The following is a 225,384-nucleotide window of genomic DNA, read 5'->3' as shown; positions in this document are numbered from 1 at the left end:
CACCTACCGTTTTCGGTGTCACAACCTCGGCAATTTCTCTGCAGGTTGGACCGGTCGAAACGTTGTCGTGGTCAACTTCCAGATCGCGGATATCCTGCGCAATCAGGCGCGATCTTTTCTCGTACCAGAAAGGTGGTGTCGAAACGTCATCGTCGGCCAGCGCCGCTAAGACCGCATCATCCAATGGCGCATAAAACCCATGCAAGCGTTTAATTAACGCCTGATATTCAGACCGTTGTAGCGTACCGTCGAGCAGCGCCGCGAAACTGAATTGCGCGTGCAGTTTGTTGTGCAAGACGTCCGTTTCGTTCCGCAATACCGCCCGCAAGGACTGGCCGTCCATTTTTGACAGAGCTTTCAAATGTTTTCCTCCGATCTGCGCAATTGGCAAGTCTACGGACCAAGGCGATGAACGAGACCTCCACAAGCTCGGCAGGATCATTTCGAAACGACCGTGCGCTCATAACTTAGGTCTATCGTGAAAAAAATCTGGTGCAAAATCAATGAGACACTGGGTGAGCGATTTGAAAATCTGGTAGTTCTGCGGTATTGCTTTTTTACACTGGAAAAGGTGAGACGGCGTTGTGAGTAGTCAAGACACGGGTTTGTTGACCCAATTTTCCGAACTTGATGCTGGGACACTGAAGTCTTTGCTGACACACGCGGCGGATGTCCTTCTTTTCGTTAGTGAGGATGGCCTGATCAACGATATCATCGGAGATTCAAAGTTGCTCGACAGCCTTGGGGCCTCCAGTTGGGGAGGACAATACATCAGTGATGCTCTACCCGGCGACGCTTGTGCCCAGTTCCGGGAGTTCCTGTCAGACGCTGCAAATGACCAACTCCGGCGGGAATGTGTGGTTCAGCACGAGACGGGCGACGACCGTACGAAAACGATCGCCTACTCGATCGCGCCTATGGAAGAGGCGCACCCGGGTATCGTATTGGGTAGGGACATCAGCGCGTTTTCGGAATTGCAAAACCGTGTCGTCGAATTGCATCGGATGATGGGAGAAAAGCTCGATGCTCAGAAACGGATCGAGGCTGAATACAGAACCCTGTTCAGCATTGGGTCAGAGCCGTTTTTGATTGTGAACGTGGCCTCCGGGCAGATTATTGACGCCAATCCGGCGGTTGCCAAAACTCTGGGGGAAGAACTGGAATCGCTATCGAACCGGCCAGTTGTTTCCCTGTTTCGAAAATCGGATCACAAAGAGCTGAAAGTGCTCCTTGATGCCGTCGCGCGTACGCAGGCTCCGGCATCGATGCAAGCGCGCTTTTCAAACGGGCAGCCGCTTATTGTGGACGTTTCGCCGAGTTTCGGCGGTACCGAAACGGCCGTTGTGCGGTTGCGCCCGGCAGGGTCTGAGGGTGGGCAGATGGTGACCGAAGACGTTCTCGTCGAATGGGTTCGAGCGGCAGTTGAAGCCATTGTCGTCACTGACGATGCGGGTAAAGTCATTTGGCACAACACGGCGTTTGAGGAACTGGTCCATCTCGCCCCGTCGACTTCCGAGTGGGGTTTAGGTGAGTTCTTTGATCCTGCGGACTTGGATTTCGCTTCCGTCCTGAAAATTCTAAGGGATAACCCCCGCATTCGCTCCCTACCTGCCAGCGTTAGACGGCCCAACGGTCAAACCCTTGAAGTCGAGCTTTCCGGGACTGTAATCCCTGACTCTGATCCTCGCAGGATCGGGTTCGTTTTTCGGAACCTTTCAACCCGGTTGACCAACGATAGCGCAAATTTCGTCGCTGACGCGTCGATTGAGGCGATGCTCAGTCGGATCGGAAAGGCTCCGCTACGCGAATTGGTTCAGGAAGAAACGTCGGGTCTGGAGAAAAACCTGATACTTGCTGCGCTGAAACTGACTGGCAATAACCGAGCCGCGACGGCCAAGGTGTTGGGCCTCAGCAGGCAAGGTCTCTACAGCAAGTTGGACCGTTACGGTCTTGGGTCCGATTGACGGGAGTCTTCAATCGCTGAGCGGACAAGCGAAACGAACAGCTCTGGCGCTTCTTCATGCGCAAGATGCCCAAGATTGGGCAGTTCGGTCAGCGTCGAGTTTGGAAGCGATTTTTGCACCTCAGCAGTACGGTCCGGCGGCACTGCCTGATCATTCAGGCCAACGACGATTTCCATCGGGGTCTGCGATTGGGAAAGGGTTGTTTTGAAGCCCCTCAACGACCATTGCGCCATCATGAACAAAGCCCCCTGAACATGTTTGCGGTCCTTCAACAGCCTTGCATACAGCGACAGTTGCTCGGCAGGGATCGTTGACCCGGTTGAAGCGATCAACCGTTTTGCACGAGACATGGCGTCAGGACCAAGTGTGAAGAGCCACGGTGTCAGCGGGTTCACGGCCAAAGACTTGGCTATGAGCGGGAAGAGCACTCCCGCTAAACCGTCAAAGTCAGTGAAGGCCGGGTTTATCGCCAAAACGGATTGAGGCCGAGTGTCCAGCGTCAGGTGATGTTCACAGAGTTGCAGAGCGATTGCGGCCCCGGCGGAATGGGCAATAACCTTCTGCGGCTGCCACCCTTCCTGTTTGCAAAGAGCGGCGACATCTTCGGTCATCTGGGTCAATCCGCTGCGGTTCGAGGCACCCAGAGTCGTGAAACCATGTCCGGGCAGATCGATTGCAACGACATGATGATCCCGCGAAAGCTCTGTCATCATTGCGTTCCAGCTATGAGTTGAAGCGCCCGCACCATGCAGGAAAAGCAACGTTGGTCCTTTGCCATGTTCTTGTACATGCCAGCGATGTGGTGCGCAGACTACGCGTCGAGACCATGCATTGTGCGGCCAGGTTGGTAAGTCGCGCTGCCAGTCCATCGCTCAGGTGTGAACTGCGGTTTCAATCGCCTGCGTCAGCCCCGCAGTGGTCGCGCGGGGCAGGGCGACATGGTCGGCGCCCATTCGATGTGCGAGACTTTGAAGCGCCTTCTGGGGGCGGATGGCGGTATCCAGAACAACGCTGCGGATTTTAGAGGCGCGCAGCCAATCGGCGGTGTGTTCTGCATCTTCGGTGGCCTTTTGTCGGTTTCTCTGGCCATCCAGCGCCACGTTCGCACGGCCATCTGTTAGCAGGATCACGGTTGGGGTCATGCCCCGCTTATGAGCGCTACCCGCCATTATCCCTGCGCATTGCAGCCCGTCGGCCAATGGCGTCGCGCCACCTCCTGGCAGGGCGGCCAGTCGTCTCTTTGCCAAGACCAAAGACCGATTCGGGGGCAGAAGGACATCAGCCGAGTCATTGCGGAACCCGATCAGGGCCACTTGATCTCGATGGGAATAGGCGCGGGCCAGCAGGTGTTCGACCGCGCCCTTGGCTTCGTTCAAGCGGGCACGTGCGGCTGATCCTGAGGCATCGACAAGGAAGATCAGCAACCGTTCGGTCTGGGTCTCAAACCGTTTCAGGCAGATATCGCTGGGTAGCACGCTGACATGGCCCTCGGCGGCGCGCCGCAGTTTCTGCCAGGGCGCGGCCATGCGCAGCGTGGCGATCAGATCAACCCGGCTGCGTCCGTCCGGCCTGCGGCGACGCGACGCGATGGGCCGTCCGCGTTGTTTAGCAATGCGCGCGTCTCCGGCGCCAGTTCCTGTGGCTCCGGCGCGGCGGGAGCATGCGTGTGGCAGAAGCCCTTCGGGTAAGGCTATCCGCACGGCTTCAACCAGCACGTCCTGATCGGGGTTACTATTTGATGGCGAGGAGGGCGCTGGCTGTTCGGGGGTGAGCGCTTCGGCCTCGGGTTCTGGGGCAGGCAGGCAGGTCGCACGATGCGCCAGAACCAACGTGGCTGCGATTTCGAGGTCTTCGGTTTCCACAAGCATTCGCCCACTCAGCGCTGCATTACATCGAGCGGCTTTCAATGCAAAAGATGGCGCGCGCAGGCTGGGGATGCCCAGCCGTGCAGAAAGATGCACAAGGGTGGAAATATCCGTTGCCTTTGTCTGAACGGCTGGTAGTAGAGCACGCGCGTAATTCAAATCTTCGGTGTCTATGGCAGGCGGATCGCACGCGCGCAAATCAGTCAGATCAATGCGCAAGGCAAGGCGGTCGGCCAAGGCTGGGGCCAGTGTTTCCTCAGGCTCGGCGCCTTCATCGAAGGCAATCAGGCAGGAATGACCTTCATCCAACCTGCGCGCCAGTTTGGCGGCCAGTTGATAATGACAGCGTTCCGCCATGCACAGGTGATAAGCCGCTGGTCGGTGCAAAAGACCTTGGCGATAGATTTGCTGTCCTTTTGCAAGGGTTGCCACGAAATCCATCGAGGCAAATAGCTCGGCATCCGTCAGAGAAGGATGCAGCCGCTGGTGTGGTAAGCCCAGATCAGGCAGTGTCGCCACACAAACATCGCGGGCGGGTCCAGCGCGGGCACGCAACCCAATGCCGCCCAATCCAACCGGGTCGACGGCGAACAGGCGCAGGCTGCGCCACACATGCGCCCATGGATCGGGCGAGGGTGTCATCCCAAGACCTCATCCAATGCTCGGCGGACGCGGGCAACAGATCCGGCCTCGTCCATCGGGTCGCGGCGCAGGCGGTGGGCCAGCGCGATCGGCGCAATACGACGGATGTGCCGACGCGTGACCGAGGCCGCGCCTTCGTAAGCCGCCAATGCACGGCAGGCGCGAACAAGGGTCAGTTCTCCACGCAACCCGTCCGAGCCGAGCGCAATGCACAGTTCCGCGCAGTCGCGTAGTTCGCGCTTGCGGATTTTGATGTCTGGCAGGGTTTCACGCGCAGTTAGTATGGCTTTGCGTACACGGGTGTCCTCGCGGTGCCATTTCTTCAGGAACTTGTCGGGTTGCAACTCAAACGCATCCCTGCGTTGTACCACTTCGACCCTTTGATCGATATCATCAGGTGACCGTACTTCGACCGACAGGCCAAACCGGTCCAGCAATTGCGGACGCAGTTCGCCTTCTTCGGGGTTGCCAGACCCGACCAACACGAACCGAGCCGGATGACGGATCGAAAGCCCCTCGCGCTCGACCACATTTTCTCCGGTTTGGGCCACATCCAAGAGTAGATCGACGAGGTGATCTTCCAGCAGGTTGACCTCATCAATGTAAAGGTATCCCCGGTTCGCTTGTGCCAGCAGCCCAGGTTGAAAGGCCTTCTCGCCATTCACCAAGGCGCGCTCGATGTCCAAAGCGCCGGTCACCCGATCTTCGGTCGCGCCCAAAGGCAAATCGACGACAGGGGTGGGGTAGTCGAGAACCTGCGCATCTTCAGCCACCTCGGCCCAATCCGGGCAAGCGGACTGTGTTGCGGATTGCACCGGGCAGCCCTCAACCGCCGAGATCGGTGGCAGCAAAGCGGCCAACGCGCGGACGGCGGTGGATTTGCCGGTGCCCCTGTCGCCAAAGACAAGGACCCCACCAAGTTTCGGATCAATCGCTGTCAGGATCATGGCGAGCTTCATCTGATCCTGACCTACAATTGCGGAGAATGGAAACGCGTGCGTCATGTGTTGTCCTGACCCTCCTTCAAAACCACCGGGTGCTTCCCTTCCCAGTGGCCGGCTTCGTTTATGACGTCGAACCTTGCGTAAAGCTCTTCGCGGAACCAATTGCCTTCACGCACCGCTTTCACGGCCTCGGAATGCGGGCCGGGGTGACGGGCGAAGGCGGCCATCGATCCGGTATCTGGCCAGATCGAGAACGTAATTTGATTAAGGAACGGTACCTCTCCCAACCCGACCTTCATCAGCACATCCGAGTTCGAGCCGATCATCTGACTGATATCCGGTACCCTGCGCCAGAACCGCATCAGGATCTTCGGCTTCAGCGTCGCGCGGGTGAGTGCTGCCGTAAGCGACCCAGTGGGCGTCGGACTGTCGATATGGAACGGGTTCTGCCCCGACCAAGCGCCGCGGGATGAGATCGGGCGTAGGAACACAGTCCAATGTTCGCAAGCATGGTTTCGATACCATCTGAACGGGCTGGCGGATTTCAGGAGGCTCTGCGCCGTTTTTTCATCTGACCAGACACATAAGACAGCCCAAACGGCGGTATTGGGGCGCGGCGTAAACCCTTCGCCGGTGCCAGAGCCGCAGAGTTTCCAGAATTCCAGCCCGTTGAGTCGCGACAACGGCCAGCGTGCCAAGCCCATCATAGCAAAGGCACCGAGACGGCTGAAAACGCCGTCGAAACGAAACAGGCTCAGGGTTGCGACTTGAATGATCGAACCTCCATAGTGTCAATTTAGATTGACATATTAACGTCAAAACCGGAAGACTTTTGATGGAGTGTGTCAATTTAAGTGAACAGATTGGGCCGCTAACGTATGACTCGCCTTGACGCGCAACTGACCCAAGACGCGATCCCTGTTGGGGATGACCGGTCTCATGCCGTGGTGATCGGTGCGGGACTGGGTGGTTTGGCCGCTGCGATGCGGCTGGGGGCGAAAGGCTACCGTGTCAGCGTTCTGGACCGGCTGGATATGCCCGGTGGACGCGGTTCGGCTATCTGGCGCGAGGGACATCGGTTTGATCTGGGTCCTACGATTGTAACTGTGCCCGAGGTGTTTCGCGACCTTTGGGCCGATTGCGAGCGCGACTTTGACGAGGACGTGAAGCTGGTCTCGCTGGACCCGTTCTACGAAATCCGCTGGCCGGATGGCTCGAAGTTTGCAGCGCGGCAGGGCGCTGATGAAATGGAGACCGAAGTCGCACGCCTGTCGCCCGGCGACGTGAAGGGCTTGCGCAAGTTCCTGAAGGACAGCGAAGCGCGCTATCTATTTGGCTTCGAAGATCTCGGACGTCGTCCGATGAACCGTCTTTGGGACCTGATCAAGGTCCTGCCGACCTTCGCCCGGATGCGCGCGGATCGCTCGGTCTATGCCCACGCAGCGCGACGGTTCAAGGACCCGCGCCTGAGGATGGCGTTCAGCTTTCATCCTTTGTTCATTGGCGGAGACCCAACGCAGGTGACCTCGATGTATATTCTGGTCAGCCATCTGGAAAAGGCGTTTGGCGTGCATTACGCCATTGGCGGTGTCGCGGCTATTGCCGAAGCCATGCGCAATGTCGTTCGCGATCAGGGCGGGCTTGTGCGTCAGAATGCCGAGGTGGATGAGATTCTGATCTCTGGTGGCGCGGCGCAAGGTGTGAAGCTAACCTCTGGAGAGGTGATCAACGCAGACATCGTCGTCTCCAACGCCGACCCGGGCCATACCTACACCAAGCTTCTGCGTAAAACCGGGCGCAAACGCTGGACCGATGCCCGGCTAAAGCGCACCCGTTGGTCCATGGGTCTGTTCGTTTGGTATTTTGGAACCAAACGCACCCGCAATCTATGGCCCGATGTTGGGCACCACACGATCCTGAACGGGCCGCGCTATCGCGGGCTGATCAACGATATCTTCAAAAAGGGGCGTCTGGCCGAGGACATGAGCCTCTATGTCCATCGCCCGTCGCTGACCGATCCGACCGCAGCGCCTGAGGGGGATGACACCTTTTATGCCCTCAGCCCCGTGCCGCATCTGGGGCATGACAGTTCCGTTGATTGGGTCACGCATGCCGAGACCTACCGCCAGCGCGTGCAAGCGGTGCTGGAGGATCAGCTTTTGCCCGGATTGGGCCAGCACCTGACAGCGTCCGAGGTATTCACGCCGGACACGTTCCGCGACCGCTACTTGTCACCTTTGGGCTGCGGGTTTTCAATTGAGCCCCGCATCCTTCAAAGCGCATGGTTCCGGCCGCACAACATCAGCGAAGAAGCAAAAGGGCTGTATCTGGTTGGTGCAGGTACACATCCAGGCGCGGGCTTGCCGGGCGTGGTCAGCAGTGCCGAAGTGTTGGCGAAACTCGTCCCTGATCCGGTGGGTGTGCGATGATCGAGCCCCAGGATATGCAATTCTGCCGGGATGCGATCCGGCACGGGTCCTTGTCTTTCCATGCGGCCTCCAAGCTGCTGCCACAGTCAGTGCGCGATCCGGCGCTGGCGCTCTATGCGTTCTGTAGGCTGGCGGATGACGAGGTTGATCTGAAAACCGAAAAGGCCGCCGCCGTTCTGATGCTGAAAGAACGATTGGAGCTGGTCTATGCCGGACGTCCGCGTAATGCGGCACCAGACCGGGCGTTCGCAGCGCTGGTGCAGGGGTATGAGATGCCCCGCGCTTTGCCCGAAGCCTTGCTGGAAGGTCTTGCTTGGGACGCGATGGAGCGGCGTTACGATGATATCTCAGATCTGATCGCGTATTCTGCAAGGGTCGCGAGTGCCGTGGGTGTGATGATGTCTGTGCTTATGGGCGAGCGCAACGCCGACGCCCTGGCGCGGGCCTGTGATCTCGGTGTCGCCATGCAATTAACCAACATCGCCCGTGATGTTGGCGAGGATGCGCGTGAAAACCGTCTTTACCTGCCGTTGAAATGGCTTAAGCAGGAAGGCGTCGACGCGAATGCTTTCATGGCAGATCCACGCGCCGAGCCGGGCATACGCATCTGTGTCTCTCGGTTATTGAAACACGCGCAAGACCTGTATGTGCGGTCAGAGACGGGAATTGCTGAACTGCCATTGCAATGTCGCCCGGGAATTTATGCCGCGCGTTTTGTTTATGCCGGTATCGGCGGGCAAATTCGCAAGTCCGGTTTTGACAGCGTGTCGCAGCGTGCGCGGACGGGGCAGGGGCAAAAACTCGGCTGGCTGATGTGGTCCCTGTGCCGTACTGCGTTGAGCGCGGTTGCGCCTCGGTCACCTCGCCTATACGCTCGGCCCTTGCCTGAAACCGCATTTCTGGTGGACGCTGCGGCGCATAACCGGCCCGCTCAAACGGATTGGAGCGATACGTTGTACACAGCCTTTGCGCAGTTGCAGACGTCGGAAAACGCCCGGCGACGGCACACTATGGCCTCAGTACGGACGCATGCAAGATAATGTTTATTCTGTATTTTCTGATCTTCTTTGCAGCTTGTGCTGCAGCCGGTGCGACTGGCGGTATGTTTCCGCCGGGCCAGTGGTATCGTGACCTGCGAAAGCCATCGTGGACACCGCCGAACTGGTTATTCCCGGTGGCCTGGACGACACTTTACGTTTGTATGAGCTGGGCAGGGGCCCGTGCTGCGGTGGCTGGTGATGCAAGCCTCGCGCTGGCACTTTGGGGGTTGCAGATCGCGATCAACACGCTTTGGACGCCGGTCTTCTTTGGCTTGCGGCGTTTGCGGGCTGGAATGGTGGTGCTGTCTGCGCTTTGGGTTGCGGTGGCGGCGACCATGCTTGCGCTTTGGTCCGTCGATACTTGGGCGGGTGTACTCTTCGTTCCCTATCTGGCTTGGGTCAGTGTCGCGGCGGCGCTGAATTGGTCGGTGTTGCAACTGAACCCTGAAACTGCCAATAACCCTCCGCCGATCGAGACCTAAAAGCTCCAGCTTGCCCGGCGTGGGACGCGCAAGGCTAACATGGGTTTCAACAACGGAGACCGAAATCTGCGCAGGTCCAGCGCTTCATACACGCCGGTTGTTTCCACTCCGCCCAGTTGAGTTCGGACCATAGCACGCGAGTAGAATGGTGCATCCAGCATGTTCATCACCTGTCGGGGGCGATACTCTTTGTCTGCCCGCGTCTCACGCCGGACGGCCCAAAGGCTGCGGTTCAACCGTGCCTTGGGGGGCAGGGGGGCAGGTTTGGATCTGCCACTTGAATCGAAGGACACGGCCTGACTCAAGGTTGAGCCGTCCAGCCGTTGTGCATCATAAAAACAGGTACTGCCGTTGGCGGTCGGGAAGCGGCCCCACGTCCAATATGAGAAATCCTCTTCCAGCGCGCGGGTGCCGAAATTCGCGTCGAAATACCCATGCCCAGTCCACTGCCATCCTGTCGCAGTCAAGTCGACGTCAATCCGGGCGGTCGGGGCGAACGGTCGCCAGACATGGATGTTGTCTGCGGTCAGCGGCAGTTCCACATCGGTCAGGGCTGTCGGTTCCAGAACCACTTGTCCCCGAACAGGCGAGATCATTGGTGGAGCCCCCATCTCATTGATGTCGATGATCAGCTTGTCGCCGTCCCACCGCATCGACGAGGGGCCAACGGTCATACTATCGCGCGTCAGTCGTAGGGCCGAACGCCCCCTGTCCGTCATTGTGAACCGTCCGCCGGGTCCATACGTGGCCACGTTGATGCAGACATGGTTTTCCGGGTCTTTGCGACCCGACCATCGATACCAAGGCGAAAAAACCGAACCGATAAAGGCTATTATCGATATTGCCCGGCTCTGATCGTCGCTGATCCCGTCGACATACCACCAGGCGTAGCCATTGGACGGTACATTGAGGGCGAAGTTTGGTCTTGCATGATCGTCTCGACCGCGTGCCGGGCGGAGAGCGCAGCCATCGGCAGACCGGCCCCCGGATGTGCGCCGCCGCCCACCAGATACAGGCCCTTGATCGATGTCCGCGCCCGCGGGCGCTTTAGCGCTGCCGTCAGCCCATGCGGGCTCTGCCCGTAGAGTGATCCGCTGCTCTCGGGGAACAGAGCCTCGAACTCCGCAGGCCTCGTCAGGGTTTCTGGCCCCGGAAGGGGATCGAAGGTCAGGCCGAACCGGCGTAGTACGTCGAAAGTACGTGTCTGACATGTCTGGAACTCCATTTCGGGTTCGGGACCTGGACCTATAGGCGGGGCGTTCAGAATGATCTCGAACCGCTCGCGCGCACCGGCGGGCTTTTGCGTGCCCAGTCCTCGGTCTTGCGCGCAAACATAAATCGACTGCTGGCGGGGAAAGAGACCGGCTTGCAATTCTTCAAACTCCGGACTGCTCGGATCGGTGAAGAAAACGTTGTGATGCTCCAGATCCAGACCACGCGGGACTGCATTGAAACTCCACACCACCGCTGACAGGCTGCGCGGAGTGTTCAGTGTCTGCTGAGCGACACCAGTCACATCCGGCCCCAGCGCCCCTTTAGCCAGCGCTCGGGGATCCCCGTTAAAGATCACGAGATCTGTCTCGATTGTAGCCCCCCCGTTGTATTCGACACCTTTAACGTGGCCGTCTTCGCAAGACACCGAAGTCACCTCGGTGTCATACTGAAAACGTGCACCGTGCCTCTTGCACAACGCCTCCAGCGCCTTAGGCAGGGATTGCATACCGCCCTGAACCGACCAAACGCCTGCGGCTTCGGCTTGCCAAATGAGGCTGAGTAAAGCCGGAGACTGGTGCGGCAAGCCGCCAACGTAAGTTGCATATCGGTTGAACAATTGCGCCAGACGCGGGTCGCTGAACCTGTGCGCCAGCTTCCCGCGAAGGCTTCGCATTGGCGCCATTGCCCTAAGCAAAGCGGGGTGCCGAATAAACGTCGCCGCCAGTTCCACTGACGAGGGGTGCGGTGTCTCCATCATCGTCGGGTTCAGGGTGGCAAAGAGGGCCATAGTTTCAGCGTGGAACCGCATGAAATCCGCCTCTGCCCCAGGTCCGGCAAATTCTTTGATCGCTTTGCGGTTTGCATCCAGTCGGTCGTGCAGATCAAGCTTAGTTCCATCGGGCCAGAAATGCCGAGCGATAATGGGCAGCTTGTGGAGCTCAATGTGATCGTCCAGCCGCTCATCCAAATTGGCGAAGACGTCGTCGAATATATGCCTGAGGGTCAAAACAGTTGGGCCCGCATCAACAGCACCACTTTCAGAGGGGAGAGTCCTGACCTTTCCGCCCGGATCGGCCTGTCGTTCGAGAACAGTCACACTGAACCCGGACGCGCACATCCGCGCGGCGCTGCACAGGCCGCCAATGCCCGCGCCGATGACCACCGCGTGGCGCATATGCGTTTGTTTCGCGCTCATAAGGAATTGTTGACTCCGAACGGATAACTGTCCAGTGTAATTTACACTATTGTGTCAATTTAAACTTTCACACTGGGTTGTCAGAGCAAAGGGATGCGCATGGAACTGAAGACAAGGATCGATAGTGCCATACAGCAGAACATTGCTCGCGCAAGGGTTGCCCCAGCACCGGATCAGCTTGCAAGGGCCTTGGACTATGCTTGCTTTCCTGGCGGCGCGCGGGTGCGTCCGACGATCTTGATGTCCGTCGCGCTGGCCTGTGGTGACGATAGACCCGCCGTAGCAGATGCTGCCGCGGCTGCGCTCGAGATTATCCATTGTGCAAGTCTTGTTCACGATGATTTGCCCTGTTTCGACAACGCGGACATCCGGCGCGGCAAGCCATCTGTTCACCGTGCGTTTTCAGAACCTTTGGCGGTTTTGACCGGTGACAGCTTGATCATCTTGGCCTTTGACATTCTGACACGCGCCGCCACGCATGAACCGCAACGCGCACTGGGGCTGCTGTCCTTGTTAGCGCAGCAGACGGGTATGCCGAATGGCATCTGCGCTGGGCAAGGGTGGGAGAGCGAACAGAGCATTGATCTGAGCGCCTATCACCGATCCAAGACCGGTGCGTTGTTTGTTGCAGCGACTCAAATGGGAGCCGTTGCCGCCGGGCACGATGCTGAACCTTGGTATGAATTGGGTGCACGGATTGGCGAAGCCTATCAGGTCGCAGATGATCTTCGGGATGCGCTTTACGATGAAAAGACACTTGGCAAGCCTGCCGGGCAGGATGATCTTCACGGTCGTCCAAGTGCGGTCGAGCAGTTTGGCATCAAGGGCGCAATACAGCGGTTGAATGATATCTTAAGCGGCGCAATCGCCTCGATTCCGTCCTGTCCGGGAGAAGCCATCTTGGCCCAACTGGTGCGCAAACAGGCAGAAGCGTTGACACCAGTTACGCCGGCAGTTGCGAAGGCCTGACAATGGAACGGTCGCCTCTTGTTGCGCGCCCTTTTTCGATCAGCACTAAGCTTGAACGTCTTTTGGGACGGAGTGATGTGCAATCCTTTGCGATGCGCCTTCCGATTGCACGCCGGTATGCCAAGCGGGACGGGGCCGAGATATTCGAGGTTATTCAAGGCTTTGTTTCAAGCCAGGTGCTTATGGCACTGGTTGAGTTTGAGCTTTTCGACCGCTTGGCGGATGGCCCGAAATCGGTACGGCAACTGGCCCATGAAATCGGGGTGAATGCGGAACGTCTGCAGGTCTTTTTGCAGGCTGGCGCGGCTTTGGGTTTTCTACGCCAGCGAAAGGGTCAGTTTGGCCTTGCACGCAAGGGCGCGGCATTGCGTGGTGTTCCCGGCCTTGCCGATATGATCCTTCATCACCGCGCTTTGTATCGCGACCTTGAAGATCCAAGCGCATTCCTGCGCGACAGCACGAGCACCGAGCTTGCCGAGTTTTGGCCCTATGTTCACGACGCATCCAAAGTTGGCCGGGAAGAGGCAGACCGCTATTCCCATTTGATGGCGCGCAGCCAGCGGTTGGTGGCCGAGGATACCCTGCGCAAAGTTCGACTTCACGGTGTAGACCATCTTATGGACATCGGAGGTGGCAGCGGTGCCTTTCTCGCCGAAGTCGCGCGGCGCTATTCGCAGATGCAGTTTACACTGTTTGATCTGCCGGAAACACGCACAGCCGCAAATGCTTATCTTGCGTCCGTCGCGCTGACGGATCGCATCAACTGCATTGCAGGCAGCTTTAGATCGGACCCATTACCAACCGGAGCGGATGCAATCAGCCTGATCCGAGTGCTTTATGACCACGACGATGCGACGGTTCGTGATCTTTTGAATAAGGTGTTCGAGGCACTGCCGCCCGGTGGACGTCTGGTCATTTCTGAACCGATGTCCGGTGGAGAAAGGCCGGACCGGATCACAGATGTCTATTTTGCAATATACACTCTTGCGATGGGCACCGGGAAAACCCGTTCGGCAGCACATATAACTGAATTGCTGGCTGAGGCAGGGTTTGTGGATGTCAGTCATCCAAAGCCGCTTCGAAGTTACATCACAGGGGTTATCACAGCTGTGAAGCCGCAGTAGCGGGAAATCTCTCAAAGTGTCAGTTTTAATTGACAGATACATACGTAAAGTTAAACTGACATAATAGCTCGCCAGGGACTCACCCATCGGGTGTCCCAAGTCGGCGAGGGGAGGGAAGACCGTGAGATCTTCAGCCGTAGTACTGCATGGACCCGGGCATCTGTCTGTTGAGTCTGTGACATTATCCCCGCCATCCGCATCGGATCTGGTGGTTGAAATCCGTCATTCCGGGGTCTCGACTGGAACAGAAAAACTGTTTTGGTCCGGGGAGATGCCGCCCTTTCCCGGCATGGGTTACCCACTGGTTCCCGGCTATGAGGCCGTGGGCGAAGTGGTCGAGGCCGGGTCCGATACGCGGTACGGTGTGGGCGATGCGGTGTTTGTACCCGGAGCCACCTGTTACGAGGATGCGCATGGGTTGTTCGGAGGTTCCTCGCGCCTGATCGTGACGGATGCGGATCGTGTCACGCCACTCGACTCGGGCTGTCAACGTGAGATGACACTGCTGGCGCTGGCCGCCACAGCGCGTCATTCGATGGCCGGTTTGGGCCATCAGGTCCCTGAACTGATCGTCGGCCACGGTGTGGTTGGCCGCCTGCTCGCGCGCCTCACCATCGCTGCCGGAGCACCAGCGCCGCTGGTGTGGGAGACCAACCCCGCCCGACGCGATGGGGCCGAAGGCTATCAGGTTATCGCCCCCGAGGAAGACCCGCGCCGCGACTATGGCTGTATCTACGATGCCTCGGGCGACAGCGCGATCCTGAACTCTCTGGTCTCGCGCCTGAGACGCACGGGCGAGATCGTGCTGGCCGGGTTCTACACCCAACCGCTCAGCTTTGCTTTCCCGCCCGCCTTCATGAAAGAAGCCCGGATGCGCATCGCGGCGGAATGGACGCCCGAGGATATGCGCGCCACCCGCTCGCTGGTCGAAAGCGGGGCTTTGTCGCTGGACAATCTGATCAGCCATATCGCGCCCGCGTCGGATGCCGCAACGGCCTATGCCACAGCCTTTGAAGATCCCGACTGCCTGAAACTTGTTCTTGATTGGGAGATCACATGAAAGACGACGCCCCCAACCTGAAAGAGTTCGACGCCCGGCTCAAGGCCGAGGCCCATGAGGATTTGGCCGACGTGTTGCCGACCGAGGCGGTCAAGAAAACCCAGATCATTGCGATCTATGGCAAAGGCGGGATCGGCAAAAGCTTCACGCTGGCCAATCTCAGCCACATGATGGCCGAGCAAGGCAAACGCGTGCTGCTGATCGGCTGCGACCCAAAATCCGACACCACCTCGCTGCTATTTGGCGGCAAGGCATGCCCGACGATCATCGAGACCTCGACTCAAAAGAAACTGGCGGGTGAAGAGGTGAAGATCGGCGATGTTTGCTTCAAGCGTGGCGGTGTTTACGCGATGGAGCTGGGCGGCCCCGAGGTCGGGCGCGGCTGCGGTGGTCGCGGTATTATCCATGGGTTCGAACTGCTCGAGAAGCTGGGCTTCCACGATTGGGATTTTGACTTCGTTCTGCTGGATTTCCTGGGCGACGTGGTTTGCGGCGGCTTTGGCTTGCCGATTGCGCGAGACATGGCACAGAAGGTCATTCTGGTTGGCTCGAACGACCTGCAATCGCTGTATGTGGCGAACAATGTCTGCTCGGCGGTGGAGTACTTCCGCAAGCTCGGCGGTAACGTTGGCGTCGCCGGCCTGGTCGTGAACAAGGATGACGGAACGGGCGAGGCGCAAGCTTTTGCCGAGGCGGTAAATATCCCGGTTCTCGCGTCGATCCCACAGGATGATGATCTGCGTAAGAAATCAGCGAACTATCAGATTGTTGGCACGGAATCCGGCCAGTGGGGCCCTCTTTTCGCCGCCCTCGGTGTGAACGTGGCCGACGCGCCGCCGGTCCGGCCTGCGCCTTTGGATCAGGACGGTCTGCTGGCGCTGTTCGACGGTAAGGAAACCGGGGCGGGCATCGAGTTGGTTCCAGCCACCGACGAAGACATGCGCGGAAAGAACGCAGCGCCTAAGAAGTCTCTGGAAGTGATCTACGACGACGCATGAACAAAGAAGTCACATATGACGCGTCCGCCGAGGCGCAGGTGATCAAGGGCGAACCTCGCGTGGAAACCGTCGGTGAGCCGCCTGCCTTGGGCTGTCATTCTGGGTCCGAGATGGAAGACGCCGCGCGCATCGCAGGCCAGTCCGAGTTGCTGGACCAATATGCGCGCGATTACCCGCAGGGCCCCCATGACAAGCCGCAAAGCATGTGTCCCGCTTTTGGCTCGCTGCGTGTCGGGTTGCGGATGAAACGGGTGGCTACAGTGCTGAGCGGCTCGGCCTGCTGTGTCTATGGTCTGACCTTTGTCAGCCATTTCTACGGCGCCCGGCGGTCGGTGGGCTATGTGCCGTTCAACTCGGAAACGCTGGTCACTGGCAAGCTGTTCGAAGACATCCGCGCGGCTGTTTACGATCTCGCGGACCCTGAGAAGTACGATGCAGTTGTTGTCACCAACCTCTGCGTGCCAACCGCCAGCGGCGTGCCGCTGCGGCTTTTGCCAAATGAAATCAATGGGGTGCGGATCGTCGGGATTGATGTGCCGGGGTTCGGCATTCCAACCCATGCCGAGGCCAAGGATGTTTTGGCCGGTGCCATGCTGGCCTATGCCCGCTCTGAGGCCGAGGCAGGGCCGGTCTCCGCCCCGGACGGTGCGCGGCAGGACCGGCCTACTGTCAGTTTGTTGGGCGAGATGTTCCCCGCCGATCCGGTGATGGTTGGACAGATGTTGGCGCCGCTGGGTCTGGCAGCTGGGCCAGTTGTTCCCTGCCGCGAATGGCGCGAGCTCTACGCTGCGCTGGATTGCGGTGCTGTGGCCGCGATCCATCCGTTCTACACCTCGGCCATTCGGGAATTTGAGGCCGCAGGCCGTCCTGTATTGGGAAGTGGACCAGTCGGGGTGGAGGGCACGGCTGCTTGGTTGTCGTCCATCGGTGACGCGTTCGGTCTTCCTGCGGAGACGGTAGGCACGGCGCAGAATGCGTTCCTTCCCGCAATCAAGGGCGCATTGGCCGCTGCCCCGATTTCTGGAACAGTGACTGTCTCTGGCTATGAGGGCAGCGAATTGCTGGTGGCGCGTTTGCTGATCGAAAGCGGCGCGAGCGTGCCATATATCGGTACCGCCTGCGCCAAAAGCCAATGGTCCGCGCAAGACGCTGACTGGCTGGAAGCGCATGGTGCTAAGGTGCAGTTCCGCGCCTCGTTGGAGCAGGATTGCGCGGCGATGGAAGGGGTCAAACCCGATCTGGCCATCGGCACAACTCCGGTGGTGCAAAAGGCCAAGCAATTGGGCATCCCGGCGCTTTATTTCACCAACCTGATATCTGCCCGTCCACTGATGGGACCTGCGGGCGCTGGATCATTGGCGCAGGTGATCAACGCGGCGATCGCCAATAAGGACAGGATGGACCGCATGCGCGACTTCTTCGAAGAGGTCGGCACTGAGGATACCGCCGGGATCTGGGAAGGCGATCCGAATCTGCGCCCCGATTTCCGCGCCATCAATCAGAAAAAACTGGAACGGCAGGCCAAGGCCGCCAAAGCGCAGGAGATGATCTGATGCTCATCCAAGATCATGACCGCGCCGGGGGCTATTGGGGGGCTGTTTACGCTTTCTGCGCCGTGAAGGGCCTGCAAGTGGTAATCGATGGGCCGGTTGGCTGTGAAAACCTGCCTGTTACGTCTGTCCTGCACTACACCGACGCTCTGCCGCCGCATGAATTGCCCATCGTTGTGACTGGTTTGGGCGAAGAGGAACTGGGCCGCGACGGGACCGAAGAGGCGATGAAACGCGCTTGGGGAACGCTTGATCCGGCACTGCCTGCGGTGGTTGTAACCGGGTCGATTGCCGAGATGATCGGCGGAGGCGTGACGCCTCAGGGCACTAACATCCAACGCTTCCTGCCGCGCACCATTGATGAGGATCAGTGGGAAGCCGCTGACCGTGCGATGACGTGGATTTTCACAGAATTCGCAATGACCAAGGGCCGTATGCCGCCCGAGAAGAAACGGGACGAGGGCGCAAAGCCGCGCGTCAACATTCTTGGGCCCATGTACGGCACGTTTAATATGCCCAGCGATCTGGCCGAGATCCGGCGTTTGGTCGAAGGCATCGGGGCCGATGTCAATATGGTCATGCCTTTGGGCGCGCATCTGGCCGAGATGCGCAATCTGGTGAATGCCGACGTAAATATCGTCATGTACCGCGAATTCGGTCGGGGCCTGGCCGAGCTGTTGGGCAAACCCTATCTGCAAGCCCCGATCGGCGTCGACTCGACCACCAAATTCCTGCGCAAATTGGGTGAGCTTACGGGATTGGATCCTGAACCGTTCATAACGCGCGAAAAGCATTCCACCATCAAACCGGTCTGGGATCTGTGGCGTTCGGTCACGCAGGATTTCTTTGCCACGGCTTCGTTCGGAGTTGTCGCCAATGAAACTTACGCGCGCGGCCTGAGGCTGTTCTTGGAAGAGGATCTGGGCCTGCCTTGCGGTTTCTCGGTCGCGCGCTGCGCCGGGACCAAGACCGACAATGATCAGGTGCGGACGCTGGTGGCGCAGAAGAAGCCTCTGGTCGTGTTCGGCAGCATCAACGAAAAGATCTACCTCGCGGAACAAAAGGGCGGGTTCGGGCCATCCCCGGCCTTTATTCCAGCCAGTTTTCCGGGTGCCGCGATCCGTCGGGCAACCGGCACGCCCTTCATGGGTTACGCGGGCGCGACCTATGTGCTGCAAGAAGTCTGCAACGGGCTGTTCGACGCCCTGTTCCACATCCTGCCGCTTGGCACCGAGATGGACGCAGGCCCGGCCACGCCTGCCACGCAACGCACCGAATTGCCGTGGGACGAGGATGCCAGCGCAGCGCTGGAACGCATTCTGGAAACTCACCCCGTTCTCACCCGCATTTCCGCCGCGAAATCCCTGCGCGACGCCGCAGAGAAGGCGGCCCTATCCAACGGGGACGCGCGCGTCTTTGCCAGCACCGTTCAGGCGTTGGACCCCGCGCGTTCCAAAACTGATCCAACCGAAGGAGGAGACCTGTGCCAGCAGCAACCCTGAATTCACACAGTGACACGGACAAAAAGCGGACACAGCGCCCGCCCGAGTTCATTTTCTACTTCGCGATCCTGTTCCTGATTTCGATCCCCTTCGCGATGATCGAATGGATCAGGCTGTCCCTGCGCCGCCGCACGCTGAACCTGCGTGGACCTTTGGCGCGGGCCTGGTCCGAGGCCGACAGGATCACGCCAATCATCTTTTCCAGATGACGGCGACCCGAGATCCGGCCCGCACCACGCGGGACGGGGCCCAGCCGCTGGGTAAGCGGCGTCAGCATAATGATCCGGAGGTTCTTTATGGCTGATAATGACGACCTGTCCTTCACAGGTCTTACCGACGAGCAAGCTCAGGAGCTGCATTCGGTCTACATGAGCGGCCTATGGCTGTTCGCGATCGTTGCGCTGGTTGCACATATCGCAACCTACATCTGGGCTCCGTGGTTCTGAGGAGGGATCGACAATGGCAAAATTTTACAAGATTTGGCTGATCTTCGATCCGCGTCGCGTCTTTGTAGCGCAAGGCGTATTCCTCTTCCTGCTCGCCGTCATGATCCACCTCGTTGTGCTTAGCAGCGGTCTCAACTGGTTTGAGAACGCGGCATCAACCGCCGGGTTCTAAACCCGTTCGGCGGCATCGCGTGATGGACTAAGAGACTGCCGCGGGCGGCATGACTCGCCCGCGGCGCAGACCGGGACACTGGCACCCGGCACGGACCGAAAACGTCGGAGCAAGACTATGGCGATGCTGAGCTTTGAAAAGAAGTACCGAGTCCGGGGAGGGACGCTGATCGGTGGCGACCTGTTCGATTTCTGGTTCGGTCCTTTCTATGTTGGCTTCTTTGGCGTCACGACGGTGTTCTTCGCCGCGCTTGGCACGATCCTGATCTTTTGGGGTGCGGCGATGCAAGGCACGTTCAACCCCTGGCTTATCAACATTGCCCCGCCAGACCTCAGCTATGGTCTGGGGATGGCCCCGTTAATGGAAGGCGGGCTGTGGCAGATCATAACTTTCTGTGCAGTGGGCGCCTTTGTCAGTTGGGCGCTGCGCGAGGTTGAAATCTGCCGTAAGCTGGGGATGGGGTATCATGTGCCCTTCGCCTTCAGTTTTGCCATTCTGGCTTATGTCACGCTGGTTGTGTTCCGCCCGCTGCTGATGGGCGCGTGGGGGCATGGGTTTCCATATGGCATCTTCAGCCACCTCGATTGGGTGTCAAATACCGGCTACGCCTATCTTCATTTCCACTACAACCCGGCTCATATGCTGGCCGTGACTCTGTTCTTCACCACCACTTTTGCCCTTGCCCTACACGGTGCGCTGATCCTTTCCGCGGCCAACCCGGAAAAAGGGGAAGAGATGAAAACGCCCGATCATGAAGACACATTCTTCCGCGATTTTATCGGGTACTCGATCGGGACGCTGGGCATTCACCGTCTCGGATTTTTGTTGGCCATCAACGCAGTCTTCTTCTCTGCCGTGTGCATCATCATCTCGGGGCCCGTATGGACGAAGGGCTGGCCCGAATGGTGGAACTGGTGGCTTGAACTGCCGATCTGGCCCTCGCAGGCGGGGATGTGATCCATGATTGAGTATCAGAACATTTTTTCCCAAGTGCAGGTCCAGGGCGAGCCTGAATGGGGCATGGATGACAACCGTCGGATGGGCCGTGAGCGTATCGGCAAGCCGTTCTTCTCGAAACTCGTGGGCTGGCTTGGCAACGCGCAACTTGGGCCAATTTACCTGGGCACCTTCGGTGTTGTCAGCATTGCGACGGGCATCCTATGGCTCAATATCATCGGTCTGAATATGCTGGCGCAGGTCAACTGGTCTATTTCAGAGTTTCTGCGCCAAGGCTTCTGGTTGGCGCTTGAGCCGCCCAGCCCGGAGTATGGTCTTACAATCCCGCCGTTGAGTGACGGCGGCTGGTATATCATCGCCAGTTTTTTCTTGCTGGTCTCGGTCTTGTCCTGGTGGTTGCGCACCTACGCGCTGGCGGCGGAACACAAGATGGGCAAGCATGTGGCCTGGGCCTTTGCCTCAGCCATCTGGCTGTTCTTAGTGCTGGGTCTTTTCCGTCCAATCCTGATGGGGTCGTGGTCCGAAGCGGTGCCTTATGGCATCTTTCCTCACCTGGATTGGACAACTGCGTTCTCGATCCGCTACGGCAACCTGTATTATAATCCGTTCCACTGTCTCTCGATTGTATTCCTCTATGGCTCCGTCCTGCTTTTTGCCATGCATGGAGCAACAATTCTGGCAGTCACGCGATTTGGCGGCGACCGCGAGTTGGAGCAGATCGTGGATCGCGGTACCGCCTCGGAACGTGCGGCGCTGTTTTGGCGCTGGACGATGGGATTCAATGCCACGATGGAGGGTATCCACCGCTGGGCCTGGTGGTTTGCGGTGCTTACCCCGATCACCGGTGGAATTGGCATCCTGCTGACCGGCACGGTGGTCGACAACTGGTTCATCTGGGCACAGGAACACAACTTCGCCCCCGCCTATGACGGGTCGTTTGGGTACGAAGCCTTTGGCACCTACGAAGGCTTCATAGGGCAGGAGAACTGAGATGCTTCCCAAGTGGTTCGATAAGTGGAACAGAGAAAACCCGACGGATGTCTTTGGTCCTGCTATTTTGATTGGCGCATTGGGCGGCGCTATCTTCATCGCTGCGATGCTGGTGGCTTTTGGCCAGCCCTTTGCCACCAAAAGCATCCAGACCGGCCCGCGCGGAACCGGCATGTCGGTGACAGAATTCATCAAGGATGCCGAACGTCCCGATCCAACAATCGAAGAATACCTGACCGAAGAACCCTATCCCCCGCAGCCTGGCGACGTTCTGGCCCGGGATATCTACGAAAACGTGCAGGTGCTTGGTGATCTGACTGAGGACAACTTTAATCGCCTGATGACGGCGATGACCTTCTGGGTCTCGCCCGAGCAAGGCTGCGCTTACTGCCATGGCGATGGGGATCTGGAAACCTATGGCGAGGATAATCTCTACACCAAACTGGTTTCCCGGCGCATGATCGAGATGACCCAGAACATCAATGAAAACTGGGATGGGCATGTGAACGCCAACAAAGAGGTCGGCGTGAACTGTTATACCTGTCACCGAGGTCAGAACGTACCCAGCGACATCTGGTTCCGCATCACTCCAGTCGTCGATGCGATGACGGGATGGGGTGCGGTACAGAACCGTGCGACGGTGCAAAGCCAGTCAACATCGCTGCCATCAGATGCACTGGAAACCTACCTTCTGGACTACGGAATCATCGGTGTTCATGATTTGGAATCCCGCGTTGCCGGTTCGCCCGCAGACGAAGGCTTCCGGTCCATTCAGGACACCGAACGCACCTATTCACTGATGAACTACATCGACAACTCCTTGGGAGTGAATTGCGTGTTCTGCCACAACAGCCGCGCCTTCTACGACACGGCCGAGGTCACCCCGCAATGGGCCACCGCCAGCCTTGGCATCGCAATGGTGCAGGAGTTGAACAACGATTACCTGGTGCCGCTGGGCGAGCTTTACCCGGAAGAGCGACTGGGGCCGATCCATCAGGACGCGCCCAAAGCGGCGTGCCGGACCTGCCACAAGGGCTATCAGCAGCCCTTACAAGGCATGAACATGATCGCGGATTGGCCGGAACTGACGACGTCAGAGGTGCCAGAGTACGAATAGGGCCAGCCGTCTCCCCATGACCGGCTGACGCCCTTACGCAGCACGGACCTGGTGGCTTCCCCGGTCCGCGCATGGGGCACAAAATGCCTCGCAACTGTTCTGTGGCGACAGAACATCTGGCTGGTGATCTGCACGGACGTGCGTTCGGTACCGTGCAGATCGCCGGTCGACTGACCGGAGTAAGGCTATGACACACCCAGATACACCGCTGTTGGACCGCGTTGCCGGGCCAGCTGATCTGCGGATGCTCAGCGATGAAGAGCTTGCACTGATCGCCGATGAATTGCGGGATGAAGTGATCGACATTGTTTCGGAAACCGGCGGGCATCTGGGGTCTTCGCTGGGCGTGGTTGAACTGACTGTTGCATTGCATGCTGTGTTTAATACGCCAATGGACAAGCTGATCTGGGATGTGGGCCACCAGTGTTATCCGCATAAGGTTTTGACCGGGCGGCGCGACAGGATGCGGACCTTGCGCCAAAAGGATGGGCTAAGCGGTTTTACCAAACGCTCAGAGTCCGTGTTTGATCCATTCGGAGCAGCGCATAGTTCTACTTCGATCAGCGCAGCGTTAGGGTTCACGATTGGTCGCGATATGGGCATGCCAACAGGGGATGCGATTGCGGTGATTGGAGATGGCTCGATCAGTGCCGGTATGGCTTATGAAGCGCTGAACAACGCGGGTTGTGAAGGGCGGCGGTTATTCGTGATCCTGAATGACAACGAGATGAGCATCGCTCCGCCAGTCGGTGCAATGTCGACCTATCTGTCGCGGCTCTATGCCTCGGAGCCGCTGGCTCGGATGCAATCCCTGTCCGAAGGGTTCGAGGCCGCCATGCCTCCACCGGTGCGTGCCGGAATGCGCCGGGCGCGACAGCTGGTGTCGGGGCTGCCGGGCGCAGGTACGCTGTTCGAGGAATTGGGTTTCGACTATATCGGTCCCATCGATGGGCATGACATGGACCAGCTCTTGCCCGTGTTGCGCGCCGCGAGGACGCGCGCGACCGGGCCGGTCCTTATCCACTGTGTGACCGTCAAAGGCAAAGGCTATGCCCCAGCCGAGAATAGCGCAGATAAGTATCATGGCGTGTCCAAGTTCGATGTCTCAACAGGGGCAATGAACAAAGCTAAGGCCAACGCGCCCAGTTATACCTCGGTGTTTGGCGACACCCTGACAGACGAGGCCAGCCGAGATCCGTCTATCGTTGCGGTGACCGCTGCAATGCCTGCCGGGACCGGGGTCAAAACGATGGCTGAACGGTTCCCTGGCCGTGTATTCGATGTCGGCATCGCCGAACAACACGCCGTCACTTTTGCGGCCGGGATGGCGGCCAGTGGTCTAAAGCCCGTCTGCGCCATTTATTCGACCTTCCTACAGCGCGGGTATGACCAAGTAGTACATGACGTTGCTTTACAGGGGTTGCCGGTCCGCTTTGCGATTGACCGCGCGGGCCTTGTCGGGGCTGACGGTGCGACCCATGCAGGGGCTTTCGATTTGACCTATCTGTGTAGCCTACCTGGATTCGTGGTCATGGCCCCGTCGGATGAGGCTGAGCTGCGCCACATGATTGCAACTTCGCTGTCCCATGATGATGGGCCGTCGGCTGTTCGCTTCCCGCGTGGGGCAGGGGTGGGCGTAGAGCTTCCCGAACGCGGAGAGATCCTTCCCATTGGCAAAGGGCGGATCGTTCGCGAAGGCGAGGACGTGGCCATCCTCTCACTGGGCGCACATCTTGCCGAGTGTATGGCGGCGGCAGATATGCTGGCTGATGAAGGGCACCAACCAACGATTGCAGATGCAAGATTCGCCAAGCCAATCGACACCGAGCTATTGGCTGAACTGGCGGCCCGCCACAGTGCTATCGTCACGGTGGAACAGGGCGCGCAGGGCGGGTTCAGCGCTCATGTCCTGTCACATCTGGCGAATTCGGGCGCTTTGGATCGGGGCCTGAAGATGCGTACGGCCACGCTGCCCGATAGGTTTATCGAGCAGGCCGCGCCGAGTGAGATGTATGAAGATGCGGGAATGACCGCGCGGGATATCGCAGATGTTGTCCGCGGGCTTTACGCTCGCGAGACAAAGGTCATCTCTTTCCCTGCTGCCCGTTAGGTCTGAGGGCCGACCGAGTTCAGATAGGCCCAGATGTTGGCGGCCTCATCTTCTTTGCGCAGTTTAAAAGTCATTTTTCCACGCGCGCTGGTGTCGTCGAGGTATTCCTTCAGGAATTTGGACGGATCAGCCACATAAGCGGTAAAGTCTGCCTCTTCCCAGACCAGACCGGCTTCTCCTGCCGCGACCATCGAGTCCGAGTAGTTGAAGCCTTCATACGTTCCGGCAGTCCGACCCACGACACCATACAGGTTGGGCCCGGTCTTGCCGCCTTTTACAATTTCTTCGCCAGCGTCATCGACAATGACATGGCAGGCTTTGCATTTATTGAAATTTTTTGCGCCTTTCTCAGCGTCCCCCTCGGCAAAAACGGGGCCCGCGAAAACAGCCAGTGCTGCGCCGGCAGACAGGATTCTTTTCATCTGTATTTCCTCCTCCGAAGTTCTTTTAAGTTAGAGCATCAGTCTCAAAGTCAATTTTGCACACAATGAGATCAGGCAACCGCGTGCGCCAAAGCACACTGCTTCCAAAGTACCATCAACGCCTCGACCAGGCGGTCGATATCGTCATCGCTGTGCAAGGGCGACGGTGTAAACCGCAACCGCTCAGTTCCTTTCGGGACGGTCGGATAGTTGATCGGTTGCACGTAGATGCCGTAGTCGCGCATCAGGATATCGGACAGCATCCGGCATTTGACCGGGTCCTTGATCATCACCGGGATAATGTGGCTGGGGTTGTCCATATGCGGGATGCCATAGGCGTTGAGCTTGTCGCGCAGACGCTTCACTTGGCGCCGCTGGGCCAAACGTTCAGCACTACTGGTTTTCAGATGCCGAATGCTGGTTGTCGCCGCCGCCGCAACCGCCGGCGGCAGGGCGGTCGTGAAGATAAACCCGCTTGAGAAGCTGCGCAGGAAATCACACAGCGCCTCGGACCCGGTGACATAGCCGCCGACACAGCCGTAGGCCTTGCCCAACGTGCCTTCGATCAGGGTGATGCGATCTGCCAGCCCTTCGCGTTCGCTGATGCCGCCGCCGCGCGGACCGTATAGGCCGACGGCGTGGACCTCGTCCAAATAGGTCAGTGCGCCGTGCTTCTCGGACACCTCGACGATTTCTTTCATCGGGCAGATATCGCCATCCATCGAATAAACGGATTCAAAGGCCACGATCTTGGTGCTGTTGACAGGGAGTGCCGCCAGCTTGCGATCGAGGTCTTCGGGATCGTTGTGCTTCCAGATGACTTTCTTGGCCCGCGAATGGCGGATACCTTCGATCATCGAGGCGTGGTTCAGTTCATCACTCAGGATCACCGCATCCGGCAGGCGGCTGCCCAGGGTCGACAGCGACGCCCAGTTTGACACATAGCCCGAGGTGAAAACCAGAGCAGCCTCTTTGCCATGCAGGTCGGCCAGTTCCGCCTCAAGCCGAACGTGATGGTGGTTGGTGCCCGAGATATTGCGCGTACCGCCAGCACCGACGCCGCAGCTGTCGATGACGTCTTTCATCACCTCGCGTACTTTCGGGTTCTGACCCATGCCAAGATAATCGTTGGAACACCAGACAGTGACCTTGTCAGGGCTGTCTTCTACGTGGGATTTCGCGGTCGGGAACGCGCCGCAGAGCCGTTCAAGCTCGGCAAAGATCCGGTAATTGCCTTCCTTTTTCAGCTGATCCAGCTGCGCGTTGAACATCTTGTCAAATTCCATGACGTCCCTCCCTTTCGGTATTCATGGTGAGCGGTTTCGGGTCCGGCAGCATCCAGCGCCACAGCTTGGCGTCGGGCAGCGGCAGAACCAGCAACCAGTGTTCCAGTAAGGCCAGCGCAGTGAGGCTGGCCAACAAGATTTGCGTTGTCTTGATCGGGTCAGTCGCGGCATGTCCGGCGCGCGCCATGAACAGGGCGACGGCGACGGACAGCAGCGATACGGAAATGGGAAAAAACCAGTTCATCCGGGCGATGCGGAAGTGGCTGGGCAAGTGCGCCAGGTGGTCGGGCAGAAACTCGGTATTGAACTTCGGCACGCCGAAAAACAGGTTCAGCTTGGCCGAGATGCGGGCGGAGAAAAGGATGCCGAAGCACCAAGCGCCGACAGTGTTGGGCTGGTTCCAACTGATCAGCGCCAGCACGATAGTTATCAGGACCAATAGCATCTCGTGATAAGCAATGGTGCCCCAGGCGCGGATAAAACGCTCCCATAATGGCGCGTCGGTGGGGCATGGATAGGCGTTTGGGCCGGTGATCATACCGCATAGGAAGGCCAACTCGATCCAGCCCCAAATCGCCAGAGCGCTTGTGAAACCCAGATAGATCGAGCCGGTACTGCCATCGCCCAGCGACAGCCAGAACCCGGCCAGCCCTGCGATGAGTACGGGCAAGGAGCACAGCGCAGTGCGGTTGCGTCCGCCCGCGCTACGGCGGACAACCCACAGGATCGCCCCGGTGGAGAACCACCAGAGGAAAAGCGCAATAGGCGCGGCGATCCAGGGGGCGAGGGTCATCAGTAGCAGGGCTCCAATCTTGTTTGAGCCGGAACTTGATGCTTTTTCGCAGGGATGAAATACAGCGCGGCAAAGGCGCGACCAGCGCGGAGCGAACCCCAAAGCTGAGCGACCTTACCCGCGATGCCACCGCGTTCCTTCGCCTTGGCAATGTCTGCGTTGGCCTGATACAGCGCACGGCAGTTCTTGAGCCAGCGTGGATCGTCGATATCCAGCGTGATCGGGAAGATCTGCTTGCTGAGCTCGCTGGTCTTCTCGAACACCGCGTGGGCATACCAATCCGGATCGACGCCCAATGCCTCATGGAAGGCGGGCCGCTGATGGTCGCGCACGAACATGGTCGCGTAGACGGCGGTCAGGAAGAACTTGATCCACAGCACATTGACGCCCGAGGTCAGCTTTGGGTCGGTCTTCATCAGCAAAGCAAACGCCTCGCCATGGCTGAACTCGTCATTGCACCACTCTTCGAACCACTTGAAGATCGGGTGGAACCGATGTTCGGGGTTGGCCTGAAGATGCCGGAAGATAGTTATGTAGCGGGCGTAGCCGATCTTTTCCGACAGGTAAGTGGCGTAGTAGATGAATTTGGGCCGGAAGTAGGTGTATTTCTTCTTCTGGGTCAGGAAGCCCAGATTCACCCGTAGCCCGGCCTCGCGCAGCGCATCGTTGATGAAACCCGCATGGCGCGCCTCATCCCGAGCCATCAGTTGGAACAGCTGGGTGATGTCCTTGTTGTTCCCACGCCGCTTCATCTCTTTGTACAGCACACAACCCGAGAATTCGGCGGTACAGGACGAGATCAGGAAGTCGATGAACTCTTTCTTCAACTGCGGCTCCATTCCGCCCCAGTCGATCTGGTCCCAATCCTCGTTCTTCTTGAAATGCCCCTTGTTGGGGTCCGAGAGCATCTGGGCGATCAGCCCGTCCCAGTCCTCGCGCACCGAGGAGACATCAATGGCATCCAGCTCATCAAAGTCAGTAGTATAAAAGCGTGGAGTCAGCAGGGTGTTCTGCATCGCCGTCTCGGTCGCCATTTCGTCGTTATAGATCGCGTCCTGTTCGGCTGCGATGGCCAGGCCCTCTTCGACCGTGGTGGCGTCGGCGGTGTGTTTGGATTGCATGTTCATAGCGTGACCTCCTCAGAGAAGGAGAATTCGCACAGCTCCATCACTTCGAAATCGCCCGTAAGGCGGGTCCAGAGACGTTCGAGCAGGCTGGCGCGTATGATCGTCGCTTCGCGCTGTTCGATGACGATCTCACCGAACGGGGCCATGATTTCTGGGCCTTTCACCTGCACTTCGTCGCCGGGATAGATCACGGCACCGTTGTCGAACCTTACATGGGCGTGCAGGCTCTCGAATTTGTGGCTCACCTCGACTGTGCAGGGCGCGCGTTCAAAGTCTTTTGTCAAAAGTCCCATGTTGGCTTCCTTTCAAGGTTGGTCCAGAAGTCTGGCGAAACGACTGGCATTATCAGCGCCAAATCCCATGAGGTCGGCGCTCCATCCCGTTGCGGGATCGGTAATATCGAGACGGCCGTTGGCGCGGCGCGTTACGATGACGGGGGTGTGTGCAGGCAGATCGGCCTGCGCGCGATTGCGGTCGATGACCCGGGCAACACCGGCGACAAAGCCGCCCTGGGTGGCGTCCAGCCGGGCAATGACTGCACCTTCGGGCGACAGCACGCTGACGGCACCGCTGACGCCATCGCTGATCAGGATCATCGCACGCTCATGCGTAATTTCGGCCGCCGGAGGCGTCGCCGAAAGTGGCACATCGGCGATGCGGGCATAGGTGACGATGGCCAGAACAGCACAAACCAACAGCCCCATGGCCCGAAGCAGCGCGCGCGGGATCAACTCGCGGTCTTGGCTATGGGATTGGGTATCGGTCATGCCGTTCTCCTATTCCGCCGCGATTGGGTTCATGGTGCGCTCGACGCGCGGGATGCTGACCTGCGCCTCGGCGGCATCTGCGAAGATGCGCGCGACGTTTTCCGCATCTGGGATGCAGCGCAGGGCAGGCTGGGTGTTGAAACGCCACGGCCGCACATGGGGCCAGCAGAGCAGATAGCTGAACCGCGTCGGACCTTGCAGTGTCAGGGCAATTGTCCCGGTGCCATCCTTGCGCAAATCCAGATCGGCGCTGGCGATTTTCGAGTATGGCAGGTTCAGCGTGATGGTCAGCGCGGCCCCGATCCGCATGGCGACGCGACGGTTGGTCAGCGTGTACATCGTGCACCGGGCCTGAATGACCGAAAACAGGACGAGAAGCGCGCAGGTTACGGCCCCAAGGATCACGAAGGGCAGCGACGCGGCAAAGGCCAGATCCAATGGCATCAGGTCCACCACCGACACAAAGCGCCAGAGCGTCAGGACCGCAAAATAGCCCGCAATCCACAAGACACTGACAGAGGATTTCGCAAGCGCCCACCAGTGCGGGCGACCCTGCCAAAGGATCACCTCACCCTCGGGCGGGCGTTCCGGCAGGCCCGGCACCGGTTCGACTGCGAAATCGTCATGTGACATGCGGGTGGCTCCTGTCCTTAGATCTGCGGCTCTTGTCGGGCTTCGCTGGCGTAAAGCGTGCCGCCGGCGTAGTAGGCGCTGATTTTCTCTTCCTCGAGCAGGGTGACCTGATCGGGGTTCGCGATCTGCGGCACGTCCTTGACATGCTCGGCAAAGATCGAGCGGACCTTGACCCGGTTTGACCAGATGCGCGCCATGGTCAAAGGCACCAGCCGGGTGCCGCCGCCATGTTCCGCGTCCAGTTCGTATTCGAGATAGCGGACCAGTTGCTCAGGTACGTCGACCCACATATCGGTGACGGTGCCGACGGCCTGATTGTCGCCGGTCACAACGGGTTTGCCGCGCGGGTCTCGGCCTGCGGCGTGCGAGAATGCCTCAAGTTTGCGCATTGGCTGCAGTTTGAGGTGTCCATGGCCGTCCAGTTCCGGAATATCGCGTCGCGGAGCCCAGGCGGCGGGCCCCACACCGTCGACCATCGGGTTGCCGGTGGGCTCGAACGGATACCCTCCAGCGGCGTTTGTGCGTTCCAGTGCCAGATCATCGCGATCACCGCGTTGGCCGCTGGGAACAGTCAACTCTCCGCGTCCGTGGGGCAGTTTGAAGGTCTTGTCATCCGGGACCGGGAACAGACCCTGATTGGGCGCTTCCTCACCGTCGTCATCGACCAGAGGAAAACCCTCGCGCATGTTTTCCCGTTGGATGTAGAAGATCAGAAGGGCGAAAAAGACCCAGAAAAGCCAGATCGACAGGCTGGCGAGGTCGAATTCTCCGAAAAAGGTCTGGGTCATGCCGTGATCCTTTCATTCAGTGTTTTGCGCATCATGCCGGGAACTCCGGCAGACCGGTTGGGCCAGTCGCCCGACGTTTGCGCGTCGCCAGCGGCCCAAGCACGATGAGTGTGATGAAAAGCAAAGCGATTTCAGTGTGGTAGACGACGGAATAACCCGTCGCGTTCGAATTCAGTGCGGTGCCGAGGTTGCCCTGCAGCGCTTGTATGTTGACGATGTCACGCAGTGCGCCGCCAAGGGCGATAGCAAGCCCCGAGGCGGTTGCTTGCGCAGCACCCCATGCCCCCAAGGCCAAGCCACGCCCGGCAAAGCCCTGTTCTGGCAGGGACATGGTTGAGATCAGAGTGCAAACGGCGAAGATACCCCCGCCAAAGCCGATCAGCCCGGCGCCGGTGAAGAACAACAGCGGGGCCTGCATCGGGGCCGAGAAGATCACGGCGCTGAACGCGGCGATCCCGACCAGGATGCCACCGCAGGAGAGGCGGATCGGATCGCGACCCAGCCCGAGGAGGCGCGCGGACAGCCCATACCCTGCGAGTGCTCCAGTGGCCCACATGGCCGTCAGAACGGTCGTGGACGAGACCGAAAGGCCAAGAATTTCACCGCCATAAGGCTCAAGCAGCACGTCCTGCATGTTGAAAGCCATGGTGCCCAGGAAGACGACCGCCAGCAGGCGCCCAACTTGACCTCCGCTTAGCAGATCGGACCAGGCATCGCTGAACCGGGGGCGAGGCGCTGCACGTTCTTCGGCGCTCATGGGGCGGACTTTTTCCTGCCGCCAGAGGGCGATCAGGTTCAGTACCATGCCAACCACTGCCGCGCCCTGAACCACGCGGATCAGGCGCAGGTCTGAGAAATCGCGCAGCAGCCAGCCAACGATCAGGGCCGAAGCCCCCATGCCAATCAGGAACATCACGTAAAGCAGGGCGACGACCTTGGGCCGCGTCTCGGGTGTGGCCCGGTCACAGGCCAATGCCAGCCCGGCGGTTTGGGTCATGTGGATGCCCAAACCCGCCATCAGGAAAGAAATCGCCGCCAGCGCCTCACCGGCGTAGGGGACATGCAGCGTGGAATGGCCGCCCAACACCAGCAGTGCGAACGGCATCACAGCCAGCCCGCCCATCTGCCAGATCGAGCCGAACCACAGGTACGGGATGCGTTTCCATCCTATCGCGCTGCGATGGGTGTCACTGCGGAAGCCCAGAAGAGCGCGGAAGGGTGCAATCAGGACCGGCAGGGCGATCATGATCGCAACGACCGTAGCGGCCACGCCCAACTCGACAATCATCACACGGTTCAGCGTGCCCAGCAACATGACCGAGGCCATCCCGACCGACACTTGGAATAGCGACAGCCGCAGCAACTGGCCCATCGGCAGGTCCGCACTGGCGGCATCTGCGAAGGGCAGGAACTCGACCGGTATCCGGGTGAAGGGCGAGGGGCGCTGGCTCATAAAGCAACCTCCAGCGCGTGAGAGATGTAAAAGCCGCAATTAACGCGACCCAGATCGCGGACCGTTCCGGCATCATCGAGCCTACGGGTCAGCACCTTGGTGTTGTGGGGCACCATAGTTGGCGAGCGGTCATTTTTTGGAAAAACCTTGCCTGCGTACCACATGGCGGCCAGCAGAGGCGTGCGCGGAGCCACGGTAAACCGGACGTTTGCGCCGTGACCTGCGAAGCGATCCACCGCGTCACGGATATGGTCGGCGTCATAGTAGATCAGGCTGTCCATGGCGAAGACTTGATCAAACGGGCCATTGGGCTCATGCAGCATGTCGCCCGCGTGGAAATCGACTTGGTCCTGCAGCGCCGCGGGCAAGCGCGCTCGGGCGATGTCGATCAGGGCAGGGGAAATGTCGATGGCCACCACCTCGGCCCCACGTGCAGCAAGGATTTCGGTCAATTGGCCAGTGCCACAGCCTGCATCCAGAACACGACGTCCGGTCAGATCTGCGGGCAACCCCTCCAACAGGCGGTTGCGCATCTGATCGCGGCCTTCGCGCACAGTCTGGCGGATCTTTGAAACAGGCGCATCGCTGGTCAGCCGCTCCCACGTGCGGGTGGCGGTACGGTCGAAATAGGTTTCGACCCGAGCGCGTGTGGCTTCATAGGTCATCAGTCAAACCCCAACAGCTCAAAGATTTCCCGGTCTGGCAGAGGTTCAGGCGCCAATGCCTCAGTCCCGTTCCAAAGCGTCTCAGCCAGCCGGACATATTCAGCACGGCAGCGGACGATGTCCTCGTCATCATCCATCTCGAACAGGGTTTTCTTCTTCAGGCGCGAACGGCGGATGGCGTCGACATCGGGCATATGCGCGATGCGCTTGAAGCCGACCTGATCGCAGAAGCGGTCCACCTCATCCGTGTCGCGGCTGCGATTGGCGACGCACCCGGCCAGACGGACTTTGTAATTGGCGGATTTCGCCTGAACAGCAGCGATGATCCGGTTCATCGCATAGATCGAGTCAAAGTCGTTCGCAGTGACAATCACCGCCCGGTCGGCATGTTGAAGCGGCGCAGCGAACCCGCCGCAGACCACGTCGCCCAACACGTCAAAGATCACCACATCGGTGTCGTCCAGCATGTGATGCTGCTTCAGCAGCTTCACGGTCTGCCCAACCACGTACCCGCCGCACCCTGTGCCTGCCGGAGGACCACCGGCCTCGACACATTGCACGCCGCCCCAGCCTTCGAATACGAAATCCTCTGGGCGCAGCTCTTCGGGGTGGAAATCGACCTCTTTCAGAATGTCGATCACGGTCGGCACCAGGGACCCGGTCAGGGTAAAGGTGCTGTCATGTTTCGGGTCGCAACCGATCTGCAGCACCCTTTTGCCCAAAGTCGAGAACGCGGCTGCCAGGTTCGAACTTGTGGTGGATTTCCCGATCCCGCCCTTGCCGTAGACCGAGAAAACCTTGGCCCCTTCTATCCGCGCAGTCGGGTCCTGATGCACTTGAACCGAGCCTTCACCATCAAGGCCAGTCAGGTTTGGAGGGTTTTTGTCCAATGGGCTCATGATGTGTTCCTCATTCCGCGGCAATCCCTTCCATCCGGTCTTCCAGCGCGTCTGCCGCGCGTTGCAGCGCGTCGAGGGTTTCCGCATCGGGTTGCCAATAGGCGCGATCGCTGGCCTCGAGCAGGCGGTTGGCCATGCGGCTGGAGGCGACCGGGTTCAGATCGGCCAGCCGGTTGCGCATGTCTTCATCCAGCACGAAAGTTTCCGAGATGCGCTGATACACCCAAGGTTCCACCTGACCGGTGGTGGCCGACCAGCCCAGTGTGTTGGTCACATGCGCCTCGATCTGGCGAACGCCCTCGGCGCCGTGCTTCAATAATCCTTCGTAGAATTTCGGGTTCAGCGAGCGGGACCGTGTCTCCAGCGCCACTTGATCGGCCAAGGTGCGCACTTTGCCATCGCCCCGTGTCTGATCGCTGATATAGACCGCTACATCCGAACCCCGTGCCCGGCGCACGGCGCGGGAAATACCGCCCAGAGTATCGAAATAGTGGTCAACGGTGGTGACGCCTAACTCGACGGATTCGAGGTTCTGATACGCAACCTCGACGTCTTTCATCGTTTGTTGCAGCAGATCGGTGTTCTTTTGCGCTTTGCCCTTGGTGTCATAGGCGAAACCCTTGCGGGCCTCGTAGGCGTCGGCCAATTCGTCCTCGTCCACGAAGGCCAGACTGTCGACCAGTTGATTGACGTTCGAGCCATAGGCCCCTTCGGCATTCGAGAAGACGCGGAGGGCGGCCTCTTCCAAGCACACATTCATGCGCTCGGCATAGGCAAGTGAATGCGCGCGGATGAAGTTCTGGTCCAGCGGCTCATCGGCTTGTGCGGCCTTCAGCGCGGCCTCGGCCAGCAGGCGGGTTTGCAGGGGCAGCAGGTCGCGGAAAATACCCGAAAGGGTCATCACCACGTCGATCCGGGGACGGCCCAGTTCCGATAGAGGGATCAGGTCCGCCCCGGACAGACGGCCAAAGCTGTCAAACCGGGGTTTTGCGCCCATCAGGGCCAGTGCCTGCCCGATGGGGCCGCCATCGGATTTGATGTTGTCGCTGCCCCACAGCACCAGGGCCACGCTGCGCGGCAGGGTATCATGGGTTTTCAGCAGCAGTTCCGCCTGTTTCGCACCGTCTTGGCAGGCATAGGCTGTGGGCATCCGGAACGGATCGAAGGCATGGATGTTACGACCTGTGGGTAGAATATCGGGGTTGCGCAGCAGATCGCCGCCGGGAACAGGTGGTGTAAATCGACCTTGCAGCGCTCGCAGCAGGGCGGGGAGTTCGGTCTCTCGGGACAGCGCCGCGTCCATTTCGGCGCGACCTGTCGTGTCCAGATCGAGCAGGTCCAGATAGTCTGAGCGCTCGTGCTCAGCCATCGGTTGGCCGACCACATGCAGACCTTCCGGGATCAACGCGCCTTCGGTATCCAGCAGGGTATGCCACAGGGCCGCTGGGTCTTGTCCGTCCAGATCCACGGCCTCGGCCTGATCCGCAATCAGCGTTTCAAGATCCGCGCGGTCGGGTGCATTCGGGGGCAGGGCGCGCCAGCGGCTGAGGCTGTCTTTCAGTTCAGCCAATCCTTTGTACAGCCCCGCGCAGGAAAGCGGCGGAGTCAGGTGGCTGACGGTCACCGCGCCAGACCGGCGCTTGGCCAGAGTGGCCTCGGACGGGTTGTTTGCGGCGTAGAGGTAGATGTTCGGCAGGTCTCCGATGAGGCGATCTGGCCAGTCCGCGCCGCTGAGACCAGTTTGTTTACCCGGCATGAATTCCAACGCGCCGTGCATACCGAAGTGCAGTACGGCATCCGCACCGAAGCTGTTGCGGAGCCATAGGTAGAACTGAGCAAAGGCGTGGGTCGGGGCAAAGCCGTGTTCGAACAGCAGGCGCATTGGGTCGCCCTCGTATCCGAAGCCCGGTTGCAGACCGACGAAGATATTGCCGAACTGACGCCCCAGAACAAAAACGTCGCGCCCATCCGTCTGAACCCGACCGGGGGCGGGTCCCCAACTTGCCTCAATCTCATCCAGCCATGGCGTATCGCGCACGATGTCATCGGCGCTGATCTTGGCAGCGACGTTGGCCTCTTGCCCGTAAATCTCGGCGCTGCCGCCCAACACAGCTTCGCGCAGGTCTTCGACCGTTTCGGGCGGCTCGAGATCATAGCCATCGGCCTTCAACGCCCGCATCGTGTTCAGCAGAGACGCGAAGACATCCAGATGTGCGGCGGTTCCAGCGGCCCCGGCATTGGGTGGGAAGCCGAAGAGAACAATTGCCAGCTTGCGCTCGGCCGCGCGGGATTTGCGCAGCGCAGCTAACCGAGCCATACGGGCGGCCAAAACCTCAATCCGCTCGGGGCAGGGGGCCATGGCTTTGCTGGTGATGGTTTTGCAGTTCAGAGAACAGCCAGTGCAGCCATTTGGCCCGTGGCGACCGGCGAAAACGGTGGGAACGGTTGCGCCATCCAACTCGGGCAGGGCGATCAGCATAGTGGTTTCAATCGGCCCAAGCCCTTGCGGAGACGCGGCCCATTGATCCAGAGTTTGGAACTCAAGCGGGTGTGCCGATACGTAAGGAATATCAAGGTTTTCCAAAACCTTGATCGCGTTTTCATTATCATTGTAAGCCGGACCGCCCACAAGCGAGAAACCGGTCAGCGACAACAGAGCGTCAATCTTGCGAGCACCATCCTTTTGAAAGAACTGGTCGACGGCAGGCCGCGCATCCAACCCGCCTGCGAAGGCCGGGATCACCCGCAAGCCCTTGGCTTCAAGGGAACGGATAACCGCATCATAATGCGCGGTGTCAGAGCTGAGCACATAGGACCGCATCATCAGAACACCCACGGTCGCACGCGGTTTGCGAGGAGCAGGCAGGTCCTCCACATCAGTGGTGATACGCTGGGGCAAGTCCGGGTGATACAGACCCGCATCGGGATACTCGCGCGGGTCCGGAGCCTCCGCGTTCTGCCATTCCGGCCTGTCAGCGTAGCGGCTGATTAGGAAACGAACCATCGCCTCCATATTGTCGTCAGAACTGCCAAGCCAGTACTGCATGGTGATGAACCAAGCGCGCAAGTCCTGAGCCTTGCCGGGGATGAATTTCAGGATCTGCGGCAGGCGGCGCAGGATTTTCATCTTGCGCTGGCCGGTATCGGAGGATGGCTTGGACGAGCCCCGCAGCCTACGCAGCAGTTTCAGAGCGCCTGAGGTTGGCGCGGCCATATCCAGCGCGCCCATGCGGGTCAGCTTGACGATCTGCGCATCGGCAATGATGCCGATCATCGCGTCGCAACTGTCGCGCCGGGCCTGAAGCGCGGGCAGGATTGCGTTGATATGTTCTTCAAGGAACAGAAGATTGGCGATGACGAGATCGGCCTTGGCGACACCCTGTCGCGCGGCTTCAAGCGCAGTCGGGTCTTCGCCCCATTCCGCAGCGGCAAACACTTCAAGTTCCAAGCCGGGAAAATCGGATTGTAGTCGCGCCAGAACCCGATCACACGGACCGGCGGCGTGGCTGTCCAGCGTCACGATCGCGATGCGATAGGGCCGATATGTCTGGCTGTCATCGCGCATAGTGGGCCTTGGCCTCGTAAAGTGTTTCGACGGAGATTTCGGATTCGCCCCGCGCCTCGGCAAACGCTTCCGTATTGCGCCGCGCCTTGCCGCGCACGAAGAAGGGGACTTTGCGCAGCTCACGCTCGGCGTCATCCAGCCAGATGATATGGGCGCCGGTGGAATCCGCTATTTCTGCAACCTGCTTGGCTCCATGGGCATGATGCGAGGGGCCGGCGGCGTCGTTGAATTCGGGGTCTTCGCGGAACATGTGCAGCAGGTGTTCCTCCAGCCCCATGACCAGCGGATGTACCCAAGTGTCAAAGATCACGTTAGCGCCTTCGATACCCATTTGCGGCGAATAGCGGGCGGGGAAGTCCTGTACATGAACCGGAGCTGAGATGACGGCACAGGGAATGCCCAGACGCTTGCCGATGTGGCGTTCCATCTGCGTGCCGAGTATCAGTTCAGGCGCGAGGTCCGAAATCCGTGCCTCGACCTCAAGGTAGTCATCAGTGATCAGCGCTTCGACACCGATCTCCTTGGCCAGCGCGCGGATCGAGCGGGCCATTTCGCGGTTGAAACAACCGATGCCGACGACTTCGAACCCCATTTCCTCGCGCGCGATGCGAGTGGCGGCAGCGACATGGGTGCCATCGCCAAACAGGAAGACGCGCTTGCCAGTCAAATAGGTGCTGTCGACACTGGCCGAGTACCACGGCAGGCGCAGCCGGTCGGTATCCAGGCTCAGTGCGCATCCGGCGAGCGCGGCCACTTCATTGACGAACTCCTTTGTCGCACCGACGCCGATGGGAATAATGCGTGTATAGGGTTGGCCGAGGTTCCGTTCCATCCAGCGACAGGCGCTTTCACCGGTTTCGGGATACATCAGCACGTTGAAATGTGCGGCCCCCAAGCGCGTAATGTCGGACGGTGTCGCGCCAAAAGGGGCAGTAACATTAACTTCGACGCCCATATCATTCAGTAGGGCTGTGATTTCGGTGATATCATCGCGATGTCGGAAACCCAGCGCGGTGGCACCGATCAGGTTGCATGACACGCGTTTCGTGCGTTCGGTCGGTTTGGCGAGGCAACGCACGATTTGTAGAAAGGTCTCATCCGCACCGAAGTTCTCTTTCCGCTGATAGCTGGGCAGTTCCAGCGGGATCACCGGAACGGGCAGTCCCAAGGCTTCGCCCAACCCGCCGGGATCGTCCTGGATCAACTCGGCGGTGCAGGAGGCGCCAACGATCATAGCCTGTGGCTGGAATCTGTCATACGCAGCCTGACAGGCGTCACGGAACAACTTGGCAGTGTCAGACCCCAAATCACGCGCCTGGAACGTCGTATAGGTCACCGGCGGGCGGTGATTGCGACGTTCGATCATGGTGAACAACAGATCGGCGTAGGTGTCGCCTTGCGGAGCGTGCAGAACATAATGCAGCCCGGTCATCGCCGTTGCGACGCGCATGGCCCCCACATGGGGCGGGCCTTCATATGTCCACACCGAAAGCTTCATTCTGCCGCCACCCCCAAAAGGCTGCGCCGACGCAGTGGGCGGGCAAACAGACCAGCCAGATCACCGGCTTGTTCGTAGAAATGGATGGGCGAGAAGACCAACTCGATGGCCCATTTGGTCGCCAGCCCTTCGGCTTCGAGCGGGTTGGCAAGTCCTAAGCCGCAAACCGTCAGATCGGGCTGCGCAGCGCGCACCCGGTCGAGTTGTTTTTCGACATCTTGGCCTTCGGACAGGGTTGGACCGTTTTGGATTTCAGCAAGGTCTTGGCCGACCAGATCGCGGTGCAGATAGGGTGTTCCGACCTCAACCAGTTCCATGCCGCATTCACGAGACAGGAAACGCGCCAGCGGAACCTCTAACTGACTGTCAGGCATCAGGAAAACGCGCTTCCCTCTGAGCGGTTCCGAGGCTTGCGCAATCGCCTTTTGTGCCCGCAGGCGCGCGGACTGCGTGACCGCGTCCACATGATCTGCCGAAATACCGAAGCGGGCAGCAACGGCATGCAGCCATGCAGTTGTACCCTGCTCACCCAAAGGGAACGGCGCGCGGATTGGTTGTGCGCCCCGGCGCACCAGAATGTCGTGGGTCTCACCCAGGAAGGGCTGCACAAAGGCCACCTGAGTATTCGGTCCAATCCCGAACTCTTGGTCGCTGGAGCGATTGGGGAGCAGCCGGACGTTCGACACACCGATCTTCGACAGCAGGTCCAGCATCTGATCCTGAACAACGTCCGGCAGACCCCCGGCGACGACCAGCTGCGCTGCGTCGCTGTTGGGCATCGCCGCAACCATCGCGGCCAGGCAACTGTCTTCGCCCTGCGTAAAAGTGGTCTCGATCCCCGAGCCGGTGAAGTTCAGCACCCGGATCTTTGGCGCATAGCGCGCGTTCAGCCGTTCAGCCGCTTTGGCAAGATCCAGCTTAATCACCTCGGACGGGCAAGAGCCAACAAGGAACAATCGGCGAATGTCAGCCCGTCTTGACAGTAAACGGTCAACTTCGCGGTCGATCTCTTGCTGCGCGTCGGCCATGCCGGCCAGATCAGTCTCTTCAAGAATCGCTGTGCCAAAGCGCGGCTCGGCGAAGATCATGACGCCGGCGGCGCTTTGCAGCAGATGCGCGCAGGTGCGCGAGCCGACCACCAGAAAGAAGGAATCCGGCATCATCCGGTGCAGCCAGATAATTGATGTCAGACCGCAGAAAACCTCGTGCTGGCCACGCTCACGCAGCAGCGGCGTCTGGGTGCAGCCCGTGGATATGGGAGCAGCGGTATTCATGCGCGGGCCTGCATCTGCAACCGCGCGCGGCGGAGCTTCCAAAGGAACTGCCCAGCGTTGATCACATACGCCAGATACGCGGCCAAGGTCAGCAGCATCAGTTGTGTCGGTGTTAGCCAACCTGTTGAAAGGGCAACCAAATACGCCGTGTGCAGGGCGATGACCAGAAAGCTGAAAACGTCTTCCCAGAAGAAGGCAGGGGCCAGCAGGTACTGCCCGAACACGACCTTTTCCCAGATCGCACCGGTGACCATAATTAGGTACAGAACGAGCGTTTTCAGGACAATCGAAACGGTGGCGATCGTGTATCCCTCACCGGTTGCAAGGTAGCGCAGCACCAACCCAAGCGAGACAAGAAACACCGCAAATTGCAGCGGTGCCAGGATGCCCTGAACGGTCGTCCAATATGTGCTGTCCCGGCGCGCCAGTTGGTCCGGTGTGTAAAGCTGGTGCGTTCCAGGCGTACTCATGGCTGGTCGCGCCATGGTGGCCTCCCTCCTGAACTTCTACACCAGCGTAGAGGGCTGGATTGGAAAGTGTCAATTAAAACTTACACTCTGGAAAAGTTGAAGAGAATCCACGACTTTCTGGATTTGCAACTTGGATGCTGAATTATATTATTGAAATTAAATGATAATATAAAGTTCCGTGTTCATTCCGGATGGAGATATCCACAATATGTCTACTAAGTTTGACAAATCCGTCCACTTGAACCAGACTGATCCGAGGTCAGTTAACCACCCCAATAACGATTCCAGTCGCAGCCCTTTAGCAAGGATTGGATACTCCGATGCCACCTGTCGATCCATTTCAAGGCAATCGACCACTGGATCAAAACCAGCTTGAAGCGTTTGCGAAGCAGGTCTTGAGTTCCCTTGACTCGCAGTCACAGAACCCGTCGTTGCTGGATCTCAATGAGGTGACAGATTGGCTGTTTGCCGAGGTGATGTACGACGGAGACTTTTCTCAAGAAACGGCAATTGATTTCTTGAGGGAAACTGGTGTGTCATCGTCCGAGATTATTGACGTATGCATCCCTGAAGCCGCTCGTCGCGCTGGTCAGATGTGGGTGGATGATGAAGCGAGTTTCGCGACGGTAACATTTGCGTCTTCGCGTCTCTATGCACTGTGCAAGGCCTTGTCAGATAACTGGGACATGCGCCCGCGTCGTACTGGGCAGCCCACGATCCTTGTCGCTATAGCACCTGGTGAGCAGCACATGATCGGATCAGTCGTGATGACGTCGCAGTTGCGCCGCATGGGATGTTCCGTTCAGTTGATCGCCGGAGCCAAACAAAAGGAAGTGGTATCATGCATTCGGCGGGGGCGGTTTGATGCTGCGCTGATCTCCTGTGCTGGAACCCAGGCTCTTGACAATGCGGTACGTTTGATCACACGTATTCGGTCAGAAATAAACCGGCCGCCAAGGCTGGTTATTGGCGGGGCAATAGAGAAGCAGGTGAAGTTGACATCAACAGGAACAGGCGCGGATATTACCACATCCAACTTCGAAGTTGCGCTTGCCGGACTGGCGAACGCCAAGGATCGTGCGGGTCCTCTCGCGGCTCAATGACATGACGTCGGGCAAGCCGAACCCTTGGCAGATCGCCGCACTGCCAATGATCGAACCAGAGTTCTTAGCAGGCGTTCTTTCTGAAGCGTCAGATATAGCATTGATCATAGATGCAGAGGGCGTGGTCATGGCCGCGTTGGTCAGCGAAAACGGTGCCCCTTACGGCGATCTGGATCATTGGGTTGGCAACAATCTGACAGACTATTTGACCGAGGAGTGCCTTCCCAAGCTGGACCGCATACTCAAGCAGACTGCCGAGAGCGCCAGTATTCAGCAGGTCGAATTGAACCATCGGGACAAAATGGCTTGGCAATATCCGGTTCGATATTCGATACATCCGGTCGGACACAGCGAGCCTGCCATCCTGATGCTTGGGCGTGATTTGCGACAAGTCGCTGAAACTCAACAGCAATTGGTTCAGGCCCAACTGGCGTTGGAGCAAGGCTATGAGGAGCGGCGTGAGTTTGACGCGCGCTACCGCATGCTGATGTCGGTCACGCGTGACGCTTTTGCGTTGGTGTCGGTCACAGATGGGCGTATTCGCGATTTGAACGATGCGGCCGCGCATCTGTTAGGGGCTGCTAAAGACCAGCTTCAGGGCCAGCCCTTTGCAAATGAATTCAAGGATCGCGGACGTTCCGAATTTGTTCAGAACATTTTGGCTCTGGCGCTTTCAGAGGTCGACGCTGAGGTGACCATTCAGGCCAAGCGTACGCGCAGTGACATAACGATAACGCCGATTAGTTTCCGGGCCGGCGGGGAGCGTTTGCTGATCTGTCGTCTGGAATCTGGCACAACGGAAGAACACGCCAGCGATCAGCTGTCGGACAATCTGGCTCGGCTGTTCCGGACGGGGACTGAGGCGATTGTTTTCACGGATAGCAAGGGTGTCATTCAGTCGGCAAATGAAGCATTTCTCAGGCTCGTCGATTTTGCCCATCACGTAGACGTGCGGGGAACCAGCCTGGCTGAATACATGTCGCGCGGTCAGATTGACCTGAATGTACTGCTTGATAATGCAATGAAATCAGGTCGCATGTCCGTATATGCGACCAAGTTTTGCAACGACGTGGGCGTTTGGACAGCTGCCGAGGTCTCGGTTTCCTATTTGAACAGCCGCTCTAATCCATCCGTCGCATTTGTGATCCGGGACGCAACGCGGTCCGAGGCGATGCGGGCGCCGGTCAACAATCGTCAGAATCTGGCGGGTGGGGACGTGGTTGATCTGGTGGGTTCGGCGCATCTCAAGGAAATCGTGTCCCAGACCACGGATGTGATCGAGCGCATGTGCATTGAGACGGCGATTGAGCTAACGGGCAATAACCGGGCTGCCGCTGCCGAAATGTTGGGCCTGTCGCGCCAAAGTCTATACGTCAAGTTGCACAAGCTGGGAATTCAGGAAAAACAAGACGGCGAATAGCGCGCGTTTTTCTTGCATCGACTCAAGTTGTCAATCAAGATTGACACATGAGCGCAAATCCTGATTTACACTCATCCTCCTGGCCGCAGCCACTGGCGGCGTTGGAGTTGATCAAGCCCATCACCTGGTTTCCACCGATGTGGGCGTTTTTGTGCGGGGTGGTGTCCTCGGGCGGCGCATTGTCTGGACAGATCGGATTGATCCTGTTGGGCCTCGTCCTTGCCGGCCCGATTGTCTGCGGAATGAGTCAGGCCGCGAATGACTGGTGCGACCGTCATGTCGACAAGATCAACGAGCCCCACCGCCCTATTCCGTCGGGTCGTATCCCCGGTATGTGGGGGGCTTGGATCGCCATCGCGATGAGCGTTCTGGCCTTGGCGGTCGGTTGGCAGTTGGGGCCCTGGGGCTTTGGCGCAACCGTGTTTGGAGTGCTTGCAGCCTGGGCCTATTCGGCTGAACCCGTACGGCTGAAACGTTCAGGCTGGTGGGGTCCGGGCCTTGTGGCCCTGTGTTACGAAGGCCTGCCCTGGTTCACCGGCGCGGCGGTTCTGTCGGCTGGGGCACCTTCCTCGCAAGTCGTGATCATCGCTGCGCTCTATGCGCTTGGCGCGCATGGGATCATGACGTTGAATGATTTCAAGGCGTTAGAGGGTGATCGGCAATTGGGGATCAACTCCCTTCCGGTGACACTCGGACCTGAGCGCGCTGCTCGTTTGGCATGTTGGATGATGATTGTGCCGCAAATGGCCGTCATTGCTCTGTTGACGCTTTGGGGCCAACCGATCTTTGCTGTGGCTATCCTGGCTGCAGTGATCGGTCAGCTGATGGCAATGCGCGTCTTGCTGAAAGACCCCAAAGCAAAGGCACCTTGGTACAACGGCACCGGCGTATCCCTTTACGTCGGTGGCATGATGATCGCGGCCTTTGGCCTGCGTGGATTGGAGGCTTTGGTATGAGCAACTCCGGATATCTCTCTTGGATCGGAATTGTCCGGCTGGGTCTGGTTCAGATGTGTTTGGGGAGCATCGTAGTTCTCACAACATCGACCCTGAACCGGCTGATGGTGGTCGAATTGGCGCTGCCTGCGATCCTGCCGGGCCTTTTGGTGGGTCTGCATTACGGTATTCAGATTTCTCGCCCACATTGGGGCTTTCTGTCGGACGCGACGGGGCGGAGGACCCCATGGGTTATCGGGGGCATGGCGATCCTTGCGTTTGGGGCTTTGGGTGCGGCGTTCTGCATTCCGCTCTTTGGCGAGAGCTTCTGGTTAGCGCTGTTCCTGTCGGTCCTCTCGTACACAGCGATCGGCGTGGGGGTCGGCGCGTCAGGCACGTCATTGCTGGCTTTACTCGCCACTGCCACGGCGCCTCGCCGCCGCGCGGCTGCTGCAACGATCACATGGCTTATGATGATTGCCGGGATCGCGATTACCGCCGCATCTGTTGGTGCGATGCTCGATCCGTATAGCCCGTTCAGACTGCTTGTCATCGTCGCGTGTGTCGGGTTGGGCGCCGTAGTTCTGACGTCTGTGGCCACATGGCGCATCGAGGCGGGCGTAGAGACTGTTACACGGCCATCGAAAGCTAAGCTGCGATTCCGCGACGCTCTGCGCGACGTCTGGGCGGATGATGCGGCACGCAGGTTCACTGTGTTTGTCTTCCTGTCGATGACAGCCTTCTTCATGCAGGAATTGATCTTAGAACCCTATGCGGGACTGGTATTCGGCTTTACGCCGGGCGAATCCACATCCCTGTCTGGGGCACAAAACGGCGGGGTATTCCTTGGGATGCTCTCAGTTGGGATCGCCGTAACCGGGCTGAGGATCGGATCGCTGCGCGGTTGGGTGGTTGCAGGCTGCCTGGGTTCTGCGGTCAGTCTGGGGGTGATCTTCGCGATGGGCCAGATGGGGCCGGGTGCCCCACTGATATGGGCCGTTGTGGCGCTTGGCTTCTTCAATGGCATGTTCGCTGTGGCTGCGATCGGCGCCATGATGGAACTGGCCGGTGAGCATGCCAGTGGACAAGAAGGCACGCGCATGGGGCTTTGGGGTGCAGCACAAGCAATTGCCGCTGGTGTCGGAGGTTTGCTGGGCGCAGCGGCGGCGGATGTATTCCGGTCAGCGATGTCGGATGCAAACGCGTTCGGAGCGGTCTTCCTCGCCGAAGCTGCCCTGTTTGTCGCCGCTGCAATCCTTGCCGTTCAAGTCATTCACGAAACACGGCGTGATACGCACGTCGTTGCGGGAGAATAGCCATGTATGATGTCGTAGTCGTCGGTGGCGGCCCAGCCGGAGCCACAGCCGCCGAAGATCTGGCAAAAGCCGGGCATAAGGTTTGCATGCTTGACCGGGACGGGCGGATCAAGCCTTGTGGCGGGGCGATCCCGCCGCGTTTGATCGAGGACTACAACATCCCTGACGAACAATTGGTGGCCAAGATCAACACGGCGCGCATGATCTCTCCGACCGGGCGGCAGGTGGATATTGCCATCGAAAACGGATTTGTCGGGATGGTCGACAGAGAGTATTTTGATGAATTCCTGCGCCAGCGGGCACAATCCGCCGGTGCGCGGCGCCATACGGGGACGTTCCTGCGGATCGAACGAGACGAACGCGGCCCTTCGGTTGTCTATCGGGAAAAACAGAGCAAGGAAGAGGTGAAACTGCCCACGCGGCTGATCATCGGTGCGGATGGAGCGCGGTCAAACGTTGCGCGGGCCGAGGTTCCCGGTGGTGACAAGATCCCCTATGTCATTGCTTATCATGAGATTATCGAAGCACCGGACGCGGTGCAGGCCTATGATCCGACCCGATGTGACGTGGTCTATGATGGATCGATTTCTCCAGATTTCTATGGCTGGGTGTTCCCTCACGGCCAGACCGCCAGCGTAGGTATGGGGACCGGTATCAACGGGTTCGACCTCAAGAAAGCGACGAAGGAGCTGCGGAGCGCATCCGGTTTGGAGGAGTGCCGTACAATCCGTCACGAAGGCGCACCGATTCCGCTAAAACCATTGGATCGCTGGGACAACGGTCGCGACGTCGTTCTGGCTGGGGATGCTGCAGGCGTGGTGGCTCCAAGCTCGGGCGAGGGGATCTACTACGCGATGGTAGGTGGCACGGTTGCGGCAACCGCTGCGCAAGCCTGCCTTGCCTCATGCAAGGTTTCCGACCTCAAACTGGCGCGGCGACTGTTCCTGAAAGAGCATAAGACGGTTTTCCGCGTGCTGGCTTCGATGCAAAACGCCTATTACCGCTCAGACGACCGACGCGAGCGGTTCGTGTCGCTATGCCATGACATCGATGTGCAGCGCCTGACGTTCGAGGCCTATATGAACAAGAAACTGGTCAAGGCGCGCCCGATGGCGCATGTGCGCATCGGTCTGAAGAACCTTGCGCATCTGACGGGGCTGGTTCGGGCGGAATTCGTATGAACACGATGATTCCCGCTTGGCTCGACGGCAGTCTGCAACCTGTAGAAAAGCTGAAAGCGCATCAGTTGGGTCTGCGTCACAAGGCGGTATCAGTCTTTGTTCTGCGGGGGCCGACCTTGTTGTTGCAGAAACGGGCTGCGGGTAAATACCACACGCCGGGCCTCTGGGCGAATACGTGTTGCACCCATCCGCAGTGGAATGAGGTCTCGCTTGATTGTGCAACTCGACGCTTGCGCGAAGAGTTGGGGATCACCGGTTTGTCGCCACGCTTCACCACTGTGCTGGAATATCGCGCCGACGTAGGGCAGGGGTTGATCGAGCATGAACTGGTCGACGTCTTTTGTGCCGAAGCGCCCATTGACCTGGTGGTGAATGCAAACCCTCACGAGGTCTCGGATACGCGCTGGGTTCATGTGTCTGATCTAAATGCTGAGATCGAGCGCACGCCAGACGCTTTTACACCGTGGCTGCAGATTTACATGCGAAACCATGCGCAGAAAATTCTTGGACCGACCCTCACGGCCGACCTTTTATCTTAGCCATATCTGCTGGTTAGTCTACTGACGGGTTGTAAAGCATCCGTTTGCCGCCCGAAATCACCGAGATTTTTCTGGGCTTGTTCGACAGCAGCTTGAACGGCAGAATCCGCTGCGACATGAAACGTGTCCCAGACATCGCCGAGCGTTTGGTGCGGTGCTTCGTCAGCAGTTTCCAGTGCATCGCCCGCGATACCAGCCCGCGATTTGCGTTTGCATAGGGGTTCATGTCCGGGGTCAGGAATCTGGGATGATCGCGCAGAATTTTCTGACCGATGAACAGGTCCATGTCAGGTTCGTCACGGACATACTGCGTTTCGGTTTCGACCTTTGCCGGCACGCTTTGGACGCTGTCCATGATCTTCATGGCGTTCCGTGCGGCCCCGAACGGGGTGAAAGGCGCGCGCATCACAATCAGTGTTGCCCCGTCTTCTTTCAGCATTTTGGCATAGACGGCTGCAGTATCTTTGGCGACCCGCGCGGCGTGAATTTTACCCGCCAGACCCCTTGCAGCTCCTTTGAAAACGTCGATATTTGCATCGGGATGCCCGGCTTCGCGCAGCGCTGTCCTCACGCCTTCGGCTGTGGTTTCGTCTGCGTATATTCTTGAAATTACAGTCGTCATGATCGCTCCTGTTCTTCAGTTCAATGTCGGGCACCGGTTCGGCGGGTTAGGTCGGTCTGGCTTTCGTCAACTCCATTTGCTTTCAGTTAAGGTAGGCCGAATGGTCAGGCCGGGTAGGGTGCAGGCGCAAGAGCGGCAAAACCGCAACGAGAGCGAAGGCAAGAAAGAGAATCTGCATCGAAAAGACCGGTAGATAGGCGACTTCGGGCGCAAACTGGTGATCACCCTGCAATTGCAGCATCAAATCTCGGATGACGCCGCCCAGTGCAACACCAGCACCAGCGGCTGTCGCCTGAACAGCCCCCCATGCGCCAAGCGCGAGCCCGGTTTGGTTTTTAGGCGCTGATCGCATGGTTGCGGTTAGCGTTCCATGACCAAACAGACCAGCACCGACACCGGTTGCAAAGGTTCCGGCCACGAACAGGGACAACCAATCCAGCGGCGAGGCCAGAATGATCGCGATGTAACCCGGAATGCCGACAAGAGCCCCCATCAGGCACATACGGGTGGGTGAGCCGCCCCGGCCCAGGATGCGCGAGGCAACAGCCAGACCAAACAACGTGCCAAGTGCCAGCGTCGCGGTGAGCTTAGTGGTCGCGGCAACCGACATTCTCAGAACCTGACCGCCATAGGGTTCGATGATCACATCCGCAATTCCGAAGGCGAAGGTTCCCAAAGCGATCACCGTTAGCAAACGTTTTGCTCCGGCCCGATTTGCAAACCTTTCCCAGGCGACTGAAAATGGCGGTGCTGGGACGGCTTTGACATGCCGACCTCTCGGCTCTTGTTTCCAAACTGAGAAACCGTTCAGAAGAACTGTAATGACTGCGGCACCTTGAATGACCTGGATCAGGCGTCCCGGGCTGTAGTTTTCAAGCAGCGCACCAAAGATGAATGCAGATCCAATCATCCCTATAAGCAGCATGACATACATCAGCCCAACGACCTTGGGCTGGTCCTCTTGCGGAACAAGGTCGGTCGCAAGCGCAAGGCCAACGGTCTGAACCATGTGAACTCCCGCGCCGACCAGCAGGAAAGACAACGCCGCCGAAGACAAGCCGATCCAGCGGGGGGCGTCGATCGCCTCGCCATAACCCGATAACACCAGCAGCGCGAAGGGCATGATGGCAAAGCCGCCGAATTGCAGCAGCGTACCGCGGTAAATGTATGGGAAGCGCCTTAAGCCAAGGGCCGAGCTGTGCGTATCTGATTTGAACCCAATCAACGCGCGCAAAGGTGCGAATAAAATGGGCAGGGCAATCATCACCGAAACCAATGCGGCGGAAACACCCAACTCGACAATCATCACCCGATTCAATGTGCCGACGAGCAGGACCAAGGCCATGCCAACAGTGACTTGAAATAAAGACAGTCGAAGAAGCCTTGTCATCGGAACATCATCGCTCGCCACATCCGCGAAAGGCAGATACCGCGTGCTAAGCCGCGACAGCTTATTCAGTGCAAATGATCGAAAGTCGAGCATTGCTCAGTACTTGTCCCAAATCGTCTCATGCCAGCCGATATCCTCAAGCGACTGGTCTGTCCGGTGCCGCTTAGCACCGGACCCGTTCCGTTGTTTTTGCTGGTCTTAGTGCTCCGGAGGCGGAACCGTCTCGGAAGCCGATGCCAGAACAGCTGGTGCCTCGACCGTAGCCACTGCCAGAGTACCATCCGGCATCTCTACCAGGATCCGATCGCCGCTGGACGCAGTGCTGGCCGCAACAAACGATGCTTTCGCGGTCGCTTCGCCATCTTCCTGCGGCAGCATCGCGGTTTCAGCACCACTGCCCAAAGGATTGCCAGACAGGAAATCAGACACCCACGTCGTGTTGCTGAGAACCGCAACATGAACTGCAAACGATCCAACCGCGACTGCCGACAAGAACAGCGGAATACCAACGGTGGGTTTGACGACGAGCCAGATTTTTGAATTGTTCATCTGATCGCTCCTTTCATCCGAGCCAAGGTGTTGCGACCGCAACAAGGATGTGCGCAAGCAGGGCGATGACGCCGAACACGCGAGTCCCGTCGATCAGGTAGCTGTGGACCTCTTCAGCCTCACGTAGGTTGAGACCGGTTGGCCATACTTTTTCTGGGTCGTCAGACATGATTGCCTCCCGTTAATCGGCTGTCGGAAATAACGTGCCAAAAACGTGTGGAACGGGTCCTGCACGGCAAGTTCTCCGGTCGGGTGCGCACAGCCGATATGGAGCGCAATAATGGAAACCGGAGTGTCATTATTATATGACAGTAAAAACTGTCAGGTCAATTAGACACTTTTGAGGCTCGTTTTGTGGGCAGACCCTACCCTTCAACTGCGACCACATCCCCATTTTGATTTATGTCAATTGAAAATGACACTATAGGCGTCTACAATAAGTTACACTGGGAGGCTGCCATGAGAATTGTGTTTGTTCACCCAAATTACCGGTCTGGCGGGGCTGAGATCGCTGGCACTTGGCCTCCGGCATGGGTGGCGTATCTTACTGGGCATCTGCGTCAATCCGGGTTCGAAGACATTCACTTTATTGATGCGATGACCGGCGATGTGTCGGACGAGGACTTATCAATTCGAATCGCCGATCTCAGGCCGGATGTGGTGGGTGTCACTGCGATTACGCCATCGATTTACCGTGCCGAAGACGTGTTGCGGATAGCCCGAGACGTCGCGCCGAACGCGATCCGTGTGTTGGGCGGAGTGCATGCCACCTTTATGTACAAGCAAGTCTTGTCCGAAGCGCCCTGGGTTGACGTCATCGTGCGTGGAGAAGGTGAAGAGATTTGCACCGAATTGATGCAGGCCATCCGCGATGGCCGCTGGCCGCACGACCGGCGCAAGATCAAAGGACTGGCGTTTTGTGACGGCGATGAGATCGTGGCGACCCCGGCGGCATCGACGGTCAAAGACCTATCTGCCATCAAACCGGATTGGACCGTTTTGGATTGGGAGAAATACATCTACATCCCGCTTGGAACCCGTGTTGCGATCCCCAATCTTGCGCGCGGTTGTCCTTTTACCTGTTCCTTCTGCAGCCAGTGGAAGTTCTGGCGTGACTACCGGGTGCGCGATCCAAAGGATGTGGTGGACGAAATCGAAGACCTCGTTGAAAATCACGGGGTCGGGTTTTTCATCCTTGCCGACGAAGAACCGACCATCAACAAAAAGAAATTCGTGGCCTTCTGCCAAGAACTCATCGACCGGGATCTGCCGCGCCGGGTGAAATGGGGGATCAACACGCGCGTCACCGATATTTATCGGGACAAGGAGAACCTGAAATTCTATCGCAGGGCTGGCCTTGTTCACGTGTCATTGGGCACCGAAGCCGCCGCGCAGATGAAACTGGACCAATTCAACAAGGAAACAAAGGTCGAGGAAAACAAGACGGCCATCCGTCTCTTGCGCGAGGCGGATATTCTGGTCGAGGCTCAGTTTATCGTGGGCCTCGACAATGAAACCCCTGAAACGCTGGAAGAGACCTATCGGATGGCGTGGGACTGGCAGCCTGATCTGGCAAACTGGTCGATGTATACACCGTGGCCGTTCACCCCGCTGTTCCAGGATCTAAAGGATCAGGTGCAGGTCTTCGATTTTTCGAAATACAACTTCGTCACCCCAATCATGAAACCCGCCGCCATGGAGCGCGGTGAACTACTGGACGGCGTGATGAATAACTACCGTCGCTTCTACATGAAGAAGGCTCTGTTCCACTATCCATGGCGAGGCACAGGCTTTCGGCGACGCTATCTCTTGGGCTGTCTCTTTGCCTTTCTGAAGGCTGGTTTCCAGCGAACGTTCTATGATTTGGGTAAGGCTGGGTACTGGGGGCCGCAAACCAAGTCCAAGGTGGATTTCCATTTCGACGATACGCGTCAACTGGCCGAAGCTCAGCTTGAAGACTGGGAGGCCGCCGCGGACAGAGCCGCCCGAGCAGCCGAACGGCGCGAAGCCGTGAAAGCCCAGATGAAGGAACGAGCGACCCACCGATCCGAGGCTCTCAAAATGCCAAAGGGTTTCGAGTTGCGCGCCTGTGGCGGTGGCGATCAGCAGATGGAAGATGTCTGAGCGTGCGGCAACAGGCGAGGCGCTGATAGGGCCGAATGCAGTCCTTCAGCTTCTGCCGCAGATTGAAAAAATCTGTGGTGCTTCGCGTCTCTCGCAGATGCTTGCGGAAGCGGGGCTGACGCGAACACCCGACGGTCGAGATATGATCCCGGAAATCCACGCCATGCGCCTGCATCAAATGCTACGACGGGAGGAACCGGAACACAGCCGCGCCATGGCCGCTGCGGCCGGGAAGGGGACCGCCCAGTATATTCTGCAACATCGTATTCCGAAACCCATTCAGCGAATTCTCAAAGCGTTGCCAGCCTTTATGTCTGCCCGGCTCCTGTCAAAGGCCATCGCGGATCACGCTTGGACTTTCGCAGGCTCTGGTAAGTTCCAGTTGCAGGGCTCGTGGACGTTCAAAATTACCGACAACCCAATCGTTCGAGGCGAAACAAGCCAAACACCGCTGTGCCATTGGCACACAGCTGTCTTTGAACATCTCTACCGGGAATTGGTTCATCCAAACGTCAATTGTGTTGAAACGAGCTGCTGCGCGCAAGGCTCCGTCAATGCCTGCATTTTTGAGCTAACGGTGACGATGGGTCGTGGTTAGGGCTTTTGGGATTTCTGGGTCTGCTTGCGGCAGACGAATCTCGGGTGCTTAGGGGGGCGAAAATGATTGATCCTTACGCAGACGTGGCGTCCCTTGACACTGCTCTTCAAGAAAGAGTCGCAGACATCCTGACTGCGCGCGGTCAAGACCCGGCGCACAAAGAGATGCGCAAAGCCTTCTTGAAAAACCTGAACCTCCCACCGCACGCAACAGCGCTGGAACTTGGATCCGGCACCGGTCATGTTACCTTGGATCTGATTGAAACCGCAGGAGCAACACGTGCGCATGGTATTGAGGCTTCTCCGCTTTTGGTGGCGAAGGCGACAGAGGCTTTTTCGCCCAATCCCCACCTCAGCTTCGAAGTCGGAGATGCCAGAAAAACCGGTTTAGAGAGTCAGTCCTACGACTTGATCCTGCTGCACTCTGTTTTGTGTCACGTGCATGATTTTCAGAATGTAGTTCGTGAAGCACATCGTCTTCTGAAACCGGGAGGCGTCCTGGCAATTTGTGATGGCGAGTTCGACAACATGAGTGCGCCAATCTCTGACTACGACCTTTTGGACCAGCTCATTCTCCGGATTTTGACAAGTAACGTAACGAACCTTTGGGTCATGCGTCAGTTGCCAGAAGTCCTCACCGACACAGGTTTCAAGCTCGGGCATCAGACCTTGCACAAACCAGTATCTGAGCATGACGCGAATTTTTTTCTGACAATCATTGAAGCCGGAGCAGATCAATTCGTTGCACAAGGTAGGCTGCTTCGCGAAACTGCCGTAGCTATTAAAGCTGAGGCACGTGTACGCGCCTTACTGCACTGTTTGTTTTGCAATATTTCATACATCAGCCAAATCGGGCACAAACCCAGAAGTGACTGATGGACGCGAAGAGTTTTTTGCGAACTGAAATGTGGGTGCTCACTTCTTGCTTGCATACAAATCTTCCAATCGATGATACGGCGCAGTGTCCCTGAACTGTTTCACGAGTTCAGGATCATTCAAGCGGTACCGCCCGCAGTATTTCAGAAGATGTCGTACATATAGAAGAAGCGCGATCGTCACCCCGGCGGTTGCTATGTTGAAAGTGATTTCCCAAATCGTCATTTCAGTTTCTCCGCACTTTTTTGTTTCGAGCCTGTGCAAATTAACCTTCAATTAAGGCATGTGATGGTTTTGCGCTCGGTTACGTTGACGAAAGCTTGCGACCGGAAGGTCTTCAATCAAATTTCTTGTGGTGGTGTTTCGCATGCTCCTCAAGAGCTTCCGTGTGCTCCTCCAGCCAAGCTCGTTTCCGATCCTCCTTGGTCGCGACAAGTTCCGAAATACGCTTGTCCAGAGCGTCGGTATCTGTATCGGTCAACTGACTACGCTGTTCGAGCAAAAGGTCGATGACGACTTTGCGAGGGAGTTGCCAAAGCAGTTTTTCCAACACCTGAACGTTGTCTTTCAAAAGGTTCGTGTCTGAATTCGTTGAGTCGTTTGTCATCCGTTCGCAATCTACTTTTTGTGGCAGTTTAGCATGGCTCCGCCCATCGCATTTTTACACTGCGCAATTGGCGGAAACGCATTTAGGCCGAACCGATGGCTGCCGTATACACAGAGGCTAACATGATGCTTACTGGTTAGCGGCCTATTTCATCGCTCAAGCTCTAAGGTTTCGGCGATCCAGCGATGCTCATGACGTCATCGCGATCTTCACAAAACCCTATTGATTGTCGTCAGCATATTCATCTTCTCGTGCGCAGAGGCGGGCTCGTCCCTTAACGGGACATCCTTCACGTCGCGGCCCTCCCACTTAATCTTGACACCGACGCGGTTCAGTGCGTCCCTGACGAACGCTTTGACTTCAGACCGCACGCTTTTTTCCGGATGAAATATCGCAAAGGACGACACCGCAGTCAGATCTGCCGCGTAGTGCTGCTCAAACACTACCTTCGCTTCAAAAATGTCCTTGACGATATCAAGCAGTATGCGCAGCTTCGTTGCCCGTCCCTCTACGAGTGACCGATCAAACTCTATCAACGCCAGTACTGCGGCGTCATAGTCGTCTTCCGGAGACGAACGCCGTGGTGTGTTGTCCGATCGAGCCTGCCCGCCTCCGTCGCCATTTTCCACCAGATCTTTCTCTGTCATCTTTCAATCTCCAGTTTAAGTGCGATCATCGCTCGAGATACTGAGACCTCGTGCCGGGGGATATCTTCCCCAAGAGGTCCAAAGTTGGTCAGCCCTTGTGTCGCGCATCCTCCGACATTTGTCGTAACTCGTTGAATCTGGTACACGAACAAGGAACGCTTCGACGTTACTGCGCAGCAATCTCTGTAAAATCCAAAGTGAAGCGGTCCAGCGTCAGAGGAATGTGTTGTCGAGCGCCGATTGACCAAAACCGGAACGGGCGAGTCCGAGCCCACACTGCAACTGAAAGATCATGTCTCAGGATGACCTGGAAAACCTATTGAACTCAATCAGCCGGCCGACGCCGGAAGAAGAAGAATTTTTTGCCAAACGTCGCTCCCTTGGTCTCGGCGTCGGGCTCGATGCGCATGGGAAAAAGGTCTATCCGAAAAAGCTGATATTCATCGACTTCGAAGCATCCTCGTTGAGGCCAGAAAGCTGGCTGATCGAAGTTGGCATTGCGTGGATCGAACATCAGGATGTCGTTGTCGAAAGCAAGCTCATACAGCCAGATCCTGATTGATTGCTCGATGATTGGTCAGAGAAAAGCGCTGTGGTACACAATATCCCTTTCAACGCCTTGAAGACGGCGGAACCCGCGGAAGATGTCGCACGTTGGCTGAAAGAAATTGTAAGCGACAACATCCTTGTCAGCGACGCTCCTGAGTTCGCCCAACGCTGGCTTGACCGTCTTCTCGCAACGCTCGGTGAACCGGCGAGGCAGATCGATGACTTTGACCGCATCGTCAGGGTTTCGTTTTCTCAAGAAGACGGCGTTGTTGCGCCCGGCGCGATCGAGCAAGTCTACGAAACGCGAGCGGAGCGCCTAACAACACATCGAGCAGGCGCAGATGCCGCTGATATGGCCCACGCGTATAGATCCGGGTTACCTCGGCTTTCTTCACCCGACTTTCTCGAGCCAATGTCCGAAGAGGATCTGCAGCGCTGGGAAGGTGGAGCGGAGGACAATGACTAAGTACGCCGAGGGAAGCATATCCTCACCGCAACCGTTACAGCTCAGTCTGTAGATGCTCCGACCCGTCTTGGCTGGCAAGTCTTATATCCGAGGCTTGGCGGACCGGACATTGCGAGCCGTGCACTTGCACGGTTTCAAAGCGACAAGCAGCTCATCATTTCAGGATTCAAACAGGCAGTTTCTCATTTTTTTGAAACAACACATCTTTTGCTAACCAGTAACACTACATCACAACGAGAGCACTATGTCCGTACAGAAATCCTTGTCCGATCTGATAATTGAGACCATTGCAAATGGAATCCTGTGTCTAAGTGAAGACGCAAGAAGGATACGATTTACGCTTATCCACAGAGGCCATTCAGTTACCGGACCGTTGTGTCTCCGTTCCGATTGGACAGACAAACTCGGCCGACCAGGCTTGATGCCGGTAATCGTAGAGACTGCCTTGACTTACGGCGAGGGTGATATTGCCCTTCCTGTACCATCCGAAGAAGACATGGCTTCAGCTTACGATTTGCTGCAGGAGCGCCTCGCACCGGAAAAGATGTTCTTTTTCGACAGCGAGCAGGGCTGGACGTTGACGTCATTTAAGTCGAAACCGCTACGTCGAGGCGGCAAAGAAACTGAGTAAAGCAAGTGGGAACTAAGTTGTTTCTGGAAGCCGGCATCTGCGTAGATGTCGGCCTCCAACCGGGTTTACCAAGCTTTCTTTTGCCTCTTTAAGTGGCGGCTTTGATTGGGCAGCGACAGAGAGTAATTCGGGCTTGAAGCGCTGCCACTTCGTTCGTCAATCATACTTGCCGATCAAAGATTGCGCTTTCACCCGCGCCCGTAGGCGATTTCGTAGAAACTGAAACTGACTCCATGTCAGAATTCGGAGACGTAGCCGCTCCAGTTCGCTGTCGATCAGAACATCTTCTTCAGTGTCCATCTCGAGCACCTTGTTTCCGTAACCCGCGCACCGAGCGTTTGCAGCGGAGACGAGATCCTTGCCGACCATTGCGATACACGCATCGTACCGCTCATCGAGAACATCGCCGCGTTCCAGCCGCTCGAGCATATGCGAAAAGTTGCGCCGCATCAGCCCGCGCGGAATTGGCCCATGCCGTGCGCACTCGTCTGCAAAAGCGGCCGCTTGCGAGATCACGCAAGCACCCAGCTCCTCGAGCGTTTGTTCCCGGCGAATGTATGTGTAGCTCATCACGATCTCCTCACGCCGCCGCTTCAGTCTCAGCCAATACAGGCGTAAGCGTTGTTTCATCAATTCTGGCGATCAAAGCTTCCACCTGGTCAGTCAGCCCGCAGATGACGAGCACCGCCGGATCTTCCGGTGAAATCTCGGCGAAATGCCCGCTCTCGTTGCGGTCTAAATCACCGACGTGTTCGAGTGCGAGAAGGTCGTGCAGCCACTCCAAACCGCGGCGATGCCAGATTGTGTAGGCATTGGCAGATGCGACCGACGCGCGCAGTCGCTGTAGTCGCATCAGGGCGGCGGATCCACCGAGCAGCAACACTGCATGTTGAAGATCGAGATCAGCAGATTCGAGAAATTCGCCGACCTGGGTCAGGATTTGGTTTTTATTCATGGGGAATTACCCTGTGTTAACGCCGCCCCCATCGGACGACAAGCGCGCAGGCGGGGGCGTTCTCCTTTCACCCTGCACGTGGTTTCTGTTGATCTGAGCTCTGAGCTTTCTCTCATCTTGCTGCTCACAAAGACGCAGCAAGATGAGAGGAAGTCAGGGCCGGGTTACTTCTTGCCCATTCGGTAACCAACCTTTGGAAGTGTCGAGGAGCCGAGCACCATTCAGCAGACCGTTCGGGTAACGCATCAACGATCATCAATTGGGCCTTGGTAGTTCAGTTCGAAGATGACGCCGCTCGCGAAGCAGCAAGGTTATCGATTACGCTTCATGCTGCTTGGTGAGAGGCGAAGATGCCGTGCAATTCTTGAAGACAAAACCATTTTGCCAGACGCATCTCGGCCGAGGCGACTTTCGTGTATCGTGTCTTCAGTGACTGTGGCCAAATTGCGTGAGGCAATTCCGACACTCAGGGATGACACGCCACATGTTGCTTGAGGAGCGCGGTGACACGACGGCAGTACTGTATCCAGGAACTTTCTGCCAATCCGACGGTCGCGGCGGGCAATCCTCGGAAATCGCCCATGCGTTCCAACAGTTCACTTGCGGCAGGATTTTCTCCAAGATCGACGCCAGTCATGTGCATAACTTGCCAGAATTTGCTGATGGCAGTTCTTTCGTGCTGCGACGACCCCGCGTGCAGCAGATAGAGGGCTGGTGGAAGCTCGGCTTTTATGGCTCCACTGCTGTCATAGACGGGTGGCGCGCCGATCGGCGAAGTGGGCAGCAGCCCACTTTCTGCTACCTCCCTCACTTCGAAAAGACGGTTAAAACAAACGACCGCCCGACGCAGCCGCTGACGTCTCATCCCCCCCTCAGCCTCAGCTTCGAGTGACCAAACCCAATCTGTGGTCAATTGGGCAGGCGCGAGACCTGCAGCGGTTGCAGGCGTCTTCAAACCGCCCCAATGCAACTCGATCTCCTGCTTGAGGCCGACACGCCGGATCAAGTGGCGAAGAGCTTCCCATGGGTCATCAATATATCCCGCGCAGCTCAACGCGCGGATCACGGCTTGACGACCGCGATGATAGGTTTGGGCGCTGGGGAAAGCGGTCCGAATTTCGGGGTTCAAATCTTCATACCCTTTTGGAAACCGTGACTCGAATTCTGCGCACTTGATGCGGTCGAGGCCACCCATTGAGTGACCGAACATATGCAATATGCCGATGACTTGAGGTGTGGATATAGCCGTGAGATCTGCGAGGGTGTGCAAAGAGAACGTCCTTTTTTCGAATGGGTTCGGTATGGCGGGGGGTGCGTCAGTGGCATCAAATGAGATCCGAGATGTCCTCATTGTGGTCGTAGCTGTCCGCGAATAACGTCTGCGCCGCCTTTACGGCCTGTCGGCGAGCGTTTCTTGAGCGATATTTCTCCACCGTCGCAAAGGAGACGTGGTGGTTCACGGCTGCACCGTATTGAATGCCAAGCTCGCCTTGGGTCGCCAGGCTGTCATAAGCAAGGCTGCGTGCGATGTGTCCTCCTGTATTTGCGACCGCAGACCACATCCGTGAGTACCAGGCGTAGACAGCGGGTGTGCCGTCAAACTGCACGTAGAGAGGGCGTTTGGTCGTGAGTACCCGATCCCGCAGAGTTTCGAGATAACGTGAATCCTGGTCCTGCAGGATCAAAGCGTCGATGAAAGGCGTCCAAAAGGTGTCCAGGGGAATGTCCAACTCGTCGACATGGGCATTGCGGGTTTTGTTCGGGCGGTACGTAAACCGGTACCCATCGCGATCAGCCTCGTAGTAGATTCCCTGTCCAAAGATGTGGTTTCTCAGGACATCTTCCGGACGGGCGGGAACCGCGACGCCAATTGCGATTGCGGCAGCCCGATTGCGCAATGCATGGCGGCGAGAGGGCGTTTCCAAACGGTCTGCCGAGTAGAGCATGGCTTCGGCGGCGCCGATTAAGTCTCGAGCACTTCCAAGCTTCTTCAATTTCGCAAACTTCAATGCCGGTTGTTTCCCTTCAAGCCGAACGAGTTCGTCGTAAGTGCGCGAAAGCATGTCCAAAACGTGGTTGGGCATGCCATGCATCCGTGCGAAACGGCGCAGTTCTTCCCAGGTGCTGCGCAAATAGGCCCAGCGGGGAACGCCATCGTTTTTCTGAGCGGATCGACTGCGTAGATCAGAGTAATATACCTTCAGCGCCGCTTTGTCTGATAGATCAACTGGCAGCCCACGCTGATCTGCCGACCAGGCGAACATGCACAGGCGTGAAGTCATGCGGTTCAATATCGAAAGGGCAAAAGTTCCTTCGAGCCGCAATCTTTGCAGCGTGATTTGCCATTGATCCGGCAAATCTTCGGGCGGAATGGAAACTGTTCGCTTGTAGCTTCTGTTGCGGCCCTTGGTGATGCCCTTGAAATCGACTTTTTCGTGCCGCGTGGTGATTGCAGTATCGATTGATTTGAGGTGGTCCCCCTCAAACCCCAGTTGTTGCAATGCGTTTGCCAAGCTTCTGAGCGCTTCCGGTTTCTGCTCACACAGTTCCGCGTAGGCGTCGATATCCACTCTGTCCGGACTGGAAACGGAATGCTCTGCACAAAACGACATGAAGGTTTCCAGAGAATTCAGTTCGGTGTCTTGCATGCGCATAACGGCTGGAAACCCGCGCAGATGTACCATGTGCGGACGGTTCAGGAGGACGTGCCGAGGGGTCATCACGCTGCACCCCCATGACCATGGACCACCATTTTCTGGCCGTCGCTGATGTTCTTTTTCTTGTCGAGCCATGCATAGTTTCGCGCGCAGACGGGAAGGGTATTGCCGAGCAAGTCTGCGGCGGCTTGCATCGCATTTGGATTGTTCTTGATGAGCAGTGTCGCGTAGCCGTGTCGCCATTTGTGGAAGTTCATGGGTAGTTCAACGAGGGATGCGGCGCGCTGAAACCATGTATCGAACGTGCCGGCATCAAGGGCGGCAGGGCTCTTGACCGCGGGGAACAGGTAGATGCTGTCCTTGGCATGCGGGAACAGGGGGCGGATCTCGCGCAGGTACCACGACAGTACGAGCGGTCCGTGCAGTTTTTGTTGCAACTCGGTTTCCTCTTCGTCTTTGCCGGACTTGGTTTCGTCGCCAAACAGCATGAACTCGTATGCCGTGCGGTGTTGGCCAGGCGTGAAGAAATTCTGTCTCGACCCTGCGATCCTGAGCCCCAGCATGTTTGCCAGCCGAATGGGGCGACCTGCATATTCGATCGCGGAGGCCGCAGCGCAGGTGCCGAGCTGCCTTACCTGCGTAAGTTCCGCGTCGGTCAATTCTCGTCCATCGGCGTTTGCGAGAACCTCCTTCGCCTTTTGCATTACGAGGCGATGGAGGTTTCGAAACCGCCGTTCCCGCTCTGGATTCCGCGCCAGGGACTTGCACCAGGCTTTGTTTTTAGTGCTCATGCCCTGGGCGGCCTGCTTACCTCTTTGCAGGAACTTGCTTGTTTTGATCCTGGTGACGGTCTTGTCTTCGAGGAGGCCATTTCTGCCCAAAGCTACGAGAAGGCGGGAGTAATAGCTGTAGGCCGAGCGCTTAGTCAGCGTGTCGTTGAGATGCTCGACTGCTTCGGTGCGTCGGATCGTGGCCGCGATATGATCGAAGCTGAAGAGCCCTTCGAAGTCGTTGACGGCCTCGAGATCGGACACCGGGGAGTCATAGTTGAGGGCGGGCTCTGCCGGGCAGGACGGAAGGGTGCGCACATGATGACGGAGTGCCGCCAAATACCCCTCTACAGCTGAGTCGGAAACAGCCTGACTGTCCGACCCGGCAACTTCATCACGTTGGCAGGACGCCTTGTGCGCCAGGTCGATCAGCAGCGTGTCGAGTGCCTCGGGGAGTGCCGCTTTCTGTCGCAGGGTTGGCAACACCGGAACACCGGTCTTTGGCAGTAGCTCTGCTACTTCCGGCAGGAAGGCGTAACTGTCGAGGAATTTCAAAGCTCGGCTGACGGTGCTCCTGTCACCGGGGACGGTAATTGCCGCTTCGATCCGTTGCAGGGTCTCGGGCTCGCCGAGCTCCCAGGGCTCAAGCCCTGCCATGCGCGCGGTGTCGGAAAGCTTTGGGAGAGGACTTGCTACGTTCTTTGCAATAATTCCTCCGTTTTCGGTTCCGTGCAATTTGACAGCCTCGTGCAGTAGGGCCCATCCGTCCTGCCGGGCACGCAGTTCTTTCTTCTTCTCGGTAACGCCGGTTGCGAAGTTGACGGCGCGGATGAGGTCAGCACGCCATTTCTTATAAGGCTCCAGTTTCTGGTTCAGGTCCGGGCGAGGATGAATGCCTTTTCTCGCTTTCGGGAAATTGGCTTCAATCCACTTCAGATCTGCCGGGAGCCGGGACAAAGGCTCACCATGTGCGTTGCCAACGAGACGGATCAATGCGGCATTGAGGTATTGAGGACCATTTTCGGCAATCCAGTCCTGGACATCCTGCATTGTGGAAATTCTGACCGTTGAGGGTCGTGGTGCGGGGAAGATATCTTTCATGTTCATGTCGTTCATATTGGCGGTTTGTCGGGAAACCAAAGTTCCGCCTATTCCTGTTTTTTCCGTCTATTCCGCAGGAAAAGCGGAACTGTCGGGTGTTTGCCTGAACCGAAAACGGGCGGCTGTATCGCTTTTTTCCGGCTAATCCACGAACGCCTCCTTTTTCTGAGAGAAAGCTCCAAAAATCGCTTTCTCGAGACCAGAGCCGCCTTCTTTCTTGGCATTTTGATCTTTGGGTGAGGCATCGGTGTCCCGTGCTTTTGGGAGATCGAGCAGCATGCCCTCTTCTCGCCACAACAACACCTCAAGTGGGCGAAACATCCGCTTACGCGGCCCAAGGTTGACGGATGGAAAAGGAAGTGTTTCGCGGCCGTCCGCTATTCGGCGTGAAAGCGTGTTCGGTTTAACACCGAGCAAACCCGCCATTGCCGCAAAGTCGATGAGAGGTGTTTTCAGCGCAGTTTCGAGGTCTTCGATTCCTGCCAGGATGCTCGAATTTTTGTGCCGAAGACGCAGCTCACACAAGTGAGCGAATAATAATGTGCCTTCAATGCCGTGCACGGCCCGCCAGACTTGGTGCCAGGGGTACAGACCGGCAACATTAACCAACTGCTTTCGTCGAGCGATCTGTTTTATCGAGCTTCGCTCAACGGACAAATGCCTACAGAGTTCCGCCTGTGTCAAAGCGTAAGCTAAGGGTGAATTGGTGCAAATCTGCACTCTGGCCTCCTGTCGTTTGACAGGAATTGGGTCCGGATGCGGGAACTCGGAAAAAAGTTTGGGCCGACGCGTTGAAATACCCGTAGTACACTTGGCTTGAGCGACATGTTGTACAAAGAAAGAGGCCCCAAAGTCGTGTGGTGCCTCTTGAACTCTTTCAGTTTGTTCAGTCGAACGCGGCTTCTTCCCAGATTGAAGTGAATTTCTCCTGCGCAGCTGTGAACTGGACGTCAATCAGTCGAGCAAGATCCGTGAGCTGTATGAACTTCTGAGCCTTCTGGCTCTTGTTCTCCACTCCAGTGTAAGGCAAGCGGATGTCGCCGGCGTCAATCTTTTGCTTCAGCGTATCCGGTTTGTAGTTCAAATACTGCGCTATATGTTCCAGCGGGATAATCGGATTTCCACCGAAGTGGGCGAGCAGCATGTCGATGGTTTTCATCTTGGCCTCCTTTGCTTGTGGAGAGGAAATGCGTTTCGGCTTCAAAAGGCGGAAAACTGGTTTGATAGGAGTTTGATGGCCGATGCATATAGCCCGGCCATCGGGGTTCTCAGTGAAGTGTCTTGCATTTCTCCAGGATCAGCTGATGCCAGTCCCAGTTGGCGAATTTGTCACCTTCTTCTTCGACGTGTTCGTAGCGGTAAAGGCATCCACCATTCTTGTGACCTGAGATCTTTCTGACGAACGAGGCAGACTTACCCATCTCGAAAAGCCGACTGATTGCTTCGTGCCGAAGGTCATGGAAACGCAGGTCGACGACTCCGACCTTGTCTCGGTGGCGGCGGTACGCTGTCCCAACCGAGCGCGGATTGTAAGGGAAGATGAACTCTGACGTCCTGGGCATCGCCAAAATGATCTCCAACGCTTGGCACGGTAGCGTACACCAAACGTTGTTTCCCTTCTTTTGCCTGGGGTGTTTCATATCGCGCACGAGGATTCTGCCACTATTTTCGCGCAGATCATCCCACCTCAGGTTGCAGATTTCACTCAGACGACGCGCAGAATAAATCGCAAAGACGACCAGGATTGCGACCGGGATCTTCTGCCGGGTATTTTCCGAGATTGCAGTCAGAATTTTGTTTAGCTCACAGAGTTCCGGTCGACGATCTCGCTCTTCCGATCGAGCCAGGACTTCATCCTCCCAAAGAGTTCGCATGGCGAGGTTGACCACTTCGATGGGGATCAAAGCACCCCGGTCCTTGGACCAGGAGAGCGTTCTCGCCAGGTGAGTCATGTAGTTCGCGACTGTCTGTGGCATTCTTTCACCAGCCGACAACAGGTCTGCATAGTCATATAACTGTTGCTGCGTCAGCGTTGAGACCTTGGTCTTTCCGAACTCGTCGGCTTTGATAAAGGTCAGAACTTGACGAGCCGATCGGCCGAGGGTTTTCCCTCGCTTCAAACGGTCGTCGATGACATCTGAGATCTTTGTCTCCGTTACGATTTGAATTGGAAACCCGTTTGCTTCGATTTCTCGGAGTTTGTTGTTTCGCCATTTTTTTGCGTTTGGCAGGTGTCTGAAGGTTTTCGTGAGGCTGTGCTGTTTGCCATCCACACGCTTGCGGATTTGTACCCGATAGGAGAACTTTCCATTCTTATCTTCAAATCGGGTGATGTTCTGCTCCTTGAACTTTTTCTCTGGGGTCTCCTTGCGAGGTTTCTTTTCTTTCTGCTCGACCGAAGAAACCGGCATGGCGTTTTCTGAAACCCCAGCAGCAGTCACAGCGGTTGCTTGAGAAGGGGAGCGGTGGAAGAGATTCTGGGCAGTAATCGCCGCGAGCACATCTGTTGTGCTGTTCTTGATAGTCGTCATGGAATTCGTCCCATCTTGCTTTCGATGATAAGGAATTCGGTTCGGTCGTCCGAAAAAGATTCCGGGGTTTGATTGCCGAATTCTGAGGGAAACACAGAAGATGGAACCGGCGGCGCCCGGGCCAGAAACCAGCTGCATTTGGGCCGCTGTTTGTATGCTTTGGATGTGCTACACCGTAGCACGCTCGAATCGAGAACCTCCGAAAACCCCCGGGAATACGGTGAAATCAGGGGAAATCGTGCTTCGCGAAGTTTGGAGATGAATGGAGTTAACGCTTTGAAAAATAACGCACAAAAGGCAGCGCGTTTAAGCGTGGCTCCGATGATGGATTGGACCGATCGACATTGTCGGTTTTTCCATCGCCTGCTCAGCGCCGAGACTTTGCTGTATACCGAGATGGTGACGGCCCCTGCGCTTGTGCGGGGCGGGGCGATGCATTTGCTGGAGTATTCTCAAGACGAACACCCAGTAGCTTTGCAATTGGGCGGGTCAGACCCGGAAGAGCTTGCGCAAGCGGCGCGGCTGGGGGCCGAGTCTGGGTATGGTGAGATCAACCTCAATTGCGGTTGCCCGTCGGACCGGGTGCAATCGGGCACCTTTGGAGCGGTTCTGATGAAGGATCCGGGCCGCGTCGCCGATTGCGTATCCGCCATGCACGCGGCGGTGGATGTAGACGTAACCGTCAAGTGTCGCATCGGTGTGGACGACCAAAATCCCGAAGAGGTTTTGCCTGCGTTTTTGGACCAGATCCGCAGTGCGGGCTGTCAAAGGGTGACTATCCACGCGCGCAAGGCCTGGCTGCAAGGGCTCAGTCCCAAAGAAAACCGGGACATTCCGCCTTTGGATTACGATCTGGTGCACCGGATGAAGGCGGCGTTCCCCGACCTTCATATCTCAATCAACGGTGGCATCACATCACTGGACGAGGTGAAGGTTCATTTGGATGCAGGTCTGGACGGGGTGATGATCGGACGCGCTGCCTATCACCAACCAGGAGACATCCTGTCTGATGCCGACCCGCGCATCTTTGGCGTTGGAGACGCGCGGGATCCGATTGCGATCGTTCAACAAATGGTGCCCTATGTCGATCAGCATCTTGCCAAAGGTGGACGGTTGCACCAGATCACGCGTCATATGCTCGGTCTTTTTGCCGGTCGCCCCGGCGCCCGCGCGTGGCGGCGCGCCTTGTCCGAAGGAGCGGTACACAAAGGGGCCGGGCCAGAAGTGATGTTGCAGGCGCTGAACCACGTTGCGCCGATGGCAGAAGCGTAACAAGCAGGGGGAACAATGCCCGAAACGATGTTGCTGGCTCAGATGTTGGGCCTTTTGCTTGTGATCGGGGCGCTTGCAGGCGTTCTGGCCGGGTTGCTGGGGGTCGGTGGAGGTATCGTCCTTGTCCCCGCGTTCTTCTACGCGTTTCAAACCCTTGGCTATGGTGGCCCGCAACTGATGCAGCTGTGTCTGGCGACGTCGCTTGCCACGATCATTGTGACATCGGTGCGCTCGGTTATGGCGCATAACAAAAAGGGTGCCGTGGACTGGGACATTTTACGCGGCTGGGGTCCGGGTATCGTCATTGGTGCGGTCATCGGCGTTCTGGTTGCCTCTGCCTTGCGGACCGAGGCCCTGCAGGCCCTGTTTGGCGTTCTGGGTATGGTGATTGGCGCGTATCTTGGACTGGGTCGTGCTGAATGGCGGCTGGGCGATGTTATGCCGGGGGGGATCAAACGAGCAGTTCTGTCGCCTTTGGTCGGGTTTCTTTCGGTCCTGATGGGGATCGGGGGTGGCAGCTTTGGGGTGCCGCTAATGAGCCTTTATAACACCCCGATCCACCGAGCCGTCGCAACAGCGGCAGGCTTTGGTGTGATCATCGCCGTGCCGTCGGTTATTGGCTTTCTGTTTCTCGAAATTGCGCCTGAACACCGCCCTCCGTTGACAATCGGGGCCGTCAATTTTGTGGCCTTTGCCGTTGTTGTTGCGATGACGATGATCACCGCACCCTGGGGTGTGAAACTGGCGCACGCGATGGATCCGAAACCCCTAAAGCGGGTATTTGCTGTGTTTCTGACGCTGGTGGCACTGAACATGCTGCGTAAGGCAATTGGCCTATGAGTGATTTTTGGGCCAAGGGCTGGGTAAAGTTTGCCTATGACCCATCGCTGGCCGAGTGGGTCAGCCATGCGTTGCCCGCCGCCCGTGCCTCAACGTCAGACCCTGCTCATGCGGAATGGTTGGACTGTGAAGGGACATGGTTCATCGGCGTAGATGCGCTGCCCAATGACACGCAGGGCAGGGTCGGTCAGTCTGCGCCTTTGGCCGGGCAGGCCGTGTCGTTTATTCGCGAACATTATGGCGATTTAACCCTGCACAAAGGGCAGGTGTCGGTCATTTATCCGGGCTACCCGCGCCCGCGTCGTGGTGAGAATGAGGCCGCGACCCGGTATCGCCGGAACCGGGACGCGGCCCATGTGGATGGCTTGCGTCCGATGGGACCAGATCGTCGCCGACGTGTGGATGAGCCTCATGCGTGGATATTGGGCATTCCCCTGACCGAGGCCAGCCCGGATGCGTCGCCCATGGTGTTGTGGGAAGGCAGCCACCACATTCTGGGCGCTGCGTTCAGAGACGCACTGAATGGCACGTCAAACGAGGCGCTGCGCGACGTTGATGTAACCGGCATCTACCAGGCTGCGCGTCGCGAGGTGTTCGAAACTTGCCCGCGGATCGAATTACCTGCCAAGCCGGGCGAAGCCTATCTGTTGCATCGCCATTGTCTGCACGGTGTTGCACCTTGGGCCGACGCGGCGACGGCAGGGCCAGATGGACGGATGATTGCCTATTTCCGCCCCGAATGCGCCGGGGGTGTAGCCGAATGGATCGAATCTGCCTAACCTCCTGTCATTATTTGGCTTTGGAGGTTTTGACGGATGATTACGGTCCATACGAATTCAGATGGCGCACTGATTGAAGTCGAATTGTCGGGGCAGGTTACAAGTGCCGACTATACCAACACTTTGGTTCCAGCGATTGAGGCCGCACTGGCCGAGCATGACTCGGTGCGTCTGCTGGCCATCGTGCAGCCCGAGTTCAAAGGATATGATTTGGGTGCCGCTTGGTCTGACACGAAGCTGGGGCTAAGCCATTGGCGTGGCTTTGACCGGATCGCCGTTGTTGCCGATCAAGGGTGGGTACAGACCAGTATTCGGCTGGCAGCCCCGATCTTGCCTTGTCCGGTACAACTGTTTGACCTTGCCGACCTGGAAGCGGCCCGCCGTTGGATGCGCGAGTCGCTGGGATCGATACACCTGACAGATCTGGGCGGGCCTTGTGTACAGATTAGTCTGTTGGGCAAGCTGGACCCCGAAGAGTACAAGGAGGCAGAGCGTGACCTGGACGTAATGCTTCAGGATCGCGCCGGGTTTCGCTTGTTGATCGACCTACGGGAATTCGACGGCTGGCAGGGGTTGTCAGCTCTGGCTGCGCATTTTCGGCTGGCCAGTCGCCACATCGGTCTGTTGGACCGTGCGGCCATTGTCGGAGACAAAAGCTGGCAGCATATGGCCCAGAAGGTTGCCAGCCATGTTCTGGGCACACGCACTCAGTTCTTCTCGTCTGAAGAGTTCGACAACGCTAAAAACTGGCTGGCGACAGGTTAGGATCTGTCGGGGCTCAAAAGGTAGCGGTCAGCCTTTGACCGCTTTTTTGCCCGCAAATTCCGTTGCGATTCGCAATCAACGGGCGTTTTTTTCTCGGTTCACGCAGGCAGTTCGTGTTTTTTTAAAAAAGCCCAACCAAATTGTGACGTTAGGGAATTTTGCTTGGTTTTAGGTTTTTATTGATCGGCGCGTCAAAAAAGATCAAAACCCGTGTGTTTTCCCCCTAATGGTTACGGGAAACACATTTAGCCACGCCTTGTCGCTGCGGGTCACCACTCACGTAGAACAATCACGTTCAAGAGCTGGAACCCCTCGGAGCTCGAACTCGACCTGCAGCGACATTGTTTTTTTTAGCGGGAATTCTGAAATGGCACTTAAAGGTCTGATAGGAAGATTTCTTAACCGCAGCACGTCGGACAACCGGCGCGTGACACAAAAACGCGAAGCTGGTCGGAACGACAAGGCGACGCGATCAGAGATGACGGTTTTGTTCCGCAAAGAACTGCGCAAACCGATCCCGGTCAGGGGCGGGCACGCTCAAAGCAAAGCGCGAAAAAAAGTGGGCTGATAGCTTAGGAGCTGCTCAGTCGAGCCGCCCGTCCGCCGCGCCGTTTGGCAAGCCGCGGTTTGCGCGAGGGCAGGTCGTCCATGATGTCGGCACGCTCAGAACTGTCCATTTTGGACCAGCGCGTAATTTCGTCAATCGTGCGATAGCAACCCGTGCAGATGCGTTCGGTCGGATGAACAACGCAGATCTGGACGCAAGGGCTTTCGACCTCATTCCGTTTCCACACCATATTCGTCATTGACGGTCTCCGACCTCGTTACAAAAAGCGCAGCCTGTCCAGCGCCCCTTGCAAGATATAACCGGCAGCAACGTGATCAATAACCTGTCCGCGACGTTTTCGTGTCGTATCCGCCTCAAGTAGTGCTTTTTCTGCCGCAACCGTGCTGAGACGTTCGTCCCAGAACCCGATAGGCAGATTCGTCAAACGCGACAAGTTTCGCGCGAAAGCCCGCGTTGACTGGCAGCGTGGGCCCTCGGACCCATCCATGTTTTTGGGCAGCCCCAATAGGATTCCGCCGATTTCACGGTCGGTCACAATCTCAATCAGACGTGCGGAATCCAACGTGAATTTCTTGCGCCTGACAGTCTCCAACGGACTGGCCACGCCGCGCATCCGGTCGGACACGGCGACCCCGATTGTCTTTTCACCAAGATCCAGGCCCATCAATGCTGTCATCGGTTCCAGCGCGGCTGCGAACTCTTCAAAGACGTCATGGATCATTGGGCGATCCCGGCCTGCAATGCCGCTGCGTCAAGGATTTGAAGTGCCTCGGAATTCCCCGCAAAAACGTCTTGCGCTTCTTTGTGAATGTCGATGGCGCGCTGACCCTGTCCCAGAACACCCAAGGCCGCAATCAGGCGGGCCCATTCCTCGGGCGAGCCGCCTTCAGTTGCCAGACGGTCAGACAGTTGGTTCACCATTCCCTGAATCATCTCTTGCCGTTCTTCAGGGGTCAGCTCGGCTGCGGCATTTACGTCGTCCTGGCTTGGACCAGGTGCCGCGCTCAGGTCCGGTGCGTTGAAGACACCTGCACGGAAAGCAAGCTCATCCAGTTGCGCGCGGATGGCCCCGGCCCACGGCGCGCCGCTTGGGGCATCCTGCAAGGTTTGCACCCACATGCGATAGGCCAGATCGGGTCGCCCGACCTGCGCCAGCATTTGCCCCCAATAATACCGGGCAGGCCCGTGGCGTGGATCTCGGTTCAGCGCTTCGGTCAGGGCTTGTTCCGCTTCTGGCGATACATAGCCGCCTGCTGCCAGGATCATCATTTCGGCAAGATCGGCATAGGCATCCGCAGTCGCCGCATCACCGGACAGTTCGATCACCCTTTGCTGTGCTGTGTATCCTGCCTTGAAGTTACCTGCATTGGTTTCGTGTTGTGCCAGCAGCATCTGGCCCTGCAGATCATTTGGGCGGTTGGCAACTGTTTCTCGCAGTTGGTTCAGCAGCGCGGCATAGCTTTCGTCCAGCTGTGCGGGCTGCGGAGGAGTCGCCAGTTGCTCTGCGGCGCTTTGGGGTGGTCGGTTGGCGCGCACATCTTCTGCAAGCTCCAACCGCGCCGTCAGTGGCATGTCCGGTAAACCTACGGCGCCGGTCCGATCATACAGCGCCATTGCGCCACCGATCAGGATCAGTGAGATCACCACCACCGAGACGATGGAAACAGCCCCCGACGGGCCAGATGCGACGCCGCCCTTTTTCATATGCTCGTCGGCTGCCAGAATGCGACGAGAGATTTCGGTGCGAACCCGTTCGGCGTCTGCCTCTCCAATCACGCCGCGTGCAAGGTCTTTGTCGACGCCCGCCAATTGTTCGCGGTATACCTCAAGGTCATATGCGGCTGCAGGCTTTTCCGCGCGGCGGTTGCGCAGCAGGGTGAAGCAAAGGAAAGCCGCAATCAGAAGCGCGACAATGAAAATCAGAACCCAGAACGTCATGGTCCCTCCGAAGATGTTGTCCTGACTTAGACCTACGGGCCGCCCGACAAAAGGGACAAATGGCCGCGAATGAACGACATGTCGCAATAGTGCGATATTGCGGCGTTGCACGGCAGGGGTAAACTGCGCACACACGGCATATCTGCGCCCAATCACCGAACCGGATGGATTCGCACATGAAACACTACTCAGCCTTTGCTGTTGCGCGGGAAGCTCTGCGCTATCACACCGGATGGGAGCGCGCCTGGCGCTCGCCCGAGCCCAAGAAGCGATATGACGTCATCATCATCGGTGCTGGCGGACACGGTCTGGCGACCGCGTATTACCTTGGCAAGAATTACGGCATTCAAAACGTCGCCGTTATCGAAAAAGGCTGGCTGGGCGGTGGTAACACCGGTCGCAACACCACGATCATTCGGTCCAACTATCTGCAAGACCCGTCGGCGGCGCTGTATGAAAAGGCGCGGGGCCTCTATGAGGACCTCAGCCAGGACCTGAACTACAACATCATGTTCAGCCCGCGTGGCGTGATGATGCTGGCGCAGACACAGCACGAAATCCGCGGCTATCAGCGCACGGCGCACGCCAACGCACTGCAAGGGGTAAAGACCGAATGGATCACCCCGGAACGCGTGAAGGAACTGGTGCCGATCATCAACCTTGACGGTCCGCGCTATCCGGTTCTGGGCGCGCTTTGGCAGGAACGCGGCGGCACTGCGCGCCACGATGCCGTTGCCTGGGGATATGCCCGCGCCTGTTCTGCCATGGGGATGGACATCATCCAGCAGTGCGAAGTCACCGGCGTGCGCTCGGATAACGGCCGTGTTGTTGGTGTCGACACCACCAAGGGCGCCATCGATTGTGACAAGCTTGGCATCGTGGTTGCTGGCCATTCCGGTCAACTGGCCGAAATGGCGGGTTTCCGTTTGCCGCTGGAAGCGATTGCACTGCAGGCTCTGGTGTCCGAGCCGATCAAACCCTGTATGGATGTGGTCGTGATGGCGAACACTGTGCACGGCTATATGTCTCAGTCCGATAAGGGTGAGATGGTGATCGGTGGCGGTACCGACGGGTTCAACAACTACACACAACGCGGATCGTTCCATCACATCGAAGAAACCGTCCGCGCTTTGGTCGAGACCTTCCCCATGATCTCGCGCCTGAAAATGCTGCGTCAGTGGGGCGGGATCGTGGATATGACCGGCGACCGGTCCCCGATCTTGTCGAAAACTCCGCTAGGTGGCTGTTTCATCAACTGTGGTTGGGGGACAGGCGGCTTCAAGGCGATCCCGGGGTCCGGCTGGGGCATGGCACAGCTGATGGCCACCGGCCATTCGCCGCTAACCGAAGCCTTTACGCTGGACCGCTTCAAAGAGGGCCGCTTCATCGACGAAAGCGTCGCTGCCGGGGTGGCGCACTAATGGTGGTCGTTCGGTGCTCCAAAAGCTCCACCGCTTGCTCCACCGTGGCCAAGGTGATCAACCGCGCGGGTGTGTTCGGCTTTGGTATGGGGGTCGACTCGTTCGGCCAGGTTCAAGTCATGCTTAAGAAAGTTCCGACCGCGTTTGCGTTCTGCGATAGCAATCAATATGCCGACGACCAGAACGCCCCCGAGTATAATGAAAACAATATCCATACAACGAATGTAGGCATTCAACGCGGTTCGTTCAACTTTGGCTTGATCGAAACCCGTTTTCAGCCTGCCGTCGAAAGGGTGACAAAATGCTGATCCTGACATGCCCATACTGCGGCGTTGCTGCCGAAGAAACCGAACTGGCTGCTGGTGGCGAAGCACATCTGAAACGCTATGGCCCCGGTTCGTCGGATGATGAATTCCACGACTACCTGTTTATGCGTGAAAACCCCAAAGGTGTTCACTTTGAGCGCTGGCGCCATGCCAACGGCTGCGGCAAGTGGTTCCACGCCGCGCGCTGCACGCAGACGCTTGAGGTGTTCGGCACCTATTCCGCGCAGGTCACAGAGCCGCCGCAAGAGATCAAGGACGCCATCACCGCCAAGCGCCCCGGATGGTCATGGAGAGAGTTCTCCGTATGATTCACGTTTTCAAAAATACTCCCGCCGGAGGCTCTGATGCCTCCACCTGCGAAAGGTCCGCACCATGAGCACCCGTCTCGCAAAACAGGGCCGGCTGATTGACCGGTCGAAAAAGGTTACCTTTACCTTCAACGGCACTGCGATGCAGGGCTTTGAAGGCGATACGCTCGCCTCGGCGCTGTTGGCCAACGATCAGATGATGATTGGCCGGTCGTTCAAGTACCACCGGCCACGTGGCGTAGTCGCCAGCGGTGCGGAAGAACCGAACGCTTTGGTTGGTCTGGGGCAGGGCAATCGTTTCGAGCCAAACCAGCGCGCGACAACGACCGAGTTGTTCAACGGTCTGAACGCGATCTCTCAGAACCACTGGCCGAACCTCGAGTTCGACATCGGTGCAGTGAACACGGCTTTGGCGCGGTTCCTGCCCGCCGGTTTCTATTACAAGACGTTCATCCATCCGAAACCGTTCTGGAAACACGTCTACGAGCCCTTCATCCGTCAATCTGCCGGTCTGGGTAAAGCGCCTGACAAAGACAGCCGCGACGCGGACACCTACGAACACTTCTACGCCTTCACCGATGTTCTGGTGATCGGCGGTGGTGTCGCCGGGCTGCAGGCCGCCAAAACGGCCGCGCAATCCGGTGCCAAGGTTCTGCTGGTCGAGCAGACCGCGCATTGGGGCGGTCGCGCTCCGGTTGACGGCGGTACGGTGAATGGCGAGCCTGTGGATAAGTTCGTGGAACAATTAGTTTCCGAACTCGAAACAATGGACAACGTTACCATGCGTGCGCGCTGCATGGGTGCGGGCGTCTATGACCACGGTTATGTACTGGGATATGAGCGTCTGACAGACCACACTCCGGGCGTGCAAGGCCCGCGCCATCGGTTGTGGCGTATCCGCGCGAAGCAGGTTGTCACCGCCACCGGCGCAATCGAGCGTCCGCTGTCATTCGCGGGCAACGATGTGCCGGGTGTGATGCTGGCATCGGCGATGCGCGATTACGTTGTGAACTGGGGTGTGACACCCGGCGAGCGCGTCATTGTTGCCACCAACAACGACGACGCCTATCGCACCGCGATCCTGTTGAAACAGGCCGGTGTTGATGTTCTGCGTGTGGTGGATGCCCGTGCATCTGCCGGCCCGCTGGCGCAAGAGGCGCGGGACCTTGGTATCCGCGTTGATCCTGGCAAGGCCATCGCAAAGGTCAAAGGCGGCAAGCGCGTCAAGAAAGTTGCCATCTGCAATCAGGAAGGCATCGGTGGTGCACGCGAAGAGGTTGAAGCCGACGCAGTTGCCATGTCAGGTGGCTGGTCTCCGGTTGTGCATATGTGGTCGCATTGCGGCGGCAAGCTGATCTGGGACGAGGCGCACGCGCATTTCCGGCCTGATCCCGATCGCCCACCGCTGGGTGCTGATGGAGAAGGCTTTGTTCTGGCTGCTGGCAGCTCGAATGGTCCGTTGGCTCTGGCGGATGTGCTGAAAGACGCAGACGCAACAGGCAAAGCCGCGGGCAAGGCCGTTGGTCACGCGCCCAAACGCACCAAAGCCCCGGTTGGTGAAACCACCGCCGAGGCACCGATGGAAGCTGTTTGGCTGATGCCTGCCAATGCTGAAATCCAACTGCGGGCCAAGTCCTGGCTGGACTTCCAGAACGATGTCAAAGTGTCCGACGTTCAGTTGGCCGCGCGTGAGGGTTATGAAAGCGTCGAACACACCAAGCGTTACACCACGCTGGGCATGGCGACCGATCAGGGTAAGCTGAGCAATATCAACGGCCTGGCGATCCTTGCTGATGCACTTGAGTCAGAGATTCCCAAGGTCGGAACCACCACGTTCCGTCCGCCTTACACGCCTATTTCGATGGGGGCGATCGGGGGCGAGGCGCGGGGTGAAGTGTTCCAGCCGATCCGTCAGACTCCGATGCACAACTGGCACAACAAGAACGGTGCCGATTGGGAACCGGTCGGTCACTGGCGCCGGACATATGCCTATGTTCGCCCCGGGGAATCTGTGCATGACGCAGTGAACCGCGAGGTGAAGAACACGCGCGAGAATCTCGGCCTGCTGGATGCTTCGACGCTTGGCAAACTGATCGTCAAAGGGCCTGATGCCGGCAAGTTCCTGGACATGATGTACACCAACATGATGTCCACGCTGAAGGTCGGCAAATGCCGCTATGGCCTGATGTGTTCGGAAAACGGCTTTCTGATTGACGACGGTGTTGTTGCCCGGATCGATGAGGATACGTGGCTGTGCCACACCACCACAGGCGGGGCCGAGCGTGTCCATGGTCACATGGAAGAATGGCTGCAGACCGAATGGTGGGACTGGAAAGTCTATGTCGCCAACGTAACCGAGCAATATGCGCAAGTCGCCGTGGTCGGACCGAACGCGCGCAAGGTGCTTGAGAAGCTGGGCGGCATGGATGTCAACAAAGAGGCCCTCCCATTCATGGAATGGCGCGACGGTAAGATCGGTGACTTCGATTGCCGCGCCTATCGCATCTCGTTCTCGGGTGAGCTGTCTTATGAGATCGCTGTTCCTGCAAGCCAAGGTCAGGCGTTCTGGGATGCCTTGATGGAGGCAGGTAAAGAATTCGGAGTGATGCCGTACGGCACCGAATGTCTGCACATCCTGCGGGCCGAGAAGGGCTTTATCATGATCGGTGATGAGACCGACGGCACCGTGATCCCGCAGGATCTGGGGCTGCACTGGGCGTTGTCGAAAAAGAAAGAAGACTACCTGGGCAAACGCGCCCATTCGCGCAGCCATATGACCGATCCAGAGCGTTGGAAACTGGTCGGTCTTGAGACTGTGGATGGTTCTGTCATTCCCGACGGGGCCTATGCGGTGGGTGAGGGTGTCAACGCCAATGGTCAGCGCAACATGATCGGGCGTGTGACCTCGACCTATTACTCGGCCAATCTGGGCAAAGGCATCGCCATGGGCCTGATCAAGCACGGCCCGGATCGCATGGGTGAGATTGTCGAGTTCCCGGGCACCGACGGTAAAACCTATAAAGCCAAGATCGTGGACCCGATCTTCTTCGACAAGGACGGGGAGAAGCAGAATGTCTGAACCCATCAGCGCATTGAAACACGCCAGCTATGACGGCATCGCCAAGATTGCGGAATGTGGCCTGCAAGGCATGATCACCCTGCGCGGTGATCTGTCCGACAAGGTGCTGGCCAAAGCCGTCAAGGACGCCACCGGACAGAAAGTGCCGGGCCAGCGCGAGGCATTGGTCAAAGGCGACACAGGCGTGGCTTGGATGTCCACCGATGAACTGCTGGTGCTGGTACCTTACGCCGAGGTCGAGGCCAAACTGGCGGCAATGACCAACGCGCTCAGCGGCACGCATGCTCTGGCGGTCAACGTCTCGGATGCACGTGCGGTATTCAGCATCTCGGGTGCCAGCGCGCGTGAGGTGTTGGGCAAGCTGGCCCCGGTTGAGCTGTCGGCAGAGGCGTTCCAACCCGGCCAAATCCGCCGCTCGCGCCTTGCGCAGGTGGCTGGTGCATTCTGGATGGACGACGCAGAAACCTTCCGCGTGGTCTGCTTCCGGTCAGCGGCGGACTACGTCTTCAAACTGCTCAAGGTTGCCGCGCAGCCGGGCAGTGAGGTTGGGGTTTATTGACAGAAAGTAAAAAGCCCCGGACCATCCGGGGCTTTTGTCAACTTTGGACCGTGCAGGTTCCAACGCCATATGGTTTGTTGGCAGCATTGATGGTGATAAATGCCATGCGCACTTTCAGGCTGTTGTCGTTTGGGTTCAAGTTTGCCTGATAGCGAACACGAACGTTTCCGCCTGCAGCCATGGTTTGGTCTAAGTTCCAAACAAAACGATAGCCTTTCGCGCCTCGATCTTTAAACTGTGCCGCCTCCCATTCCTGGTAAGAGCTGGCTGCCAGTGCCGACGCTTTGGCTGTGTCAATCTTGAACCCGTATTCTGGCGCGATCCAGCCGTGGGCGTCCTGTTTTGTCATCTTACATACATATGTAACGGTTTCAGCCGCTGCCGTTTGTGCAAATGCCAGCGCGGCAATCGTCAATAAAAATCTTTTCATTTCATCCAGTTGTTTTTGATTTCGGATGAGTGAAAACAATCCAATACATCCTGAAGATGCAAGATCAATTCGTTGAAGCTCGTAGAATACCGGCCCCGGTGTTTCTTTATTGCAAGAGGATTGTGCGGTACCGGTTTAACCCCTCTGGCTCCAAAATCTCCGCCGGTTTCAGAGGTTGCATCTTGTCATCCGAGAGAGAGGGGTAAAAATCCAGCGCCTCCAACAATCCGGCCACCCGGTCGCGTCTTTCAGCCTCGGGCAGCAATGGAGCGTGCAGCGACAAAAACAGGGCAGGGCGATGTTCTTTGAGCCAAGGTGCGAGGGTTGGTAAGACAAAGAACTCTGCGCCCTCGATATCCATCTTAACCAACGATACGCCGGACAGATTATTTACGGCCGCGAACTGATCCCAAGCTATCGTTAGCGCATCAGACCCATGCGCCCCGTCGTGCAGAAGTGAACTTGTTGAATCCCCGGGCTCACCCCGAACCGAGGCCATACGCGCCACGCCAAATTGGTCCGACAGCGCGACACCAAAGGCCGAGACATTTTGAATGTCATTCAGATCCAGGTTCCAGGCCAGATGCCTGTACGCGGTGGGGTCGGGTTCAAAACACCACACATGCCGCGCTTTTCGCGCGCCATATAGGACTGTGGGCCCGATCCAAGCCCCGATGTCCAGATAGTCGCTGTCGGGCGACAGGAACCGGTCCAGCACCGCAAAGGTTTCTGGTTCCCAATGGCCCGCAGACGCCTTGCGCCAGAACTTGGAATGATACGGGTCCAGGTGAAAGGGCTCTCCGTTCAGGGTACCTGCATAGTATCCGCGGGCGCGGTAAAACATCTTGCGCGCCTGTGTCAGCATCGCGGACCTCCGGGTTTTATTGTCTCGCCCCTTGACCTGCGGCGGCTGCCACAGCATTTAACCGTTGGGAACCGCAACTTTTATTTAACAGGGGGCCGACATGGCTTTTGAACTTCCTGATCTTCCTTATGCACATGACGCGCTGGCAGCCAAGGGTATGTCCGCGGAAACACTGGAATATCACCACGACCTGCACCACAAAGCCTATGTCGACAACGGCAACAAGCTGATCGCCGGCACTGAATGGGACGGCAAGTCGCTGGAAGAGATCATCGTTGGCACCTATGACGCAAACGCAGTTGCGCAGAACGGCATCTTCAACAACATCAGCCAGCTTTGGAACCACAACCAGTTCTGGGAAATGATGGGCCCCGGCGACAATGCCATGCCCGGTGAGCTGGAAAAAGCGCTGACCGAAAGCTTTGGCTCAGTTGACGAATTCAAATCGCAGTTCAGCGCGGCTGGTGCCGGTCAGTTCGGTTCAGGCTGGGCGTGGCTGGTCAAGAACGCTGACGGTTCGCTGGCCGTGACAAAGACCGAGAACGGTGTGAACCCGCTGTGCTTTGGCCAAACCGCGCTGCTGGGTTGCGACGTGTGGGAGCACTCGTACTACATCGACTTCCGCAACAAGCGCCCTGCCTACCTGTCGAACTTCCTCGACAATCTGGTGAACTGGGAAAACGTCGCATCGCGGATGTAATGAATTGAACCGACGTCGGTTTATCAAAGGCCTGCTGGCGGTAACGCTGGCGGGTCTCATCACGTCAGCCTACGGGTTTTTCATTGAACCCGCGGTGCGGCTGCGCGTGCGCAAATGGCGCGTGCGTCGAGACGATTGGACCGCACCACCTCTCAGAATTGCCGTGTTGTCCGATTTGCATGTGGGCGAGCCCTATGTCGGGTTGGGTCGCATGAATCAGGTCGTCCAACGTACAAACGCGCTGGCACCGGATGTGATTTTGCTGCTTGGGGATTTCTTCGCAAGCCACAAAGGCGTCTCGGGCGCGGTCGACATGCAGGATCTGGCACCTGTATTGGCGGGGCTTGAGGCCAAGCACGGTGTTTTTGCTGTGCTGGGCAATCACGATTGGTGGGATGACAAGCCTGCGCAGCGCCGTGGGGCAGGTCCCAATCGATATGCTGAAATTCTGGAGCAGAATGGTATTTCGGTTTTGTCAAACGGGGCCACTAAACTCCACGCCCCCGGCATATGGCTGGCAGGGCTTGAGGATCAACTGGCGATCTGGCGCAACGGTAAACCGCAGGGATTGGACGATCTGGAAGGGACGCTGGCGCAGATCACCGACGATGCTCCGGTTGTGTTGATGGCGCATGAGCCAGATGTGTTCCCTAAAGTGCCAGACAGGGTGGCCCTGACCCTTTCGGGGCATACACATGGCGGCCAAGTGCGTCTGTTTGGTTGGTCGCCCGTTGTGCCGTCGAAGTTCGGCAACCGTTACGCCTATGGCCACATACGCGAAGGCAGGCGCGATTTGGTTGTTTCGGGCGGTATCGGGTGTTCCATCCTGCCAGTTCGGTTAGGCGTGACGCCTGAAATCACTGTCGTAGAGATGTCAGCCTAAAGGAATGATGATCCGCCGGTGAAAACCCGCCGACGGGCTTTTTTTCGGCACAACTGCATCTTGTTTGCCGTTCCGCAATGCACATCTTTGTAGGGCGGATGGAGAGAACCGCACACCAAATCAAACAATGATCGGGCTGCGCACCGCTGGTGCGTCAAAGAATCCGTATGCCCGGCAGGTCGAGGGATACCCAGAGAACAACCTTAACAGGAGATCGCAATGGTCGCACTTACACAGGGAACTTGGGTTATTGTTGCAGACGGAGAAAAAGCGTTGGTGATGGAGAATATCACCGATGCGGACGACCCCAATCTTGTCGTAGTCGCTGTCGAGGAACAGGATAGTTCGGCCGCAAAGCCGACTGACCGCGCTGGTCGCCGGAATGACGGCGGGCCAAAGCAGAAATCGGCCCTTGAGGACCCAACGTGGAAGACCCATGCAAAGTCCCTGTTTGTGCAGGATCTGGCGAATTTGCTAAATCGCAAAGGGCTGAAAGGCGCTTATGACCGGTTGGTTCTGGTGGCCAGCCCACATGTTCTGGGTCTGCTGCGCCGCCGTTTGCACAGCGAAGTGCTGGGCAAGGTCGTGGCTGAGGTCAACAAGACCCTCACCAATCACCCGTTGCACAAGGTCGAGCAGGTTGTGCGCCACAGCCTGCAACCCAAGGCCCGACTGGCCTGATCAGCAAGGCGGGCGGTTTTGCCGCCCGCACCGTTTCTGGTGTCAGTTCAGCTTGTCCCGCAAAGCGGCCATGGCCGTATCTGCATCTTCTGCCCATGTGATGAAATCTGCCAGCGACGCGTCGGCAAAGCCTTGTCCGATTACCTGATCCAGCAGTGTCCGCAACGCATCCCAATAGCCGTTCACATTCACCACGACGATAGGCTTGTCGTGCAGTCCCAGCTGACGCCATGTTAAGGCCTCGAACAATTCATCCAATGAACCCGGCCCTCCGGGCAGAACGACCACGGCGTCGGCGTTCATGATCATGACCTTTTTGCGCTCGTGCATCGTCTCGGTGATCACGAAATGGGTCAGATCGGTCTTTCCGACTTCCCGCTGAACCAGATGCACCGGAATGACGCCAAAGGTTTCACCTCCGGCATTCTGCGCGGCACGGGCCACTTCGCCCATCAATCCCACATCCCCGGCACCGTAAACCAGCCTCCAGCCTTCCTGAGCCAGCCGCAGGCCAAAATGCTGCGCAGTTTCAGAATAAGACTTCTCGGTACCATTGCGTGACCCGCAATACACACAGACTGATTTCTGAGACATCAAACAAGGGCTCCGGGGTTGTGTCAGAGGTTTTGACCCGTGATAGCGGGATTGATAGATTGCCTCAACTGTCCGCCGGAAAGCTTTTCAACGTAAAGCTTTTGCGCGGCGGCGTGAAAGGAAAAGAATGGACGCCAAGTCGGGAAACGGAAGCTCGGGCAACTTCATCTGGGGGGTGATTGCGGGTCTTGTTGCGGTATTGGGTGCGGGGGGCCTGTATCTTTCGGGTGTCTTCACCACTGCACCAGAACCTGATGTGAGTGCGCCGCAAGAAACAGCTTCTGCACCTGTCGTTGCGGAACCGTCTGAACCAGCGCCGGACAATGCCGAGGTGACGGAAGAGTCCGCAGTCACTGAACCGACCGAGCCAGATGCCGAGAAGCCAGAAGAAGCATCTTCGCCAGAGGAAGATACGGTTGAGCAGGTTGAGGCACCGGTAGAAGCGGAGGCGACTGAGGTTGCAGAGGAAGAAACCGCGCCCATGCCAGCATTGCCTCCGGTCCTTGATCAGATTTTCGTTGAAACCGACGGAACCGCGCTGTTGTCGGGCGACGCAGAACCCGGCAGTCAGATAGAAGTTCTGCTGAACGGCGAAGTCGCGCATTCCTTTACCGTGGATGGCAGCGGGCAGTTTGCTGAATTTGTGACGATCCCCTTCAGCGATTCAGCGCAGGGACTTGTTTTGCAAAGCACAGACGGGGTGCAAGCAACGCGATCCGACGACTATCTGATTGCCGCCTTGCCCAAGCCAATCGAAGAAGAACCTGTTGTCGAGGCATCGCCGGAACCCGAGCCGAACACGTCAGAAGATGAACAAGTCGCGGAAGTCTATGAAACAGAGCCCGACGCGAATACAGCAGCACAGGTTTCAGAACCTGAAACTACAGAACCCGAGGCTGAGACAGTAGAAACCGCTGATCTGCCCGCCGAAACGCCCGAGCAGGACCAGCAGGTTGCGGTGCTGCGGTCCGGGGAAGAGGGTGTTGAGCTTGTGCAGCCTCCGGTCGTGCGCGACACACCGCCCGAGCAGGTCGCCCTGGATACGATCGGATATTCTGACACTGGCGACGTGCAACTGACAGGCCGGGTTCAGGATGGGGCCGCTATTCGGCTGTACCTGAACAACCGACTGGTCGCAGATCTTGCCCCGGAACAAGATGGATCCTGGCGTAGCGATCTGGAAGGCATTGATCCCGGTGTCTACACGCTGCGGGTCGACGCGGTGAACACGGATGGTACGGTTCTCAGCCGGGTTGAAACCCCATTTAAACGTGAACCGATTGAGGTGCTTCAGGCCGCTACCGAGGCGGACCAGACAGGCGCGCCGCAAGAAACCCCATCAATTCGGTCTGTCACAGTTCAACAGGGTGATACACTGTGGGCCATTTCGCGCGACCGGTTTGGTGATGGGGTGCTTTATGTGCGGCTGTTTGAGGCCAATCGTGACTTGATACGCGATCCGGATCTGATCTATCCCGGGCAAATCTTTACAATCCCGGAATAATCAGCCCTTCTGGCCTTTTATGGGCAGGGGTCTATCTCTGACCGCAGACAAGGCACGAGATGAGACGCACAGCTCCTATGACTTCAGATGACATGGTGTCGGATGACGAACGCAGATCGGGCTTGCGGACAATCCGCAAGGTTGCCCCTTATCTCTGGCCCGACGACGAGCCGTGGGTAAAGCGCCGCATCGTCATCGCCATGGCGATGCTGGTTATGGCCAAGCTGATCGCGGTTTATACACCCATTCTGTACAAGGGAGCTGTTGACGCGCTGGCGGGCGAGGGTGTGCCGCCATTGGCGCTGGGCGCAGTTGGATTGACTGTGGCCTATGGCGTTGCGCGTATGATGACGGTGGGTTTCCAGCAGTTGCGGGATGCCGCCTTTGCCCCCGTCGGGCAACGAGCCCTACGCGCGCTTGCGCTAGAGACGTTTCAACACATCCACAACCTTTCCATGCGCTACCACGTGACGCGCCGTACCGGCGGGCTGAGCCGTATCATCGAACGGGGTGTCAAAGGGGTCGAGTTCCTGCTGCGGTTCCTGCTGTTCTCGATCGGACCACTTATTCTGGAGCTGCTGCTGGTCGCCATCATCCTGATGTGGCTGTTCGATGTCTGGTACCTGGTTGTCGTCGCCGTCACCATTGGTCTGTACATCTGGTTTACTTTTGCCGTGACCGAATGGCGCGTGAAGCTGCGGCGCGAGATGAACGATCAGGACACCGAGGCCAACCAGCGCGCCATCGACAGCTTGCTGAACTTCGAAACCGTCAAATATTTCAACGCCGAAACCCGCGAAGCTGAACGGTACGACGTGTCGATGAAGGCCTATGCTGGGGCGGCGCTGAAGACAGCCTATTCCCTTGCCTTTCTGAATTTCGGACAATCGTTCCTGATCACCTGCGGTTTGATTGGGGTGATGGTACTGGCCGCAATCGGGGTACAGAACGGCAACCTGACTGTGGGCGACTTTGTCATGGTAAACGCCTACATGATCCAGATTACCGTACCCCTGAACTTTCTTGGGACTGTCTATCGGGAAATCCGGCAGTCATTGGTCGATATGGGGCAAATGTTCGACTTGCTTGAACAACCCGCCGAAGTCACAGACAAGGCCTGCGCGCCGAACCTGAAGGTAAACGGCGGCGAAGTCACGCTTGAGGACGTGCATTTCGGCTATGACCCGGACCGCGAAATCCTCAAAGGTGTATCCCTGACCGTACCTGCGGGGAAAACCGTGGCCATCGTCGGGGCAACGGGATCTGGAAAATCGACCATCGGGCGGCTCTTGTTCCGGTTTTATGATGTGACCAAAGGGGCGCTGAAGATCGATGGTCAGGACATTCGCGACGTGACCCAGACCAGCCTGCATGCTGCTATCGGAGTTGTCCCGCAAGACACGGTGCTGTTCAACGACACGATCCGCTACAACATTGCCTATGGCCGCGACGGCGCCTCCATGGAAGAGGTGGAAGCAGCGGCCAAGGCGGCACAGATTCACGACTTCATTTCCTCACTGCCCAAAGGGTATGACACCAAGGTGGGTGAGCGGGGCCTGAAGCTTTCGGGTGGTGAAAAGCAGCGTGTCGGAATCGCGCGCACCTTGCTGAAGAATCCTCCGATCCTTCTGCTGGACGAGGCGACCTCGGCGCTGGATACGGATACCGAACAGGACATCAAAGATGCCCTGGCACGCGCGGGTGAGGGGCGGACAGTGATCACAATCGCGCATCGTCTGAGCACGATCGCCGAGGCCGATCAGATTGTGGTTCTGGAGGCCGGCGAGATCATCGAACAGGGTACGCATGATCAACTGCTGGCAAAGTCCGGGCGCTATGCTCAATTGTGGAACCGCCAGCAATCAGACGGTGAAGCGGCTTGAACCTCATTTGTCATTGCAAACTGTGATAGGATGCGATGAGTGAAAGAGGTGGCTGCGATGATAGGAAGATTGAAAAAACGGCTGCTGCCGATTTTGATAGCGGTTTTTCTTCCTGTTACAGTTGCAGCAGATCCCATCGTTGGGGTCTGGAAAACCGAACCGGATCGAAAGAACCTGACCTCACACATCAAAATCTCGTCTTGCGGAAACAAATTTTGCGGTCAAATCCTTTCGGCTTTTGACGCCGCGGGCAAAGAAGTCCAAACGCCAAACATTGGTAAAAAGCTGTTCTGGGATGTTGCCAGCGAAGGTGACGGAAAATACGGCGGCGGAGAGTTCTGGGTTCCTCTGATCAACGTGGATGCTGTGCCGCAAATGACTTTGCAGGGTGACAAGTTGTTGGTCAAAGGGTGCGAGCATGAGATTTGCGCGCATCAGACATGGTCTCGTCTGTGAGCTCAGCCAAATAGAAAAGGACCGGAAACTCCGGTCCTCTTGTTTATTCAGCGGCCTTCAGCGGCGGGCCCGAAGGGTGATCAGGTCGATCCGATCCGCTGTCCTGTTCCGGCCGTCCTGATTGCGTTTCATCCTCCCACACAATCTCGGTTGCCTGCATTTGACGGGCGGAGCGCCCAATGGCCATATCCTGCGCAATCTGGCTGGATCTGCCTGCGGTCACGCGCGCCAGCAAGCGGCTGAGCCACACCGCATAGGTCGTCACCCAAACACGCAACGCCAAAAGCGATGGTGTCACGATCAGGGTCAGTACAGTGGCAATACCCAAACCAAAGACCACCGCCGTCGCCAGCTGTTTCCACCACAGGGCAGTGGGGCTGTCGATGGAATAGCCGCCATTGATAAAGTCCAACGACAGGCCAAACATCATCGGCGTCAGACCGGCCATTGTCGTGAGTGTGGTCAGCAGAACCGGACGAATGCGCGATTCCGCGGTGCGGATGATCGCCTCGATCCGGGGCATGTACGTGCTGTATTCCTGATAGGTATCGATCAGGACGATGTTGTTGTTCACCACGATCCCCGCCAAAGCCACGATGCCTGTGCCGGTCATGATAATCGAGAACGGCTGTTCCATCACGATCATGCCGATCAGAACCCCCGTGGTGGACAGAACAACAGCTAACAGCACCAGCACCGAATTGTAGAACGAATTGAACTGGGCCAGTAGGATCACGAACATCAGCCCCAGCGCGCCCATGAAGGCGTTCACCAGGAAGGCACCGGATTCTGCTTGTTCTTCCTGATCGCCGGTCCATTCCCAACTTATGGAATTGGCAAAGGGGCCCGTTTCAAGCCATTCGGTCAGAACCGCGATCCGTTCATTCGGGTTGATTAACGCAAACTGAGCGTCTCCGCCCTCAACCGTGCTGACGAGTTGATCCACGCTATCGGCGCCAGTCAATTGAACCAACTCGTAGGACTTGCCGCCCCCGCTGTTGAGGACCGTGCCGGTGGGGGTATAGCCTTCGGCAACTTCCCGAACCACGGCAAGACGGATGAGTTCACCATCAGGGCCTTCAGTCGTAACCTTGCTCAAGCCTGGTTCAACGTCGGCTTTGACATCGTAGTACCGTTGTTGGTCCACTCGATTGATCTCGGCCAGTTTCGCCACCGGCTTACGGCTCACGAAATTCGACAATGGCACCAAACCGTCTGGGGTACGAACCTTGAGCGTGTCCAGTGTGGACAGAACGCGATCTTCTTCGGGCAGGCGAACACGGATTTCAATCTCTTCATCATTGCTGTCCGGGCGCATCTCGCCCAGCAGAATACCGCGTGTCACCAACTGCACCATGGCCCCAACCGTCGCCACGTCAGCTCCGAACCGACCGGCCTTGGCGACGTCCACATCGATTTGCCAATCGATGCCGGGCAAGGGCAGGGTGTCTTCGATCTTGATCAGTCCCGGCGTGGTGTCGAAAACCTCGCGCGCGGTGAGCGTCGCTGAGGTCAGATCCTCCCACCCGTCACCCTTTATGCGCAAATGCACAGGCTTGGCCGAGGCCGGGCCTTGTTCCAATGGCAGGATCTCGACAACGATGCCGGGGATCTCAGCCAGTTGCGCGTTAAGCTCGTCAATCACGAAGTCGCCGTCAAATTCAGGCGCAACAAAGTGGCGATCAAACAGGCCCCACAGAACGGATTCCGAGACGTTGGGGCGGTCTTCCCAAGGGATGATCTCGAACTGAACACGGCCCACTGTATCGGCAGGTTCCTGAGCGCCCCCGTTGTTCTGGTTCAGACCGCCTTCGCCCGCGAACGAGAACACGTTGATAACGGCAGGGTGGGCGGCGATCACATCCTCTGCCGCCAGGACCATGCCATCTTTTTCTGCAAGCGAGATGTTCCCCCGCGCGCGGACATAGGCAGTGGCCTGTTCCGGTTCGCTTTCTACAAAGAACTCAACGCCACGGGATTCTTGCGGGAACCAGACGAAGGCCACCGAATAGACCGCAAAGAAAACTGCAGCCAGAGACACGATGGGCATGATCGGATTGCCAACAAGGAACTTGACCACATGGCCAAAAGGTGTGTGCTCGTCAGCTGTATGAACGCGCTCTTCCGCTTTGCGTTCGATCTTGGCCGCGCTCAGGGTCACGGATCCTGCAAAGGCCCCGAACAGGAACAGAAGTGCACCAGAAATTGAACCGCCCGGCAGCAGATAATCCGGGTTCAGGGTCTGCATCGCGCCCAGAAAGATCATGTACAGCGAAGGAGGCACCAACACAGCCCGCAGCCACCAGGGCGTGCGTGCGCGCAACCAGATCGACGAGCGGTCGAAGATGCGGCTCAGCCGCCCTGACACGCCGCCCATAACCGGCAGATAAATCAGCGCCACGATCAGTGACGCCGACAAAACAAAGATCAGAGTAACGGGCAACATTCCCATGAACTCGCCCGGTACGCCGGGCCAGAACAGCATGGGCAGGAAGGCGCAGAGCGTTGTCGCAGTCGACGACACGATGGGCCAGAACATCCGCTGTGCAGCCTCGACATAAGCGTGCATCGGCCCGACGCCCTGCTTGATGCGCTTATCGGCGTATTCCACGACGACGATGGCACCGTCCACCAGCATACCGACCGCCAGAATAAGACCGAACATCACGATATTCGAAATGCTGACACCCATGACCGCCAGGAAGGCAAAACACAGCAGGAATGAGGTAGGGATCGCAAATCCAACCAACAGTGCAGCTCGCGTGCCTAGCGAGGCTAGCACCACGATCATCACCAGTGCAATCGCGGTCAGAACCGAGCCTTCCAACTGGCTGACCATCGAACCCACGATGCGGCTCTGGTCGTTGGACGTGCCGAGATCGACGGCGGCCTGAAGTTCAGGTGGCCACTTTGTTTTGGCTTGCTCGATGGTCTCTTTGACCTGAGCAACAGTATCGATCAGGTTGAAGCCCTTACGCTTTACCACTTGCAGGGCAACAGTTGGTTCACCGTTAAACCGGGCCGTACCGGCACGGTCTTCGAAGGTGTAGTTGATTTGCGCCAACTCACCCAAAGTCACAACCCGGTCGCCATTGACCTTGATTGGCAAGCCATACACGTCCTGCGCGGTTTTGAACGACGACGGGATCTTGACCGAGAATGTACCCTGCGCGGTTTCAACCTCACCCGCCGCAATCAACTGGTTGTTGTTGCGGACCACATTGATCAGCTCATCTGCGGTGACGTTGTATGCCTCAAGCCGCAGTGGGTCGATCACGACCTCAAGCATCTCGTCACGGTTGCCCGCGATGCCTGCTTCGAGAACGGAATCCAATGCCTCAAGTTCATCCTGCAAGTCTTTGGCAACGCGCGCCATTGTGCGTTCAGGAACCGCGCCGGTCAGGTTCACGATGACGATGGGAAATTCGGAAAAGTTGATCTCGGTCAGCGAATACTGTTCCGCACCTTCCGGGAAATCCGCCTGCGCCGAATTCATCGCGTCGCGGACGTCGGCCATGATCGCGGTTTTGTCCCAGCCGAAATCAAACTCCAGCGCGACCCCTGCATAGCCTTCGGCGGCGGTCGACGTCATTTCCTTCAGACCATCGAGATCCGCCAGCTCGGTCTCCATTGGCTTGATCAGCAGGTTTTCGGAGTCTTCTGCCGAAATGCCGGGAAACTGAACCGAGACGAACAGGGCAGGAATTTCAATGTCCGGCTCACCCTCTTTCGGCAGCGAGACATAAGCAAACCCGCCGATGACCAGCGAGATGGCGATAAACGCCAGGACCATGCGGGCTCGATGAGCGGCCCAAGCAACAACACCCGTCATTGTGATGCTTCCCGATAGGTGGGTTTCACAGTGACGCCGCGGGTCACAAATTCTTGCCCGACCACGATGATGTCAGCCGTTTCCGGGAGCCCACCGATCCAAACGCCTTCTGCGGTGTCGCGCAGAATCTGGACTGGCTTGAAGTCGACAATGTTGCCTGCGCCCACCGTGCGCACACCCAATTGACCCTCATTGCTGAGCGTCAGCGCGGATTGCGGCAGCAGATGCGCCTTGGCCCCTTCGGCGGCGATTTGAATGGTTGCGGTCTGGCCGTCACGGATGGTCAGATCCGGGTTGGGGACAGTGATCTCTACCTCGAATGTCCGCGTTGTCTCATCGGCCGAACGGCTCAGGAACGTAACCCGTCCAGTAAGTTGCCGTCCAGTCACAAGCGTGGCGGCTGCCTCGGAACCGACCACCACGCGGTTGACCTCGGTTTCGGGCACAAAGCCCACCAGCTTGATCGGATCCAGCTGAATGACCGTCGCGCAGAGCGATCCGGGTTGCATCAGGCTGCCAAGTTCAGCGGTGTCGCTTTCCAGCAGGCCCTTGAAAGGTGAGGTGATGACCACGCGACCGGCCTCGCGTTGCGCAGCCTCAACAGCGGCGGCTGCGGCTTCAATCCCGGCTCGGGTAGCTTCCAAACCGGCCTCAGCCGACTTCACCCCGGCTTTCGCGGTGCTCATCGCGGCTTCGCTGGAAATCCGGCGGGTTTCCGAGGCAAAGCCGGTTTCAGCCAACTTACGTGAAGCGGTCAGGTTGATCTCGGCCTCGGCCACCAGCGCATGGGCTTCTTGCAGGCGGGCTTCGGCTTCGGGGATGCGACTTTCGGCCTCGAGCTTGCCCGCCATGGCTTCGGCCAGCTGGGCCGGACGCGTGCCGGGGTCAAGCTCACACAGAATGTCACCAGCCTCGACAAAAGCACCCTTGCGCTTGGGTTCAGAGATAACGGTCGAGGTTGTTTCCGACAGAACTTCTACTTGCCGGTTTGCCTTGGTCTGGCCACGCAGCAAAACGGCGCTGTCGATCTCGCGGGCTTGCGAACGCAGGGCAACAACGCCCACTGCCGCAATTTCAGAATTCTCGGGTGCAGCGGCTTCACCTTGTGCGGTTTCTTCGCCCTCACCACGTCCAGCGAAGGCAAACAACGCATCACGCTCGAATACAAGAAAATACAAAGCAACAATGACCAGAATGGCGTTGATGAATGAAATCAAACGCATACGGGGATTCTCCTAGAATTCTTTGCCCAAGAACACGAGACGTTCATGCCTTGAAATGGGGCTTTGGCTATGTCTTTTCTACACTGAACTGAATAGTTTGGTTCACTTTTTTTCGCAAGAGTGATGCCTGTGGGTTAAAATGTGCAAATTCGGACCCTTGGCTTGGCGTTGGTGCCGGGGTATGACATGGCGCACCAAGACAAGATATACAGCCCAGGGGGCAGGGAATGAGCGACACAGACAGTTTCATTGATGAGGTCACGGAAGAGGTACGCCGCGACCGCATGTATCTGCTGTTGCGCCGCTGGGGCTGGGTTGGTGTGGTTGCCGTCGTACTCATCGTTGGCGGTGCGGCCTTTAATGAATACCGCAAATCCCGTGATACCGCACAGGCGCAAGATTTGGGGGACTCGATTCTTGCTGCCCTGACCCAGAATGGTTCCGATGCGCGGGCCGCTGGATTGCAGAGCATTGAGACAGTATCGCCCGGCGGAGACGCCGTTTTGAACATGTTGCTGGCGACCGCGCAAATCGAGGCCGGATCGCGCGAAGAAGCGGTTAACAGTCTGAATGCAATTGCGGTACAGGGCGATCTACCCGAGATCTACCGTGCCATCGCAAGCTTCAAAGCCTTACTGCTGCAAAGCGACACCTTGCCCGCAACTGACCGTCGGCAGCAGTTCGAAGCGCTTGCGGCGCCGGGTGCTCCGCTGCGTCTGCTCGCGGAAGAACAGCTGGCGCTGATTGACGTGTCCGAGGGCAATGTCGAGGCGGCACTGGATCGTTTGCAAGCGCTGCGGCAGGATGCTGAAGTTGGCATTGATCTGCAGCAGCGCGCGGCGCAATTGATTGTCGCGCTGGGCGGCGAACCAGAACCCCTGGTGGCGCAACAGGGCTGATCGGGCGGTGAAAGAATACATATTTGACAGGCGAGTTCGGAATACCATGGTAACAAGACTATTCTCCCGCGTGGGACTGCCGGTCGCGGCATTGGCTTTGACTGCATTGACCGCCTGTGAACAACCAGAACCCATTCTCCCCGGTGAACGCGAAGACATCCGACCCTTGTCGGATTTAGAGACAGTTGAAAAAAGCGGCTCTCAGCCGATCAGCCTGCCGTCGCAGCAGGCGAATGCCAGCTGGTCGCAAAGCCCAGGAACGCCCGCCTATCGGACGACAAACGCCGCTCTGCGCGCGACGCCGCAGCGGATCTGGTCCACTTCGATAGGGCAGGGTGACTCGCGCAAGCAACGTATCACCGCTGAGCCAGTCGTTGCAGGAGGGCTGATCTATACGCTGGATGCCGGAGCAATCGTTTCGGCGGTAACGCCTCAGGGTCAGGTTGCCTGGGAAACGGATCTGATCCCTGCAACTGACGGGGATTCCGATGCTACGGGTGGCGGCATGGCCTATGCTGACGGTGTTTTGTACGTCTCGTCTGGCTATGGTCGCCTGACTGCGCTTGACGCTAAAACAGGTGCCGTTCGCTGGCAGAAACGTTTGCAAGCCACCGGAAGCGGCGCACCGCTTGTCAACGACGGTCTGCTCTATTTGGTGGCCGGGGATGAAACCGGATGGACCATTGCAACCAAGGATGGCCGTATCGCGTGGCAAATCGAAGGCACGCCCAGCGTCGGTAACGTGCTAGGTGCACCTGCGCCTGTGATCGCCTCGGATTTGGCGGTATTTGCTTTTGGTTCGGGCGATGTGGCCGCAACCTTCCGCCGGGGTGGCATTCGCCGTTGGAACGCGTCGGTTGCCGGTGGACGCCGGGGGCGGGCCGCTGCGCAAATCGTTGATGTGACCGGCGGTCCTATGGTGTCCGGGGACACGATCTATATCGGCAACCATTCGGGCCGGACTGTCGCTTTTGACGTGGCAACAGGCGAACGTCGTTGGACAGCTGACGAAGGGGCCGTGGACGCCGTATGGCCCGCTGGCAACAGCATCTTCCTGATCAGCGACCGCAGCCAGTTGGTACGTCTGAACGCGGCAGATGGCTCTGTCGTATGGGCGCAGGATCTTCCGGGCTTTGTAAAAGACAAACGTGGTCGTCGTGGCCCGATCTTTGCGCATTACGGTCCGATCCTGGCTGGCGGTCGTATTGTGATTGCATCCAATGACGGATATCTGCGGTTCTTCAATCCGGTCGACGGAACGCTGGTTCATCAGGTCGAAGTACCCGGAGGCGCGACTACAGCGCCGGTTGTTGCGGGTCAAACTCTGTATGTCGTTTCGACCAAGGGTGATCTACACGCTTTCCGTTGACGGAAAGATGCGCTAAAGGGCGCATCTTGAGTCTTGAAAGTTGAGTATCATGTCGCTGACCCTCGCCATCGTGGGGCGCCCGAACGTGGGCAAATCCACTCTGTTCAATCGCCTTGTGGGCAAACGCCTGGCCTTGGTCGACGACCAACCTGGCGTGACACGTGACCTGCGCGAAGGCGAAGGGCGTCTGGGCGATCTGCGCTTTACCGTGATTGACACGGCGGGTCTTGAGGATGCGACCGATGACAGCCTTCAGGGCCGGATGCGCCGCCTGACCGAGCGCGCGGTGGACATGGCCGATGTATGCCTGTTCATGATCGATGCGCGTACAGGTCTGACCCCAACGGACGAGATGTTCGCTGAGATTCTGCGCAAGCGCTCGAAGCATGTGATTTTGGCGGCCAACAAAGCCGAAGGTTCTGCTGCGGACGCGGGGGTTCTGGAAGCCTACAATCTGGGTTTGGGTGAACCTGTGCGCCTATCTGGTGAGCATGGTGAAGGCATGACGGACCTTTACGCCCAGCTCATGCCTTTGGCCGATGCGGCCGAAGAAACACAGGCCGAAGAAGCCCCGGAAACCGATATCGAACTGGATGAAGAGGGCGAGGGCGAGACGCCTCTGATCACCTCAGCCAAACCGTTGCAAGTGGCTGTCGTCGGGCGACCCAACGCGGGCAAGTCGACATTGATCAACAAGATCATTGGTGAAGATCGCCTGCTGACCGGGCCCGAGGCCGGAATCACCCGCGATGCCATCAGTCTGCGGATTGACTGGGCCGACCCGGACGGTGACAGCACGCCCATGCGCATCTTCGACACAGCGGGGATGCGAAAAAAGGCGAAGGTGCAGGAAAAGCTTGAAAAGCTTTCGGTCTCTGACGGTCTGCGCGCCGTGAAATTCGCTGAAGTTGTTGTCGTTTTGCTGGACGCGGCCATTCCGTTTGAACAACAGGACCTGCGCATTGCCGATCTGGCCGAGCGCGAGGGCCGGGCCGTTGTCGTTGCGGTCAACAAGTGGGACGTTGAAGAAAATAAACAGGAAAAACTGCGTGAACTCAAAGAGTCCTTTGACCGTCTGCTACCGCAACTGCGTGGCGCGCCTTTGATCACAGTGTCTGCCAAGACTGGTCGGGGGCTCGAAAGACTGCGCGCAGCGATCCTACGCGCCCATGACATCTGGAACCGCCGGGTGCCGACCGCTGCACTGAACCGCTGGCTGACTGCGATGCTGGAACAGCACCCGCCTCCGGCACCGCAAGGGCGTCGGATCAAGCTGCGTTACATGACACAGGCCAAAACGCGCCCGCCAGGCTTTGTTGTAATGTGCTCGCACCCTGACAAGGTGCCAGCCAGTTACACGCGCTATCTGGTCAACGGGCTGCGTGAAGATTTCGACATGCCGGGCACTCCGATCCGTCTGACACTGCGTGGGCAGGGTGACAAAAACCCCTACAAGGGCCGCCGCAAGAAAAACGCCGGCGCGCTGGCCAAGCATCTTAAGGGGCGCGCGTAACTGCGCCAATTTTCAGCATTTTCGGCGCAAGGACGTGACAGCGCCCTTTCTGCGCGCTAGCATTCGCTTGCGTGCATCTGTTTTCGTGCGTGCGGCTTGCACCTGTTCAATCAGGTCATATTTTTAGTTCAAATTTAACCGGGCCATCGTGGGAGAGGGCTGGATGGATCTGAGGGAATATACGCGGCAATACGCTGTTCAGGACAACAGGCTTGCAGCGCTGAGCTATTTTGGAACTTTCGCGGTGTATTTTGCATCGTTGGCGCTGGCGATTGGATATGTAGATCGCTGGTATGTCATGATTCCGGCGGGTGTGGTTTTTGCGTTCTCGGCGGTGCGGCTTTATGTGCTGCAACATGATTGTGGCCATCATTCGCTATTCGAGACACGCCGACAGAATGAATGGGCCGGGCATGGACTGTCTCCGTTTACCTTTGCGCCGTTTGAGGTGATGAAGCAGAACCACAACCTGCACCACGCAGGGATCGGCAATCTTGAGCATCGCGAGACAGGCGAAATTCACACAATGACCCTGCGCGAATGGAACGAGGCCGATTGGAGCAAACGCCTTTTCTATCGGCTTTATCGCAACCCGTTCGTCCTGGTGCCGGTGGGGGCATTGTTCACCTATTTCATCCGGTATCGCTGGCCCAAGAACACTTTGCGGTTCGGATTGAAAGGCGTGTTGCTGCACAATCTTTCGATCGTTGTTTTTCTGGGGCTGCTATATTTGATTGCCGGCAGTACCGGCATTCTGGTCTGGCTTGTATTCTCACTTCTAGGTGGGATGCTGGGTGTGTTCCTTGTTTATCTTCAGCACAACTTCGAGGACACCTACTGGGACCGCCGCCCTGATCTGGACCCGCAGCTTGCGGCGCTGCAAGGCTCGTCCGCTCTCGACTTTGGTTGGTGGTTCGATACGGCAGTGGCATGCATCACGTTGCACGACATTCACCATTTCAACGCACGCATTCCGTCTTATCGCCTGCGTGCCTGCCACTACAATCTGCCGCCCGAGTTTACACCGCGTCGGATCAAGTTCCCCGAGGCGGTTGCAGCGCTGAATCTCAAGCTTTGGGATGAGGATGCCAAACGTTTGGTGCCGTTTCCGAAGAAAGGGCGCACGGCGGACTTGGCCCATAGTTGAACAAAGCCTCGCGGTTCGGTGCCGCGACTTGAAGCACCGTATATCTTGTGTATATACGTTGATGCAGGGAGAAAGAGAAAGGATCCGGAATGACCGCAGTGACCGAAGTAAAAGGTGTGGGGGAAGCGCTTGCTACTGCTTTGTCCGCGAACGGCTTTAAGACAGCTGAAGCGATTGCCAAGGCCAAGCCCGAAGATCTGGTCAAGGTTCCCCGGATTGGTCTGGCGCGCGCTGCGGTGCTCATAGCTGCAGCGAAAGTGGCTACGACTTCAAAACCCGCAGCCGCTAAACCTGCTGCGCGTCGGGCGCCAGCCCGTAAACCTGCCACTCAGAAACCTGCGGCGCGTAAACCTGCAGCGAGTAAGCCTGCAGTACGACGCCCGGCCGCCCGCAAGACCGTTGCAGCCGCGGCCGCTGAAAAGCGCGCCGAAGAGGCAGCGAAGAAAGCAGCAGAGGAAAAAGCAACCGCTGAGGCCGCCGAAGCCAAAGCCCGCAAAAAGGCAAAGGCCAAAGCCAAGGCTGAGAAAGCCGCAAAGAAACGTGCCGAAATGGAAGCTGCGTTTTCAAAGGCAAAGGACAAGGTGAAAGCCAAGTCCAAAAAAGACAAAAAGTCCAAGAAGGACGATAAAAAGAAAGACGTCGCGAAAAAGGGCGACAAAAAGGACGGCAAGAAGAAAGACAAGAAAAAAGACAAGAAAAAGGCGAAGAAGTAAGCCTTCTTCGCCTTGTTATCACGTTCGACCGGCGTCTTTTGGGGCGTCGGTTTTCTTATGCCAGCGTGCCATCCAGTTGCAGCGTCAGTTTGCCACCCAGATAAGGGCTGAGAGCTTGCGGCAGGGTTACGCTGCCGTCCGCGTTCTGACCGTTTTCTAACACCGCGATCAGGCAGCGCCCAACGGCCAAACCTGAACCGTTCAGCGTATGAACGTATTCCGGTTTTCCTCCGCCTTCGGGACGGAAACGGGCGTTCATGCGGCGTGCCTGAAAGGCTCCGGTGGTCGAGACCGAGCTGATCTCACGATACGTGTTCTGACCGGGCAGCCAGGCCTCGATGTCGAATGTACGGCGTGCACCGAAGCCCATATCGCCGGTGCACAGAACAACGGTGCGGTAGGGAATGCCCAACTGCTCCAGCAGGTCCTCAGCGCAGCGCAGCATGCGCTTTTGTTCGTCATCCGACTTGTCGGGATGCGTGACCGAGACCATTTCGACCTTTTCGAACTGGTGCTGACGCAGCATACCTGACGTGTCTTTGCCCGCGCTGCCGGCTTCGGAGCGAAAGCAAGCCGTGTGCGCCGTCATGCGGATGGGCAGGGCAGCTTCATCCAAAATGTCACCCGCGACCGAATAGGTCAGCGTTACCTCAGACGTCGGGATAAGCCACCAACCATTGGTCGTCTGATAGCTGTCATCACCGAATTTCGGCAGCTTGTCAGTCCCGTACATCGCCTCATCACGAACCAAAACCGGGGTCTGCATCTCGGTCAGCCCGTTCTTGTCGATGTGAGTATCCAGCATGAACTGGGCCAGCGCACGATGGATACGTGCGACGCCTTTCGATAGGTTCACAAAGCGGCTGCCGCTGGTCTTGGCGGCCGTTTCAAAATCCATCGCGGCGGCAACGGCGGGGATGTCGAAATGCTCTTTCGGGTCAAAGTCAAACGCGCGCGGGGTGCCCCAACGGTTCACCTCGACATTGTCGTCCTCATCCGCACCTTGCGGCACGTCTTCGGCAGGCAGATTGGCGATGCGGGCCAGTTGATCGGTCAGTAGCGCGTCGAGGTCCTTGGCCTCGGTCTGCATTTGGGCGATCTCAGCCTTCTTCTGTGCTACTATTGCGCGCAAACGCTCGAACTCTGCTTCGTCGCCACGACCCTTGGCTGCACCGACCTCTTTGCTGGCTTTGTTCTGTTCAGCCTGCGCGGTCTCGGCGGCCAGGATCTTGGCCCGGCGACTTTCGTCCAGTCTTAACAAATCTGACGACACCGGCGCGTCCCCACGGCGCGCAAGGGCGGCGTCGAAGGCGGCTGGGTTTTCGCGAATGGCGCGGATGTCGTGCATGTCTCAGATCCTTAAATGCGTGAATCACTGAAACCGCTTATGCACCATCTGTCGGGCGGGGTGTAGCACCGGTTACGACTTATCGTCCGCGTCGTGGATTTCATGCGCCAAGTGCCCATCCCATTCCTCAACCGGGATCTTTGGTTCCGGTGGGTCGGCCATGTAGGACGGCGTCATGATCTGCACGTTGTTCTCGTTGAATACGGCGACGATGTTGCGATGCAGGTCCGAGCGGATTTTCGGAATGATACTGCCGCGCGTGGTGTAACCGTTGATCTGATAGTTGATCGCGTAGTCAGCCAGTGCGGTCCACAGCACGAAGGGTTCAGGCTTGGCCTTGATTCCTTTTGTGCGATTGGCGGCCTCAATCAACATCGCTTCGACCTTCTCGGGTGGCTCTTCGTAACCGATGCCGACTGTAGTGTGCAAAAGCAACCCGCTGCCATCGGTCTTTTTCGAGAAATTCACCACGTCCGAATTCATCAGCTGCGCATTCGGGATTGAGATCAGTTCGTTCTTGATCGACTTCAGATGCGTTTCCATAAGCTTGATCTGAACCACGTCTCCGATGTGATCGCCGATTTGAATGCGGTCGCCGATTGAGGTTGACCGTCGGTAAATTACGAATAATCCCGCCAGCATGTTGGACACGACCGAGTTCGCTCCCAGCGACAGCATCGCGCCGACCAGAATTGTCAGGCCTTGAAACGCCGCTGAATCCGACCCAGGGATATAGGGAACAGCAAAAACCAGCGCGATCAGAATGACGACGACGCGGGCGATGTTGAACGTCGGGTTGACCCAGTGCTTTTCAAAATCGCCCATTTCGAAAGAGCCCGCTTCGACCGCATCGAAGAACACACGCATGCCCTTGATTACATACATCGTGACCCATGTGATCAGGCCCAGCATGATCATGTTGGGGATGTAGCTGAGGATGCCTTTGAAGATCAGAAGGACAGGCTCTGTCAGGTAAGTAAGAAGAAGCTGCGCGAAATAGCGTGTTTCGGCAAAAGCCAACAGCACAAAGGATAGATAGTAGTAGAAACCCAGAAAGAAGATCACCAGCAAAACGAAGTTAAGTCCGTACCGGACCAAGGCGGCGATTGCCTCGGCTTGAACGCTTTTCGCGGTGGCGGTTTCCACGTCCTTCAAATACCGCTTTACTAACTTCAGAGTGCGCCGTCTGATCCGCCGATGCAGCCAAAGGATAAGCAGAACGAAGACGACAAATCCTATGGTCCATCCCGCGGCCTCAATCGCACCTGACACGCGTGCCTGCTCCGTGCGATTAGAACGATAGTTGAGGATGGCTTCTTCGATAGCCTGACCATGGAGGAAGCTAAGAACATCCAGCTCCATTTGGTCCAGCTCTGCATCCGCAACGGTCACAATGGAAACGATTACGCCGTCGGCACGGATGCGTATGCCCAAGTCGGTGTCTTCGAAAGTGATATCAACCGCAGGGTTTTCCGAGGATTCGGCTACCTCGATAATCTTGTTTTGAACGCTTTCTGCACGCTCTGGCGCGGGTAGGGCGCTGGAACCGCGCAAGAAAAACAGCATGTCGCCATCCACGATGACGGGCGCTTTGAAACTGTCTGTTTCTTCTGACTCGGGCTCGACTATTTCAGCAGGTGTTTCCTGGGCCATTAGTGGCGCTGCCAACCACAAAACAAAGGTCAGCACGGACAGCAAAAGCGTTAAAGATTGGAAAGGCTTGTAACGAACTCTCATTGTCCCCCCTGATGCTTGACTATAGCCAAATAGAGACACCTGCATAGGACATATCTGCAACGCTTTGTCAGCGGTTGTCGCGGCTTGGACGGTTTAAGGTGGGACACATCACCGCCTTTGCTTGCAAACACGCATTTCAAAGCATAGGTTCCGGCCAAATTTGCGGAACGGTGCCGCAAGGTCTGAACAAAGGAATATCCCATGGAAGGTGGCGCAATCGCCCAGTTTCTCCCGCTGATCCTGATTTTCGCGATCATGTATTTTCTGCTGATCCGTCCGCAGCAGAAGAAAATGAAAGAACACCAGGCCATGGTCGAAGCCGTGCGCCGGGGTGATCAGGTGATTACTCAGGGTGGGGTGATTGGCAAAGTTTCCAAGGTCAAGGAAGGCGAGAACGAGATCGAGGTCGAGATCGCCGAGGGCGTCAAGATCCGCGTGGTCAAGTCGACCATTGCTCAGGTTCTGAACAAGACCGAACCTGCGAAGTAACTTCGCACGACAATCCCTTGAAAAGGCAGGGTAATGCTGCAAATTGATACCTGGAAGCGGGTTCTGATCTGGCTGGTCTGCGTGACCGGCTTGCTCATGGCCCTGCCAAACGCGTTCTACACGCGGGTCGAACAATCCAACGACGCAAAAGTTGCCATCGAGTTGGGCAACGACACGCCCGAGATGCAAGCTCAGGCCGCGGAATGGCCGACTTGGCTACCGTCTTCTCTGGTCAATCTGGGCCTGGATCTGCGTGGCGGGGCACATCTTTTGGCCGAAGTCCGGGTTCAGGACGTATACGAATCTCGGATGGAGGCCATGTGGCCCGAAGTCCGGGATGCCCTGCGTGACGAACGTGCCACGGTTGGCACAATCCGCCGGCAGGACTCGGCCCCGGATGAGATTCGTGTTCGGATCAGTCAGCCCGAAGGCATGTCCCGAGCACTGGAGGTGGTGCGCGGACTGGCCCGTCAGGTGCAAACCCTGACCGGTGTCGGAGCCACGGATATTGAGGCCCGCGCAGACGGCGACACTATCGTGGTTCAACTGTCCGATGCGGAAAAGCTGGCGTCGGACGACCGGACCGTGCGTCAGTCGCTTGAAATCATCCGCCGCCGGATTGACGAGGTGGGTACTCGCGAACCCACCATTCAGCGCCAGGGGTCGGATCGTATCCTGATTCAGGTGCCGGGTATCGGCAGCGCCGGAGAACTTAAGGAAATCATCGGAACCACGGCTCAGTTGACTTTTAATCCCGTCGCTGGACGTGGAAGCGACCCGGACGCCTCTGTCGGGATTGGTGAAGAGGTTGTGCCTTCGATTGACGAAAACGGCGTGTTTTACACCATTGAATCCGCTCCGGTTGTGACAGGTGAGGAACTGGTGGATGCACAGCCTTCGTTTGATCAGAATGGACGGCCTGCGGTTAGTTTCCGGTTCAATACTTCGGGTGCGCGCAAGTTTGGCGACTATACCCGCGACAATATCGGCGCGCCTTTTGCTATTGTGCTGGATGACGAGGTGATTTCCGCCCCAGTGATCCAAAGCCATATCCCGGGCGGGTCTGGTATCATCACCGGCAACTTCAGCGTTGAGGAAAGCACCAACCTTGCCATCCTGCTTAGGGCGGGCGCGTTGCCTGCCGGGCTGGAGTTCCTGGAAGAGCGCACCATCGGCCCCGAACTGGGGCAAGACAGTATTGATGCAGGTAAAGTAGCCACTATCGTGGCCTTTGCGGCTGTTCTGGTTTTCATGGGCCTCAGCTATGGACTGTTTGGCATCTTTGCTAACATCGCGCTTATCATCAACGTGGGTCTGCTGTTCGGGTTGCTGTCCCTGATCGGAGCCACGCTGACCCTACCGGGGATCGCAGGGATCGTTCTGACGGTCGGCATGGCCGTTGACGCCAATGTGCTGATATTTGAGCGGATTCGAGAGGAACTGAAATCTGCCAAAGGCCCGGCGCGGGCGATTGAGCTGGGATATGAAAAGGCGCTGTCGGCCATTTTGGACGCCAACGTCACCACATTCATCACTGCAACCATCCTGTTTGCCATGGGCAGTGGTCCGGTGCGCGGCTTTGCGATTACGCTGGGGCTGGGCATTTTGACGTCGGTCTTTACCGCGATCTTCGTGACGCGCCTGATGGTCGTCATGTGGTTCGAACGCCGCCGTCCGAAAATGATCGAGGTTTGACATGAGACTGAAACTCGTACCCCAGAACACCTCGTTCGATTTCTTCAGCCGCTGGAAAATCTGGCTGGGCATCTCGGGCCTGATGATGGTTGTGGCGTTTGCTTCTTTCATGTTGCAGGGCCTGAATTTCGGTATCGACTTCCGCGGCGGTACAACGATCCGTACGGAAAGCGCGCAGCCGATTGATGTGGGGCTTTACCGCGACGCGATTGCGCCTTTGGAGCTTGGTGATGTGACGATCACTGAGATTTTCGACCCCACCTTCGGCCCGGACGAAAACGTCGCCATGATCCGAATTCAGGCGCAGGCCGATGCTGAAGCGGTTGAGGCCGCCACGATCACCGCCGTCGAGGGCGCATTGCAAACCGTCGTGCCTGACATTCAGTTTGTCTCGGTCGAGTCGGTCGGGCCAAAGGTATCTGGTGAGTTGATCCAGACTGCGGTTATCGCCGTTGCGTTGGCCATCGGCGCGGTGCTTGTCTACATCTGGCTGCGCTTCGAATGGCAATTCGCGCTGGGGGCCGTGGCTGCCCTTGTGCATGACGTGATCCTGACCATCGGTATCTTCTCGGAACTTCAAATCCGGTTCGATCTGGCGATCATCGCGGCGCTTCTGACCATCGTGGGCTATTCGCTGAACGACACGGTGGTTGTGTTCGACCGCGTGCGGGAAAACCTGCGCAAGTACAAAAAGAAAGACCTCAAAGAGGTTCTGAACATCTCGATCAACGAAACCCTCAGCCGGACAGTCATGACCTCGGTCACCACTCTGTTGGCGCTGATTTCACTTTACGTGCTGGGTGGAGACGTAATCCGAGGGTTCGTCTTTGCGATGATCTGGGGTGTTATCGTCGGGACCTATTCGTCCGTCTTTGTGGCCTCGACCATCCTGTTGTGGCTGGGGGTCAAGCGCGACTGGTCCAAACCGTCGAACACGGCGGGCAACCAGTTTGCCAACATTGATGCCTGAACTTTTTGGCCAGCCCCCTCAAGGGCTGGCCATTATCCTTTTTGCGGCTTTTCTTGGCGGCGTTGTGCGCGGATTTTCGGGCTTTGGAACCGCGCTGGTCTTCCTGCCCCTTGCCTCCCCCTATCTTGGCCCATTCGGTGCGCTGATCGGGTTGACGATCATGGACATTTTTGGCCCGCTGCCCAATCTGCGCCGCGCGTGGAGCCATGTGGACAAAGGCGATCTTGCACGCTTGACCGGAGGTTGCGCTTTGCTTCTGCCGCTGGGCCTGTGGGTGCTGACTCGCGTAGACCCCGATGTGTTTCGATATGCGGTCAGCCTGCTTGCGCTTTTCACGCTCGCGGTTCTGATATTGGGGTTGCGGTATAACGGCCAAGTCACTCGAGTGATGGTCTCGGGCATCGGCGCCGCTGCTGGGTTTCTGGGCGGTGTCGCAGGGCTTCCGGGGCCGGCGGTAATCCTGTTTTATATGTCCCGTCCGCTGTCGGTGCAGGTCATCCGCGCCACGATACTGTTGTTTCTCTTCGCGTTCGACTTTCTCATTATTGGTTACCTGACTGGGATGGGTCGTGTTACATGGGCGGCTGCAGCGCTGGGTCTTGCTCTGGCAATCCCGAACCTGGTAGGGAATTGGCTGGGCGGATGGGTGTTCCGCCCCGAGCGTGAGAGGCTTTATCGCGCGGCAGCTTATATCGCCATCGCACTGGCGGCCTTGTCGGGCCTGCCGCTTTGGGGATAGAAAGCGCATATGCGCCTGAACGAGATCACCTACACCAGTGCAATGCCGGTCGACGGCTACGGCCCCGGCTTCTTCCGCGTCGGCGGGCAAGTCCACGAAAGCCCGGTTCTAATCGGCCCAACCGGAACGACAAGATGGGGCGGCTATGATGACCCAGTGCCGCTGCTGAACCTTGCTGACGACATCGACGTCCTGTTCATCGGCACTGGCAAGGACATGGCACATATTCCCAAAATACTGCGCACCGCCTTGGAGAGCGCCGGAATCGGCGTCGAAATCATGAATTCGCCCGCCGCATGCCGCACCTATAACGTGCTGCTTTCGGAAGGGCGTCGGATTGCGCTTGCGTTGATACCTGTTTGACAGGCTTCCCCTTTCGGCACCGGGACTCGGCAAAGTCACGACGACCCTGCGGCAAATCTTGCCTTTTGCCCCTTCAAACAATCCGCTAAGCGGGTTTCATGACTTTGACTGTATCCGACTTGTCGATCACCCGTGGTGGCATTCCTGTGCTGGAAGGTCTCAGCTTTCAGCTGCCGCCCGGCAAGGCGTTGATCTTGCGCGGGCCGAACGGGATCGGCAAAACGACCCTTCTGCGCACTTTGGCAGGTTTGCAGCCACCGCTTGCAGGAACAATTGAAGGTGCCGAGGATCAAATTGCCTACGCGGCGCATTCAGACGGGTTGAAACCGACCCTGACCGTGACCGAAAACCTGACCTTCTGGGCCTCGGTCTTTGGGACAAGCGGTATACAAGACGCATTGGATGCGTTTGATCTGAACGAGTTGGCCGATCGCCATGCCGGCAATCTATCAGCTGGTCAGAAGCGACGGCTGGGGCTTGCCCGGATGCTGGTGACAGAACGACCGATTTGGATGCTGGACGAGCCCACCGTATCGCTCGACAAAAACGCGGTGCAGATGTTTGCCGGTGCGGTGCGGGACCATCTGGGGCAGGGTGGGTCGGCCCTGATTGCGACCCATATCGATCTTGGCCTGGACGGAGAGGTTCTGGACGTAGGACCCAACAAAGCCAAACCCAAACCCATTGACGATTTCGACGGAGGCTTCCTGTGATCGCCCTGTTGCTGCGCGACCTGAAACTGGCCTTTCGCGCAGGCGGCGGGTTTGGACTGGGACTGGCGTTTTTCCTGATCGTGACGGTGATGGTGCCGTTTGCGGTGGGCCCACAATCCTCACTACTCTCAACCATCGCTCCGGGTGTTCTTTGGCTTGGGGCGTTGTTGGCCTGTTTGCTGTCGCTCGACCGGTTGTTGGCCTTGGATTGGGAAGACGGGTCGCTGGACCTGTTGGCCACAGCACCGCTGCCATTGGAATCAGTTGTGACCATCAAGGCTTTGGCGCATTGGCTGACCACAGGATTGCCTCTGGTTCTTGCAGCGCCGTTCCTGGGGGTACTGCTCAATCTTCCCGTACCGGGTTTTTTTTGGCTGGTGATTTCACTGTTGATTGGCACCCCCGCGATGAGCGTGATCGGAACCTTTGGCGCGGCTTTGACCGTCGGCTTGAAGCGTGGCGGCTTGCTTTTATCATTGCTGGTGCTGCCGCTATACGTGCCCACACTGATTTTCGGGGCCGAGGTTGCGCGGCGCGGTGCAACTGAAATGGAGGTACAGACGCCCTTGCTCATGCTGGCAGGTATCACGGCGGCAACCATTGCGCTGCTGCCCTTCGCCAGCGCGGCAGTGTTGCGGATCAATCTGCGGTGAACCGTCTCAATATTGACCGAGGTCAATTGAGAACCACCCCAACTCGGACTAGATAGGGCCCATGTCTATCGCAGCCAAAGCCAATGCCCTCTGGGAATATGCCAACCCGCGCAAGTTTCTTGCGACCAGCGAGCGTGTCCTCCCGTTTTTCTGGATCACCTCGATTGCCTGCATCGTCGTTGGCCTGATCTGGGGCTTTTTCTTTACGCCGGACGATTACAAACAAGGGTCGACGGTCAAGATCATCTATCTGCATGTGCCTGCGGCGCTTATGGCGATCAACTGTTGGCTTATGATGCTGGCGACGTCGCTGGTTTGGCTGGTAAGACGTCACCATGTCAGTGCGCTTGCGGCGCGGGCGGCGGCACCGATTGGGATTGTCATGACCCTGATCGCGTTGCTGACAGGCGCGATCTGGGGCCAGCCGATGTGGGGCACCTGGTGGGCCTGGGATCCGCGACTGACATCGTTTCTGATCCTGTTCCTGTTCTACCTTGGATATGTCGCCTTGTGGGAGGCGATTGAAGACCCCGATACGGCGGCTGATCTGACGTCGGTCCTGTGCCTTGTGGGGTCTGTTTTTGCGATCCTCAGCCGCTATGCGGTGAACTTCTGGAATCAGGGGCTTCATCAGGGGGCATCTGTCATGCGCGCAGCGGCTGTGACCGGAACAGACACCGAAGAAAAGGTCAGCAACATTTTCTTCTACCCACTGCTGGTTTGCATCATCGGCTTTGTTCTGCTGTTCATCGCATTGGTGCTGTACCGCACCGGCACCGAAATTCGCGCTCGCCGGATCAAGGCGCTGATGGCGCGGGAAAGGGTGGGCGGATGATTCCCGATCTTGGAAAATACGCGGACGCAGTTCTGTCGTCTTATGCCGTGTCTATCGTGCTTTTGGTGGCCTTGGTTGCGTTCAGTGTGATGCGTGGGCGCAAAGTGCGCCGTGACATGGAAAAGGTTGAACAAAGGATGTCGCGCAATGGCTAAGATTTCGCCCTTGATGATCGCTCCGCCGCTGATTTTTGGTGCCTTTGCCGTATTGGCCGGAATCGGCATGTTCCGCGACGATCCAAATGCCCTGCCATCCGCGCGTGAAGGGCAGCCCGCCCCGCCTGTGATCCTAAGCGAGTTCCCCGGCAAAACCCCCTTCGATGACGCAACCCTGCGCGACGGAGAGGTCAAGCTGGTCAACTATTGGGCCAGTTGGTGCGCGCCTTGCCGGGCCGAACACCCCAATCTGGACGCTTTGGCGAAAGAAGGCATTCCGGTCTATGGAATCAACTACAAGGACCAGTTGGCCAACGCAGACGCATTTCTTACCGAGCTTGGCGATCCTTACACCGCGATGGGACGGGACGAGCAAGGCCGCATGGCGCTGGATTGGGGCCTTTACGGCGTGCCTGAAACCTACGTGATTGACGGTGATGGCACCATCATCCTGCGCTTTGCCGGGCCTATTACACAGCGCGTGATCGAAAGCACAATACGGCCTGCACTGGAAAAGGCTGCGGGCGGATAAATCCCTTTGTCTTGTGGCAACAAGAACTACAACCGATAGCCCCCGGTAACACCTAGGACTTCGCCGGTTATGAACCCCGCTGCGTCCGAGGCTAGAAAGCGCACGACTTTTGCGATGTCTTCCGGCGCGCCCACCCGGCCAAGGGCGGTGTCTTTGACAAACAATTCTGTCAGATCATCCGGGCGCGGTGCCTCGGGGATGTTGATCGCGCCCGGGGCAATCGCATTGACGCGGATACCCTTTGGGCCCAGTTCTTTGGCCATGGCACGGGTCCACAGGTTAAGCGCAGCCTTGCTGGCCCCATAGGTCGCGGCATCGCGCGGTGGGAGGGTCGCGTTCATGGACGAGATGTTCACGATGGATGCCCCGGCTTGCAGATGGGGCAGGGCGGCGGTCAGAAGGGCCACGGGTGCAAGCAAATTCAGGTCAAGGATGTCTCTGTGATCCTGCAAATTGAACGCCTCTTTAGGCGTTGGGCGGACAAGCCCGGCATTGTTCACAATAACATCCAGCCGTCCGAACTGTGCGATGACCTGATCAATCACGCGAGTGGGCTGATCTTGCTGCGTCAGGTCTGAGCGTATCGCCAGAACGTCGCCGTCCAACACATCCAAATCGGGGGCGCTGTTCAACCATGTGAACGCGATTTGGTGATCACGGCCAAGTTCTTCGACTATTGCCCGGCCAATCCCTCGGGCACCGCCGGTTATCAGTGCAACTGTTTCCATATGTGTACGAAACCTGCAAAAGGGATGCGTTGCAACGCGAATTCAGTTTGGCGATAAACGTCGTCACCTCCGCAGCAATATCCAGATCATCGCCGCGATGAACGCGAAGGTCACAAGGTTCATCAGGGTGTCTGTCAGATCACCGATCAGCATTGTTTTGACCCTCCTCTCTGAGACCGCGGAACAAGCAGACCATCAGCAGGACAGAGATAAAGACAAAGGGCAAAGCACCAAGCGAGATGAGGATCTTAACTGAATCCACTGACCCAGAAAGGATCATCGCAACGCTCAGTAATCCCAGTAGCGCCCCCCAGATCAGGCGTACGCGGGGGGGCGGGTTCTCGTCGCCACCGGTCGAGAAGGTGCCAAGAACAAATGCCGCGCTTACGACGCTGGTCACAATGAACAAAAACGCAGCCAGTACCGTTGCAAGCGTTGTCATCAGGGACAGCGGCAGCCGGTCGAGCAGGGCAAAGGTCACGCGTTCAATGTTTGTCTGCGTGTAGGCCAGCAGTTCGCCCGCCCCGTTAAGGGCCTCGAAAAGTCCGATACCGCCAAAAGCGCCGAACCAGAGGATTGAAAACAAAGTGGGGGCGAACAGTACCCCGATCACGAACTCTCGTATCGTCCGACCGCGAGAAATACGGGCCACGAAGACGCCGACAAACGGCCCCCAGGCGATCCACCAGACCATGTAGGTGAGGGTCCAGTCGCTGAACCATCTGGTGACGTCGTCGCCAAAAAACGTGAAAGTTTGAAAGCCGCGTGGGATGACATTGGTGACGTAATCGCCAAACCCCTGCACCACGGTATTCAAAAGATATTCGGTTGGGCCAAGAATGATGGTGTAGGCAACGAGGCCGATCGCAATCAGCATTGCAGCGTTAGATAAGCGCGCCATGCCTTGCCCCAGATCGATCAAGAGTGCTGGGATATACGCCCCAACCATTGCCAGGAACACGACGGTAATCAAAAATGCTCCGACCGTTTCCCGACCTCCCAACACCGCGATTCCGTCTGCGACCTGAAAGACTCCCATTGCCATTGAGCCACCCACGCCAATGGCAATCGCGATGATCGCCATGAAGTCTGAAAGCCATCCGACACGTTCGGCCCAGCGTTCTCCGGGAAGCAGGCTTTTTATCGGCGCGCTGACCATCATCCCGGTGCCGCGCCGGAAGCTGAAATAGGCAATGGTAAGCGCAGTTGATCCGTATATGGCCCAAGCGTGCAAACCCCAATGGAAGTTGGTCGCCAGCATGGCCTGCTGCGCCGCGATGTAATCGGGTGCCATGCCTGAGATGAAATTGAAGTGGGTTAACGGTTCGGCCACCGCCCAGAACAACAGACCGACCCCCATCCCGGCTGAGAACAACATCGAAATCCACGTGGCGGTCGAGAATTCTGGTTCTTCGTCATCGCGACCAAGACGAATGTTCCCGTATTTCGAGAACGCCAGAACCAGACACCCGATCAACATGCCCGAAGCGGCGAGCATCACGAACCATCCCCGGCTGTGGAAGGTTTGCTGCACAATTCCACTGGCCCAGCTCACCAAGCTCTGAATGTCGATGACACCCCATATTCCAATCACGGCAATGACGCTGAGGGAACAAACCAGCAGGGCGTTTGGTTTTTGCATGGCGCATGGCTTCCGTGAATGACCTTGCCCAACAGTTTCAGGTTTTCGAATGGATGACCAGATAACAAAGAACCCCCGGCGCTAAGCCGGGGGTTTTAGTTGCACGCAACACTAACGGTTTACGATGCCTTTGCAAGGTTGCGCAGCACATAGTGCAACACGCCACCGTTTTCGATGTATTCAATCTCGGGCGCTGTATCGATGCGGCATTTCAGGGTGATGGTTTTCTCACTCCCGTCGCCGTAAACGATTGTGCAAGGCACCTCTTGCAGGGGCTCAACCGAATCCAATCCGTGGATTGAGACGGTTTCATCCCCTTTCAGGCCAAGCGTCTTGCGTGTGTCACCCCCCGTGAATTCGAACGGAATGACGCCCATTCCAACCAGGTTTGACCGGTGGATACGCTCAAAGCTTTCGGCGATGACGGCCTTCACACCCAGCAGCGCAGTGCCTTTGGCCGCCCAATCGCGGCTTGAGCCCGCGCCGTACTGCTCGCCACCAAACACCACCAACGGCGTGCCGTTCGCCTGATAGGCCATCGACGCGTCGTAGATCGAGGTCTGTTCGCCATCCGGACCCTTGGTGTAACCGCCTTCGACGCCCTCCAGCATCTCGTTTTTGATGCGGATATTGGCGAAGGTGCCGCGCATCATGACCTCGTGGTTGCCACGACGCGAGCCGTATGAGTTGAACTCACGCGGTTGCACCTGCCGTTCGATCAGATACTGGCCAGCGGGCGAGGTCGTCGCAAATGACCCAGCCGGAGAGATATGGTCGGTTGTGACCATGTCGCCCAGAATTGCCAGTACCTTGGCCCCTTCGATATTCGAGATTGTGCCCGGTTCGGCACCCATGCCCTGAAAATAGGGTGGGTTTTGAATATAGGTCGAGGTCGGCGGCCAGTCATAAGTTTCCTGTTGTGGAACCTCGACCCCGCGCCATTTCTCGTCGCCTTTGAAGACATCAGCGTATTTTGACTGAAACGCTTCGCGGGTCACAGTGGCCTCGACCAGTTCTGCGATCTCGCTTTGGGTCGGCCAGATGTCTTTCATGAAGACGTCATTGCCGTCTTTGTCCTGACCGATCGGTTCCGAGGTCAGGTCAACATCCATCGTGCCGGCCAGTGCATAAACCACTACCAGCGGCGGCGAAGCCAGATAGTTGGCACGGACGTCCGGTGAAATACGCCCCTCGAAGTTGCGGTTGCCCGACAAGACCGACGTGGCGACCAGATCGCCCTCGGCAATTGCTTCGGATATTTCTTTCTGGATAGGACCCGAGTTCCCAATGCAGGTGGTACAGCCATAGCCAACAAGGTTGAACCCGATGGCGTCCAGATGCTGTTGCAGGCCGGCGGCCTCGAGGTATTCAGACACAACCTGCGAACCGGGGGCCAGAGACGTCTTGACCCAGGGTTGACGGTTCAGGCCCAGTTCATGTGCTTTCTTCGCCACCAAACCGGCACCGATCATCACATATGGGTTCGAGGTGTTGGTGCAGGAGGTGATCGAAGCGATCACGACCTTACCCGACTCCATGCCGTATTCCTCGCCTTTGACTTCGACCTGTTTGCCCATAGGGCGTTTGAATGTCTCGGCCATTTCCTTGGTAAAGGCCGCCTTGGCGTCGGTCAGGGCAACATAGTCCTGCGGGCGTTTCGGGCCCGAGATCGCCGGAACGATCGTGCCCATGTCCAGCGTCAGGGTATCCGTGTAGATCGGAGCATAGTCTGCATCGCGCCAGAGGCCGTTTTCCTTGGCATAGGCTTCGACCAGCGCCAGACGGTCCTCGTCGCGGCCGGTATTGCGCATGTAACGAAGGGTCTCTCCGTCGATTGGGAAGAAGCCGCAGGTCGCGCCGTATTCCGGTGCCATGTTGGCGATGGTCGCGCGGTCGGCCAACGGCAGGCGGTCCAGGCCTTCGCCGTAGAACTCGACGAACTTACCAACAACGCCCTTTTCGCGCAGCATTTCCACGACCTTGAGAACAAGGTCAGTACCGGTGGTGCCTTCGACCATTGACCCCGTTAGTTCAAAACCCACAACTTCGGGGATCAGCATCGAGATCGGCTGACCCAGCATCGCAGCCTCGGCTTCGATGCCGCCAACGCCCCAACCCAGAACGGCCATGCCGTTGACCATGGTGGTGTGGCTGTCGGTGCCAACCAGCGTATCAGGATAGGCGACCTCATCCCCGTTTTGGTCTGTGTCTGACCAGACCGTCTGTGCGAGGTACTCCAGATTTACCTGATGGCAGATACCGGTTCCGGGGGGCACGACACGGAAATTGTTGAACGCCGACTGGCCCCATTTCAGGAACTGATAGCGTTCCATGTTGCGTTCGTATTCTCGGTCCACATTCATCTGAAATGCGCGGGGATTGCCGAATTCGTCGATCATGACCGAGTGGTCGATGACCAGATCAACCGGATTCAGCGGATTGATTTTCTGTGCATCTCCGCCTAGTCCCTTGATGCCGTCGCGCATCGCTGCAAGGTCCACAACCGCCGGAACGCCAGTGAAATCCTGCATCAGCACGCGGGCAGGGCGGTAGGCTATCTCACGCGGGTTCTTCCCACCGTTCACGCCCCATTCGGCGAATGCTTTTATGTCTTCGACAGAGACTGAAAAGCCGTCATCTTCGAACCGCAGCATGTTTTCCAGCACGACTTTCAGTGCCGCTGGCAGTTTCGAGAAATCGCCCAGACCAGCCTCTTGGGCGGCGGGGATGGAATAATATGAAATGGATTTGCCGTTCACGCTTAGGCTGCGGCGTGTCTTGGCAGTATCCTGTCCGACTCTGATGGGCATCAGTGGCCTCCCTCTCAAATGACTTGGGCAATGGGATTCGCTGTCTGTTATCTGTATCACCAAACCCCTTCGTTCAAGGAAGAACAAGAACAAAGGGATCAATTTAGTATACCATTGCACACATTCTTGAGGCAAACGCGCACTTGCGCCTCAAGAAACCTTGATTGGTCGTTGAACAGCGAAGCAGCTATTGCTGAGACCCAACCGCCGAAATCGAGAGTTCTTATGTTCAGACCCGCCATTTTAACTGCCCTGATGTCCTGCTTTTTGGCTGCCTCTGTCGCGGCCGAGGATGATCCTGTGGTGGTTGAGTTGTTTACGTCACAAGGCTGTTCCTCTTGTCCCCCGGCGGACCGGCTGATGCATGATCTGGCCAAGCGGGATGACGTCATCGGTTTGGCGCTGCACGTGGACTATTGGGACTACATCGGGTGGAAGGATGAATATGCTGACCCGGACCACACCACGCGGCAGCGCGCCTATGCCCGGGAAGGGGGGCGCTCGATGATCTATACGCCGCAGATGGTGATCAACGGGCAGCATGACATTGTGGGCGCTCAATCCCGTGAGCTTGACCGCCTGATCAATGCGCATCTTAAGGCGGTGCCCGAGGCGTCGGTGAGCGCAACCCGGACAGCAGATGAAGTGACTGTGGATGTAATGCCCGTGGAATTGCCAGAGGGTGAGACTTATGACGTGCGCATCGTACAATACTCGCCCATGCGCCATGCCTCGATCCGTCGTGGAGAGTTGGCTGGGCACGACTTGGACTATGCCAATGTGGTGGAAACCTGGCAGATCGCCGGGCAATGGGATGGCGTCGCGCCACAAACCTTTTCAGCCCAACTTGGATCAGACCTTCCGGCGGTTGTTTTGGTGCAACGCGCAGGCCACGGCCCTATTGTTGCGGCAACGCGTGTGAAGTGATCAGGGCATCTCGTCCGGGGCAATGCCAAGCCCGTTCCAGTGCTTCCAGCGACGGTGAATCCAAAACCATTGTCCCATATGCTGGCGAACCATCTTCTCTAGGTCATCATTGGTGAACTGGGTCATGGTTTTCGGGTCGGTATGCGGAACCGGATCGTGCAGAATGATCTCAAAATCTATGCCGTTGGGTTGGCGTACCGCATAGCAAGGGATGAGTTCCGCCTTGTATTTCATCGCAAGCTCTGCGTTCAAAACAGACGTCACGGCGGGTTTGTCGAAAAACATAAGCTCTTCGCCCCCCATCGCATGAAGATCTGACACGATGGCAATGATCCCACCCTTTTTCAGCGTGCGCACCATTTCTACCATCCCCCGACGTCCTTGCTCGAACATGGGAGCGCCGGTCTTGTAGAAGGCTTCAACGTAAGCGTCGTTGAAATAAGGGTTTGCCATCCTGCGATACAGGCAGCCTATTGGTTGACCGCTATGTTTTTGCAGGGCAATGCGCGCGGCCAGATAGTGGCCAAAATGCGCAGTAATCATCATGACCGGGCGCCCTTCGGCGACTGCTGCATCAAAGGCGGCAATGCCTGGGCCTGAAATCTTCGCTGTGCTCTGACGCTCGGTGAAACCCTCTGGCGAAAAATGCTCCATGATCGCCCGACCTGCATTGTCCGGAACATCACGGCAGATCTTTTTAACCTCGGCGTCGGACAGGTCAGGGCAGGTGAGCTTCAGATTGCGGCGGATTCGTGTGCGAAAACCAACCACTGGGGCCAGTGATCGCATGATCGCGCCCATGGTCGCGATGCGCCGCTCATAAGGAAGCAGGCGCATTGCCCGGATAATCCCCTGAAGGACCAGATTGGTGACATAGTATTTTCCAAGCTCAAACCGGCTGAGCTCCGACTTCTCGACGGGCATGGAGGCGTCTCACCGCGTGTTGCGTAGTTCTGGGCCAGACATACAGGCCGATTTGGGTAAGCTCAAGCGTTCAGCAGGATGACACACAAAGTGGATGGGTTGAGATGCCTATACTTGGCTTAAGTGCTATTCGACTTCTTCTTCGGGTTCGACCAAAGCGATTGTTCCTGCATCAGCCAATGTCCGAATGGCACCAACCACCTGTGTCATCGCGTCTTCAGCTTCAGATTGCTTGACGCGTCCACGCTCGCCCATCTCTTCGCGCAGATTGTCTGCCATGCGGGACGAGATGTTGGACAAAAGAAACTCGACCGATGCTTTGTCATCATCTGCGGCCGCCCCGGTCAGAGCGGTCACCAGAACGGGTTGGTCGACTTCACGCAGTATGGCTGGGACATCGCGGGCTGCGATACGGCTGGAGATGTGGGCGAAGGTAAAGATTGATTGACGCACAAGATCGGCAAAGGCAGCGTCATCCTCGTCCAGCGCATTCAATAAATCGTCACGCGTCGCAGCCGCAGACTGGTTCAAAATCGCGCCAACACGCGCGCCCGGGCCGTCATCGAACGCCTGAGCCGGGCGCTGATCCAGTTGCGCAGCCAAAGACCAGCCAATCCGCTCGACCGCATCAGGTGTGACGTTTGCCGTCTTTGAAACCGCGTATGTGATCCGACGGGCCACCGGGCCGGGCATATGACCCAGCATTTGAGCAGCCTGAGCGGTGTCCATTTTGGATAGCATCACAGCTGCCACTTCGGTGCTTTCCGCCTGAGCCATGACGGCAAGATCCTCGGCTGCGATGTCGCGCAGCCTTTGCCATGGATCGCCAACCTGACGAACACCCGCCACCTTGCGCAGGCGGGCGGCTGTTTTGGGGGCAATCTTTCCGGTTACTGCATCCAGTGCCCCTGCCAGCCCGTGCGGAAAAGCTAGCCCAAGGTTATCCAAAGCCTCGCTGAATTCCTGCGCCACGGCATCCAGAGTTACGCGATCCACCAGACCCATCTCGCCAAGCTGGTGTGTCAATTTTTCTTGCAGGTCATCTGGCAGTTCTTCAAGAGGAAGATCCGCGCCTTCGTTGAGCAAAAGGCGTACAACAACCGCGGCTTTCTGGCGGCTGGTCAATGTCCTGGGAACAAGCCGCGGTTTGTTGTCATTCCCTTCGGCAAGCGGAGCGGTTGCGCCGGGTGCCGCTTGTATTAATGCGTTTGTGTCCTGCATCTGCCTGTGGTGCCAAAATTTCTGAACCACAGGCAGATTACGGAGAATCGGGTTAAATAACCTTGAAGTTTAGTAGTTATAGGTCAGCCCGGTGCGGATGGCTTCGCGCAGCGATGCCTCGGCCCAGGTTCCTTCACCGCCACGTGCTTTGATCTCACGCCATTGCTCGATCGCCAGATCGGTTCTGCCCTCGGCGACAAAGCCCTGTCCCATGTAACTGCGGGCGAGGATGTTGTCGGGATTGGAGTCGATGGCGTTGGTGTAGAAGACGTTTGCCAGCTCAAGCTCACCCATTTTGCGGTAAGTGAAGCCCCAATACGTCAGGACGCGATCATCGTCCTGATCCATGATGCGAAGAATGTTCTGAGCGTTCTCGAATTGCCCGTCATAGGCCAGCTCGCGCACGGCGTCATAAAGTTCATCATCGGTGAAATTGGTCTTGTTCGGTTTAACACAACGCCCCGCGTCCTTGTCGTAGACGCGGCCAAAAAGGCACTTCTTGGTCGTATTCGTCGGTTTTGGTGGGGTCGTGGTGCTGCCGCCGCCGCCGGCTGCATACAAAGCCGGTGCGAAGGCAAAAGCCTGAAGGGCAATAGCTGAAACTAAAACAAGGCGCATTTTCCTACTCCGTTCTCTGGGCTGCTCTGATCAAGCATAGCGCGATTTGATAAAAGGCTAACAATTGCGCTGTCGCTTTTATTCACAAGTAGGAAAGAAAAACCTTAGCTATTAACAATTTTTACGCAGCTATGGGCCTCGGCGTCCCATTGAGTTCCCGGCGCGCAGGACTGCGTTTGTTCAGTATGGGCGCTGCAGGCCAAGGCGACGGAGGCTGAGCAGCCAAGGGCCAATGCGCAAATCAAAGTCCGGATCATCAAGCTTCTCCTGTTGGGGAATGCGCGGACAAGATAACCGATTTTTGATGATCTGGCAAAAGAACAAGGCCCGGATCGCTGTGCGCGAACCGGGCCCCAGAACTGCTTGATCGGCTTAAGAATTATTCGCCGAACACTCGGGCAAAGATCGTATCGACATGCTTGGTGTGATAGCCAAGGTCGAATTTTTCTTCGATTTCTTCCGGGCTGAGCGCAGCGGTAACATCGGCATCTGCCAACAACTCTTGTTTGAAGTCGGTGCGATGTTCCCAGACCTTCAGCGCGTTGCGTTGGACCATGGCGTAAGCGTCTTCACGGCTGACCCCGGCTTGGGTCAGCGCCAACAAAACCCGCTGGCTCATGACAAGTCCGGGGAACTTGTTCATGTTCTCCATCATGTTCTCGGGGAAGATCAGCATCTTGTCGACAACGTCTGTTAGACGGGCCAGCGCAAAGTCGAGCGTGATCGTGGCGTCCGGCCCAATCATGCGTTCAACTGACGAATGCGAAATATCGCGCTCATGCCAGAGCGCGACGTTCTCCATCGCAGGGATCACGGCCGCGCGGACCATGCGCGCCAGACCTGTCAGGTTCTCGGTCAGAACCGGGTTCTTCTTGTGCGGCATGGCCGAAGAACCCTTCTGACCCATCGAGAAAAACTCGGCCCCTTCCAACACCTCGGTCCGCTGCATGTGACGAATTTCGATGGCGATGTTTTCGATGCTGCTGGCGATAACACCCAGAGTCGCAAAGAATGCGGCGTGGCGGTCACGCGGGATGACTTGCGTGCTGATTGGTTCAGGCACCAACCCCATCTGGTCGCAGACATGTTCTTCGACGCGCGGATCGATATTGGCGAAGGTGCCAACCGCACCGCTGATCGCGCCGGTGGCGATTTCAGCGCGAGCGTCCCGCATGCGCGACAGGTTGCGGTCCATCTCAGCATAGAAGCGGGCAAAGGTCAGGCCCATCGTGGTCGGCTCGGCATGGATGCCGTGGCTACGACCGATGCGTACAGTGTCCTTATGTTCAATCGCGCGACGCTTGAGGGCGGCCAGAAGACCTTCAAGATCCGCGATCAGGATGTCAGCTGCGCGGGTCAGTTGTACGTTCAGGCAGGTGTCCAGCACGTCGGAACTGGTCATGCCCTGATGCACAAAACGGGCTTCTTCGCTGCCCACATGCTCGGCCAGATGGGTCAGGAAGGCGATGACATCGTGCTTGGTGACGGCCTCGATCTCATCAATACGGGCTACGTCGAACTCCACGTCCTTGGCTTTCCAAACGGCCTCGGCATTTTCGCGCGGGATGACGCCCAGATCGGCCATGGCATCGCAAGCATGTGCCTCGATCTCGTACCAGATGCGGAACTTGCTCTCGGGCGACCAGATGGCGACCATGTCAGGGCGGGAATAACGAGGAATCATTGGCGGCAGCACCTTTTTGTGATTGGGATGAGGCGTTGGCGCGGGGTTTAGCCCTGTGTGCAGCAGGGAACAAGACGAGAGAACGCCTATGAGACGGTTTGCCCTGATTTTAGCCCTTTGGCCGGGTGTTTTGGCCGCAGATGGCTTTCAGAAATTGTCGGGGGACGAAATACTGGCCGCGTTGACGGACAAGAAGCTGGAATATGGTGCAGGGGTTTGGCAAACCTTCGAGGCCGGCATGAGCACGCAGTACTTCTCGGGCGGGCCAAGCGCCGGGCGCTGGGCGGTGCGCGAGGATCAGTATTGTTCGATCTGGCCGCCTTCAGACTTGTGGGCCTGCTACGACGTCTATCGCAATGAGGATACGATCCGGTTCGTCGATGATGCAGGCGGCCAGACAGACGGCGTTTACGTGCAATAAAGATGCTAGCGCATTTAGCGATCTGAAGACCCGTTGGCGATGGCTACAGCGCTTTGAAAGCTGCCATGGGGCGTTGCAACCCACCCGGCCGATAAGTGCCGGTACTGGACAAACTGCATCTTGAAGGGTCAAGCTGCGTTTGAGGAAATCATCAGGTTATTGAGATATGCGTTTATTTTCAGGTTCATTGCTTGCCGCATTTGCTGCTGTTTGGCTGAGCGGGGCAGGGTCAGTGACGGCCGATACTCCGGTGACCTACACCGAAGATGGTCGTTCGTTGTTTAGTTTTAGCGTCCCTGACTTTTGGGTGCTGCGCACTGGCGGCCCGCGAGAGATCGAAGATTCAGAGCTGGGTGATACGCGTGGAGTGTCCCGCGTCATGGGGATGCGCCCGGTGACAGATGATACAGTCTGGATGGGCTTTGTTTCACCCGAAGGGGTTTCATCCATTCAGGATGGTGTCCGCTATTTGCAGGATATTGACAAGTTTCTGGTCAACGACCCCACCATCACAAGCACCAGCGACACACGCATCGGAGGATTGCCGGCAAAGGTGTTCCGGGGCACCGGACGCCGCGAAGGCAGAGGAGTGAGCTTTACAGCGACGCTCATTGATCTGCCACGAGGCCGCGTTGCAGTTGCCGTGGCCATCCTGCGCGATGGTGCGAATCCGGACTATGCTGACGATCTGAACGCAGTTTTCGCGTCGTTCCGGTCGCTTCAGTAGGGAGAAGGTGCGATGAACTTACAGATGATCAGACGAATTTCTCTTGCACTTGGGCTGGGGGCAGCAAGCTTTGGCTTGTCGGCCTGTGACGGCGTCTCGGTTGGTGTCGGATATGGATATGGGTACGACCCGTTCTACGACTCGATGCTTTGGAACGATTACTACCGCCGAGACGTTAATATCAACGTCGACCGCCCTGATCGACCAAACCGGCCTGATCGCCCGGTTCGTCCTGAACGTCCGAAACCGCCGGTTGCCAAACCGCCTGCACGGCCAAGGCCGCCAACGGCGCGTCCACCTGCGGCACGGCCGCCCATTCATCGGCCATCACCGCGCCGCTAAAAATCAGGGCCGCCAGACAGGCGGCCTTTTTTATGACAGAAGCTCGGTTGTGATATGGGCGGAACCTTCCAGCGTTCGGTGCACCGGGCATTTGTCTGCTATCTCAAGCAAGCGCTGTTTTTGCGATTGATCCAGCGGACCGGTCAGCCGGATTTTCCGACGAAACTGATCCACTTTGCCCTCGTTGGCCAGACCTGCATCCTGCGCATGCACTTTGTCATGACAGACATCAACGCTGACATTTGTCAGAGGCCAGCGCTTGCGCCGCGCGTACATCCGGATCGTCATGGATGTGCAAGCGCCCAGACCAGCGGAAACAAACCCGTAAGGGGACATGCCCTTGTCTGTACCTCCATACGAGACCGGCTCATCCGCGACTGCGTGGTGGAGTGGTCCTGCCTGAATATCTTGCATAAAGCCACTTGGGTCAGCCTCGGTGACACGCACAACACCTTCCGGGGCCCCGGGTGGTGGGGCGGGTGGGCATAGCTTTACGTAACGCGAAACCCAAGCGGTTATCACATCAGCCGCATATTCGGCATCCTCAGCACGTGTGATCAGGTGATCGGCATCGTCGAGGGTCACAAAGCTTTTGGGATGTTTTGCCGCCAGAAAAATCGTGCTGGCGTTATCGATGCTGACGGTTTCATCCCGCGGTGCGTGAAGGATCAACAACGCTGCTTTGAGTTCGGCAATCGACGCCGACAAGGCAGATTGCGCGATGTCATCTACAAAGGCTTTGCCAATGCGGAAAGGACGTCCGCCTAATGTGACTTCGGCACTGCCGTCCTGTTCAATCTGCGGCAGAGCGTCTTCGAAATGATGCGAGACATGGCTTGGGTCTGCCGGTGCCCCGATTGTCACCACGGCTTTAATCGACGGAATGCCCGCCCGTGCACGCAGAACCGCTGCGCCGCCCAACGAATGTCCGATCAACAGGGCCGGGGCCATGTCCCGCCCAGCGAGGTATTGTGCAGCGGCAATCAGGTCTTCGACATTTGAAGAAAAGGTCGTGTTGGCGAACTCACCCTCGGAATGGCCCAGCCCGGTAAAGTCAAAACGCAGAACCGCTATACCCATGGCAGCCAGTCGGGCAGATATGCGCCGGGCTGCCGGGATATCCTTGGAACATGTAAAGCAATGGGCAAAGAGCGCTGTCGCCAGCACCGGACCGTCCGGCAGGTCAAGACGCGCGGCCAGTTGGCTGCCGTCATGTCCGGCAAAGGTAATGCGTTCCGTGGGCATGTCGGCTCCTTGAATGGGTTGGGGGAACACCGACAATAGTGGGTTTATGTTGGTCCGGTCTCAACCCTTATGTCAGTCGCGTCACGTGAAGGTGAGAACTTTGTGCGTGTTTTCTGACCTGTGAAACATCATCTCGCGGAGCGCCAAGTTTGAGGGGGCGGTCACGCAGGATTGCACTTAAATCATCACGTAATGTGAAGTTACATAGTTCAAACATTCATTTTACTTATAGTCTAATTGGGCACATCTAAGGATCGAAGTTGTCGACCAAGGAGATACCCATGTCACACGCAGAACTCGCCGCCCGCACCCCTGTGATGCACCCGCTGTGGATCATTGCGTTGCTACTGGCCGGTTTAGCAGGCTTTGTCGCTGGACAGTCCTGGCCCGCAAACTTGAGCGGGCCACAGGTTCAAGACGAACCGATCCTGGAAGACTGGCACGGCAATGTCCGCCGGTCGCATTGGTCAAAGTGAGGCGTTGGCCTCACTCACCCCCCATTAGACGGGCATCGAACGGGTACTTTGTCAGGTTCTCATAGCCGTCTTCGGTAATGAGAACCTGATCTTCAAGCTTGATGCTGAAGTCACCGCCAACCTCGCCAACGCAAGCCTCGACACACAGAACCATTCCGGGTTCCAGTGCATAGTCGTATGACCCTTTGACAGCTTGATCGGGATAGGCCACCAGCGGCCACTCGTCGCACAGGCCCACGCCGTGCATCAGGCAGCCGTATTTTTGCGCCTGAAACTTGTCGTCCAGCCTGTGGGAGTTTGCCGTCAGTTCCGGGATCATCACGCCGGGCTTGAGCATCTCCATATTGGTCATGATGTGTTCATGTGCGTGCTGCATGGCGTAGACCATGTCTTCACGCGGCTTCTGATCACCAATCCACCAACTGCGGGAAATGTCGATACAAATTCCGTAGGATCCAATCAAATCGGTGTCGAACGAGATGATCTCGTTCTGCTGAGTGATCCGTGGGCCGCATTCCTGAAACCACGGGTTCGTACGTTGACCCGAGGCCAGAAGGCGCGTTTCGATCCATTCCCCGCCGCGCTTGATGTTTTCCGCATGCAGGACAGCCCATATGTCATCTTCCGAGGTCTTCCCATTGCCCACATTGGCACGGGCAAATTTCTCCATTTCAGCTACAGCTGTCTCGCATGCATGGCTGGCGCAGCGCATCGCAAGGATTTCGTCCGGTCCTTTGATGGCACGGGTCTTTTCGGTCAGCTCTTCGCCTTCCATGATCTCAAACCCCTGCGCCTCAAGCGCGCGCAGGCCGTGTAGCATGATCTTGTCGACGGCCAGGCGTTTGTTGCCGCCGCTATGCTCTTCGATTAGCACCCGCACTTCATTCGAGAACACATCCGCCGCCACGTCGACCTTGTCGCCCCGGTCGAAGTAAAACAGATCAGCGCCTGAGCGTTGTTCACGCACCAAGGGGTTGAAAGTGCTGAGGAAGGGAGAGTTCTTGTAGTCCCAAATCACCATGTACCCATCGGCACACAGCAACACAGCACGGAACGGGTTGTGCGTATTCCACAGCTGCATATTTGTGCTGTCGGTCCCATAGCGAATGTTCAACGGATCGAACATCAGCACGCCGCCGTACCCACGATCCACAACACCTTGTGTCAGCCGCTTCCAGCGATGTTCCCGCATACGGGTCAGGTTGGGCAATTCCAGCCCCGCAGCGGCCCATTCGTCAAACGCCAGCTGCGTCGGTCCGATCTCAATCCGGTCATTGTCGTTTGGAGTACCGTCACCCAAAGTTGCGCCTTTGCTGGGATCGATCTTGCGCGTGTCTCTGTAGTGATGATTCATGGCTGGCCTCGTTATGTGCTTTGGCAAAACTAATGTGCCGATCTACAGCGTCTGAAAAAAATGCGACCGCGAGGTTGTCGTTTTCGACCGACACGTTGTCTGGGGCATGATAAGCCTTTGTCATGAGGCAGATTCTGCAAAACACAATTCCGTACGATGTCCGAAACACGCGTGCCTTGCCGGGCATACAACCGACGACATTAGAAAACTGGCTGCATCGCGACGAGGCATTTTCTGGTCAGATGCAACGACGTGAAGAGCTGCTTTTAACCCACCGAGACGATGTTTTGGCACTTGATCCTCAGGCCGAACCCGCCGCGCGCGAGTTGCTGGATCTGGTGTTGGCCCAAGTCTACCCTTCTGCCAGCAAGACGGTTGTCAGGTCCGATGGTGCGATGGTTCCCATCGACTACAGTCAGCCGTTGGATACGCTGTGCAAGCTGGTGCAGGAAGACTTCTGTATTCTTCAAAAACACGGGGATGAGCATGTTCTGACCGGCGCGATCCTGTGCTTTCCAGCCAGTTGGCGCTTGTCGGAAAAATTCATGCGGCCACTGATCGACATTCACGTGCCGGTCGAAAGCTATGACAGCAATATCGCGAAGCGGGTACAGCGGCTGTTCGATGGTATTCAGCCCGGTCGTCCTTTGTGGCGTTTCAATGCTCTCTGGTATGAAGATCCCGAGCTGTTCCAGCCCCGCAGTGTCCACGCACCGCGGGAAATTCGGGACCGGCAACAAAACTCTTATCTACGGAGCGAGCGGCAAACTCTATTGCGCCTGCCCAAGACGAATGCGGTCGTATTTTCCATTCATACGTATGTTCTGGCCGCGCACGCGGTTGCAGAAATGGAAAACCCCGCCTGACGGCGGGGCCTCCAAGGAGGGTCTTGGTAATTTGGTTACATGCCCAAGGCGTTTGCTACGTCGGCAAACGCATTGCTGGCGTTCAGTGCGACAATGGCAAACGTGAACACGAGCACTTGGGTGTTGAGACGGAAATCTTCGCCCCGGATCAGGTTGACTGCGGCCATTGACAGGGCGATCGGTGCAGAAACGCTGGCTAGAACGCCTGTCATGCACCAGCTGCTGAGACGCAGAATGTCGCTTGGTCGTTCGTCGTCTGCCGCGGCATCAGCATCCGTTACCGCCCGATCAGACGGAGCGGCATCTTCGCTGCGGAACGCGATGCTGAGCAATTGTTCATCCGTAAGCTGGATCGGCCGAGCCGACGGAGCATGCAGGGCAGTGACATTGTCATCCAGTTCAGGCATTTTGACGTCGGCGAACTGACCGGTCAGGGACTGAAAAATCTGTTTCCTGTCTCGCGTTTCGCGACTTGGGGTCAGGGTGTCAAACGCGCTCATGAACTGTTCGACAGTTAGAACCGTATGCGGCGACAGCCATTCAATCCGCCGGGTCGAGCAGATATCGACCATGCGGTACAAAATAACCACAAGCATCAGCTCTGAGATTTCGGAATCATCCAGCAACGGCGACACGGGGGTGACTGACAGCACAAGCCGGTTCTGAGGATGCGAGACGCGGGGCTTTGTTATGGTTTTTAGCCCCGCGGCGCGATCCATGCGCTCGTAACGGTCTTCCTGCTCGGGTGTGCCTGTATCCAGCGTCAGCCGAACCAGATATTGGCTCGAGACGATGCTGGCCTCGGAATAGCTGAGCAGCGCTTTGCGCTCGACCAGATGGCCGTAGTCTTCAAGCGTTGTCGCAACGATGGTTCCAAAACGCTCAAGCGCGTCAGTTGCGTCACCATCAAATTGCAGACCGCCATGGTAGCTATGCTTCCGAGCCACTGCTTTGTCCTTATTCAAGCTTTGTTCGAAACTCACTCTAGCAACCGTTCTGGGGGAGAATTTGGCGAAAAATGCAAAAAAACGAAATTTTCCCGCGATTGATTACGCTTTGGAAACCAAGAAACTAAAGGCTTTTGTTTGTCACTGTGGCGGAAATGTGGCGAAAACGAGAGCGGTGCGTGTTTTCCGTGCGGCGACGCTATTGATCGATTCGGGCGGCCATGATGGCAATGGATTGCTGATACACAGAGGCCGCGTTCCACTGCTGCAAAACGCGAAAATTTGGTTCGCCGGGTTGGTAGCCACGACCCGGTTTCCACCCTTTCTTACGAAGAAAATTCGCGGTCGAGGCCAGAGCATCCGTCATATTGTAGAAATCCACTCGCCGGTCACCGGTGGCATCGACACCATAGGTCAGGGCGTTGCCGGGCAGGAATTGGGTATGGCCCAGTTCGCCATGTTTTGCCCCTTTTGTCGCCATTGTGATACTGCCCATGTCGACCAGTTTCAGTGCCCCAATTGCGTGAGGAATAAAGAACTCGGATCGGCGACAATCATAGGCCAGAGTGGTTATTGCGGAAACAATCTGGCTGTCACCCATGAAGTTGCCAAAGCCGGTTTCCATGCCATGAATGGCGATCAGCACACCAGCTGGCACACCGTACTGGCGCTCGAAGGCTGCATAATAATTGGGGTTGGCGGCTTTGCGTTTACGTCCTTGCGCCACGATCGTGTCGGCTCCTCTGACCCGCATGAACTTGTCCAGCGAGTATTTGAAGCTTTTCTGATTGCGATCTGCCGCAATGGTGCGCGTTGCGTATTGTGTCTGGGACAGCGCTTGCAGCCCTTTCTTTTTGACCCCGGCCTTACGCGCCTGTTTGGCAAAGTCGGCTTTCCACGCTTCAAACCCGGCGCTGGTGTTACCGCATGGAGCTGCCAAAACGGGTGAGGTCATTGACAAAGCGAGGATAGCAGCAAAGCGAAACATAGGCACAATCCGTTTGAGGTGAAATCTGAAGTCAGCGTAGCGTGGAGCTTAAGTTTGGAAAAGAAACTAGTAGAGGTCCAACTCACCTTTTTTCTTTAGTGTTTCGAACCATTCGTCCGGGGTGGCCTTGATGCGGGCATGTTTCACCATCATGGCGTTCATGTTCGGCAGGTTCGACGCATCCGGCCACGCGTCGGGCTGCCACAAGTTTGAACGGATGACGCATTTGGGGCAATGGGCAAACACCGTATGAACGTGGATCAGCAGCGCCAGTTTGGGAGCGTGGTCACCAACTGCCATGGTCTGCAGTAACTCAGGGTCCGCGCAGATCCGGGCGTCGCCCCGAAGTCTGAGTGTCTCCATCTTGCCGGGAACAAAGAAAATCACGCTCACGCGCGGGTCTTTGAGAACATTGTGGAAGGTATCCACGCGCTTGTTCCCCGGACGGTCCGGGATTGCGATCAGTGTTTCGGACAAGACCTGAACAAAACCGGCAGGATCCCCCCGAGGCGAAATATCCAGATACCCGTCGGGGTTGGCCGAGGCGATCAGGCAGAAGGGCGAGGTAGCGATGAAGTCGCGGCACATCTGGTCCAGTTCAGAGAGCTCTTTGGCAATGATCTGCGGGAGAGGGGCGCCGGAAATCTGAAGCAGTTCTTTTTCGGAGGTCACGATATTTGAGTATTTCGAAAAAGGTGAAGTGCTGAAGGCCATACTGTTGTCTCCGGTTGGGAGTGTCCTCTTGAGTTTGTTGAAACTCAGGCGACGCGTCAAATCATACCGGTAGAAAAGACAAGGGCGCCCGATTGGACGCCCTTGCAGATGTAAACCCAAATCCGGTTTAGCAGCTGTAATACATACCGTATTCAACCGGGTGCGGGGTATGCTCGTAGGTTTCGACCTCTTCCATCTTCAGTGCGATGTAGCCATCGATCTGGTCTTTGGTGAACACGTCGCCCTGCAGCAGGAAGTCGTGATCCGATGCCAGAGCTTCCAGAGCTTCGCGCAGGCTGCCGCAAACGGTTGGAATGTCAGCCAGTTCTTCGGCAGGCAGATCGTACAGGTTCTTGTCCATGGCTTCGCCCGGATCGATCTTGTTCTTGATACCGTCCAGACCGGCCATCAAAAGTGCGGCAAACGCCAGGTAGGGGTTTGCAGCCGGATCGGGGAAGCGGGCCTCGACGCGCTTTGCTTTCGGGCTCTCGGTCCACGGAATACGAACACAACCCGAACGGTTGCGGGCCGAGTAGGCGCGCAGAACAGGTGCTTCAAAGCCCGGGATCAAGCGCTTGTAGCTGTTGGTCGATGGGTTGGTGAAGGCGTTCAGGGTCTTGGCGTGCTTCAGAACACCACCGATGAAGTACAGTGCTTCGTCCGACAGGTCGGCATATTTGTCACCGGCGAAAAGAGGTTTGCCGTCTTTCCAGATCGACATGTTCACGTGCATGCCGGTGCCGTTGTCACCCGCGATCGGCTTCGGCATGAAGGTGGCCGATTTGCCGTAGGCGTGGGCCACGTTGTGAATGACGTACTTGTATTTCTGCAGTTCGTCGGCCTGTTTGGTCAGGCTGTCGAAGATCAAACCCAGTTCGTGCTGGCACGAGGCAACCTCGTGGTGGTGCTTGTCGACCTTCATGCCCAGACGCTTCATGGTCGACAGCATTTCCGACCGCAGGTCCTGTGCTTCGTCGATGGGGTTTACTGGGAAGTAACCGCCCTTGACGCCCGGACGATGGCCCATGTTGCCCATCTCGTACTCGGTGTCGGTGTTCCACGACGCGTCAGTTGCATCAACTTCGTAGGATACCTTGTTGATACTGTTCGAAAAACGAACATCATCAAACAGGAAGAATTCGGCTTCAGGGCCCATGTAGGCGACGTCACCAATACCCGATGATTTCAGGTAGGCTTCGGCTTTCTGAGCGGTGCCGCGCGGGTCACGCTCATACGCTTCGCCGGTGTCGGGCTCAACAACCGAGCAGTGAACGCAGATGGTTTTTTCTGCGTAGAACGGATCGACATAAGCACTGTCGGTGTCGGGCATCAGTTTCATGTCGGATGCTTCGATCGACTTCCAACCGGCAATGGAAGAACCATCGAACATGAAGCCTTCTTCCAGAAAGTCTTCGTCGACCTGATCGGCCATGATGGTCACGTGCTGAAGCTTGCCGCGCGGGTCGGTGAAGCGGATGTCGACGTATTCTGCGTCTTCGTCCTTGATCAGCTTAAGAACTGCGTCCTTGCTCATTCTCTAGATTCCTCTGACTTGAAGATTGGAGGGTTATAGTGCGTCCGAACCGGTCTCGCCGGTGCGGATACGGATGGCTTGTTCGACGGGCGAGACGAAGATCTTGCCATCACCGATCTTGTCGGTCTTGGCGGCCGAAACGATGGCTTCGATGGCGGCATCTACTTGATCATCGTCCAGCACGACCTCGACCTTCACTTTGGGCAGGAAGTCGACGACATATTCCGCGCCGCGATACAGCTCGGTATGGCCTTTCTGACGACCGAAGCCTTTGACCTCGATCACGCTGAGGCCCTGGACGCCCACGTCCTGCAACGCCTCTTTCACTTCGTCCAGTTTGAACGGCTTGATGATCGCTTCGATCTTTTTCATCCCGGCTCACCTTGAATGGTTGTCTCAGGGGCAGTGATCACGTCTAAGATCGGGCGGCAATGTGATTGCGGATTTGGGCAGGTTGGGATGCATCGAAATCGGGCGGCATGCTAATTTATGAGCATGTTGCTCAAAAACTAATCAGAATTGAATCGAGTGAGGGTTTGGGATGACGGAATTGCTGACAGCGGCGCAGATGCGGGCCATCGAGCAGGCTGCCATCGAATCCGGTGAGGTGACAGGTCTTGAGCTGATGGAGCGGGCCGGGCAGGGCGTTGTTGAGGCGATTTTCGAGGAGTGGCCAGAGTTGGACAGGCGAGGGGCCAGCCCCTCGCGCTCCCCGAGGTATTTGGGGCCAGATGAAGGGGATCCGCTGCGTGCGGTGGTGCTGTGCGGGCCGGGGAACAATGGTGGCGATGGCTTTGTTGTCGCAAGGTTGTTGCGAGAGCAGGGTTGGGACGTTGAGGTCTTTCTGTACGGAGACCCAGAGAAGCTGCCGTCCGATGCACGCGTGAATTATGAGCGGTGGCTGGATGAAGGCGGAGTTAATGTGTTCGCCATCGATGCTGATCCTATTGACGCGGACTATCTTCAGCTTCCGAAGGACACTGATCTGATTGTCGATGGAGCGTTCGGAACTGGTCTTACCCGACCGTTTACAGGTGTGTTTTCTTTATTGGCGAATACAGAGACAAGGACGTTGCTGCGGGATCAAGGCGTAAAGGTCGTCGCAGTTGATACGCCAAGTGGCTTGTGCGCTGATAGTGGCCGCGTTCTGGGTAACGCCATTGCTGCCGACTTGACGGTCACGTTTCACAGCAAAAAGGTCGGGCATGTTTTGGGCGATGGTCCAATGTCCTGCGGTAAGGTGCAAACAAAATCGATTGGGCTAGAAACAGCGAAAAGCAACCAGATTGTCCAAATAGCTGCTGCCGACTGGGGGAGTTTGTCGAAGGACACAGAAGGCCACAAGTACTCTCATGGCCACGCTCTTATCTTGTCCGGAGGGGTCGGTAAAACCGGTGCGGCGCGATTGGCGGCGCGTGGGGCGTTGCGGATTGGCGCGGGACTGGTGACATTGGGTGTGCCGCCTGCGGCGGTTTTGGAAGTGGCCAGTCAGATCACGGCGCTCATGTTGCTGCGCGTTGAGGGAAAAGATGGCCTGGTCGAGGTTCTGACTGACCCGCGCCTCAATGCCCTCTGTCTTGGGCCCGGGCTGGGAGCGGAGCGCGCGCGTGAGTTAGTGCCGGTGGCCTTGGCGGCGCGCCGGGCGACGGTGTTGGATGCCGGTGCGTTGTCGGCCTTTGCGGGCGACCGGGATGCTTTGTTCGCGCTGTTACACGAAAACTGCGTGCTCACACCGCACGGGGGAGAGTTTGCGCGACTTTTCCCCGACATCGCGGACAAATTGAAAGCCGCGCCGACAAAGGGCCCGGCCTTTTCCAAGGTTGACGCAACGCGGGCGGCTGCAAATCGCGCTGGGTGCGTGGTTCTGTTCAAGGGGTCGGATACGGTGATTGCCGCACCTGATGGGCGATGTTCGGTCAACTCGGCCTCGTACGAAAGGGCGGCTCCGTGGTTGGCGACCGCTGGATCTGGCGATGTGCTGGCGGGATTCATCACCGGGTTGCTGGCACGTGGGTATCCACCGTTGCAAGCTGCGGAGACTGCCGCGTGGCTGCATGTGGAATGCGCACTGCAATTTGGGCCCGGCCTGATTGCCGAGGACTTGCCGGAACAACTGCCTGACGTGTTTAGAAAGATGAATATTTGAGTGTGTTGGCGGGGAATGGCCCATTCCACACCGGATCGGCAGACTTCCGCCGATAGAACTTGCGTGCCTGCAGAGTGAGTGTTTGCCAGACGCACAGACGGACGGCAAAGTTTTTTTGAGCACCTCCGAAACGGGCTGGCGGTGATGTGTTTAAGCGAATGAAATACATTAAAAAATTCTCTTGGCCTCTGCGTTCTGTGTTGCGAATTTGCAATTCCTTTACGAGACAGTGCGCGGGCATCTGGAACGTCGGTGCTCAATGATCAATTGGACGGGGTGTAACGCCCGAACCATTCATGGTGAGTGAAATGACTTCTAAATTCAAAACCCTTTCCGCTGCCGCTGCGCTAACTGCAACGGCGGCAATTCCTGCTGCAGCAGAGCTGAAATATGAAAACAACACCGGCGGTTATGTGCTGCTTTATGGACAGCTGCACCCAGCCCTGATTTCGGTCGATGACGGGCAGGACACCGAGACACGGGTCCTCGACAACGACCTGTCGAACAGCCGAGTTGGCCTGCGCCTGATGCAGCCTTACGGTAGCAATGAGTTCCAGTTTTGGTTTGAAACAGGGCTTGGCCTGCCAGGTTCGGCGTCTGCTGATCAGTTTGGAACCAACGCGGATGGCTGGAATCGCGAAGATATTCGTCACGTGGATTTCTCGCTGAAAGGTGGCTACGGCAAGTTTTCGGCGGGGCAAGGCAGTATGGTCGCTGACGGTGCCGCTGAGGTGGATCTGTCATATGTCGGAACAGCGCTGTATTCGTTTACCAACGATGAAAACGCCGGGTTCTTCTATCGAGACACGACAGGACTGCTGAGCGGTATCACGGTTGGTGACAGTTCCAGCAACTTTGACGGCTCGCGCCGTGGGCGCGTCCGGTATGACACACCAACTTTCAACGGGTTCTCGGCCGGCTTCGCGTATGGGCAGAACATTCTGTCCAGCAGCGATGACGATGACTATTATGACGTAGGTCTATTCTATGAAAACACCTTTGCCGGTGGTGTGGAATTTGCGGCAGCTATTGCTTATTCGGTGCGCGACCGGGACGACAATTCCGGCGATCGCAAAGACACGATTGGCTCTGCGTCTGTTCTTCTGCCCAGTGGGCTGGGATTTACAATTGCTGGCGGTACGCGTGACGACGATCAGGCTGGGGCGACGGATCCGAATTACTGGTATGGCAAGATCTCATACGAAGGAAATTGGATCGCCTGGGGTAAGACGGGTGTCGGTGTAGACTACTATGATGGTTCGGATTTCAACAGCAACGGGTCGGACACCAAGGCCTGGGGTATCGCAGTTGTTCAGAAGGTCGAAGCGATCAACACAGATGTTTATCTGAAGTACCGCAACCACGACTTCGATGACGGTTCATCCTTTGACAACAACGAAGCATGGGTTCTGGGCGCACGCTGGAAGTTCTGACTGCCAAGACTGGTTTAAACACGAGCGCCCCGGTTTCCGGGGCGTTCTTTTTTGGTGGATAGACGATCAAATACAGGTGGATTCCGCCTTTGCCCCTTGCACGTACGCTGCTGGGCAAATAGAAGGCGTCAAATTTGCCCGGCGCGCCCTTTTTGCGCGCCCCGAATCCTATGGGGACTACCATAATGCAGGTTACAGAGACGCTGAACGAAGGTCTGAAACGCGGCTACAACATCGTTGTGACCGCAGCCGAACTGGACGACAAGGTCAATGAAAAGCTGACCGAAGCGCAGCCGGAAATCGAAATGAAAGGTTTCCGCAAAGGTAAGGTGCCGATGGCGCTGCTGAAAAAGCAGTTCGGTCAACGCCTGCTGGGCGAAGCGATGCAGGAAAGCATCGACGGCGCGATGAACAAGCACTTTGAAGACAGTGGTGACCGCCCTGCGCTGCAGCCCGAAGTCAAGATGACCAATGAAGATTGGAAAGAAGGCGACGACGTTGAAGTTGCCATGTCTTATGAGGCACTGCCTGCGATCCCCGAAGTTGACCTGAAATCCGTCGAGCTGGAGAAGCTGGTGGTCAAGGCGGACGACGCGGCTGTGGAAGAAGCGCTGAACAACCTGGCTGAAACCGCACAGGACTTCAAAGCGCGCCGCAAAGGCTCGAAGGCGAAAGACGGCGACCAGATCGTTTTTGATTTCGTTGGCAAGGTTGACGGCGAAGAATTCGACGGCGGTTCGGCTGAAGAGTATCCTCTGGTACTGGGCTCGAACAGCTTCATCCCCGGTTTCGAAGAGCAGTTGGTTGGTGTGAAGGCCGAGGAAGTCAAAGACGTCAACGTGACCTTCCCCGCGGAATACGGTGCAGAGCACCTGGCCGGCAAAGACGCTGTTTTCACCTGCACCATCAAAGAGGTGAAAGAGCCGGTGGCAGCAGAGGTCAATGACGATCTGGCAATGAAGTTCGGTGCCGAAGACCTGGACGCTCTGAAGACGCAGATTTCGGAGCGTCTGGAAGCAGAATATGCAGGCGCATCGCGTGCCGTCATGAAGCGTGCTCTGCTGGATGTCCTGGACGAGAAAGTGTCGTTTGACCTGCCTCCGTCGCTGGTTGAAGCTGAAGCCAAGCAGATCGCACATCAGCTGTTCCACGAAGAAAACCCTGACGTGGAAGGCCACGATCACGGCGAGATTGAGCCGACGGAAGAGCACACCAAACTAGCCGAGCGCCGTGTACGTCTGGGCCTGCTGCTTGCCGAGCTGGGTCAGAAGGCCGAGGTTGAAGTGACCGACGCGGAAATGACTCAGGCGATCATGAACCAGGCGCGCCAGTACCCGGGTCAAGAGCGTCAGTTCTTTGAGTTCGTGCAGCAGAATGCTCAAATGCAGCAGCAGATGCGCGCGCCGATCTTCGAAGACAAGGTTGTCGACTATGTATTCGAGCTGGCTCAGGTCAGCGAAAAAGACGTGAGCAAAGACGATCTGCAAAAAGCCGTTGAGGCACTGGAAGAGGAGTAATCCTCTTCCGCCCATTCCCGAAGGGCATAAAAAAACGGAGCCGCCTGCTAATCAGACGGCTCCGCATGGGTGGCTTTTGTACCTATGAGGTGAGGGGGTCAGGCCTCATGAGCAAAAGCACGGGGGGTTTGTAGCAGAGCAGTCTTCTGCTCTGGTGTGAACGTGTTCGAGAGCGTTTCGATCAGCCTCAGCACATCATGCCGTTCAGCTTCTGTCTTGGCGGCGCTCATCTGTTCCACAAAATACTTTTCAAGATCAGTCAGTGGTTTGTGATCCTGATTGGCAGGGCTTTGTGCTGCGGCTTTCTTGGCTGCAAACAGGGCCAGTGCCTCGTCTTCGTCGATGAAGACATCGTTGTGAATGTCTGCAAACTCACGCAGTCCCGCGATGCGTTCGTCGGTACAATCGAGCAGAGCGGCCAGCGCATGAACTTTACCCATCGGGACAGTTTTGCCGACATAGTCATACGGTGCGCAATTCGACCGTTTCAGGACCCGATCCATGACCGGATCAATCACGGTGATGATGTCCTGAATACCGGCGTTCTTGGCATACTCCAAAGAGCCGATCATCAATTCGCAGGTTGCGTAGGAGACCGAGTTCTTTTCTTTACCGCGAGTGAGGCGCTGGGTGTCAACGCAAAAGCGGGTCGATTCCCACATGGTTGCGCTGCGCAGTGGTGCTTCGCCGCAAAGGATCGCCGAGAAGACATCCGACAACATGTGAGGGCCGGTGGTCTGGAGGGCACGCACGGCTGCGACGACATTCCCCTCATCGTCGAGTCCGATTACATATGCCGGGTCCAGATGATCGAACTCGTCGATTTCTTTTCCGTCTTCTATTTTGACGTCCCATCCGAGACGTCCGCCAAATACACGCGCTCTCAACTCGAACATTTCGTCAAGAACTTCGCTGAACATATGTCTGTTCAGGCCATCTACCACGATGATCATTTCTTCCCCCTTCGAGTGGTTGTTCGGTAAATACGACGTTACCGGTCCTAGGGGATTTTTCTATTGGGGGTTTCCCGTATTTTGGCGAAATTAAGCGCTTTTTTTGATTAACCTGGGGTAATTAGCCCAATCGCAATCGCGCGTCCGACGGCCTGCGGGGTGGTCAGGGCACTAAGCTTTTCCCGACTCGAACGCAAGTGAACTTCTACAGTCCTGTGCGAAATCGACAGAATATCGCCGATATCCTGCTGAGATTTACCGGCCGCGACCCATTGCAGGATCTCTGCTTCGCGGGTCGACAGGGTTGGATGGTAGAGTGCGCTGGTCAGCTGATCCGACGAAACGACGTTGTCGTGAATGTGTACTGCCATGGATTGCAGGTCGCTTATCACGTGGGTGTAGAGCTTGCGCCACTCTTCCTTGCTGCAGTCGCGGGTTGCGCTGAGCAGCCCAATATCTCCATACGGACCGCGCACAGGAATTGTAACACCTTGACTGGGCAGGCCAAAATCATGGGCGTCCCGGAATACACGCTGGAAATCGGGGCTGCGTTCAAGGCGGCTCCAGTCCACCGGAGCAATGCTGCGGCGTGCCATGTGGATGGTTGGGTCGATCATGATCAGACCCTGGTTCTGGTAATGCTCTGTCCACTCATCGTCATACGTGACGAAGCCAGCCACAGATCCAGCGGCAGGGTTCATGCCTGCATAAGCAGCATGGTCCATTTCATGCTTGTCACAGATTTGCCTTAGAAATTCGGTGTAGCGAACTTCTGAATCCGGCAGAGTGCTCAGATCGACAATTTCCATGCGGCGCCTACCAACTGCGGCCCATCTTACTGCCCGATGGTGTCGTCGAGCATACGTATAAAACAGAGTGGAACCCGGTTACCTCACTCAACCAGAACATCATATTTTCTTAATCCTGACAAGCAGAGGCATCAATTGTCTGCGCTATTCAGGATATTGTGATATTCAATAGAACATTTTTGTCACTATCCCGCCGTAAGTGCTAATTTTCAGGCGAAAACTGACGCTAACTACCGTCAGGGCGCAGGTTTGAGCCCGGTTTCTACCAGCAATCCTCGTGCTTTGGCTTCGGGCCAATACCCTTTCGCATACAGAAAGATCGCGCGTTGCTGGTCTCCGTCAGACAGCAACCACGCGCCGCGCAGGTATTTGCCCGCGAATTCCAGGTTGGTATCCGCGTTTAAAAGTCCCTCGGCGTTACCTTTGTACCCCATCGATCGTGCGGTGGCGGGAAGGATCTGCAACAGCCCGTAATAGGGGCGGTTCACGGCCCAAGGCCGGTGTGTGCTTTCGCGAATGGCCAGCTTGTGGACAAGCTCGCGCGGAAGCTCGTAGTGATCGGCCCATTTGTTGATCGAGGCTCTGAGTTCTGGCGTCTCATTTGGATAGAGGGGCGGATTGAACTGAGTGGTGTCGGCTTTGGAGACTTCACCTCCACCGCACGCGAGCAGCGGGGTTGCGAACAACAGGGCAAGAAAGCTGCGGCGGGGGAAAATGGGCATCATGAATCTCCGGTCAATAAGGCGGTATGATATGGAACGTCTGTTCGGTCGCAACTCTAGCGATCAATTTGGGCCGAAATTTGCTGGTCTGGCTGCAATATGAAAAAGGCCGCACAAAATGCGCGGCCTTTGTCTTGATCAAAGTGTAACCAGATCAGGCTTTGGCTTCGTCTTCCTCAGCCGGAGCAGCTTCGACAGCCAGGTCATCGTCTTCCGATGCGGCCGAGCCGATGTCGTCGAACAGTTCGGCGATTTCGAATTCAGCGGCCGCTTCTTCTTCAGCGGCCAGTTCCTGGATCGATTTGCCCGATGCCTGCAGTTCGGCTTCTTCTTCCGAACGGGCAACGTTCATCTTGATTTCAACTTCGACCTCAGGGTGCAGGCGAACCGCAACGGTATGCAGGCCCAGTTCTTTGATCGGGGCGACCAGAACGACCTGTTTTTTGTCGACTGTGAAGCCTGCTTCGGTTGCAGCGTCTGCGGCGTCACGCGGTGTGACCGAGCCGTAAAGAGCGCCGGCATCCGACGCCGAGCGAATCACGATGAACTGCTGACCGTCCAGCTTTTCAGCCAGAGCTTCAGCTTCTTTTTTAGTTTCTAGGTTGCGGGCTTCCAGCTGCGCTTTCTGGGCTTCAAACGAGGCGATGTTCGACTCGGATGCGCTCAGGGCTTTGCCTTGGGGCAGCAGGAAGTTGCGGGCGTAGCCGGGCTTGACGTCAACGACGTCGCCCATCTGACCCAGTTTCGCAACGCGTTCCAGAAGGATAACTTGCATGTCAGTCTCTCCTTACTTCACGGCGTAGGGCAGCAGGGCGAGGAAGCGGGCGCGCTTGATAGCACGGGCCAGTTCACGCTGCTTTTTCGCCGAAACGGCGGTGATGCGCGAAGGTACGATCTTGCCACGCTCAGAGATGTAGCGCTGCAGCAGACGGGTGTCTTTATAGTCGATTTTCGGCGCGTTCTCACCCGAGAACGGGCAGACCTTACGACGGCGGAAAAATGGTTTTGCGGCCATGGCTTAGTGTCCTTTCCTCAGGCAGTGATCAACGACGCTCGCGGCGGTCGCCACGTTCGTCACGCTTCTGCATCTGAACCGACGGGCCATCTTCGTGGCCGTCGACCTTGATGGTCAAAACGCGCATGACGTCGTCATGCAGGCGCATCAGGCGTTCCATTTCCTGAACCGCACCCGAGGGGGCATCGGTCTTCAGGAAGGCATAGTGGCCTTTGCGGTTTTTGTTGATCTTGTAGGCCATCGTCTTGACGCCCCAGTACTCGCTATCGACGAGGCTGCCGCCATTGTCGGCCAGTACGGTGCCAAAGTGTTCCACGAGGCTTTCCGCCTGCGCGTTGGACAGGTCCTGACGCGCGATCATTACATGCTCATACAGTGGCATGTGCACTCCTGTTTATATCAAGGCGCATTTCATAGGCGGGGTCATTTCGTCCTTCGCGACCCTGCCACGAGAGGCTGCGCGATTCATACGACTGCGAAGGATGGCCCCGTATACACGTTTGAACCGTAAGGGCAAGACCCGCCACATATGCCTTGGTGAAGTCGCCCAATTTCCTTTGGGGTGCCCAATTGCTGACGCTTTTCGGCTCAAAGTTGTTTTTCATACCGGACGTTACCCGGAACCAACAAAACACCGACAGTAACCTTATAAAGGGTGAAACGTTATGACCGCGACAAACACAAACACATACCGGGAAGAAGCAGCTGGATCGCGCTTTGAACATTCGGTTCCGGTAATGATCGCTTTCGCGCCGAACTGGAAGGCGCGCTTGATCCTGGCGCGGATGGTAGGCGCATTCCTGATCGTGTCGGCGTTCTCAATGTGGCTGATGCCGGGGTCGGTCATCGGTGCGGATGTCTGGCCGATCAAGATGGTTGCTTCGATGCTGTTTCTGATCGTTGGGGTCAGCCTGCTGACGATCGAAATTCTGGATCCACGGCCAGATGCCTATTTCGATCCTATTCGTCGTGAGGTGCGGGTATTGCAGAAGAACGAAGACGGACGCCCACAGACTGTTTTGCGTCGCAGCTATGACTCCTTGGGTGGTGCGCGCTTTGAAGAGAACGAAGTGCACTTGTTCGACGTGGACGGCAGCCTGTTGATGAAGCTGCCACTTGAATCGGCGGATGTCAGCCGAGCCCTGAAAGGGCAATTGAGCAAAAGCGTAACAATTTTCGGCTGAATTTTATTCTGTTCAAAAAGGAACAGAAATTGTGAGCCAAAAGAGGTTGTGTGCCGCCCTAGGGCGGCACATCTTGTTTGTGAGCAACCCCCATCGGCTTGCATTCAAAAAAACGCGGAGATTGTTATGAAATCCACCCTTCTTGCTGCGGCCTTGGCCGTTTCGGCAACTGCTGCATTCGCCAGTGCTGAGAAATATGTACTGGATCCCAGCCACAGCCAGGTCATCTTCAACTATGATCACCTCGGCTTTTCGACCACTTACGGCATGTTCTCGGGCTTTGAGGGCGAGATCATGTTCGATCAGGAAAACCCCGCGGCATCCAGCGTCACGGTTTCAATGCCGGTCATGGAGATGTTTACTGGCTGGAAGCCTCGTGAAGACCACTTCATGACCGAAGATTTCTTTGGCGCTGCCGAGGGTGATCTGATCACTTTCGTCTCGACCGGGATTGAGGTGACAGGCGATGACACTGCCAATATCACCGGCGACCTGACCATGAATGGCGTAACCAAATCAGTTGTTCTGGATGCCAAGTTGAACAAAGTGGACAATCACCCGATGGCCAACAAGCCTTGGGCGGGTTTCAACGCAACCACAACGCTGGTTCGCAGTGAATTTGACCTGGGACAATTTGCACCGTTCGTAAGTGACGAAGTGCAGGTTCAGATTTCGGTTGAGGCTCAAAAAGCCGAGTAAATCGAAAAAAGAGAATAAAAAACCGCCGGTGAGTATCTCACCGGCGGTTTTTTTGTTGGCGTTACTGGCTGCGGCTGGCGGTCAGGTCGACTGAAACAGAGACGGCAAAGCCTAGGGACTCCTCGGTCGGCTGTGACGTGCCGACGTTGAAATCCAACCGGTTCAGTTCAACAGAACCCGCCATGGTGGCCGTATCGCCCTGAAGATCCAGCGAAAACGGCAGAACGATATCCATCGTTTTGTCGCGGATGGTCAGCGGGCCACGGGCTTCGTACCCGGTTTCGGTCTTGAACAAATCTGCGGTGAACTGCGCCGTAGGGAATTGTGACGTGTCAAAGAAGTCGGAGCCCATAGCCTGATCAGTGACCGAGCCAAGGCTCAGAGAGCCAATGGCTATCGTAACGTCCACAGATCCCGCAGGTCCCACTTGTGCAGGTTCGTCGAAGGTGATGGCTGCGGTCCAGTCGGCAAAAGATCCGGTGACGGCGCTGCCCAATTGAGAAATTGTTATCGACAAGGTTCCGGTTTGCACCCGCCAGTCAGATTGAACTTCGGCGAGTTCGACGTCGGCATCGCCGGCTTCGCGTGCGAATTCACCTGTGACCCAGCCGCCAGTCAGAACCACGGCCCAGACCGCCACGGCGGCAAACGCAGGGACAAGTGAATGGTGTTGCTGCGGCGGCTCTGGTGCGTCCGAATGACCAGGCAGCATTCTTCGCAACGTGCTGTCCTTGTCGATGACGTGATGTTTCAGCGCGCCAACAATGTGCAGGGCTAATGAACCTACCAGGACCCACATGAACAGCCAGTGAAGGACACCGGTCATCTCGGCCACGGCTTCGGACTTGGGAACAAACGGCAGGTTTTGCCCAAAAGGCCAGAGGATAGGAGCGAAACCTTCTGTCGCGGCGTGGTGGATCCAACCGCTGAGTGGAACAAGGACCAGCGACCCGTATAAAAGCCAATGAACGGTTTCCGCTGCAAAGGCCTCGGGCTTGTTGTCTGCATTTAACAAGCCGGGCTTTGTTTGTGTGAAAGCCCACAAAATGCGCGCCAATGCCACGAAGAAGACAACGATCCCTACAGTTTTATGCAGCGAAAACACGCGCGCGGCGCGGGCGATCTCGGCCTCGGTCGGGGCGGTGTCTGCATGAAGAACCGCGTATGCCAGGTTATCTGCGATCCAGCCAAGCGGCAGGGCTGTCAGGATCAGAAGGGCTGTGAGCCAGTGAAACGTTTTTGCAACGCTTCCGTAACTGGAAAAGGAATTGGTCGCGGCCATGAAAATAAGACTCCGGGATTCTCTGTCGCGTCCAACGTAAAGACGCGTGAGACTGACACAAGTAAGCGCGGACGCACAGCAACGGTGCCAGAATGCAGAATGCAGGCAGCGCTTGTGCCAGACGAGCAGTCAGTTTACACCCCGCCGCAACCTAACAGTATGCATGAGGTTGCAATGACACTCGCGTTCGTTTTTCCAGGGCAGGGCGCCCAGACAATCGGTATGGGCAAAGCTTTGGCCGAGGCTTATCCGGCGGCGCAAGCCATATTTGATGAGGTGGACGACGCTCTGGGTGAGAAACTGAGCAGCCTTATCTGGGAAGGCGATATTGCCGAATTGACGCTGACTCAGAATGCGCAGCCAGCATTAATGGCAACGTCAATGGCCGCGATGCGCGCCTTGGAGGCCGAGGGTGTTTCGATCAGCAAAGCCGCATTTGTGGCGGGGCACTCGCTTGGTGAGTATTCCGCTTTGGCCGCTGCTGGAGCGTTGTCGGTCGCCGACACCGCGCGCCTGTTGCGCACGCGCGGGCAAGCCATGCAAAGCGCTGTGCCTGTAGGCGAGGGTGCGATGGCTGCCATTCTTGGCTTGGATCTTGAAGCCGTGCGCTCTGTTGCCGAAGAGGCCGCGCAGGGCGAAGTGTGTCAGGCGGCAAATGACAACGATCCAACACAAGTTGTCGTGTCTGGTTCAAAAGCCGCCGTTGAGCGCGCTGCCGAGATTGCCAAAGAAAAAGGTGCAAAACGTGCGGTAATGTTGCCTGTAAGTGCTCCATTTCACTGTGCGCTGATGCAACCTGCTGCAGATGTAATGGCGGAAGCCCTTGCTGCGGTCGAGATCAAGGCGCCCGCTGTGCCCTTGGTGGCGAACGTACGTGCCGAGGCGGTCAGTGACCCGGATTTGATCCGGCAGTTGCTTGTCGAACAGGTAACGGGATCGGTCCGCTGGCGCGAGAGCGTGCAGTACATGGCGGCGCAGGGTGTGACCGAGACATGGGAGATCGGCGCAGGCAAAGCGCTGTCTGGTATGATCCGCAAGATCGACCGTGCCATTGCGGGTAAGGCCGTGGGCACGCCGGAAGATGTTCAAAAGGCCCTTCAGGCCGAATCGTAAGCGAAATGCGCGTCGTTGCCGACGCACCAAGAGGGAAACTGTATGTTTGATTTGACAGGTAAGAATGCGCTGATCACCGGTGCATCGGGTGGTATCGGTGGCGACATTGCACGTGCACTGCACGGCGCGGGTGCAACGGTTGGGTTGTCCGGTACGCGAGTCGAACCACTGCAAGCCCTGGCGGATGATCTGGGTGAGCGCGCGCATGTGCTGCCCTGTAACCTGAGCGATCCGGAAGCTGTGGAGGCGTTGCCAAAGCAAGCGGCCGCGGCGATGGGATCGGTGGACATTCTGGTCAACAACGCCGGAATCACACGCGACAACCTGTTCATGCGCATGTCCGACGAAGAATGGCAGAGCGTTATTGACGTGAACATGACCTCGACCATGAAACTGTGCAAAGGTGTGATCCGGGGCATGATGAAATCGCGCTGGGGCCGGATCGTGAATGTCTCGTCCGTGGTGGCCGCAATCGGCAACCCCGGGCAGGCGAACTACGCTGCGTCAAAGGCCGGAATGATCGGCTTTTCCAAGGCCTTGGCCCACGAAGTTGCAACGCGCGGGATCACGGTGAACGCTGTGGCACCGGGTTTCATCACGACAGCAATGACCGAGAAGCTGACCGAGGAACAGAAAAAGGGTCTGCTGGTCAAAGTTCCGGCGGGTCGTATGGGCGATCCCAAAGAAATCGCTGCGGCTGTTTTGTACCTTGCCAGCCCTGAGGCAGGCTATGTCACTGGAAGTACCTTGCATGTGAACGGCGGTATGGCCATGTTGTGACCGCGACAGGGGCGAATGCGAAAGCGTTTGCCTCTTGCGTCGACTATGCTATAGGCGGCGCATCTATGCGGGGCCGGTCTTTCTGGTCGGCCTTCTACTTTCCCGGTTTCCCGGGACCCAAACCGCCCGAAACGGGCAAATCAAGGCCAACCCGTGCGGGCAAGGGCAGAATCGGGCAGACCGCCCTGTAAAGGAATGAGGAATAGACATGAGCGACGTCGCAGATCGCGTTAAGAAGATCGTTGTTGAGCACCTGGGTGTTGAAGAAGACAAAGTCGTGGAAAACGCGTCTTTCATCGACGATCTGGGCGCAGACAGCCTGGACACCGTTGAGCTGGTTATGGCGTTCGAAGAAGAGTTCGGCATCGAGATCCCCGATGACGCAGCCGAAACCATCCAGACCTTCGGCGACGCGGTCAAGTTCATCAGCGAAGCGTCCTAAACGTTTCTTTCTGATCAAAAGCGGCGCTTCCGGGCAACGGAGGCGCCGTTTTTTTATGTCCACGCAAAATTCGGGCTTGCGTGGCCATTTTCCACTGCGCACTGTTTCCATTGAGGCAAAACTCAAAGTGGACAGGGCATGATAAGATCCACTCCAATGATAAATACCGCGCGTTTGACGCTCTGCGCCATGCGCCCGGAGGACTTTGAACGGTTCGCCGAAATCTGGCGTGACCCATGCGTCGTGCAGCATATTGGTGGGACGCCCCGATCGCGTGGCGAAGCGTGGGACTCTTTTCTGCGTAATGCCGGGCACTGGCAAATGGCTGGATTTGGCCAATGGGGCGTGATGCAGCAATCGACGCGCACGCTGATTGGGCAGGCGGGTTTTTTTTATGGCAACCGACGTTTGGGCGAGGATTTCGATGGCTTCCCCGAAGCCGGATGGATTCTGGCCCCCGAAGCACAGGGTCAAGGGTTGGGATATGAGGCGGCCAAGGCGGCTCATGACTGGTTCGACCGTGTGATTCCCGGGCCTTTGGTCGCGATGGTGAACGCGTCCAATTTGTCCTCCCAGAAGCTGGCCAAAAAGCTTGGCTATGTTTTGATGCGCGAAGGGGTGTATAATGAAACCCCGGTGCATTTGTTACGGCGCAACGGTCCACCCGCCCGCGCGTAATCTCGCCACTTCGCCGATATGCCGCAAAATGGCCAAACTGTGCCGATCCCGGTAAATCGGGTTTGGAACGGTCGACCTATGCTACCGGGGATTTTCAGAGCGATTGAGCGGAGGAACAAGCTCATGAGGATTTACCCCACGATGGAACTGCAGAACGGCCGGTGTGTCACGCTGGACAAAGGCCGTCTGGATAACGCTATGATCTGGCACGTGAATCCGGTTGAAACCGCGCGGAGCTGGGCCGAGGCGGGTGCCGAATGGATGCATCTGACCGATTTCGACGCGATTGAAGGCAAAGACACCAACGTCGCACTGGTCGAGGAGATCATTCGCGGAGCAGAGATTCCCGTGCAATTGGCCGGTGGAATGCGCACGCGGGAACAGGTGGAGTACTGGATCGACAAAGGCGTAGGGCGCGTTGTGATCGGCACTTTGGCCGCGCTGGAGCCGAATCTGGTTAAAGAACTGGCCAAACTGTACCCGGACCAAATCGTGCTGTCTGTCGACGTCTGGCAGGGATTTGTCATGACGGATGGCTGGCGCAACCAAAGTGCATTCACGCCAGAAGCGTTTATCGACGCATTCGAAGGTGTACCATTTGCTGCGATTGTCGTGACGGATATTGACAGTGATATGGAAGATGTAGACGCACAGCTTGGTCTGATTTCCGGAATCGCCGGGCATTCGAGGACCCCAGTGATTGCGAGCGGTGTTGTGCGCACAGCGGACGATATTTCCCGTCTGGCGTATATTCCGAATATCTCGGGCGCAATTGTCGGGCGGGCGCTGTTCCGTAAATCGCTGGAATTGTCAGATGCACTGGAGATGGCCAAAGCCGCACACGAGCCAGTGGCACAGTTCCAATAGGCCAACTAGACAAACCATTCCGCCCTTTCTGCTGCGTGCGTGAAAGGGCGGTTACCCCATTTTCCCTAAATTACGCGTTTCTCTGGGTGATCGGCGGCAGGATGCCGGCGCGGAAGTCGCCCTTGCTCTTGCCCCCGCACCCCGGGCCGGGGTATGAGCGGTTCTCATAACAGGAAGCAGGCAAGAGGCACTTCATGCGCAGAGTCGTTGTAACCGGTCTTGGATTGGTCACTCCTTTGGCCAGTGGGGTCGAGGAAACCTGGTCGCGGCTGCTGGACGGAGAGTCCGGCGCAGGCCCCATCACGCATTTTGATGCCGTCGGCAGCGGGGTCACAACGACCTATGCCTGCGAGGTGCCACGCGGCGATGGTACCAACGGAACGTTCAATCCCGATGATTGGATGCCACCGAAAGAACAGCGCAAGATCGAAGACTTCATCCTGTATTCGATTGCGGCCGCGGAAATGGCCTGCAAGGACGCGAACTGGTTGCCGGAAGATGAGGAAGACCGTCTGCGGACAGGTGTTCTGATTGGTTCGGGTATCGGTGGGCTGGGCTCGATTGCCAACACCGCCAATCTGATCCGCGATAAAGGCCCGCGTCGGGTGTCGCCTTTCTTTATCCCGGGAGCTCTGATCAATCTGGCCTCGGGTCAGGTGTCGATCCGCCACGGGTTTAAGGGGCCGAACCATTCTGTTGTGACAGCTTGTTCGACCGGCGCCCATGCGATTGGCGATGCCAGCCGTATTATCCGTGCGGGTGATGCGGATGTCATGGTTGCAGGTGGCGGTGAAGGCTGCATCTGCGAGATCGGGATTGCAGGTTTCAACGCCTGTAAGGCTTTGTCGACGAAATATGCAGACGACCCGAAGAAAGCCAGCCGTCCCTATGACGTCGACCGCGACGGGTTCGTCATGGGCGAGGGCGCGGGCATCGTGGTATTGGAAGACTACGAACACGCCAAGGCGCGTGGTGCCAAGATTTACGCCGAAGTTCTGGGTTATGGCATGTCGGGTGATGCGTATCACATTACCGCGCCATCAGAGGATGGCGATGGGGCAGAACGTTCGATGAAAGCCGCACTGCGCAGTGCCGGGCTGGAGCCGAAAGATCTGGACTATATCAACGCGCATGGCACCTCGACCATGGCTGATACGATTGAGCTGGGTGCTGTGGAACGCCTGTTGGGTGAGCATGCGGCAAACGCCACAATGACCTCGACAAAGTCTGCCACCGGGCACTTGCTGGGGGCTGCGGGCGCGATTGAAGCGATCTTCTCGATCCTCGCAATCCGGGATCAGGTTGCGCCGCCGACGATCAACCTTGACAACCCAGCTGTCGAAACGCCGATCGATCTGGCGCCCAACGCAAAACGCGAGCGTGAGATCAACGTGGCCCTGTCAAACTCGTTCGGGTTTGGCGGTACCAATGCCAGCGTAATCTTCGGAAAGGTCAGCTAAATGTGGCGGGCCATTGCTTCGAACGCGCTGACCATGTTGGTGGTCGGTTTGTTCCTGATGGGTGGTCTGATCCTATGGGGGCAATCTCAGTACAAAGCGGAAGGCCCGCTTGAAACCGCAATCTGCCTGCAGGTCAGAAGCGGATCGAATATGACGCGTGTCAGTCAGGAACTGGAAGACCAGGGCGCGATCCGCAATGCAACATTGTTCCGCATGGCTGCGGATTACACAGACCGGGCGCAGCAGCTGAAAGCCGGTAGCTTTCTGGTACGCGAAGGTGCGTCGATGGAGCAGATCATCGCTGAGATTACCAGCACCGGTGCCAGCACCTGCGGATCCGAGATCGAATACCGCATTGGCGTGACCCGTGCCCAGACACGGGTGCGCGAGCTGAACCCGGCGACGTTGGATTTCGATGAAATCGCGTCTTTCGATGCGTTGGAGGAAGAGGCGCCAGAAGCCTATACCGAAAAACGCAACGAGGCGGACACTCGGTATCGTGTGTCGTTGGCCGAAGGCGTGACCTCGTGGCAGGTGGTTGAGGCGTTGAAGTCCTTTGAGGCGCTGACCGGAGAAGTGACTGAGATCCCAGCTGAGGGCATGTTGGCCCCGGACAGCTATGACGTTGTGGCCGGTCAGGACCGCAATGATGTCCTAAAGGCCATGCAAGACAAACAGCAGCTTCGGATCAACGCGGTCTGGGAAGACCGTCAGGATGGCTTGCCGCTGGAAAGCCCCGAAGAGATGCTGATCCTTGCTTCGATCATCGAAAAAGAAACCGGAGTTCCAGAAGAGCGCGGACAAGTGGCCAGCGTCTTCGTGAACCGGCTGAATCAAGGGATGCGTCTTCAGACGGACCCAACGGTGATTTACGGCGTGACCAAGGGCCAGGGCACTTTGGGTCGGGGTTTGCGGCGCAGTGAACTGAATCGCCCGACGCCGTGGAACACGTATCAAATCGATGGGTTGCCGCCGACTCCGATCGCGAACCCCGGCTTGGCAAGTCTTGAGGCCGCCGTTGCGCCGGATGACACCAGCTTTGTGTTCTTTGTGGCCGATGGCACGGGAGGTCACGCTTTTGCAGAGACATTGCAGGAGCACAACCGTAACGTAGCCAAGTGGCGCGAGATAGAAGCCGAACGAAACTCGGGCAACTAAACCGAACCGCCAAAGTGGCGAAAAGAAACGCCGACGTCAGAGGGATATCTGACGTCGGCGTTTCTTTTTGCATTGCGTTTTGGTGTTAAGCAGCGGGACGTCTGCGACGGGGTCGACGACCCTTTCCCGCCGAAGGCTTTCCATCGCCATTGGCTGGTTTGGGTTTAAACCCGCGACGGCGATTGTTTTGGCGGCGCGCTGGTTTTTGGGGCTCAACCCCTTCGGGCATGGTGCCGCTTGCCACCGGAATTTCGATCTTCATCAGCTTCTGTATCTGACGCAGCAGATCGACTTCTTCAGGGGCGCAGAAAGCAATAGCCTCACCTTCGCGCCCGGCACGGGCCGTGCGGCCGATGCGGTGAACATAGTTGTCCGGCACTTCGGGCAGGTCGAAATTGATTACATAGGCAACGCCAGGGATGTCGATGCCACGCGCGGCGACGTCGGTCGCCACCAGAATGGTTACCTCACCTTCGCGAAACGCCTTGATCGCGCGGTCCCGTTGGCCTTGGCTTTTGTTGCCGTGGATCGATGCAGCGTTGTAACCATCGGCAACCAGACCCTTCATCAAACGTTCAGCCCCGTGTTTAGTGCGGGTGAAAACCAATGTCAGCGCATCGCTGTCTCGTGAGAGTATTTCACGCAGCATTGCTGGTTTTCCGGGTTTCGAAACGAAGTGCAGCGACTGCGTGATCTTGTCAGCGGCCTTGCCTGGAGGCGATACCTGAACCCGTTGAGGGTTGGTCAGATACGCGCGGCTGAGCTCTTCCATCTGTTTTGGCATGGTAGCGGAAAACAGCATGGTTTGACGCGGAGTGCCCAGAGCTGGCGCAATTTTGCGAAGGGCGTGGATAAAACCCAGATCCAGCATCTGGTCAGCTTCGTCCAAAACCAGATGGCGAACCGAGCCGAGATCGACTGCGCCACGGTCCATCAGGTCAATCAGGCGACCCGGAGTGGCGACCAGAATGTCTGTGCCACGCGCCAGGAACATGATCTGCTTGTTGATTGACTGTCCGCCCACAACTGTCCCGACGCGCAGCTTGGTGCCTTTGGTCAAGACCCGCAGACTGTCGGCGATCTGGTTCACCAGTTCGCGGGTCGGTGCAAGGATTAATGCCTTGGCTGTCTTGGGATCAGGTTTTCCAGGCTGAGCCAACAAGTGATCAATCAGAGGAAGGCCAAATGCCAGTGTCTTGCCGGTACCGGTTTGGGCAAGACCCAGAATGTCGTGGCCGTTCAGCGCAAGCGGTATGGCCTGGTTCTGGATCGGGGTAGGTTGCGTGAAGTTGGCGTTTTTCAACGCCTTGTTAAGTGCCGCGGCGAGGCCCAGCATATCAAAGTCGAACAAATAACTATCCTTTACAGCCCGGAGCATTGGCCTACGGGCAGGTCAAACGAGGTCGCGCTCTGGCGACCAGCAGGGGTTGTGCGAGACCTCGGGACGAGCAGGTGAATCCTGCGCCATCCGGCCGTCGCGTCAAGAACCCTGCGTGATGGGGAACTATGGGTGAGTCGGGCGCTGTGGGGCGGAAAAGGTCCGCTCAGGCTCACGCTGCAGCGCTTGGTTTTGTGGGCACATGAGGGTTGAGGCAGGGATTGTCAAGCTGGCATTTGAAAATGGAGCCGGGCGTTGGCAGCGAGGGTGTCAATTTTAACGCGATTCTTAATCCGGTTTTTAGTGACGTCCTGAAACGCGAAGGCGGTTTAATGGTTTTTTTTGAAAAAGAGGAACTCTCGAAAAGCAGCTAAGCTGGGGGCTAAAAATCTTACTTCTGCGTACGCTCCCTGTTGCGTTCGTGTTGCGTAACTAGTTGACATTGCGTACTTAAATACGTATGAATTGTGTCATGCTAGAAGAAGTGGGCAACGGCCACGGGGAAACCCGGCGGCCGTTTTTCGTTTCTCTCGTGCGGAGAAAACTCACGCATGAGGTCACAAGCAAACATGACTTTGATTACCCCGGAAGAGCGGATTTCCCAGACGGCTGACTTGTTGCAGTCGCTTGAGAGGTCCATTCGCGATCTGCGGCAAGCGGCGGAAGACCTGCGCAAACAGATCGGTGCCGGGGAGGATGCAGATCTTGCTGGTTCAGCCAGGCAACTCGGGCAGTTAGAGGGGCTGATCCGAAGTTGTCAGAAAGTGGAGACAAGCTTTGTCGAACAACATCACAGACAAGCCGGAATTGCCCAAGGGGGCTATGCGCTCGACCTTGAGCGCGCTCGATTTGAAATCGGGTGCAGGTTGGCTCGCCTCCGCACCTGTTGCGGTGCAGAACAGATTTCTAAGTGAGATCGGGGAGGGGGGGCTGTGTGCCCTCCCTTTCCTGTTTGAGTTCTGGGCGCTGCCGCATCAATTGCCACCCGAAGGTGATTGGCGGTCCTGGGTGATTATGGGCGGGCGTGGTGCCGGGAAGACGCGGGCCGGGGCTGAATGGGTGCGGTCGATGGTTGAGGGGTCGAAGCCGTTGGATCGCGGAGAAGCCAGTCGTGTGGCGTTGGTCGGCGAGACCTTTGATCAGGTGCGCGACGTGATGATCTTTGGCGATAGCGGGATATTGCAGTGTTCACCGCCAGATCGTCGGCCTGTGTGGAAAGCATCGGAACGGAAACTGATCTGGCCCAACGGGGCCGAGGCGCAGGCGTTTTCGGCGCATGATCCTGAGGGTCTGAGGGGTCCTCAGTTTGATGCGGCCTGGGTGGATGAGCTGGCCAAGTGGAAGAAGGCTGGGGAAACTTGGGACATGTTGCAATTTGCGTTGCGATTGGGAGAGCAGCCTCGGGTCTGTGTGACCACGACGCCGCGCAATGTGAAGGTTTTGAAGGATCTGTTGGTGTCTCCCTCCACTGTGCAGACCCATGCGCCAACCGAAGCAAACCGGGCCAATCTGGCGGACTCGTTTCTGGCCGAGGTCCGCGCGCGCTATGCTGGCACGCGGCTGGGGCGGCAGGAGTTGGACGGGGTGCTGTTGTCGGATGCTGAGGGTGCGTTGTGGACGGGGTCGATGCTGGATGCTGCGCGGGTGGATCGGGTGCCTGCATTGGATCGCATCGTCGTGGCGCTGGACCCGGCGGTGACATCCGGTTCAGGCGCGGATGCCTGCGGGATCGTTGTTGTGGGCGCTCAGGTGCAGGGCCCGCCCGAGGAGTGGCGCGCCTATGTGCTGGCTGACCGGACGGTGCAGAGCGTCGGCCCGGCGGGCTGGGCGCAGGCGGCGATTGACGCGATGGATGATTTCGGGGCCGAACGGTTGGTGGCTGAGGTCAATCAGGGCGGGCAGTTGGTGGAAGAGGTCGTGCGGCAGGTGGACCCTCTGGTCCCGTTCCGCGCGGTGCGGGCCTCCCGCGGCAAGGTCGCGCGGGCCGAGCCTGTGGCGGCGTTGTACGAGCAGGGGCGGGTAAGCCATGTGGCCGGTCTGGACGCGTTGGAGGAGCAGATGTGCCAGATGACCACGCGTGGGTTTGAGGGGCAGGGCTCGCCCGACCGGGTCGACGCGCTGGTCTGGGCGCTGCATGAGTTGATTGTGACGCCTGCGGGGGCATATCGGCGACCTCGGGTGCGGAGTTTGTGAGGTACTTCAGAAACAGCGACAGGACTAGTTTTCCGATCCCTTAGTGTATGATCTAACTTTCCCAGTACCCGTCATTGAAGCGGTTAGGAAGGCGCGATCCCGCAGTTTCTGAGCTCTGTAGTCTTTACAGAGAAGTTTTTGTTTTTAGAAAGTAAAGTCAGGCCATAGTGCGTTTTTTGTACTGTATCGACTGCAAATTTGCCGGTTTGGCCCGACTTTGCCTTCACTCTAAAGGTTGAATTGTTGATTTGGGTTGTCTTTGAGGAGATGACAAGAGTCACGCCATCGGCATTGCGATAGGTGTAAGTGCAATCTCCGACGATACCAAAGCAACTGTAGGGTTCAAATTCCTCCCACTTGTTGCCGCTCCAAGGACTACGCGTCATCAAGCCACGCGCGTTGTATTCGGTTGTCTTTACCTTTTCCTTGCTGCCGAACTTGTTCTTGGTCGTGACGATGTATTTTCCTGCCTGCTTTCCTCGAAACGTGTTTACCCAAACATTTCCATTTGAATATTCCGTGGTCCAACTGCAGCCTTTGGGCATTTCCCAGAAACGGACTTCGCCGGCAGGCGCGGTTATTGGAATGAAGGTGGTCACCGAAAGCAAGACCGCCAGAAAAATACGTGAGTTCACAGAAACATTTGCTTTCACTAGCCTACCTTTCAAAACTTATGAGCGGTTTCTAAGGCGAAATCTCCCCCGTCGATCACGCGGGTTCAATTGAAAGAATAGAAGTAAGCCAAAATTTTTTCGAAAATGAGTTGTGCGAGTTTCGGAGCCAAGCGAACGCTTGCAAAAAAGCTCACATACCGACCGTTGCCCACCCCCCGTACGCCCCATTCCCAAGCTTTAAACTTCTTTCCGTCATAACTCCTTTCAACAAGCCGGGCAGAGCGGCGGCAGAAAGGAGCACAGATGGTATTCGATTTCTTGCGTCGTGGATCGGCTGGCGAGGCGCCTGAGGCAAAGGCGAGCGCGGCGGGACATGTGGTGGCGTGGCAGACAGGCGGGCGCGTGGCGTGGAGCCCTCGGGACGCGGTGTCGCTGACGCGGACGGGGTTTTCAGGGAACCCGGTGGGGTTTCGCTCGGTCAAGCTGATTGCTGAGGCGGCGGCGGCTTTGCCTCTGGTTCTGCAAGATCAGGCGCAGCGCTATGATGTGCATCCGGTCCTGAGCCTGATGCGGCGTCCGAATGCGGCGCAGGGGCGGGCAGAGTTGATGGAGGCCTTGTTCGGGCAGTTGTTGTTGTCGGGCAATGCCTATGTCGAGGCGGTTCAGGCCGAGGAAGGGCTGCCGGTAGAGCTCCATGTCTTGCGCTCGGATCGGATGAGTGTGGTGCCGGGGGCAGATGGGTGGCCCAAGGCGTATGACTACGCCGTCGGGGGAAAGAAGCACCGGTTCGCCGCGGAGGCGATCTGCCATATCAAGTCGTTCCATCCGCAGGACGATCACTATGGGTTCTCGCCGATGCAGGCGGCGGCGATGGCGATTGATGTGCATAACAGCGCGTCGCGGTGGTCGAAATCTCTGCTGGACAATGCGGCGCGACCTTCGGGGGCGCTGGTGTGGAAGGGCGATGGCCATGGGGTGATGGCCGAGGATCAGTTCCGGCGTTTGTCGGATGAGATCGAGCAGAACTATCGCGGGGCGCGCAATGCAGGTCGTCCGATGGTTCTGGAAGGGGGGCTGGATTGGAAGCCGATGGGCTTTTCGCCCTCGGACATGGAGTTTCAAAAGACCAAGGAAGCCGCCGCCCGCGAGATCGCGCTGGCCTTTGGGGTCCCGCCGATGCTGCTGGGGATCCAAGGCGATGCGACCTATTCGAACTATCAGGAGGCCAACCGGGCGTTCTATCGCCTGACCGTACTGCCCCTGGTGACGCGGGTGGCGGCGGCGGTGTCAGAGTGGCTTTCGGGCTTTTCGGGCGAAGACCTGATGTTGAAGCCCGATTTGGATCAGGTGCCTGCGCTGTCGGCGGAACGCGATGCACAATGGGCGCGGGTCAACGGGGCTGATTTTCTGACGGACGCTGAGAAGCGAGCGCTGCTGGGGCTGCCGGAGCGTGCCGATGGCTGATGGGTATCCCTCGTTCGAGTGCGCGCCGGGCTTGCGTCTGGCCGCGCATGAGCGGGTGGCCGAGATCCAGCACGCGCATCTGTGCAGGCGGCTGGACCAGATCGAAGAGATGATGGAGCGACTGGAACGTCGGTTGTGGCTGACGGTCTACGGTGTGGCGGCGGTGATCCTGGCGCAGGCGTTTCAGTCGTTCCTTGCGGTAACACCGTAAGGTCAGTGGGTTACATGGAGAAGCTCATGGATTTAGAGCATAAATTCGCACGGTTTGGAGACAGTTTGTCGGTGTCTGAAGACGCGGTGATCGAGGGCTATGCCAGCCTGTTCGGACAGGTCGATCAGGGCAGCGATGTAGTGCAACGGGGGGCGTACAGTGGCTCGCTTGAGGGGCTGGCCAAAGCGGGTCAGCGGGTCAAGATGCTGTGGCAGCACGATCCGGCGCAACCCATCGGCGTTTGGGACGAGGTGCGTGAGGATGACACCGGCCTTCGCGTCAAAGGCCGACTGCTGGAGGCCACGCAAAAGGGCCGTGAGGCAGCGGAACTGATCCGGGCGGGGGCATTGGACGGTCTGTCGATTGGCTATCGCACCAAGCGTGCCGTGAAGAATGACAAGGGCCAACGGGTCCTGACGGAACTGGAGCTGTGGGAGGTGTCCTTGGTGACTTTCCCGATGCTGCCCAGTGCGCGGGTGGCGGCGAAAGGTTTTGAGCCTGACGCTGAAAACACTTGGCGCAGTATCGCCGAGGTGTTCCAGGACGCCCGGCAGGAGCTGGCGCGGATCTAGCGCGCCTCAAATCCCACCCAATAAGGAAGTGCTGATGAGCAAGACCGAGACCCCGGCCTTGACCGGAGAGGGTGCGCCCCTGGTTCAGGAGGTGAAGCAGGCGATGGCTGGCTTCGTGAATGAATTCAAGGGCCTCAAGGCCGAAGTTAAAACCAAATTGCAACAGACAGAAGAGCGACTGACCATGCTGGATCGTAAATCAACCATCGCGGCGCGCCCGCATCTTGCGGCGTCCATCGAAGACGGCGCACCGCATCAGAAGGCATTCGACGCCTATGTGCGATCTGGCGAGGATGACGGGCTGCGCGGTCTTGAGATAGAGGCCAAGTCGCTTTCGACTGCGGTAAACAGCGATGGTGGCTATCTGGTTGACCCGCAAACCGCTGAAACAATCAAGTCGGTGCTGAACTCGACTGCTTCGATCCGTTCGATTGCGTCGGTGGTGAATGTTGAGGCGAACTCGTTTGACGTGCTGATCGATCACACAGACGTCGGCGCGGGCTGGGCGGATGAAAACGCGGCTGCGGCGGAAACCGGTACTCCTTCGATTGACCGTATTTCAATCCCGCTGCACGAGCTAAGCGCGCTGCCCAAAGCATCGCAACGTCTTCTGGATGACAGCGCGTTTGATGTCGAAAGCTGGCTGGCCGGTCGTATTGCGGACAAGTTTGCCCGTGCCGAGGCCTCGGCCTTTATCAATGGCGACGGTGTCGACAAGCCGAAGGGTCTGATGATCCATCGCGCGGTGCCAAATGACAGCTGGTCCTGGGGAAGTCTGGGCTATGTCGCGACCGGCATTGACGGTGGCATCGATGCGGATGCGATTGTCGATGTTGTTTATGCGCTCGGTGCGCAGTACCGCGTCAATGGCACCTTCGTGATGAATTCGAAAACCGCGGGTCTGATCCGCAAGTTGAAGGATAGCGATGGCCGCTTCCTGTGGTCGGATGGTCTGGCCGCTGGCGAACCTGCGCGTCTGATGGGTTATCCGGTGCTGATTGCCGAGGACATGCCAGACGCGGCCTCGGACAGCTATGCCATTGCATTTGGTGACTTCCAGGCGGGCTACACCATCGCCGAACGCCCCGATCTGCGCGTGCTGCGCGATCCGTTCAGCGCCAAGCCACATGTCCTGTTCTACGCGACCAAGCGCGTGGGTGGTGATGTGAGCGACTTTGCCGCGATCAAGCTGTTGAAATTCGGCACTGCCTAAGCGGTGACGGATCCGGGGGGCCTGTGGCCCCTCGGGCGGCGGGCGCGGGCTGGGGTGAGATCCCCTGCGTTGTCTAGCTGCTCCCCTCCGTCCGAGCAACGTGGGGCGGCGCGTGCCCGTCATTTTCCAAGGATACGGCCCCGGAGGGGTCCGAGATTGCGGAGTGAATGGATGATGTTGATCGAAGAAACCGCCATCGCGGATGTGGCGCTGCCGGTGGATCAGTTCAAGGCGCATCTGCGGCTGGGCACGGGCTTTGCCAAGGACAATGTGCAAGACGAGGTGTTGAAGAGTTTCTTGCGGGCGGCGATTGCAGCGATTGAGGCGCGCACGGGCAAGGTGCTGATTGAGCGCGCTTTTTCCTGGAACTTGAATGGTTGGCGCGAAGCGGCGGGTGAAGTTCTGCCGGCTGCTCCGGTTCGGTCCATTGCAGCAGTGACAGTGACCGATGCGGTCGGCGGAGACAGTATTGTTGATGCGAGTGAATATAGGTTGGAACGAGACAGTCAGCGCCCTCGGTTGCGACCGGCGGGGGCTATGTTGCCGAAGGTGTCGACAGGTGGTCGGGTGAAGATCGATTTCACCGCCGGAATGGCCGCGGATTGGGCCGGTCTGCCGGCAGATCTGGGACAGGCTGTTCTGCTGCTTGCCGCGCATTATTACGAGTACCGCGATGAAACGGCGCTGAGCGATGGTTGCATGCCGTTCGGTGTTACCAGCCTGATCCAGCGCTACCGGATGGTGCGTTTTGGCGCAGGAGTGGGCCAATGACCTCGCCGCGCTTGAACCGCAAACTGGTGCTGGAAGAGCCAAAGCGGCTGTCTGATGGTGCCGGTGGATTTTCCGAGATCTGGCAGCCGATTGGTGCCTTATGGGCCGAGGTTACCGCGCGTAGCGGCTCTGAACGTTCCGTTGCGGGAGTTTCGGTATCGCGGGTGGGGTACCGGATCGTGGTTCGGGGCGCGCCCGAAGGGTCTTCGATGCGGCCATCGCCTGATCAGCGTTTTGTCGAGGGGACGCGACGGTTTGTAATCCGCGCCGTCGCGGACCGTGATCCGCGCGGTCAATACCTGACATGTTTTGCCGATGAAGAGGTGGCGGCATGAGCTATGGCGTAGCGGCCGCTTTGCAAGCGGCGGTTTTTCAACGGCTATCGGGCGACGCGGATGTCAGCGCCCAATCCGGCGGAGCGATTTATGACGCCGCACCCACGGGTACTGTTCCCAAGACCTATGTGACATTGGGCCCAGAAGAGGTTCGGGAAGCCTCGGACAGATCGGGTGCAGGAGCCGTGCATCGGTTTACGATTGCGGTTGTTTCTGAGGTGGCCGGTTTCACCACTGCCAAGGCCTTGGCTGGAGCGGTGTGCGACGCACTGGATGGCGCGGACTTCAGCCTGGATCGTGGTCGCCTTGTAGGGCTTTGGTTCGAGCGCGCCTCGGCCAGGCGCACTGGAACGGGCGGCGCAATCCGCCAAATCGACCTGAGATTCCGCGCCCGCGTGGAAGATGACTAAGCAATCAACGGAGTGAGCACATGGCTGCCCAGAACGGAAAAGACCTGTTGGTCAAAGTGGATATGAACGGAACAGGCTTGTTCCAAACGATCGCGGGCTTGCGCGCGACGCGGATCAGTTTCAACGCGGAAAGTGTCGATGTGACCAGCCTGGAAAGTCAGGGTGGGTGGCGCGAGCTGCTGTCAGGCGCGGGGGCCAAATCGGCCTCGATCTCGGGCTCGGGTGTGTTCAAAGACGAAGGGACAGATGAGCGCGCACGTCAGTTGTTCTTTGACGGGGAAACTCCTGGTTTTCAGGTGATTATCCCTGATTTCGGTGTTGTTGAAGGACCGTTTCAGGTGACCAGCATCGAATACGCAGGTTCACACAATGGTGAGGCGACCTATGAGATGAGCATGGCCAGTGCTGGTGCCCTGACCTTTACGGCGCTTTGATCTGATGGCCAATCCTTGGACGGGTGAGGTGGCACTGACCATCGATGGGGAACAGCGGCTGCTCAAGCTGACGCTGGGGGCTTTGGCCGAGTTGGAACAGGAGCTGCGCACGGGGTCGCTGGTTGAACTGGTACAGCGGTTTGAAGGCGGGGCCTATTCCAGTGCGGATGTGCTGGCCCTTATCGTTGCTGGTTTGCGCGGCGGCGGTTGGGACATTACGCGGTCCGATTTGATGCGTGCTGAGATTGAGGGCGGCCCAATGATGGCAGCCAGAACCGCAGCCGAGCTGCTGGCGCGCGCCTTCATGGTGCCGGAGGACACATGAGCGGGTTCGACTGGCCCGCTTTGATGCGGGCCGGAATTCTGGGGCTGCGTCTGACGCCGGAGCAATTCTGGCGCCTGACACCGGCAGAGTTGCGACTGATGCTTGGGCAGGACGCCGGTATACCCGCGATGAACCGAGCGGGGTTGGATTCACTGCTAGCGGCCTATCCGGATGAGACTAAAGGAGAGCGTGATGACGGATCGTGATGGGTTTGATGATCTGCAAGAGCAGGGCGAGGCGCTGGGCGACTCCCTCGGCGATGCTGCGACTATGGCAGCGGCGTTTGACAGTCAGATGAAGCGCATCAGTGCTGCGTTTGAGGAAACGGGCAAAGATGTTGCAACGCTGGAACGCGGTATGTCCAGCGGTTTGCGCAAAGCCTTCGACGGTGTCGTTTTGGACGGCATGAACTTGTCGGATGCGCTGGACATTTTGAAGAACTCACTGATCCAAACAGCTTACGCGGCAGCGATAAAGCCAGTAACGGACCATTTTGGCGGGATGTTGGCGAATACAGTTGGGGGGCTAATGGAGGGCATCCTGCCTTTTGCCAACGGCGGCAGTTTCAGTCAGGGCCGGGTGATGCCTTTTGCCAATGGCGGTGTTGTGAGTGGCCCGACCATGTTCTCGATGCGCGGCGGGACCGGTCTGATGGGCGAGGCGGGCCCCGAGGCGATCATGCCGCTGGCGCGTGGCGCCGATGGCAAGCTGGGTGTTCGGACGCAGGGGGGAGGCCGGGCTGTGAACGTCGTGATGAATATCTCGACCCCGGACGTGCAGGGATTCCGTCGGTCTCAAGGTCAGATCGCAGCACAGATGAGCCGGGCTTTGGGCCGCGGCAATCGGAACAGGTAAGTCAGGGAGCAGGTCATGAACTTTCACGAAGTAAGATTTCCCGCCAGTTTGAGCTTTGGTTCAGTCGGTGGACCCGAGCGGCGTACGGATATCGTGACGTTGGCCAACGGGTTCGAAGAACGCAACACGCCTTGGGCGCATTCTCGACGCCGTTACGATGCGGGGCTGGGAATGCGATCTTTGGACGACATCGAAACGCTGATTTCGTTTTTTGAGGCGCGGCAGGGTCAGATGTTCGGGTTCCGTTGGAAGGACTGGTCGGATTTCAAATCCGGCAAGGCCACGCTGGACGTCGATTTCTCGGATCAGGTGATCGCCCGAGGGGATGGTGTCACCACCGAGTTCCAACTGATCAAGACATACAGCTCGGGCGGGGTCAGCTATGCGCGCCCGATCGTCAAACCGGTATTGGGCACGGTGCGATTGGGGTTGGATCAGGATGAGATGCGTGAAGGTGTGGACTTCGAAGTGGATCTGTCGACCGGCAAGATTGTGTTTGGTGATCCACCTCCGGAAGAAATTGATATTTCAGCCGGGTTCGAATTCGACGTACCGGTCCGGTTTGACACCGACAAGATCCAGACAAGTGTAGCCAGTTTCCAGGCCGGTGACGTGCCGAATGTTCCGGTGGTCGAGGTGCGTGTCTGATGGCTGACGATATTCAGGGCCTCCATGAGCATTTGCAAAGCGGCCTGACAACGGTTTGCCGGTGCTGGGCGATCAGGCGCACGGATGGGCAAGAATTCGGTTTTACCGATCACGATATGGAGCTGACTTTTGAAGGATTGACCTTCAAAGCCAGTTCCGGGTTGACGGCGGCTGCTATCGAACAGGCGACTGGTCTTTCGATTGACAACACAGAAGCTATGGGTGCGCTCTCGGATGCATCAATTCGCGAAGAGGATATTGAGACAGGGCGGTTCGACGGAGCAGAGGTGCGGGCCTGGTTGGTGAATTGGGCCAACCTTGACCAGCGCGTGTTGCAGTTCCGGGGCTCAATTGGTGAGTTGCGTCGCGCGGGCGGTGCGTTTCATGCTGAGCTGCGGGGTCTGACAGACCTGCTGAACCGGCCTTTGGGGCGCATCTATCAGAAACCTTGTACGGCTGTTTTGGGCGATCAAAGTTGTCGGTTCAATATGGACACGCCCGGGTACTGGATCGACGGTAATGTCACCGGGTTTGACGGCGGAACCGTTCTTTTGGTTGAAGGTGGGGCATCCGTTGCGGACGGCTGGTTTGAACGCGGTCGGGTGGATGTTGTGACCGGCAAAGCAAAAGGCTTGTGGGCCTCAATCAAACAAGATCGTCCAACGGCACATGGGCGCGAGATTACACTGTGGTCAGGGTTTGGTGAAACCCTAGCCGCAGGCGACACCGTTCGGCTGCGGGCCGGGTGTGACAAACGCATGCAAACCTGCCGTGTGAAGTTCAACAACATTCTGAATTTTCAAGGCTTTCCGGATCTGCCGGGGGAAGACTGGGTCATGGCCGTTCCCAAGAAAGGTAAAGCCAACAGCGGAGGGAGCCTGCGGTGACACTGTACAGACAGGAAATTGTTGCGGAGGCACGTAGTTGGCTGGGAACGCCTTACATTCATCAAGCGTCGTTGAAAGGGGCAGGAACGGATTGTTTGGGATTGTTGCGTGGCGTGTGGCGCGCGTTGATCGGGCAGGAACCCGAAGCGGTTCCGGTCTACAGTCTGGATTGGTCCGAACCGCAGGGCGAAGAACGCATGTGGGCAGCGGCGCAGCGACATTTGGTTGAAAAGCCAACTTCGCGTTTTGCCCCCGGTGATGTGCTGTTGTTCCGGATGCGGGCGGGCAGCGTCGCCAAGCATCTCGGTATCGTATCGGCAATCCTGCCTGAACCGCGTTTCATCCACGCTTATTCCCGTCGCGGCGTTGTCGAGAATGCTCTGAGTGCTCCGTGGCAGCGCCGGGTCGTTTCCTGTTTTGAATTCCCGATGGAGGATCGCTGATGGCTACCATTCTTCTTTCCGCAGCAGGCGCGGCACTGGGCGGCGCGATTGGTGGCACGGTCGCTGGTTTGTCTTCCGTTATCATCGGACGAGCCGTCGGTGCAACGATCGGCCGGGTCATTGACCAGCGGTTCTTCAGCCAATCGGTCATGGGCAGCGGTAGCGAAGTTGTCGAAACCGGGCGCATGGATCGCTTCAGGCTCACCGAAACCGGCGAAGGCGCACCGGTCAGCACCGTTTTTGGACGGATGCGCGTGGGCGGTCAGGTCATCTGGGCGTCAGACTTTCTTGAAACCAAGACGACGACGACCGAAGGGGGCGATGGCGGTGGTAAAGGAATGCCTAGCACTCCTGAGGTTACTACGGTCAGCTATAGCTATTCGATCTCTTTGGCGATTGCTGTAAGTGCTGGGGAAATCGCGGATGTGGCGCGCGTTTGGGCGGACGGTGAAGAGCAGGAACGATCCAGCATAAACATGCGGATTTACCCTGGCAGGCAGGACCAGTTGCCTGATCCGCTGATCGAAGCCATCGAAGGGACCGGAGCCGTGCCAGCCTATCGAGGCACTGCTTATGTGGTCATTGAAGATTTCCCGCTTGGGGCTTTTGGCAACCGCGTACCGCAGTTCTCTTTCGAGGTGGTGCGACCCACGCAACGCGACATGCCGGACTATGAAGGTGCGGTTTCTCAGATTGTTCGCGGTGTCGCCATGATTCCGGGCACCGGGGAATACGCTCTGGCCAGTTCACAGGTCAATTTCACTGATACGGGCAGAAGCTGGGCCGTAAACGCCCATTCCGCATCTGGGACCACAGATTTCTTGTCTTCGACCCGCGCGTTGGAAACAGAGTTGCCCAATTGCGATGCAGCGGCGTTGGTCGTGTCGTGGTTCGGCGATGATCTAAGATGTGGAAACTGCAAAATCCGTCCCAAAGTCGAGCAAAGGGACATAGACAGCAGGGACATGCCTTGGGTTGTGTCCGATCAGAACCGCCGTACGGCGGACCTTGTGGCGAAGCAGAATGACCGCTCGATTTATGGTGGAACTCCAGCTGATGCCGCTGTGGTCGAAGCTATCCAACACCTCAACCAATCTGGCAAACGGGTTATGTTCTATCCGTTCATCCTGATGGAACAATTGGCTGACAACGGGTTGCCGGACCCGTGGTCCGGCGCGCCGAGCCAGCAGCATCTGCCGTGGCGCGGGCGGATCACCCTTGATGTGGCACCAGGACGTGCAGGTTCGCCTGATAAAACGGCTGTGGCAGACGCTCAGGTGGCCGCTTTCTTCGGGACGGCCCGTGCACAGGACTTTGCAATCGCCGCAGATACAAACGGGTCGGGGTTGTTCAACGGTGGCTTCCGGCCCAAACTGGGAGATCGCCTCGCTGAGGGCGGGTTCGCAGAACTGCAGGGGTTGAACGGGGGCGATACCTTTCGCGAAATGCTGAACGGTGGCCGTATCAACGCGAAAGACATAATCTCTTACACTGGACCGCAGGAGTGGGGCCTGCGCCGGTTCATCCTTCATTACGCTATGCTGTGTAAAGCAGCGGGCGGTGTGTCGTCCTTTTGCATCTCGTCCGAGATGCGCGGCCTCACCCAGATCCGTGGTGCTTCGGGGTTTCCCGCCGTTGCTCAGTTGCAGGCCTTGGCGGCAGAGGTGCGACAGATTTTGGGGCCAGAGACGAAGATCGGCTATGCGGCCGACTGGTCCGAGTATTTCGGGTATCAGCCGGAAGGCAGCGACGACAGGTATTTTCACCTCGACCCTCTTTGGGCTGATGACAATATCGACTTTATCGGCATCGATAACTACATGCCCCTGTCCGATTGGCGCGACGGTGAGCGTCATTTGGATGCCGAGGCCGGTGCAGGGTCTATCTACGATCTTGAGTATCTACGGAGCAATATCGAGGGCGGTGAAGGCTATGACTGGTACTACGCGTCGCCAGAAGAGGCTGACGCGCAGATCAGAACCCCCATCGAAGATGCAGAGCACGGAGAGGAATGGGTCTGGCGCTACAAGGATTTACGCAATTGGTGGTCGAACCCGCATCACGAAAGGATCGGTGGCGTGCGACAGCTCAATCCGACAGACTGGGTGCCGGGTTCAAAACCGATCTGGTTCACGGAACTGGGCTGCGCGGCAATCGACAAGGGCACAAATCAGCCGAACAAATTCCTCGACCCCAAGTCTTCGGAGTCGCTGTTGCCGGCTTATTCGAACGGATTGCGGGATGACTACATTCAGGCACAGTATCTGAAGGCGACCCTAGGATATTGGAACGATCCCTCGGTCAACCCTGTGTCGCATATCTACGGCGCGCCGATGCTGGATTTGTTGAACGCCTATGTCTGGGCATGGGATACCCGCCCGTTTCCAACATTTCCAAATCTGCAGAGCCAGTGGGATGATGGAGAAAACTATGCCAGAGGACATTGGCTGAACGGGCGGTCCGGGTCACGTACGCTTGCTTCGGTTGTGACCGAAATCTGTCATGGGGCAGGGGTCACAGACATCGATGTTTCGCGACTTCATGGTGTGGTTCGGGGTTATGTCATCGAAGATGTGACAAACGCGCGGTCCGCCTTGCAACCTTTGATGCTGCGCTACGGGTTTGATGCGATTGAACGGGGTGGCCAGTTGGGGTTTCAGATGCGCGACGGCTACGGTGCGGTCGCACTGAAACCTGATCATCTGGCGATCAGCAGCGATCTGGAAGGTGCGGTTGAACATCGGCGTGAGGCCGAGGCCGAGATGACCGGCCGGGTTCGCCTGCGCTTTGTGCAGTCGGACGCGGACCATGATCTGGTCGCGGAAGAAGCCGTTCTTCCAGAGGACAAAACCCATTCTGTTTCGGTGAATGAAATGCCGTTGTCGATGACGCGTACAGAAGGTCGTCAAACAGCGGAGCGCTGGCTGAGCGAAGCAAGGGCCTCGCGCGATACTGTGCGCTTTGCGCTGCCGCCGTCACAGATACATTTGGGTGCCGGGGATCTGGTGCGATTATCGGATCTCGAAAACAGCCCGATCTACCGCATTGACCGGCTGGAATCGTCGGACCTGCAACTGGTCGAGGCTGTTCGAGTTGAACAAGGTGTCTACAAAGCCTCGGATCTGCGCGAAGAAGCGCCAACAGTGAAACCTTATGCAGCGCCGACCCCTTTGCTGCCTGTTTTCCTGGATCTGCCGTTGTTTACTGGCGCAGAAACTCCCCACGCTCCTTATCTGGCCGTAACGGGCGACCCGTGGCCAGGCGCCGCTGCAGTTTATACCTCGTCAAGTGACGAAGCTTATGCGCTGGGCGATATAATCCAGGGGCAAGCGGTTGTTGGCGTCACCGAAACCCCACTGCACAGGGCCAGCGCGGGTGTCTGGGACGAAGGTCCGGCGCTGCGGATCAAGTTGGTCTCGGGTCAGTTGGATTCCCGCCCACGCGATTCCGTTCTGAACGGCCTTAACCTGGCCGCTATCGGCGATGGGTCGCCGGGCAATTGGGAGGTTTTTCAGTTTTCCGATGCGGTTCTCGAAGCGCCCGGTGTCTACGCCTTGTCCGGGCGTCTCAGAGGGCAGTTGGGCACGGACGGGCTGATGCCGGATGTCTGGCCGGATGGCTCAGTTTTTGTTCTTTTGAACTCTCAGGTCCAGCAGACCAATTTGTTGCGCACTGAACGTCGGATGGCCAAACACTATCGCATCGGGCCGGTGAACCGCAGTTACGATAATCCGTCTTTCCAACATTTGATCGCTTCTTTCGATGGTAACGGATTGCGTCCTTACGCTCCGGCACACCTAAGGCTTCAAGCCGGTTTGTCCGGCGACGCCTTTACATGGATAAGGCGCGCGCGTCTGGACGCGGATGATTGGTCGGGACTGGAGATTCCCCTGGGCGAAGAAACCGAATCCTATCTGGTGCGCGTCCGTGCAGATGGAACATTGCTGCGCGAAGACCTGATTGCGGAACCACGTTGGACCTATACTGCAACAATGAAGGCTGCGGACGGTTTGACAGGCGCGTATGAGGTCGAAGTGGCGCAGGTGTCGGCCATTTACGGCCCTGGTCTGGCAGCCCGCCTTTTGGTGGGACAGTCAGTCTAATGCGGCCGGTCCTGCACGGAGATGTCAGTGCCGCAGCGCGTGCGTTACTGGCAGCGCCTCAGGTAGACCGGACCCGTCTATGCGTTCGGATGATTCATGAAGCAGAACTGGCCGACAGGCATCTTGAACGCACGGGGCGACTTCATCCCGTTTACGGCAACGGCTCGCTGATGGCCGTTGCTCGGAACAGAACCCTGGCGAATGAGCCGGGGTTCGACGATCTGCAATATTGCCAATGCTTTGAGACGGTTCTGCACCATCTTTCCAAATTCTTAGTCACCCGGCAGCGCAGCTGACACATCTGTTGGCGGCCAAATCCAGTGCCAACCGCGCGTCTGGAATTCGGTCGCCGCAATCCTCGCAATACCCGTATTCCTCCTCTTCAATGCGCACCAATGCGGCTTGAAGACGGCTTTTTTCAATATCGCGATTGGTTTGCTGCGCCTTTGCCATGGCCTGATTTTGTAACGCATCCATGCGACTCAATCGGCCAACCGCTTGTTGATCCAGTTCAACGACAGCCTGAGCCCTTTGACCTGACGCTGAAAGCTGTTCCAACTCGGCCAGTCGCTCGCGAATTTTTGTTTCAAAATATGAGCTTTCGAACTCATTCATTTTTGTTGCATAGCAGATCACGGGTTTGCGTTTGGTCTTTTTACCACTAAATGGCATTCTAGGCGCAGCAAAGGATGAAAAGCCATGTTTGAAAAGCGCAGTCATGTAACGCCGGTCGATCCGGTTTGGACCCGCATCACATCCGAGGCCCACGCGGCCGTTGAAAAAGAGCCACTTATGGGTGGTCTTGTGCACGCCTGTATCCTGCATCACCGCAGCCTTGAACGCGCGCTTTCCTATCGGATTTCGGCCAAGCTGTGCTCGAACGAGATGTCGATGATGGTCTTGCGAGAGATTGTCGACGAAGCATATGCCGATGATCCGCATCTAATCGAAGCGGCGCGGGCCGATCTGATGGCCGTTTACGAGCGTGACCCTGCATGCCACCGCCTGTTGCAGCCGATTCTTTACTTCAAAGGGTATCAGGCGATGCAGGCCTATCGGGTTGCGCATTGGTTGTGGAAAAAGGGCCGCTATGATCTGGCCTATTTCTTCCAGATGCGTTCATCCGAGATTTTCGGAATCGATATTCACCCGGCTGCAAAGATCGGCAAGGGCATCATGATCGACCACGCCCATTCCATCGTCATTGGCGAGACGGCGGTTGTTGGCGATAATGTTTCGATGTTGCATTCGGTGACGCTTGGCGGGACCGGCAAGGAAGAGGAACAGCGCCATCCCAAGATCGGAAACGGGGTTCTGATTGGGGCCGGGGCAAAAGTTCTGGGTAATATCGAAGTGGGCCATTGCAGCCGTATCGCTGCGGGTTCGGTGGTTCTGCAACCTGTTCCGGCTTGCAAAACCGTTGCTGGAATTCCCGCGAAAATCGTGGGCGAGGCGGGATGCGATCAGCCCGCGATCTCGATGGATCACATGCTGGGCAAAGACCAGTAGTAAAAATCACTTCAAGCGGTTGGTGCGTTTCTCCAACCGCTTGCGCTTGCGTTCTTCTCGTCTCTTCTGACGCAGTTCTTTGCGCAGCTTTTGTTCGGCTTTCTGTTCGGCAATCGCCTCAGGATCGTTGTTTTTGAACTTCGAGTGCTCGCCCGGATAACTGTTCGGTTTCGCAGAGACCTCGCCTGGTGTCGTTCCAGTCAAAAGGACCAAAACTATCAGGCTTTGAACAAGGTTCTTGCGGACCACAATACACCCTCCTTCTGCCTTGGTTTTGAAGAAGAAGGTGGGAGGTCAATTCGCTTTAGGCAATTGATACACCAATCACATGGGTTCAAATCAGCGCCAAATGATCAGATGACCCCCGCCCAACACGAGCTTGGGCGAGGGTATGTTTCAGTGCCTCAGGCCAGCATGACCATCGGATTTTCCAGATTGTCGACAATGGCCTTGAGCAGTTCTGCCCCCAGCGCTCCGTCGATGACGCGGTGATCCACGGACATTGTGACAGACATCACAGTTGCTACGGTCAGTTCTCCATCATCTCCGACAACCGGTTTCTTCACGCCCGTTCCTACAGCCAGAATACCGGCATGAGGCGGGTTCACGATGGCGTCGAAATTGTCGATACCGAACATACCCAGATTCGAGACTGCAAAGGTGCCGCCCTGATACTCATGCGGTGCCAGCTTGCGTTCGCGAGCGCGACCTGCAAGGTCCTTCATCTCGGTCGACAGGGCGGACAGGGATTTCATGTCAGCATCTTGCAGAACCGGGGTGAACAAGCCGCCCTCAATCGCAACAGCAACGGCGACGTCCGAAGGCTTCAGTTGCAGCACGCGGTCACCCGCCCAGACTGCATTGCAGGCCGGAACCTGTTGCAGTGCGTTGGCAACAGCTTTGATGATGAAATCGTTGACGCTCAGCTTAACGCCACGGCCTTCCAACTGCTTGTTCAACTGGCTGCGGAACTTGAGCAACGCGTCCAGCTTGATGTCACGACGCAGATAGAAATGTGGGATGGTCTGTTTGGCTTCGGACAGGCGCGCGGCGATGGTCTTACGCATACCGTCCAGCTGGATTTCCTCGTACTCGCGCCCTTCGTACATCCGAGCGACCATGTCTGCCGACGGCCCAGCTGGTGCCGCAGGCGCAGACGGAGCAGCGGTAGCCGGCGCTGGAGCAGCTGTAGCCGGTGCGGCGGTGGCACTTTCCACATCCGCTTTAACGATCCGTCCATGCGGGCCAGAACCGGCGATCTGCGATAGATCCAGACCTTTTTGCGCCGCAATGCGACGGGCCAGTGGTGAGGCGAAAATACGTCCACCATCGGCCTTGACCGGAGCAGCCGGGGAAGGGGCAGAGGCTGGCGCCTCGGATGCCGCTGGCGCTGCAGTTTCTGCTGCGGGCGTGGCCGCAGGCGCGGCGGCAGGCGTCGCACCAATGTCATCTGCGCTTTCACCATCTTCCAGCAGAACAGCAATCGCGGTGTTGACCTTAACGCCTTCGGTTCCCTCGGCGATCAGGATCTTACCGATGGTGCCTTCATCAACGGCTTCGAACTCCATCGTGGCCTTGTCGGTTTCGATCTCGGCCAGCAGGTCGCCAGACGATACGGTGTCGCCTTCCTTGACCAGCCATTTGGCAAGCGTGCCTTCCTCCATGGTGGGCGAAAGGGCGGGCATCAGAATTTCGGTGGGCATCTGTCTGTCGCTCCTTACCGGTAGGTCACTTGTTTGACGGCCGCAATCACCTCATCAGTGGTGATCAGGGCCAGCTTTTCGAGGTTCGCAGCGTAGGGCATCGGTACATCTTTGCCGGTGCAGTTGATGACCGGGGCGTCGAGATAGTCGAACGCTTCCTGCATCACGACCGAGCTGATGTAGCTGCCGACCGAGCCTTGCGGCCAGCCTTCTTCCACAGTCACCAGACGGTTCGTCTTCATCACCGAGTTGATGATCGCGCCAGTGTCCATCGGGCGGATTGTGCGCAGGTCGATAACTTCGGCGCTGATGCCTTCTTCCGCCAGTTTGTCGGCGGCTTCGAGTGCGTATTGCATGCCAATGCCGAAGCTGACGATGGTCACATCCGAACCTTCACGCCAAATACGCGCCTTGCCCAGCGGGATGGTCAGGTCATCAACCTGCGGCACGTCGAAAGAACGCCCGTAGAGGATTTCGTTTTCCAGGAAGACAACCGGGTTGGGGTCGCGGATCGCCGATTTCAGCAGACCTTTCGCATCGGCTGCCGAGTAGGGCATCACAACCTTCAGGCCTGGGATCTGCATGTACCACGCAGCGTAGTCCTGAGAGTGCTGCGCAGCCACACGGGCGGCGGCACCGTTAGGACCGCGGAACACGATGGGGCAGCCCATCTGACCGCCTGACATATAGAGCGTCTTGGCGGCAGAGTTGATGATCTGGTCAATCGCCTGCATGGCGAAGTTGAAGGTCATGAACTCGACAATCGGTTTCAGACCTCCAAAGGCTGAACCAACGGCGATGCCTGCAAAACCGTGTTCGGTGATCGGCGTATCTATGACACGCTTGGGTCCAAACTCGTCCAGCAGGCCTTGCGAGATTTTATACGCGCCTTGATACTCGGCGACTTCCTCACCCATCAGGTAGACGTCTTCGTCACCACGCATTTCTTCGGCCATCGCGTCGCGCAGCGCTTCGCGTACGGTTTCGGACTTCATCTCTGCATCAGCAGGCCAATCCGGCGACAGGTCGACCACCGGCGCAGCGGGTGCAGCAGCGGCGGGAGCAGAGGCAGGAGCTGCCGCAGGTGCGGCCTCTGCTGCCGCTTCTGCTGCAGGTGCAGCTGCGGGCAGGGCAGAGGCGTCTTCGCCTTCTTCCACCAGAACCGCGATGGGGGTGTTTACTTTGACCCCTTCGGTACCTTCAGCGATCAGGATTTTGCCAATGATGCCCTCATCAACGGCTTCAAACTCCATCGTCGCCTTGTCGGTTTCGATCTCGGCCATGATGTCGCCCGAGGATACGGTATCGCCTTCTTTGACCAGCCATCTGGCCAGCGTGCCCTCTTCCATTGTGGGCGAAAGGGCGGGCATGAGAATTTCGGTTGCCATGTCTTATTCGTCCTCTCAGGCGTAAATGTCAGTCCAGAGCTCTTCGACGGAAGGCTCGGGGCTTTCTTTCGAGAATTCGGCGGCTTGATTGACGACCTCTTTGATCTCTTTATCGATCGCCTTCAAATCATCTTCGGTTGCGTGTTTGCCGGTCAGCAGCAGCTCGCGCACATGTTCGATCGGGTCGCTTTGTTCGCGGACCTTCTGAACCTCTTCGCGGGTGCGGTACTTGGCCGGGTCAGACATCGAGTGGCCGCGATACCGGTAGGTTTTGACCTCAAGGATGTAAGGGCCTTTGCCCGCACGGCAGTGGGCCACAGCTTTCTCACCTGCGGCCTTAACCGCCAACACATCCATACCGTTGACGATCTCGCCGGGGATGCCAAAGGCCTCGCCGCGGACGTAGATGTCCGGCGACGATGTCGAGCGCGCCTGTGCGGTACCCATGGCGTATTGGTTGTTTTCGATCACAAAGACCACTGGCAGATCCCAGAGAGCGGCCATATTGAACGTCTCATAGACCTGACCCTGGTTGGCCGCGCCATCACCGAAATAGGTGAACGTCACGCCACCGTTCTCTTTGTATTTGTCAGCAAAGGCCAGACCTGCGCCCAGCGGAACCTGTGCACCAACGATGCCGTGGCCGCCATAGAAATGCTTCTCTTTCGAGAACATGTGCATCGAACCGCCCTTGCCTTTGGAAAGGCCGCCTTCGCGCCCGGTCAGTTCGGCCATAACGCCACCCGGATCCATACCGCAGGCCAGCATATGGCCGTGATCGCGGTACGAGGTGATGCGTTTGTCACCTTCCTTTGCGGCGGCTTCGAGGCCGACAACAACCGCTTCCTGTCCGATGTAAAGGTGGCAGAAGCCGCCAATCAGACCCATACCGTAAAGTTGACCGGCCTTTTCTTCGAATCGGCGGATCAGCAGCATCTCGCGGTAGTAGGTTTTGAGCTCTTCCGCAGAAACGTTTGGTTTCTTTGTGGTTTTTCGCGCAGCCATTGTGGCGATCTCCCCCTTTCGGACAGATAGTTTAGCGTTAAACTATCTTCTAAAGCATTTCGGGCGATCTGGCGAGTGTTAATGTGACGCAGCGTCGGATTACGCTAAGCCGCGCCTATCGAAACACAGTAAATTGCTGGAAGAGAAAGATTTTCCAACGAAAATCTCAGTCGATTTAGCGAATGACGATCTCGTCCGCGCGGATCATCCCCAGAACCGAGCGTGCTTGCTGGTCCAGAAGATCGAGATCAAGGTAGGTGTCAGACAGCCGCAGTGTCAGGTTTTCCATTTCGGCGATCTCGGTGTTCAGCTTGGCCAGATCGCGCGACAGAGCGTCCCGTTCCGCTGCAATCTCGACCCGCCGGAACAGGCCATAATCTCCTTGTACGGCGGCAAAGGTGAAATAGACACCCAGCATGAAAGCCACCGAGAAGAAAGCAACTGCGCCCAAACCGGGCCGATGGGAACGGGACACTCTGTTTACCGCCGTATGAAAACTCGCCTCAATAACGGGTCCTTTTCGAACCTCTTTCAACACTATGACACAGGTGATTCGGCTTGTGAATCCCCTGATTCCCAAAAATCAGGGGATGAGTCAGAATGTCTCGTAAGGTAAGCGAAAGCTCACCGCGACAGGACGCACTACTGTTCCAGAGCGGCTACACCGGGCAGGGTCTTGCCCTCCATCCATTCCAAGAACGCGCCGCCCGCAGTGGAGATGTACGAGAAATCATGCGCCGCGCCCGATGCGTTCAGCGCGGCTACAGTATCGCCGCCACCGGCAACTGACACCAACTGGCCCGAACGTGTCAAAGCCGCCGCTTTCAATGCGGCCGCATTGGTCGCTGCATCAAAGGGTTCCAATTCGAACGCGCCAAGCGGACCGTTCCAGATCAGGGTTTGGCTTTTTGCAAAGATCTCGGTGATCGCGTCGACGCTCTCAGGACCTGCATCCAGGATCATGCTGTCTTCGGGGCATTGATCTGCGGGCAGGACCTGATGCGGAGCATGGGCTTCGAATTTGTCTGCAACTACAATATCCGTGGGCAGAACAATTGTGCAGCCCGAGCTTTCGGCTTTGGTCAGGATTTCGGCAGCGGTATCCTTCATGTTCCGCTCAGCCAGCGATTTGCCGACGTTCAGACCTTTTGCGACCAGAAAGGTATTGGCCATGCCACCGCCAATGACAAGATAGTCCACCTTGTCGATCAGATTGCCCAACAACTCCAGTTTGGTGGACACTTTTGCACCGCCTACAACAGCAGTTACGGGCCGTTTAGGGGCACCCAGTGCGCCTTCCAGCGCTTGCAATTCGGCTTGCATCAGGCGACCTGCACATGCGGGCAGAAGGCGCGCCAAAGCCTCGGTCGAACTGTGGGCGCGGTGCGCGGCTGAAAACGCATCGTTGCAATAGACGTCGCCCAGTTTGGCCATGCCTGCCGCCAGATCAGCGTCGTTCTTGGTTTCGGCTGCGTGAAAGCGGGTGTTTTCCAACAGTAGTACCTGACCCGGTTGCAGCGCATCCGCTGCCAGTTCGGCCTCGGTGCCCACGCAATCGGCTGCAAACAGGACCGTGACGCCAAAAGTACTTTCCAGTGTCGGCACCAATTGCTTGAGCGACAGGTTTTCGCGCCGCTCGCCGCCCGGGCGACCGAAATGGGCCAGTAGGATCGGCTTACCACCGGCGGCCAGAATATCGCGTACTGTCGGTGCGATCCGCTGGATACGGGTGGCGTCGGTCACAACACCGTCAACGACTGGCACATTGATGTCGACGCGCACCAGCACGCGTTTGCCGTTCAGATCCATTTCATCCAGTGATTTCCAGCCCATCGTGCAATCCTTCTCAGTGGCAACCGATTTAGGCGGTTCTTTTCCTGCATTTTGCCCGCAGGTCAATGCGTCACTTGGCATTCACGCGCTTGCGGCATAGGTATTTGCGCAAGACAAACGACAGGAGGGCCACATGGCCGAGATCAAAGATCCAGAAAACACAATCATCATCGAGCTGAAAGGCGGCAACGTCGTCATCGAGCTGCTGCCCGACGTGGCCCCCCAGCACAGCGCGCGGATGAAGGAACTGGCCCGTGGCGGAGAATATGACAACGTGGCCTTTCACCGTGTGATCGACGGCTTCATGGCGCAAACCGGCGACGTACAGCACGGCGATATGGAAGACGGTTTCAACCTGCGCATGGCGGGCACAGGCGGGTCCTCGCTGCCGAACGTTCCGGCCGAGTTCTCCAAGCTGCCGCATGACCGCGGTACTCTGGGCGCGGCACGATCGCAAAACCCGGATTCGGCCAACTCTCAGTTCTTCATCAACTTCAAGGACAACCACTTCCTGAACGGTCAATACACCGTTTATGGCCGTGTGATCGATGGTATGGAGCATGTGGACGCCATCGTTCGTGGCGAACCGCCAGCGAACCCGGATCGCATGATCAGCGTCAAGGTGGCCGCCGATGTATAGGCTGGCCGCAGCTTTTGCGCTGTTGGTCAGCCCGGCGCTGGCCAGCGGTCTGCAGATTGAGGTTGAAGGGGAAGGGGCCAATGGCACCATTTCGATCGACCTTTTCGATGACGTCGCACCCAAGCATGTAGAACAGATCACTGCTCTGGCCGCAGATGGCCAGTATGATGGCGTCGTGTTTCACCGTGTGATCGACGGCTTCATGGCACAAACCGGCGACGTGCAATATGGCAACTCCGGCGCTGACGGATTTGACATGCGCTACGCCGGGCGCGGCGGATCCGACCGTCCTGATCTGCCGGCCGAGTTCTCCGACGTCACCTTTGACCGGGGCGTGGTCGGCATGGCCCGCTCGAACGATCCGGATTCGGCCAATTCGCAGTTTTTCATCATGTTCGAACCCGGCCCGTTCCTGGACGGGCAGTACACTGTGGTCGGTCAGGTGACCGACGGCATGGACGTGGTGGATGCGATCAAACGCGGGCATTCCCAGACCGGAGCGGTCACGGGCCAGCCCGACGTGATGAAAAAAGTCACTGTCACCGAATAAGCAGTGAAAGCCCGGCGCGGCCCAAAGCGCCGGGCTTTTTCGATGGTTTATTGATCGATAAAGTCACGGATAGCTTGCGTATAGGCATCCGGCTTCTGAAACGAAGCAAAGTGACTGACATCTTCCAGAACAAGTAATTCTGCCCCCGGAATAGCCTCGGAAATTGCCTGCGAATGCGCCATCAGAATGGCTTCGTCATGCGCGCTTTGAACGACCAGTGTCGGGACAGTGATCGACGATAGCGCCTCCAGTCCTCCGGGTTTTTCAGTGCTCCACATGGCAGCTACCCCTCCCAGGAACGCTTCGAACCCATCTGGTGTGGGGGACATCGCCGCATAATCCTCGGCCATCATACCGACATAGGCACCAAACACTTCGTTGGTTTCCACTGACGGATCGATACCATCCAGCGTCACGTTACCTGCATGGGCAAAATGACTGGCCAGCCGTTCCGGGTTGGTGCTCGAAATCGAATAGCCGATGTTGGCACCGTCGGACCAGCCAACCAGATGCACCTGATCGATCTCCAGATGATCCAACAGTGCCAAGTAATCCTGCGACAGCAATCCGTAGGAATAGGTGCTGCCATCATTGGTTGATCGCCCGTGCCCGCGTGTGTCGGCAACGATAATGGTGTGATCCGTGGCAAGATCGGTAACCTGCGCTGCCCAGATGTCACCATGGGCCAAACCACCGTGGATCATTAAGATCGGTGTGCCCTCACTGTTACCATAGATGGCGTAGTACATATTGATCCCATTGATTTCAGCAGTGCCCGACGTGTTGGCTGGCGGCATCTCAGGGGCTGGTGGGATGCTCAGCCACGGGTCGGCAGCCCAACTGGCGGTGGCCAGGCATCCCAGTACAAATGTAGTCTCTGTAACTTTCATGGTATCCTCCCGTTGATCCCGAGCCTTGGTTCTGCCGGGTTTTACGGAAGGATACGCATATTTTCGGCTGACAGGGAAAAAACCCGTGTCCGCTCAGGTTAATCTTCAGAGGCAGTTACCTTCCAGATCAACGCACCGACCGCGCCGCCGATCAGCGGAGCCACCCAGAACATCCAAAGCTGTGCCAGCGCGGGACCGTCTGCGAACAGGGCGACTCCTGTGGACCGGGCGGGATTGACCGATGTATTGCTGACCGGAATTGACACCAGATGGATCAGTGTCAGCGCCAGACCAATGGCAATCGGTGCGAAGCCGGCCGGTGCCTTGTCTGAAGTTGCGCCCAGAATGATGAAGATGAAAAAGGCGGTCATCACGATTTCGATCACCAGAACCGACATCATCGAATAGCCTTGCGGGGATGCGTCTCCGTATCCGTTTGATGCGAACCCTCCAACCCCTTCGAAACCGGGCGCTCCGCTGACGATCAGATACAATACAACAGCAGCCGCAATCGCTCCGATAACCTGAGCGACCCAGTAGGGCAGCAGATCTTTGGCTGGAAACCTCCCGCCTATCATCAGACCCAAGCTGACCGCCGGGTTAAAGTGCCCGCCCGAGATTGGGCCGACTGTGTAGGCCATTGTCAGAACCGTCAGGCCGAAGGCAAAGGACACGCCAAGCCACCCGATGCCAACATCTGCAACACCTGCGGCCAATACGGCACTGCCGCAGCCTCCGAGAACCAGCCAAAAGGTGCCGAAAAACTCGGCAAGTAATTTTGACGACATGAAATTTCCTCCACAATGCGATGAGGTTAACTGTAATTCAAAAATTAACTTTTGTTAAACTGAGGCGAACGGGGAATTTCCCAGACACCCCCTCACCAAAGGCGACAACTGACTAATGCCACTGTGCAGGGTCCAGATGAAAGAGTTTTGACAGCTGCTCATAGACCTCAGGGTCAGAGTTGCGCAGCGCCTTTGGGCGTTCAAAGAACACTTCGACCGAAACGGCAAAGAACTCCTCATGACCTTCAGCGCCGTAGGGGTCAATCACAGTTGGTCTACCCATTTCAACGGCCTGTACGTGGGCGTCATAAGCTGTCAGAAACGCGGTCTCCCACTCGGAAAAGCTCTGGTTTGCGCTGAGTACGGGCACACCATTGGCCGATCCTGTCAGATCGTCGATCTGGTGGGCGAATTCATGAAAGACAACATTTTGCCCGTCATGATCGTTCATCGCACCACGCTTGCTGTGGGCCCAGGACAGGATGACCGGGCCGCGGTTCCAGCTTTCTCCGGTACGCACGATTTCTTTCTCTGTGACGACATAACCGCTGTGTCGGCTCTGTCTGGATTTGAAAGCACTGGGATAGATCAAAACGGTGGTCAGGTTGTCGTACCAAAGTTCGGTATTTACAACCAGCAGACAGGCTTGTGCGGCGATGGACATTTGCATGTCTTCTGTGACGTCCAGACCGTCACAGCCTATGAACTCGACCTGATCGAGAAACAGGTTGATTTTGCCTTCCAGCTTTGCACGCAGGTCTTGCGGCACCTTCTGCAGGATCGGGACCTGAGCATCGACAAGCTGTCGTTGCTGATCGCTCAGCGGCGCGTCCAACAGGGCCTGGCGGGCCTGTTGCTTTGACCAAAAGTAATACGCCACACCACCAGCGATCAGGGCGACGAGTATCAAAAATACCAACATGGCCCGACCCTAACGTGATCTCAGCGGGATCAAAACCAGTTTCACAGGCAAGCAGTTGCTACAAAAAAAAGACGCCGCAGGTGTTTCTGCGGCGTCTCGGGTCCGACCTGAAAGGTCGAATTATTGTTTGACGTCAGCCGCCGGGTTCGATCCCCCTTTGGCGCTGCGGCCAGGGTTCAGCGGATCGTCCTGACGCTGTACCGAACCTTCGAAATGCGCACCGCTTTCGATGGCGATGGTCTTGTGGATGATGTCGCCTTCGACACGTGCGGTCGAGGTCAGGCGCACCTTCAGGCCACGTACCCGGCCCACGATGCGGCCATTGATTACGACGTCGTCTGCGGTGACTTCACCCTTGATCGTCGCCGATTCACCAATGGTCAGAAGATGCGCGCGGATGTCGCCTTCGACGGTGCCTTCTACCTGAATGTCACCGGAGGTTTTGATGTTGCCGGTGATGTGCAGATCCGAGGACAGAACCGACGCAGGCGGCTTTGGCTTAGGCGCAGTGGCAGGTTTCGACTCGGTTGGAGCAGGGGCCGCTGGGGTCGCCGGAGCGGCAGGTTTGGCCGCCTCGGGTGCCTTGGATGCGGGCTCGTTGATTTTGCTTTTAGAAAACATTTCTCGCAGCCTTGATGTAAGTCATTGGGTTCACGGGCTTTCCGTTCACGCGCACCTCATAGTGCAAATGCGTGCCGGTGGACCGTCCGGTGCTACCCATATCAGCAATATGATCCCCGCGCGAGACCCTTTGACCAACCTTGACGTTGATCTTGGTGTTATGAGCGTAAAGTGTCTCAATTCCAAACGCGTGCTTGATTTTTACAAGCCGTCCGAAACCCGATTGCCAACCTGCATGAGTGACCACACCGTCCGCTGTCGCGAAGATATCAGTGCCGTGCGCACCAGCGAAATCCGCACCGTTATGCATCCGGCGACCACCGGTTTTGGGGTCGCGGCGTGTGCCAAATCCGCTGGTGAAACGCACAGCACTGTGGACCGGGCTGGCGAAGGGGGCCTTTTCCGCAGCAATCCGGTACAGGTTCAACTGGTCCATCTGTTGAAGCAAAATGTTCGCACGGGCTTCGTCGGCGGACAGTTCGTCCTCCTCGCCGCGCGTGCTAAGGGATAAAGGGGTCAGCGGACCGCCCATACCGCTATATCCGCGCCGGACCTCTTCGATGATGCGATCGGTGGGCATCCCGGCCTGACGGAACATTTTGTCCAATGGCTCGACCGAGATCACCATGGCGTCTTCCAACTGGCGGAAGATGGCGTCGCTGCGCTCTTGCATCAGACGGATTTCCAGCTCCAGCTCGTCCCTCTGAACCAATGCATCTCTCGCGTCCGAAGCAATCTGATCCCGCTCTTCGGCCGTGCGCGCCAGTGCGTCCGTCATAAAGGCCATCTGCACCGGGGTGCTGGAGGCTGTCATATACATGTCGGTGTCACTGGTTTCCCGCTCGAGCGCCGCCAGTTCAGTCCGCGCCTCTTCCCGCTGCTTCATGGTACTGCGCAGGGTGGTCTGGATAACCTCTATGCCGGTTTCCAACTCGCGGCGGCGGTTTTCAGACGCCAGAAGTTCGGACTGCATAGCGGAAATCTGCTCAAGTGCAGCGTTAAAGCGGTCTTGAGCTGCCAGTGCTTCCTGCGCGCGGGCGTCCCGTTCGGCTGACAGAATGTTCAGGCGTTCCTGATAGGTCGCCTGATCGCGCTTGGCTTGTTCTCTGAAATTGCCAGACCCGATGCTATCCATCAGAAGAATGGCCGTTGCGACCGCCGTCCAGCCGACCATGACGGCAACGCCGGCAACCGCAATTACCTGCGTTTCCGAACTAAGCCGGATGAAGCGTGTGTCCTTGTCAGATTTTAGAAAGACCCGGCGTTCCGGGAAGTGCCGTTCAAGCAGCGAGTGAAACTTTATTGCCAGACGTGTTCGCACGCGTCCTACCTCTCATCCCCAAGATCGGGACCGGTCGTGGTGCAATAGCCGTCCCTTGGGCCGATTGCATAAACGGCTCGTCGTGAACGGGCAAGTTTGTTGACCAATCTGCGTCAAACGGCGCAAAAATCCCCCCGAGATCGGCGAGAATTTGCCGAAAACAACTAAAAAGTGTCAGTTTGTGACTTCGCCGGGCGCGGGCAGGTCTTCGGTCAGGGGCCAGTAAAAATCGGGGGGCAAGCCGGCTTCGGCGCGCTTTTCCTCGTTAAAGGGTGGCTTCAGGACACCGTGAAAGTATCGCCGGACCAGCGCGTGGAACACATCCTTTGGGTCGGCATTTTCGCGACCGCACAGGAAATGGAACCATTTGGAGCCATAGGCAACATGGCCGACCTCTTCGGCATAGATCACCTCAAGTGCCGCGATGGCTTGGTCCGCCTTGGCCTTGCGGAAGATCTCGATCATACCGGGGGTGACATCCAGACCGCGTGCCTCAAGCACCATGGGAACAACGGCCAGCCGCCCCATCAGATCTTCGGCAGTGTCTTCCGCCGCGCGCCACATGCCTGCATGGGCGGGCAAGGCGCCGTAATAGCTGCCCATGCTTTCCAGGCATTCGCAAACCATCTCGAAATGGCGCGATTCTTCTTCCGCGCATTTCACCCAGTCGTCGTAGAACCCGATGGGCATGGGCACGTGACCAAACCTGGCAATGATGTCCCAGTGCAGATCGACGGCGTTCAATTCGATATGGGCCACGGCGTGCAATAGCGCGATACGCCCGGCCTCGGTCCCCGGTTTCCGCTTTGGCACCTCGCGGGGTGACAAAAGCTTCGGCTTATCCGGGCGGGCGGGGTTCAAGGGGGGCGCTGCCGTGCCAATCTCGATTGGGTCGGCTTCGCCCTTGCGAGCAGCGAACCATGCCGCGGCGTGCGCTTTGGACAGGGCGGTCTTGGCCCGCCCGTCCGCAGTTGTCAGAACCTCGGTTGCCATCTGTGTCAGTGTCTTGGTCACGGGGTCGCTCCGCTTCGGTCGTGTCGAGGCGGGTCTTAAACCGGATGGCATGACAGGTCGAGAGGGGGCTACAGCGCCTTCACCGCCTCAAGCACTTCGTCCACATGACCGGGCACTTTGACCTTTCGCCAAACCTTTGCAATGCGGCCCTCGGCATCGATCACAAAGGTCGAGCGTTCGATGCCCATCGACTTGCGGCCATACATGTTCTTTTCGACCCAGACGCCATAATCCTCGCAAACGGTCGAGTTCTCATCCGACAGAAGCGGCGTCGTCAGCCCATGCTTGGCCACGAACTTGTCATGCTTTGCGACGCTGTCGCGCGAAATGCCGAAAACGTGAGCACCCGCATCCGCAAACGCCTGAAGCTGTTCTGAAAAACCGATGGATTCCTTTGTGCAGCCCGGCGTATCATCACGAGGATAGAAGAATAAAACCACGGTGCCACCGCGCAACGCCGAAAGCGTCACCTCGCCACCGCCGTCGCGCGGCAAAGTGAAGTCAGGGGCCATGTCAGAAATATCGGGCATTGGAAACTCCGCTAAAGGTTTTTAAAGGCTGCCTGATATCATAGGGCGACACGTGCGGGTTGGAAGGCGTGAATAGCAAATTGAAGCAACGCGAGGACGACGAAGGGGAGGCGCCGAACAAACCGGTACGCCGCCGGTCGCGCCGTCGCGCTGCCGGAATTTGGGCCATGCGCGGGGCGATCATGCTGGTGCTGTTGGCGATGTTCACCGGTTTCATGGTCGTCGGTCAAAGGATGCACGCGCCAGCCTGGCTGAGGGATAGGGTCGAGACGCGGCTGGAACAGGCATTGGGCGGGCTGCAAATCCGATTTGGCGATGTCAGTTTCATCATCCATGAGGGCTGGCGGCCCCGGCTGCGCCTGACCGATGTGTCCATCAGCGACGCTGCGGGCCAACAGATTGCGCAGGTCTCGGATATGCGTGCCAGCCTTGCCATGCGCCCTTTGCTGCGTGGGCATGTCCGGCCGAAACGCATCATCCTGAGCGGTGCGCAGATCGCCCTGACCCGCGACACGGATGGGGCTTTGATCCTGACCGTCGGATCAGGCAGCGCACCGGTGCAAGAGGCACCAAACCTGGCAGAGTTGATCGAGGCGTCCGATCAGGTGTTCCTGTCTCCGGCCCTGTCGGCACTAACCTCGGTCGAACTTGACGCAATCACACTGGATTACCGGGATTTGCGGCAGGGGCGGTCCTGGGTGTTGGACGGCGGGCATATTCAGGCAAACCGCAGCGACAACGAAGTACGACTGGCCACCGGGTTTTCGGTTCTGGCCGGGCGGGATTACGTCAGCGCGATCGAGGCCAATTACACCAGTATCCTGGGCAGTCCCGCTGCACAGTTTGGTATTTCGGTCTCGGACCTGCCCGCAGAAGACATCGCCGGTCAGAGCCCAGTGCTTGCGTGGTTGCAGGTTCTGCGGGCCCCGATCTCGGGCGCTTTGCGGGGCAGTATCGACGAAAGCGGTGCTATCGGTACAGGTTTCGCGACCCTCAACCTTGGTGCGGGGGCTGTGCAACCCAATCCCGAAACTCGCCCGGTGCCGTTTGAATCTGCCCGCACTTATTTCACCTATGACCCGAAATCCCAGGCGTTGGATTTCAACGAGGTTTCGGTGGTTTCTGCCTGGGGTGAAGTACAGGCGGACGGCAAGGCGTTCCTGCAGGGCGTGGAAGAGGGCGTTCTGGACAGTTTGACCGCGCAGATGCGTTTGTCCGGCATCAACGTGAACCCTGCCAATCTGTTTCCCGAACCAATCCAACTGTCGCGCGCCAGCGTGGATTTCAAAATGGTGTTGGACCCGTTCGAGTTGCAACTGGGGCAGGTCACCATCGAAGACCCGGGCCACATCATACGCGCCTTTGGGGTCCTGAGCGGTCGTCCTGACGGTTGGGCGGTCAAGCTGGATGCCCATCTGGATCAGATGACCTCGGACAAGGTGCTCAGTTACTGGCCTGAACGCTTGGCGCCCAAGCCGCGTGAGTGGGTCACCGAAAACCTTTATGAAGGGGTTCTGTCCGACATGGACTTTGCCCTTCGGCTTGAACCCGGATCGAAACCCGATCTGTATTTGGATTTCGGATTCGAGAAGGCCAAAATCCAGTTCGTTAAAACCCTGCCGCCAATCGAAAACGCTCAGGGTCAAGCTAGCCTGCTCAATCAGCGCTTTACCGTTACCGCACAGCAGGGGGTGGTGGTTGCCGATGAAGGTGGTGCCGTGGATGCCTCGGGCACGTCCTTCATCATACCCGATACGGATATCAAGAAATCGGCCCCTGCGATCGCGCGTATTCGGGCCAAAGGCAGTGTGACGGCGGCCTTGTCGTTGTTGGACCGTCCGCCACTTGAATTGTTGACCAAGGCGGGGCTGCCGGTCGACCTTGCAGAAGGAACGGCATCCCTGGCTGGCACATTATCGTTGCCGCTGAAAAAGGGGCTCAAATTTCAGGACACCGAGTTTCACTTTGACGGCCATCTGGCCAACCTGTTGAGTGATCGTCTGGTTCCCGGATTCACGGTCAGCGCCGCTTTGCTGGATCTGTCCGGCAACCAGTCCGGCGTTCAGATTGAAGGGCTGGGACAATTCGGAGATGTCCCGCTTGAGGCGCTTTGGCGGCAACCGATTGATGGAAAAACCGCACAGCGCAGTACATTGACAGGCCAGATCGAATTGTCGCCACGCCTGATGGATGAAATCGGCGCAGGGCTTCCGCCGGGGATGCTGACCGGGTCTGGGATTGCGGACATCTCCTTGGGGCTTGGCGCGGACGAACCACCGAAATTGTCCGTTTCGTCAGACTTGCAGGGCGTTGCGCTTGCGATACCGGAACTTGGTTGGCGCAAAGCGGCGTCCGCTTCGGGATCTCTGACGGCCGAAGCGACCTTGGGCAAACAGCTGAAGGTAGACAGCCTGCGCATTGAAGGCGCTGGCCTGCGAACCAGCGCCTCCATCACCTTTCGGGACAACGGCGATTTTGACCGCATCCAATTCAGCTCATTCGATCTTGGCAATTGGTTGGCCGTTCCCGCTGTGATGATCGGACGCGGCGATGCTGTCCCGGATATACGCGTGCTGGGCGGTGTGCTGGATATGGGAAAAGCGACGTTTGGCGAAAGCAGCGGTGGTGGCGGGGCTGGCCCCAAGCTGGATGTTGCATTAGACCGCCTGCAAGTCACCGAAGCCGTGGCGCTGACGGGTTTTCGCGGCTCTTTTCAAACAACCGGGGGTGTGAACGGGGGATTTACGGCGCAGGTCAACGGCGGGGCAGCGGTTTCAGGGCAGGTGACCCCGCGTGGAAACCGCAGCGCAGTGACGCTGACTTCGAAAGATGCGGGGGCCGTTTTGCGTTCTGCCGGGGTGCTGACCCAGGCGCGCGGCGGAGACATGACCCTGAACCTCGAGCCGGTAACAGCGCCCGGCAACTACGACGTCATCCTGAAGATTGTGAATACGCGCATCACCGATGCCCCGGCCATGGCGGCCTTGCTGAACGCGATCAGCCTTGTTGGCCTGCTGGATGAGATGGCGGGACAGGGCATCTTCTTCTCGGCCATAGACAGCCGCATGAGAGTCACGCCCACCGAAATCAAAGTGCTCAGCGGCAGTGCAGTCGGACCGTCCATGGGCCTGTCATTTGATGGCACCATCGACACAGTGAATGAGATGCTAAACCTGCGCGGGGCCATTTCGCCGATCTACTTGCTGAATGCGGTCGGCAGCGTCTTTACCCGCAAGGGCGAAGGGGTGTTTGGCTTTAACTACACACTTACCGGACCACTTGCGTCACCAAAAGTCTCGGTCAATCCCTTGTCCGGCCTTGCCCCGTTGTTTCTGCGCGACCTGCTGCGCCAGCCCGCCCCAAAGGTGTCGGACGGCCCCAACGCTGTTCCCCTGAAACCTGACGAACCGAAACCCACCTTTGGCTCGCGTCCCAGCGACCGCTGACAGCATATGGCCGAATCCTTTTCGGGGATGTATGGCGCGCGCATGAAACTCAGCGATTTTGATTTCCATCTGCCCGAAGACCTAATTGCCACGCGCCCCGCCAGTCCGCGCTCGTCTGCGTGTTTGCTGGTGGCACAGGGTGATGTGACGACGGACAGCCATGTGTTCGACCTGCCGGATTTCCTGCAACCAGGCGATCGGCTGGTGCTGAATGACACGCGGGTTATCCCGGCACGGCTGAACGGTCGCCGTCATCGGGACAGTGCGCAAGGCCCGGTTTCGGCAGGCATCGAGGCCACATTGCTGGACCCTCAGGCAGATGGCACATGGTCGGCACTGATCAAGCCGCTGAAAAAGGTGAAGATTGGGGAAGAGATTGTCTTTTCGGACGATCTGAGCGCAACGCTGTGCAAGGTTGAGGACGGTCAGGCGTATCTGAGGTTCAACCTGAGCGGAGAGGACTTTGATGCCGCCTTAGAGCAGGCCGGAGCGATGCCGTTGCCACCTTACATCGCGGCCAAACGTCCGGCGGATGAACAAGACAAGACCGATTACCAGACCATCTGGGCGCGAAATTCAGGCGCGGTTGCTGCCCCGACCGCCTCGTTGCATTTCGATGATGCGCTGATGAACGCGTTGGCCGACCGTGATGTGAATTTCACACACGTGACCCTTCACGTGGGCGCGGGCACGTTCCTGCCCGTCAAGGTAGAAGACGTGACCACCCATAAAATGCATGCAGAATGGGGGCAGGTGAGCCCGGAGGCAGCAGCCGAGATTCAGGCAACCAAAGACGCAGGCGGGCGTGTCATCCCGGTGGGCACCACGGCCTTGAGGTTGATCGAAAGCGCCGCGCGGTCCGGTACAATCCAACCTTGGGAAGGGGAGACCGATATTTTCATCTATCCCGGTTTCAAGTTCCACGTCACCGACGCGCTTATGACCAATTTCCACCTGCCGAAATCAACGCTATTGATGCTGGTGTCGGCGCTTATGGGGCAAGACCGGATGCTCAAGGTGTATGATCACGCGATTAAGCATAAATACCGTTTCTTTTCTTACGGCGACGCGTCGCTTTTAATCCCGTGAAGGGCGCAGGCGAAGCATCAAAACAGTTCAATGTCGTAGACAAGCGCGACAGAAGCGGTCTTTGATCGCAGAACACCTCACACTTTAGGTTGGCATCAGTCGGAGACCCCAATGATTCAGGTTCTTTCCAGCGCATGGGCGTTGCTGCTCGGCATGGGGTTGCTGATGGTCGGAAACGGCCTTCAAGGCACGCTTCTAGGTGTTCGTGGCGAAATCGAAGGGTTTTCGACGCTACAGATGTCCTTTGTGATGTCAGCCTATTTTGTCGGTTTTCTCGGCGGCTCTCGTCTTGCACCTGAAATGATCCGACGCGTGGGTCATGTGCGCGTCTTTGCGGCGCTGGCCTCTTTCATCTCTGCTGTCATGATTATGTACCCGATGCTCACGGACCCAATAGCCTGGGTTCTGGGGCGGGTGGTGATCGGCTTCTGTTTCTCAGGCGTGTATGTCACCGCCGAAAGCTGGCTGAACAACGCGGCCAATAACGAGAACCGGGGGCAGGCATTGTCCCTGTATATGATCGTTCAGATGTCAGGGATCATTGGTGCGCAAGCCCTGTTCCTGGTCGGTGATCCTGCGGGATATGAGACCTTTGTCATCGCCTCGATCCTGGTATCTGTGTCTTTTGCGCCAATTTTGCTGTCCATTTCGCCAACACCAGCCTTTGACACCACCAAGCCCATGACCCTGCGCGAGTTGATGCAAAACTCGCCGCTGGGATGTATCGGTTTGTTCCTTCTGGGTGGGGTATTCTCTGCTCAGTTTGGTATGTCGGCGGTGTACGGGGCACAGGCGGGGCTTAGCCTGGTTGAAATCTCGACCTTCGTGGCTGCGTTCTATGTCGGCGCGGTTGTGCTCCAATATCCGCTGGGGTGGTTCTCAGACCGTATGGACCGGCGTGTTTTGATCTTTCTGGTCGCAACGGTAGGGGCTGTCGCGGCCCTCGCAGGAATGCTTTACGGGGTGACTTTCGAGATCCTTTTGGTCTCAGCCTTTTTGATCGGCGGTATGTCCAACCCGTTGTATTCATTGTTGATCGCACATACCAACGACTTTCTTGAACACGAGGATATGGCTGCGGCGTCCGGTGGTCTTGTGTTCATCAACGGCTTGGGTGCCATCGCAGGCCCATTGATCACCGGTTGGCTGATGGGCGATGCCGTGTTTGGCCCGCCCGGCTTTTTCCTGATCATTGCTGTGCTGCTGTTCTTTCTTGCGGTGTATTCCGCATACCGGATGACGCAGCGCGCCTCGGTTCCCGTGGACGAAACCGGCACAATGGCGACATTGTATCCAACTGCGTCACCAGTTGCGTTCGAAGTGGCGCAAGAGGTTGCAATTGAAGCAGCCGAAGCAGAGGCCGAAGAAAGCGCGCAGGAAACCGCTTAAGACACGAATTTATGTCGAATATGTTGCAATATGTTACTGTAACAGTTCTGTAAAACGGCCTTAAATGACCTTACGTCCCTTTTTGCGGGCATAAGACGGAGTTTAAGGCAATGGCAACGCCTGAAGAGGTATTGAGTTTTTGGTTAGATAAGGTTGGTCCGAAAGGCTGGTACATACAGGATGAGGCGCTGGATGCAGAAATCCGCGATCGTTTCCTGTCAACTTGGGAGGCAGCGGTAGAGGGCAAGTTTTCGCTCTGGCTGACATATCCCAGCGGCGCACTGGCTTACATTATTTTGACGGACCAGTTTCCACGTAACATGTTCCGGGGTCAGGCGCGTGCTTTCGCGACAGACCGGGCGGCTTTGGCGGCGGCGAAATGCGCGGTCGACAAAGGTTGGGACAAAAAGATCGACGAACCGGCGCGGCAGTTCTTTTACCTGCCTATGATGCACTCGGAAAACCTGTGCGATCAGGAGCGCTGTGTGCGGTTGATCTGCGAAAACCTGAGCCGGGATACAAGCAACCTGCTGCACGCAAGGGCGCATCGCGAAGTGATCCGCAAGTTCGGCCGGTTCCCGTATCGAAACGAAGCGCTGGCGCGCAATTCGACCCCGCACGAGGTCGCATATGTCGACATGGGTGGATACGGTTCCACTGTGCGCGAACTTCAAGCGACCGTTTGACGACACTCAACGTTGTGGCAGACCGTGCAAAACTTTGCGCGGTGCCACTTTATGAGTCTGGCTCGCATCCTTTGAAGTCCAGTACGCGCTGGGACACGACGTCGGCACCTTTTTCGATGGCCTGAGCAATCAAAACTTGAGGCTCGTCCGACAGGTTGCTCAATCGTTCCTGCGCTGCCTGTAACTTTTGTTCCAAGCTGTTCAGGCGGGTCAAAGCTGACCGGAGCTCTTGCGCAGCTGCACTATTCGCCCCAGGATTTTCCAGCGACAAATCGGCCAGGTCGGCACGCAATGCCGCAAGCTCTGTTCTCGTGCCATTCACTTCATCCCGGATAGGGGCAACGGCCTGCACGGTTTGGGAAAACTCTGCTGTGATGCTCTCGACCTTGGACGCAAGTTGCCAGCCCAGAAACAGGCACAGCGCCACAAGGATCAATGTGGCGTTGAGCAGAGCAAGCAGCAGGTCTTTAAGGGTTTTCGCCATGATCAGCCTCTTGAATGTCATTTGTTTAGAAATGCTCGAACGGTGTCGGCGGTTCTGTTCTAGCCACAGAGAGAGCTTGGGTATAGGCTGAATCCCGCACATTGAGGCATTGCTTACCCTGCGTCGCTTTTGTCGCGGGGGCGACCTGTTGATGTGTTTCGAAAAGTAGTTTAATGGTAAACTAATTTTTCAACACCTGCGCCGAGAGGGACACATGGCTGCACAATCTTATGATCTGATCGTAATCGGGGCTGGCCCCGGCGGCTACGTCGCTGCAATCCGCGCAGCCCAGCTGGGGCTGAAAACTGTTGTTGTAGAACGCGAGCATCTGGGTGGTATCTGCCTAAACTGGGGCTGCATTCCGACCAAAGCATTGCTGCGCTCGTCCGAGGTGTTTCACTTAATGGAGCGCGCTAAGGATTTTGGTTTGAAGGCCGACAAGATTGGCTACGATCTGGATGCGGTGGTGAAAAGGTCACGGGGTGTGGCCGGGCAACTGTCTGGCGGGATTGGCCACTTGTTGAAGAAGAATAAAGTCGCAGTGGTGATGGGCGAAGCCACGATCCCTGCCAAGGGCAAGGTCAGTGTCAAAACCGAAAAAGGCACCGAAGAGCTCACAGCCAAGAGCATCATTCTGGCCACCGGTGCGCGGGCGCGGGAATTGCCGGGGCTTGAGGCAGACAGTGATCTGGTCTGGACCTATAAACATGCGCTGCAACCGCCGCGGATGCCAAAGAAGCTGTTGGTCATTGGGTCCGGCGCCATCGGTATCGAATTTGCCAGCTTCTACAACACGCTGGGTGCCGATACGACCGTGGTAGAAGTGATGGATCGCGTTCTGCCCGTCGAAGACGCCGAGATCAGCGCCTTTGCCAAGAAAGCCTTTACCAAGCAAGGCATGACCATCATGGAAAAAGCCATGGTCAAGCAACTGGACCGTGCCAAGGGCAAAGTAACGGCGCATATTGAGGTCAAGGGCAAGGTTGAGAAACACGATTTCGATACCGTGATCTCGGCTGTTGGCATTGTCGGCAATGTCGAAAACCTCGGGCTTGAGGCTTTGGGGGTCAAGATCGACCGCACGCATGTGGTGACGGATGAATACTGCCGCACCGGAGTAGAAGGGCTCTACGCCATCGGTGACATCGCCGGCGCGCCTTGGTTAGCGCACAAGGCCAGCCACGAAGGTGTAATGGTTGCCGACCTGATCGCCGGTCAACATGCGCACCCGGTCAAACCCGAAAGCATTGCAGGATGTACCTACTGCCAGCCTCAGGTCGCGTCCGTGGGCTACACGGAAGCCAAAGCCAAAGAGCTGGGCTATGACATCAAAGTCGGTCGCTTCCCCTTTATCGGCAACGGTAAGGCGATTGCCTTGGGTGAGCCGGAAGGGTTGATCAAAACCGTCTTTGACGCAAAGACCGGAGAGCTGCTGGGTGCGCACATGATCGGCGCGGAAGTCACCGAGCTGATTCAGGGCTATGTTGTCGGACGCCAGTTGGAGACCACAGAAGAAGACCTGATGAACACGGTCTTCCCACACCCAACCTTGTCGGAGATGATGCACGAAAGCGTTCTGGACGCTTATGATCGCGTGATCCATATGTAAGGGACGGGGGCGCTGCCCCCGCCGCGGCAAGCCGCGACTCCCCCGAGGTATTTATAGCCAGATGAAGCAAGGGATCCGTACTTCATCTGGTCCAAAATACCTCGGAGCGCGAGGCAGAGCCTCGCAAAAAACTTACTTGTTCAAAGCATCCAGAATTCGGGCCCATGAGCGGATGCCCTTGTGGAAACTTTTGACGTCATATTTCTCATTCGGAGAATGGATGGCATCATCTTCGTTTGCATAACCAACCAGCATCGAATCGAGCGCCAGCACGGTGTTGAAATACCCGACGACCGGGATTGACCCGCCCATGCCTGTAAACACTGCCTCACGCTCCCACTCATCAGAAAGGGCCGCGCGCGCAGCTTCGAATTCTGGGCGGTTGATGTTCATGACAGAAGCAGGCGAGCCTTCCGAGTCATTATCCCAAACGACTTTAGCATCCGGAGACAGGCGTTCCTCAACGTGATTGCGGATTTTCGTGCGCAGCGCATCGGGGTTCATATCGCCCACAAGGCGGCAAGTAATTTTGCAATGGGCTTCCGACGGGATCACGGTTTTCGAACCCGCGCCATTGTAGCCGCCCCATAGGCCGTTCACCTCCAGCGTTGGACGTGCCCATTGCTGTTCGAGTGTCGAATAGCCCTTTTCACCATGCGGCTGGGTGTAGCCGACCGAGTTCAGGTAGTCTGCTTCGTCGAAACCGCAGTTTTGCCACTGGCGCAACTGGTCTTCGGATACTTCGTGCACGCCCTCATAAAACCCTTCGACCGCGACGCGCCCGGTTTCGTCATCGTAGAACGAGGCGACGATTTTTGACATTTCCCGCAGCGGGTTCAGGCCGGGGCCACCATAGTGGCCGGAATGCAGATCGATCCGGGGGCCTATGATTGTGAACTCGTCCTTCAGCATTCCGCGCAACTGGGCGGCAATCGAGGGAACGCCGCGTGACACCATCGAGGTGTCACAAACCAGTGCCAAATCTGCTTTAAGCTCGGCCGCATTTTCCTTGAGGAAAGGAACGAGAGAGGGTGAGCCGGATTCTTCCTCACCTTCGAAGAAAAAGGTAATGCGACAGGGCAGGGACCCATGCACGGCCTTCCAGGCCCGGCAGGCTTCGACAAAGGTCATCAATTGTCCTTTGTCATCAGATGCGCCGCGCCCGCGGATCACCGGACCATGTGCTGTTTCTTCGATCGCGGGATCGAAAGGATCGCGGGTCCACAGGTTCAAAGGGTCGACTGGCTGAACATCGTAATGACCGTAGAATAGAATATGCGGGGCTTCTGCGTCCTCTCCCACATGTCCGACGACCATAGGGTGGCCTGGAGTTTCCCGCTTTTCAGCAGCTACTCCAATGCTGCGGAGGTCATCGACAAGCCAATCTGCGGCGCGGCTCACTTCGTCCTTGAATGCGGGATCGGTTGAAATGGACTGGATTCGCAGCAATTCCATCAGGCGGTCGATCGACGTTTGCAGATCATCGTCAATCCGGTTCAGCACGGTGTCTAGTGACATAGGGGGCTCCTGCTTTTCTAGGTTGGGCGAACCCTAACAGCGTCAACCGCGCCGTCCAGTGCGGTTGTGACGAAAAGTTGAGCGGTCCACTCAGCACTGTCGCGCAACGGCGCCTGCGTCGTTTCCACGCGTTCGATGGCCGTAACTTTACTTGTCGTAGGAGGCGCAACCTTTTATTTGATGCAAATCAAAGTTGGGTTCACCTGTTCGGCTGTAACCAGCTAAACTAAAGAACGCAAAGCTGCTGAAACAGGTTAGACTGTGTAAGGTGGCAGACTATTTGCCCAAGGGAAACCGTTTTGGGCGCTCAAGGAGGGTCCGTTGGACTATACTGCTCAGCTCGATTCAGCGATTGCCAGGCTGCATGACGAAGGACGTTACCGGACCTTCATCGACATCGAACGTCGCAACGGACATTTCCCTCATGCGGTACGCACGCGTCCGGATGGGTCGCAGCAGAACATCACCGTTTGGTGCGGCAACGATTACCTGGGCATGGGGCAGCACCCGGTGGTTCTGAATGCCATGCACGAGGCGGTTGATGCCGCAGGTGCAGGGTCTGGCGGGACGCGCAACATCTCGGGCACCACGGTCTTTCACAAAAGGCTTGAGGCCGAGCTGGCTGATCTGCATGGCAAAGAAGCCGCGCTGCTGTTCACAAGCGCTTATATTGCCAATGACGCAACGCTCAGCACTCTGCCCAAGCTGTTTCCTGGTCTGATCATTTATTCCGACGCGCTGAATCATGCATCGATGATTGAAGGTGTGCGCCGCAATGGTGGTGCCAAGCGGATCTTCCGGCACAATGACGTGGCGCATCTGCGTGAGCTGCTTGAAGCAGACGATCCTGCCGCGCCTAAGCTGATTGCGTTTGAGTCGGTTTATTCGATGGACGGCGATTTTGGCCCGATTGAAGAGATCTGCGATCTGGCCGATGAATTCGGAGCTCTGACCTATATCGACGAAGTTCACGCGGTTGGGATGTACGGCCCGCGTGGCGGCGGCGTGACCGAGAGGGATCGTCTGGCCCATCGGATCGACATTATCAATGGCACGCTCGCCAAAGCATATGGCGTTATGGGGGGCTATATCGCCGCCAGCGCCAAGATGTGTGACGCTGTGCGCTCTTACGCGCCGGGTTTCATTTTCACCACTTCGTTGCCGCCTGCTGTCGCTGCGGGCGCCGCCGCTTCAGTTGCGCATCTGAAAACTGCTCAGGATCTGCGCGACCAGCATCAGACCCAGGCAAAGATCCTCAAGCTGCGGCTGAAAGGGATGGGCCTTCCTCTGATTGATCATGGCAGCCACATTGTGCCCGTGATCGTTGGCAACCCTGTGCACACGAAAAAGCTCAGTGATATGTTGCTGGATGATTATGGCATTTACGTGCAGCCAATCAATTTCCCGACTGTCCCGCGCGGTACCGAAAGGCTTCGGTTTACCCCGTCTCCGGTGCATGGACCCGACGAAATGAACCGTTTGGTGCAGGCGATGGACGAACTTTGGTCACATTGTGCGCTAAATCGCGCCGAACTTGCCGGTTAACCTCACGCCAAAGTGTGCAACGTGATTGCCGCGTGTTAAGCTTAGGTTAACAAAATTGGCAGACGAATCATTGTGGGGATGATTCGCCGCTAACGCGAAATACGCGACAGGCAGAATGGGGCAGCAGGGATGATTGGGCGCAGATCTCAGCGCGAGTCCGAAGAAGATGTAGACGTCAGGCCAAAAGGTTTTGACGATTACGAGATTCGTTTAGGCGACAAGATGCGCGGTGAACGCGCAACGATGGGCAAATCTCTTCTGGATGTTCAGCGCGAACTGCGGATTAAAGCCAACTATATCGCCGCAATTGAAAACGCCGATCCTGATGCATTTGATACACCCGGCTTCATAGCCGGGTATGTGCGTTCTTATGCACGATATCTGGGCATGAACCCGGATGAGACTTTTGCGACCTTCTGCCAGGAAAGTGGGTTTGAAGTGGCGCACGGCATGTCGGCCGAGGCATCTGTAGTCCGCAAACCTACGGGCGGTCTTCCGGCACGCGGCCCGATGGGGCGTGACCCGTTCATCTCGCCCAACACGCCCTTCATTCCGGGCAAGGAACCTCTGGTCAGCCAGATTGAGCCTCGGGCCATCGGGTCTTCGCTGGTCTTGTTGGCGGTAATTGGCGGCATCGGCTATGGCGGCTGGGCTGTTCTGAACAAAATCCAGCAGGTGCAAGTCAGCCCGGTGGAACAAGCCCCCGTCGTTCTGTCTGATCTTGATCCTCTGGATGCAGCGCGCAGCACAGTTTCGGACAGCCCTGTCGAGACGGCAAGCGCCGAAGCACTCGACCGGCTTTATCGTCCGCAGGCTTTGGACGTTCCGGTTCTGGTGGCACGTGACGCGCCGATCTCAACTCTTGATCCGCGTGAGGTCGGAACGTTCCGCCCGCCGGAATTGCCGCAGTTCGAAGTGGCAGATGTACACACAGTTGAACGTCCTGCATTGCCACAGGTGGTCGAGCAGATCGACACCACGCTAAAGATCGTGGCCGTTGACCCGGCTTGGATGCGCGTGACTGCGGCTGACGGCAGCATCATCTTTGAAGGCACTTTGGGCACGGTTGAGCAGGGGAGCGTTTTTGAGGTGCCCCTGACAGAAGAACCACCGCAGTTGCGGGCCGGGGCGTCTGGGTCGGTTTACTTCTCAATGAACGGTGAGCATTACGGCCCGGCCGGGGCACCGGGTACGGTTGCCAAAGGTGTCGTCCTGTCGAAAGATGCCGTGTCCGAGACTTATGCCGTTGCCGATCTTGAGGCCGAGCAGAACAGCGCGCTCAAGCAACTGGTGGCTGAACTGCAGACCGAGGCGACAGAAGCGCCCGCCGAGTGATCTAGCCATTGCGGTGACCCCGTTGCCGAACTATCTACAGTCGCAACTCTGGCAGACGCGGATCCGTCCTTATGTCCCTCAATCACGTACGCCCCTGGCGCGACATCTATCGCCGTAAATCCCGTCAAATCATGGTTGGCAACGTCCCGGTTGGCGGCGACGCGCCCATCGCGGTGCAGACCATGACCAACACGCTGACCACCGATGTGGCAGCGACGGTGGCGCAGGTTCAGGCCGCGGCCGAGGCGGGCGCCGATATTGTACGCGTTTCGGTTCCGGATGAGGCATCTTCCAAAGCGTTGAAAGAAATCGCGCGCGAAAGCCCCGTGCCGATTGTGGCAGATATTCACTTTCACTACCGCCGTGGCATCGAAGCAGCCGAGGCAGGGGCCGCCTGCCTTCGCATCAATCCCGGCAACATTGGCGATGAAACCCGTGTGAAGGAAGTGATCCAAGCTGCGCGCGACCACAACTGTTCGATCCGCATTGGTGTGAACGCAGGGTCTTTGGAAAAGCACCTTCTTGAAAAATACGGCGAGCCATGCCCCGAGGCGATGGTGGAAAGCGGGTTGGAACATATCCGTATCCTGCAAGACAACGACTTTCACGAATTCAAGATCAGCGTGAAAGCCAGCGACGTTTTCCTGTCTGCCGCTGCTTATCAAGGTATTGCCGAGGCTACTGACGCGCCCATTCACTTAGGTATCACCGAGGCTGGTGGGCTGGTCAGCGGCACCATCAAATCGGCCATCGGTCTGGGGAACCTGCTGTGGATGGGAATCGGTGATACGATCCGCGTCAGCCTGTCCGCTGACCCGGTGGAAGAGGTCAAAGTTGGATTTGAAATCCTGAAATCTCTGGGTCTTCGCCATCGCGGTGTGAACATCATTTCGTGCCCGTCCTGCGCGCGGCAGGGCTTTGACGTGATCAAAACCGTGGAACAGCTTGAGCACAGGCTAGAGCACATCAAGACGCCGATGAGCCTTTCGATCATCGGCTGCGTCGTGAACGGTCCGGGCGAGGCTTTGATGACCGACGTAGGCTTTACCGGCGGCGGCGCGGGGTCTGGCATGGTCTATCTGGCGGGTAAGGCAAGCCACAAGATGTCCAACGATCAGATGATTGATCACATCGTCGAGCAGGTAGAAAAGAAAGCGGCTGAACTGGACGCACAGGCCGAAGCGGCAGAGTAGCCCTGCACACGGTCGGGGTCTGCTTCGCGTCGTAAATGGCAAGTCTGCAAAAGGGGCTAAGGAATGATTTCCTATATCACCGTAGGCGTGGACGACATCGCACGCGCAGAGCAGTTTTACTCTGCTTTCCTGCCGGCCTTGGGCTATGAACTGGAGAGCTATCACGGCGATTTAAGCTATGCCTTGCCGGCCGAGCCGCGCCAGTCCGTTGCCTTGCCAGAATTTTATGTGAAATCGCCGTTCGACGGGCAACCTGCCTCAGCTGGTAATGGAACGATGGTTGCATTTGAGGCACGAAACCAAAAGCAGGTTCGTGATCTTCACGCGGCAGCGATTGCCGCGGGCGGGGCTGATGAAGGTCAGCCAGGCTTTCGGGACGCATACGGTTCGCATTTCTATGTTGGGTATCTTCGCGACCCTCAGGGAAACAAGATCGCGTTGTTTTCCAGCAATCCAAACGAACCTGGACGAGACGGGTAGAGCGAGCGTTTTCAAAGTTCCTCATGCGAGTGGCTTCGAAATCTAAATGGGTGCTTGTGATCTTCTGCTCAATGTCGACTGTACACTGAAACGGACTTGGGGCGGGCAAAGCCGCCCCATCCTTCGTTTAGCCACGTTCAGCCCGCACACCATCCGCGATCTGTTGCATCTGATCGGCAGGCAGGAAGCCGCGCAGCATTTCGGTGCCCAGAACAAAAGAAGGCGTACCCGAGATTTGCATCCGTTGCGCCAGCGCTCGGGTGCGAGTGATTTCATCTGTCACCCGATCGCTGTCCATCGCGGCGATGATTGCATCGCTGTCCAGACCCAATCCATCCGAAATGCGGCGCAAAGAGATTTCACTTGGCTCGCCGGTGAACTCCAGCAACGCGTCGTGCACTTGTTTGTAAGCATCGTCTCCGGCCACATGTTTGGTCGCAACCGCAAAGCGCGCAGACAGGACAGACGCGTCACCCAGAATGGGGAACTCTTTGATAATAAGCCGGATATTACCGTCTTCGGCCAGCAGATTGGCAACTTCGGGTACGGCACGGCGGCAATAGCCACAGCGGTAGTCCATGAACTCGACCAGCGTGATGTCCCCGTCCGGGTTGCCACCCACCCAGCTATAGCCATCGTTAAAAAGCTCGTCTTCGTTGGCCGCGATCAGTTCCTTGTCAGCCAGCGCTTCGGCTGCGGCGTTGCGCTGTTCCAGGATGTTAATCGCTTCGACAATGACTTCGGGGTTTTCAAGCAGGTATTCCCGTACCTGCGCGCCGAACTCAGCCTTTTCGGCGTCGCTCATCGCGTTCAGGTCCAACGCTTGCGCCGAAGTCGCAGCCATGGAAAGCCCCAGAAGGGCGGGTGCAGCATGTCTGAGGATCATTTCCGTTTCCTTTTCTTGAATCGTTCCGATGCAATCAGCACGTCTTGTGCCCTTTGCCAACCCGGAGAACCTTCGGGCAGTCGCGCCACAGCGCGTTTTGCGTGAATTCCGGCATCTTCCAGCCGCCCCTGCAACGCATATCGCTCGGCCGTCACGGTTGACGCCATACCGTTGTTACCCACTTTTGCATAAGCAACACCCAGGTCCTGCATCAAACGCGCGTTCCGAAAATCGCGCGCGCGCGCTTGTTCCAAGGCAGTAAGGGCCTGTTCCGTCTTGCCTTGTGCCAGCAGCGCTCGCCCGTAACCTGCAAGGATCAGGGCATTGTTAGGGGCCATTTCAACGGCACTTGCATACGCTTGAACAGCTTCGTTCACCTGTCTGTTTTCCAACAGAATTTGCCCCTTGAGTTCATAGTAGAACGGGTCATCCGGGCGGATAGCCAACGCTCCATCAATTGCGGTTCGGGCTTGGGACAGGTTGCGGTTTTGATGATGTGCCGAAGCTTCGCGCATCAGGCGAATGTCTCGATCGGTCTCTTCTTTGGCGCGCCGTAATGTCCAGTTGGGCGACCGCAAAAACGCCGAGAGTTTGCCTTTGATGCGGGCAAACCAGTAATCGGCGGTCGGATTGGGAACGGCCTTGTCTCCAAATTCGTCCAGAAAAGCTTCGGCGGCGCGCAGGCGTTCGCGGCTGGTGGGGTGCGACCGCATGTAGGGGTCCTGATTGGCAACGCTCAGCAACTCCTGCCCCGCGAATTTCCTGTGTAGTTCCACCATGCCGCTGGGTGAGATCTGCGCCCACCGAAGATAGCTGGCGGCACTGCGGTCAGCCGAAGCTTCTTCGGCGCGGGTATGGCCCAGAAAACTGCGAAGGGCTGCGCCCTGCGTGCCGGCAGCGATGCCAAGAGCAGCCTCTCCGCCGCCCGCTGCAGCCGCAAGCAGAGCCAGGGCTGTGCCGAGGCCCGCATTGCGCTGAGCCGCCTTAAGGTTTTCGGCGCGGCGCGCCAGATGACCATTGGCGATGTGGGCGGCTTCATGCGCGATGACGGCCTGCAACATCTCCGGGTTCTCTACGCTGAGAATCAGACCGTAGTTCACGTAGATTGCGTTGTAGTCGATGACAAAGGCGTTGAACGTGTTGTCGTTGACGACCAGAATCTGAACGCGATTGGTGTTCAACCCGGCTGCACGCAACACGGGAAAGGCCAGTTCACGCAGACCATGTTCGATATCGGGGTCGCGGATCAGGCTTTGCGCATGGGTTTGCGCCGCAGCCGCCAGCCAGACGACAGCTGCAAGCATCAGAGCCGGGATTGACGCCAGCCTGGATACGCGTTCAAAAGCCATGGCTGCAACATGGGAGATGGGCATGAGAAACTCAACCCGGTCCGGGGTCGATCCGTTTATTGTGATGGACGTGATGGAGGCCGCGCGTAAAGCGGAAGAGGCCGGACGCCATATCATCCACATGGAAGTCGGCCAGCCGGGAACAGGAGCGCCAAAAGGGGCAACGCATGCTCTGGCAAACGCCATGGAGCAAAACCCCTTGGGCTACACGGTGTCCTTGGGTCTGCCTGCGCTGCGCCAGCGGATCGCGCAGCTTTACGGGCAATGGTACGATGTCGACCTGAACCCCGAGAGGGTGGTGGTCACACCCGGATCTTCTGGCGGATTTCTGCTGGCGTTTACGGCGCTTTTTGACAGCGGGGATCGGGTCGGTATCGGCGCGCCCGGTTATCCCTCTTACCGCCAGATCCTCAAGGCGTTGGGTCTGGTGCCCGTCGATCTGCCCACTGCCCCTGAAAACAGGTTGCAACCTGTCGCCGATGACATTCGCGGTATGGACCTGAGGGGGCTGATGGTGGCCTCGCCTGCGAACCCAACGGGCACTATGCTTAATCACGCGGCCATGGGGGCGCTTATTGACGCGGCGCAGGGGCAAGGGGCTTCGTTCATCAGCGACGAAATCTATCACGGGCTGGAATACGAAGCGAAAGCCGTGACTGCGCTGGAACTGACGGATGAATGTTATGTGATCAACTCATTCTCCAAATATTTCTCGATGACAGGCTGGCGCGTCGGATGGATGGTGGTGCCAGAAGATCAGGTGCGTGTGGTCGAGCGGATTGCCCAGAACATGTTCATCTGTGCCCCCCATGCGAGCCAGGTTGCGGCAATAGCCGCGATGGATTGCGAAGACGAATTGCAGGCCAATCTGGACGTGTACCGCCGTAACCGTGCGTTGATGCTGGAAGGTTTGCCCAAGGCCGGGTTCACAAACATCGCCCCGCCTGATGGCGCGTTTTATGTGTATGCCGACGTTTCTGACCTGACCAATGACAGCCGTGCCTTTGCGGCAGAGATTCTGGAAAAGGCAGGCGTTGCGGTGACCCCGGGTCTCGACTTCGACCCTCAGCGTGGTCACACAACCCTCCGTTTCTCGTATGCCCGTGCGACGGCAGATATCGAAGACGGTCTTGAGCGTTTGCGCCTGTTCATGGCCGAACGCGATGCGATCACGGAGAAAGCCTGAGCCGTTCACAAAACGCAGCTAGTGTTATAGGCTGCCGTCCAAACGATCTCGGGAAAACTTGAGGCTATGAGCAGGATCTTCTTTTGCATCGCCCTGATATGGGCGCTGGCGAGCGGTGTGATGGCGCAGGATTTCAGCGCGCTGGCGCGTATTCAGCCAGACCAAAGCCGCATTACAGATGTTGGGCGTACAGGGGTGCAGGTGAATATCGGTCTCAGCCAAGGGGTACCGTACCGGATCTTCACCTTGCAGGATCCGTATCGGATGGTTCTGGATTTTAACGAGGTCGACTGGACTGGATTGAAGTCTCAGGATTTTCTGCAATCTGATCGCATCAGCGGGGTTCAGTTCGGGGCTTATGTTCCAGGCTGGTCGCGTCTGGTGCTGGAGTTGGGCGCGCCGATGGCGGTTGAAACGGCGCAGTTGTCAGTTGCCGAGGATTCGGGCGCAGCCGTGTTGTCCCTGAACCTCAAGGGCACGGATTTCGATACGTTCAACGCAACCGCGGGTGCGCCGCGCAATCCAGGCTGGGATCTGCCGGAACCCGCCAACCTGCCGCAAGTGGAACCACGCAGCGCCGACCGGCCCCTACGCGTCATGCTGGATCCGGGTCATGGCGGGATTGATCCGGGTGCCGAAGTTGGCGATGTGAATGAGAAGACGATGATGCTGACCTTCGCGCGTGAGCTGCGTGAAGTTCTTTTGCGTTCAGGCAGATACGAGGTGGTGCTGACGCGGGTTGAGGATCAGTTCGTGTCACTTGAGCGTCGGATTGCTTTGGCCCATCGGGCAGGGGCGGATCTGTTCATTTCGCTGCATGCCGATTCCCTGTCCGAAGGGCAGGCTCATGGCGCGGCGGTCTATACTTTGTCCGACGATGCCTCGGACGTGGCAAGTTCAAAACTGGCCGAGCGACACGACCGGGGGGATTTGCTTTCTGGTGTTGATCTCAGCGGCTCGGACGATCAGGTAGCCGATGTTCTGCTGGATCTGGCGCGGCAGGAAACCAAGCCGCGCACACGGTCGCTGGCTTCGGCAATTGCCAACGGCATGGCGCAGCAAGGCGGTCCAATGAACCGCAAACCCCTGCGCACGGCGTCTTTTTCGGTGCTCAAGGCGGCGGATATTCCTTCGGTTCTGGTCGAGCTTGGGTTCTTGTCCAGTCCCAGAGATCTGAAAAACCTCAAGGATCCGGAATGGCGGTCGAAAATGGCTCTGGGTATTTATCAGGGGCTTGAGGATTGGCGCCAGCAGGATGTGATCCGGAAATCCCTGATTGGCCAGTGACCTTGCGGCGCAAACCGGCTAGAATACGCTTGGTGTTTTGACCCTCAGGCGGCGCATCACTATATAGGCGGCACCGCGAGAAAAAGGCAGTAACGTGATCCGGTTTATTCTTTCGTTTTTCGGGGCCATCTTCAGCCTCGTAACTTTGGGTATCTTCATGGCCGCACTGGTAGTAGGTGCGGTGTTCTGGATGTATGGGCGCGACCTGCCCAGCCATGAATCGCTGGCACAGTACAAGCCTCCGACCATCAGCCGGATATATTCGGGCGAAGGTCAGCTGATTGACGAATTCGCACAAGAGCGACGTCTGTTCACCCCGTCCGAGGAAATTCCGGCTCTGGTAAAGCAAGCCTTCATCTCGGCGGAAGACAAAAACTTTTACACCCATCAGGGATATGACCCGCGCGGCATTATTGCGGCCGGGGTTGAGGCTGTGCGGACCAAGGGCGAAACCGTGCGCGGGGCGTCGACCATCACCCAGCAGGTGATGAAGAACTTTCTGCTGTCGGGTGACCGTCGGGCCGAACGCAAGATCAAGGAAATCATCCTCGCCACACGGCTTGAGGATACCTTGGACAAGGAACAGATCCTCGAACTTTACATGAACGAGATCTTTCTGGGTCAAAATTCTTATGGTGTGACCGCGGCCGCGCAAACGTATTTCAACAAGACTTTGCAGGAACTGGCTCCGCACGAGGCTGCAATGCTGGCCGCGATGCCCAAGGCACCTTCGGACTACCACCCGGTTCGCCAAAAAGAACGTTTGCTGGCGCGCCGCAATTATGTGCTGCGCGAGATGAATCAGAACGGTTATATCGATCAGGCGACCTATGAGACCGAAGTCGAAATGCCGCTGCGTTCGGTTCAGAACGGTGACTTTGAAAGCTTCCGCACCGCTTTGCCCCCACGTGACTATTTCACTGATGAAATCCGCCGCCAGCTGAGCGAAGATTTCGGCGAAGGTGAGTTCTTTACCGGCGGCTTCACCGTCCGCGCCTCGGTTGACGAAGAGATGCAGGTGGAAGCTGCCCGCGCACTGCGTGAGGCTTTGCAGAAGTATGACCGTTCGCGTGGCAGGTGGCGCGGCACGGGAGAAGTGATCCCGGAAGAAACCCTGGCGGATGAGGCGCAGTGGCGCGAAGCGCTTTCGATCATGGAAATTCCACGCGATGTAGTGCTGCCGACCCGGTGGTATCCTGCGGTCGTTCTGAATGTCGCTGACCAGCAGCTCACGGTCGGGATCGAAAACGGGCCTGCGGATGGTGTTATCCCACGCTCGGACATCAAATGGATGCAGGGCGATTTTGCAGCGAACTTCAAACGCGGTGACGTGATCCTTGTCATGGCTGGGGAAGAGGGGCAGTGGTCCGCGCGTCAGGTGCCTGAAGTGCAGGGCGGCTTTGTTGCGATGGACGTGAACTCGGGCCGTGTTCTTGCGATGCAGGGCGGGTTCTCATATCAGGATACTGTGTTTAACCGCGCCACACAGGCGCAGCGTCAGCCCGGATCGTCCTTCAAACCCTTCGTCTATGCCGCCGCGTTGGACAGTGGCTATAGCCCCGCAACTATCGTTGTGGATGCCCCGATTGAAGTAAACACGCCACAAGGTCTGTGGCGTCCAAAGAACTCGTCGAACAAGTTCTACGGACCGACACCGCTGCGCACCGGGATCGAGCAGTCGCGGAACCTGATGACCATCCGTTTGGCGCAAGAAGTCACGATGCCGGTGGTTGCAGGCTATGCGGAACGCTTTGGCGTCTACGACCGGATGGGGGCATTCCTTGCCAACTCGCTGGGGTCCGAAGAGACGACGCTTTACAAGATGGTGGCCGCCTATGCGATGTTTGCCAACGGTGGTCAGCGGGTCGAGCCCACTCTGGTCGACCGTATTCAGGACCGTTTCGGCAAAACCATTTATCGCCACGACGACCGACAGTGTCTGGATTGCGATTCTACGTGGATGGCCGCTGATGAATCTCCGACCCTTGTGACGGACCGCCCTCAGGTGATGGATGCGATTACCGCGTATCAGTTGACCTCAATGATGACAGGCGTGGTGGATCGCGGTACGGCCTCGCGTTATGTCAACCTGCCGGTGCCCACGGCGGGAAAGACCGGAACCACCAACGAATCCAAGGATGCGTGGTTCATCGGATTTACCTCGAACATCGTGGCGGGATGCTACATCGGGTATGATCGCCCGCGTCCGATGGGGCGGGGGGCTTACGGCGGCACAATGTGCGGCCCGGTGTTCCAAAGCTTCATGGAAAAAGCTGTCGAGAAATACGGCGGTGGCCCGTTCGAAGTGCCGGAAGGCGGTCATTTCATCAAGATCGACCGGTTCAGCGGCGCGCGACTTCCTGACGATGCCAGCGGTGATTATGTCGTGGCCGAATTCTTCCGCGATGGCGTCGATGGATTCATCGACCGTGTCTATGATGGTGGTTTTGCCATTGGCTCGGATCTGCCCTTGTTCGAGGAAGTACAGCGCGCAGGCGTTCAGGTTCAAACCTCGACAGGTCAGACAGTGACGGTGGGGCCCAAAGCGACGCAGGGTGATCTCAGTACCGGTGGTCTTTACTGATCGGCGTGGCGTAACAGCAATTGAAGCAGGTCGGCCTCTGGATCCGTTGTGATCGGGTCGCCTGATCTCCAATTAATCGACAAGGCGCATTTTGCTGCGGCCCATTTGGCCAGCTTGTGCTTTGGTACGTTCATTGCGTTGGCATAAAGTGTTAGGCAGTGCCTGATCTGTTCGGGGTTTCGCACAAGGACAGGCATCCCCTTTGGGTGACGCAAGGCGTTCGCAAGCTCAAAAGCCGGGTCACCAATATAGCCTTTGGCGTCGATCACCTTGGGACCTTCTTGCGTCAAAAGGATGTTGTCGGGGTGTAGGTCGCCGTGCAGTGCTATTTGTTGAGGTTGGTTTTCAAGCAGCGCGCGGGCCAGTGTGGCCGCTTTTTCAATGTCCCGTCGAAGAGACCACGGGCAAGTGTCGGCATATTGGACCGTGAACAAAGGCTCAAAAACGCTTTCCAAGGGCTTCAACCCCTGCAAGCGGACCCGGGGTGATTTATGTAAGCTCTGTGCCGTCTGTGCCAAAAGCGCGACCGCGCGATCCGGATTTCCGTTGCGGGCGATGTCGCCCAAGGAAGGACCATCCAACCACTCCATCAGCACAGCATCGGCCGTCTCGTTCAAAACTCGAACAACCCCGCGACCTTGCCAAGCAGCCATCAGGCGCGCGCCGGGGGCCTCGTTCCCCCTGTCTGCGCGGCGATAGACTTTCAAAGCCTGATGATCGCCAGCCTCGGTTTGAACCTTCCAAACGCGTGCGTGCCCGGTCTCTGCCACCAGAGAGATTGGGGTCAAACCCCATCTTTCCAAAATCTCAGCCGGTGTAGCCTGCATTCCGGTCCTGCCTGTCTTGTGGTGTCTTGCACCTCTTGCTATCACGCAGGCCTGATTGAGCAAGTTGGGACAAGACCATGCGCGCCGAAACCCAGAATATCGTGGCGGAAATCGAAAAGTCGCTGGAGCTGCTGGCGCAGCGTATGGACTATGAAACCGCGCCGCATCGCCTAGAGGAATTCAATGCGCGTGTCGAAGATCCGAACCTGTGGGACAACCCCGAGAACGCACAGAAACTGATGCGCGAACGGCAGATGCTGGTCGACGCGATCGAGACCTATGAGACCATCAAGACCGATCTCAGCGACAATGTCGAGCTGATCGAATTGGGTGAGATGGAAGAGGATGAAGAGGTCGTTCAGGACGCCGAAGCCGCGATCAAGGCGCTGCAGGGCAAAGCCGCCAAGAAAGAGCTTGAAGCACTGCTGGACGGTGAGGCCGACAGTAACGACACCTTCCTCGAAATCAACTCAGGCGCAGGTGGTACCGAAAGTTGTGACTGGGCTTCGATGCTGGCGCGGATGTACGTTCGCTGGGCCGAGAAAAAGGGTTATACGGTCGAGCTGCAGTCCGAGACCGCAGGCGAAGAGGCGGGCATCAAATCTGCCGCGTACAAGATCTCGGGCCATAACGCTTATGGCTGGCTGAAATCGGAAAGCGGCGTGCATCGGCTGGTGCGAATTTCGCCTTTTGACTCGGCGGCGAAACGCCATACCTCGTTCAGCTCGGTTTGGGTTTACCCGGTGGTGGATGACAATATCGAGATCGAGGTGAACCCGGCCGACATCCGCATCGACACCTACCGGTCCTCCGGTGCAGGTGGTCAGCACGTCAACACCACGGACTCGGCGGTTCGGATCACGCACATTCCAACCGGGATTGTGGTGACTTCGTCCGAGAAATCGCAGCACCAGAACCGCGATATCGCCATGAAGGCCCTGAAGTCGCGCTTGTATCAACAGGAACTGGACCGTCGGAACGCCGATATCAACGCCGCGCACGAGGCCAAAGGCGATGCAGGTTGGGGCAACCAGATCCGGTCCTACGTGTTGCAGCCGTACCAGATGGTGAAGGATTTGCGCACGAACCATGAGACTTCGGACACCAAGGGGGTGTTGGATGGTGATCTGGACGGGTTTATGGCAGCAACGCTGGCTCTGAACGTGGCAGGTAAAAGCCGGTCCGAGGCACAGGGCGACAGCTAAGGTGAACCGCCAGAGCTCTTTTCTGAACCTGCTGAAAGGGCACTGGCAGCTTATCCTGATCACCACATTGGTGTTTCTGCTTTGGAACACACCCGTTGTGGTTCCGCTGAAAATTCTGATCGTCTTTCTGCACGAGCTGTCTCACGCCGTGACGATTGTTTTGACCGGTGGCTCGGTCGAGAGCTTCTCGATCTCACCACAGCAGGGCGGAATGGTTGTTGGTCGGGGTGGCAACCGGTTTCTCAGCCTGTCCGCCGGGTATCTTGGCTCGCTTTTGCTGGGCATGGGCCTTTTGATCATTGCTTTGCGCACGCGGGCTGACCGTGCCGTTCTGGCGGGTTTTGGCGGGGTCATGTGTTTGGTGGGTGTGCTTTACATCCGCGATCTGTTTGCACTTGTGTTTTGTATCGGCGTCGGGTCGGCGATGATCGCCACCGCCTGGTATCTGCGCCGCGAGGTCAGCGACCTTGTGCTGCGCGTCATCGGGTTGAGCAGCGTGATCTATGTGCCGTTTGATATCTTTGACGACACGATCCGGCGCTCTGGGATACGCTCTGACGCGTTCATGTTGGCCGAGGAGTTCGGCGGAACAACAATGATGTGGGGCGGGGTATGGTTGGTGCTGAGTGGCATCGCGATTTATCTGTGCCTGCGTCATTGCCTTGGGTCGGACAGCAACCTGCATTTTGGCCGTGCACCTAGGTGAAGTGTTCCAGGGGTGTGCTGGGAAAAGATACATTTAAACAGTGGGTTTAAATGAGTTGAACCGCTCGCTAGGCTGTTGAAGACGAACAACAGACTGGCGTGTTATGGACCTGACCCGGATATCGGCTGCAGAGCTTTTGAAACAACTGACAACCCGGCAGGTTTCAGCGACGGAGGTTATGCGCGCCACACTTGATCGTATCGCGGCGGTGAATGGCGATGTGAACGCCATCGTTGCGCTGCGCGATGAGAGTGCGTTGATGGAAGAGGCGCGGAAGCACGACAGTGGCCCAATCACCGGCCCGCTGCACGGGCTGCCAATTGCGGTCAAGGATTTGGTCAATGTGGCCGGTGTGGTCTCGTCTCACGGATCGCCTTTGTTCAAAGGTGTCGTGCCGGACAGTGACGATTTGATTGCCGCCCGGATGCGGGATGCGGGGGCGATCCTGATCGGAAAGACCAACACGCCGGAATTCGGATTGGGATCGCACACATTCAACCCGGTTTATGGTGCGACGCGCAACCCCTATGACGCTGACCACACCTGCGGAGGTTCGTCCGGCGGGGCGGCGGTGGCCCTGGCCACTGGAATGGTGGCGCTGGCAGACGGGTCCGACATGATGGGCAGTCTGCGTAACCCAGCGGCCTGGAACAATGTCTACGGCTTTCGCCCAAGCTGGGGCAGGGTGCCGTCTGATCCCGTTGGCGACAACTTTCTGCATCAATTGTCGACACTTGGTCCCATGGCCCGCAGCCCCAAGGATTTAGGCATTTTGCTCGACGTGATTTCAGGACCAGACCCGCGCGTGCCTTTGGCGTCTGAAAGCGCTCCGGTGTCGCCGGTGACACCGGCGGACATGCAGGGGCTGCGGATCGGTTGGCTTGGGGATTGGGGCGGGGCGTTCCCGATCGAGCCTGGCATTCTCGACCTTTGTAAAGATGCGTTGGCCGTGTGTGAAAGCCTTGGCGCTGATGTGCAAGACGTGGATCCGCCCTTCGATGCTGAGCAGCTTTGGACCAGTTGGATCACGCTAAGGTCGTTCAGCGTGGCAGCGGGGCTGGAGCCTTTGGCCGCACAAAAGGATCATCTGAAAGATACCGCACAATGGGAACTGGATCGCGGGTTGGCCATGCGTGCGATGGAGGTACAGCACGCCAGCGTCATCCGCTCAGACTGGTTCCGTCGTGCGGCGGACCTGTTCACACAGTTTGACGCACTGATCCTACCATCAGCGCAGGTCTGGCCCTTCGGGATCGAGACCCCGTACCCGACCAGCATCGCGGGTCGGGCAATGGATACCTATCACCGGTGGATGCACGTAACAGTGCCCGTCAGCCTGATTGGATTGCCCTGTTTGGCTGCGCCTGCTGGCTTTGGATCAAACGGCTTGCCGATGGGATTCCAGCTCTTCGGGCCACGGGGCTCGGACAAGAAACTACTGTCAATTGGGGCGGCCTATCATGCCGAAACCCACTGGCCAAATAAGAGACCGGCGAAGCCATAACGCCGGACAGGGAGGAGAGGACAACATGGATAAGCCTTTTGGAGTGCCAGATATGCGACCGGTCGATACCGACATGTTGCGCACGGCCTTGCAGCGCGCATGGGCCGATTTCCGTCGCGCACCGCTTTTCGGGCTGATCTTTGCGGGTTTTTATGTGCTGGCGGGATGGGCCATGGCGTGGGTAACCGTTCAGACAGGGACAACGTTTTGGCTGGTGCTGGCGGCCATCGGGTTTCCGTTGATCGGACCGTTTGCGGCAGTCGGGCTTTACGAGGTCTCGCACCGGCTTGAGCAGGGTGAGCCCTTGGATTTTGGTGCAATCTTTGGTGTGGTGGTACAGCAGAGCCGCAGGCAGTTGCCGTCGATCTGCGCAATCATCGTTGTGATGTTTCTGTTCTGGTTCTTCCTGGGGCACATGATCTTTGCCCTGTTTCTGGGGCTGGCCACGATGACCAACATCTCGACCTCGACCGAAGTGTTCTTCACTCTGAACGGCCTGACCATGCTGGCCGTTGGAACGGCGGTTGGGGCGATCTTTGCGACCGTTCTGTATATGATCACCGTTTTGTCGATCCCTTTGTTGCTGGATCGTGAGCTGGATTTTGTCACGGCCATGATCACAAGCTTTTCCTACGTTAAGGAAAACCTGCTTGTCATGCTGGGCTGGGGCGCCTTTATCGCGGTTGTAACGTTCGCGGCGATGGTGCCGTGGTTTCTGGGGTTGTTGATTGTTCTGCCATTGCTTGGCCACGCTAGCTGGCATCTTTATCGGCAGATCACGCAGAGTGATGGTTGACCGGAAGCCCCAACCGAGACCGACTAAAAATGCTGCGCAAGATTGTTTGTGGACAGGCGCGCAGCGGCAAAAATCGCGGCCGAGTCGTGCCCTAGATACTTGAGGACAACCGGTTCCGGGTTGGATGTATCGGCCGAGTTGACCACAGATCCGCGCCATTGAACCGCGGTTCCCGTGGCATCGGGTGAGATCAGATAGACCCGGCTGTTATGCCCGCCCCGCTGGGAGGTCAGCATGTACACGGTATCGCCGCTACAAGCTGCGATCCCTTGTATCTCACGGGCCTGCGGAGTGGATTCAGGCATCGCCGCACGCGAGACGTAACCCCGTATCAAGGTGCATTGGGCCAATGGTCGGGCATGCAACAGTGTCATGCGATGCTCGTCCGAAAGGCTTTCGATCACCGCATAAAACCCAGGCGAAAATGGCGATTTCTCAATCGCGTCCGACCCGGAGCCCAGAAACTCGGTCAGGGCTGAGGTTGCTGGGTGGCTTTCTGACTTTTCGATCTCATCCAGTGGTTTGAGAAGAATACGGGCATCTACGTCGAAAAAACGACAGATCCTGTCCAGAACATCGGGTCGGGGAACGCTTTCACCAGAAAGATACCTGTTAAACTGCGTCCGGTTTACCCCGATTTTGCGACACAGGGCCGAGATCGAGCGATGCTGCTGCGCCAAGCGCCGAAGATTCTCGCTGAACATTGCGCGTAGCTCTTCAGGACTGCGGGTATCGTCGGTCATGGCCGTCCAAGTGTTGCTGTGTCTTCGGGTGAAACCAACTGAACACCAAGGCCAAGGCCAGTTGCACAGTGATAAATCGCACAGAATAACCCCAAGCAACGTATCCCCACGTCGCGTTGCAGGCTCAACGCTAGCGCCGTATAGCACAAAGGCAATAGGCTTTATCTGAAAATGACTGATCTTTATCCGGAAACTCGGAGCCTATTGCAATTATAGCGCAAAAGGATCACGTGGGTGGTGAGCGTATTGCGCCTCCAACCCAAGAAGTACCCCCATCCCAAATGAGCAGGGATGGGGGGTCATGTTCAATCGCCGCGCAGCAAAGCTGCGACACCGGTCCGCGCGATCTCAACAAGGCCCAGAGGGCGCATGAGGTCGGCAAAGGCATCGATCTTGTCAGGTGCGCCGGTGATTTCAAAGATGAACGAATTGAGCGTGCTGTCGACAACATTGGCGCGGAAAATATCGGCTAGGCGCAGCGCCTCGACCCGTTTGTCGCCTTCGCCAACCACTTTGATGATGGCCAGTTCCCGTTCCACTGATGGACCTTCGACCGTCAGGTCATGCACGTCATGCACGGTCACGATCCGACCCAGCTGCGCCTTGATCTGCTCGATCACCTGCGGGGTGCCGGTGGTAACGATGGTAATGCGGCTGAGGTGACCGGTGTGATCCACCTCGGCCACGGTCAGGCTTTCGATGTTGTAGCCTCGGCCCGAAAATAGACCGATCACGCGGGCCAAAACACCAGGCTCGTTTTCAACCAGCACCGCGATTGTGTGGCGTTCCTGTACGTCCGAGAAGGTGGGGCGTAGGTTATAGGCCGAATGGCGGGTAGAGCCTTTTTTGATATGTAGGGCAGACATTTATGTCCCTTTCATCATCCTTGAGATGCCGGGCGCAACAAGGCGCCCGACCAAATCCGTCGAATTGCGTTAAACCAGAACCGAACCTTTGCTATCGATCACGCCCTGCGTTTCGGCTTCACCCAACAACATCTCGTTATGTGCCTTGCCCGACGGGATCATCGGGAAGCAGTTCTCGTGCTTTTCAACCAGACAGTCGAAGATCACCGGACCGTCATAGTTGATCATCTCCATGATCGCATCGTCCAGATCGGCGGGGTCGGAACACAGGATGCCTTTCGCGCCAAACGCCTCAGCCAGTTTGACGAAATCGGGCAGCGCCTCGGACCAGGAATGCGAGTATCGCTCGCCATGCAGCAGTTCCTGCCACTGGCGGACCATGCCCAGACGTTCGTTGTTCAGGATGAACTGTTTCACCGGCAGGCGGTACTGAACGGCTGTGCCCATTTCCTGCATGTTCATCAACCACGACGCTTCACCGGCCACGTTAATGACCAGCGCATCCGGGTGCGCCATCTGCACACCGATAGAGGCCGGGAAACCATAGCCCATCGTGCCCAGACCACCCGAAGTCATCCAGCGGTTGGGGTCTTCGAACCCAAGATATTGCGCGGCCCACATCTGGTGCTGGCCCACTTCGGTGGTGATGTAGCGGTCGTGCTTTTTGGTCAGCTCTTCAAGACGTTGCAGCGCGTGCTGAGGTTTGATGGTCTTTTCGCTGGCAGTAAAGGCAAGGCAATTCACCTTACGCCATTCAGCGATCTGTGCCTGCCATTGCTTGATAGCCGCCGCGTCGGTCTTGCGACCGCGCGCTTTCCAGACCTTCAGGATGTCTTCCAGCACATGGGCCACATCGCCCACAATCGGGATATCGACGCGGATCACCTTGTTGATGGACGAGGGGTCAATGTCGATATGCGCTTTCTTCGAGTTTGGAGAGAACGCATCGACGCGCCCGGTGATCCGGTCATCGAACCGGGCACCGACATTGATCATCAGGTCGCAGTCATGCATTGCAAGGTTGGCTTCATACAGACCATGCATTCCCAACATGCCCAGCCAGTTTTCACCAGACGCAGGGTAGGCCCCCAATCCCATCAGGGTCGAGGTGACAGGGATACCAGTCGAGTCAACCAATTCGCGCAGAAGTTGGCTGGCCGCGGGGCCCGAGTTGATTACGCCGCCACCTGTGTAGAAAACCGGCTTTTTGGCGGTTTCGATGGCGGCAACCAGCTCGGTGATTTCCTCAAGGTCGCCCTTTAATACCGGCTGGTAATGCGATGTCGAAGGCTTCGGGCTCGTGTATTCGCCGGACGCAAACTGAACGTCCTTGGGAATGTCGATCAACACTGGGCCTGGCCGACCCGAGGTGGCTACGTGGAAGGCCTCGTGCATCGTGCCGGGCAGAGAATCCGTGTCCTTCACCAGCCAGTTATGTTTGGTGCAGGGGCGGGTGATGCCTACGGTGTCAGCCTCCTGAAAGGCGTCAGAACCGATCATGAAAGTAGGAACCTGACCCGTCAGGACCACAATCGGGATCGAATCCATCAAAGCATCGGTCAGGCCGGTGACAGCGTTGGTGGCACCGGGACCAGAGGTCACAAGCGCAACGCCGGGCTTGCCGGTCGAACGCGCATAACCTTCGGCTGCGTGAACCGCACCTTGTTCGTGACGCACCAGAATGTGGCGAATGTCATTCTGCAGAAAGATCTCATCATAGATCGGTAGGACGGCGCCACCGGGGTATCCGAATACCGTGTCCACACCCTGATCCTTGAGGGCCTGAACCACCATCTTTGCGCCGGTCATCTCACGTGTCATCTGCTTTGCTCCGTTCGCGACATGTGTCTTGCGTTTTGCCAAAAAAAAGCCCCCGACTTTTTTCGGAGGCGCATGGGTTCGATTATGGTTTTCCGTTACCGGCCCATGCGCGTTTTTCCTACGATTACGACTAGCGCTTTCATCGCCAGAGGCTCCTTCTTTGCGTGCAGGGACATTATGGTCGGGGGGAAGGGGCGTCAACAGGCAAAATCGCAAATTTCCTGTCCTGATGGCGGTATTTTGCGACATTTTATTGCGCAGATTGCCGCATGTTGGGAACTTCCGGGAAAACGCGGCTCGATTCTCTGGTTTTGCCGTCGCATTTTGGGGTCTGAAAGCGTCAAGCCAATGTCTGAAATTGGCATGATCCGCCGACATGTCTGCTGCACGGTCATCCGTAGGGCGCATGCAAGGGAGGCGGAAAATGCTGCAAGACCTGGTAGACCTTGGACGGTACCCGATCGATTGCCCGGACTCTCCAGCCTATGATCGGTTGATCAGAGATCTGAGGAAGGAACTGGAGCATGATGGGTGCGCGGTCCTGCCAGGGTTTGTGCATGAAAAAGGCATCGAGCTTTTGGCCGAGGAGGCCGACGCGGTTGCCCCCAAAGCGCACCGCTCTTTCAGCCGCACAAACGCGTATTTCACAAAAGACGATCCAAGGTTTGGTATCGGGCATCCGATACGTCGGTTCTATGAACGTTCAAACGCCTTTGTTCCGGCGGACAATTTTCATCAGTCCGGACCTTTGCGGCGGATTTATGAGTTCGCGGATTTTCTGCCGTTCATTCGGGCTGCCCTGAATGAACCCGAGGATCAGTTCTTCCGCTATGATGATCCGCTGGCTGATGTGATCATCAACGTGGTGGAAGAAGGGCAGGGCTTTCCCTGGCACTTCGACACGAACAACTACACAGTGACCCTGGCCATCCAGAATGGCGAGTCAGGAGGGGCGTTCGAATACGTTCCCAATCTTCGCACATCTGACGACGAAAACTTTGCTCAGGTAGCCTCGGTTCTGGATGGGAACATGACACGTGTTCACCAGTTGGATCTTCAGCCCGGGGATTTGCAGATCTTCAAAGGGCGGTATTCGCTCCACCGGGTGGCACCTGTCACCGGAAAGCGCCGCCGCTACGTTGGTATTTTCTCGTTTGTCGAAGCTGAAGGCATGTGCGGCGGGGTCGAGCGGACGCAGCAGCTTTATGGCCGTGTGTTGCCGCACCATTATGAACGCGCGGGTCTGCGCAAAGATCAATTGCTGGATTGAAATCCCATCGCGGGTAAACTGAAGCGGTTCATTGTCGGAGCTTCGAATGCCTGAGATTTTGCAACTTACCCCATTTGTGCTGTGTTCGTCTTTGCAGAACCAAATCGATTTCTACTGTGACCGCCTTGGGTTTACCTGCGGGTTCAGGCAGGAAAACTACGCCTTCCTTTCGCTCGGGCCGGTGGCTATTCGCTTGTTGGAATGCCCCGCGCGGGAAGACGGCAAGCCACTGGGCGACGATCAGTCGTTTTACATTGATGTGGACGATGCAGATGGCCTGTACGAAAGCCTGAAATCCGGTCTGGCTGATTTGCCCAAAGGGCGCGTGCGACCGCCGTTTGACCAACCTTATCTACAGCGGGAATTTCACGTTTTGGACGAGGACGGAACACTGGTGTTTTTTGGGCAGGACATAAGACCTCGGACCTAAATACCGCGCCCAGGGTAGCCATTCAGTCATGTAACTTCAAATTAGACGCGCCGCGCGTGCGCGCAGATCAGAAGCCGACGCCAGTACCTTGCAGCACACCGTGTTCCAACGCATAGCGTGTCAGACCAGCGGTGGAAGAAATACCCAGTTTGCGCTTGATGTTCTTGCGGTGGGTCTCGACCGTGCGCACCGAGATCTCGAGTTTTTGGGCGACTTCCTTGTTGGATTTGCCCTGTGCAAGTTCCAGCAGGATCGTCTGTTCGCGCCCGGTCAGAGCTTCGCGCGCACTGTCCGGTTTTGGTTTCAGCGATCCGCTGGCACCGGTGCACAGGTATTGTTCGCCATGCATGACGGCGTCGATGGCCTGTTTGATCTCTTCCGTGGGTACATCCTTGAGGATGTAACCTTTGGCGCCATGGCTGAGAGCGGTCGAGATATATTCGGGGCTATCATGCATCGACAGGATCAGGATGCGCGTTTCGGGAAGGCGTTCAAGGATGATTTCCGTTGCGCTGAGGCCGCCGAGGCCCGGCATGTTGAGGTCCATCAGGATCACGTCGGGGGCCAGGTCAACGGCCTGATCCACAGCAGCCTGACCACTACCGAGCGTGCCGACCACGTTGATGTCGTCATAGCTTTCCAGGATAGACTGGATGCCCTCGGCCACCATTGGGTGGTCGTCAACAATAAGAACCCGGGTGCTGTCAGAGCTCATGTACCGGCCTTTCGGTTCGGAGTTGCGTCTTCCTGCGGCGGCAGAAGATGGCTCAGCGGCAAGCTGGCTTCGATCACCGTTCCGCCTCGCGGTCCGCGTGATGACAGAATCCTTAAGGATCCGTCAAGCTGTTCGATACGCTCCTGCATGTTGCGCAGGCCGATGCCTGTGGTTGCCGTGCCAGGTTCGGTGCGTAACCCGCGGCCGTTATCAGTGATCCGCATGGTCGCGCCTTTCTTATGTCCGCGCAGGTCTATCGTAACATGCGTAGCGCCGGAATGGCGTTCAATATTGGTCAGAGCCTCTTGGGCTATGCGATAGAGGGCAATCTTGCTGTCCTGATCCAGCCGGTTGCGGAATACGACGGTCGAGAATTCGGTCTCGATCCCGGTACGGTCGCGGAAATCGTCAGTCAACGCCTTCAGCGCAGGTCCCAGGCCCAGATCGTCCAGCACACCCGGACGCAGGTCGCGGCTGATGCGCCGTACCTCGGTAATGGCGGTGCCAAGGTGGTCGATCCCTTTTTTCAGCGGATCGCGCGCGCCGATGTCATCGCCGCGTGACAGACGGCGGCGGGCATTGTCCAGCGCATAGCGTACACCGACAAGGATCTGGCTGATACCATCATGCAGCTCACGCGCAACCCGGCCGCGCTCTTCTTCCTGCGCGTCGAAGACACGTTGGGTCAGTTCCTTCAGCTTGGCATCAGCCAACCGGCGTTCGCGAATGTTCAGCAACATGCCCGAAGCAAAAACGATGAGGACAGCCGCCAGCACGATTGCACCGATATACATGAAGGTGCGTTGTACACGGGCTTCGACCTCGGCCCGCGCGTTGGCCACTGTGGCGACAATGTCATCGATGAATACACCCGTGCCCACGACCCAACGCCAGTCCTGAAGCCCGACCACATAAGCGATCATCTGCGCCTCTTCCCCGGTTGAGGGCTTCTGCCACATGAAGCTGTGCCAACCCGCCCCTTGGCGGGCGAGGCGAATGAATTCGTCGACGATGGGTGTGCCTTCGCTGTCGGTCAGTCCCTCCCAGTTCTGGTTGATGAACTGCGTCTGTCTGGGGCTGACCAAGTTGTTCCCGTCATAGTCATAGACAAAGAAGAACCCGTCCTGACCATAGATCATCGCCGAAAGGATTTGCGTGACCAGGTTTTTTGCGACCTCGTCATCGGGTTCAGCCCGGCCATAGATGTAAGCAAATCCGTTGCGCGCTTGGGTGACATAGTTGCGCAACTCTTCCTTTTTGGCCTCGATCAGGCTGCGCTCCAGTGCCTCGATCTCGCGCTCGGCTGTCGCGCGGGCCTCGTAAGCCACCAACACGGCGATTGCAGCCACAGCGACCACCAGTGGGATAGCGGCCACCAGAGACAATTTCTGCGCATAGGTCAGCGAGACCAGTTGACGGAGTCTTTGCATAGTCGAATCGATACGCAAGCGGCGGCGAAAATGCAAAAGGAATGGGCAGGATCACCAAAATGGCGAGTTTTTTGCGTTGTTTACTTGGAGGATGGTTAAAGAATCTGTGAAAAACGGTAAAAGAAACCGCCCGTCTACGCAGTAGTAGGTATTCCCATTCACATCTCTGTCATTAGGCTGACGCGCATTGAATGCGACAGGTCCGGCTGTGCCGGATTGTGACTATGAAGGGGAGGAACACTCATATGGATCGTCGTTCATTTCTGAAAAAATCCGCGCTGGGCGGATCAGCAGCTGCAGCAACCGCTCTGGCGGCACCGGCCTACGCTCAGGGCCAGCGCACGCTGACCATGGTGACTTCGTGGGGTCGCGGTCTGGCGGGCGTGTTTGATAGCGCGCAGCGCTGTGCCGACAGCATCAACGCGATGTCCGATGGCAGCCTGAATGTTGAGATCAAGGCAGCAGGCGAACTGGTTGGCGCGTTCGAAGTGTTTGACGCGGTATCTTCGGGTCAGGCCGACATGTATCACGCCGCTGACTACTACTTTGTGGGTCAGCACCCGGGCTATGCGTTCTTCACCGCCGTGCCGTTCGGCATGACCGCGCAAGAACTGGTGAACTGGTATTACCACGATGGCGGTATGGAGCTGCATGATGAACTGGGTTCGATCTTTGGCCTGAAATCCTTCCTGGCTGGCAACACCGGCGCGCAGGCAGGCGGTTGGTACTCGAAAGAGATCAACGGTCCTGAGGATTTCCAGGGTCTTAAGTTCCGTATGCCGGGTCTGGGCGGCCAGGCGCTGGGTAAGCTGGGCGCATCGGTTCAGAACATTCCGGGCTCGGAAGTGTATCAGGCGCTGTCCTCTGGTGCGATTGACGGCACCGAGTGGATTGGTCCCTGGGCGGACGAAAAGGCCGGTTTCCAGGAAATCACCAAGACTTACTACACCGCTGGCTTCCACGAGCCGGGCGCAGGTCTGTCGCTGGCGACCAACCGCGACGTGTTCGACAGCCTGACACCAGCGCAGCAGAAGATCATCGAGATCGCCGCCGCCGAAGCGCACCAGTGGAACCTGGCGCAGTTCCTGGCCAACAACGGTGCAGCCCTGCAGCGTCTGCAGTCCGGTGGTGTCAAGGTCATGGAGTTCCCGGACAGCGTTTGGGACGCCTTTGGTCAGGCTTCGCAAGAAGTTCTGGACGAAAACATGGGCGACGAGCTGTTCAAGCAGATCCATGACAGCGCGATGGCGTCGATGGCCTCGTCTTCGGCCTGGCTCAACCTGTCGTCGGGTGCTTACACCGCACAGCGCGACCGCGTTCGCGGCTAAACATCAGCCAATAAAGTAAACGGTTTCCCCGCAATCGCGGGGAAGCCTTTCCTGTTGCATATGCGCGGACCCATCATGCCGCTATAATAAGCAATGCAACTGACGCGACCCGGGGACAACATGCAGGACGACAACGGTATTTCGTTTTTCGGCGCCCTGTGGAATGGACTGATATGGTTCATTCAGAACATTGCCGAAGCCTTCTATAATTTCGGATATGCGGTCACGCATCCGCAGCTGTGGCTGAACTGGTCGGACAAAGAAGCGATCATGCGCTTTGTCTACTACGGGGGCTCGGTCGAGTTCTTCTTTGTGGTCTTCACACTGTTTCTGGTTCTGACGGCCATCGGCCTCTACTATCGGAACTTCATGTGGGGCATGGTTCGGGGGCTGGAAGGGTTCGCAAACGTCACCGGGCGTTTCTTTGCCTGGGCAGGGCTGCTGATGGTAATTCAGCAGATCGTCATTGTATTCATGCAACGCGTGTTCACACGGGCCGACATGGCCTTTGGCCTGGGTATCCCTTTTCAGAAGGATATCAGTTGGTTCGCGGAAGAACTTAAACTCTACAACGCAATGGTCGTGTGCCTTTGCTGCACATACACCTTCGTTCAGGGCGGACATGTGCGGGTTGACCTGATCTATGCGGGCATCAGCCACCGCGCCAAGCGCGTTGTCGATATGTGCGGCGCGATGCTGTTCATGATGCCCATGGCAGTGCTGACATGGATGTACGGCTGGTACTTTATGTGGCGGCACCTGATTGTGCCGAAACCTTCGGCCAGTGACACCTTGGATCGTCTCGTGGCCAAGTCACGCGCACTGCGCTGGAACGTTGAAACCATCGGGTTCAGTCCCAACGGGTTCAACGCGTATTTCCTGTTCAAGATCCTGCTGGTGCTGTTTGCAGGCATGGTGTTCCTGCACGCGATAGCGTTCCTGTGGCGGTCGTATCTGGAATACGTGGAAGGGCCGGAAAGCGCCGGAAAATACCTCGACAAGGACAGCCTTGGCGAGGGTGAAGAAGCCTATGAAGGCGCACATTAAGGACGGAGACCAAGACAATGCTATTCGGACTTGATGGCGTCGAGATAGGCCTCATTATTGTATTCTTCTGCCTTTTCGGAGGCATCCTGTCCGGTTTTCCGGTGGCCTTTGCCATCGGCGGGGCCGGGGTTATTTCCTTCGGGATCATTGCAGCCTTGGACAGCGCAGGATTGCTGATCCATCAGGCAATTGACACAGGCTCGCAAGCCTACCGAGATGTCGTGAACTCGGGTGTGAAGCCCGATACGATATCTGTGTTCCGATACCCCGACTTACCAAGGATCGCCGAGCCGGTCTTTGTTCAAGGTTGGGAAACCGCTTTGGACCGCAATGTTTCGTTCATCGTGAACCGCATGAACGAGCGTGTTCTGGCCGGTCAGTCCATCGAGACACTTTTGGCCGTGCTGATGTTCGTTCTGATGGGCATCACGCTTGAACGCTCAAAGATCGCCAACGATCTGCTAACCACAATGGCGCGCGTCTTTGGCCCCTTGCCGGGCGGTCTGGCGGTGTCGATTGTGGTTGTTGGCGCATTCCTCGCGGCCTCGACAGGTATCGTCGGCGCAACCGTGGTGACCATGGGCCTGCTGGCCTTGCCGACCATGTTGCGGAACAATTACTCGCCTGAGCTGGCGACTGGTGTAATTGCGGCCTCGGGCACGTTGGGACAGATCATTCCACCGTCGATTGTTATCGTTTTGCTGGGAACGCTGGCCGGTGATCTTTATTCGACCGCGCAAGAAACGCGCGCGGTCGAGGCCGGATGTACCGATGCGTTGACCTATCTGGGTGAGCCCGCGGTGGTTTCGGTCGGAACCCTGTTTCAGGCGGCACTTCTGCCAGGGATCATGCTGGCCTTGCTGTATGCGCTCTATGCCTTTGGGTACGCGTTGCTGAACCCGGACAAAGCGCCAGCCGTTGAATTGGCCGGTGGGTCGGGTGAGACGATCACCCGTTCTGAGGGGCTGACCTGGCTGCTGGGCGCGCCGGTTGCGATCGTTGTCGGTGCCGTGCTTTTGGGCAGTGCGGGCGTAATCGGCAGCCAGAACATCTCGGTCTCAGCATTCTCGGATGTCGGGCAGGGCGCATCGCTGCGCACCAACGTATCGGAAGAATGCAAGGCATCAATGATCGATCTGCATGGCCAGTCCGCCTGGGATCAGGCGGTTGCCGAGCAGGAAGAGATCGACGCTGCCGGTGGTATCGCCAATGCTGAACGCCTGAGCGAGGAGGAGCTGGCAGCAGCCCGCGAGGCAAAAATCGCAAATGCTGCGCCGATTGGAAACGGAGTTGCGGTTTTTGTAGTGCTGCTGGCGCTGACCCTGGTTCTGGGTCGGGGCATCGCGCCCTCGCGCTCGCCACAGCCTTTGATCGTTGGAGCGATTGGTCTTTTGTTGATGTTGTTGGTCGATGTTCTGTTTGTTGCACCGACAACATCTGCGGGGCTGACATTTGTTCTGTTGGCCATTCCCTTTGCCATTGCGATCTATGGTTGCCGGGAAGCGGCAGCACGCTGTGCGACCAACGACCTGATCCGCGTGGTGTTCCCGCCATTGGTCCTGATCATCGCGGTGCTGGGTTCGATCCTGGGCGGTATCACCAACCCGACACCTGCCGCCGCATTGGGTGCGGGCGGGGCAATCATGCTGGCCGCTTATCGCAAACTGCATGATCAGGGTCGTTCCGGCGGTGTCATCATCTGGTCGACCTTTGCCGTGATCATCTGTTTGCTGTTGGGCGTGAACTTTGACCTCAGGGTCAATCAGGAAGGTGCTTCGGTTGAAACCGTGATCGCTTTTGTTCTGGCTTATGCAACGTATCTGTATGCTCTGTTTGGCCTGTTGTTTGGCTGCTGGGTGTTGTTTTCGAGCGGTGTTCTGACGCCTGTTGTTCGCGAGACGGCCAAAGTGACCTCGATGGTCTTTACCATTCTGATCGGATCACAGTTGCTGAACCTTGTGGTGATCTCGTTTGGCGGCGAACACTACATTCAGCAGTTCCTGAAAAGCTTTGACAACGAGTTCACAGTCTTCCTGATCGTGATGCTGGTGCTGTTCATTCTGGGCTTTGTGCTGGACTTCCTCGAGATCATCTACATCGTGATCCCCATCGTGGGGCCGGTGATCTATGGTGGATCTTTCGATCCGAAATGGGTGACTATCATGGTGGCTGTGAACTTGCAGACTTCGTTCCTGACGCCACCCTTCGGGTTCGCCTTGTTCTACCTAAGGGGGGTCGCACCAAAAGAGGTCACGACCGGCCACATATACCGAGGGATCATTCCGTTTGTGTTGATCCAGGTGGTCGGCATCGGGATCTTGTGGTTCTTCCCTTCAATCGTCACCATCGTTCCGGATCTGATCCCGAATTGATCCCGGTGAGCAAGATGCAAAGGGGGCCCGATGGCCCCCTTTTCTTTTTTGCTTTGGAAAAGGGGCCAGCCCCTTCTTGGCCTGCGGCCAATTCATCCCCGAGGTATTTGTAGCCAGATGAAGATGCGGATCAGTTGAATTCTATCAGGTCCCACCGATTGCCGAAGAGGTCGCGCCAGACTGCGACCTGGCCATAAGGCTCGGAGCGTGGGGATTCCTCGAACGTCACGCCCCGTGCCAGCATGTCGGCATGATCTCGATGGAAATCATCGGTTTGCAGGAAGAAACCCACACGACCGCCGGTCTGGTTGCCAATAGCGGCTTCCTGATCGGGGCCGTCAGCTTTGGCCAGCAGTAGAGAACTGCCATTTGAGCCGGGAGGGGAGATCAGCACCCAGCGTTTGCCGTTCCCCAGGTCGATGTCTTGCAGAAGCTGGAATTTGAGTGTTTCGGTATAAAATGAGATCGCGGCATCGTAGTCGGGCACCACAAGGGTGACCGCGTGCAAGTTCTGCTTCATGACATTGTCAGCCTTTGGTCGGGTGGCGGTCGGGCAACTGTATATTGGCCACTTGTTCCGCTATCGGCGCTGAGGACAACGGGTGATGCGATGCATCGGAAAAGGCATCGGGATCTTTGATCTTTTGCCATTGGCCCTGAATATAAGCCTCCAGACCAGAAAACTTGGCCTTGTAGCCCATCTTGGGGCTGCCCGGGACCCAGTAGCCCAAATAGATATAGGGTAGGCCGGCTTCGCGCGCGATGTCTATGTGATCGAGGATCATGTATGTGCCCAGCGAGTTCTGGGGCTGGTTTGGATCGTAGAAAGAATAAACCATGCTTAGCCCGTCATCGAGCACATCGGTCAGGCTGACTGCGATCAGATCGCCGGTTTTCGGGTCGGCATATTCCACCACGCGGCTGCGGATCGGAGTTTCTTCGATCATGGCAGCAAATTCGAACACATCCATGTCGGCCATGCCGCCGTCAGCGTGCCGGGTATCCAGATAACGGCGGAACAGTTCGTATTGTTCGTCCGTGGCCCAGGGTGACGTTGCGCGGCGTTCCAGATACCCGTTGCGTTTTGCAGCGCGTTTCTGGCTTTTAGTGGCGCGAAAAGCCGAAACGTCGATCCGGGCGGACAGGCAAGCTGCGCAGTCTGTGCAGGACGGTCTGTAGAGCACGTTTTGCGATCGGCGAAACCCCTGCTGCGAAAGCGAGTTATTCAACTGCTCAGCGCCTTCGCCTTGAAGGGCTGTAAACAGCTTACGCTCCATCCTGCCGTCAAGATAAGGGCAGGGTTGTGGAGCGGTCACATAGAATTGTGGCGCAATTGGCAGCGTGTGTCGCATGAAGTTCCCATCTAGCCTCGGGACAGATGATAGCAACCGTTCCCGAGACCGCCAAGTGATTCACGCAGTTGGGCCTCACGCTCTTTGATTGATCATAACAGTCCCCAGGAAACTGTCGGTCAGGCCCTGACCGCGAGCGCTTGTCAGCATCATGATGACCGAAATGATCTGGACCACGAAAAACGCCATGCTGACGAAATAACCGGCAGTATGTGCGATGGCTTTGCCCATATCCATACGTTCGCCAAACGCGTCGCGCAGTTCGATGCCCATGAAGCGCATACCCAGCGTGGCTGAGCCGTTCGAGATAGTGATGACCCGATACGCAAAGCTGATCACCGCATAAATCAGCGGCAGGAAAAACAGCCCCGCACCGAATGTCAGGAAGACGGGCACGATGCACAGCAGCGAGATGAAGGCGATATCGAACAGCCACGCGACAAAGCGCTTGGTCGGGACCGAGCTGTAGAATTCTGGTTGAGTATCCGGGTTAGGAAGGTGGTTCATTCGTCAGGTCCGAAAGATAGGGTTGAGGCACCCTGACCCGAAGTATCGGGGCAGGGCAAGGTCTATCAGGCAGGTGCGCCTTTGTCGTCGTCTTCGTGGTTCTCGCGTGCGCGTTCGTCCATGAACTGGTCGAACTCGGCCTTGTCCTTGGCCTCGCGCAGACGGCGCAGGAAGGCTTCGAAATCCTGCTGTTCGCGTTCCAGACGGGCCAGGGTGTCGGCCTTGTAGGCGTCAAAGGCGCTGTTACCCGAAGGTTTCATTGCGCTCATGTGGCTGTGCCAGGATTTGCGGCGGCTGCAGGACTTGCTGAACATGCGTTTGCTCCAGATCATATAAGCCAGAAGGGCTAGGCCGACGGGCCAGAAGAAGATGAACCCAAGGACCATGGCGGCGATCCAGGCCCCTTTGCCTTTGTCGTCCAGCCAGGCTTCAATTCGGTAAAGCCATCCCGGATTTGCGGGGACGGCGGGGTCTGACAGTGCAGTCATGAAAGCTCTCCAGGGTTGATGTAAATTCTTTTCACATTGTCTAGATGGGGATGCATTTTGGTGATGCAAGGGGTGATGTGAAAAAGATTTACATTCCGTATTCCGGTTGACGTTGAACACCTCTGATCGCAGGGTGCGGCCATGAATATGATTGAAAACAACACCGCACCGGCGCTGACCGAGATCCTGGATTTGGAAAAACAGGTCTGGATGGCGTTGGTCGAAGGCGATGCAAGTGCCGACCGTGCCTTGCTGAGCGCAGATTTCTTGGGGGTTTATCCCACCGGGTTTGCCAATCGCGATGATCATGTTGGCCAATTTGCGGATGCTCCGACGATGGCAGAATTTGAACTGAGCGATGCGCGGTTGCGGGTTCTGACATCGGATATCGTCCTGTTGTCTTACAGGGCAGATTACTTGCGGCCAGGTGCGACAGAGCGCGAAGCGATGCTGATTTCCTCATTGTGGGAACGAAGGAACGACGTCTGGGTCAACAGTTTCAGTCAGGACACACCCCTTCAGGGCGTCTGATCAGAATGCCCCATTGACGATGACGCGCTGCGATGCGCAGGGTTCGCGCATGACTGACGCACTTGCCATTACCCGACTTCCACGTGCCTTTGATCCGTCTTTGGGGGACGAGACTCGGGCTTTGATCCCGGATTTGACTCAGGAACTCGCGGATTTGGTGGCAGGCACCGCCGGGTCCAGCCCCTATCTGAAAGGTCTGATCGAACGGGAGAAAGATTGGTTGCCGCAGGCGCTGGCGCACCCGGATCAAGCATTGGCTGATGTCATGAAAGCCACGTGCGAACTGCCGCCTGATCAGTTGAAACCCGGCTTGCGTCAGGCCAAGCGACGTTTGGCGCTGCTGACCGCCTTGGCCGATATCGCGGGCGCATGGCCACTGGAAAAGGTCACAGCGGCCCTAACGGATTTCGGAGCCCTGGCTGCGGATGTTGCGGCCAAGGCCGAGATCGCTGCTTTGATCCGGCGCAAGAAACTGCCCGGAATGACTGAAGATGATGTCGAAAACGCAGCTGGGCTGGTCATTCTTGCGATGGGCAAGATGGGCGCGCATGAGCTGAACTATAGCTCGGACACTGACCTGATAGTCCTGTTTGATGAGACGCGTTTTGACCCAGATGATTTTTACGAAGCCCGGCAGGGCATGGTCCGGGCGACGCGAAACTTTTGCGCAACGCTCAGCGACAAGACGGCAGACGGGTATGTGTTTCGTACCGATCTGAGGCTGCGTCCTGATCCCGCCGTGACACCGGTCTGCATGGCGATGGAGGCGGCTGAACGGTATTATGAAAGCCTTGGTCGTACCTGGGAACGGGCAGCCTATATCAAGGCACGACCCTGTGCCGGGGATCTGGTTGCGGGTCAAAGGTTTTTGGACAGCCTGCGCCCATTCGTCTGGCGCCGTCATCTGGACTTTGCGGCCATTCAGGACGCCCATGATATGCGTCTGCGTATCCGCGAAAACAAAGGTACGGGTGGGTCCATGTCAATCCCCGGCCACGACATGAAGCTGGGGCAGGGCGGTATCCGAGAGATCGAGTTTTTCACTCAAACCCGCCAACTGATCGCAGGTGGGCGGGATGCTGACCTGCGGGTGCGGGGGACTGTTCCGGGGCTGGCAGCGCTGGCGTCAAAAGGCTGGGTGCCAGAGGACGTAGCCGAGAAGCTGACCGATCATTACCGGGCGCATCGCGAGGTCGAGCATCGTATTCAGATGATCCACGACGCGCAGACCCATAAGGTGCCCAAAACGCCGGATGGGATCGAGCGTGTCGCGTGTCTGATGGGAATCAGCAGCGTCGAATTGACGCAAGACCTGACGAACCGCCTGACCGAAGTGCATGAACTGACCGAGGGGTTCTTTGCTCCGGGCCAATCACAGGCGCCTGCACCGGTGCAGGATGTCGAGTTTGACAAAAAGATACTGGCGCGTTGGACGACATATCCGGCGTTGCGAAGCCAGCGAGGTGCGCGGATATTCGAACGCCTGCGGCCCGAATTGCTGTCGCGCCTTGCCAAGACCGCCAAGCCAGACGAGGCTCTTATGGCCTTGGACGGGTTTCTGGCCGGCCTGCCCGCCGGGGTGCAGCTGTTTTCCTTGTTCGAAGCAAACCCGCATCTGATTGACCTTTTGGTCGATATTGTCGGGACGTCCCATGCACTTGCCTCGCATCTGTCCCGCAACGCGTCGGTGTTTGACGCTGTGATCGGGGGCAGTTTCTTTACCGATTGGCCGGGGCAAAAGGCGCTGCAAGCCGAACTGGCACAGGCCCTTTCGCATGAAGCGGACTATGAAACTCAGCTCGATCTGGCGCGGCGCTGGTGTAAGGAATGGCATTTCCGCATTGGCGTGCATCATCTGCGCGGCCTGATCGACGGGGCGAAAGCTGGTCAGCAATATGCTGAGCTTGCTCAGTCGGTGATCGCAGCCATACTTCCGCATGTCACTGAAAACTTCGCCCGCAAACATGGTCCTGCGCCGGGGCGCGGGGCGGCTATTCTGGGCATGGGGTCTCTTGGGGCGGGGCGGATCAACTCGCAATCCGATCTGGACATGATCGTGATCTATGATCCACAGGACCAAGAGATGTCGGATGGCCCGCGCCCATTGGCCACGCGCACCTATTACGCGCGCTTTACACAGGCGCTGATCACCGCACTCTCAGCCCCCATGTCGCAAGGGCGTTTGTACGAGGTCGACATGCGATTGCGCCCCTCGGGCAATCAGGGGCCGGTGGCAACAAGCTGGGCCAGCTTTACCAACTATCAGCAAAACGAAGCCTGGGTGTGGGAGCATCTGGCCTTGACCCGCGCACATGTCGTTGCGGGTGACGCGGGGCTGGCTGAAGATATTGAGACCTTTCGGGCTGAATTCCTGTCACGGCCAAGGGAACAGGATAAAGTCCTGCGCGAAGTCGCCGAAATGCGCGCGCGCCTTGCTGCCGCCAAGGCACCTGCGGGCATCTGGGATGCCAAGAACGGACCGGGGCGTCTGATGGACATCGAACTGATAGCCGAAACCGGAGCTTTGCTGGCGGGCTCAGCGCAGCGTGATGTATCGTCGGGTTTGGATGGGGCCGTCGCAGCCGGATTGCTGGATGTCGCGCAGGCGCAATCGCTGAGAGAGAGCTATGATTTATGCTGGTCCGTGCAATGTGCCGCCCGACTACTGTCGGGCAAGGCCATCGAAGCGGACAAAATTGGTGAAGGTGGCACCGCGTTTCTGTGCCGCGCGACCGGGTTCGAACAGGTCGAGGCGTTGCAGGCGGCATTGCAGGACAGTTACGCGACCGCAGCCGATTTGATCGGGGGCGTGATCAAAGGGGGCGAAGATGGCGCGCAGCACTGATCCCAACGACCACAAGGGTCTGATCCTTGAAGCCTATCGCATTGAGGGCATCACCTTGCCTGAATGCCGCAGCATCTTTCTGGACTGGGCGCTCAGCCTGCCTGCCGATCGCGATCAGAATACAGCGCTGGCGGAATTGCACGCGGGCTATGTGGACCAAAACCCCGATCATCCCATGACTCAGGTCCTGAGCGAGGGCCTTCAGGCGGCTCAGACCCCCAAACGCCGAGGCGGATGGCGGTCTCGTAACCGCTAGGGGTTTTCGACCGGCGCGTTCCTGACTATGAGGGCGCCATGACCCAATCTGCCGACCGCCCCCGTATCCGCCTGAAACCCAAAGCCAATGCGCGCGGCCTGCGTCATGGCTTCCCCTGGGTCTATGCCAATGACATCGTCACCGACCGCCGTACCCGTAAAATCCCTGTCGGTGCACTGGCCGTGCTTGAGGATGAAAAACGCGCGCCCATCGCGCTGGTGGCGGTCAACCCCGAGTCCAAGATTATGTGCCGGGTGCTGGACCGTGATATTGACGCGCAGCTTGACGCCGCGTGGTTCGAAACCCGCTTGCGGCGCGCCCTCGAGATGCGAGAACGCCTGTTTGACGCACCATATTACCGCCTGATCCACGCCGAGGCGGATGGTTTTCCAGGCGTGATTGTCGACCGCTTCGGTGACGCCTGCGTCATTCAGCCGAACGCGGCCTGGGCCGAGGCGCATCTGGGCCTGCTGACAGACGCTCTGGTCAAGGTCACAGACGTGACCACGGTGCTGAAGAACGCGTCGGGCCGCACGCGCGGGCTAGAGGGGCTGGACGATGTCAACCAAGCCCTGCGCGGCACCGCACCCGATGTACCCCTGCCGGTGCCGATGAATGGCGCGACCTATATGGCCGATCTGACCGGCGGGCAGAAAACCGGCCTGTTCTATGACCAGCGTCCCAATCATGCCTTCGCTGCGCGGCTGGTACATCCGGGAGCGCAGGTGTTGGACGTCTTCAGCCATGTAGGCGGCTTTGGTCTCGCCATGCTGGCAGGCGGTGCAGGGCAGGCGCTATCTGTGGATGGCTCTGCCGCCGCACTGGAGTTGGCGGCAAAGGGCGCTGAGGCTTCGGGCTTTGCTGACAAGTTCCAAACCCGACAGGGCGACGCGTTCGACGTGTTGACCCAATTGGGGGAAGAGGGTGCGCAGTTTGACGTCGTGATCTGCGATCCGCCCGCTTTTGCACCGTCGAAACAAGCGCTGGATGCAGGGCTGCGTGCCTATGAACGGATCGCCCGACTGGCTGCACCTCTGGTCAAACCCGGCGGCTATCTGGGGCTGTGCTCATGTTCGCACGCCGCGGATCTGGGCCGTTTCCGCGATGCATCATCCCGCGGGATAGGTCGCGCCGGACGGCAGGCGCAACTGATCCACACCGGTTTCGCGGGCCCGGATCACCCGCAGTTGCCGCAACTGGCGGAAAGCGGCTATCTCAAAGCGGTGTTCTATCGCCTATGAAAGCCGTGCTCGACACCTGCGTGATCTACCCCACGGTGATGCGCGAGATGCTTCTGGGTGCGGCGCGTCTGGGTCATTTCACCCCGATCTGGTCCGCCCGGATCCTCGAGGAATGGGCCCGCGCGGCCCGCAAACTAGGTCCAACAGGTGAAGCACAAGCGCGTGCCGAAATAGCGCTGACACAAGCCAACTGGCCGGATGCCGAGCGTGCGTCGAAGGAAGGGCTGCAAAACCGCCTTTGGCTGCCTGATGCTGCTGACATCCACGTGCTGGCCACTGCAATTGCTGCGTCCGCCGATGTAATCGTGACGGTGAATGCGAAGGATTTCCCCAGAAATATCCTGTCCGAAGAGGGGCTTGAACGGCGTGACCCAGACAGCCTGCTTCACGGTTTCTGGCAAGCAGACGCAACCGGGATGAACGCACTCGCGGCTCAGGTCCTTGCCGAGGCCAACCGTCTCTCAGGTGATCAATGGACGTTGCGCGCATTGATGAAAAAAGCCCGCCTTCCCCGATTGGGCAAAGCTCTCACCACGTAAACGCGATCCCGCTTCATCTGGCCACAAATACCTCGGAGAGCGCGAGAGGCTGGCCTCTCGCTGCGCGCCCTCAGCCACGCGCCCAACGCTGTTCTAGCTTCTCCAACGCTGCAATCCGTTCATCCGTCTTGGGGTGGCTCATCAACCACGCCGGAACGACACCGGCGCGTTGCTGCGTCAGGTCTTCCAGCTTGTGAAACAGTGATTTCTGCGGGCCAATTCCGATCCCGGCTTTGGTCAGCAAAGCTGCGGCATATTCGTCGGCCTCATACTCATCTCCCCGCGACAGGCGCGAGGCCAAAAGGGCGGTCAAAGCATTGGCAATCATCGCGCCGATGAATGGGATGAACCGGTTCAGAACCAGTATCAACGCCGTCCGCATCGCGTTCTGACCGGAAAAATCAATCATCCGCCGCCGCGCGTGTCCCAGCGCCACATGCCCCAGCTCATGCGCGATGACACTGGCCATTTCCTCGGCTGAAACTTCGCCATTGCGGAACTTGCGATAGAACCCGCGCGTAATGAAGATCCGCCCGTCTGGGGCGGCCAGCCCATTCACCGGGTCGATCTCATAGATGTAAACCGGCACCCGATCGATCCCCAGCGCAGCGGCAAGCCGGTCCGTCATGCGTTTCAGCGCAGGGTCGGCCAGTTCGGTCGACTTTGCGTCCAATTCTCGGTGGGTGCGCCAGACAGAGATCCGGTACATCGCGAGGCCGTACAATACGGCCAGAAGGATCGGGGTGAACTTGATCATGAATTAGATATGGGGCAGTGGCGAAGGCCTGGCAAGAGGGGCACAGGGGTGCAATTCAGGACCATCCATAGGTGAAGGTTCGAAGGAACCACCAAGACGGCAAGCAGGTCCCATGCGGCGGCGTTAAGATCGATCTTGGACCTGCGAAGGGAAGAACAGCCCAAGCCAGATGAGATTTTAGCGAATTTACAGTATAATCCATCTGATTTTGCCGGAGGAAATGTTGTGTCCGATCCCTATGCCGATCTCGCGTCTCAAGATGAAGAGCTTCAGAAACGTATCGCCGATGCGATAGATATCCGCAGCCAGGATCCGGCGCAGATAGAGATCAGACAGGCGTATCTTGCGGATATTGAATTGCCCGCGAATGCATCAGCCGTCGAACTGGGGTCCGGGACGGGATATGTCACGCGGGACCTGATCGGCATGGCCGGAGCCGAAACAGCACTGGGGGTGGAACCTTCGCCCGTAATGGTAGACCGTGCCAATGCGCATTTTGCGGACGAGCCAAATTTGAGCTTTGTGGTTGGGGACGCAAGGCAGACCGGCCTGCCGGCTGGTAAGTTCGATATTGTGTTGATGCACACGCTGCTGTGCCATGTCCCCGAACCGGAGAAAGCCATTCACGAGGCTCATCGGATTTTGAAACCCGGCGGCGTATTGGCGATTTGTGATGGGGACTACAGCACCGCAACTGCCCGGATTGCCGATTTCGATCCGCTGGATCAGCTTGTGCGTTTCATGATCAACCAGAACGTCACCAACCTGTGGATCATGCGCCAGATTTCAGGTCTGCTGACCGATAACGGCTTTGCATTGGGTTCACGTAAGGGCCATGGTTATGTTGCTGAAGGGCAGGCCGAGTACTTCCTGACTGTCATAGATCGGGGCGCGGATCGTTTGGTTGAAGAAGGCATTCTGCAGCCCAACACCGGAGAGGCCCTGAAGCAAGAAGCACGCGACCGCGTCGCACGAGATACGTTCTTTGGCTACATGTCCTACGTCAGTCAAATCGCCTACAAGCAATAGACGTCCGACCGATCTTCGTTACCCGTATTACCGCGTAAGCTCCCTCATGCCCTGTTCCAGGCCAGCCAGCGTCATGGGCACCATTCGGTTTTCGAAGATCTCTCGGATCATGCCAATGGAGTGGGTGTATTCCCAATATTTCTCGGGAACTGGATTGATCCAAAGGTTGGATGCCCACTGTTCGCGCGCCCGTTGCAGCCAGACTTGCCCGGCTTCCTGATTCCAGTGTTCGTTGGCACCGCCGGGATAGGCGATTTCATACGGGCTCATCGAGGCATCGCCGACGAAGATGCATTTGTAATCACCACCATAGGTGCGCAGGACTTCGTGCGTGGGGGTCTGTTGATCCCAGCGACGGCGATTGTCGCGCCAAACACCTTCATACAGGCAGTTGTGGAAGTAGTAATATTCCAGATGCTTGAATTCGGTTCGGGCGGCGGAAAACAGTTCTTCGACCACCTTGATGTGCGGGTCCATTGATCCGCCCACGTCCAGAAACAGCAGCACCTTGACCGCGTTGTGACGCTCGGGGCGGGTCTTGACGTCCAGATAGCCATGTTCAGCCGTGGCGCGGATGGTGCCGTCCAGATCCAGCTCTTCAGCCGCGCCTTCACGGGCCCAGCGGCGCAGCCGTTTCAAGGCGACCTTGATGTTGCGGGTGCCCAGTTCAACTGTGTCGTCTAAGTTTTTGAATTCCCGCTTGTCCCAGACCTTTACGGCGCGCTGATGGCGACTTTCCTTCTGGCCGATGCGGACGCCTTCGGGGTTATAGCCATAGGCCCCAAACGGAGAGGTTCCGGCTGTGCCAATCCACTTGTTGCCCCCCTGATGGCGGCCCTGTTGTTCCTTCAGACGCTCACGCAGGGTTTCCATCAGCTTGTCAAACCCGCCAAGCGCTTCGATCTCGGCTTTTTCCTCGTCCGACAGGTGCTTTTCCGCCATCTTGGCCAGCCAGTCGCCCGGGATATCCACGGCTTCCAGAACCTGATCGAAACTGATCTCGTTCAGCCCTTCGAAACTGGCTGCAAAAGCGCGGTCAAACTTGTCGATGTTGCGTTCGTCTTTCACCATCGACACACGCGCGAGGTAGTAAAACGCTTCGACATCATAGGTGGCGAGGCCCTTTTTCATGCCCTCCAGAAAAGTCAGGTATTCCCGGAGCGAGACCGGAATTCCAGCTTTGCGGAGGTTTTCGAAAAAGGGCAGAAACATCGCGCTATCCCACCAAACGGACTAGAACGAGCGATATTATTAACCCGACCAGCGCAAACGCGATCCCGTAGCCCGCCGCATATTGCGCCATGTCGGCCCCGTTGCCATTGCGTTTCTTCGCGGTCAAAGCGCCCAGGATTGCCCCGAGGATCGCCATTCCCAAAACTACCACCATATGCGTTTCACCCGTCTGTCGTGCTGCCGGAACTCCGCTGGCCTGCGCTTTCAACCAAAGACTGGGCCACCAGTTCCGAGCCGAACCCGTATCGCGCCCAACCAATGCTGTCCAGCCTGACCGAACGGGCCTGTTGAAGCTGACCGGACTGTTTCAAAGCCTCGGACTTCAGCAGAAGCAATGTGGCCAATATGGAGGCGTTTTCGGCGCGGGTCATCACATCGATGGCGTTGTTCAGTTCTGGCAGGACGCGGGGTCCCTGATTTTGAGCCAAAGCAAATGCAGCGGTCTGCGTGGTCACATAGGCTTGGTGAACTTCGGTTCCAGGCGTTGCCTTCAGAAATTGCTGTGCAATCTGGAACTGACGCAGCGCTTCGTTTGGATTTCGGAATTGTTCCATCCGCCCCATCAGATAGTGGGGGTAAGCGCGGCGGTGGTCTGTCCATCCCAGTCGCTGACCGATGCTTGCTGCTTTTCTGGCTGCCCGCATTTGCCGGGGCGAACCGGGCCCGGGTCCAAGCGATTTCTGGATCGCGTCGATCCACTCACGTGGCGTCTCGGTTGCAGGTTGCGCAGC

Annotated in this window: 225 protein-coding genes and 2 pseudogenes (2 of these 227 only partly in view); 124 read left to right on the top strand and 103 right to left on the bottom strand. The window is 57.5% G+C overall.

Annotated features, from left to right (window positions below; translation table 11 throughout):
- Positions 1–361: the 5' portion of a biliverdin-producing heme oxygenase gene (locus tag ACR0EV_RS10400; RefSeq protein WP_480799993.1), read on the bottom strand. It extends 281 nt beyond the left edge of the window; the window shows 361 of its 642 coding nt (coding positions 1–361); the start codon lies at positions 359–361; its stop codon lies off the left edge, out of view.
- 247 nt (positions 362–608) lie between these two features.
- On the opposite strand from ACR0EV_RS10400, the gene ACR0EV_RS10395 reads away from it, so the two are divergent.
- A complete protein-coding gene (locus ACR0EV_RS10395) occupies positions 609–1,964 on the top strand; it encodes a PAS domain-containing protein (protein ID WP_480799992.1) in 1,356 nt (451 codons plus the stop codon).
- On the opposite strand, the gene bchO is transcribed toward ACR0EV_RS10395, so the two are convergent.
- Genes bchO through crtA form a run of 4 tightly spaced genes read right to left on the bottom strand, consistent with a single transcriptional unit; the run spans position 1,943 to position 6,173 of the window.
- Entirely contained in the window at positions 1,943–2,833 is an 891-nt protein-coding gene (bchO, locus tag ACR0EV_RS10390) for an alpha/beta fold hydrolase BchO (RefSeq protein ID WP_171668547.1), read from the bottom strand. The two genes, ACR0EV_RS10395 and bchO, sit on opposite strands and share 22 nt — an antisense overlap.
- 3 nt (positions 2,834–2,836) lie before the next feature.
- Positions 2,837–4,471, bottom strand: coding sequence for a magnesium chelatase subunit D (locus ACR0EV_RS10385; protein ID WP_480799991.1), 1,635 nt, complete (start codon positions 4,469–4,471; stop codon positions 2,837–2,839).
- Positions 4,468–5,475: a magnesium chelatase ATPase subunit I gene (gene bchI / locus ACR0EV_RS10380; RefSeq protein ID WP_171668545.1), complete on the bottom strand. Its 1,008-nt coding sequence runs from the start codon at positions 5,473–5,475 to the stop codon at positions 4,468–4,470. The genes ACR0EV_RS10385 and bchI overlap by 4 nt, the downstream gene beginning before the upstream one ends.
- Positions 5,472–6,173, bottom strand: a complete 702-nt coding sequence (gene crtA / locus ACR0EV_RS10375) for a spheroidene monooxygenase (RefSeq protein ID WP_216602826.1) — start codon at positions 6,171–6,173, stop codon at positions 5,472–5,474. The genes bchI and crtA overlap by 4 nt, the downstream gene beginning before the upstream one ends.
- A gap of 120 nt (positions 6,174–6,293) precedes the next feature.
- Here crtA and ACR0EV_RS10370 point away from each other — a divergent pair, with 120 nt between their 5' ends.
- From ACR0EV_RS10370 to tspO, 3 genes are read left to right on the top strand one after another with little or no spacing between them, the layout of a single operon-like run.
- Positions 6,294–7,844, top strand: coding sequence for a phytoene desaturase (locus ACR0EV_RS10370; RefSeq protein ID WP_480799990.1), 1,551 nt, complete (start codon positions 6,294–6,296; stop codon positions 7,842–7,844).
- Positions 7,841–8,884 carry a 15-cis-phytoene synthase gene (gene crtB, locus ACR0EV_RS10365; RefSeq protein ID WP_480799989.1) on the top strand — a complete coding sequence of 348 codons (1,044 nt, stop codon included), beginning with the start codon at positions 7,841–7,843 and terminating at the stop codon, positions 8,882–8,884. The genes ACR0EV_RS10370 and crtB overlap by 4 nt, the downstream gene beginning before the upstream one ends.
- Positions 8,884–9,366, top strand: coding sequence for a tryptophan-rich sensory protein TspO (tspO, locus tag ACR0EV_RS10360; RefSeq protein WP_480674316.1), 483 nt, complete (start codon positions 8,884–8,886; stop codon positions 9,364–9,366). The genes crtB and tspO overlap by 1 nt, the downstream gene beginning before the upstream one ends.
- On the opposite strand, the gene crtC is transcribed toward tspO, so the two are convergent.
- Together crtC and crtD are read right to left on the bottom strand one after the other, a co-directional pair.
- The gene (crtC, locus tag ACR0EV_RS10355) at positions 9,363–10,232 is read right to left on the bottom strand and encodes a carotenoid 1,2-hydratase (protein WP_480800009.1); all 870 of its coding nucleotides are present in this window, start codon (positions 10,230–10,232) and stop codon (positions 9,363–9,365) included. The two genes, tspO and crtC, sit on opposite strands and share 4 nt — an antisense overlap.
- Complete coding sequence (crtD, locus tag ACR0EV_RS10350; protein ID WP_480799988.1) at positions 10,199–11,776, bottom strand: 1-hydroxycarotenoid 3,4-desaturase CrtD; 1,578 nt, start codon at positions 11,774–11,776, stop codon at positions 10,199–10,201. The genes crtC and crtD overlap by 34 nt, the downstream gene beginning before the upstream one ends.
- 99 nt (positions 11,777–11,875) lie before the next feature.
- Here crtD and ACR0EV_RS10345 point away from each other — a divergent pair, with 99 nt between their 5' ends.
- From ACR0EV_RS10345 to dxs, 13 genes are all read left to right on the top strand, one after another.
- Positions 11,876–12,745, top strand: coding sequence for a polyprenyl synthetase family protein (locus ACR0EV_RS10345; protein WP_171668540.1), 870 nt, complete (start codon positions 11,876–11,878; stop codon positions 12,743–12,745).
- Between the two features lie 2 nt (positions 12,746–12,747).
- Complete coding sequence (locus ACR0EV_RS10340) at positions 12,748–13,869, top strand: methyltransferase (protein WP_475215343.1); 1,122 nt, start codon at positions 12,748–12,750, stop codon at positions 13,867–13,869.
- 121 nt (positions 13,870–13,990) lie between these two features.
- On the top strand, positions 13,991–14,929 hold the full coding sequence (bchC, locus tag ACR0EV_RS10335) for a chlorophyll synthesis pathway protein BchC (protein ID WP_171668538.1): 939 nt from the start codon (positions 13,991–13,993) through the stop codon (positions 14,927–14,929).
- Positions 14,926–15,927: a chlorophyllide a reductase iron protein subunit X gene (locus ACR0EV_RS10330; protein ID WP_171668537.1), complete on the top strand. Its 1,002-nt coding sequence runs from the start codon at positions 14,926–14,928 to the stop codon at positions 15,925–15,927. Before bchC ends, ACR0EV_RS10330 begins: the two co-directional genes overlap by 4 nt.
- Positions 15,924–17,480, top strand: a complete 1,557-nt coding sequence (gene bchY / locus ACR0EV_RS10325) for a chlorophyllide a reductase subunit Y (protein WP_480799987.1) — start codon at positions 15,924–15,926, stop codon at positions 17,478–17,480. The genes ACR0EV_RS10330 and bchY overlap by 4 nt, the downstream gene beginning before the upstream one ends.
- The gene (gene bchZ, locus ACR0EV_RS10320; protein ID WP_480799986.1) at positions 17,480–18,979 is read left to right on the top strand and encodes a chlorophyllide a reductase subunit Z; all 1,500 of its coding nucleotides are present in this window, start codon (positions 17,480–17,482) and stop codon (positions 18,977–18,979) included. Before bchY ends, bchZ begins: the two co-directional genes overlap by 1 nt.
- Positions 18,961–19,188, top strand: a complete 228-nt coding sequence (pufQ, locus tag ACR0EV_RS10315) for a cytochrome PufQ (protein ID WP_371808689.1) — start codon at positions 18,961–18,963, stop codon at positions 19,186–19,188. The genes bchZ and pufQ overlap by 19 nt, the downstream gene beginning before the upstream one ends.
- A gap of 87 nt (positions 19,189–19,275) precedes the next feature.
- Positions 19,276–19,425, top strand: a complete 150-nt coding sequence (gene pufB, locus ACR0EV_RS10310; protein ID WP_152458433.1) for a light-harvesting antenna LH1, beta subunit — start codon at positions 19,276–19,278, stop codon at positions 19,423–19,425.
- Positions 19,426–19,438: 13 nt separating this feature from the next.
- Complete coding sequence (pufA, locus tag ACR0EV_RS10305; protein WP_152458432.1) at positions 19,439–19,597, top strand: light-harvesting antenna LH1, alpha subunit; 159 nt, start codon at positions 19,439–19,441, stop codon at positions 19,595–19,597.
- Between the two features lie 117 nt (positions 19,598–19,714).
- Positions 19,715–20,554, top strand: a complete 840-nt coding sequence (gene pufL, locus ACR0EV_RS10300) for a photosynthetic reaction center subunit L (RefSeq protein ID WP_171668534.1) — start codon at positions 19,715–19,717, stop codon at positions 20,552–20,554.
- Positions 20,555–20,557: 3 nt separating this feature from the next.
- Positions 20,558–21,544: a photosynthetic reaction center subunit M gene (gene pufM, locus ACR0EV_RS10295; protein WP_480799985.1), complete on the top strand. Its 987-nt coding sequence runs from the start codon at positions 20,558–20,560 to the stop codon at positions 21,542–21,544.
- Position 21,545: 1 nt separating this feature from the next.
- The gene (pufC, locus tag ACR0EV_RS10290; protein ID WP_171668532.1) at positions 21,546–22,661 is read left to right on the top strand and encodes a photosynthetic reaction center cytochrome PufC; all 1,116 of its coding nucleotides are present in this window, start codon (positions 21,546–21,548) and stop codon (positions 22,659–22,661) included.
- A gap of 187 nt (positions 22,662–22,848) precedes the next feature.
- Positions 22,849–24,771, top strand: coding sequence for a 1-deoxy-D-xylulose-5-phosphate synthase (dxs, locus tag ACR0EV_RS10285; RefSeq protein ID WP_475215350.1), 1,923 nt, complete (start codon positions 22,849–22,851; stop codon positions 24,769–24,771).
- On the opposite strand, the gene ACR0EV_RS10280 is transcribed toward dxs, so the two are convergent.
- The 15 genes from ACR0EV_RS10280 to bchF all read right to left on the bottom strand — a co-directional run bounded on the left by ACR0EV_RS10280 (position 24,768) and on the right by bchF (position 40,426).
- Positions 24,768–25,193 (bottom strand): c-type cytochrome, encoded by a 426-nt coding sequence (locus ACR0EV_RS10280; protein ID WP_171668530.1) that lies wholly within the window; start codon positions 25,191–25,193, stop codon positions 24,768–24,770. The genes dxs and ACR0EV_RS10280 overlap by 4 nt on opposite strands.
- Positions 25,194–25,264: 71 nt before the next feature.
- Positions 25,265–26,479, bottom strand: a complete 1,215-nt coding sequence (gene hemA / locus ACR0EV_RS10275) for a 5-aminolevulinate synthase (protein ID WP_475215352.1) — start codon at positions 26,477–26,479, stop codon at positions 25,265–25,267.
- Complete coding sequence (gene puhE, locus ACR0EV_RS10270) at positions 26,469–27,272, bottom strand: putative photosynthetic complex assembly protein PuhE (RefSeq protein ID WP_171668528.1); 804 nt, start codon at positions 27,270–27,272, stop codon at positions 26,469–26,471. Before puhE ends, hemA (ACR0EV_RS10275) begins: the two co-directional genes overlap by 11 nt.
- On the bottom strand, positions 27,272–28,399 hold the full coding sequence (acsF, locus tag ACR0EV_RS10265; protein ID WP_480799984.1) for a magnesium-protoporphyrin IX monomethyl ester (oxidative) cyclase: 1,128 nt from the start codon (positions 28,397–28,399) through the stop codon (positions 27,272–27,274). The genes puhE and acsF overlap by 1 nt, the downstream gene beginning before the upstream one ends.
- Positions 28,396–28,692, bottom strand: coding sequence for a hypothetical protein (locus tag ACR0EV_RS10260; RefSeq protein ID WP_171327865.1), 297 nt, complete (start codon positions 28,690–28,692; stop codon positions 28,396–28,398). The genes acsF and ACR0EV_RS10260 overlap by 4 nt, the downstream gene beginning before the upstream one ends.
- Before the next feature lie 12 nt (positions 28,693–28,704).
- Positions 28,705–29,166, bottom strand: a complete 462-nt coding sequence (puhC, locus tag ACR0EV_RS10255; RefSeq protein ID WP_475215354.1) for a photosynthetic complex assembly protein PuhC — start codon at positions 29,164–29,166, stop codon at positions 28,705–28,707.
- A 9-nt stretch (positions 29,167–29,175) separates the two neighbouring features.
- On the bottom strand, positions 29,176–29,799 hold the full coding sequence (puhB, locus tag ACR0EV_RS10250; protein ID WP_171668525.1) for a photosynthetic complex putative assembly protein PuhB: 624 nt from the start codon (positions 29,797–29,799) through the stop codon (positions 29,176–29,178).
- Between the two features lie 17 nt (positions 29,800–29,816).
- Positions 29,817–30,587, bottom strand: coding sequence for a photosynthetic reaction center subunit H (gene puhA / locus ACR0EV_RS10245; RefSeq protein WP_171668524.1), 771 nt, complete (start codon positions 30,585–30,587; stop codon positions 29,817–29,819).
- 31 nt (positions 30,588–30,618) lie between these two features.
- The gene (locus ACR0EV_RS10240) at positions 30,619–32,040 is read right to left on the bottom strand and encodes a PucC family protein (RefSeq protein ID WP_480799983.1); all 1,422 of its coding nucleotides are present in this window, start codon (positions 32,038–32,040) and stop codon (positions 30,619–30,621) included.
- A complete protein-coding gene (bchM, locus tag ACR0EV_RS10235; protein WP_171668522.1) occupies positions 32,037–32,705 on the bottom strand; it encodes a magnesium protoporphyrin IX methyltransferase in 669 nt (222 codons plus the stop codon). The genes ACR0EV_RS10240 and bchM overlap by 4 nt, the downstream gene beginning before the upstream one ends.
- Positions 32,705–33,604, bottom strand: a complete 900-nt coding sequence (gene bchL / locus ACR0EV_RS10230) for a ferredoxin:protochlorophyllide reductase (ATP-dependent) iron-sulfur ATP-binding protein (RefSeq protein ID WP_480799982.1) — start codon at positions 33,602–33,604, stop codon at positions 32,705–32,707. The genes bchM and bchL overlap by 1 nt, the downstream gene beginning before the upstream one ends.
- Positions 33,605–33,614: 10 nt before the next feature.
- Positions 33,615–37,169, bottom strand: coding sequence for a magnesium chelatase subunit H (locus ACR0EV_RS10225; protein ID WP_480799981.1), 3,555 nt, complete (start codon positions 37,167–37,169; stop codon positions 33,615–33,617).
- Positions 37,159–38,667, bottom strand: a complete 1,509-nt coding sequence (gene bchB, locus ACR0EV_RS10220; RefSeq protein WP_480799980.1) for a ferredoxin:protochlorophyllide reductase (ATP-dependent) subunit B — start codon at positions 38,665–38,667, stop codon at positions 37,159–37,161. The genes ACR0EV_RS10225 and bchB overlap by 11 nt, the downstream gene beginning before the upstream one ends.
- Positions 38,664–39,941, bottom strand: a complete 1,278-nt coding sequence (locus ACR0EV_RS10215; RefSeq protein WP_171668518.1) for a ferredoxin:protochlorophyllide reductase (ATP-dependent) subunit N — start codon at positions 39,939–39,941, stop codon at positions 38,664–38,666. Before ACR0EV_RS10215 ends, bchB begins: the two co-directional genes overlap by 4 nt.
- Positions 39,938–40,426, bottom strand: a complete 489-nt coding sequence (gene bchF, locus ACR0EV_RS10210) for a 2-vinyl bacteriochlorophyllide hydratase (RefSeq protein WP_171668517.1) — start codon at positions 40,424–40,426, stop codon at positions 39,938–39,940. Before bchF ends, ACR0EV_RS10215 begins: the two co-directional genes overlap by 4 nt.
- 305 nt (positions 40,427–40,731) lie before the next feature.
- On the opposite strand from bchF, the gene ACR0EV_RS10205 reads away from it, so the two are divergent.
- From ACR0EV_RS10205 to idi, 6 genes are read left to right on the top strand one after another with little or no spacing between them, the layout of a single operon-like run.
- A complete protein-coding gene (locus ACR0EV_RS10205; protein ID WP_480799979.1) occupies positions 40,732–41,514 on the top strand; it encodes a cobalamin B12-binding domain-containing protein in 783 nt (260 codons plus the stop codon).
- 1 nt (position 41,515) lies between these two features.
- Entirely contained in the window at positions 41,516–42,934 is a 1,419-nt protein-coding gene (gene ppsR / locus ACR0EV_RS10200) for a transcriptional regulator PpsR (RefSeq protein ID WP_171668515.1), read from the top strand.
- A gap of 47 nt (positions 42,935–42,981) precedes the next feature.
- Entirely contained in the window at positions 42,982–43,890 is a 909-nt protein-coding gene (gene chlG, locus ACR0EV_RS10195; RefSeq protein WP_475215365.1) for a chlorophyll synthase ChlG, read from the top strand.
- Positions 43,887–45,185, top strand: coding sequence for a BCD family MFS transporter (locus ACR0EV_RS10190; RefSeq protein WP_171668513.1), 1,299 nt, complete (start codon positions 43,887–43,889; stop codon positions 45,183–45,185). The genes chlG and ACR0EV_RS10190 overlap by 4 nt, the downstream gene beginning before the upstream one ends.
- 2 nt (positions 45,186–45,187) lie before the next feature.
- Positions 45,188–46,366 carry a geranylgeranyl diphosphate reductase gene (locus ACR0EV_RS10185; RefSeq protein WP_480799978.1) on the top strand — a complete coding sequence of 393 codons (1,179 nt, stop codon included), beginning with the start codon at positions 45,188–45,190 and terminating at the stop codon, positions 46,364–46,366.
- On the top strand, positions 46,363–46,905 hold the full coding sequence (gene idi, locus ACR0EV_RS10180; protein WP_480799977.1) for an isopentenyl-diphosphate delta-isomerase: 543 nt from the start codon (positions 46,363–46,365) through the stop codon (positions 46,903–46,905). Before ACR0EV_RS10185 ends, idi begins: the two co-directional genes overlap by 4 nt.
- A 13-nt stretch (positions 46,906–46,918) precedes the next feature.
- Here idi and ACR0EV_RS10175 read toward each other — a convergent pair whose 3' ends face one another.
- The 4 genes from ACR0EV_RS10175 to pufB (ACR0EV_RS10160) form a co-directional block, all read right to left on the bottom strand.
- The gene (locus ACR0EV_RS10175) at positions 46,919–47,527 is read right to left on the bottom strand and encodes a hypothetical protein (protein WP_171668510.1); all 609 of its coding nucleotides are present in this window, start codon (positions 47,525–47,527) and stop codon (positions 46,919–46,921) included.
- 82 nt (positions 47,528–47,609) lie between these two features.
- A complete protein-coding gene (locus ACR0EV_RS10170; RefSeq protein WP_480799976.1) occupies positions 47,610–49,010 on the bottom strand; it encodes a PucC family protein in 1,401 nt (466 codons plus the stop codon).
- Between the two features lie 105 nt (positions 49,011–49,115).
- Positions 49,116–49,466: a light-harvesting protein gene (locus ACR0EV_RS10165; protein WP_171668508.1), complete on the bottom strand. Its 351-nt coding sequence runs from the start codon at positions 49,464–49,466 to the stop codon at positions 49,116–49,118.
- 13 nt (positions 49,467–49,479) lie between these two features.
- On the bottom strand, positions 49,480–49,635 hold the full coding sequence (pufB, locus tag ACR0EV_RS10160; protein ID WP_152458403.1) for a light-harvesting antenna LH1, beta subunit: 156 nt from the start codon (positions 49,633–49,635) through the stop codon (positions 49,480–49,482).
- 290 nt (positions 49,636–49,925) lie between these two features.
- On the opposite strand from pufB (ACR0EV_RS10160), the gene bchE reads away from it, so the two are divergent.
- Genes bchE through ACR0EV_RS10145 form a run of 3 tightly spaced genes read left to right on the top strand, consistent with a single transcriptional unit; the run spans position 49,926 to position 53,063 of the window.
- The gene (gene bchE / locus ACR0EV_RS10155; protein ID WP_480799975.1) at positions 49,926–51,590 is read left to right on the top strand and encodes a magnesium-protoporphyrin IX monomethyl ester anaerobic oxidative cyclase; all 1,665 of its coding nucleotides are present in this window, start codon (positions 49,926–49,928) and stop codon (positions 51,588–51,590) included.
- Positions 51,556–52,188: a bacteriochlorophyll 4-vinyl reductase gene (gene bchJ / locus ACR0EV_RS10150; RefSeq protein WP_371808688.1), complete on the top strand. Its 633-nt coding sequence runs from the start codon at positions 51,556–51,558 to the stop codon at positions 52,186–52,188. The genes bchE and bchJ overlap by 35 nt, the downstream gene beginning before the upstream one ends.
- Before the next feature lie 5 nt (positions 52,189–52,193).
- A complete protein-coding gene (locus ACR0EV_RS10145; protein ID WP_480799974.1) occupies positions 52,194–53,063 on the top strand; it encodes a class I SAM-dependent methyltransferase in 870 nt (289 codons plus the stop codon).
- Positions 53,064–53,400: 337 nt separating this feature from the next.
- Here ACR0EV_RS10145 and ACR0EV_RS10140 read toward each other — a convergent pair whose 3' ends face one another.
- Positions 53,401–53,670 (bottom strand): hypothetical protein, encoded by a 270-nt coding sequence (locus ACR0EV_RS10140; RefSeq protein ID WP_480799973.1) that lies wholly within the window; start codon positions 53,668–53,670, stop codon positions 53,401–53,403.
- Between the two features lie 209 nt (positions 53,671–53,879).
- Positions 53,880–54,317, bottom strand: a complete 438-nt coding sequence (locus ACR0EV_RS10135) for a hypothetical protein (protein ID WP_480799972.1) — start codon at positions 54,315–54,317, stop codon at positions 53,880–53,882.
- Positions 54,318–54,636: 319 nt separating this feature from the next.
- On the opposite strand from ACR0EV_RS10135, the gene ACR0EV_RS10130 reads away from it, so the two are divergent.
- From ACR0EV_RS10130 to ACR0EV_RS10120, 3 genes are all read left to right on the top strand, one after another.
- Positions 54,637–54,879 carry a hypothetical protein gene (locus ACR0EV_RS10130; protein ID WP_480799971.1) on the top strand — a complete coding sequence of 81 codons (243 nt, stop codon included), beginning with the start codon at positions 54,637–54,639 and terminating at the stop codon, positions 54,877–54,879.
- Entirely contained in the window at positions 54,880–55,332 is a 453-nt protein-coding gene (locus ACR0EV_RS10125; protein ID WP_480799970.1) for a hypothetical protein, read from the top strand.
- 445 nt (positions 55,333–55,777) lie between these two features.
- The gene (locus tag ACR0EV_RS10120; RefSeq protein WP_480799969.1) at positions 55,778–55,963 is read left to right on the top strand and encodes a hypothetical protein; all 186 of its coding nucleotides are present in this window, start codon (positions 55,778–55,780) and stop codon (positions 55,961–55,963) included.
- 156 nt (positions 55,964–56,119) lie between these two features.
- Here ACR0EV_RS10120 and ACR0EV_RS10115 read toward each other — a convergent pair whose 3' ends face one another.
- The 8 genes from ACR0EV_RS10115 to ACR0EV_RS10080 all read right to left on the bottom strand — a co-directional run bounded on the left by ACR0EV_RS10115 (position 56,120) and on the right by ACR0EV_RS10080 (position 63,977).
- Positions 56,120–56,533: a hypothetical protein gene (locus ACR0EV_RS10115; RefSeq protein ID WP_480799968.1), complete on the bottom strand. Its 414-nt coding sequence runs from the start codon at positions 56,531–56,533 to the stop codon at positions 56,120–56,122.
- 10 nt (positions 56,534–56,543) lie between these two features.
- Positions 56,544–56,918 carry a hypothetical protein gene (locus ACR0EV_RS10110; RefSeq protein WP_480799967.1) on the bottom strand — a complete coding sequence of 125 codons (375 nt, stop codon included), beginning with the start codon at positions 56,916–56,918 and terminating at the stop codon, positions 56,544–56,546.
- Between the two features lie 466 nt (positions 56,919–57,384).
- On the bottom strand, positions 57,385–57,984 hold the full coding sequence (locus ACR0EV_RS10105) for a hypothetical protein (protein WP_480799966.1): 600 nt from the start codon (positions 57,982–57,984) through the stop codon (positions 57,385–57,387).
- Between the two features lie 259 nt (positions 57,985–58,243).
- Positions 58,244–59,638, bottom strand: coding sequence for a hypothetical protein (locus tag ACR0EV_RS10100; protein ID WP_480799965.1), 1,395 nt, complete (start codon positions 59,636–59,638; stop codon positions 58,244–58,246).
- A complete protein-coding gene (locus tag ACR0EV_RS10095) occupies positions 59,638–61,446 on the bottom strand; it encodes a hypothetical protein (protein WP_480799964.1) in 1,809 nt (602 codons plus the stop codon). The genes ACR0EV_RS10100 and ACR0EV_RS10095 overlap by 1 nt, the downstream gene beginning before the upstream one ends.
- 141 nt (positions 61,447–61,587) lie before the next feature.
- Positions 61,588–62,166, bottom strand: a complete 579-nt coding sequence (locus ACR0EV_RS10090; RefSeq protein WP_480799963.1) for a hypothetical protein — start codon at positions 62,164–62,166, stop codon at positions 61,588–61,590.
- A 166-nt stretch (positions 62,167–62,332) separates the two neighbouring features.
- Positions 62,333–62,605, bottom strand: coding sequence for a pyocin activator PrtN family protein (locus ACR0EV_RS10085; RefSeq protein ID WP_480799962.1), 273 nt, complete (start codon positions 62,603–62,605; stop codon positions 62,333–62,335).
- Positions 62,606–62,714: 109 nt separating this feature from the next.
- Positions 62,715–63,977, bottom strand: coding sequence for a tyrosine-type recombinase/integrase (locus ACR0EV_RS10080; RefSeq protein ID WP_480799961.1), 1,263 nt, complete (start codon positions 63,975–63,977; stop codon positions 62,715–62,717).
- A 258-nt stretch (positions 63,978–64,235) separates the two neighbouring features.
- Between ACR0EV_RS10080 and dusA the strand changes: the two genes are divergently transcribed.
- The 5 genes from dusA (at position 64,236) to ACR0EV_RS10055 (ending at position 68,201) form a co-directional block, all read left to right on the top strand.
- Complete coding sequence (gene dusA, locus ACR0EV_RS10075) at positions 64,236–65,249, top strand: tRNA dihydrouridine(20/20a) synthase DusA (protein ID WP_480799960.1); 1,014 nt, start codon at positions 64,236–64,238, stop codon at positions 65,247–65,249.
- A gap of 15 nt (positions 65,250–65,264) precedes the next feature.
- Positions 65,265–66,089 carry a sulfite exporter TauE/SafE family protein gene (locus ACR0EV_RS10070; RefSeq protein ID WP_480799959.1) on the top strand — a complete coding sequence of 275 codons (825 nt, stop codon included), beginning with the start codon at positions 65,265–65,267 and terminating at the stop codon, positions 66,087–66,089.
- Positions 66,086–66,868 carry a hypothetical protein gene (locus tag ACR0EV_RS10065; RefSeq protein WP_480799958.1) on the top strand — a complete coding sequence of 261 codons (783 nt, stop codon included), beginning with the start codon at positions 66,086–66,088 and terminating at the stop codon, positions 66,866–66,868. Before ACR0EV_RS10070 ends, ACR0EV_RS10065 begins: the two co-directional genes overlap by 4 nt.
- A 36-nt stretch (positions 66,869–66,904) precedes the next feature.
- Positions 66,905–67,633, top strand: coding sequence for a SpoIIAA family protein (locus ACR0EV_RS10060; RefSeq protein ID WP_480799957.1), 729 nt, complete (start codon positions 66,905–66,907; stop codon positions 67,631–67,633).
- 367 nt (positions 67,634–68,000) lie between these two features.
- A complete protein-coding gene (locus tag ACR0EV_RS10055; protein ID WP_480799956.1) occupies positions 68,001–68,201 on the top strand; it encodes a hypothetical protein in 201 nt (66 codons plus the stop codon).
- A 4-nt stretch (positions 68,202–68,205) separates the two neighbouring features.
- Here the strand turns inward: ACR0EV_RS10055 and ACR0EV_RS10050 are convergent, their stop codons facing one another.
- Genes ACR0EV_RS10050 through ccmI form a run of 3 tightly spaced genes read right to left on the bottom strand, consistent with a single transcriptional unit; the run spans position 68,206 to position 70,139 of the window.
- Complete coding sequence (locus ACR0EV_RS10050) at positions 68,206–68,439, bottom strand: DUF1289 domain-containing protein (RefSeq protein ID WP_480799955.1); 234 nt, start codon at positions 68,437–68,439, stop codon at positions 68,206–68,208.
- Between the two features lie 18 nt (positions 68,440–68,457).
- Positions 68,458–68,922 carry a Holliday junction resolvase RuvX gene (gene ruvX / locus ACR0EV_RS10045; protein ID WP_480799954.1) on the bottom strand — a complete coding sequence of 155 codons (465 nt, stop codon included), beginning with the start codon at positions 68,920–68,922 and terminating at the stop codon, positions 68,458–68,460.
- Positions 68,919–70,139 (bottom strand): c-type cytochrome biogenesis protein CcmI, encoded by a 1,221-nt coding sequence (gene ccmI, locus ACR0EV_RS10040; RefSeq protein WP_480799953.1) that lies wholly within the window; start codon positions 70,137–70,139, stop codon positions 68,919–68,921. Before ccmI ends, ruvX begins: the two co-directional genes overlap by 4 nt.
- A 176-nt stretch (positions 70,140–70,315) precedes the next feature.
- Here ccmI and ACR0EV_RS10035 point away from each other — a divergent pair, with 176 nt between their 5' ends.
- The gene (locus tag ACR0EV_RS10035; RefSeq protein WP_480799952.1) at positions 70,316–71,560 is read left to right on the top strand and encodes a sarcosine oxidase subunit beta family protein; all 1,245 of its coding nucleotides are present in this window, start codon (positions 70,316–70,318) and stop codon (positions 71,558–71,560) included.
- Here the strand turns inward: ACR0EV_RS10035 and ACR0EV_RS10030 are convergent.
- Positions 71,557–71,775, bottom strand: coding sequence for a hypothetical protein (locus ACR0EV_RS10030; protein ID WP_480799951.1), 219 nt, complete (start codon positions 71,773–71,775; stop codon positions 71,557–71,559). The two genes, ACR0EV_RS10035 and ACR0EV_RS10030, sit on opposite strands and share 4 nt — an antisense overlap.
- Before the next feature lie 86 nt (positions 71,776–71,861).
- On the opposite strand from ACR0EV_RS10030, the gene ACR0EV_RS10025 reads away from it, so the two are divergent.
- The 3 genes from ACR0EV_RS10025 to ACR0EV_RS10015 all read left to right on the top strand — a co-directional run bounded on the left by ACR0EV_RS10025 (position 71,862) and on the right by ACR0EV_RS10015 (position 75,832).
- Positions 71,862–72,194 (top strand): sarcosine oxidase subunit delta, encoded by a 333-nt coding sequence (locus tag ACR0EV_RS10025; RefSeq protein WP_480799950.1) that lies wholly within the window; start codon positions 71,862–71,864, stop codon positions 72,192–72,194.
- Positions 72,195–72,258: 64 nt separating this feature from the next.
- The gene (locus ACR0EV_RS10020) at positions 72,259–75,273 is read left to right on the top strand and encodes a sarcosine oxidase subunit alpha family protein (RefSeq protein WP_480799949.1); all 3,015 of its coding nucleotides are present in this window, start codon (positions 72,259–72,261) and stop codon (positions 75,271–75,273) included.
- Positions 75,266–75,832: a sarcosine oxidase subunit gamma gene (locus tag ACR0EV_RS10015; protein ID WP_480799948.1), complete on the top strand. Its 567-nt coding sequence runs from the start codon at positions 75,266–75,268 to the stop codon at positions 75,830–75,832. The genes ACR0EV_RS10020 and ACR0EV_RS10015 overlap by 8 nt, the downstream gene beginning before the upstream one ends.
- A 37-nt stretch (positions 75,833–75,869) precedes the next feature.
- Here the strand turns inward: ACR0EV_RS10015 and ACR0EV_RS10010 are convergent, their stop codons facing one another.
- Both ACR0EV_RS10010 and ACR0EV_RS10005 read right to left on the bottom strand, forming a co-directional pair.
- Positions 75,870–76,301, bottom strand: a complete 432-nt coding sequence (locus tag ACR0EV_RS10010; RefSeq protein WP_480799947.1) for a hypothetical protein — start codon at positions 76,299–76,301, stop codon at positions 75,870–75,872.
- Between the two features lie 67 nt (positions 76,302–76,368).
- Positions 76,369–77,127 (bottom strand): FkbM family methyltransferase, encoded by a 759-nt coding sequence (locus tag ACR0EV_RS10005; RefSeq protein WP_480799946.1) that lies wholly within the window; start codon positions 77,125–77,127, stop codon positions 76,369–76,371.
- A gap of 100 nt (positions 77,128–77,227) precedes the next feature.
- Between ACR0EV_RS10005 and ACR0EV_RS10000 the strand changes: the two genes are divergently transcribed.
- The 3 genes from ACR0EV_RS10000 to ACR0EV_RS09990 all read left to right on the top strand — a co-directional run bounded on the left by ACR0EV_RS10000 (position 77,228) and on the right by ACR0EV_RS09990 (position 79,391).
- Positions 77,228–77,827 (top strand): superoxide dismutase, encoded by a 600-nt coding sequence (locus ACR0EV_RS10000; protein WP_170704218.1) that lies wholly within the window; start codon positions 77,228–77,230, stop codon positions 77,825–77,827.
- 4 nt (positions 77,828–77,831) lie between these two features.
- Positions 77,832–78,710, top strand: coding sequence for a metallophosphoesterase (locus tag ACR0EV_RS09995; RefSeq protein WP_480799945.1), 879 nt, complete (start codon positions 77,832–77,834; stop codon positions 78,708–78,710).
- A gap of 219 nt (positions 78,711–78,929) precedes the next feature.
- On the top strand, positions 78,930–79,391 hold the full coding sequence (locus ACR0EV_RS09990) for a host attachment family protein (RefSeq protein ID WP_480799944.1): 462 nt from the start codon (positions 78,930–78,932) through the stop codon (positions 79,389–79,391).
- A 42-nt stretch (positions 79,392–79,433) separates the two neighbouring features.
- Here the strand turns inward: ACR0EV_RS09990 and ACR0EV_RS09985 are convergent, their stop codons facing one another.
- Positions 79,434–79,985, bottom strand: coding sequence for an LOG family protein (locus ACR0EV_RS09985; RefSeq protein WP_480799943.1), 552 nt, complete (start codon positions 79,983–79,985; stop codon positions 79,434–79,436).
- 127 nt (positions 79,986–80,112) lie between these two features.
- On the opposite strand from ACR0EV_RS09985, the gene ACR0EV_RS09980 reads away from it, so the two are divergent.
- From ACR0EV_RS09980 to ACR0EV_RS09970, 3 genes are all read left to right on the top strand, one after another.
- Complete coding sequence (locus ACR0EV_RS09980) at positions 80,113–81,489, top strand: LysM peptidoglycan-binding domain-containing protein (protein ID WP_480799942.1); 1,377 nt, start codon at positions 80,113–80,115, stop codon at positions 81,487–81,489.
- Between the two features lie 77 nt (positions 81,490–81,566).
- Complete coding sequence (locus tag ACR0EV_RS09975) at positions 81,567–83,372, top strand: ABCB family ABC transporter ATP-binding protein/permease (RefSeq protein ID WP_480799941.1); 1,806 nt, start codon at positions 81,567–81,569, stop codon at positions 83,370–83,372.
- A 57-nt stretch (positions 83,373–83,429) separates the two neighbouring features.
- A complete protein-coding gene (locus ACR0EV_RS09970; RefSeq protein ID WP_480799940.1) occupies positions 83,430–83,828 on the top strand; it encodes a DUF2147 domain-containing protein in 399 nt (132 codons plus the stop codon).
- 43 nt (positions 83,829–83,871) lie between these two features.
- Here ACR0EV_RS09970 and ACR0EV_RS09965 read toward each other — a convergent pair whose 3' ends face one another.
- Positions 83,872–87,660, bottom strand: coding sequence for an efflux RND transporter permease subunit (locus ACR0EV_RS09965; protein ID WP_480799939.1), 3,789 nt, complete (start codon positions 87,658–87,660; stop codon positions 83,872–83,874).
- On the bottom strand, positions 87,657–88,883 hold the full coding sequence (locus tag ACR0EV_RS09960) for an efflux RND transporter periplasmic adaptor subunit (RefSeq protein ID WP_480799938.1): 1,227 nt from the start codon (positions 88,881–88,883) through the stop codon (positions 87,657–87,659). The genes ACR0EV_RS09965 and ACR0EV_RS09960 overlap by 4 nt, the downstream gene beginning before the upstream one ends.
- Before the next feature lie 227 nt (positions 88,884–89,110).
- Between ACR0EV_RS09960 and ACR0EV_RS09955 the strand changes: the two genes are divergently transcribed.
- The 5 genes from ACR0EV_RS09955 (at position 89,111) to ACR0EV_RS09935 (ending at position 94,524) form a co-directional block, all read left to right on the top strand.
- Complete coding sequence (locus ACR0EV_RS09955) at positions 89,111–89,782, top strand: hypothetical protein (RefSeq protein ID WP_480799937.1); 672 nt, start codon at positions 89,111–89,113, stop codon at positions 89,780–89,782.
- A 46-nt stretch (positions 89,783–89,828) separates the two neighbouring features.
- Positions 89,829–91,151, top strand: a complete 1,323-nt coding sequence (locus tag ACR0EV_RS09950) for a PQQ-like beta-propeller repeat protein (protein ID WP_480799936.1) — start codon at positions 89,829–89,831, stop codon at positions 91,149–91,151.
- 49 nt (positions 91,152–91,200) lie between these two features.
- On the top strand, positions 91,201–92,664 hold the full coding sequence (gene der, locus ACR0EV_RS09945) for a ribosome biogenesis GTPase Der (protein WP_480799935.1): 1,464 nt from the start codon (positions 91,201–91,203) through the stop codon (positions 92,662–92,664).
- Between the two features lie 163 nt (positions 92,665–92,827).
- The gene (locus ACR0EV_RS09940) at positions 92,828–93,811 is read left to right on the top strand and encodes a fatty acid desaturase (RefSeq protein WP_480799934.1); all 984 of its coding nucleotides are present in this window, start codon (positions 92,828–92,830) and stop codon (positions 93,809–93,811) included.
- An 89-nt stretch (positions 93,812–93,900) separates the two neighbouring features.
- Entirely contained in the window at positions 93,901–94,524 is a 624-nt protein-coding gene (locus ACR0EV_RS09935; RefSeq protein WP_480799933.1) for a helix-hairpin-helix domain-containing protein, read from the top strand.
- A gap of 55 nt (positions 94,525–94,579) precedes the next feature.
- On the opposite strand, the gene serS is transcribed toward ACR0EV_RS09935, so the two are convergent.
- Together serS and ACR0EV_RS09925 are read right to left on the bottom strand one after the other, a co-directional pair.
- Positions 94,580–95,872 carry a serine--tRNA ligase gene (gene serS / locus ACR0EV_RS09930; protein WP_480799932.1) on the bottom strand — a complete coding sequence of 431 codons (1,293 nt, stop codon included), beginning with the start codon at positions 95,870–95,872 and terminating at the stop codon, positions 94,580–94,582.
- A gap of 72 nt (positions 95,873–95,944) precedes the next feature.
- Positions 95,945–97,609, bottom strand: a complete 1,665-nt coding sequence (locus ACR0EV_RS09925) for a mechanosensitive ion channel family protein (protein ID WP_480799931.1) — start codon at positions 97,607–97,609, stop codon at positions 95,945–95,947.
- Between the two features lie 201 nt (positions 97,610–97,810).
- On the opposite strand from ACR0EV_RS09925, the gene yajC reads away from it, so the two are divergent.
- The 10 genes from yajC to ACR0EV_RS09875 all read left to right on the top strand — a co-directional run bounded on the left by yajC (position 97,811) and on the right by ACR0EV_RS09875 (position 104,753).
- Positions 97,811–98,098, top strand: a complete 288-nt coding sequence (yajC, locus tag ACR0EV_RS09920; protein ID WP_171090782.1) for a preprotein translocase subunit YajC — start codon at positions 97,811–97,813, stop codon at positions 98,096–98,098.
- Positions 98,099–98,131: 33 nt separating this feature from the next.
- Positions 98,132–99,793, top strand: coding sequence for a protein translocase subunit SecD (secD, locus tag ACR0EV_RS09915; protein ID WP_480799930.1), 1,662 nt, complete (start codon positions 98,132–98,134; stop codon positions 99,791–99,793).
- A gap of 1 nt (position 99,794) precedes the next feature.
- On the top strand, positions 99,795–100,763 hold the full coding sequence (secF, locus tag ACR0EV_RS09910) for a protein translocase subunit SecF (protein WP_171668480.1): 969 nt from the start codon (positions 99,795–99,797) through the stop codon (positions 100,761–100,763).
- Positions 100,756–101,502 (top strand): TSUP family transporter, encoded by a 747-nt coding sequence (locus ACR0EV_RS09905; protein WP_480799929.1) that lies wholly within the window; start codon positions 100,756–100,758, stop codon positions 101,500–101,502. Before secF ends, ACR0EV_RS09905 begins: the two co-directional genes overlap by 8 nt.
- Before the next feature lie 9 nt (positions 101,503–101,511).
- Positions 101,512–101,865 carry an Mth938-like domain-containing protein gene (locus ACR0EV_RS09900; protein WP_480799928.1) on the top strand — a complete coding sequence of 118 codons (354 nt, stop codon included), beginning with the start codon at positions 101,512–101,514 and terminating at the stop codon, positions 101,863–101,865.
- Positions 101,866–101,963: 98 nt separating this feature from the next.
- Positions 101,964–102,578, top strand: coding sequence for a heme ABC exporter ATP-binding protein CcmA (ccmA, locus tag ACR0EV_RS09895; protein WP_480799927.1), 615 nt, complete (start codon positions 101,964–101,966; stop codon positions 102,576–102,578).
- Positions 102,575–103,231, top strand: coding sequence for a heme exporter protein CcmB (gene ccmB, locus ACR0EV_RS09890; protein ID WP_171179531.1), 657 nt, complete (start codon positions 102,575–102,577; stop codon positions 103,229–103,231). Before ccmA ends, ccmB begins: the two co-directional genes overlap by 4 nt.
- Before the next feature lie 61 nt (positions 103,232–103,292).
- Positions 103,293–104,066, top strand: a complete 774-nt coding sequence (locus tag ACR0EV_RS09885; protein WP_171090769.1) for a heme ABC transporter permease — start codon at positions 103,293–103,295, stop codon at positions 104,064–104,066.
- On the top strand, positions 104,063–104,221 hold the full coding sequence (ccmD, locus tag ACR0EV_RS09880; protein ID WP_480799926.1) for a heme exporter protein CcmD: 159 nt from the start codon (positions 104,063–104,065) through the stop codon (positions 104,219–104,221). Before ACR0EV_RS09885 ends, ccmD begins: the two co-directional genes overlap by 4 nt.
- A complete protein-coding gene (locus ACR0EV_RS09875) occupies positions 104,214–104,753 on the top strand; it encodes a DsbE family thiol:disulfide interchange protein (protein WP_480799925.1) in 540 nt (179 codons plus the stop codon). Before ccmD ends, ACR0EV_RS09875 begins: the two co-directional genes overlap by 8 nt.
- Positions 104,754–104,779: 26 nt before the next feature.
- Here the strand turns inward: ACR0EV_RS09875 and ACR0EV_RS09870 are convergent, their stop codons facing one another.
- The 3 genes from ACR0EV_RS09870 to acnA all read right to left on the bottom strand — a co-directional run bounded on the left by ACR0EV_RS09870 (position 104,780) and on the right by acnA (position 109,933).
- The gene (locus tag ACR0EV_RS09870) at positions 104,780–105,481 is read right to left on the bottom strand and encodes an SDR family NAD(P)-dependent oxidoreductase (RefSeq protein ID WP_480799924.1); all 702 of its coding nucleotides are present in this window, start codon (positions 105,479–105,481) and stop codon (positions 104,780–104,782) included.
- A 139-nt stretch (positions 105,482–105,620) separates the two neighbouring features.
- Positions 105,621–107,123: a BCCT family transporter gene (locus ACR0EV_RS09865; protein WP_480799923.1), complete on the bottom strand. Its 1,503-nt coding sequence runs from the start codon at positions 107,121–107,123 to the stop codon at positions 105,621–105,623.
- Positions 107,124–107,242: 119 nt separating this feature from the next.
- Entirely contained in the window at positions 107,243–109,933 is a 2,691-nt protein-coding gene (gene acnA, locus ACR0EV_RS09860) for an aconitate hydratase AcnA (RefSeq protein ID WP_480799922.1), read from the bottom strand.
- A gap of 225 nt (positions 109,934–110,158) precedes the next feature.
- Here acnA and ACR0EV_RS09855 point away from each other — a divergent pair, with 225 nt between their 5' ends.
- Complete coding sequence (locus tag ACR0EV_RS09855; RefSeq protein ID WP_480799921.1) at positions 110,159–110,860, top strand: DUF1223 domain-containing protein; 702 nt, start codon at positions 110,159–110,161, stop codon at positions 110,858–110,860.
- On the opposite strand, the gene ACR0EV_RS09850 is transcribed toward ACR0EV_RS09855, so the two are convergent.
- The 4 genes from ACR0EV_RS09850 to purB all read right to left on the bottom strand — a co-directional run bounded on the left by ACR0EV_RS09850 (position 110,861) and on the right by purB (position 115,307).
- A complete protein-coding gene (locus ACR0EV_RS09850) occupies positions 110,861–111,784 on the bottom strand; it encodes a lysophospholipid acyltransferase family protein (protein WP_480799920.1) in 924 nt (307 codons plus the stop codon). It abuts the gene before it with no gap.
- A gap of 126 nt (positions 111,785–111,910) precedes the next feature.
- On the bottom strand, positions 111,911–113,005 hold the full coding sequence (locus tag ACR0EV_RS09845) for a flagellar motor switch protein FliG (protein WP_480799919.1): 1,095 nt from the start codon (positions 113,003–113,005) through the stop codon (positions 111,911–111,913).
- A 69-nt stretch (positions 113,006–113,074) separates the two neighbouring features.
- The gene (locus tag ACR0EV_RS09840) at positions 113,075–113,623 is read right to left on the bottom strand and encodes a tetratricopeptide repeat protein (RefSeq protein ID WP_480799918.1); all 549 of its coding nucleotides are present in this window, start codon (positions 113,621–113,623) and stop codon (positions 113,075–113,077) included.
- Positions 113,624–114,002: 379 nt separating this feature from the next.
- Complete coding sequence (gene purB / locus ACR0EV_RS09835; protein ID WP_480799917.1) at positions 114,003–115,307, bottom strand: adenylosuccinate lyase; 1,305 nt, start codon at positions 115,305–115,307, stop codon at positions 114,003–114,005.
- Between the two features lie 88 nt (positions 115,308–115,395).
- On the opposite strand from purB, the gene ACR0EV_RS09830 reads away from it, so the two are divergent.
- Both ACR0EV_RS09830 and ACR0EV_RS09825 read left to right on the top strand, forming a co-directional pair.
- Complete coding sequence (locus tag ACR0EV_RS09830) at positions 115,396–115,728, top strand: hypothetical protein (protein ID WP_480799916.1); 333 nt, start codon at positions 115,396–115,398, stop codon at positions 115,726–115,728.
- 166 nt (positions 115,729–115,894) lie between these two features.
- A complete protein-coding gene (locus ACR0EV_RS09825; protein ID WP_480799915.1) occupies positions 115,895–116,455 on the top strand; it encodes a hypothetical protein in 561 nt (186 codons plus the stop codon).
- 181 nt (positions 116,456–116,636) lie between these two features.
- On the opposite strand, the gene ACR0EV_RS09820 is transcribed toward ACR0EV_RS09825, so the two are convergent.
- Both ACR0EV_RS09820 and ACR0EV_RS09815 read right to left on the bottom strand, forming a co-directional pair.
- The gene (locus ACR0EV_RS09820; RefSeq protein ID WP_480799914.1) at positions 116,637–116,783 is read right to left on the bottom strand and encodes a hypothetical protein; all 147 of its coding nucleotides are present in this window, start codon (positions 116,781–116,783) and stop codon (positions 116,637–116,639) included.
- A 44-nt stretch (positions 116,784–116,827) separates the two neighbouring features.
- Entirely contained in the window at positions 116,828–118,042 is a 1,215-nt protein-coding gene (locus ACR0EV_RS09815) for a bifunctional alpha/beta hydrolase/OsmC family protein (protein ID WP_480799913.1), read from the bottom strand.
- 281 nt (positions 118,043–118,323) lie between these two features.
- Here ACR0EV_RS09815 and ACR0EV_RS09810 point away from each other — a divergent pair, with 281 nt between their 5' ends.
- Positions 118,324–118,518 (top strand): hypothetical protein, encoded by a 195-nt coding sequence (locus ACR0EV_RS09810; protein ID WP_480799912.1) that lies wholly within the window; start codon positions 118,324–118,326, stop codon positions 118,516–118,518.
- 10 nt (positions 118,519–118,528) lie between these two features.
- Here the strand turns inward: ACR0EV_RS09810 and dddP are convergent, their stop codons facing one another.
- On the bottom strand, positions 118,529–119,872 hold the full coding sequence (gene dddP, locus ACR0EV_RS09805; protein WP_480799911.1) for a dimethylsulfonioproprionate lyase DddP: 1,344 nt from the start codon (positions 119,870–119,872) through the stop codon (positions 118,529–118,531).
- Positions 119,873–119,994: 122 nt separating this feature from the next.
- Here dddP and ACR0EV_RS09800 point away from each other — a divergent pair, with 122 nt between their 5' ends.
- Positions 119,995–120,738: a heme-dependent oxidative N-demethylase family protein gene (locus ACR0EV_RS09800; RefSeq protein WP_480799910.1), complete on the top strand. Its 744-nt coding sequence runs from the start codon at positions 119,995–119,997 to the stop codon at positions 120,736–120,738.
- 35 nt (positions 120,739–120,773) lie between these two features.
- Here ACR0EV_RS09800 and ACR0EV_RS09795 read toward each other — a convergent pair whose 3' ends face one another.
- From ACR0EV_RS09795 to ACR0EV_RS09775, 5 genes are all read right to left on the bottom strand, one after another.
- Positions 120,774–121,685 carry a hypothetical protein gene (locus tag ACR0EV_RS09795; protein ID WP_480799909.1) on the bottom strand — a complete coding sequence of 304 codons (912 nt, stop codon included), beginning with the start codon at positions 121,683–121,685 and terminating at the stop codon, positions 120,774–120,776.
- Between the two features lie 199 nt (positions 121,686–121,884).
- On the bottom strand, positions 121,885–122,673 hold the full coding sequence (locus tag ACR0EV_RS09790) for a lytic murein transglycosylase (protein ID WP_480799908.1): 789 nt from the start codon (positions 122,671–122,673) through the stop codon (positions 121,885–121,887).
- Positions 122,674–122,739: 66 nt separating this feature from the next.
- A complete protein-coding gene (locus ACR0EV_RS09785; RefSeq protein WP_480799907.1) occupies positions 122,740–123,387 on the bottom strand; it encodes an MSMEG_1061 family FMN-dependent PPOX-type flavoprotein in 648 nt (215 codons plus the stop codon).
- Positions 123,388–123,514: 127 nt separating this feature from the next.
- On the bottom strand, positions 123,515–124,921 hold the full coding sequence (glnA, locus tag ACR0EV_RS09780) for a type I glutamate--ammonia ligase (RefSeq protein WP_480799906.1): 1,407 nt from the start codon (positions 124,919–124,921) through the stop codon (positions 123,515–123,517).
- 33 nt (positions 124,922–124,954) lie between these two features.
- On the bottom strand, positions 124,955–125,293 hold the full coding sequence (locus tag ACR0EV_RS09775) for a P-II family nitrogen regulator (RefSeq protein WP_050602105.1): 339 nt from the start codon (positions 125,291–125,293) through the stop codon (positions 124,955–124,957).
- A 169-nt stretch (positions 125,294–125,462) separates the two neighbouring features.
- Here ACR0EV_RS09775 and ACR0EV_RS09770 point away from each other — a divergent pair, with 169 nt between their 5' ends.
- From ACR0EV_RS09770 to tig, 3 genes are all read left to right on the top strand, one after another.
- Complete coding sequence (locus ACR0EV_RS09770; RefSeq protein ID WP_480799905.1) at positions 125,463–127,067, top strand: NAD(P)H-hydrate dehydratase; 1,605 nt, start codon at positions 125,463–125,465, stop codon at positions 127,065–127,067.
- 308 nt (positions 127,068–127,375) lie between these two features.
- Positions 127,376–128,500, top strand: a complete 1,125-nt coding sequence (locus tag ACR0EV_RS09765) for a porin (protein WP_480799904.1) — start codon at positions 127,376–127,378, stop codon at positions 128,498–128,500.
- A 185-nt stretch (positions 128,501–128,685) separates the two neighbouring features.
- The gene (gene tig / locus ACR0EV_RS09760) at positions 128,686–130,017 is read left to right on the top strand and encodes a trigger factor (RefSeq protein WP_480799903.1); all 1,332 of its coding nucleotides are present in this window, start codon (positions 128,686–128,688) and stop codon (positions 130,015–130,017) included.
- 98 nt (positions 130,018–130,115) lie between these two features.
- On the opposite strand, the gene ACR0EV_RS09755 is transcribed toward tig, so the two are convergent.
- The 6 genes from ACR0EV_RS09755 to rpsF all read right to left on the bottom strand — a co-directional run bounded on the left by ACR0EV_RS09755 (position 130,116) and on the right by rpsF (position 133,898).
- The gene (locus ACR0EV_RS09755) at positions 130,116–130,970 is read right to left on the bottom strand and encodes an acyl-homoserine-lactone synthase (RefSeq protein WP_480799902.1); all 855 of its coding nucleotides are present in this window, start codon (positions 130,968–130,970) and stop codon (positions 130,116–130,118) included.
- A gap of 107 nt (positions 130,971–131,077) precedes the next feature.
- A complete protein-coding gene (locus ACR0EV_RS09750) occupies positions 131,078–131,779 on the bottom strand; it encodes an autoinducer binding domain-containing protein (protein ID WP_171185840.1) in 702 nt (233 codons plus the stop codon).
- Between the two features lie 236 nt (positions 131,780–132,015).
- Positions 132,016–132,504: a transglycosylase SLT domain-containing protein gene (locus ACR0EV_RS09745; RefSeq protein WP_480799901.1), complete on the bottom strand. Its 489-nt coding sequence runs from the start codon at positions 132,502–132,504 to the stop codon at positions 132,016–132,018.
- Between the two features lie 151 nt (positions 132,505–132,655).
- Positions 132,656–133,276 (bottom strand): 50S ribosomal protein L9, encoded by a 621-nt coding sequence (gene rplI / locus ACR0EV_RS09740; RefSeq protein WP_480799900.1) that lies wholly within the window; start codon positions 133,274–133,276, stop codon positions 132,656–132,658.
- Positions 133,277–133,288: 12 nt separating this feature from the next.
- The gene (rpsR, locus tag ACR0EV_RS09735; RefSeq protein ID WP_005608650.1) at positions 133,289–133,516 is read right to left on the bottom strand and encodes a 30S ribosomal protein S18; all 228 of its coding nucleotides are present in this window, start codon (positions 133,514–133,516) and stop codon (positions 133,289–133,291) included.
- A 28-nt stretch (positions 133,517–133,544) separates the two neighbouring features.
- Positions 133,545–133,898 (bottom strand): 30S ribosomal protein S6, encoded by a 354-nt coding sequence (gene rpsF / locus ACR0EV_RS09730; RefSeq protein WP_171090718.1) that lies wholly within the window; start codon positions 133,896–133,898, stop codon positions 133,545–133,547.
- A 283-nt stretch (positions 133,899–134,181) separates the two neighbouring features.
- On the opposite strand from rpsF, the gene ACR0EV_RS09725 reads away from it, so the two are divergent.
- Together ACR0EV_RS09725 and ACR0EV_RS09720 are read left to right on the top strand one after the other, a co-directional pair.
- Complete coding sequence (locus ACR0EV_RS09725; RefSeq protein ID WP_480799899.1) at positions 134,182–134,700, top strand: hypothetical protein; 519 nt, start codon at positions 134,182–134,184, stop codon at positions 134,698–134,700.
- Between the two features lie 126 nt (positions 134,701–134,826).
- Positions 134,827–135,399, top strand: coding sequence for a YceI family protein (locus ACR0EV_RS09720; RefSeq protein WP_171668457.1), 573 nt, complete (start codon positions 134,827–134,829; stop codon positions 135,397–135,399).
- Between the two features lie 61 nt (positions 135,400–135,460).
- Here the strand turns inward: ACR0EV_RS09720 and ACR0EV_RS09715 are convergent, their stop codons facing one another.
- Positions 135,461–136,681 carry a cytochrome b/b6 domain-containing protein gene (locus tag ACR0EV_RS09715; RefSeq protein ID WP_480799898.1) on the bottom strand — a complete coding sequence of 407 codons (1,221 nt, stop codon included), beginning with the start codon at positions 136,679–136,681 and terminating at the stop codon, positions 135,461–135,463.
- Positions 136,682–136,855: 174 nt separating this feature from the next.
- Here ACR0EV_RS09715 and fabD point away from each other — a divergent pair, with 174 nt between their 5' ends.
- The 7 genes from fabD to mltG all read left to right on the top strand — a co-directional run bounded on the left by fabD (position 136,856) and on the right by mltG (position 143,179).
- A complete protein-coding gene (gene fabD / locus ACR0EV_RS09710) occupies positions 136,856–137,794 on the top strand; it encodes an ACP S-malonyltransferase (RefSeq protein ID WP_480799897.1) in 939 nt (312 codons plus the stop codon).
- Positions 137,795–137,836: 42 nt separating this feature from the next.
- Positions 137,837–138,574, top strand: a complete 738-nt coding sequence (gene fabG / locus ACR0EV_RS09705; RefSeq protein ID WP_171090708.1) for a 3-oxoacyl-[acyl-carrier-protein] reductase — start codon at positions 137,837–137,839, stop codon at positions 138,572–138,574.
- A gap of 208 nt (positions 138,575–138,782) precedes the next feature.
- Positions 138,783–139,016: an acyl carrier protein gene (locus ACR0EV_RS09700; protein WP_050602116.1), complete on the top strand. Its 234-nt coding sequence runs from the start codon at positions 138,783–138,785 to the stop codon at positions 139,014–139,016.
- Positions 139,017–139,154: 138 nt separating this feature from the next.
- Positions 139,155–139,694: a GNAT family N-acetyltransferase gene (locus ACR0EV_RS09695; RefSeq protein ID WP_171185824.1), complete on the top strand. Its 540-nt coding sequence runs from the start codon at positions 139,155–139,157 to the stop codon at positions 139,692–139,694.
- A 123-nt stretch (positions 139,695–139,817) separates the two neighbouring features.
- Entirely contained in the window at positions 139,818–140,561 is a 744-nt protein-coding gene (locus tag ACR0EV_RS09690; protein WP_480799896.1) for a 1-(5-phosphoribosyl)-5-[(5-phosphoribosylamino)methylideneamino]imidazole-4-carboxamide isomerase, read from the top strand.
- A gap of 194 nt (positions 140,562–140,755) precedes the next feature.
- On the top strand, positions 140,756–142,021 hold the full coding sequence (fabF, locus tag ACR0EV_RS09685; protein WP_480799895.1) for a beta-ketoacyl-ACP synthase II: 1,266 nt from the start codon (positions 140,756–140,758) through the stop codon (positions 142,019–142,021).
- Entirely contained in the window at positions 142,022–143,179 is a 1,158-nt protein-coding gene (mltG, locus tag ACR0EV_RS09680; protein ID WP_480799894.1) for an endolytic transglycosylase MltG, read from the top strand.
- An 85-nt stretch (positions 143,180–143,264) separates the two neighbouring features.
- On the opposite strand, the gene ACR0EV_RS09675 is transcribed toward mltG, so the two are convergent.
- Positions 143,265–144,530 carry a DEAD/DEAH box helicase gene (locus ACR0EV_RS09675; RefSeq protein ID WP_480799893.1) on the bottom strand — a complete coding sequence of 422 codons (1,266 nt, stop codon included), beginning with the start codon at positions 144,528–144,530 and terminating at the stop codon, positions 143,265–143,267.
- An 849-nt stretch (positions 144,531–145,379) separates the two neighbouring features.
- Between ACR0EV_RS09675 and ACR0EV_RS09670 the strand changes: the two genes are divergently transcribed.
- The gene (locus ACR0EV_RS09670) at positions 145,380–146,750 is read left to right on the top strand and encodes a DNA-packaging protein (protein ID WP_480800008.1); all 1,371 of its coding nucleotides are present in this window, start codon (positions 145,380–145,382) and stop codon (positions 146,748–146,750) included.
- 83 nt (positions 146,751–146,833) lie between these two features.
- Here the strand turns inward: ACR0EV_RS09670 and ACR0EV_RS09665 are convergent, their stop codons facing one another.
- Positions 146,834–147,403, bottom strand: a complete 570-nt coding sequence (locus tag ACR0EV_RS09665; protein ID WP_480799892.1) for a hypothetical protein — start codon at positions 147,401–147,403, stop codon at positions 146,834–146,836.
- Positions 147,404–147,667: 264 nt separating this feature from the next.
- Here ACR0EV_RS09665 and ACR0EV_RS09660 point away from each other — a divergent pair, with 264 nt between their 5' ends.
- From ACR0EV_RS09660 to ACR0EV_RS09580, 17 genes and pseudogenes are all read left to right on the top strand, one after another.
- A complete protein-coding gene (locus ACR0EV_RS09660; protein ID WP_480799891.1) occupies positions 147,668–148,828 on the top strand; it encodes a phage portal protein in 1,161 nt (386 codons plus the stop codon).
- On the top strand, positions 148,821–149,039 hold the full coding sequence (locus ACR0EV_RS09655) for a GTA head formation protein, RCAP_rcc01685 family (RefSeq protein WP_480799890.1): 219 nt from the start codon (positions 148,821–148,823) through the stop codon (positions 149,037–149,039). Before ACR0EV_RS09660 ends, ACR0EV_RS09655 begins: the two co-directional genes overlap by 8 nt.
- Positions 149,040–149,065: 26 nt before the next feature.
- On the top strand, positions 149,066–149,611 hold the full coding sequence (locus tag ACR0EV_RS09650) for an HK97 family phage prohead protease (protein WP_480799889.1): 546 nt from the start codon (positions 149,066–149,068) through the stop codon (positions 149,609–149,611).
- 34 nt (positions 149,612–149,645) lie between these two features.
- The gene (locus ACR0EV_RS09645; RefSeq protein ID WP_480799888.1) at positions 149,646–150,824 is read left to right on the top strand and encodes a phage major capsid protein; all 1,179 of its coding nucleotides are present in this window, start codon (positions 149,646–149,648) and stop codon (positions 150,822–150,824) included.
- 171 nt (positions 150,825–150,995) lie between these two features.
- Positions 150,996–151,595 carry a head-tail connector protein gene (locus ACR0EV_RS09640; protein ID WP_480799887.1) on the top strand — a complete coding sequence of 200 codons (600 nt, stop codon included), beginning with the start codon at positions 150,996–150,998 and terminating at the stop codon, positions 151,593–151,595.
- Complete coding sequence (locus ACR0EV_RS09635) at positions 151,592–151,930, top strand: head-tail adaptor protein (protein ID WP_480799886.1); 339 nt, start codon at positions 151,592–151,594, stop codon at positions 151,928–151,930. The genes ACR0EV_RS09640 and ACR0EV_RS09635 overlap by 4 nt, the downstream gene beginning before the upstream one ends.
- On the top strand, positions 151,927–152,340 hold the full coding sequence (locus ACR0EV_RS09630; protein WP_480799885.1) for a DUF3168 domain-containing protein: 414 nt from the start codon (positions 151,927–151,929) through the stop codon (positions 152,338–152,340). Before ACR0EV_RS09635 ends, ACR0EV_RS09630 begins: the two co-directional genes overlap by 4 nt.
- Positions 152,341–152,360: 20 nt before the next feature.
- Entirely contained in the window at positions 152,361–152,774 is a 414-nt protein-coding gene (locus ACR0EV_RS09625; RefSeq protein WP_480799884.1) for a phage major tail protein, TP901-1 family, read from the top strand.
- Positions 152,775–152,778: 4 nt separating this feature from the next.
- The gene (locus ACR0EV_RS09620) at positions 152,779–153,099 is read left to right on the top strand and encodes a gene transfer agent family protein (protein WP_480799883.1); all 321 of its coding nucleotides are present in this window, start codon (positions 152,779–152,781) and stop codon (positions 153,097–153,099) included.
- Positions 153,096–153,305, top strand: coding sequence for a rcc01693 family protein (locus tag ACR0EV_RS09615; protein ID WP_480799882.1), 210 nt, complete (start codon positions 153,096–153,098; stop codon positions 153,303–153,305). Before ACR0EV_RS09620 ends, ACR0EV_RS09615 begins: the two co-directional genes overlap by 4 nt.
- Positions 153,292–153,954, top strand: coding sequence for a phage tail tape measure protein (locus tag ACR0EV_RS09610; RefSeq protein ID WP_480799881.1), 663 nt, complete (start codon positions 153,292–153,294; stop codon positions 153,952–153,954). The genes ACR0EV_RS09615 and ACR0EV_RS09610 overlap by 14 nt, the downstream gene beginning before the upstream one ends.
- Before the next feature lie 15 nt (positions 153,955–153,969).
- Positions 153,970–154,602 (top strand): phage distal tail protein, Rcc01695 family, encoded by a 633-nt coding sequence (locus tag ACR0EV_RS09605; RefSeq protein WP_480799880.1) that lies wholly within the window; start codon positions 153,970–153,972, stop codon positions 154,600–154,602.
- Complete coding sequence (locus ACR0EV_RS09600) at positions 154,602–155,489, top strand: DUF2163 domain-containing protein (RefSeq protein ID WP_480799879.1); 888 nt, start codon at positions 154,602–154,604, stop codon at positions 155,487–155,489. The genes ACR0EV_RS09605 and ACR0EV_RS09600 overlap by 1 nt, the downstream gene beginning before the upstream one ends.
- Positions 155,486–155,932: an NlpC/P60 family protein gene (locus ACR0EV_RS09595; protein WP_480799878.1), complete on the top strand. Its 447-nt coding sequence runs from the start codon at positions 155,486–155,488 to the stop codon at positions 155,930–155,932. Before ACR0EV_RS09600 ends, ACR0EV_RS09595 begins: the two co-directional genes overlap by 4 nt.
- A pseudogene (locus ACR0EV_RS09590) lies at positions 155,932–157,275 on the top strand (baseplate multidomain protein megatron); the annotation flags it as partial. The gene ACR0EV_RS09595 and the pseudogene ACR0EV_RS09590, both read left to right, overlap by 1 nt.
- Before the next feature lie 138 nt (positions 157,276–157,413).
- Positions 157,414–160,035 (top strand): annotated as a pseudogene (locus tag ACR0EV_RS09585) (baseplate multidomain protein megatron); the annotation flags it as partial.
- Positions 160,035–160,331 (top strand): DUF7742 family protein, encoded by a 297-nt coding sequence (locus ACR0EV_RS09580; RefSeq protein ID WP_480799877.1) that lies wholly within the window; start codon positions 160,035–160,037, stop codon positions 160,329–160,331. The pseudogene ACR0EV_RS09585 and the gene ACR0EV_RS09580, both read left to right, overlap by 1 nt.
- Here ACR0EV_RS09580 and ACR0EV_RS09575 read toward each other — a convergent pair.
- Positions 160,312–160,650: a TraR/DksA family transcriptional regulator gene (locus tag ACR0EV_RS09575; RefSeq protein ID WP_480799876.1), complete on the bottom strand. Its 339-nt coding sequence runs from the start codon at positions 160,648–160,650 to the stop codon at positions 160,312–160,314. The two genes, ACR0EV_RS09580 and ACR0EV_RS09575, sit on opposite strands and share 20 nt — an antisense overlap.
- A gap of 84 nt (positions 160,651–160,734) precedes the next feature.
- Here ACR0EV_RS09575 and cysE point away from each other — a divergent pair, with 84 nt between their 5' ends.
- On the top strand, positions 160,735–161,544 hold the full coding sequence (gene cysE, locus ACR0EV_RS09570) for a serine O-acetyltransferase (protein WP_171090686.1): 810 nt from the start codon (positions 160,735–160,737) through the stop codon (positions 161,542–161,544).
- Between the two features lie 6 nt (positions 161,545–161,550).
- Here cysE and ACR0EV_RS09565 read toward each other — a convergent pair whose 3' ends face one another.
- The 6 genes from ACR0EV_RS09565 to ACR0EV_RS09540 all read right to left on the bottom strand — a co-directional run bounded on the left by ACR0EV_RS09565 (position 161,551) and on the right by ACR0EV_RS09540 (position 167,473).
- Positions 161,551–161,793: a hypothetical protein gene (locus ACR0EV_RS09565; protein WP_480799875.1), complete on the bottom strand. Its 243-nt coding sequence runs from the start codon at positions 161,791–161,793 to the stop codon at positions 161,551–161,553.
- A 155-nt stretch (positions 161,794–161,948) separates the two neighbouring features.
- Positions 161,949–163,247, bottom strand: coding sequence for a pyruvate dehydrogenase complex dihydrolipoamide acetyltransferase (locus ACR0EV_RS09560; protein WP_480799874.1), 1,299 nt, complete (start codon positions 163,245–163,247; stop codon positions 161,949–161,951).
- 14 nt (positions 163,248–163,261) lie between these two features.
- Positions 163,262–164,635, bottom strand: coding sequence for a pyruvate dehydrogenase complex E1 component subunit beta (locus ACR0EV_RS09555; RefSeq protein WP_480799873.1), 1,374 nt, complete (start codon positions 164,633–164,635; stop codon positions 163,262–163,264).
- 15 nt (positions 164,636–164,650) lie between these two features.
- Positions 164,651–165,640, bottom strand: coding sequence for a pyruvate dehydrogenase (acetyl-transferring) E1 component subunit alpha (gene pdhA / locus ACR0EV_RS09550; RefSeq protein ID WP_480799872.1), 990 nt, complete (start codon positions 165,638–165,640; stop codon positions 164,651–164,653).
- A gap of 175 nt (positions 165,641–165,815) precedes the next feature.
- The gene (locus ACR0EV_RS09545; RefSeq protein ID WP_171185806.1) at positions 165,816–166,115 is read right to left on the bottom strand and encodes an FtsB family cell division protein; all 300 of its coding nucleotides are present in this window, start codon (positions 166,113–166,115) and stop codon (positions 165,816–165,818) included.
- Positions 166,116–166,282: 167 nt separating this feature from the next.
- The gene (locus tag ACR0EV_RS09540) at positions 166,283–167,473 is read right to left on the bottom strand and encodes a phosphoglycerate kinase (protein WP_480799871.1); all 1,191 of its coding nucleotides are present in this window, start codon (positions 167,471–167,473) and stop codon (positions 166,283–166,285) included.
- Positions 167,474–167,606: 133 nt separating this feature from the next.
- Between ACR0EV_RS09540 and ACR0EV_RS09535 the strand changes: the two genes are divergently transcribed.
- Both ACR0EV_RS09535 and ACR0EV_RS09530 read left to right on the top strand, forming a co-directional pair.
- Positions 167,607–168,113 carry a peptidylprolyl isomerase gene (locus ACR0EV_RS09535; RefSeq protein ID WP_171090671.1) on the top strand — a complete coding sequence of 169 codons (507 nt, stop codon included), beginning with the start codon at positions 167,607–167,609 and terminating at the stop codon, positions 168,111–168,113.
- The gene (locus ACR0EV_RS09530; protein ID WP_480799870.1) at positions 168,106–168,663 is read left to right on the top strand and encodes a peptidylprolyl isomerase; all 558 of its coding nucleotides are present in this window, start codon (positions 168,106–168,108) and stop codon (positions 168,661–168,663) included. Before ACR0EV_RS09535 ends, ACR0EV_RS09530 begins: the two co-directional genes overlap by 8 nt.
- A 47-nt stretch (positions 168,664–168,710) precedes the next feature.
- Here ACR0EV_RS09530 and ACR0EV_RS09525 read toward each other — a convergent pair whose 3' ends face one another.
- The 7 genes from ACR0EV_RS09525 to ACR0EV_RS09495 form a co-directional block, all read right to left on the bottom strand.
- Positions 168,711–169,553 carry an alpha/beta fold hydrolase gene (locus tag ACR0EV_RS09525; RefSeq protein WP_480799869.1) on the bottom strand — a complete coding sequence of 281 codons (843 nt, stop codon included), beginning with the start codon at positions 169,551–169,553 and terminating at the stop codon, positions 168,711–168,713.
- Positions 169,554–169,651: 98 nt separating this feature from the next.
- The gene (gene aqpZ, locus ACR0EV_RS09520) at positions 169,652–170,341 is read right to left on the bottom strand and encodes an aquaporin Z (RefSeq protein ID WP_480799868.1); all 690 of its coding nucleotides are present in this window, start codon (positions 170,339–170,341) and stop codon (positions 169,652–169,654) included.
- A 112-nt stretch (positions 170,342–170,453) separates the two neighbouring features.
- Complete coding sequence (locus tag ACR0EV_RS09515) at positions 170,454–171,263, bottom strand: M90 family metallopeptidase (protein ID WP_480799867.1); 810 nt, start codon at positions 171,261–171,263, stop codon at positions 170,454–170,456.
- Between the two features lie 120 nt (positions 171,264–171,383).
- Positions 171,384–171,884 carry a bactofilin family protein gene (locus tag ACR0EV_RS09510; RefSeq protein ID WP_171090660.1) on the bottom strand — a complete coding sequence of 167 codons (501 nt, stop codon included), beginning with the start codon at positions 171,882–171,884 and terminating at the stop codon, positions 171,384–171,386.
- Positions 171,874–173,205: a DUF5930 domain-containing protein gene (locus ACR0EV_RS09505; RefSeq protein ID WP_480799866.1), complete on the bottom strand. Its 1,332-nt coding sequence runs from the start codon at positions 173,203–173,205 to the stop codon at positions 171,874–171,876. Before ACR0EV_RS09505 ends, ACR0EV_RS09510 begins: the two co-directional genes overlap by 11 nt.
- Before the next feature lie 174 nt (positions 173,206–173,379).
- Positions 173,380–174,270 carry a ferritin-like domain-containing protein gene (locus ACR0EV_RS09500; RefSeq protein WP_480799865.1) on the bottom strand — a complete coding sequence of 297 codons (891 nt, stop codon included), beginning with the start codon at positions 174,268–174,270 and terminating at the stop codon, positions 173,380–173,382.
- A 17-nt stretch (positions 174,271–174,287) separates the two neighbouring features.
- Positions 174,288–174,749: a peroxiredoxin gene (locus ACR0EV_RS09495; protein WP_171090654.1), complete on the bottom strand. Its 462-nt coding sequence runs from the start codon at positions 174,747–174,749 to the stop codon at positions 174,288–174,290.
- A 68-nt stretch (positions 174,750–174,817) separates the two neighbouring features.
- Between ACR0EV_RS09495 and ACR0EV_RS09490 the strand changes: the two genes are divergently transcribed.
- From ACR0EV_RS09490 to ACR0EV_RS09475, 4 genes are all read left to right on the top strand, one after another.
- Positions 174,818–178,195, top strand: a complete 3,378-nt coding sequence (locus ACR0EV_RS09490; protein ID WP_480799864.1) for a YhdP family protein — start codon at positions 174,818–174,820, stop codon at positions 178,193–178,195.
- A gap of 42 nt (positions 178,196–178,237) precedes the next feature.
- The gene (queA, locus tag ACR0EV_RS09485) at positions 178,238–179,284 is read left to right on the top strand and encodes a tRNA preQ1(34) S-adenosylmethionine ribosyltransferase-isomerase QueA (protein ID WP_480800007.1); all 1,047 of its coding nucleotides are present in this window, start codon (positions 178,238–178,240) and stop codon (positions 179,282–179,284) included.
- Between the two features lie 111 nt (positions 179,285–179,395).
- Positions 179,396–180,673, top strand: coding sequence for an MFS transporter (locus ACR0EV_RS09480; protein WP_480799863.1), 1,278 nt, complete (start codon positions 179,396–179,398; stop codon positions 180,671–180,673).
- 110 nt (positions 180,674–180,783) lie between these two features.
- A complete protein-coding gene (locus tag ACR0EV_RS09475; RefSeq protein WP_480799862.1) occupies positions 180,784–181,359 on the top strand; it encodes a DUF924 family protein in 576 nt (191 codons plus the stop codon).
- Between the two features lie 49 nt (positions 181,360–181,408).
- Here ACR0EV_RS09475 and ACR0EV_RS09470 read toward each other — a convergent pair whose 3' ends face one another.
- A complete protein-coding gene (locus tag ACR0EV_RS09470; protein WP_480799861.1) occupies positions 181,409–181,843 on the bottom strand; it encodes a hypothetical protein in 435 nt (144 codons plus the stop codon).
- A gap of 214 nt (positions 181,844–182,057) precedes the next feature.
- On the opposite strand from ACR0EV_RS09470, the gene lpdA reads away from it, so the two are divergent.
- Positions 182,058–183,452 (top strand): dihydrolipoyl dehydrogenase, encoded by a 1,395-nt coding sequence (lpdA, locus tag ACR0EV_RS09465; RefSeq protein ID WP_480799860.1) that lies wholly within the window; start codon positions 182,058–182,060, stop codon positions 183,450–183,452.
- Positions 183,453–183,584: 132 nt separating this feature from the next.
- On the opposite strand, the gene ACR0EV_RS09460 is transcribed toward lpdA, so the two are convergent.
- Positions 183,585–184,970, bottom strand: a complete 1,386-nt coding sequence (locus ACR0EV_RS09460) for a M20/M25/M40 family metallo-hydrolase (protein WP_480799859.1) — start codon at positions 184,968–184,970, stop codon at positions 183,585–183,587.
- 321 nt (positions 184,971–185,291) lie between these two features.
- Between ACR0EV_RS09460 and hemA (ACR0EV_RS09455) the strand changes: the two genes are divergently transcribed.
- From hemA (ACR0EV_RS09455) to ACR0EV_RS09440, 4 genes are all read left to right on the top strand, one after another.
- Positions 185,292–186,515, top strand: a complete 1,224-nt coding sequence (gene hemA / locus ACR0EV_RS09455) for a 5-aminolevulinate synthase (protein ID WP_480799858.1) — start codon at positions 185,292–185,294, stop codon at positions 186,513–186,515.
- 129 nt (positions 186,516–186,644) lie between these two features.
- Positions 186,645–187,850, top strand: coding sequence for a helix-turn-helix domain-containing protein (locus tag ACR0EV_RS09450; protein ID WP_480799857.1), 1,206 nt, complete (start codon positions 186,645–186,647; stop codon positions 187,848–187,850).
- Between the two features lie 71 nt (positions 187,851–187,921).
- Positions 187,922–189,043: a flavodoxin-dependent (E)-4-hydroxy-3-methylbut-2-enyl-diphosphate synthase gene (ispG, locus tag ACR0EV_RS09445; protein WP_480799856.1), complete on the top strand. Its 1,122-nt coding sequence runs from the start codon at positions 187,922–187,924 to the stop codon at positions 189,041–189,043.
- 63 nt (positions 189,044–189,106) lie between these two features.
- Complete coding sequence (locus tag ACR0EV_RS09440) at positions 189,107–189,523, top strand: VOC family protein (protein WP_480799855.1); 417 nt, start codon at positions 189,107–189,109, stop codon at positions 189,521–189,523.
- A 127-nt stretch (positions 189,524–189,650) separates the two neighbouring features.
- On the opposite strand, the gene ACR0EV_RS09435 is transcribed toward ACR0EV_RS09440, so the two are convergent.
- Complete coding sequence (locus tag ACR0EV_RS09435; protein ID WP_480799854.1) at positions 189,651–190,409, bottom strand: DsbA family protein; 759 nt, start codon at positions 190,407–190,409, stop codon at positions 189,651–189,653.
- Entirely contained in the window at positions 190,406–191,782 is a 1,377-nt protein-coding gene (locus ACR0EV_RS09430; RefSeq protein WP_480799853.1) for a M48 family metalloprotease, read from the bottom strand. Before ACR0EV_RS09430 ends, ACR0EV_RS09435 begins: the two co-directional genes overlap by 4 nt.
- Here ACR0EV_RS09430 and ACR0EV_RS09425 point away from each other — a divergent pair.
- From ACR0EV_RS09425 to ACR0EV_RS09415, 3 genes are all read left to right on the top strand, one after another.
- The gene (locus ACR0EV_RS09425; RefSeq protein WP_480799852.1) at positions 191,781–192,944 is read left to right on the top strand and encodes a pyridoxal phosphate-dependent aminotransferase; all 1,164 of its coding nucleotides are present in this window, start codon (positions 191,781–191,783) and stop codon (positions 192,942–192,944) included. The genes ACR0EV_RS09430 and ACR0EV_RS09425 overlap by 2 nt on opposite strands.
- 66 nt (positions 192,945–193,010) lie before the next feature.
- The gene (locus tag ACR0EV_RS09420) at positions 193,011–194,231 is read left to right on the top strand and encodes an N-acetylmuramoyl-L-alanine amidase (protein WP_480799851.1); all 1,221 of its coding nucleotides are present in this window, start codon (positions 193,011–193,013) and stop codon (positions 194,229–194,231) included.
- Positions 194,232–194,325: 94 nt separating this feature from the next.
- A complete protein-coding gene (locus ACR0EV_RS09415) occupies positions 194,326–196,815 on the top strand; it encodes a penicillin-binding protein 1A (RefSeq protein WP_480799850.1) in 2,490 nt (829 codons plus the stop codon).
- On the opposite strand, the gene ACR0EV_RS09410 is transcribed toward ACR0EV_RS09415, so the two are convergent.
- Positions 196,809–197,642: an aminoglycoside phosphotransferase family protein gene (locus tag ACR0EV_RS09410; protein WP_480799849.1), complete on the bottom strand. Its 834-nt coding sequence runs from the start codon at positions 197,640–197,642 to the stop codon at positions 196,809–196,811. The genes ACR0EV_RS09415 and ACR0EV_RS09410 overlap by 7 nt on opposite strands.
- A gap of 77 nt (positions 197,643–197,719) precedes the next feature.
- Here ACR0EV_RS09410 and prfB point away from each other — a divergent pair, with 77 nt between their 5' ends.
- From prfB to ACR0EV_RS09390, 4 genes are all read left to right on the top strand, one after another.
- Positions 197,720–198,847, top strand: coding sequence for a peptide chain release factor 2 (prfB, locus tag ACR0EV_RS09405; RefSeq protein WP_480799848.1), 1,128 nt, complete (start codon positions 197,720–197,722; stop codon positions 198,845–198,847).
- 1 nt (position 198,848) lies between these two features.
- Positions 198,849–199,553 (top strand): M50 family metallopeptidase, encoded by a 705-nt coding sequence (locus tag ACR0EV_RS09400; protein WP_480799847.1) that lies wholly within the window; start codon positions 198,849–198,851, stop codon positions 199,551–199,553.
- 103 nt (positions 199,554–199,656) lie between these two features.
- Positions 199,657–201,057 (top strand): amidase, encoded by a 1,401-nt coding sequence (locus ACR0EV_RS09395; RefSeq protein ID WP_480799846.1) that lies wholly within the window; start codon positions 199,657–199,659, stop codon positions 201,055–201,057.
- Between the two features lie 25 nt (positions 201,058–201,082).
- Positions 201,083–201,853 carry a DUF2189 domain-containing protein gene (locus tag ACR0EV_RS09390; RefSeq protein ID WP_480799845.1) on the top strand — a complete coding sequence of 257 codons (771 nt, stop codon included), beginning with the start codon at positions 201,083–201,085 and terminating at the stop codon, positions 201,851–201,853.
- A gap of 23 nt (positions 201,854–201,876) precedes the next feature.
- Here ACR0EV_RS09390 and ACR0EV_RS09385 read toward each other — a convergent pair whose 3' ends face one another.
- From ACR0EV_RS09385 to ACR0EV_RS09375, 3 genes are all read right to left on the bottom strand, one after another.
- Positions 201,877–202,596, bottom strand: a complete 720-nt coding sequence (locus tag ACR0EV_RS09385; protein WP_480799844.1) for a helix-turn-helix domain-containing protein — start codon at positions 202,594–202,596, stop codon at positions 201,877–201,879.
- 305 nt (positions 202,597–202,901) lie between these two features.
- Complete coding sequence (gene ilvN / locus ACR0EV_RS09380; protein ID WP_170382781.1) at positions 202,902–203,462, bottom strand: acetolactate synthase small subunit; 561 nt, start codon at positions 203,460–203,462, stop codon at positions 202,902–202,904.
- 69 nt (positions 203,463–203,531) lie between these two features.
- A complete protein-coding gene (locus ACR0EV_RS09375; protein ID WP_480799843.1) occupies positions 203,532–205,283 on the bottom strand; it encodes an acetolactate synthase 3 large subunit in 1,752 nt (583 codons plus the stop codon).
- A gap of 424 nt (positions 205,284–205,707) precedes the next feature.
- On the opposite strand from ACR0EV_RS09375, the gene ACR0EV_RS09370 reads away from it, so the two are divergent.
- Together ACR0EV_RS09370 and ACR0EV_RS09365 are read left to right on the top strand one after the other, a co-directional pair.
- Complete coding sequence (locus ACR0EV_RS09370; RefSeq protein ID WP_480799842.1) at positions 205,708–206,553, top strand: HalD/BesD family halogenase; 846 nt, start codon at positions 205,708–205,710, stop codon at positions 206,551–206,553.
- A 46-nt stretch (positions 206,554–206,599) separates the two neighbouring features.
- Positions 206,600–206,983 (top strand): bleomycin resistance protein, encoded by a 384-nt coding sequence (locus tag ACR0EV_RS09365; protein ID WP_480799841.1) that lies wholly within the window; start codon positions 206,600–206,602, stop codon positions 206,981–206,983.
- A 67-nt stretch (positions 206,984–207,050) separates the two neighbouring features.
- Here the strand turns inward: ACR0EV_RS09365 and ACR0EV_RS09360 are convergent, their stop codons facing one another.
- Together ACR0EV_RS09360 and ACR0EV_RS09355 are read right to left on the bottom strand one after the other, a co-directional pair.
- Positions 207,051–207,698 carry a response regulator transcription factor gene (locus tag ACR0EV_RS09360; protein WP_480799840.1) on the bottom strand — a complete coding sequence of 216 codons (648 nt, stop codon included), beginning with the start codon at positions 207,696–207,698 and terminating at the stop codon, positions 207,051–207,053.
- A complete protein-coding gene (locus tag ACR0EV_RS09355) occupies positions 207,695–209,128 on the bottom strand; it encodes a cache domain-containing protein (RefSeq protein ID WP_480799839.1) in 1,434 nt (477 codons plus the stop codon). The genes ACR0EV_RS09360 and ACR0EV_RS09355 overlap by 4 nt, the downstream gene beginning before the upstream one ends.
- Positions 209,129–209,373: 245 nt before the next feature.
- Here ACR0EV_RS09355 and ACR0EV_RS09350 point away from each other — a divergent pair, with 245 nt between their 5' ends.
- The 3 genes from ACR0EV_RS09350 (at position 209,374) to ACR0EV_RS09340 (ending at position 213,875) form a co-directional block, all read left to right on the top strand.
- Complete coding sequence (locus ACR0EV_RS09350; RefSeq protein ID WP_480799838.1) at positions 209,374–210,456, top strand: TRAP transporter substrate-binding protein; 1,083 nt, start codon at positions 209,374–209,376, stop codon at positions 210,454–210,456.
- A 120-nt stretch (positions 210,457–210,576) separates the two neighbouring features.
- Positions 210,577–211,503, top strand: coding sequence for a TRAP transporter small permease subunit (locus tag ACR0EV_RS09345; protein WP_171090601.1), 927 nt, complete (start codon positions 210,577–210,579; stop codon positions 211,501–211,503).
- Positions 211,504–211,520: 17 nt separating this feature from the next.
- Positions 211,521–213,875: a TRAP transporter large permease gene (locus ACR0EV_RS09340; RefSeq protein WP_480799837.1), complete on the top strand. Its 2,355-nt coding sequence runs from the start codon at positions 211,521–211,523 to the stop codon at positions 213,873–213,875.
- A 130-nt stretch (positions 213,876–214,005) separates the two neighbouring features.
- Here ACR0EV_RS09340 and ACR0EV_RS09335 read toward each other — a convergent pair whose 3' ends face one another.
- The 4 genes from ACR0EV_RS09335 to ACR0EV_RS09320 form a co-directional block, all read right to left on the bottom strand.
- Positions 214,006–214,395 (bottom strand): VOC family protein, encoded by a 390-nt coding sequence (locus ACR0EV_RS09335; protein ID WP_480799836.1) that lies wholly within the window; start codon positions 214,393–214,395, stop codon positions 214,006–214,008.
- Between the two features lie 7 nt (positions 214,396–214,402).
- The gene (locus tag ACR0EV_RS09330) at positions 214,403–215,227 is read right to left on the bottom strand and encodes an arginyltransferase (RefSeq protein ID WP_171185747.1); all 825 of its coding nucleotides are present in this window, start codon (positions 215,225–215,227) and stop codon (positions 214,403–214,405) included.
- 75 nt (positions 215,228–215,302) lie between these two features.
- Positions 215,303–215,734, bottom strand: a complete 432-nt coding sequence (locus tag ACR0EV_RS09325) for an RDD family protein (protein ID WP_480799835.1) — start codon at positions 215,732–215,734, stop codon at positions 215,303–215,305.
- Between the two features lie 65 nt (positions 215,735–215,799).
- A complete protein-coding gene (locus tag ACR0EV_RS09320) occupies positions 215,800–216,222 on the bottom strand; it encodes a DUF2852 domain-containing protein (RefSeq protein ID WP_480799834.1) in 423 nt (140 codons plus the stop codon).
- A 141-nt stretch (positions 216,223–216,363) separates the two neighbouring features.
- Here ACR0EV_RS09320 and ACR0EV_RS09315 point away from each other — a divergent pair, with 141 nt between their 5' ends.
- From ACR0EV_RS09315 to ACR0EV_RS09295, 5 genes are read left to right on the top strand one after another with little or no spacing between them, the layout of a single operon-like run.
- Positions 216,364–216,753, top strand: a complete 390-nt coding sequence (locus tag ACR0EV_RS09315) for a DUF4440 domain-containing protein (protein ID WP_480799833.1) — start codon at positions 216,364–216,366, stop codon at positions 216,751–216,753.
- Positions 216,754–216,802: 49 nt separating this feature from the next.
- Complete coding sequence (locus ACR0EV_RS09310) at positions 216,803–219,598, top strand: [protein-PII] uridylyltransferase family protein (RefSeq protein WP_480799832.1); 2,796 nt, start codon at positions 216,803–216,805, stop codon at positions 219,596–219,598.
- On the top strand, positions 219,582–219,854 hold the full coding sequence (locus tag ACR0EV_RS09305) for a hypothetical protein (RefSeq protein WP_171185742.1): 273 nt from the start codon (positions 219,582–219,584) through the stop codon (positions 219,852–219,854). The genes ACR0EV_RS09310 and ACR0EV_RS09305 overlap by 17 nt, the downstream gene beginning before the upstream one ends.
- Positions 219,855–219,892: 38 nt before the next feature.
- Positions 219,893–221,095, top strand: coding sequence for an RSP_2647 family RNA methyltransferase (locus tag ACR0EV_RS09300; RefSeq protein WP_480799831.1), 1,203 nt, complete (start codon positions 219,893–219,895; stop codon positions 221,093–221,095).
- Positions 221,092–221,634: an RSP_2648 family PIN domain-containing protein gene (locus ACR0EV_RS09295; RefSeq protein WP_480799830.1), complete on the top strand. Its 543-nt coding sequence runs from the start codon at positions 221,092–221,094 to the stop codon at positions 221,632–221,634. Before ACR0EV_RS09300 ends, ACR0EV_RS09295 begins: the two co-directional genes overlap by 4 nt.
- A 70-nt stretch (positions 221,635–221,704) precedes the next feature.
- Here ACR0EV_RS09295 and ACR0EV_RS09290 read toward each other — a convergent pair whose 3' ends face one another.
- Positions 221,705–222,391 (bottom strand): M48 family metallopeptidase, encoded by a 687-nt coding sequence (locus tag ACR0EV_RS09290; RefSeq protein WP_480799829.1) that lies wholly within the window; start codon positions 222,389–222,391, stop codon positions 221,705–221,707.
- A gap of 225 nt (positions 222,392–222,616) precedes the next feature.
- On the opposite strand from ACR0EV_RS09290, the gene ACR0EV_RS09285 reads away from it, so the two are divergent.
- Positions 222,617–223,420, top strand: coding sequence for a class I SAM-dependent methyltransferase (locus tag ACR0EV_RS09285; RefSeq protein ID WP_480799828.1), 804 nt, complete (start codon positions 222,617–222,619; stop codon positions 223,418–223,420).
- A gap of 27 nt (positions 223,421–223,447) precedes the next feature.
- Here ACR0EV_RS09285 and ACR0EV_RS09280 read toward each other — a convergent pair whose 3' ends face one another.
- The 3 genes in view from ACR0EV_RS09280 to ACR0EV_RS09270 are tightly spaced (at most 7 nt apart) and all read right to left on the bottom strand, a layout consistent with a single transcriptional unit that may run on beyond the window.
- A complete protein-coding gene (locus ACR0EV_RS09280; protein WP_480799827.1) occupies positions 223,448–224,632 on the bottom strand; it encodes a vWA domain-containing protein in 1,185 nt (394 codons plus the stop codon).
- Positions 224,633–224,636: 4 nt separating this feature from the next.
- Entirely contained in the window at positions 224,637–224,807 is a 171-nt protein-coding gene (locus tag ACR0EV_RS09275; protein ID WP_480799826.1) for a hypothetical protein, read from the bottom strand.
- A gap of 7 nt (positions 224,808–224,814) precedes the next feature.
- Positions 224,815–225,384, bottom strand: the 3' portion of a protein-coding gene (locus tag ACR0EV_RS09270; RefSeq protein WP_480799825.1) for a DUF2927 domain-containing protein. 807 nt of this gene lie beyond the right edge of the window; the window shows 570 of its 1,377 coding nt (coding positions 808–1,377); the start codon falls outside the window, past its right edge — the gene reads right to left on this strand; it ends in the stop codon at positions 224,815–224,817.

Source organism: Ruegeria sp. CF8, from assembly GCF_056537285.1.
The sequence above is the reverse complement of the archived record's forward strand: the minus strand, read 5'-3'. Positions and strand labels throughout refer to the sequence as shown.

Excerpts from the sequence above, each read along its gene's own strand:
- ACR0EV_RS09715 (WP_480799898.1), bottom strand. The coding sequence starts at position 136,681 with ATGGCCGCGACCAATTCCTTTTCCAGTTACGGAAGCGTTGCAAAAACG.
- ACR0EV_RS09825 (WP_480799915.1), top strand. The coding sequence starts at position 115,895 with ATGCGTTTATTTTCAGGTTCATTGCTTGCCGCATTTGCTGCTGTTTGG.
- ACR0EV_RS09635 (WP_480799886.1), top strand. The coding sequence starts at position 151,592 with ATGACCTCGCCGCGCTTGAACCGCAAACTGGTGCTGGAAGAGCCAAAG.
- glnA (WP_480799906.1), bottom strand. The coding sequence starts at position 124,921 with ATGAGCAAGGACGCAGTTCTTAAGCTGATCAAGGACGAAGACGCAGAA.
- ACR0EV_RS09360 (WP_480799840.1), bottom strand. The coding sequence starts at position 207,698 with ATGAGCTCTGACAGCACCCGGGTTCTTATTGTTGACGACCACCCAATG.
- ACR0EV_RS09770 (WP_480799905.1), top strand. The coding sequence starts at position 125,463 with ATGACGGAATTGCTGACAGCGGCGCAGATGCGGGCCATCGAGCAGGCT.
- ACR0EV_RS10225 (WP_480799981.1), bottom strand. The coding sequence starts at position 37,169 with ATGCGCGATGACAGCCAGACATATCGGCCCTATCGCATCGCGATCGTG.
- mltG (WP_480799894.1), top strand. The coding sequence starts at position 142,022 with ATGTGGCGGGCCATTGCTTCGAACGCGCTGACCATGTTGGTGGTCGGT.
- ACR0EV_RS09295 (WP_480799830.1), top strand. The coding sequence starts at position 221,092 with ATGAAAGCCGTGCTCGACACCTGCGTGATCTACCCCACGGTGATGCGC.
- ACR0EV_RS10025 (WP_480799950.1), top strand. The coding sequence starts at position 71,862 with ATGCTGATCCTGACATGCCCATACTGCGGCGTTGCTGCCGAAGAAACC.
- ACR0EV_RS09870 (WP_480799924.1), bottom strand. The coding sequence starts at position 105,481 with ATGGAAACAGTTGCACTGATAACCGGCGGTGCCCGAGGGATTGGCCGG.
- ACR0EV_RS10260 (WP_171327865.1), bottom strand. The coding sequence starts at position 28,692 with ATGGGACTTTTGACAAAAGACTTTGAACGCGCGCCCTGCACAGTCGAG.
- puhB (WP_171668525.1), bottom strand. The coding sequence starts at position 29,799 with ATGTCACATGACGATTTCGCAGTCGAACCGGTGCCGGGCCTGCCGGAA.
- ACR0EV_RS10280 (WP_171668530.1), bottom strand. The coding sequence starts at position 25,193 with ATGAAAAGAATCCTGTCTGCCGGCGCAGCACTGGCTGTTTTCGCGGGC.
- rplI (WP_480799900.1), bottom strand. The coding sequence starts at position 133,276 with ATGCAAGTTATCCTTCTGGAACGCGTTGCGAAACTGGGTCAGATGGGC.
- der (WP_480799935.1), top strand. The coding sequence starts at position 91,201 with ATGTCGCTGACCCTCGCCATCGTGGGGCGCCCGAACGTGGGCAAATCC.
- ACR0EV_RS09965 (WP_480799939.1), bottom strand. The coding sequence starts at position 87,660 with ATGACGGGTGTTGTTGCTTGGGCCGCTCATCGAGCCCGCATGGTCCTG.
- yajC (WP_171090782.1), top strand. The coding sequence starts at position 97,811 with ATGGAAGGTGGCGCAATCGCCCAGTTTCTCCCGCTGATCCTGATTTTC.
- ACR0EV_RS10020 (WP_480799949.1), top strand. The coding sequence starts at position 72,259 with ATGAGCACCCGTCTCGCAAAACAGGGCCGGCTGATTGACCGGTCGAAA.
- ACR0EV_RS09990 (WP_480799944.1), top strand. The coding sequence starts at position 78,930 with ATGGTCGCACTTACACAGGGAACTTGGGTTATTGTTGCAGACGGAGAA.
- ilvN (WP_170382781.1), bottom strand. The coding sequence starts at position 203,462 with ATGTCTGCCCTACATATCAAAAAAGGCTCTACCCGCCATTCGGCCTAT.
- prfB (WP_480799848.1), top strand. The coding sequence starts at position 197,720 with ATGCGCGCCGAAACCCAGAATATCGTGGCGGAAATCGAAAAGTCGCTG.
- ACR0EV_RS09885 (WP_171090769.1), top strand. The coding sequence starts at position 103,293 with ATGTCTATCGCAGCCAAAGCCAATGCCCTCTGGGAATATGCCAACCCG.
- ACR0EV_RS09925 (WP_480799931.1), bottom strand. The coding sequence starts at position 97,609 with ATGAGAGTTCGTTACAAGCCTTTCCAATCTTTAACGCTTTTGCTGTCC.
- rpsF (WP_171090718.1), bottom strand. The coding sequence starts at position 133,898 with ATGCCACTGTATGAGCATGTAATGATCGCGCGTCAGGACCTGTCCAAC.
- ACR0EV_RS09840 (WP_480799918.1), bottom strand. The coding sequence starts at position 113,623 with ATGCGCCTTGTTTTAGTTTCAGCTATTGCCCTTCAGGCTTTTGCCTTC.
- ACR0EV_RS09370 (WP_480799842.1), top strand. The coding sequence starts at position 205,708 with ATGCTGCAAGACCTGGTAGACCTTGGACGGTACCCGATCGATTGCCCG.
- ACR0EV_RS10060 (WP_480799957.1), top strand. The coding sequence starts at position 66,905 with ATGATTACGGTCCATACGAATTCAGATGGCGCACTGATTGAAGTCGAA.
- bchY (WP_480799987.1), top strand. The coding sequence starts at position 15,924 with ATGAACAAAGAAGTCACATATGACGCGTCCGCCGAGGCGCAGGTGATC.
- ACR0EV_RS09315 (WP_480799833.1), top strand. The coding sequence starts at position 216,364 with ATGAATATGATTGAAAACAACACCGCACCGGCGCTGACCGAGATCCTG.
- ACR0EV_RS09450 (WP_480799857.1), top strand. The coding sequence starts at position 186,645 with ATGATTGGGCGCAGATCTCAGCGCGAGTCCGAAGAAGATGTAGACGTC.
- ACR0EV_RS10015 (WP_480799948.1), top strand. The coding sequence starts at position 75,266 with ATGTCTGAACCCATCAGCGCATTGAAACACGCCAGCTATGACGGCATC.
- fabD (WP_480799897.1), top strand. The coding sequence starts at position 136,856 with ATGACACTCGCGTTCGTTTTTCCAGGGCAGGGCGCCCAGACAATCGGT.
- ACR0EV_RS09605 (WP_480799880.1), top strand. The coding sequence starts at position 153,970 with ATGAACTTTCACGAAGTAAGATTTCCCGCCAGTTTGAGCTTTGGTTCA.
- ACR0EV_RS09330 (WP_171185747.1), bottom strand. The coding sequence starts at position 215,227 with ATGCGACACACGCTGCCAATTGCGCCACAATTCTATGTGACCGCTCCA.
- tspO (WP_480674316.1), top strand. The coding sequence starts at position 8,884 with ATGTTTATTCTGTATTTTCTGATCTTCTTTGCAGCTTGTGCTGCAGCC.
- ACR0EV_RS09440 (WP_480799855.1), top strand. The coding sequence starts at position 189,107 with ATGATTTCCTATATCACCGTAGGCGTGGACGACATCGCACGCGCAGAG.
- ACR0EV_RS09660 (WP_480799891.1), top strand. The coding sequence starts at position 147,668 with ATGGTATTCGATTTCTTGCGTCGTGGATCGGCTGGCGAGGCGCCTGAG.
- ccmD (WP_480799926.1), top strand. The coding sequence starts at position 104,063 with ATGATTCCCGATCTTGGAAAATACGCGGACGCAGTTCTGTCGTCTTAT.
- dddP (WP_480799911.1), bottom strand. The coding sequence starts at position 119,872 with ATGAATCATCACTACAGAGACACGCGCAAGATCGATCCCAGCAAAGGC.
- ACR0EV_RS10240 (WP_480799983.1), bottom strand. The coding sequence starts at position 32,040 with ATGAGCCAGCGCCCCTCGCCCTTCACCCGGATACCGGTCGAGTTCCTG.
- ACR0EV_RS09540 (WP_480799871.1), bottom strand. The coding sequence starts at position 167,473 with ATGGGCTGGAAATCACTGGATGAAATGGATCTGAACGGCAAACGCGTG.
- acsF (WP_480799984.1), bottom strand. The coding sequence starts at position 28,399 with ATGAACATGCAATCCAAACACACCGCCGACGCCACCACGGTCGAAGAG.
- fabF (WP_480799895.1), top strand. The coding sequence starts at position 140,756 with ATGCGCAGAGTCGTTGTAACCGGTCTTGGATTGGTCACTCCTTTGGCC.
- bchZ (WP_480799986.1), top strand. The coding sequence starts at position 17,480 with ATGCTCATCCAAGATCATGACCGCGCCGGGGGCTATTGGGGGGCTGTT.
- puhE (WP_171668528.1), bottom strand. The coding sequence starts at position 27,272 with ATGACCCTCGCCCCCTGGATCGCCGCGCCTATTGCGCTTTTCCTCTGG.
- ACR0EV_RS09975 (WP_480799941.1), top strand. The coding sequence starts at position 81,567 with ATGACTTCAGATGACATGGTGTCGGATGACGAACGCAGATCGGGCTTG.
- ACR0EV_RS09700 (WP_050602116.1), top strand. The coding sequence starts at position 138,783 with ATGAGCGACGTCGCAGATCGCGTTAAGAAGATCGTTGTTGAGCACCTG.
- ACR0EV_RS09625 (WP_480799884.1), top strand. The coding sequence starts at position 152,361 with ATGGCTGCCCAGAACGGAAAAGACCTGTTGGTCAAAGTGGATATGAAC.
- ACR0EV_RS09955 (WP_480799937.1), top strand. The coding sequence starts at position 89,111 with ATGAGCGACACAGACAGTTTCATTGATGAGGTCACGGAAGAGGTACGC.
- ACR0EV_RS09350 (WP_480799838.1), top strand. The coding sequence starts at position 209,374 with ATGGATCGTCGTTCATTTCTGAAAAAATCCGCGCTGGGCGGATCAGCA.
- ACR0EV_RS09290 (WP_480799829.1), bottom strand. The coding sequence starts at position 222,391 with ATGATCAAGTTCACCCCGATCCTTCTGGCCGTATTGTACGGCCTCGCG.
- ACR0EV_RS10340 (WP_475215343.1), top strand. The coding sequence starts at position 12,748 with ATGGAACGGTCGCCTCTTGTTGCGCGCCCTTTTTCGATCAGCACTAAG.
- ACR0EV_RS09940 (WP_480799934.1), top strand. The coding sequence starts at position 92,828 with ATGGATCTGAGGGAATATACGCGGCAATACGCTGTTCAGGACAACAGG.
- pufC (WP_171668532.1), top strand. The coding sequence starts at position 21,546 with ATGCTTCCCAAGTGGTTCGATAAGTGGAACAGAGAAAACCCGACGGAT.
- ACR0EV_RS09725 (WP_480799899.1), top strand. The coding sequence starts at position 134,182 with ATGACCGCGACAAACACAAACACATACCGGGAAGAAGCAGCTGGATCG.
- ruvX (WP_480799954.1), bottom strand. The coding sequence starts at position 68,922 with ATGATCCATGACGTCTTTGAAGAGTTCGCAGCCGCGCTGGAACCGATG.
- ACR0EV_RS09365 (WP_480799841.1), top strand. The coding sequence starts at position 206,600 with ATGCCTGAGATTTTGCAACTTACCCCATTTGTGCTGTGTTCGTCTTTG.
- pufB (WP_152458403.1), bottom strand. The coding sequence starts at position 49,635 with ATGTCTGACGACCCAGAAAAAGTATGGCCAACCGGTCTCAACCTACGT.
- fabG (WP_171090708.1), top strand. The coding sequence starts at position 137,837 with ATGTTTGATTTGACAGGTAAGAATGCGCTGATCACCGGTGCATCGGGT.
- lpdA (WP_480799860.1), top strand. The coding sequence starts at position 182,058 with ATGGCTGCACAATCTTATGATCTGATCGTAATCGGGGCTGGCCCCGGC.
- hemA (WP_475215352.1), bottom strand. The coding sequence starts at position 26,479 with ATGGAATTTGACAAGATGTTCAACGCGCAGCTGGATCAGCTGAAAAAG.
- ACR0EV_RS09515 (WP_480799867.1), bottom strand. The coding sequence starts at position 171,263 with ATGTTGGTATTTTTGATACTCGTCGCCCTGATCGCTGGTGGTGTGGCG.
- dusA (WP_480799960.1), top strand. The coding sequence starts at position 64,236 with ATGAATGGAGTTAACGCTTTGAAAAATAACGCACAAAAGGCAGCGCGT.
- ACR0EV_RS09695 (WP_171185824.1), top strand. The coding sequence starts at position 139,155 with ATGATAAGATCCACTCCAATGATAAATACCGCGCGTTTGACGCTCTGC.
- secD (WP_480799930.1), top strand. The coding sequence starts at position 98,132 with ATGCTGCAAATTGATACCTGGAAGCGGGTTCTGATCTGGCTGGTCTGC.
- acnA (WP_480799922.1), bottom strand. The coding sequence starts at position 109,933 with ATGCCCATCAGAGTCGGACAGGATACTGCCAAGACACGCCGCAGCCTA.
- ACR0EV_RS10095 (WP_480799964.1), bottom strand. The coding sequence starts at position 61,446 with ATGAAAGATATCTTCCCCGCACCACGACCCTCAACGGTCAGAATTTCC.
- ACR0EV_RS09750 (WP_171185840.1), bottom strand. The coding sequence starts at position 131,779 with ATGGAAATTGTCGATCTGAGCACTCTGCCGGATTCAGAAGTTCGCTAC.
- bchO (WP_171668547.1), bottom strand. The coding sequence starts at position 2,833 with ATGGACTGGCAGCGCGACTTACCAACCTGGCCGCACAATGCATGGTCT.
- bchL (WP_480799982.1), bottom strand. The coding sequence starts at position 33,604 with ATGAGCCCATTGGACAAAAACCCTCCAAACCTGACTGGCCTTGATGGT.
- ACR0EV_RS09620 (WP_480799883.1), top strand. The coding sequence starts at position 152,779 with ATGGCCAATCCTTGGACGGGTGAGGTGGCACTGACCATCGATGGGGAA.
- ACR0EV_RS09325 (WP_480799835.1), bottom strand. The coding sequence starts at position 215,734 with ATGAACCACCTTCCTAACCCGGATACTCAACCAGAATTCTACAGCTCG.
- ACR0EV_RS09310 (WP_480799832.1), top strand. The coding sequence starts at position 216,803 with ATGACTGACGCACTTGCCATTACCCGACTTCCACGTGCCTTTGATCCG.
- ACR0EV_RS09610 (WP_480799881.1), top strand. The coding sequence starts at position 153,292 with ATGACGGATCGTGATGGGTTTGATGATCTGCAAGAGCAGGGCGAGGCG.
- ACR0EV_RS10110 (WP_480799967.1), bottom strand. The coding sequence starts at position 56,918 with ATGAATAAAAACCAAATCCTGACCCAGGTCGGCGAATTTCTCGAATCT.
- ACR0EV_RS09425 (WP_480799852.1), top strand. The coding sequence starts at position 191,781 with ATGAGAAACTCAACCCGGTCCGGGGTCGATCCGTTTATTGTGATGGAC.
- ACR0EV_RS09985 (WP_480799943.1), bottom strand. The coding sequence starts at position 79,985 with ATGTCTCAGAAATCAGTCTGTGTGTATTGCGGGTCACGCAATGGTACC.
- ACR0EV_RS09280 (WP_480799827.1), bottom strand. The coding sequence starts at position 224,632 with ATGTTTCTGCCCTTTTTCGAAAACCTCCGCAAAGCTGGAATTCCGGTC.
- ACR0EV_RS09275 (WP_480799826.1), bottom strand. The coding sequence starts at position 224,807 with ATGGTGGTAGTTTTGGGAATGGCGATCCTCGGGGCAATCCTGGGCGCT.
- ACR0EV_RS09560 (WP_480799874.1), bottom strand. The coding sequence starts at position 163,247 with ATGCCCACCGAAATTCTGATGCCCGCCCTTTCGCCCACCATGGAGGAA.
- ACR0EV_RS10175 (WP_171668510.1), bottom strand. The coding sequence starts at position 47,527 with ATGACGACTGTAATTTCAAGAATATACGCAGACGAAACCACAGCCGAA.
- ACR0EV_RS09480 (WP_480799863.1), top strand. The coding sequence starts at position 179,396 with ATGATTCAGGTTCTTTCCAGCGCATGGGCGTTGCTGCTCGGCATGGGG.
- ppsR (WP_171668515.1), top strand. The coding sequence starts at position 41,516 with ATGACGTCGGGCAAGCCGAACCCTTGGCAGATCGCCGCACTGCCAATG.
- ACR0EV_RS09305 (WP_171185742.1), top strand. The coding sequence starts at position 219,582 with ATGGCGCGCAGCACTGATCCCAACGACCACAAGGGTCTGATCCTTGAA.
- ACR0EV_RS09535 (WP_171090671.1), top strand. The coding sequence starts at position 167,607 with ATGGCCGAGATCAAAGATCCAGAAAACACAATCATCATCGAGCTGAAA.
- puhA (WP_171668524.1), bottom strand. The coding sequence starts at position 30,587 with ATGACCCAGACCTTTTTCGGAGAATTCGACCTCGCCAGCCTGTCGATC.
- ACR0EV_RS09475 (WP_480799862.1), top strand. The coding sequence starts at position 180,784 with ATGGCAACGCCTGAAGAGGTATTGAGTTTTTGGTTAGATAAGGTTGGT.
- queA (WP_480800007.1), top strand. The coding sequence starts at position 178,238 with ATGAAACTCAGCGATTTTGATTTCCATCTGCCCGAAGACCTAATTGCC.
- ACR0EV_RS09815 (WP_480799913.1), bottom strand. The coding sequence starts at position 118,042 with ATGCCCACGGAACGCATTACCTTTGCCGGACATGACGGCAGCCAACTG.
- ACR0EV_RS09905 (WP_480799929.1), top strand. The coding sequence starts at position 100,756 with ATGCCTGAACTTTTTGGCCAGCCCCCTCAAGGGCTGGCCATTATCCTT.
- ACR0EV_RS09875 (WP_480799925.1), top strand. The coding sequence starts at position 104,214 with ATGGCTAAGATTTCGCCCTTGATGATCGCTCCGCCGCTGATTTTTGGT.
- ACR0EV_RS09410 (WP_480799849.1), bottom strand. The coding sequence starts at position 197,642 with ATGCAGGCTACACCGGCTGAGATTTTGGAAAGATGGGGTTTGACCCCA.
- ACR0EV_RS09460 (WP_480799859.1), bottom strand. The coding sequence starts at position 184,970 with ATGTCACTAGACACCGTGCTGAACCGGATTGACGATGATCTGCAAACG.
- ACR0EV_RS09785 (WP_480799907.1), bottom strand. The coding sequence starts at position 123,387 with ATGGCCTTCAGCACTTCACCTTTTTCGAAATACTCAAATATCGTGACC.
- ACR0EV_RS10055 (WP_480799956.1), top strand. The coding sequence starts at position 68,001 with ATGGCACTTAAAGGTCTGATAGGAAGATTTCTTAACCGCAGCACGTCG.
- ACR0EV_RS10170 (WP_480799976.1), bottom strand. The coding sequence starts at position 49,010 with ATGCTCGACTTTCGATCATTTGCACTGAATAAGCTGTCGCGGCTTAGC.
- ACR0EV_RS09755 (WP_480799902.1), bottom strand. The coding sequence starts at position 130,970 with ATGATCATCGTGGTAGATGGCCTGAACAGACATATGTTCAGCGAAGTT.
- ACR0EV_RS09950 (WP_480799936.1), top strand. The coding sequence starts at position 89,829 with ATGGTAACAAGACTATTCTCCCGCGTGGGACTGCCGGTCGCGGCATTG.
- secF (WP_171668480.1), top strand. The coding sequence starts at position 99,795 with ATGAGACTGAAACTCGTACCCCAGAACACCTCGTTCGATTTCTTCAGC.
- ACR0EV_RS10070 (WP_480799959.1), top strand. The coding sequence starts at position 65,265 with ATGCCCGAAACGATGTTGCTGGCTCAGATGTTGGGCCTTTTGCTTGTG.
- ACR0EV_RS09580 (WP_480799877.1), top strand. The coding sequence starts at position 160,035 with ATGCGGCCGGTCCTGCACGGAGATGTCAGTGCCGCAGCGCGTGCGTTA.
- pufA (WP_152458432.1), top strand. The coding sequence starts at position 19,439 with ATGGCAAAATTTTACAAGATTTGGCTGATCTTCGATCCGCGTCGCGTC.
- ACR0EV_RS09420 (WP_480799851.1), top strand. The coding sequence starts at position 193,011 with ATGAGCAGGATCTTCTTTTGCATCGCCCTGATATGGGCGCTGGCGAGC.
- crtB (WP_480799989.1), top strand. The coding sequence starts at position 7,841 with ATGATCGAGCCCCAGGATATGCAATTCTGCCGGGATGCGATCCGGCAC.
- ACR0EV_RS09810 (WP_480799912.1), top strand. The coding sequence starts at position 118,324 with ATGTCACACGCAGAACTCGCCGCCCGCACCCCTGTGATGCACCCGCTG.
- ispG (WP_480799856.1), top strand. The coding sequence starts at position 187,922 with ATGTCCCTCAATCACGTACGCCCCTGGCGCGACATCTATCGCCGTAAA.
- chlG (WP_475215365.1), top strand. The coding sequence starts at position 42,982 with ATGAGCGCAAATCCTGATTTACACTCATCCTCCTGGCCGCAGCCACTG.
- rpsR (WP_005608650.1), bottom strand. The coding sequence starts at position 133,516 with ATGGCCGCAAAACCATTTTTCCGCCGTCGTAAGGTCTGCCCGTTCTCG.
- ACR0EV_RS10385 (WP_480799991.1), bottom strand. The coding sequence starts at position 4,471 with ATGACACCCTCGCCCGATCCATGGGCGCATGTGTGGCGCAGCCTGCGC.
- ACR0EV_RS09850 (WP_480799920.1), bottom strand. The coding sequence starts at position 111,784 with ATGCCCGTCGAGAAGTCGGAGCTCAGCCGGTTTGAGCTTGGAAAATAC.
- ACR0EV_RS09300 (WP_480799831.1), top strand. The coding sequence starts at position 219,893 with ATGACCCAATCTGCCGACCGCCCCCGTATCCGCCTGAAACCCAAAGCC.
- ACR0EV_RS09395 (WP_480799846.1), top strand. The coding sequence starts at position 199,657 with ATGGACCTGACCCGGATATCGGCTGCAGAGCTTTTGAAACAACTGACA.
- ACR0EV_RS09530 (WP_480799870.1), top strand. The coding sequence starts at position 168,106 with ATGTATAGGCTGGCCGCAGCTTTTGCGCTGTTGGTCAGCCCGGCGCTG.
- ACR0EV_RS09335 (WP_480799836.1), bottom strand. The coding sequence starts at position 214,395 with ATGAAGCAGAACTTGCACGCGGTCACCCTTGTGGTGCCCGACTACGAT.
- ccmI (WP_480799953.1), bottom strand. The coding sequence starts at position 70,139 with ATGACGTTCTGGGTTCTGATTTTCATTGTCGCGCTTCTGATTGCGGCT.
- ACR0EV_RS10190 (WP_171668513.1), top strand. The coding sequence starts at position 43,887 with ATGAGCAACTCCGGATATCTCTCTTGGATCGGAATTGTCCGGCTGGGT.
- ACR0EV_RS10030 (WP_480799951.1), bottom strand. The coding sequence starts at position 71,775 with ATGGATATTGTTTTCATTATACTCGGGGGCGTTCTGGTCGTCGGCATA.
- ACR0EV_RS09615 (WP_480799882.1), top strand. The coding sequence starts at position 153,096 with ATGAGCGGGTTCGACTGGCCCGCTTTGATGCGGGCCGGAATTCTGGGG.
- ACR0EV_RS10185 (WP_480799978.1), top strand. The coding sequence starts at position 45,188 with ATGTATGATGTCGTAGTCGTCGGTGGCGGCCCAGCCGGAGCCACAGCC.
- pufM (WP_480799985.1), top strand. The coding sequence starts at position 20,558 with ATGATTGAGTATCAGAACATTTTTTCCCAAGTGCAGGTCCAGGGCGAG.
- ccmA (WP_480799927.1), top strand. The coding sequence starts at position 101,964 with ATGACTTTGACTGTATCCGACTTGTCGATCACCCGTGGTGGCATTCCT.
- ACR0EV_RS09935 (WP_480799933.1), top strand. The coding sequence starts at position 93,901 with ATGACCGCAGTGACCGAAGTAAAAGGTGTGGGGGAAGCGCTTGCTACT.
- ACR0EV_RS09375 (WP_480799843.1), bottom strand. The coding sequence starts at position 205,283 with ATGACACGTGAGATGACCGGCGCAAAGATGGTGGTTCAGGCCCTCAAG.
- pufB (WP_152458433.1), top strand. The coding sequence starts at position 19,276 with ATGGCTGATAATGACGACCTGTCCTTCACAGGTCTTACCGACGAGCAA.
- crtD (WP_480799988.1), bottom strand. The coding sequence starts at position 11,776 with ATGAGCGCGAAACAAACGCATATGCGCCACGCGGTGGTCATCGGCGCG.
- ACR0EV_RS09655 (WP_480799890.1), top strand. The coding sequence starts at position 148,821 with ATGGCTGATGGGTATCCCTCGTTCGAGTGCGCGCCGGGCTTGCGTCTG.
- ACR0EV_RS09435 (WP_480799854.1), bottom strand. The coding sequence starts at position 190,409 with ATGATCCTCAGACATGCTGCACCCGCCCTTCTGGGGCTTTCCATGGCT.
- puhC (WP_475215354.1), bottom strand. The coding sequence starts at position 29,166 with ATGACCGATACCCAATCCCATAGCCAAGACCGCGAGTTGATCCCGCGC.
- tig (WP_480799903.1), top strand. The coding sequence starts at position 128,686 with ATGCAGGTTACAGAGACGCTGAACGAAGGTCTGAAACGCGGCTACAAC.
- ACR0EV_RS10345 (WP_171668540.1), top strand. The coding sequence starts at position 11,876 with ATGGAACTGAAGACAAGGATCGATAGTGCCATACAGCAGAACATTGCT.
- ACR0EV_RS09355 (WP_480799839.1), bottom strand. The coding sequence starts at position 209,128 with ATGCAAAGACTCCGTCAACTGGTCTCGCTGACCTATGCGCAGAAATTG.
- ACR0EV_RS10050 (WP_480799955.1), bottom strand. The coding sequence starts at position 68,439 with ATGACGAATATGGTGTGGAAACGGAATGAGGTCGAAAGCCCTTGCGTC.
- ACR0EV_RS09430 (WP_480799853.1), bottom strand. The coding sequence starts at position 191,782 with ATGCCCATCTCCCATGTTGCAGCCATGGCTTTTGAACGCGTATCCAGG.
- serS (WP_480799932.1), bottom strand. The coding sequence starts at position 95,872 with ATGCACGACATCCGCGCCATTCGCGAAAACCCAGCCGCCTTCGACGCC.
- ACR0EV_RS09600 (WP_480799879.1), top strand. The coding sequence starts at position 154,602 with ATGGCTGACGATATTCAGGGCCTCCATGAGCATTTGCAAAGCGGCCTG.
- ACR0EV_RS10115 (WP_480799968.1), bottom strand. The coding sequence starts at position 56,533 with ATGAGCTACACATACATTCGCCGGGAACAAACGCTCGAGGAGCTGGGT.
- ACR0EV_RS09765 (WP_480799904.1), top strand. The coding sequence starts at position 127,376 with ATGACTTCTAAATTCAAAACCCTTTCCGCTGCCGCTGCGCTAACTGCA.
- ACR0EV_RS10080 (WP_480799961.1), bottom strand. The coding sequence starts at position 63,977 with ATGACGACTATCAAGAACAGCACAACAGATGTGCTCGCGGCGATTACT.
- ACR0EV_RS10000 (WP_170704218.1), top strand. The coding sequence starts at position 77,228 with ATGGCTTTTGAACTTCCTGATCTTCCTTATGCACATGACGCGCTGGCA.
- ACR0EV_RS10100 (WP_480799965.1), bottom strand. The coding sequence starts at position 59,638 with ATGACCCCTCGGCACGTCCTCCTGAACCGTCCGCACATGGTACATCTG.
- ACR0EV_RS09855 (WP_480799921.1), top strand. The coding sequence starts at position 110,159 with ATGTTCAGACCCGCCATTTTAACTGCCCTGATGTCCTGCTTTTTGGCT.
- bchM (WP_171668522.1), bottom strand. The coding sequence starts at position 32,705 with ATGACCTATGAAGCCACACGCGCTCGGGTCGAAACCTATTTCGACCGT.
- ACR0EV_RS09960 (WP_480799938.1), bottom strand. The coding sequence starts at position 88,883 with ATGCGTTTGATTTCATTCATCAACGCCATTCTGGTCATTGTTGCTTTG.
- pdhA (WP_480799872.1), bottom strand. The coding sequence starts at position 165,640 with ATGGCTGCGCGAAAAACCACAAAGAAACCAAACGTTTCTGCGGAAGAG.
- ACR0EV_RS09640 (WP_480799887.1), top strand. The coding sequence starts at position 150,996 with ATGATGTTGATCGAAGAAACCGCCATCGCGGATGTGGCGCTGCCGGTG.
- bchF (WP_171668517.1), bottom strand. The coding sequence starts at position 40,426 with ATGGCGCGACCAGCCATGAGTACGCCTGGAACGCACCAGCTTTACACA.
- ACR0EV_RS10135 (WP_480799972.1), bottom strand. The coding sequence starts at position 54,317 with ATGACAGAGAAAGATCTGGTGGAAAATGGCGACGGAGGCGGGCAGGCT.
- ACR0EV_RS10065 (WP_480799958.1), top strand. The coding sequence starts at position 66,086 with ATGAGTGATTTTTGGGCCAAGGGCTGGGTAAAGTTTGCCTATGACCCA.
- ACR0EV_RS09555 (WP_480799873.1), bottom strand. The coding sequence starts at position 164,635 with ATGGCAACCGAAATTCTCATGCCCGCCCTTTCGCCCACAATGGAAGAG.
- ACR0EV_RS09320 (WP_480799834.1), bottom strand. The coding sequence starts at position 216,222 with ATGACTGCACTGTCAGACCCCGCCGTCCCCGCAAATCCGGGATGGCTT.
- ACR0EV_RS09900 (WP_480799928.1), top strand. The coding sequence starts at position 101,512 with ATGCGCCTGAACGAGATCACCTACACCAGTGCAATGCCGGTCGACGGC.
- ACR0EV_RS09630 (WP_480799885.1), top strand. The coding sequence starts at position 151,927 with ATGAGCTATGGCGTAGCGGCCGCTTTGCAAGCGGCGGTTTTTCAACGG.
- ACR0EV_RS10035 (WP_480799952.1), top strand. The coding sequence starts at position 70,316 with ATGAAACACTACTCAGCCTTTGCTGTTGCGCGGGAAGCTCTGCGCTAT.
- ACR0EV_RS09865 (WP_480799923.1), bottom strand. The coding sequence starts at position 107,123 with ATGCAAAAACCAAACGCCCTGCTGGTTTGTTCCCTCAGCGTCATTGCC.
- ACR0EV_RS10005 (WP_480799946.1), bottom strand. The coding sequence starts at position 77,127 with ATGCTGACACAGGCGCGCAAGATGTTTTACCGCGCCCGCGGATACTAT.
- ACR0EV_RS09720 (WP_171668457.1), top strand. The coding sequence starts at position 134,827 with ATGAAATCCACCCTTCTTGCTGCGGCCTTGGCCGTTTCGGCAACTGCT.
- ACR0EV_RS09980 (WP_480799942.1), top strand. The coding sequence starts at position 80,113 with ATGGACGCCAAGTCGGGAAACGGAAGCTCGGGCAACTTCATCTGGGGG.
- ACR0EV_RS10085 (WP_480799962.1), bottom strand. The coding sequence starts at position 62,605 with ATGAAAACCATCGACATGCTGCTCGCCCACTTCGGTGGAAATCCGATT.
- ACR0EV_RS10215 (WP_171668518.1), bottom strand. The coding sequence starts at position 39,941 with ATGAATACCGCTGCTCCCATATCCACGGGCTGCACCCAGACGCCGCTG.
- aqpZ (WP_480799868.1), bottom strand. The coding sequence starts at position 170,341 with ATGTCGTCAAAATTACTTGCCGAGTTTTTCGGCACCTTTTGGCTGGTT.
- ACR0EV_RS10330 (WP_171668537.1), top strand. The coding sequence starts at position 14,926 with ATGAAAGACGACGCCCCCAACCTGAAAGAGTTCGACGCCCGGCTCAAG.
- ACR0EV_RS09470 (WP_480799861.1), bottom strand. The coding sequence starts at position 181,843 with ATGGCGAAAACCCTTAAAGACCTGCTGCTTGCTCTGCTCAACGCCACA.
- ACR0EV_RS10370 (WP_480799990.1), top strand. The coding sequence starts at position 6,294 with ATGACTCGCCTTGACGCGCAACTGACCCAAGACGCGATCCCTGTTGGG.
- ACR0EV_RS09670 (WP_480800008.1), top strand. The coding sequence starts at position 145,380 with ATGCGCTCGACCTTGAGCGCGCTCGATTTGAAATCGGGTGCAGGTTGG.
- ACR0EV_RS09745 (WP_480799901.1), bottom strand. The coding sequence starts at position 132,504 with ATGATGCCCATTTTCCCCCGCCGCAGCTTTCTTGCCCTGTTGTTCGCA.
- ACR0EV_RS09340 (WP_480799837.1), top strand. The coding sequence starts at position 211,521 with ATGCTATTCGGACTTGATGGCGTCGAGATAGGCCTCATTATTGTATTC.
- ACR0EV_RS09830 (WP_480799916.1), top strand. The coding sequence starts at position 115,396 with ATGAGACGGTTTGCCCTGATTTTAGCCCTTTGGCCGGGTGTTTTGGCC.
- ACR0EV_RS09775 (WP_050602105.1), bottom strand. The coding sequence starts at position 125,293 with ATGAAAAAGATCGAAGCGATCATCAAGCCGTTCAAACTGGACGAAGTG.
- ACR0EV_RS09500 (WP_480799865.1), bottom strand. The coding sequence starts at position 174,270 with ATGCCATCCGGTTTAAGACCCGCCTCGACACGACCGAAGCGGAGCGAC.
- ACR0EV_RS09390 (WP_480799845.1), top strand. The coding sequence starts at position 201,083 with ATGGATAAGCCTTTTGGAGTGCCAGATATGCGACCGGTCGATACCGAC.
- ACR0EV_RS09820 (WP_480799914.1), bottom strand. The coding sequence starts at position 116,783 with ATGGCCGATGAATGGGCGGCCGTGCCGCAGGTGGACGCGCCGTTGGCG.
- ACR0EV_RS09345 (WP_171090601.1), top strand. The coding sequence starts at position 210,577 with ATGCAGGACGACAACGGTATTTCGTTTTTCGGCGCCCTGTGGAATGGA.
- ACR0EV_RS09800 (WP_480799910.1), top strand. The coding sequence starts at position 119,995 with ATGAGGCAGATTCTGCAAAACACAATTCCGTACGATGTCCGAAACACG.
- ACR0EV_RS09690 (WP_480799896.1), top strand. The coding sequence starts at position 139,818 with ATGAGGATTTACCCCACGATGGAACTGCAGAACGGCCGGTGTGTCACG.
- ACR0EV_RS09495 (WP_171090654.1), bottom strand. The coding sequence starts at position 174,749 with ATGCCCGATATTTCTGACATGGCCCCTGACTTCACTTTGCCGCGCGAC.
- ACR0EV_RS09790 (WP_480799908.1), bottom strand. The coding sequence starts at position 122,673 with ATGTTTCGCTTTGCTGCTATCCTCGCTTTGTCAATGACCTCACCCGTT.
- ACR0EV_RS10140 (WP_480799973.1), bottom strand. The coding sequence starts at position 53,670 with ATGACAAACGACTCAACGAATTCAGACACGAACCTTTTGAAAGACAAC.
- idi (WP_480799977.1), top strand. The coding sequence starts at position 46,363 with ATGAACACGATGATTCCCGCTTGGCTCGACGGCAGTCTGCAACCTGTA.
- ACR0EV_RS09575 (WP_480799876.1), bottom strand. The coding sequence starts at position 160,650 with ATGAATGAGTTCGAAAGCTCATATTTTGAAACAAAAATTCGCGAGCGA.
- pufL (WP_171668534.1), top strand. The coding sequence starts at position 19,715 with ATGGCGATGCTGAGCTTTGAAAAGAAGTACCGAGTCCGGGGAGGGACG.
- bchB (WP_480799980.1), bottom strand. The coding sequence starts at position 38,667 with ATGAAGCTTTCGGTGTGGACATATGAAGGCCCGCCCCATGTGGGGGCC.
- ACR0EV_RS09645 (WP_480799888.1), top strand. The coding sequence starts at position 149,646 with ATGAGCAAGACCGAGACCCCGGCCTTGACCGGAGAGGGTGCGCCCCTG.
- purB (WP_480799917.1), bottom strand. The coding sequence starts at position 115,307 with ATGATTCCTCGTTATTCCCGCCCTGACATGGTCGCCATCTGGTCGCCC.
- ACR0EV_RS09510 (WP_171090660.1), bottom strand. The coding sequence starts at position 171,884 with ATGTTTTCTAAAAGCAAAATCAACGAGCCCGCATCCAAGGCACCCGAG.
- ACR0EV_RS10205 (WP_480799979.1), top strand. The coding sequence starts at position 40,732 with ATGCCACCTGTCGATCCATTTCAAGGCAATCGACCACTGGATCAAAAC.
- ACR0EV_RS09525 (WP_480799869.1), bottom strand. The coding sequence starts at position 169,553 with ATGAAAGTTACAGAGACTACATTTGTACTGGGATGCCTGGCCACCGCC.
- ACR0EV_RS09970 (WP_480799940.1), top strand. The coding sequence starts at position 83,430 with ATGATAGGAAGATTGAAAAAACGGCTGCTGCCGATTTTGATAGCGGTT.
- ACR0EV_RS09650 (WP_480799889.1), top strand. The coding sequence starts at position 149,066 with ATGGATTTAGAGCATAAATTCGCACGGTTTGGAGACAGTTTGTCGGTG.
- ACR0EV_RS09385 (WP_480799844.1), bottom strand. The coding sequence starts at position 202,596 with ATGACCGACGATACCCGCAGTCCTGAAGAGCTACGCGCAATGTTCAGC.
- dxs (WP_475215350.1), top strand. The coding sequence starts at position 22,849 with ATGACACACCCAGATACACCGCTGTTGGACCGCGTTGCCGGGCCAGCT.
- ACR0EV_RS09845 (WP_480799919.1), bottom strand. The coding sequence starts at position 113,005 with ATGCAGGACACAAACGCATTAATACAAGCGGCACCCGGCGCAACCGCT.
- bchE (WP_480799975.1), top strand. The coding sequence starts at position 49,926 with ATGAGAATTGTGTTTGTTCACCCAAATTACCGGTCTGGCGGGGCTGAG.
- ACR0EV_RS10165 (WP_171668508.1), bottom strand. The coding sequence starts at position 49,466 with ATGAACAATTCAAAAATCTGGCTCGTCGTCAAACCCACCGTTGGTATT.
- cysE (WP_171090686.1), top strand. The coding sequence starts at position 160,735 with ATGTTTGAAAAGCGCAGTCATGTAACGCCGGTCGATCCGGTTTGGACC.
- bchI (WP_171668545.1), bottom strand. The coding sequence starts at position 5,475 with ATGACGCACGCGTTTCCATTCTCCGCAATTGTAGGTCAGGATCAGATG.